We start from the raw sequence: 230,686 nt of genomic DNA, 5'->3' as shown, positions 1-230,686 counted from the left end.
GCGGTCAGCACGACGAACCACATCGAGATGCCGTCGACGCCGAGGTGATACGCGATGTTGAAGCGCTCGATCCAGGTCGACTGTTCGACGAACTGCAGCGCAGCCGTGCTCGAGTCGAAGCCCGTGATCAGCGGAATCGTGACCGCGAGACCGAGCAGCGAACCGATCAGCGCGACCCAGCGGGCCGTCCCCGGATTTTTGTCGTTACCTACCGCGAGCACGAGGAGGCCGAAAACGATCGGCAACCAGATCGCGGTACTGAGAATCGGAAAAGCGTGCATTAGTGTTGTCCCCCCGCCTTATTTGCCGCCGAGCGTTACAAACAGGGTCAGGAGCCCCAGCATGCCGATGATCATGGCGAACGCGTAGTGATAGATGTAACCGGATTGGAGGAAGCGGATCACGCCGGCGAACCAGCCGATGAACCGCGCGCTGCCGTTGACGAGACCGTCGATCACGACGACGTCGCCTTCCTTCCACAGGCCGCGGCCGATCGCCACCGAACCACGGGCGAACACCACTTCGTTGATCTTGTCCATGTAGTACTTGTTGTCCAGCAGCGTGTAGATCGGACCGAACGCGCGGCGGATCGACGCCGGCAGCTCCGGACGCTTCAGGTACAGGAACCACGCAACGACGACACCGGCGAGCGCCAGCCATACCGGCAGGCCCGACACCGAGTGCAGGCCCATGCCCACCCAGCCGTGGAACTCTTCGGCCATCTCGGCCAGTGCCGGATGGTTTTCACCGATGAAGATCACCTTGTCGAACGCGACGCCGTGCTGGAAGAAGTCGCCGAACAGCATCGGGCCGATCGCGATCGCACCGATGATCACCGACGGAATTGCCAGCAGGACCAGCGGCACCCACACGACCCACGGGGTCTCGTGCGGCTCGTGCGCGTGGTCGTCATGACCGTGGCCATGGCCGTGATCGTCGTGGCCGTGCGCGGCCGCCATGCCCATCGGCGATTCCGGATGCTTCGGCTTGCGGAAGCGCTCTTCGCCGTGGAACACCAGGAAGTACATGCGGAACGAGTAGAGCGCCGTGACGAACACGCTCGCGACAACCGCGAAGTATGCGAAGCCCGAACCCGGCAGGTGCGACAGCTTCACCGCGTCGATGATCGAGTCTTTCGAGTAGAAGCCGGAGAAGAACGGCGTACCGATCAGCGCCAGCGAACCGACGAGCGACGTGATCCACGTGATCGGCATGTACTTGCGCAGGCCACCCATGTTGCGCATGTCCTGGTCGTGGTGCATGCCCATGATCACCGAACCGGCGCCAAGGAACAGCAGCGCCTTGAAGAACGCGTGCGTCATCAGGTGGAACACGGCGACCGGGTACGCGGACACGCCGAGCGCGACGGTCATGTAGCCGAGCTGCGACAGCGTCGAATACGCAACCACGCGCTTGATGTCGTTCTGGACGATACCGAGGAAGCCCATGAAGAGCGCCGTGATCGCACCGATCACCGTGATGAACGACAGCGCGGTATCCGACAGTTCGAACAGCGGCGACATGCGCGACACCATGAAGATGCCGGCCGTCACCATCGTCGCCGCGTGAATCAGCGCGGAGATCGGGGTCGGGCCTTCCATCGAGTCGGGCAGCCAGACGTGCAGCGGGAACTGCGCCGATTTACCCATCGCGCCGATGAACAGGCAGATGCAGGCGACGGTCAGCAAGCCCCAGTCGGTGCCCGGGAAGTGCAGGCTTGCGAGCTCGGCACGCTTCGCGAACACTTCGCCGTAGTTCATCGAACCCGCGAACGCCAGCAGCAGGCCGATGCCCAGCAGGAAGCCGAAGTCGCCCACGCGGTTCACGAGGAACGCCTTCATGTTCGCGTAGATCGCGCTCTCACGCGTGAAGTAGAAGCCGATCAGCAGGTACGACACCAGACCCACCGCTTCCCAGCCGAAGAACAGCTGCAGGAAGTTGTTGCTCATCACGAGCATCAGCATCGAGAACGTGAACAGCGAGATGTACGAGAAGAAGCGCTGGTAGCCGTCTTCTTCCGACATGTAGCCGATCGTGTACACGTGCACCATCAGCGAGACGAAGGTCACGACGACCATCATCATCGCGGTCAGCGAATCGACGAGGAAGCCGACTTCGAGTTTCAGCGAACCGACGTTCATCCATTCGTAGACGGTCGCGTTGAAGCTCGCGCCGCCCATCACGTCGAGGAAGACTTTCGCCGACAGTAGGAACGCGATCAATACGCCGAGGATCGTGATTCGGTGTGCGCCCTTGCGCCCGACTGCGTTCCCGAACAGCCCCGCAATCAGCGAGCCGGCCAGCGGAGCGAGCGGAATCGCCAGCAGCAGGTTTTCATTGAGTGTCGTTGACATAACAGCGTTGCCTGAAATTAACCTTTGAGCTGATCGAGATCCTCGACATTGATCGTGTCGAGCTTACGGAACAGGGTCACCAGAATCGCGAGGCCGATCGCGGCTTCCGCTGCGGCGACGGTCAGCACGAAGAACACGAATATCTGGCCGTGCACATCGCCGAGGTAGTGCGAAAACGCGACGAAGTTGGTGTTCACCGCCAGCAGCATCAGTTCGATCGCCATCAGGATGATGATGATGTTGCGGCGGTTCAGGAAGATCCCGACGATCGCGATCGCAAAGAGGATCGCGCCGAGCACGAGGTAATGAGCAAGAGTCAGCATGGTTTTCTTTTCCTCCGCTTAGCCGTTGGTGCTCGTACCGGCTTCGCTCTGCGCCGTTTCCGGCTGCGGCTTTTCCGCTTCCATCTTCACGAGGCGCACACGGTCGTCGCGGCGCACCTTGACCTGATCCGACACGCGCTGCCGCTTGCTGTCCTTGCCCTTGCGCTCGGTCAGCCCGATCGCGGCGATAATCGCGACCAGCAGCACCAGGCCTGCGATTTCAAACGCGAAGATGTAGTCGGTGTAAATCACCTTGCCGATCAGGCGCGTGTTCGACCAGTCGGCCATCGCACCCGTCGCCATCGCGTGCACCGTGTGGGTGTCGCCGTAGCCGCGCCACAGGATCAGCGCGGTCTCGACCACGATGATCGCGCCGACGACGGTCGCCATCGGTACGAAGCGCTTGAAGTCGCGGCGCAGGTAATCGATGTTGATGTCCAGCATCATCACGACGAACAGGAACAGCACCATCACGGCGCCCACGTACACCAGCACCAGCAGGATCGCGAGGAACTCCGCTTCCAGCAGCATCCAGATCGCGGCGGCGTTGAAGAATGCCAGCACAAGGAAAAGCGCAGACGCCACCGGGTTGCGCGAAGTGATCACCTTCAGCCCTGATACCACCAGGAGCAGCGCGAAGATGTAGAACAGTACGGTCGTGAATTCCATGATTACCGGTTCATCGTTAGGCCATAGTCAGGCGCGGCTTGCGGGACGCTCTCGCGTGCCGCACCCGTCGCGGCGGCTCGGCCCGTTCCTGCCGGGCCGGCACTGCAAACACAATCAACGATACGGCGCGTCGGCGGCCTTCGCCGCAGCGATGTCCTTCTCGTAGCGATCGCCCACCGCGAGCAGCATTTCCTTCGTGAAATACAGGTCGCCGCGCTTTTCGCCGTGGTACTCGAGAATCTGCGTCTCGACGATCGAATCGACCGGGCAGCTTTCCTCGCAGAAACCACAGAAGATGCACTTCGTCAGGTCGATGTCGTAGCGCGTCGTGCGGCGCGTGTTGTCCGCGCGCGTTTCCGATTCGATCGTGATCGCCATCGCGGGGCACACTGCCTCGCAGAGTTTGCACGCGATGCAGCGCTCTTCGCCGTTTTCATAGCGGCGCAGCGCATGCAGCCCGCGGAAACGCGGCGAAATCGGGGTCTTTTCTTCCGGGAACTGCACGGTGAACTTGCGCTTGAACGTGTAACGACCGGTCAGCGCGAGCCCCTTCAGCAGCTCCGTCAGGAAGAAGGTCTTAAAGAAGTGTTGGATTGCCGTCATGATTTCGTCCGATTACTTCACCCAGATGTTGAGCGGCGACATCATCCAGAAGCCGACCACGACCACCCAGATCACGGTGACGGGCAGGAACACTTTCCAGCCCAGACGCATGATCTGGTCGTAACGATAGCGCGGGAACGTCGCGCGCACCCAGATGAACACCGACAGCAGCGCGAATACCTTCAGCACCAGCCAGAAGATGCCCGGAATGAACGACAGGAATTCGAACGGTGCGTCCCAGCCGCCGAGGAACAGCGTTGCGGCCAGCGCCGAGATCACGATCATGTTGATGTACTCGGCGAGGAAGAACAGCGCGAACGCCATGCCCGAGTAATCGATCATGTGACCTGCGACGATCTCCGACTCCCCTTCCACCACGTCGAACGGGTGACGGTTCGTTTCGGCGATGCCGGACACGAAGTAGACCACGAAGGCCGGCAGCAGCGGCAGCCAGTTCCACGACAGGAAGTTCACGCCGTGGCCGGCGAAGAAGCCGTGCTGTTGCGAGCCGACGATTTCCGACAGGTTCAGGCTGCCGGCCGTCATCAGCACGAGCACCAGCGCGAAGCCCATCGAGATTTCGTACGACACCATCTGCGCCGCAGCGCGCATCGCGCCGAGAAACGCGTACTTCGAGTTCGACGCCCAGCCGGCGAGAATCACCGCGTACACGCCGATCGACGAGATCGCCATCGCATACAGCAGGCCTGCGTTCACGTTCGCGAGCACGGCTTCGGCCTGGAACGGGATCACCGCCCACACGGCGAACGCCGGCACGACGGTCATGACCGGTGCGATCAGGTACAGCCAACGGCTGGCGGCGCTCGGCTGAATCACTTCCTTCAGCAGCAGCTTCAGCACGTCGGCGATCGGTTGCAGCAGGCCGCCGGGGCCGACGCGGTTCGGGCCGAGACGCACGTGCATCCAGCCGATCAGCTTGCGTTCCCACAGAATCAGGTACGCGACGCACAGCAGGATCACGACGGCGACGACGAGGATGCGCACGACGGCCCACACCGTCGGCCACGCGACGCCGAGAAGCTGGGCTCCGCCCGCGTTGATCGTATCGAACAAGCTCATTTACGCCTTCTCCACCACCAGTTCACCGGACAGGCTGCCGAGCGCTGCGCCGGCAGGCGTCGCCGCCGACACGCGAACGACCGTCTCCGCAAGATTCGCGTCGCGCACGGCCGGCAACTGCACCGCACGCTCGCCCTGGCGCACGCGCACTGCGTCGCCTTCCTTCAAGCCCAGCTTGTCGAACAGCGCGGCCGGCAGGGCTGCGGCATTCGCTGCCTTCGCGGCAGCCGTCAGGTGCAGCGCACCTGCGCGGCGCACCAGCACGTCGGCGTGATAGATCGGCACATCGGCCAGGCGCTCGAAGCCGCCATTCGCGGCATTCGCCGCGACGCGCGCCGGAGCGACCGACGTCTGGTTCGACAGGCGGCCCGCGACGCCTGCGTCGCCGAGCGCAGCGAGACGCACTTCTTCCGCCGTCTCGTATTCGAAGTTCGGCAGGCCGAGCAGGCTGCCGAGCACGCGCAGCACCTTCCATGCCGGACGCGTGTCGCCGAGCGGGCGCACGACGCCGTTGAAGCTCTGCACGGTGCCTTCCGCGTTGACGAACGTGCCGGACGTTTCCGTGAACGGCGCGATCGGCAGCAGCACGTCGGCGTAATCGAGGCCGTGCTTGAACGGCGACATCACGACGACCATCTCCGCCTGGTTCAGCGCGGCAAGCGCCTGCGCCGGATCGGCGGTGTCGAATTCCGGTTCGACGTTCAGCAGCACGTAGCCCTTGCGCGGCTGTGCGAACGCTTCGCGTGCATTCAGGCCGCCTTCGCCCGGCAGCGCGCCGACGACGTGCGCACCGACCGTGTTCGCCGCTTCCGTCAGGAAGCCGAATGTCGCGCCGGTGTTGTCGGCGATCCACTGGGCGACCGCGTGCAGCTTCGCGAATTCCGGATGGCGGACCGCGACGTTGCCGAGCAGCACCGCGCGGCGTTCGCCGTTCGCGAGCGACTGGGCGACCGCTTGCGCAGCCGGCGATGCCGTGACGCCCGCGAGCGTGTCGGGCAGCGCGACGCCGCGCAGTTGCGCGACGGCCGCGGCGATGCCGGCCAGCTCGTCGAGCCATGCCGACGGCGCGGCGACGATGCGCTGCGCCGTCGGGATCAGCGAGTCGTCGGCGGTCGCGTGCAGGAAGTGCAGCTTCGCGCCGTTCTTCGCAGCCTGGCGCAGGCGTGCGGCGAACAGCGGGTGGTCGCGGCGCAGGAACGAACCGACGACGAACGCGGCATCCACGCTCGACAGGTCGGTGATCGGCATGCCGAGCCACGGTGCGCCCTGGACCGGCGCCGAGAAATCCTGCTGCCGCAGACGGAAGTCGACGTTCGGCGTTTTCAGTTCGCTGGCGAGCTGCTTAACGAGGAACAGCTCTTCAGCGGTGCTGTGCGCGCTCGCGAGCATCGCCAGCGCGTTCGCGCCGTGATCCGCGGCGATGCCCTTCAGGCCCTTCGCGACATATTCGAGCGCGGTCTGCCAGTCGGTCTCGATCCACTGGCCGCCCTGCTTCAGCATCGGCTTCGTCAGGCGCTCTTCACTGTTCAGGCCTTCGTACGAGAATCGATCCTTGTCCGAGATCCAGCATTCGTTGATCGCTTCGTTCTCGAACGGCAACACGCGCATCACGCGGTTGTTCTTCACCTGCACGACGAGGTTCGCGCCGACTGAATCGTGCGGGCTCACCGACTTGCGGCGCGACAGTTCCCACGTACGTGCGCTGTAGCGGAACGGCTTGCTGGTCAGCGCGCCGACCGGGCACAGGTCGATCATGTTGCCCGACAGTTCGGAGTCGACCGTCTTGCCGACGAACGTCGTGATTTCCGAGTGCTCGCCGCGACCCAGCATGCCGAGCTCCATCACGCCGGCGATTTCCTGGCCGAAGCGGACGCAGCGCGTGCAGTGGATGCAGCGCGACATTTCTTCCATCGAGATCAGCGGGCCCACGTTCTTGTGGAACACCACGCGCTTTTCTTCCGAGTAGCGCGACGACGACTTGCCGTAACCGACCGCCAGATCCTGCAGCTGGCATTCGCCGCCCTGATCGCAGATCGGGCAGTCGAGCGGATGGTTGATGAGGAGAAATTCCATCACCGACTGCTGCGCCTTCACGGCCTTGTCGGACTGCGTGCGCACGATCATGCCTGCCGACACGGGCGTCGCGCAGGCAGGCACGGCCTTCGGCATCTTCTCGACTTCGACGAGACACATCCGGCAGTTGGCCGCGACCGACAGTTTCTTGTGATAGCAGAAGTGAGGAATGTACGTATCCGCCTTGTGCGCAGCCTGGATCACCATGCTGCCTTCGGGCACCTCGACCTTCTTGCCGTCTATTTCAAGTTCAACCATGATGGTGAATGGTCCTTAACCTATTTCCGCCCGTTCGCGCCTTCGCCCGACCGTGCGCTCAAATTCCGCAACCGGTGCTTCGCTTCAGGCCGCCGCCGCGTGCGCGTGGCCGCCGACCATGCAGTGCTTATGCTCGACGTGGTACGCGAATTCGTCCCAGTAATGCTTCAGCATCCCGCGTACCGGCATCGCCGCCGCATCGCCGAGCGCGCAGATCGTGCGGCCCATGATGTTCTCGGCAACCGAGTTCAGCAGGTCCAGATCTTCCTGGCGGCCTTCGCCGTGCTCGATACGATTCACGACGCGATACAGCCAGCCGGTGCCTTCACGGCACGGCGTGCACTGGCCGCACGATTCCTCGTAGTAGAAGTACGACAGGCGCAACAGCGAACGCACCATGCAACGCGTCTCGTCCATCACGATCACCGCGCCGGAGCCGAGCATCGAGCCCGCCTTCGCGATCGAGTCGTAATCGAGATCGGTCTGCATCATGATGTCGCCCGGGATCACCGGTGCCGACGAACCGCCCGGAATCACGGCCTTGATCTTGCGACCGCCGCGCATCCCGCCGGCGAGCTCCATCAGCGTCGCGAACGGCGTGCCGAGCGGCACTTCATAGTTGCCCGGACGCTCGACGTCACCCGACACCGAGAAGATCTTCGTGCCGCCATTGTTCGGCTTGCCGATCTCGAGGTAATTCTGCGGCCCGATGGACAGCAGGAACGGCACCGCCGCGAACGTCTCGGTGTTGTTGATCGTGGTCGGCTTGCCGTACACGCCGAAGCTCGCCGGGAACGGCGGCTTGAAGCGCGGCTGGCCCTTCTTGCCTTCGAGCGACTCGAGCAGCGCCGTTTCCTCGCCGCAGATGTACGCGCCGTAACCGTGGTGCGCGTGCAGCTGGAACGAGAATTCCGAGCCCATGATGTTGTCACCGAGGAAACCCGCGGCACGCGCTTCATCGAGCGCAGCCTCGAAGCGTCGATACACTTCGAAGATTTCCCCGTGGATGTAGTTGTAGCCGACGGTGATGCCCATCGCGTACGCGCCGATGGCCATGCCTTCGATCAGTGCATGCGGGTTCCAGCGCAGGATGTCGCGATCCTTGAACGTGCCCGGCTCGCCTTCGTCCGAGTTGCAGACGAGGTACTTCTGCCCCGGGAACTGGCGCGGCATGAAGCTCCACTTCAGGCCGGTCGGGAAGCCCGCACCGCCACGGCCACGCAGGCCCGACGCCTTCACGTCGGCGATCACCTGCTCCGGCGGAATCTTTTCTTCGAGAATGCGGCGCAGCTGCTTGTAGCCGCCGCGCGCGACGTAGTCTTCGAGATGCCAGTTCTCGCCGTTCAGACCAGCGAGGATCAGCGGTTTGATGTGACGGTCGTGGAGGGACGTCATTTCGAGAGCTCCTCAAGCAGCTGGTCGATCTTCTCGCGGCTCATGAAGCTGCACATTCTGTGATTGTTCACCAGCAGCACCGGCGCATCACCGCAAGAGCCCATGCATTCGCCTTCCTTCAGCGTGAACTTGCCGTCGGGCGTGGTCTCGCCGAAGCCGATGCCCAGCTTCTGTTTAAGGTAGTCGGCAGTCGCTTCCGCGCCGCCGTGCGGGCCAAGCTGGCACGGCAGGTTCGTGCAGAGCGTGATCTTGTGCTTGCCGACCGGTTTGAGCTCGTACATCGTGTAGAACGTCGCGACTTCCTGCACGGCAACGGCCGGCATGCCGAGATAGTCCGCGACGAACTGCATCAGTTCGGGCGACAGCCAGCCGTGCTCTTCCTGAGCAACGGCCAACGCCGACATCACGGCGGACTGTTTCTGATCGGCGGGATACTTCGTCAACGCTCGATCGATTTCCTTCAGGCCTTCAGCTGAGATCATTTTCAGACACGACTCTTTCAATTCCTACCGAACGAACAACCTGCCGCACTGCTGTGCAAGGACGGCAGACCTGGCGCTCACTGTTGACAGCTTGCGAAGCCACGCCGGTTCAGCGCGCATCGCGTGTGACTTACTGCTCGCCGCCCGCTCGCGCAGGCGGCGCAACCATTAGCGATCGATCTCGCCGAACACGATGTCCTGCGTACCGATGATCGTGACGGCGTCGGCAATCATGTGGCCGCGCGCCATTTCGTCGAGCGACGCGAGGTGCGCGAAGCCCGGTGCGCGGATCTTGAGGCGATACGGCTTGTTGGCACCGTCCGACACGAGGTAGATGCCGAATTCACCCTTCGGATGCTCGACCGCCGCGTACGCTTCGCCTTCCGGCACGTGAAAACCTTCGGTGAAGAGCTTGAAGTGGTGAATCAAGTCTTCCATGTTGGTCTTCATGCCGACGCGCGACGGCGGTGCAACCTTGTGATTGTCCGTCATCACCGGGCCCGGATTCTTGCGGAGCCACTCAATACACTGTTTCGCGATGCGGATCGACTGGCGCATTTCCTCGACGCGCACCAGATAGCGGTCGTAGCAATCGCCGTTCACGCCGACCGGCACGTCGAAATCCATGCGGTCGTACACTTCGTACGGCTGCTTCTTGCGCAGGTCCCACGCGATACCCGAGCCGCGCAGCATCGGACCCGTCAGGCCCATCTGAAGCGCACGCTCCGGGCTGACGACGCCGATCCCGACCAGACGCTGTTTCCAGATCCGGTTGTCGGTCAGCAGCGTTTCGTATTCGTCGACGCACTTCGGGAAGCGCGTGAAGAAGTCGTCGATGAAGTCGAGCACCGAGCCGCTGCGCGCTTCGTTCATCTTCGCGAGCGCCTTCTCGTTGCGAATCTTCGACGCCTTGTATTGCGGCATTGCGTCAGGCAGGTCGCGGTAGACGCCGCCCGGACGGTAGTACGCCGCGTGCATCCGGGCACCGGACACCGCTTCGTACACGTCCATCAGGTCTTCGCGCTCGCGGAATGCGTACAGGAACACCGCCATCGCGCCGACGTCGAGTGCGTGCGCGCCGATCCACATCAGATGGTTCAGCACGCGCGTGATCTCGTCGAACAGCACGCGGATGTACTGCGCGCGCTCAGGCACGTCGATGCCGAGCAGACGCTCGATTGCGAGCACATAGCCGTGCTCGTTGACCATCATCGACACGTAGTCGAGACGGTCCATGTACGGCACGGACTGGATGAAGGTCTTGCTTTCCGCGAGCTTTTCAGTCGCGCGATGCAGCAAGCCGATGTGCGGATCGGCGCGCTGGATGACTTCGCCGTCGAGCTCGAGCACGAGACGCAGCACGCCGTGCGCTGCCGGGTGCTGCGGGCCGAAGTTGAGGGTGTAGTTCTTGATTTCTGCCATGACGCCCCCTTAATGTTTCAGACCGCCATAGCGATCCTCGCGGATCACGCGCGGCGTGATTTCGCGCGGCTCGATCGTCACCGGCTGGTAGACGACCCGCTTCTCTTCCGGGTCGTAACGCATTTCGACATAACCCGACACCGGGAAGTCCTTTCGGAACGGATGGCCGATGAAGCCGTAGTCGGTGAGGATGCGACGCAGATCGGGGTGACCCTCGAACACGAGGCCGTACAGGTCGAACGCCTCGCGCTCGTACCAGTTTGCGGAGGCCCAGATGTCGACGAGCGATGCCACGATCGGCAGATCGTCGTCCGGAGCAAACACACGCAGACGCAGGCGCCAGTTGTTCGTGACCGACAGCAGCTGCGACACGGCCGCGAAACGCGGGCCGTCGTAGGCGCCGTCGCCGTAGGTCTGGTAATCGACGCCGCAGAGGTCGATCAGTTGCTCGAAACGGAGCTTCGGATCGTCGCGCAGCATCTTTGCGACTTCGAGGTAATCGCTCGCCTTCACGACGAGCGTCAGTTCACCGATCGCTTCGGTGAGGCTCACCACGCGCGCGCCGAGCGCTGCTTCGAGGTTTGCCTTGAGGGTCTCGATTTTGCTTGCCATATTGAGGGGACGCTCGGGACTTTATTGACGGGCGATGGTGTTGGTGCGGCGGATCTTCGCCTGAAGCTGGATCACGCCGTAGACCAGCGCCTCGGCCGTGGGCGGACAGCCCGGTACGTAGACGTCGACCGGCACGATCCGGTCGCAACCGCGAACCACCGAGTACGAGTAGTGGTAGTAACCGCCACCGTTCGCGCACGACCCCATCGAGATCACCCAGCGCGGCTCGGCCATCTGGTCGTACACGCGGCGCAGTGCGGGCGCCATCTTGTTGCACAGTGTGCCGGCGACGATCATCACGTCCGACTGACGCGGGCTCGGACGGAACACGACCCCGAACCGGTCCAGGTCATAACGGGCCGCGCCCGCATGCATCATCTCGACGGCGCAACACGCGAGCCCGAACGTCATCGGCCACAGCGAGCCGGTACGCGTCCAGTTGATCAGCTTGTCAGCCGTCGTGGTGACAAACCCTTCCTTCAAGACCCCTTCGATACTCATTTGCTTTCCACTCCAGACGAGCGGCCCAGCGTGGCCGCCCATGCAAACCGGCGATTAACCCATCACTCCCAGTCGAGGCCGCCTTTCTTCCAGATATAGGCAAAGCCCAGCAGGAATTCGAGCAGAAAAATCATCATTGCGATGAAACCCGGCCAGCCGATGTCCCGGAGCGCGACGCCCCACGGAAACAGGAATGCGGTTTCGAGATCGAAGATGATGAACAGGATGGCGACGAGGTAGTACCGGACGTCGAATTTCATCCGGGCGTCTTCAAAGGCTTCGAAGCCGCACTCGTACGGTGCATTCTTCTCGACGTCCGGCTTGTTGGGACCAAGGAGCTTGCCGATGCTGACCAGCGCTATACCTAAACCAGTGCCCACGAGGAGGAACAACAAGACGGGGTAATAGGCTGCGAGGTTCAAGGCAATCCTCTATCGGTTGGTTCTGAGCGTCCGGAGAATACCACTTCCGGCGGAAGGAATCATTTCGGAGTGCTCGCGATCACAAGACAATCGCAAGGCACACCCCAGAAATGAAAAATGCCAGCCACTAGAAGCGGCTGGCATTGAGTAACTTTGGTGCCGACGGCGAGACTCGAACTCGCACAGCTTTCGCCACTACCCCCTCAAGATAGCGTGTCTACCAATTTCACCACGTCGGCACTGCATGCAACTCGGGTTGTGCTGCTTGTTTCCCGCGAATCGCTTCAAGAATTAAATTCTAACCCGAGTTCCAGATTTGTTCAACGCACAAACGCAAAAATTTTGACCTTTTATTTCGGGACATCCTGGCCGGGCGCGCTTGCTGCCGAACCTGCGGCAGCGGACGCCGCGATGGCCGGCGCCGACGCTGCGGGCGCCGATGCCGGCGCGGTCGCGGCAGCACCGAGCACGCCCGCCGACGGCGTCGACTTGTACGAACCGAGGTACGTCAGCGCGAGCGTCGCGACGAAGAAGATCGTCGCGAGAATGCCCGTCGTGCGCGACAGGAAGTTGGCGGAGCCCGTTGCACCGAACAGGCTGCCCGACGCGCCGCTGCCGAATGCAGCGCCCATGTCCGCACCCTTGCCGTGCTGCAGCAGCACGAGTCCGATCACACCGAGTGCAGACAGCACCTGCACGACAATAATCAGCGTCTTGAATAACAGCATCACACCCACCCGATTGGATCAGGCAACCGGACCAACCGGCCGCCATCATGGTTCAATTCGATCCCGGACCGCTCAACGTGCGGCCCGGCAGATCGCCAGGAAATCTTCCGCCTTCAGCGACGCGCCGCCGATCAGGCCGCCGTCGATGTCGGGCTGCGCGAACAGCTCTTCCGCGTTGTCCGGCTTCACGCTGCCGCCGTACAGCACCGATACGTCCGCCGCCCCCTTCGCCGCGAGACGCGCCCGCAGGAATGCGTGCACGTCCTGCGCCTGCGCCGACGTCGCGCTCTTGCCCGTGCCGATCGCCCAGACCGGCTCGTATGCGACGACGATGCGGGCGGCTTCGTCAGCCGTCAGCACGGCCAGCACGGCGTCGAGCTGCGCACCGACTACCTGCTCGGTCGCGCCCGCTTCGCGCTCGTCGAGCGTTTCACCGACGCACACGACGGGCGTGAGGCCCGCCGCAAGCGCGCGTTGCGTCTTCGCGGCGACGGTTTCGTTGCGCTCGCCGTGATACGCGCGACGCTCCGAGTGACCGACGATCGCATACTGCGCGCCGAACTCCGCCACCATCGCGGCCGCCACTTCACCGGTGAACGCGCCCTGCTCGTGCGCGGACACGTCCTGCGCGCCGAACGCGACACGGCCGCCGCCGAGCTGCGCCTGAACCTGCGCGAGGTACGGGAACGGCACGCACACGCCGACCGACGTTTCGGCCGGCACCGCACCCGCGCCCTGCATCACTTCGTTCAGCAATGCCTGGTTGCCGGCCAGCCGGCCGTGCATCTTCCAGTTGCCGATCACTCGCTTCGTTCGTTGTTTCGACATCGTGTCTGTCTCGTCACTATCTTGTCATTAACGCACCGGAAACCGGCCCGTCAGGTTGGATCTGGCGAAGCAAACCCGCGATTTTACTGCGCTCGGCTTGAACCGGTCAAACCACACATGTCAAGCCCGTCGCACGGGCCGTCACGCGTTCGCACCCCAATCGAGCACGATCTTGCCGATGTGCTCGCCGCTTTCCATCAGCGCATGCGCCTGGGCGGCCTCCCCTGCCGGCAGCACGCGGTAGATGACGGGTTTGATGCGACCGTCCGCGAGCAGCGGCCAGACACGCGCCTTCAACTGCGCGGCGATGCGCGCCTTGAACTCGACCGGCCGCGGACGCAACGTCGAGCCCGTCACCGTCAACCGGCGGCGCAGGATTTCATTCAGGTTGACCTCGGCCTTCGCGCCGCCGAGCAGCGCGATCAGCACGAGGCGGCCGCCATCCGCGAGCGCGGACAGTTCGCGCGGCACGTACGAGCCCGCGACCATGTCGAGGATCACGTCGACGCCGCGATCGTGCGTCAGCGACTTGACGACCTCGACGAAGTCTTCGGTCTTGTAGTTGATCGCACGCTCGGCGCCGAGCGCCTCGCATGCACGGCATTTATCGGCACTCCCCGCCGTCGCGAAGACACGAAAGCCGAGCGCGTGCGCGATCTGGATCGCCGTCACGCCGATCCCGCTCGAGCCGCCCTGCACGAGCAGCGTTTCCTGCTCGCCGCCCTCGCCCGCGCCGAGCAGCGCGCGGTCGAACACGTTGCTCCACACCGTGAAGAAGGTTTCGGGCAGCGATGCGGCCTCGATGTCAGTCAGCCCGTCGGGCACCGGCAGGCATTGCGGCAGCGGCGCGACCGCATATTCGGCGTAACCTCCGCCCGCGAGCAGCGCGCAGACGCGATCGCCCACCTTCAGGTCGAACGGGTTCAGCGCCGCATCCGACAGGTCACCGCCGACAATCTCGCCCGCGACCTCGAGGCCCGGCAGATCCGACGCCCCCGGCGGCGGCGCATACGCGCCCTTGCGCTGGAATACGTCCGGCCGGTTCACGCCGGAAGCCGCCACCTTGATCAGCACTTCGCCGCGCTTCGGTTCCGGGCGCGGACGCTCCGCGAGCTTCAGCACGTCGGGGGCGCCGAATTCGGTGATTTCGATGGCTTTCATGGTGGTCGCTCCAGGATCAGTCGGGGGCGCACCCGTGCGCGGCACGGGCGCCTCGCCGGCGCTGCTGCGCCGCACAACGATGCTACAGAAAAAACGGCCGGCACGCTTTCGCACTGCCGGCCGCTCTTACGCCCGTCCGCTTACTGCTGCGGCGGCGTATCCGACTGCGACGCTGCCGCTGCTTCGTTCAGCAGCGCCTTCGCCGACAGACGCACGCGGCCCTTCTCGTCCGTCTGGATCACCTTGACCTTCACCTGCTGACCTTCCTTCAGGTAGTCGTTGATGTCCTTCACGCGCTCGTTGACGATTTCCGAGATGTGCAGCAGGCCGTCCTTGCCCGGCAGCAGGTTCACGATCGCGCCGAAATCGAGCAGCTTGAGCACCGTGCCTTCGTACACCTGGCCGACTTCGATCTCGGCCGTGATGTTCTCGATGCGCTTCTTCGCTTCGGCCATGCCTTCGCTGCTCGTGCTCGCGATCGTCACGACGCCGTCATCCGAGATGTCGATGGTTGTGCCCGTTTCTTCCGTCAGCGCGCGGATCACCGAACCACCCTTGCCGATCACGTCGCGGATCTTTTCCGGGTTGATCTTGATCGTGATCATGCGCGGCGCGAATTCCGACAGTTGCGTGTTCGCACCCGAGACCGCCGACGTCATCTTGCCGAGGATGTGCATGCGGCCTTCCTTCGCCTGCGCGAGCGCGACCTGCATGATTTCCTTCGTGATGCCCTGGATCTTGATGTCCATCTGCAGCGCCGTCACGCCTTGCTCCGTGCCGGCCACCTTGAAGTCCATGTCGCCGAGGTGATCCTCGTCGCCGAGGATGTCGGTCAGCACCGCGAACTTGTTGCCTTCGAGGATCAGGCCCATCGCGATACCCGCGACGTGCGCCTTCATCGGCACGCCGGCGTCCATCAGCGCGAGGCAGCCGCCGCACACCGACGCCATCGACGACGAGCCGTTCGATTCGGTGATTTCCGACACGACGCGGATCGAGTAGCCGAATTCGTCGGCGCTCGGCAGGCACTTGACCAGCGCGCGCTTCGCAAGACGGCCGTGGCCGATTTCACGACGCTTCGGCGAGCCGACGCGCCCCGTTTCGCCGGTCGCGAACGGAGGCATGTTGTAGTGGAGCATGAAGCGCTCGCGGTATTCGCCTTCGAGCGCGTCGATGATCTGCTCGTCACCCTTCGTGCCGAGCGTCGCGACGACGAGCGCCTGCGTTTCGCCACGCGTGAACAACGCCGAACCGTGGGTGCGCGGCAGCACGCCGGTGCGGATCTCGATCGGACGCACGGTGCGCGTGTCGCGACCGTCGATGCGCGGCTCGCCATTCAGGATCTGCGAACGGACGATCTTCGCTTCGATGTCGAACAGGATGTTGCCGACGGTAGCCTTGTCGGCCGCGACCGTGCCGGCCGCCAGCGCGTCTTCCTCGAGCTTCGCCGAGGTCGCCGCGTAGACTTCCTTCAGCTTCGTCGAACGCGCCTGCTTGTCGCGCAGCTGGTAAGCGGCGAGCAGGTCGCCGTGCGCCAGTTCCGTCACGCGCGCGATCAGCGCCTCGTTCTTCGGTGCCGGCTGCCAGTCCCACTCGGGCTTGCCACCTTCGCGCACGAGTTCGTGGATCGCGTCGATCGCCGTCTGCATCTGCTCGTGACCGAACACGACCGCGCCCAGCATCACGTCTTCCGGCAGCTGGTCGGCTTCCGATTCGACCATCAGCACCGCGCGCTCCGTGCCGGCGACGACGAGATCGAGGCTCGACGCCTTGATCTGGTCACGCGTCGGGTTCAGCACGTATGCGTTGTCGATGTACGCGACGCGCGCGGCACCGACCGGGCCGTTGAACGGCAGGCCCGACACGGCGAGCGCAGCCGATGCACCGATCAGCGCGGGGATGTCCGCCGGGATTTCCGGGTTCACGGACAGCACGTGGATCACGACCTGCACTTCGTTGTAGAAGCCTTCCGGGAACAGCGGGCGCAGCGGACGGTCGATCAGGCGCGACGTCAGCGTCTCGTGTTCCGACGGACGGCCTTCGCGACGGAAGAAGCCGCCCGGGATCTTGCCGGCCGAGTAGGTCTTTTCGAGGTAGTCGACGGTCAGCGGGAAGAAATCCTGGCCCGGCTTTGCCGACTTCGCGCCGACGACGGTTGCCAGCACGACGGTGTCTTCCACGTCGACGATCACGGCACCGCTCGCCTGGCGAGCGACTTCACCGGTTTCGAGGCGCACCTTGTGCTGGCCCCACTGGAATTCCTTCACGACCTTGTTGAACATGGACATGGTTGCTCCTTTGAATTCATTCATTTCATTCGCCGCCCGGGTCATCCCGTGCGGCGGCGTCCCGACCGAATCACCCGGAGCAAGGTGTGTTTTTTATGCCATTCCAGCGCGGCGCTCGTCGAGCGACGCGCTGGAATGACACAAATCCCGACCCCGGTATCAGCCGTTCCGGCAGCCGGCACTCACGTGCCGGACAACCTGCGGTGCGCGTGACGCTACGCACCGCGCAAAAACAAAATGCCTGCATCAGCGGACTGACACAGGCATCTTGCTGGCGGCAATCGCCTCGATTACTTACGCAGACCCAGCTTCTCGATCAGCGCGCGGTAACGGTCGGCATCCTTGCCCTTGAGGTAGTCGAGCAGCTTGCGGCGGCGGCTCACCATGCGCAGCAGGCCGCGGCGGCTGTGGTGGTCCTTCGCGTGGGTCTTGAAGTGACCCGTCAGTTCGACGATACGTGCGGTCAGCAGTGCGACCTGGACTTCGGGCGAACCCGTGTCGTTGGTACCGCGGGCGAACTGAGCAACGACTTCCGACTTCTTGATATCTGCAACAGACATGTGATTTCCTTTCTAACTGAACAGGCGGACACGGAAGAATGGCCGTGCCGTGACTTACAACCGGCGGGCATTGTAGCACAACTCCCCGCCGTTCTTACCGCCTCCTGTCACGGACGCGTCATCGAGCACGCCGACGGCATCTCCGTGCGCTGCGCCGGCACAGCCAGCACCGTCCGGAAGCCATAGCCCGACCCCTCGTTGTCGAAGCGCACGCCCGGCGTGCCGGCCTTGTCCATCTCCATTACATAAAGGGGCTGGATCAGCTGGTGATCCTGCGCGCGCATCCGCGACGCATGGAAGCCGTCGTCGAACGACAGGCCCTCGAGCGACCGCGCGACCGCCACGGGGTCGGCCGACCCCGCCCGGTTCATCGCCGCGGCCAGCATCTCGATCATCAGGCTCATCCGCCGCACCGGATAGTCGTCCTGCGCGGCCGGGAATCGGGTCCGGAACGTGCGGTAGAACGCGTCGGATTTCGAGCCACCTGCGTTCGGGTGCCAGTCGGCCACGGCCACGACGCGCCCGACCCCGGCATCGCCCAGGGCGGCCGGCGCGCCGAGACTGTTGCCGTAGAACGTATAGAACTTCGCGTTCAGCCCCTGCTCGCGCGCCGCCTTCACGAGCAGCGTGAGGTCGTTGCCCCAGTTGCCGGTCACGACGGCATCCGCGCCGCTCGCGCGGATTTTCGCGATGTACGGCGAGAAATCCTTGATCCGGCCGATCGGATGGAATTCGTCGCCGGCGATCGTCACGTCCGGGCGCCGCGCGGCCAGCGCCTGCCGCGCGAGCGTGCTGACGTCGTGACCGAAGCTGTAGTCCTGGTTCAGCAGATAGACCTTGCGCAGCGCGCGGTCGCGCGCCATCACGTCCGCGAGCGCGGCCATCCGCATGCCCGCGTGCGCATCGAAGCGGAAATGCCAGAAGCTGCAGCGCGCGCCGGTGAGCGCGGGATCGTCGGCCGAATAGTTCAGCAACAGCATCCGGTTGTCCGGGTCGCGCGCGTTCAGCTTGTCGAGCGCCGCGACGAGCGCGGCCGCGACGGCCGAACTGTTGCCTTGCGCAACGAAGCCGATATGGCGGTCCGCGGCCGCGCGCAGTTGCACGAGCGCCTCCTCCGGGCTGCCCTTGCTGTCGAGCACGACAAGTTCGAGCGGGTGCGCGCCGTCGCGCAGCTTCACGCCGCCCGCCGCGTTGACCTGCTCGACGCCGAAGCGCAGGTTGCGCTCGACCGCCGCGCCCGCGTTCGCGAACGGGCCCGACATCCCCTCGATCAGCGCGATCCGCACCGGCTCGCCGCCGGCAAACGCGGACGACACCAGCATCCATCCTGCGCTCAACGCGAGCGCGCACCATTTCCACCCCTGCATCGGCCACCTGCCCTTCGATCTGCCCGAGAAGCGCGGATCATAGGCCGGCGCGCCCGCCGCCCGCAAGCTTCGCCACGCCGCCGATCCGCACCGATTTTTTCCGCGCGATGCACCGGCGCGCGCCGTCCGTGATACAACGGGGCCTGTTTCCGTGTTCTGGAGAATCCCATGCGCATTCGTATTCCCGCGCGCCTGCCGGTGCTGGTCGCCGGTGCCGCCGCACTGCTGGCCGGTTGCGCGCAACCGTGGCAGCAATATCAGGCCGGCCAGGACGAGTCGGCGATCGTCGCGCGCATGGGCCCGCCGCGCGAGATCTACGACCTGCCCGGCGGCGGCAAGCGGCTGATGTGGCCGACCCAGCCGATGGGCGAAATCACGATCGCGGCCGACGTCGACGCAGCCCACAGGATCGTCAACGTGCGCCAGGTGCTGCAGCCGAGCGAGTTGTATCGCGCGGAGGTCGGCAAGTGGACGAAGACCGACGTGCTCGTCAATTTCGGCCGCCCGGTCGAGACGTCCTACTTCCCGCTGATGAAGCGCGAGGTGTGGACGTACCGGTATCTCGAGGACAACGTCTGGTACATGATGTACAGCTTCTATTTCGATCCGCAGGGCATCCTGCGCACCACGCAGAAAACACCGGACCCGCTGCACGATCCCGATCGCCGCAATCTGTTCTGACCGATTGCGCATTTACGCGCAATTTTCACAATGGCCATTCACGAATTATTGCGTGAATGGCCATTTCGTTTTTTCCGCCACATTATTCAATGCACGGAATATGGCGGAAAACTTTTCCGGTCAATGACATCCCGATGGCAATCCGCTGAACGCCCCGTCATGCGGCCCTATGCGCAGAAACCGGCATACGCGATGCATGTCATGCGTCGGGTTGGTGCACGCAATGCACTGCGCCAAATCAATTTGAAACAGTTTGTTTCAATGCCCCCGGAGCGCTAGGGCATACCCCTAATATCAGTCCAAATCCAACCTTTCAATTTAGAAAGAATGGAGTTGCGTCATTTCGTCGATATTTATTTGCCGTTATCAAAAAGGAGTCCTCATGAATCGCCCCAAGAGCATGCTGGTTGCCAACATTGCCTGGGCCCGCGAGACGCGTGAACACACGCCCGGTTTCTTCGACGCGCTCGCGCGTGGCCAGAACCCGCGCGTGCTGTGGATCGGCTGCGCAGACAGCCGTGTGCCGGCCGAAACCATCACGCACTGCGCGCCCGGCGAACTGTTTGTCCATCGCAACATCGCGAACCTGTTCCATCCCGACGACGACAATTCCGCCAGCGTGCTCGAGTACGCGGTGCGCGTGCTGAAGGTCGACCACGTGATCGTGTGCGGCCACTACGGCTGCGGCGGCGTGCGCGCGTCGCTGCTGCCGCCGCCGGCCGACCTGCCGCACGTCGCGCGCCGCATCGCGCCGCTCTGCGCGCTCGCGCGGCGCCATCGCGACACGCTCGACGGGCTCGACGACACGGCCGCCGCCGACCGCCTCGCCGAGCTGAACGTGCTCGAGCAGGTGCGACTGCTGCGCGCATCGCCGATCGTGCGCGACCGCGAACGGCCGCCGCTCGTGCACGGCTGGATATTCTCGCTCGCCGACGGTCGCCTGCTGGAGCTCGATTCCGGCTACGCGGCACCCCCCGTCGACGTCGAACCCGCGCTGGCCACGACCGCCGCCGCGCTCGGCTGATTCATCCCCCCGCCCCAACGCCCACGAAACCGCCCCAACCATGAAACTGAACGAGCGCCTGTCCACCCTGCCGCGCGACATCGTCGCCGGCATCGTCGTTTTCCTCGTCGCGCTGCCGCTCTGTCTCGGCATCGCCAACGCCTCCGGCGTCGAACCGTTCGCCGGGCTCGTGTCCGGCATCGTCGGCGGCATCGTCGTCGCGCTGCTGAGCGGCTCGTCCCTGTCCGTCAGCGGGCCGGCCGCCGGCCTCGTCGTGATCGTCGTCGAAGGGATCGCGCAACTCGGCAGCTTCTCCGCGTTCCTGCTCGCGGTGCTGCTGTCCGGCGTGCTGCAGTTCGGGTTCGGCATGCTGCGCGCCGGCCGCTTCGCCGCCTACGTGCCGTCGCCCGTCATCAAGGGCATGCTCGCCGCGATCGGCCTGCTGCTGATCGTGAAGCAGATTCCGTTCGCGTTCGGCATCGGCGGCTCGGCTGCGCAATCGTTTGCGAACTGGCCGGGCCTGCCGGTCGCATGGGCTGCCACGGCCATCGCGCTCGCGTCGCTCGCGCTGCTGATCGCATGGGACACGCCCGCGCTGCGCCGCTTAGCGCTGGTGCGCTCGGTGCCCGCGCCGCTCGCGGTCGTCGTGCTCGGCATCGGCGCGACGCTCGTGCTGGGCTTCGTCGCGCCGGCCGTTGCGCCGGGCGCGGCCCATCGCGTGACGCTGCCCGAGCTCGGATCGTTCGCGGCGTTCGCGGCCTCGCTCAAGCATGCGGAGCTCGGCCCGAACTTCGCGCAGCTCGTCAATCCGGACGTGTGGCGCGTCGCGATCACGCTCGCGGTCGTCGCGAGCCTCGAGACGCTGCTGAGCCTGGAGGCGGTCGAGCAGATCGACCCGAAGCGCCGGCCGACGCAGCCCGATCGCGAACTGAAGGCCCAGGGCGTCGGCAATCTCGTCGCGGGTGCGTTCGGCGGGCTGCCGATCACGTCGGTGATCGTGCGCAGCTCGGTGAACGTGAACGCGGGTGCGCAAAGCCGGATGTCGGCGATCGTGCACGGGATCCTGCTGCTTGCCAGCGTGTTCGCGCTCACCGGGCTCATCAACCTGATCCCGCTCGCAAGCCTGGCCGCGATCCTGATCCATACGGGCTTCAAGCTCGCGAAACCGGCGCTGTTCCGCTCGGTGCTGAAGCAGGGCCCGGCCGCGTTCGTGCCGTTCGCCGCGACGATCGCGGGCGTGCTCGCGGTCGACCTGCTGTTCGGCATTGCCGTCGGCCTCGCGTGCAGCGTGCTGGCGGTCGCCGTCGCGAACCTGAAGAGCCCCGTCACGCTCGCGCAGCACGACGACCACTTCCTGCTGTCGTTCCGCAAGGACGTCTCGTTCCTCGGCAAGGTGCAGGTCAAGCATCACCTGCGGCACATTCCCGACCGCGCGGCCGTGATCATCGACGCAACGCGCGCCGACTACATCGATCACGACGTGCTCGAACTGCTCGACGCGTTCGTCGCCGATGCGCCGCGGCGCGGGATCACGGTCGAATTCCGCCGCCGCAGCCCGACGCCTCGCCCCGCCGCGCGCCGCTGGCTGTTCCGCGCGCCGGCGGCCGAATGAATGGCGCATGAAAAAACACCCCGGGCGGCGCAAGGCCGCACGGGGTGTTTCGTGTGCTTCGAGCGCTCGACGCGCAGCGCTTACGAGCGCTGCGGGTTGACCTTGTCGTCCTTCGAATGCAGTTTGTTCAGCGCCGAAATGTACGCCTTCGCGGACGCCGCGACGATGTCCGGATCGGTGCCAACGCCGTTGACGATCCGCCCGCTCTTCGACAGCCGGACGGTCACTTCGCCCTGCGCCTGCGTGCCGGTCGTGATCGCGTTCACCGAATACAGGAGCAGTTCGGAACCGCTGCCGACTTCGCCCTCGATCGCGTTGAACGTCGCATCGACCGGCCCGTTGCCGCGCGCCTCGCCGGTCACTTCCTTGCCCTCGACCGCGAACACGATCTTCGCCTGCGGCTGCTCGCCCGTCTCAGAATGCTGTGACAGCGACACGAACTTGAAGTGCTCCTGCTCCTGCGCGAGCGCCGATTCTTCGGAGACGATCGCGATGATGTCTTCGTCGAAGATCTCAGCCTTGCGATCGGCGAGGTCCTTGAAGCGCATGAACGCGGCGTTCAGCTCGGCTTCGCTGTCGAGCGACACGCCGAGCTCCTGCAGGCGCTGCTTGAACGCGTTGCGGCCCGACAGCTTGCCGAGCACGATCTTGTTCGCGGTCCAGCCCACGTCTTCCGCGCGCATGATCTCGTAGGTGTCGCGCGCCTTCAGCACGCCGTCCTGGTGGATGCCCGACGCGTGCGCGAACGCGTTCGCGCCGACCACGGCCTTGTTCGGCTGCACGACGAAACCGGTGATCTGCGACACGAGCTTCGACGTCGGCACGATCTGCGTGGTGTCGATGCCGACGTCGAGGCCGAAGTAGTCCTTGCGGGTCTTCACGGCCATCACGATTTCCTCGAGCGACGTATTGCCCGCGCGCTCGCCGAGACCGTTGATCGTGCACTCGACCTGCCGCGCACCGCCGATCTTCACGCCGGCGAGCGAGTTCGCCACCGCCATCCCGAGGTCGTTGTGGCAGTGCACGGAGAAGATCGCCTTGTCCGAGTTCGGAATGCGTTCGCGCAGCGTCTTCACGAGGTTGCCGTAGAGTTCCGGCACGCCGTAGCCGACCGTGTCGGCGATGTTGATCGTCGTCGCCCCTTCGGCGATCACGGCTTCCAGCACGCGGCACAGGAAGTCGAGATCCGAACGGCTGCCGTCTTCCGGCGAGAATTCGACGTTGTCGGTGAACTTGCGCGCGAAGCGCACCGCGAGGCGAGCCTGCTCGAACACCTGGTCCGGCGTCATCCGCAGCTTCTTCTCCATGTGCAGCGGCGACGTCGCGATGAACGTGTGGATCCGCGAGCTATTGGCCGGCTTCAGGGCGTCGGCCGCACGCTGGATGTCCTTGTCGTTGGCGCGCGCCAGCGAGCAGATCGTGCTCTCCTTCACCAGGCCGGCGATCGTGTGGATCGCGTCGAAGTCGCCGTTCGAGCTGGCCGCGAAGCCGGCCTCGATCACGTCGACCTTCATCCGCTCGAGATGCTTCGCGATGCGGACTTTCTCTTCCTTCGTCATCGACGCACCGGGCGATTGTTCACCGTCACGCAACGTCGTATCGAAAATGATCAGCTTGTCTGTCATGGGGGGCTCCAGGGCTCTTTATACGGGAATCAAACGTAATGAGATCGCGCCACCGCTGGCGACGCTCAACAACAGACGAGGCTTGACGGAGGGCGAGAACGGTCAGCGCGGCAGGCGCGCCAAAGCTAGCGCGCGTAGCGGCGCACCGGCTAGAAGGAGGGAGAGGCGGGAAAATGCAGTCATGCCGAAGACTATAGCGGCATTCCGCTGGGTGCGCAATCGGACGGCACCCGGGATGCCGGACCGCGCCGCGCGGAAAAGGGGCAAATGAAAACGGCGGCCTCGTGGCCGCCGTTGTCGGGCAGGTTGCGCGTCAGTGATCGCGCTGCGACGAGCGCGCGGGGTTCGCCCGTCCGCGCACGGCCATGTAGGCCCAAAACACGTAGCCGGACAGCCCGTACAGCACGAACAGGCAGAACAGCATCAACGGCGGATCGGACGACACGAGCACGAACGCGACGACGACCAGCAGGATCGCCGCGAACGGCACGCGGTGCCGTACGTCGAGCGCCTTGCCGCTGTAGAACGGCGCGTTCGACACCATCGTCACGCCTGCATAGATCGTCAGTGCGAACGCGACCCAGGGCAGCCAGCCGAGCTTCATCGGCACGCGGTTGTCGGTCGCGAGCCAGACGAAGCCGGCGATCAGCGCGGCAGCGGCCGGGCTCGGCAGCCCCTGGAAGAAGCGCTTGTCGACGACGCCGATGTTCGTGTTGAAGCGCGCGAGACGCAGCGCGGCGCCCGAACAGTAGACGAATGCAGCGAGCCAGCCCCAGCGGCCAAGATCCTTCAGCACCCACTCGTACATCACGAGCGCCGGCGCGACGCCGAACGACACCATGTCCGACAGGCTGTCGAACTGTTCGCCGAACGCGCTTTGGGTATGCGTCATCCGCGCGACTCGCCCGTCCATCCCGTCGAGCACCATCGCGACGAAGATCGCGATCGCGGCGATCTCGAAGCGCACGTTCATCGCCTGCACGACCGCGAAGAAGCCGCAGAACAGCGCGGCGGTCGTGAACGCGTTCGGCAGCAGGTAGATGCCGCGCGTCTTCAGGAACCGTTGCCGCGCGGCGCGGCGGCTCTCGATGGGCGCCTGATCCGGCGCCATCACCTTGTTGCGGCGGAACGGGCGTGGCGTCTGGCCGGAGCCGTTGCGCGGACGACGCGGTTTGAATGCGGCCATCGTGCGTCCCGCCGCTTACTGTTCGAGCTCGGCGAGGATCGTCGACGACGCGTAGACCTTCTCGCCGATCGACACCTTCGCGCGGCTGCCGAGCGGCAGGTACACGTCGACGCGCGAACCGAAGCGGATGAAACCGTAGCGCTGACCGCGCGACAGCGGCTCGCCGGCACGCACGTAGCACAGGATCCGGCGGGCGACGAGGCCTGCGATCTGCACGGCGGTGACGGTCTTGCCGCTCGCCGTCTGGATCACGACCGCATTGCGCTCGTTCTCGGTCGACGCCTTGTCGATCGCCGCGTTCAGGAACGCGCCCGGGAAGTATTCGACCTTGGTGACCGCGCCGTCGACCGGCGAACGCTGCGAATGGACGTTGAAGACATTCATGAACACGCTGATCTTCAGCGCTTCGCGATTCGCGTACGGATCCTGGGTGGTCTCGACCGCGACGATGCGGCCGTCCGCCGGGCACAGCACCGCGTTCGGCTGCGCCGGGATCGGGCGCTGCGGATCGCGGAAGAACTGGACGACGAAGACGAGCAGCAGCCAGAACGGCCACGCGAAGCCGAAGCCCCCGACGGCGTGGATCAACAACGCGATGACGGCTGCAATCGCGATGAACGGCCAGCCTTCGCGCGCGATGATCGGATGAGGATAGTTCATGGGTTCGTTCGGTGTTCGGTGAATTGCAAAGCCCGTAGGATAGCAAAAGCCGCCCGGGGCACTGCTGCCTTCGGACGGCTTTTTGATACCGACCCTCCACTCGAAGGGCCGGAACAGCACGTGGTGCTTAGTTCTTCGTCTGGTCGACGAGCTTGTTCTTCGCGATCCACGGCATCATCGCGCGCAGCTTCGAGCCGACCTGCTCGATCTGGTGCTCGGCCGTCAGGCGACGGCGCGACTGCAGCGTCGGCGCACCTGCCTTGTTCTCGAGAATGAAGCTCTTCGCGTATTCGCCCGTCTGGATGTCGGTCAGGCACTGCTTCATCGCCTTCTTCGTCTCTTCCGTGACGACGCGCGGGCCCGTCACATACTCGCCGTACTCGGCGTTGTTCGAGATCGAGTAGTTCATGTTCGCGATGCCGCCTTCGTAGATCAGGTCGACGATCAGCTTCAGTTCGTGCAGGCACTCGAAGTACGCCATTTCCGGCGCGTAGCCCGCTTCGACCAGCGTCTCGAAACCTGCCTTGATCAGCTCGACGGTACCGCCGCACAGCACGGCCTGCTCGCCGAACAGGTCGGTTTCGGTCTCTTCACGGAAGTTCGTCTCGATGATGCCGGCACGGCCGCCACCGTTCGCTGCCGCATACGACAGCGCGATGTCGCGTGCCGCGCCCGACTTGTTCTGCGCAACCGCGATCAGGTGCGGCACGCCGCCGCCTTGCGAGTACGTGCCGCGCACGGTGTGGCCCGGTGCCTTCGGCGCGATCATGATCACGTCGAGGTCGGCGCGCGGGATCACCTGGCCGTAGTGGACGTTGAAGCCGTGTGCGAATGCCAGTGCGGCGCCCTGCTTGATGTTTGCGTGCACTTCCTTCGCGTACACGTCGGCGATCTGCTCGTCCGGCAGCAGCATCATGACGACATCCGCGCCCTTCACCGCTTCCGCGACTTCCTTGACCGACAGGCCTGCGTTTTCGGCCTTGCTCCACGACGCGCCGCCCTTGCGAAGGCCGACCGTCACGTTCACGCCGCTGTCCTTCAGGTTCAGTGCGTGTGCATGGCCTTGCGAGCCGTAGCCGATGATCGTGACTTGCTTGCCCTTGATGAGGGAGAGGTCAGCGTCTTTATCGTAGAAAACGTTCATGATGGTTCCTTCGCCAATTCAAAAATTCAACAATTCGTTCAGATGGAGTACTGCGGGCCGGGACATGACGGCGCACCCGGCGTGCCTGTCTGGCATCACACCTTCAGGATGCGCTCGCCGCGTCCGATGCCGGAGCTGCCGGTGCGCACGGTCTCTAGGATCGCGGTCGCGTCCAGCCCCTGGATGAATGCGTCGAGCTTGTCGCTCGCGCCCGTCAATTCGATCGTGTAGGTCTTTTCGGTCACGTCGATGATGCGGCCGCGGAAAATATCCGACATCCGCTTCATTTCTTCGCGCTCCTTGCCCACTGCTCGTACCTTGATCAGCATCAGCTCACGTTCGATGTGTGCACCGTCGGTCAGGTCCACCACTTTCACCACCTCGATCAGGCGGTTCAGATGCTTCGTGATCTGTTCGATCACGTCGTCAGAGCCAATGGAAACGATGGTCAGCCGCGACAGCGATTGGTCTTCGGTCGGCGCCACCGTCAAGGTTTCGATGTTGTAGCCGCGTGCGGAAAACAGACCGACCACGCGCGACAGCGCGCCCGGTTCGTTTTCCAGCAGGACGGAAATGATGTGTCTCATGTTCGCTTCTTCCAGAATGTGTCCGTGTCGATTCACTCGCGCCGCGCGCCGCCCGGTGCCGCACCGCCCTTCGTGAAGGCGGCCGCCTCGGCCCTGGCGCGCGTCGCGCCGTTACAGATCTTCCGATCCGAGCAGCATCTCGGTGATGCCCTTGCCGGCCTGTACCATCGGCCAGACGTTTTCGGTCGGATCGGTCTGGAAGTCGAGAAACACGGTGCGGTCCTTCAGGCGCAGCGCTTCCTTCAGCGCCGGCTCCACATCCGAGGTCTTTTCGATCCGCATGCCGACATGGCCGTACGCTTCGGCGAGCTTCACGAAATCGGGCAGCGCATCCATGTACGAATGCGAATAGCGCTTGCTGTATTCGATCTGCTGCCACTGGCGGACCATGCCGAGATAGCGGTTGTTCAGCGAAATGATCTTCACGGGCGTGTCGTACTGCAGGCAGGTCGACAGTTCCTGGATGCACATCTGGATCGAGCCTTCGCCCGTGATGCACAGCACGTCGTCGTCCGGGTGCGCCATCTTGACGCCCATCGCCGCCGGCAGGCCGAAGCCCATCGTGCCGAGGCCGCCGGAATTGATCCAGCGACGCGGCTTGTTGAAACGGTAGAACTGCGCCGCCCACATCTGGTGCTGACCGACGTCCGAGCACACGAACGCGTTGCCGTCCGTCAGCTCCCACGCCTTCTCCACCACGTACTGCGGCTTGATGATCTCGCTTTCGCGGTCGAACTTCAGGCAGTCCTTCGAGCGCCAGTCCTCGATGTCCTTCCACCATTGCGCGAGCGCCTCGGTGTCGGGGCCATGCTCGGCCGTCTGCAGTTGCTCGATCAGCTCCTTCAGCACTTCCTTCACGTCGCCAACGATCGGAATGTCGACCTTCACACGCTTCGAGATCGACGACGGGTCGATGTCGATGTGGATGATCTTGCGCGGACGCGACGCGAAGTGCGCCGGGTCGCCGATCACGCGGTCGTCGAAGCGGGCGCCGATCGCGATCAGCACGTCGCAGTGCTGCATCGCCATGTTCGCTTCGTACGTGCCGTGCATGCCGAGCATGCCGAGGAATTTCTTGTCCGATGCGCGATAGCCGCCGAGGCCCATCAGCGTGTTCGTGACCGGGTAGCCGAGCAGGTCGGCGAACTGGTTCAGTTCGCGCGCAGCGTCGGCGAGGATGATGCCGCCGCCCGTGTAGATATAGGGACGCTTTGCCGACAGCAGCAGCGACACGGCCTTGCGGATCTGGCCCGAATGGCCCTTCGTGACGGGGTTGTACGAGCGCAGCGACACGCTCTTGATCGGCTCGTACTGGCACGGCGTCTTCGAGATGTCCTTCGGGATGTCGATCAGCACCGGGCCCGGACGGCCGGTGCGGGCGATGTAGAACGCCTTCTTGACGGTTTCCGCGAGGTCGCGCACGTCCTTCACGAGGAAGTTGTGCTTCACGCACGGACGCGTGATGCCGACCGTATCGCATTCCTGGAACGCGTCCTGGCCGATCGCGGCAGTCGGCACCTGGCCGCTGATCACGACCATCGGGATCGAATCCATGTAGGCCGTTGCAATGCCGGTCACCGCATTGGTGACACCGGGGCCGGACGTCACGAGACAGACGCCGACGTTGCCGGTGGAACGCGCATACGCATCGGCTGCGTGCACGGCCGCCTGTTCGTGGCGAACCAGCACGTGCTGAATCTTGTCCTGCTTGTAAAGCTCGTCGTAGATGTAGAGTACCGAGCCGCCGGGATAGCCCCAGATGAATTCGACGTTCTCGTCGGCCAGTGCTTTCATGAGCACGGTGGCGCCGATGGAGTCGCTATCGGGAGGGGAAAGGGGTTCCGACGTGGAGAATTCCGCGCTGGGCATGTTCATTTTGACCTTTCGAATTTTCGGCAAAAAATTGATCGGGTGCTCTCTGCCGGGCTTGTGGCTCGGGTTCAAGCGGCGCGTCCAGTTTGAAGGGCGGGCTTCTTGGGCCAGCCTCAAATGAGACCATCACTTCATGTTGCGAATCGCTGACGATAGCGGGTCATGATTGGGTCGTCAAGCAAAATATCCCGCAGCGCATCATGCGCCCCGCCCGGCGGCCCGCGGACGCTGCTCGCGCGCAACGTACCGAGCCGTCACCGGTGCCAAGTCGCGCGAAAATTTGTTAGCATCCGCGGGTTTTACGAAATTTTTCGACCTTTCACACGCCGCAGTCCGCAGCGCATACCTTTACGGAATGGCATCAGACAAGGAACTCGCCGACTTTCTGGCGGGCGTCGAAAGGCGCGCGTTCAAGCAGGCTGCGTACGCCGTGCGCGACGACGATGCGTCGCTCGACATCGTGCAGGACGCGATGATCAAGCTGGCGGAGAAGTACGGCGACCGGCCGGTGGCCGAGCTGCCGCTGCTGTTCCAGCGGATCCTGCAGAACGCGATCCATGACTGGTTCCGCCGGCAAAAGGTCCGCAATACCTGGGTCACGCTCTTTTCGTCGCTCAACAACACGGACGACGAGGACTTCGATCCACTGGAAACGCTCGAGTCCGCGGACGACAACGCGGGCGTCGAGAGCACCGAGCACCGCCTCGAGCGGGAGCAGGTGCTGTCCCTGATCGACGCAGAAATCCGGAAACTTCCGACGCGTCAACGGGAAGCGTTCCTGATGCGTTATTGGGAAGATATGGATGTCGCCGAGACTGCCGCCGCAATGGGGTGCTCCGAAGGCAGCGTCAAGACGCACTGCTCGCGAGCCACCCACACCCTGGCGCAAGCGCTCAAGGCCAAAGGAATCACGCTATGAGCTCCGCTCCCGTAAATCGAGAATACGAATTCGCGCTGAAGGTCCGCCGCGCGCTGGACGAACGTGCCGCGGCGCTGCCTGCCGCAACCACCGACCGTCTGGCTGCCGCGCGCCGGGCCGCGCTCGCGCGCAAGAAGCCGGAACCCGCGACCGCGCCGGTGTTCGTGCCCGCCTTCGCCGGTGCCGCCGCCGCATACGGCACGCCGCTCGCGAGTCGCCCGCAGACGTCGTTCGCGCGCCGCCTGCTGCGCGCCTGGCCGCTCGCGCTGCTGCTCGCGGGGCTCGTCGGCATCGCGTACTGGGAAGACATGCAGCGCACCGCCGAACTCGCCGACATCGACGCGGCGATGCTCAGCGACGACCTGCCGCTCAACGCGTATCTCGATCACGGGTTCAACGCGTATCTTTCGCACGCACGCTAACAGAGAATAACGAGGGGATCGCACGGGTGAGTCAGAAACGCGGCCTGGCCGTACTTTTCGGATGCGTGATCGCGATCGCCGTTTCCTACGTCGCCACCTATTCCCGATTCAACCCGCCCGCCGCGACGGTCTCCGCGGCGGCCAGCAGCGCGCCCGCGCCGACCTCGGCCGCCGCCGGGCTGACCACCGAACTCGCCCCGCTGCCCCTGCCGCTGCCTGCCGCCAACGGCCCGCTGTCGTGGGCGCGCCTGACGCCTGCGCAACGCTCGGCACTCGCACCGTTCGCCGACCAGTGGGATGGCTTCAGCGACGCTCGCAAGCGCAAATGGCTGAGGATCGCATCACGTTTCGCGAAATTGACGCCCGATGAGCAGAAGCACCTACAGGACAGGATGTCCGAGTGGGCGCGGATGACGCCCGAGCAGCGCCGCGTCGCGCGTGAGAATTACCAGAGCGCGAAGGAGCTGTCCGCGCAGGCGCGCGAGCGTGCGTGGAAGGCCTACCAGCAACTTCCCGAAGAACAGAAACAGCGCCTGGCCGCGACCGCGCGCCGTCGCCGACCGAGCGTCGTCAGCGCGCCGCCGTCGGTCGCCGACCGCGATGTGCGCCGCCTCGTCAATTCGCACGAGCACCCGGCGAGCAACCCCGCGGCGGCATCGGCGCCCGCTACGGCCGGCGCCGGCGCACCGCCCGTGGCGGCATCATCCACGTCAGGCACCGCACCCGCGCCTGCGACCGTCACGCCCGTCTCGCCGGCCGACGCGCCGTCGATGTTCAAGGGTTCCTGACCCGACGTGGCGAGCGCCCCCGCACCCCAGGCCTCGGCCGTCTTCGCCGCGCCGTCCGTGCGGCGGCGCCTCGCCGCGATGCTGTACGAAGCCGTGCTGCTGTTCGGCATCGTGTTCTTCGCCGGCCTCGCATTCAGCCTCGCGACGCAGCAGCGCAACGGCCTCGTTCACCACAACCTCCTCGCCGCGTGGATCGCGCTCGTCGTCGGCGCGTACTTCGTCTGGTTCTGGACCCACGGCGGCCAGACGCTGCCGATGAAGACCTGGCGGCTGCGGCTCGAATCGTCGAGCGGCCAGCCGCTGAACGCCGGCCATGCGCTCGTTCGCTACGCGCTCGGGTGGCTGTGGTTCCTGCCGCCGCTCGCGCTGCATCCGCTCCTCGGCCTGTCGGTGCCCGTCACGCTCGCGCTGGCTGCCGCGTGGATCGTCGCATGGGCCGGCGCCGCCCGCCTGCACACCGATCGTCAATTCCCGCACGACCGCATCGCCCGCACGCGCGTCGTCGCGATTCCGCGCTGACGCGATTGCGCGGTCCGCGCGAGCGCGACCGGTTCCGCGCGTCGGTGCATCCGTCAGACGAAATCCCTTGAAGGCACCGTCACGGCCACCCCGCTCGGCATGCCCGATCATCGCAAAGGCGGTTGGTTCGGCAGATTGCGCAACGCCGCCGCATTCACTGCTAAACATGGCGGAACGACAGTAATAAGAACGTCTCGTGACTGTCACGGCATGGTCACGCCCGCATGGCGCAATGCCGGTAATGTCAACCGGCGCGAGTCATGCATGGGCCAGAAAACGTCCGCGACCTCCCTGTTCCGTCAACCCCTCGGCGCCCGCGCCGTCACCGCCTTCCTGTCCGGCTCGGCCGCAACCGATGCCCTTTCGTCGAACGAGCCGACGGCCGCGCACGCCAGGCAGCACGACGACCCCGAGCCGTCCGCCCAGCGCTACCGCACGATCTGGCTGTCCGACATTCACCTCGGCTCGAGCGGATGCCAGGCGCCGTACCTGCTCGACTTCCTGCGCCACAACGATTCGGAATACCTGTACCTCGTCGGCGACATCATCGACGGCTGGCAGCTGAAGAAGGGCTGGTACTGGCCGCAGGCGCACAACGACGTCGTGCAGAAGGTCTTGCGCAAGGCGCGCAAGGGCACGCAGGTGGTCTACATTCCGGGCAACCACGACGAAGGCGCGCGGCAGTTCTGCGACCTCGCGTTCGGTGACATCCAGGTGCGGGGCGAGGCATTTCACACGACGCTCGCGGGCAAGCGCCTGTGGATTGTCCACGGCGACCTGTTCGACGGCGTGATCCAGCACGCGAAATGGCTCGCGTATCTCGGCGACACGCTCTACACGCTGATCCTCGTGCTGAACCGCTGGTTCAACCGGATCCGCAGCCGGCTGGGCTTCCAGTACTGGTCGCTGTCGCAGTACCTGAAGCATCAGGTGAAGAACGCGGTGAACTTCATCTCGCAGTTCGAGACCGTGATGACCGACGAAGCGCGCCGCCGCGGCTGCGACGGCGTCGTGTGCGGGCACATCCACAAGGCGGAGATCCGCGACATCGACGGCGTGCTGTACTGCAACGACGGCGACTGGGTCGAAAGCCTGTCCGCGCTCGTCGAAACGATGGAAGGCGAACTGAAGATCGTCTACTGGACGGCGATGCGCACCGCGCCGTCCGCTGCCCCGTCGCGCAAGGCCAAGGCCACCGCCTGACACAACTCCACTTACAGGACACATGCCGCGATGAAGATCATGATCGTCACCGACGCGTGGGAACCGCAGGTCAACGGCGTCGTGCGCACGCTGAAGAGCACCTCCCGCGAACTCACCGCGCTCGGCCACCGGGTCGAAATGCTGACGCCGCTGGAATTCCGCACGGTGCCCTGCCCGACCTACCCCGAGATCCGCCTGTCGATTCTGCCGTACCGCAAGCTGCGCGCCCGGATCGATGCGTTCGCGCCCGACGCGCTGCACATCGCGACCGAAGGCCCGCTCGGCCTGGCCGCGCGACGCTATGCGCGCGCACGCAAGCTGCCGTACACGACCGCGTACCACACGCGCTTTCCTGAATACGTGCAGGCGCGCTTCGGCATTCCGCTGTCGGCGACCTACAAGTTCCTGCACTGGTTCCACGCGCCGTCGCTCGCGGTGATGGCGCCGACCCCGGTCGTGAAGCAGGACCTCGAGAAGTTCGGCTTCACGAACGTCGTGCTGTGGACGCGCGGCGTCGACCTCGACATCTTCCGGCCGATGGAGTCGAAGGTGCTCAATACCGCGCGGCCGATCTTCCTGTACGTGGGCCGCGTCGCGATCGAGAAGAACGTCGAGGCATTCCTGCGCCTCGACCTGCCCGGTTCGAAGTGGGTCGCGGGCGAAGGCCCGGCGCTCGCCGAGCTGAAATCGCGCTATCCGGAAGCGAACTATCTCGGCGTCCTGTCGCAAGCCGAGCTCGCCAAGGTGTATGCTGCGGCCGACGTGTTCGTGTTCCCGAGTCGCACCGACACGTTCGGCCTCGTGCTGCTGGAGGCGCTCGCGTGTGGCACGCCGGTCGCCGCGTACCCGGTCACGGGCCCGATCGACGTACTCGGCGGGGGCGATGCCGGCGCGATGCACGAAGACCTGCAGGAAGCCTGCCTCGAGGCGCTGAAGATCGAACGCGAGACTGCCCGCGCGTGGGCCGAGCGCTTTTCGTGGCGCGCGGCGTCCGAGCAGTTCGCGTCGCATCTGAAACCGCTGCCGAAGACTGCGTACTCGCCCGCCGAAGGTGCCGCCGTTTGAAACGAGACCTGAACGACAAGACCCCGCCCCCTGCCACGACGGCGCAACCACATCGTCCGTTCGACGAAGAAGAGCCGCACGCCGACGCGGACGTGCACCCGCACGAACCGCTCGGCCCCGACGATCGGCTCGCGCCGCTGCCGCCGAACCCGTACAAGCGCCACCGCGGCATCACGCGTGCGTGGTACGCGCTCAAGCATTCGCTGAACGGGTTTCGCGTCGCGATCCGCGAGGAGAGCGCGTTTCGCCAGGAGCTCACGCTCGCCGCGCTGATGCTGCCGATCGGTGCGTTCTCGCCGGTCCCCGCCGCATCGCGCGCGCTGCTGATCGCGTCGGTGCTGCTCGTGCTGATCGTCGAGCTGCTGAATTCGAGCGTCGAGGCCGCGATCGATCGCATCTCGCTCGAGCGCCACGAATTGTCGAAGCGCGCGAAGGATCTCGGCAGCGCGGCGGTCACGGTCGCGCTGTTCGCGTGCGTGACGACGTGGGGCTTCGTGCTCGGCCCGGTGATCGCACGCTGGCTCGGCTTCTAGCGGCATCCGCGGCATCGCCGCCGTGCGGCGGTGCACCATGCACGGGGAACGCGCCGCGATCACGAAATGCGCCCGTTGTCAGGAAACAGCGGTTTATAATCGTCCGCTAGACTTAGAACAGCAACCCGCGCCGGACGAATCTCGCAGCATCGATTGCAGCGCCCGCCAGTCCGGCACACACAGGGCCGGACGACATGGAAGCGAAACCTCCCCGCCGCACCCGCGAACGGATTCTCGAGTTGTCGTTGAAACTCTTCAACGAGATCGGCGAGCCGAACGTCACGACCACGACGATCGCCGAGGAAATGGAAATCAGTCCAGGCAACCTGTACTACCATTTCCGCAACAAGGACGACATCATCAACAGCATCTTCGCGCAGTTCGAGCAGCAGATCGAACGGCGGCTGCGCTTTCCCGAAGATCACCGTCCGACGATCGACGAAACCTGGTCGTACCTGCAGTACATGGCCGACTTCATGTGGACCTACCGGTTCCTGTATCGCGACCTCAACGACCTGCTCGCGCGCAACCGCACGCTCGAGACGCACTTCAAGCAGATCATCAGCCACAAGGTGCGCTTCGCGCACGACATGTGCGAGCTGCTCGTGTCCGACGCCGAAATGGTCGCGACGCCCGCCGAGATCGAGGTCATCGCCACCAACATGGCCGTGATCTCGACGTACTGGCTGTCGTATCAGTACGTGATGCACCCGCGCAAATACAACGACCAGGACGCGATCCGCGAAGAGCTGCACCAGGTGAGCATGCATGTGATCTCGGTCATGGCCCCGTACCTGCGCGGCCGTTCGCGCCAGCTGTTCGACGATCTCGTCTCCGGCAAGCTGCCCAAGCGCCAGTTCACCGACTATCTGCCGCCGCGCGACGGTTCGCCGCGCCCGGCGGGCAGCCCGGTCGCCGCCAAGCCCGCCGCGAAGGATACGAAACAATGAAGGCAGTCTGTGTTTACTGCGGCTCGTCGTCCGGCGTGCGGCCCGTCTATGCGGACGCCGCACGCGCGTTCGGCCGCGCGCTCGTCGATGCGGGCCTCACGCTCGTCTACGGCGGCGGCCGCGTCGGCCTGATGGGCGTGATCGCCGATGAAGTGATGGCGGCCGGCGGCCATGTGGTCGGTGTGATCCCCGAGTTGCTGGTCGACAAGGAAGTCGGCCACACCGGGCTGTCCGAGCTGCACGTCGTGCCCGACATGCACCACCGCAAGAAGATGATGGCCGACCTCGCGGATGCGTTCGTCGCGATGCCCGGCGGCGCCGGCACGCTCGAGGAATTCTTCGAGGTCTATACCTGGGCGCAGCTCGGCTATCACCGCAAGCCCGTCGCGCTGTACAACATCGATTCGTTCTACGATCCGCTGATCGCGCTGCTGCGCCATACGGTCGACGAAGGCTTCATGCGCCCGACCTACTTCGACGCGTTGTGCATCGACGCCGAACCGGTCGCGCTGATCGAACAGTTGCGCCGCTACCAGCCGCCCGTCCGCGACAAGTGGGCGCCGGACGCAGCCAAGTAACGTTTATCGGGAGCCGCACGCGATGCCCGCACCGTCGTCCGAGCGCAAGGCCGTCCTCATCACCGGCGCGAGCCGCGGCATCGGCCGCGCGACCGCCGTGCTCGCGGCCGAGCGCGGCTGGGACGTCGGCATCAACTACGCACGCGACGCGGCGGCAGCCGAACTGACCGCGCAAGCCGTTCGCGACGCCGGCGCTCGCGCGTGCGTCGTGGCCGGCGACGTCGCGAACGAAGCGGACGTCATCGCGATGTTCGACACCGTGGTGGCGGCGTTCGGTCGCCTCGACGCGCTCGTCAACAATGCAGGGATCGTCGCGCCGTCGATGCCGCTCGCCGACATGCCGGTCGACCGGCTGCGGCGGATGTTCGATACCAACGTGCTGGGCGCCTACCTGTGTGCGCGCGAAGCCGCGCGCCGGCTGTCCACCGATCGCGGCGGGCACGGCGGCGCGATCGTCAACGTGTCGTCGATCGCGTCGCGGCTCGGTTCGCCGAACGAGTACGTCGACTACGCGGGCTCGAAGGGCGCGGTCGATTCGCTGACGATCGGCCTCGCGAAGGAACTCGGGCCGCACGGCGTGCGCGTCAACGCGGTGCGGCCCGGCCTGATCGAGACGGATATCCATGCGAGCGGCGGCCAGCCCGGCCGCGCGGCACGCCTCGGCGCGCAGACCCCGCTCGGCCGTGCGGGCGAGGCCCAAGAGATCGCGGAGGCGATCGTCTGGCTGCTCGGCGACACGGCGTCATACACGACGGGCGCCCTGCTCGAAGTCGGCGGCGGCCGGTAATCGCGCCCCAGAAGGCGGAAAAACGGACCGGCTGAAGCGGTCCGTGGTCACGACACCACAAATCTCCACAATACCGTGACCATTTCAGTAAACATCCGTAACAGTTCCGTGCTTTACTAGCGCCAAGCCAAAAACAGCCGGGCATCCGGCTGTCATCTCGCCTTGATGCGACCCTTACTGGGTCCGGCCCATGTCGCCGGACCAGCTTGACCCGACCGAGATCTTTTCCATGCCAGGAACCGCAGCGCCCGGCCGCCGGCGACGCACGTCCGTGCCCGCTTCGGCCACGCACGCCCGATCAGCCGCCGACCCCGACCCCAGCGCGACGCTCCATGCCGCCGGCACGCCTGCCGTGGCCGGCACCGCCGCGACGGACGCCGCCGGCGATCGCGTCGTCCGGCTCGGCTGGCGCGTCTGGCTGCTGGTTGCCGCGCTGGTCTGCGCGTACACGCTGCCGGGCGTGCTCGGCCACGATCCGTGGAAGCAGGACGAAACCTATACGTTCGGCATCATCCAGCACATGCTCGAGACGGGCGACTTCGTCGTGCCGACCAACGCCGGCCAGCCGTTCATGGAAAAGCCGCCGCTTTACGCGTGGGTCGCGACGAGCCTCGCGTGGCTGCTGCAGCGGGTGATGCCACTGCACGACGCGGCACGGCTCGCGAGCGCGCTGTTCGCAGCGCTCGCGTTCGGCTTCATCGCACGCGCGGCACGCAGTGCCAGCCGGGCCGACAGCTGGCTCGACCTGCGCGTGATCGGCCCCGTCGTGCTGAGCGCGAGCACGCTCGTCGTCGTCAAGCACGTGCACGACATGATGACGGACGTCGCGCTGTTCGCGGGCACCGCGATGGGCTTCTGCGGCCTGCTCGAGCTCGTGATGCAGCATGTCGCGCGCGCGCGCCGGATGCGGCATGGGCTGCCGGTGCGGCCGTCCGGCCGCTGGGCCGCGCCGATCTTCGGCGCGGGCGTCGGCATCGCGCTGATGGCAAAGGGTCTGTTCGTGCCGCTCGTGTTCGCGGCCACGCTCACGGGCGCGCTGGTGCTCTACCCTGCCTGCCGTACACGTGCGTTCGCGCGCTCGCTCGGCGTCGCCGCGCTCGTGTTCGCACCGTTCGCGCTCATCTGGCCGACCGCGCTGTTCCTGCGTTCCGAGACGCTGTTCATGACCTGGTTCTGGGACAACAACGTCGGCCGCTTCTTCGGTTTCTCGGTGCCGGAACTCGGCGCGGAAAACGACAAGCCGTTCTTCATCCTGCGTGCGTTCCTGCTGCTCGGCTTCCCGGCCGCGCCGCTCGCGATCGTCGCGCTGGCACGCGGCGCATGGCGCGAGTGGCGCACGCCGCGCATCGCGCTGCCCGTCCTGTTCGCCGGGATTGGCCTCGCGGTACTGCAAGTGTCCGCGACCTCGCGCCAGCTCTACATCCTGCCGTTCTTCGCGCCGCTCGCGCTGGTTGCCGCACAGGCGATCGAGCGCCTGCCGCGCGGGCTGCATCTTGCATGGGATTACCTGAGCCGCCTGCTGTTCGGCACCGTCGTCGCGCTCGCGTGGGGGATCTGGGCAGTGATGGCCGATCCGGGTGTATCGCGTGCAGGCCTCGCGCCGCTCGGCCGATGGCTGCCGCTCGACTGGACGATGCCGATCGTGCCCGGACTTGTGATCGGCGCGCTCGTGTTGACGGCCGGCTGGCTGTGGCTGCTGCCGAAGCTGCGCACGACCGGCCTCTGGCGCGGCGCGCTGTCGTGGGGCGCGGGTGCTGTGGTTGCGTGGGGCCTCGTGTATACGCTATTGCTGCCGTGGCTCGACGTGGCGAAGAGTTACCGGTCGGTATTCGACGACCTGAACGCGCATCTCGCCCTCGAATGGAGCGACGGCGACTGCATGGCGAGCCTGCACGGGCTCGGGGAATCGGAAGCGCCGATGCTGTACTACTTCTCCGGTATCCAGCACACGCCGATCGACGACGCGAAGACGACACGCTGCACGTGGATGATCGTCCAGGGCGTGCGGGCAGTCGATCCGGCGCCGGGCAGCGACTGGAAACTGTTCTGGACCGGCGCTCGCCCGGGCGACGACGAGGAACTGCTGCGCGTCTACGTGCGCACCCCCGAAGAGCACGAAACGCAGTAATGCAGGGCGGCGCCGCGAAACGGCGCCGTCGTCATTTCCGGGAGGCCAGGCAAGCGGCGCTCAAGCGCGCTTTCACGCCCGCCGCCCCACCGCCCCGCACGTCAGAACGACGAGCCCGGCTCGCGCAGGAATGCCGTCTCCGCATCGGTCGACACACGGCCGAGAATCGCGTTCCGGTGCGGAAAACGACCGAAGCGCTCGACCACGGCCGCATGACGCAACGCGAAGTGGTGATAGCTCTCGCACCCGGCCTCGCCGCGAATGCCCGCGCAAAGGCGCACTGCCTCGCGCTGGCTCTCGTCCGACTCGTCATGTTCGAACGGCAGGTACGCAAAGGCGCGGTGATGGCCGCTCGGCAATTGCGCGTCCCACCCTGCCGCCACGACGCGTCGCGCGAGCGCCAGCGCCTTCGAATCGGCGGCGAACGCACGCGGCGTGCCGCGATGAATGTTGCGCGAGAACTGGTCGAGCACCACGATCAGCGCGAGCGCGCCGAGCGGAGTGTCGGCCCAGTGATCGTGGGCGCCGTCGCACGCGGCGTCGAGCAAGGCGCCGTAGCGCGTCCGCAGTACCTCGTCGAACGCCGCACCGCCGTTGAACCACACCTTGCGCGCGTGGCCGAACTCGACCGACCCCGGCTCGCCGAACCAGAAATCGAGAATCTCGCGCGCTTGCGGATCGAGCGCCGCGGCACTGTCCGTCAGGTTTTCGACCGTCATGCAAACTCCAGTACGAGGCGCCGTGTCCGCGCGCTCTTCTTTTCAAGTTTGGCGACCCGCAGGTCGCCGATTTCCGACGTATTGCGCACATGCGTGCCGCCGCACGGCTGCAGATCGACGCCTTCGATGCGCAGCAGCCGCACGCGGCCCAGCCCCATCGGCGGCTTCACGCTCATCGTGCGCACGAGGTCGGGCCGCTCGGCCATCTCGGCGTCGGTGATCCATTCGGTGGTGACCGCATGCGCGCCGTGGACCAGCGCCGCGAGACGGCGCTCGACGTCGACGCGGTCGATCGCATCCGACGTCGCGAAATCGAGCCGCACGTAGTCGGCTGTCACGCTGCAGCCGTCGACCGGGTACGGCAGCACCGCGCACATCAGGTGCGCGGCCGTATGCAGCCGCATGTGCCGGTAGCGGCGCAGCCAGTCGATGTCCGCGACCACGCGCGCGCCGGTGGCGAGCGCCGCGACGCGCGCTTCCTGGCCCTTCGCAGGCACGTGCACGGCATCGTCGGGCGTTGCACCGTCGAACTTCGCCTTGCGCGTGTCGGCGATCGTGATCGTGCTGCCGTCGGGCAGCGTCAGCGTGCCGCTGTCGCCGGCCTGCCCGCCGCCAAGCGGATAGAACACGGTGCGGTCGAGGCGGATGCCGTCATCGTCGACGGCCGCGACGACGGCCTCGCATTGCGTCAGATAGGCATCTTCACGAAACATTGCGTGGGTCGTCATCGGGCGAGCCTCGTATCGATGGGGAAGCGGTCAGTGTCGCGCCGCACGGGCCAGGCGCCCAGACGCAGATCGTCCGGCGTCCGGACAGCGGCGTACCGGTCGATCAACCGGGCCGGTTGCGCATCCAGTCGGCCGTGTCGTAGAACGAATGCATGAGCCGTTCGCGCAGCGGCTCGGCCAACCCGATGTCCTCCATCGCCCACGCCATACAGCGCAGCCACTGATCGCGCTCGACCGACGCAATCGGGAACGGCAGGTGCCGCGCGCGCAGCCGCGGATGGCCGAACCGGCTGATGTAGTGATCGGAGCCGCCAAGCCAGCCGCACAGGAACCAGAACAGCTTGTCGCGCGAGCCGTCGAGCGACGCCGGATGCAGCGCGCGAATCTCCGCGAACTCGGGCTCGAGGTCCATCAGGTCGTAAAAGCGGTCCACCATTTCGCGCACGCGGGCTTCGCCGCCCACGAGCTCGAACGCCGTCGGTTGCAACGGCGCCTCATCATTCACATCGGTCATACGGATAATCGGAAACGGGATAGTCGGGGCCGCCGGCGACGCTCAGGCGTCGCGCAGCGACTGCAGCGCCGGGCGCCGCAACACATTATGCAGGCTCAGCCAGCCGGCCGCACCGGCGCACGCGACGCCGGCCGCGATGCCGGCCGGCACGAGCCACGGATCGACGGCGAGCCGGAAGTCGAACACGCGCGACGCGAGCACCCAGCCAACCGCGATCGCACCGGCCGACGCCAGCGCGCCGGCCAGCGCGCCGACGACGATGAATTCCGCGCGCTGCACGGCATTGATTTGCGCGCGCGACGCGCCGAGCGCGCGCAGCAGCGCAGCCTCGCGCACGCGCTCGTCGCGCGAGCCGGCGAGCGCCGTGTACAGCACGAGCACACCCGCCGCGAGCGTGAACGCAAACAGGAACTGCACCGCGCCGACCACCTGCAGCATCATCCGCTGCAACTGAGCGAGGATCGGTGCAACGTCGATCGCGGTCAGGTTCGGGTAGCGCGCGATCAGCGGATCGAGCAGCGCAGCCTGCTCGGCCGGCAGGTGGAAGCTCGTCAGGTAGACGGCCGGGAAATCCTTCAGCACGGGCGGCGGCATCAGCACGAAAAAGTTGACGCGGAACGAGCCCCAGTCGAGCTTGCGCACGCTGGTGATCGGCGCATCGACCGTCAGCCCCGTCACGTCGAAGCGCAGCGTGTCGCCCGGCTTCACGTTCAGCGTCTTCGCGAGCCCGGCCTCGATCGATATCTGCGGGCTGGCCGAGCGGCCGAACCAGTCGCCGGCGACGATCCGGTTGTCCGACGGCAGCTCGGTCGTATACGACAGGTTGAACTCGCGGTCGACGAGCCGGCGCGCCTCGTCCGACGGATATGCGTCCGGGTTCACCGGCTTGCCGTTGATCGCGACGAGCCGGCCGCGCACCATCGGCGCGGGCACCGCGTCGCGTACGCCGTGCGCGGCGAGCCATGCCGCGACGTCGTCGCGCTGGTCGGGCTGGATGTCGATCAGGAACTGGTTCGGCGCATCGGGCGGCGTCGACTGCCGCCAGCCCGCGACGAGGTCGTTGCGCGTGATCGCGATCAGCAGCAGGCACATCAGGCCCAGCGCGAGCGCGGTGATCTGCAGCGCGCTGGCCGTGCCGCGCCGGTGCAGCGACGCGAGCGCATAGCGCCAGCCGACGCCCGCTGCCACGCGCGCATCGCGCACCGCGCGCGCCGCCGCGTACAGCGCGAGCCGCGCGATCAGCGAGAAGCCGACCAAGGCGCCCGCGAACCCGCCCGCGACGATCAGCCCGAGCTTCAGGTTGCCTGCCGCGACGATCAGCAGCCCCGCGAACAGCACGACGCCGAGCGCGTACAGAGCCCAGGCCGTGCGCGACGCGTCGCCCCAGTCGCGCCGCAGCACGCGTACCGGCGGCACGCGGGTGAGCGGTGCAAGCGGCGGCAGCGCGAAGCCGAGCAGCAGCACGAGCGCGGCGCCGATCCCGACGAGCGCGGGCCAAGGCGTGGGCGGCGGCAGCGCAACGTCGATCAGGCTGCCGAGCGCCGCGAGGAGCGCCCAGTGGCCGGCGTAGCCGAGCACCGCGCCGGCGACGCCCGAGACGATGCCGATGCCGGCGAATTCGAGCGCGAACAGCGCGCCGAGCGTGCGGCGGCTCACGCCGAGGCAGCGCATCGTCGCGCAGCCGTCCAGATGGCGCCGCATGTAGCGCTGCGCGGCCATCGCGATCGCGACCGCCGCGAGCAGCGCGGTGAGGAGCGCGACGAGGGTCAGGAAATGGCGCGCGCGATCGAGCGTCTGGCGCACCTGCGGCTGGCCTTCCTGCAACGATTCGAGACCGACGCCGCGCAGCTTGCCGCCGTCGACGCGCACGTGCGCGTAGGCCTCGAAGCGCGCGACGGCCGGTGTGTCGCCGGCCACGAGCAGCCGGTACGTGACACGGCTGCCGTAACCGGTGAGCCCCGTCGCGGCGAGTTCGTCCGCGCGCATCATCAGCCGCGGCGAGAAATTGACGAACGAGAAACCGCGATCGAGTTCGCGGGAGATCGACGCGGCCACCGTGAACGTGCGCAGCCCGACACGCACGGTGTCCCCCGCCTTCAGATGCAATGCGTCGAGCAGCGCGGGATCGGCCCACACGGTACCGGGCGCGGGAATTGCGGTCGCCTTGTGCGCGGCGGTCGTGCCGGCCGGCACGATCTCGACGGCGCCGCGCAGCGGATACCCGGGCGAGACGGCCTTCACGGCCGCGAGGCGCGCCGGCGCCGCGTCGCTCGCCTGCCCGCCGGCGGCCGATGCGATCATGCTCGGGAAGATCGCGGTCGTCGCGGTACGCAGCCCGAGCGCACTCGCCTCGCGGTCGAACGACGGATCGACGGGATGATCGGCGCGCACGACGAAATCGGCGCCGAGCATCTGGCGCGCGTCGCGCTCGAGCCCCTGGCGCAGCCGATCGGCGAGGAAGCCGACGCTCGTCAGCGCGGCGACCGCGAGCACCAGCGCGAGCACGAGCAGTGTCAGTTCGCCGGCGCGCCAGTCGCGCGCGGTCATCCGCGCGGCCTGGCGAATCAGGTCGTGCAGGCCGAAGCGGCCGGCATGGCCGGGCCGCCCGGCCGGCGACGGGTCAGCGTGCTGCCGCTCGACGGGTGACGGCGCCTTCAATCGCGCTTGCCCCCGATCGAATTGAGCCGCGACACCATGTGGTTCGCCATCCCGCGAAAGCCGCCCGACACGCCGCGCCACAAACGCGGCAGCGCCCAGGCCGACGCCGCGATGAACGCCGCGAGCAGGACGAGGAACGCGAGCGGAACGAAGAACGCGAGTGCGAGGCCGCCGAACACGAGGCCGTCCTCGGTGGACGACGCGACCCAGTTCGAGATCGGCTCGGGAGACAGGTTGATCAGCGCGCGCGTGCCGGCCTTCGCGACGTGGGCGGCACCGGCGAGCGAACCGCCTGCCAGCCCGGCGACCGCGAGCACGGTCGGGTCGGCATGGCCGAGCGCACCGGCGGCCAGCACCGCGCCGGCCGGAATGCGGATGAAGGTGTGCACCGCGTCCCACAGCGAATCGAACGCGGGAATCTTGTCGGCAAGGAATTCGGTGACGGCGAGCACGGCGGCGGCGCCGATGACCCACGGCGACATCAGGACCGCGAGCGTGTCCGGCAGATGGAGCCAGCCGACCCGCGCAAGCACGCCGGCGATCAGCACCGTCAGGTAAAGGCGCAGCCCGCTCGCCCACGCGAGCCCCGCGCCGAGCGAAATGGCCTCGATCATGGCCCTCTCCTTGCACTTTTCCGTGCGCTTTGCCGATTGATCGGATCGAGTCGGTACGACCGGCCGCGCGGCGCATGGCGACCGGCGCCGCGTGCCGAGAACGGCACGGCGACATTCAGGCCCGAATCCGTTCCATTATAGACAGGCTGGCAGGAGGGCCGCCGCAATTCCGCAGTGCGTCACGGCCGGGCGCGGACGCCGGCCGGCGCCCGGCGCGTTGGCGTCAGGCAGCCGACGACAGCTTCAGGCCGATCAGCCCGAGCACGATCAGCGACGCGCTCGCGACGCGGGCGGCGGTGAGCGCCTCGCCCATCATCACGATCCCGAACACGAACGCGCCGACCGCGCCGATCCCCGTCCACACCGCATACGCGGTGCCGAGCGGCAACTGGCGCATCGCGACCGCGAGCAGCCCGAAGCTGGCGAGCGCCGTCACGATCGTAAACACCGACGGTCCGAGCTTCGTGAAACCCTCGGACGATTTCATGCCGGCCGCCCAGGCCACTTCCAGCAAACCGGCAATCAACAACAATACCCACGCCATCTCGACGTACTCCGGATCGGATGGGGCCGTCCCCGTTGAAGCGAATGACCCGGGGTCGTCCCCGGGCGGCGCCGAGTATAACAAGACGCTTACAGGCATGCCGGATGCACCGGCCTCGGGGGCGAACGGGGGTCGGGCCGGCGCATGGCGCGGCCACGCCCGCCCTGCCGCGCCCGGTCTCAGTTCGACACGCGCCTGGCGCCGCCACCGCCGACGCAGCGGTCGTCGCGGTACAACGCCCATTCGTCGCACACGCGGCCGTCCTTGAACACGCACATGCCGACCTGCCCGCTCGGCAGGTTGCGGATCACGTGGCGGCCGCCGAGCTTTTCGCAATTGACTGACGCGGGATTGGCCAGCGCCTGCTGCGGGGCCGAAGGCTGCTGCCCGGGCGGCAGCGGCTGCGCGAACGCGCCGGGCGCGGCAAGCGCCAGCGCACTGATGACGACGAGACGGACGGACATGGCACGCTCCTCGGTTTCGTTCGCAGAACGATCAGCATAGCGGGGAATCCGTGGCCGGTGTGCGCGGCCGGCGCATGCGGCCGCAATGTCGCGCCGATGCAACTTCACCGGCTTGCGGCCTTGCATTCGGGCCGCATCACGCGGCATGCCGCGGACGTCACGCAGCGCCGACGAGCCGGTAGCCGACGCCCGTTTCGGTAATGATGTGCTCGGGCTGCGCAGGATCGCGCTCGAGCTTCTGGCGCAGATGCGCCATGTAGATCCGCAGATAGTGATGGCTCTCGACGTGCGACGGCCCCCATACGTCGCGCAACAGTTGACGGTGCGTGAGCACGCGCCCCGCATGCCGCACGAGCGTCGCGAGCAGCCGGTATTCGAGCGGCGTCAGGTGCACGATCTCGCCGTCGCGCCACACCTGGCGCAGCGCGAGATCGACGGTCACGCCGCCGAAGCCCACCTTCGGCGATTCGTTCGCACCGCCCTGGTTGCGCCGGCGCAGTTGCGCACGGATCCGCGCGCGCAGCTCGGACACGCCGAACGGCTTGGTCAGGTAGTCGTCTGCGCCCGCGTCGAGCGCGGCGACCTTCTCCTCTTCCTGCGCGCGCGCGGACAGCACGATCACCGGCACCTCGGACCAGCCGCGCAGCTCGCGGATCACGTCGAGGCCGTCGGTGTCGGGCAGGCCGAGATCGACGATCACGAGATCGGGCTTGCGGGTCGCCGCGTCGATCAGCCCCTGCTTGCCCGTCTCCGCCTCGAACACGGCGATGTCCTCCTCTTCGAGCGCGGCGCGCACGAAGCGGCGGATCTGTTTCTCGTCCTCGATCAGGACGACGGTCAGGCTCGGTTCACTCATGGTCTGGCAATGGCTCGGAGGGGGACGATGCGCCGGGCACGTCGATTTCGTCGTCGGGTACGGCAGGCACGGCCGGCGGCGTGTCGACCGGCAGCGTGAACCAGAAGCGCGCGCCCGTCACGCGGCCGTCGGGCGCGGTACGGTTGAGCGCGCCGATTTTACCGCCATGCGCCTCGACGATCGCGCGGCAGATCGCGAGGCCGAGCCCGATGCCCGGCGTCGCCGATTCCTTCTCGCCGCGCGTGAACTTGTCGAAGATCCGCGTTTCCATGCCGGCCGGCAGGCCCGGGCCGTGATCGTCGACGTGCACGCGCACGAACGGCTGGCCGTCGTCGGTCACGCGCTCGGCGCCGATGTCGATCGACGTATCGGGCGGCGTGTATTTCGCGGCGTTCTCGAACAGGTTGGTGAACAGCCGCTCCATCAGCACCGCGTCCATCTGCAGGAGCGGCAGGTCGGCCGGCAGCGACACGCGCGCGGGATGCCGCGCGAGCACGCGCTTGCACGCGGCGAGCGCGGCGCCGACGGTTTCCTCGAGCAGCGACCACTGGCGCTTGAGCTGCAGGCTGCCGGCCTGCAGCCGCGCCATGTCGAGCAGGTTCGTGACGATGCCCGTCATCCGCAGCGCCTCGTCGTGGATCGCGTCGACGAGTTCGCCCTCGCGCTGCGCGAAACGTTCGGCTGCCGCCGCGTCGCCGCCCTGCGCGGCCGCGCGCCCGTTCGCGAGCATCGACGAGAAGCCGACGATCGTCGTGAGCGGCGTGCGCAGATCGTGCGAGATCGCCGACAGCAGCGAGTTGCGCAACCGCTCGGATTCCATGTTGACGAGCGCGTCGCGCGCGATCTCGACGTAGTGCACGCGCTCGAGCGCGAGCGCGATCTGCGCGGCGAACGCATCGAGCATCCGCAACTGCTCGGGCACCTCGAGCTCACGCGGGTCGCGCGACGCGACCGCGAGCACGCCGCGCGTGCGCATCGGCGCCTTCAGCGGCAGGTACAGCGCGGCGGTCGCGGGCAGCGTGTCGGTGCCGCGGCCGGCCGGCTTCTGCTGGTCGTACACCCACTGGCCGACGTCGCTGTCGAGATCGGCGCCCGTCAGCGTGACGGCCGCATCGGGCTCCTCGATCTTCTGCCGCACCTTGTCCGCGCTGTCGGGGAGCAGGAACGCCACGCGCGCGCGGAACACCTCGCCCACGTGGCGGCTGCCGATCTCGACGATCTGCTCGGTCGTCAACGCCGCGCCGAGCTCGCGCGCCATCGCGTAGATCGCGCCGGTGCGGCGCTCGCGGCGCTGCGCGATGCTCGCCTGGCGCGTCAGCGTCGACGTCAGGTGGCTGATCACGAGCGACGTCAGCAGCATCCCGAAGAAGGTCAGCAGGTACTGCGTGTCGCTGACCGAGAACGACATGCGCGGCGGCACGAAGAAGAAATCGAACGCGGCGACCGACAGGAACGACTGCAGCACGCCCGGGCCGCGCCCGAGCCGCACGGCCGAGAACACGACGCCGAGCAGGTACAGCATCACGAGGTTCGTCAGGTCGAGCCGCTCGGACACGATGCTCGCGACGCCGGTGATCGCCGCGCAGATCGCGGCCGCGTACAGGTAGTGACGCGGCGGCGATCGCCGCATGCCGAATTGCGCGAACGCGTCGCGCCAGTCGCGTGCGCGCGCGTCGAGCGGCGCCGCGCGCACTTCGTCGCTCGCCGACGCACGGATCAGCATCAGGTCGACGTCGCCCGCACGCTCGGCGAGCTTTTCGCCGAATGGCCGCGCGAAGCGGCGCGCGAGCCCGACCTTCGGCGAGCCGCCCGCAACGAGCTTCGACACGTTGCGCACCTTCGCATAGCCGATCAGCGCGGTGACCGCGTCGTCGCCGGCGAGCGTGGCCGTCTCCGCGCCGAGCTCGACCGCGAGCTTCAGCGCGTCGAGCGTGCGCTGCCGCCGCGCGTCGGGCAGCCGCTGCAGGCGCGGCGTCTCCACATAGACGGCGATCCAGTCGGCCTTCAGGCTCGCGGCGAGCCGCGCGGCCGCGCGCACGAGCGTCGGCGCCTCGGGGCCGGGCCCGACGCACACGAGCAGCCGCTCGCGCGCCTGCCAGATGCGCTGAATCGAACGGTCGGCGCGGTATTCGCGCATCTGCGCGTCGACGCGGTCTGCCGTGCGCCGCAGCGCCAGTTCGCGCAGCGCGATCAGGTTGCCCTTGCGGAAGAAATTGCGCACCGCGCGCTCGGCCTGCTGCGCGAGATACACCTTGCCGTCGCGCATCCGCGCGAGCAGTTCCTCGGCCGGCAGGTCGACCAGCGTGACCTCGTCGGCCGCGTCGAACACGCGGTCGGGCACGGTCTCCCACACGCGGATGCCGGTGATCGCGCCGACCACGTCGTTCAGGCTTTCGAGATGCTGGACGTTGACGGTGGTGTACACGTCGATGCCCGCGTCGAGCAGTTCGTAGACGTCCTGCCAGCGCTTCAGGTGACGCGCGCCCTGCACGTTCGAATGCGCGAGTTCGTCGACGAGGATCAGTTGCGGCGCACGCGCAAGCGCGCCGTCGAGATCGAATTCGGCGAGCGTGCGGCCGCGATAGTCGATGCGCGCGAGCGGCAGCACGTCGAGGCCGTCGAGCAGCGCGGCGGTTTCGCCGCGGCCGTGGGTCTCGACGATGCCGACGACGACGTCGACACCATCCTGCAGCCGCTGGCGCGCGGCCTGCAGCATCGCGTAGGTCTTGCCGACGCCGGCGGACGCACCGAAGAAGATCTTGAGCTGGCCGCGCCGCTGCTTTTCTTCGTCTCGCTGCAGCTTGTCGAGGAGTTGGTCGGGATCGGGGCGGTTCATGCGTCAGGAAGGCGAAGCGCGGGATTGCGAACGAGTACCGTCATTGTTGTTCCAAATCGCCGCAAAAGGCAAAGACGGCGCATGCGCCGTCGGAAAAACCGTCCGACGCGAATCGGGCCGCGCCGGACGTGGGTTGTCGCCTACGCTCAGTGCGCGGCCTGGGCCGCGTCGAGCGCGAGATTCAGCTTCAGCACGTTCACGCGCGGCTCGCCGAGCACGCCGAACTGGCGGCCCGTCGTGTTCGCGGCGACGAGTTGCGCAACCGCATCGGCCGTCAGGTTGCGTGCCTTCGCGACGCGCTCGACCTGGTACGCGGCGGCGGCCGGCGTGATCTCCGGATCGAGGCCGCTCGCCGACGCCGTCACGAGGTCGACGGGCACGGGTTTCGACATGTCGGTGCCCGCGTCGCGCAACGCGGCGATGCGCGCCTTCACCTGGTCGGCGAGCGACGGGTTCAGCGGGCCGAGGTTCGAGCCGCCGGAGCCGGTCGCGTTGTACGGCATCGGCGACGTGGCCGACAGCCGGCCCCAGAAATACTTCGGCGCATCGAACGGCTGGCCGATCAGCGCGGAGCCGACCGCCTTGCCGTCCTTCTCGATCAGGCTGCCGTTCGCCTGCGACGGGAACACGGCCTGGCCGAACACGGTCATCACGGCCGGATAGGCGAGACCCGTCACGACGGTCAGTACGACGAAGATCACGACGAGCGGGCGAATCAACGATTTCATGATGGTTCTTCCTTCAGGTACGGCGCATCAGGCCCAGCCGAGCGCGGCGAGCGTCATGTCGATCAGCTTGATGAACGGGAACGGCAGCAGCACGCCGCCGAGGCCGTACACCAGCAGGTTGCGGCGCAGCAGCGACGCGGCGCCGAGCGGCCGGTAGGTGACGCCCTTCAGCGCGAGCGGAATCAGCGCGACGATGATCAGCGCGTTGAAGATCACCGCCGACAGGATCGCCGACGCCGGAGACGTCAGATGCATGATGTCGAGCACGCGCAGTTGCGGGTACGTCGTCACGAACGCGGCCGGGATGATCGCGAAATACTTCGCGATGTCGTTCGCGATCGAGAACGTGGTCAGCGAGCCGCGCGTCATCAGCATCTGCTTGCCGATCTCGACGATCTCGATCAGCTTCGTCGGGTTCGAGTCCAGGTCGACCATGTTGCCGGCTTCCTTCGCCGCCTGCGTGCCGGTGTTCATCGCGACCGCCACGTCGGCCTGCGCGAGCGCCGGTGCGTCGTTGGTGCCGTCGCCCGTCATCGCGACGAGGCGCCCCGCCGCCTGGTGCTCGCGGATCGTCGCGAGCTTGGTTTCCGGCGTCGCTTCCGCGAGGAAGTCGTCGACGCCCGCTTCCGCCGCGATCGCCGCGGCGGTGAGCCGGTTGTCGCCCGTCACCATCACGGTCTTGATGCCCATCTTGCGCAGTTCCGCGAAGCGCTCCTTGATGCCGCCCTTCACGATGTCCTTCAGCTCGATCACGCCGAGCACACGCGCCACGCCGTCATGCAGGTCGGCCACGACGAGCGGCGTGCTGCCGCGGCGCGCGACGTCGTCGACCGCGCGGCGCACTTCTTCCGGAAAGCGGCTGCCGTGCGTCTCGACGTAGCGGCGGATCGCATCGGCCGCGCCCTTGCGGATTTCACGACCGGGCAGATCGACACCGCTCATCCGCGTCTGCGCGGAGAAGCCGATGAACGTCGCATGCAGTTGCGCCATGTCGCGCTGGCGGATGTTGAAGCGTTCCTTCGCGAGCACGACGATGCTGCGGCCCTCCGGCGTTTCGTCGGCGAGCGACGACAGCTGCGCAGCGTCGGCCAGCGCTTCCTCGGTCACGCCCGGCGCGGGCACGAACATCGACGCCTGGCGGTTGCCGAGCGTGATCGTGCCGGTCTTGTCGAGCAGCAGCACGTCGACGTCGCCGGCCGCTTCGACCGCGCGGCCCGACGTCGCGATCACGTTCGCCTGCATCATCCGGCTCATCCCGGCCACGCCGATCGCCGACAGCAGCCCGCCGATCGTCGTCGGGATCAGACACACGAGCAGCGCAACGAGCACGGTGATCGTCACCACGTGGCCGGCCTTCATCGCCTCGACCGAGAACATCGAGAACGGCAGCAGCGTCGCGGTCGCGAGCAGCATCACGATCGTCAGCGCGACGAGCAGGATCGTCAGCGCGACCTCGTTCGGCGTCTTCTTGCGCTTCGCGCCTTCGACCATCGCGATCATCCGGTCGAGGAATGCCTCGCCGGGGTTCGCGGTGACCTTCACGACGATCCAGTCGGACAGCACGCGCGTGCCGCCCGTCACCGACGAGAAGTCGCCGCCCGATTCGCGGATCACCGGCGCGGATTCGCCGGTGATCGCCGATTCGTCGACCGATGCGACGCCCTCGACGACTTCGCCGTCGGCCGGGATCACGTCGCCGGCCTCGACCAGCACGACGTCGCCACGACGCAGGTCGGACGCGGTCATGATGCGGATCGGCGACTTCGGATGCGGCTCGTTGAGCTTCTTCGCCATCACGTCCTTCTTCGCGCTGCGCAGCGATGCGGCCTGCGCCTTCGAGCGCCCTTCGGCGAGCGCTTCGGCGAAGTTCGCGAACAGCACCGTGAACCACAGCCACAGCGCGATCGCGAGGATGAAGCCCGCCGGCGCCTCGGCCTGGCCGGCGAGCGCCGCGATCCACAGGATCGTGGTCAGGATGCTGCCGACGTACACGCAGAACATCACCGGGTTGCGGAACTGCGTGCGCGGCGTGAGTTTCTTGAACGAATCCACGATCGCCGGGCGCAGCAGCGCCGGATCGAACATGGACCGTGTTGCGGAATGTTGAGTCATTGCGATCTCTTCAATCTCTTCAGTCTTTGCAAGGTGTCGCCATGCGGGCGCGCATCACGCGCCCAGCCACATCATCAGATGCTCGACGCCCGGGCCGAGCGCGAGCGCCGGCACGTAGGTCAGCGCGCCCACCAGCATCACGGTGCCGAGCAGCAACACGACGAACAGCGGGCCGTGCGTCGGCAGCGTGCCGCTCGTCACCGCGATGCGCTTCTTCGCGGCGAGCGAGCCGGCGATCGCCAGCACCGGCACGATCGTGCCGAAGCGGCCGAACCACATCGCGATCGCGGTCATCCAGTTGTAGAAGGGCGTGCCGACCGTCAGGCCCGCGAACGCGCTTCCGTTGTTGTTCGCGGCCGAGCTGAACGCGTACAGGATTTCCGAGAAGCCGTGCGGGCCCGGGTTCGCGATGCCGGCACGGCCCGCATCGGCGAGCACGGCGATCGACGTGCCGACCAGCACGAGCAGCGGCGTGAGCAGCACGACGATCGACACCATCTTCATCTCGTACGACTCGATCTTCTTGCCGACGTATTCCGGCGTGCGGCCGATCATCAGGCCGGCGACGAACACCGCGAGCAGCGCGAACACGAGCATCCCGTAGAGGCCGGAACCGACACCGCCGTAGATCACCTCGCCGAGTTGCATCAGCAGCATCGGCACGAGACCGCCGAGCGGCGTCAGCGAATCGTGCATCGTGTCGACCGCGCCGCACGACGCGGCCGTCGTCGCGACCGTGAAGATGCCGGTCTGCGCGATGCCGAAGCGCGTTTCCTTGCCTTCCATGTTGCCGCCCGGCTGGAGCGCGCTCGTCGACTGGTCGACGTGCAGCGCGGCGAGCGTCGGGTTGCCGGCCTGCTCGGCGCTCACCTCGACGCCGATCGCGATCGCGAACGCGACCGTCATCGCCGCGAGCACCGCGATGCCCTGCCGGCGGTCGCCGATCATCCGGCCGAACACGAGGGCCAGCGCGGCCGGGATGATCAGGATCGAGAAGATCTGCAGGAAGTTCGAGAACGGCGTCGGGTTCTCGTACGGGTGCGCCGAGTTCGCGTTGAAGAAGCCGCCACCGTTGGTGCCAAGCATCTTGATCGCTTCCTGCGACGCGACCGGGCCCATCGCGAGCGTCTGCTTCGTGAGCGGCGTGGGCACCATCACCGGGTTGCCCTTGTCGTCCTTGACCGGGTTGCCCTGCGCGTCGAGCTTCGGCGCCGCGTAGGTGCTCGCCTGCAGCACCGGCACGTCCTGGTAAGCCTTCATGTTCTGGATCACGCCCTGGCTCATCAGCAGCGCGGCGATGATCATCGACATCGGCACGAGCACGTACATCGTCACGCGCGTGAGGTCGACCCAGAAGTTGCCGATCGTCTGCGCGGTATGACGCGCGAAGCCGCGGATCAGTGCGATCACCACGACGATGCCCGTTGCCGCCGACAGGAAGTTCTGCACGGTCAGGCCGAGCATCTGCGTCAGGTAGCTGACGGTCTGCTCGGGCGTGTAGTCTTGCCAGTTGGTGTTGGTGACGAAGCTGACGGCCGTGTCGAAGGCACCGTCGGCCGTCATCGCGCCGAATTGCTGCGGATTGCCGGGCAGGAAGCCCTGCAGGCGCAGCAGACCGTACAGGAACAGCGCGCCGAGCGCGTTGAACGCGATCGTGGCGATCGCATACTGCCTCCAGTTCATTTCGGTGCCGGCGTCGACGCCGGCGATGCGGTACAGCGCGCGCTCGAGTGGCCCGAACACGCGCACGACGCGCGAACTGCCGTCCATCACGCCCGTCAGGTAGCGCGCGACCGGCACGGCCGCCGCGAGCAGCACGACGATGAACAGCAGTATCTGCAACAGGTTGTTCGCGTTCATTCGATGTCCTCCGCGCGCAGCAGCGCAAAGACGAGATACGCGAACAGCAGGGCCGTCGAGGCACCCGCGAGCCAAAGCATCCAGGTCATGCGCGCCCCCCGCGACCGTATTGCACGAGCTTCTCGCAACCGGCAAGCAAACCGAGGATCAGCGCAGTGAAAAGCACCAGGGCGCCGATAAATACCCCATCCATTTTTGTGTTCTCCGTCGTCGAAGTCAGACGACTAGAACCTTATGGGAACGCGCGTAAAGGGCGGGTCAAAGGTCATCGGGCCGGTATAAAAAACGCGTAAACGCGTGCGGTGGGAAACGGCGGCCGGGATGAAGACGGGGCGGGCGGCGGCCAGCGCCGCCCGTCAGGATGCGTGCCGGCGTGGCGCCGGCACGAAGGGATGCGTCAGGGAAGGAGGATCGTCGAGCCGGTCGTCTTGCGCGCTTCGAGATCTTCATGCGCGCGGCCGACTTCCGCGAGCGGATAGCGCTGGTTGATGCTCGTCTTCACCTTGCCCGACAGGATCACGTCGAACAGCTCGGCGGCCGCGGATTCGAGATCCGCACGCTTCGCGACGTACGAGAACAGCGTCGGCCGCGTGAAGAACAGCGAGCCGCGCGACGAGAACTCCTTCGAGTCGATCGGCGGCAGCGGGCCCGACGCATTGCCGAAGCTGACGAACAGACCGAGCGGCGCGAGGCAGTCGAGCGAGCCGATGTAGGTGTCCTTGCCGATCGAGTCGTAGACGACCGGCACGCCCGCGCCGTTCGTGATCTCCTTCACGCGCTGCGTGAAGTTCTCGCGCGTATAGACGATCGGATGATCGCAGCCGTGCGCCTTTGCGAGCGCGGCCTTCTCGTCGGAGCCGACCGTCCCGATCACGGTCGCGCCGAGCGCCTTCGCCCACTGGCACACGAGCAGGCCGACACCGCCGGCCGCCGCGTGGATCAGGATCGTGTCACCGGCCTTCACCGGGTACGTGCGGCGCAGCAGGTAGTGCGCGGTCAGTCCCTGCAGCATCACCGATGCCGCGTCGTCGTAGCTGATCCCGTCAGGCAGCTTCACGAGCCGCTCGGCCGGCATCACGCGCTCCTGCGCGTACGCGCCCGGCGGCTGCCCGACGTAGGCGACGCGGTCGCCCGCCTTGAGCGCGGTCACGCCGTCGCCGACGGCCGTCACCTCGCCCGCCGCCTCCATCCCGAGGCCGCCGGGCAGCGGCTGCGGATAGAGGCCCGTGCGGAAATACACGTCGATGTAGTTGAGCCCGACCGCATGCTGCCGGATGCGGACTTCGCCCGCCTTCGGTTCGCCGACCTCGACATCGACCCACTTCATCACGTCCGGGCCGCCCGGCTGGTCGTATCGGATTGCTTTCGGCATCGTTTCGCTCCTCGTTTCTGAATCGGTCAGGGGAAATTCGGGTCGCCGACGCCAGCCGGTGCCGATCGGTACAGGACCGGCGGCGGTGCGCGTCGCGACGCCCGATTCTCGCGCGTCACCGCCGGGCGTGCATGGCCCTGCCGCCAGCAAGGGCAATCAGGCCGGCGGGCGACTAGCAGACGTCCTGCATGTTCCGCGCCAGGTCGTCGAGCAGCATCCGCGCGGTCGCCACGTTCGTCGCGACCGGCACGTCGTGCACGTCGCACGCGCGCACCAGCGCGGTGATGTCCGGATCGTGCGGCTGCGCGGTCATCGGGTCACGCAGGAACACGACGATGTCGACGCGGCCTTCGGCCAGTTCCGCACCGATCTGCAGGTCGCCGCCGAGCGGCCCCGACAGCTTGCGCTCGACCTCGAGCCCGTGCGCGGCGGCGATGCGGCCGCCCGTCGTGCCCGTTCCGACCAGCCTGCATTGCGCGAGCGTCTCGCGGTACTGGCCCGCGAGCGCGACGATCTCGTCCTTCTTCGCGTCGTGCGCGATCAATGCGATGCGGGGTTTGCTCATCTCCGTTTCCTTCGTGGGTCGATTGTTGTCGTATGCGTGAATGGCGGTGCGTGCGTCAGAACGTACCCGGATACGCGCCGCCGTCGAGCAGCCAGTTCTGCCCGGTGATGTAGCCGGCATGGACGCTGCAGAGGAACGCGCACGCCGCGCCGAATTCGGCACGCGTGCCGAGGCGCCCAGCCGGGATTTCCTTCGCGCGCCGCGCGCGCATCTCGTCGACCGTCACGCCCTGCGCCTTCGCCGACGCGGCGAGCGTCGTCGCGATCCGGTCGGTGTCGAACAGCCCGGGCAGCAGATTGTTTATCGTCACGCCCTGCCCCGCGACCTTGCGCGACAGCCCCGCGACGAAGCCGGTCAGTCCCGAGCGTGCACCGTTCGACAGCGCGAGCACGTCGATCGGCGCCTTCACGGCCGAACTCGTGATGTTGACGATCCGGCCGAAACCGCGCCCGATCATCCCGTCCACGGTCGCGCGGATCAGTTCGATCGGCGTCAGCATGTTCGACTCCAGCGCGCGGATCCAGTCGTCGTGCGAGAAATCACGGAAGTCGCCGGGCGGCGGCCCGCCGGCATTCGTCACGAGAATGTCCGGCTGCGGGCAGGCGGCGAGCGCGGCCGCGCGGCCGTCGGGCGTCGTGATGTCGCAGGCGACGGCGGTGACCGACACGTTCGACCCGGCGCGGATCTCCTCCGCGGTTTCCTCCAGCGTGTCGCGCGTGCGCGCGACGATCACGAGATTCACGCCCTCGGCGGCCAGCGCTTCCGCGCAGCCGCGCCCGAGCCCCTTGCTCGCCGCGCACACGAGCGCGGTCTTTCCTGCGATGCCGAGATCCATCGTCGATTCCCTTATGGCGACGCGCGCCGGCGCAGCCGCCCGCATCGCCGGACGGGCGAGCGGTCGGAAACGGGCGAACACGGCGCGCGGATTGTCGTGAGACGTCGATAATATCCGGATCAGGTGGCGCGCCTTGGTAAAATTGCGGCCATAAGCGGCGGCCGGCCTCGCGCCATCGCCGCCCCCGATCCCCTTTTGCCGCCAAGGCACCCCGTCATGAAACAGGACAGCCGTTTCCCGAATCTCTTCATCACTGATCACCCGCTGATCCAGCACAAGCTGACCCACATGCGCGACAAGGACACGTCGACGCGCACGTTCCGCGAACTGCTGCGCGAGATCACGCTGCTGATGGGCTACGAGATCACCCGTAACCTCCCGATCACGACCAAGCGGGTCGAAACCCCGCTCGTGGCGGTCGACGCGCCGGTGATCGCGGGCAAGAAGCTCGCGATCGTGCCCGTGCTGCGGGCCGGCATCGGGATGTCGGACGGCCTGCTCGACCTGGTGCCGTCCGCGCGCGTCGGCCACATCGGCGTGTACCGCGCCGAGGATCACCGCCCGGTCGAATACCTGGTGCGCCTGCCCGATCTCGAGGATCGCATCTTCATTCTGTGCGACCCGATGGTCGCGACCGGCTATTCGGCCGTGCACGCGGTCGACGTGCTCAAGCGCCGCAACGTGCCGGCCGCGAACATCATGTTCGTCGCACTGGTCGCCGCGCCCGAGGGCGTGCAGGTGTTCCAGGACGCGCACCCGGACGTGAAGCTGTTCGTCGCATCGCTCGACTCGCACCTGAACGAGCATGCGTACATCGTGCCGGGCCTGGGCGACGCGGGCGACCGCCTGTTCGGCACCAAGAACTGACGCACGGCGGCGCCGGGGGGCGCGGCACGGCGCTCCGAGCGGCCCTCCCGGCCGTTCGGCCATGCACGGCGGCCCCGAAGCGACGGTCGCCGCGTGATAAAATCACGTTCCACTCGACACGCGCGGCCCCGCGGCATCATGCCCGCCCAGACGGCCGCCGATTCAACGACACATTGGCACAATCGCCCGCGCAGCGCGCCCGGGCACGGAGAAAGGTATGGCTGGTCATTCGAAATGGGCCAACATCAAGCATAAGAAGGCAGCGGCCGACGCGAAGCGCGGCAAGATCTGGACCCGCCTGATCAAGGAAATCCAGGTCGCGGCCCGCCTCGGCGGCGGCGACGCCAGCTCGAACCCGCGTCTGCGTCTCGCAGTCGACAAGGCAGCCGACGCGAACATGCCGAAAGACAACGTCAAGCGCGCGATCGACCGCGGCGTCGGCGGCGCGGACGGCGCGAACTACGAAGAAATCCGTTACGAAGGCTACGGCATCAGCGGCGCGGCGATCATCGTCGACACGCTGACCGACAACCGCACCCGCACGGTCGCGGAAGTCCGTCACGCATTCTCGAAGTTCGGCGGCAACATGGGCACCGACGGTTCGGTCGCGTTCATGTTCGATCACGTCGGCCAGTTCCTGTTCGCGCCCGGCACGTCGGAAGACGCGCTGATGGAAGCGGCGCTCGAAGCCGGCGCGGACGACGTCAGCACGAACGACGACGGCTCGATCGAAGTGCTGTGCGACTGGCAGGCCTTCTCGGCGGTGAAGGACGCGCTCGAAGCCGCGGGCTTCAAGGCCGAACTCGCCGAAGTGACGATGAAGCCGCAGAACGAAGTCGAATTCACCGGCGACGATGCGGCGAAGATGCAGAAGCTCCTGGACGCGCTCGAGAACCTCGACGACGTGCAGGAGGTGTATACGAACGCCGTCATCGTCGAGGAATGAGATGCCGGCCGCCGTGCGCATCGTCGCGTCGGCGGCCCGACCGATTTCGCGGCCGGCGCGCCTGAGCGTGCCGGCCGCCCTGTTTTCTAGTCTGCGGGGAATCCCATGAAACTACTCGTCGTCGGTTCCGGCGGCCGCGAACATGCGCTGGCGTGGAAGCTCGCGCAGTCGCCGCGTGTCCAGATGGTCTACGTCGCGCCCGGCAATGGCGGCACGGCGCAGGACGAGCGTCTGAAGAACGTCGACATCACGGCGCTCGACGAACTCGCCGATTTCGCGGAACGCGAAGGCGTCGCGTTCACGCTCGTCGGGCCGGAAGCGCCTCTCGCGGCGGGCATCGTCAACCTGTTCCGCGCACGCGGCCTGAAGGTCTTCGGCCCGACCCGCGAAGCCGCACAGCTCGAAAGCTCGAAGGATTTCGCGAAGGCGTTCATGAAGCGCCACGGCATCCCGACCGCCGAGTACGAAACGTTCTCCGACGTGGCTGCCGCACACGCGTACATCGACGCGAAGGGTGCGCCGATCGTCGTGAAGGCCGACGGCCTCGCGGCCGGCAAGGGCGTCGTCGTCGCGATGACGCTGGAAGAAGCGCACGAAGCTGTCGACATGATGCTGTCGGGCAACAAGCTCGGCGACGCCGGCGCGCGCGTCGTGATCGAGGAATTCCTCGACGGCGAGGAAGCGAGCTTCATCGTGATGGTCGACGGCAAGCACGCGCTGGCGCTGGCCTCGAGCCAGGACCACAAGCGCCTGCTCGACGAGGATCGCGGCCCGAACACGGGCGGCATGGGCGCCTACTCGCCCGCGCCGATCGTCACGCCTCAGATGCACGCACGCGTGATGCGCGAAATCATCATGCCGACGGTGCGCGGGATGGAGAAGGACGGCATCCGCTTCACGGGCTTCCTGTATGCGGGCCTGATGATCGACAAGGAAGGTAATCCGCGCACGCTCGAGTTCAACTGCCGGATGGGCGACCCCGAGACGCAGCCGATCATGGCGCGCCTGAAGAGCGATTTCTCGAAGGTCGTCGAACAGGCGATCGCGGGCACGCTCGACACGGTCGAGCTCGACTGGGACCGCCGCACCGCGCTCGGCGTCGTGCTGGCCGCGCACGGTTATCCGGACGCGCCGCGCAAGGGCGACCGCATCAACGGGATCCCGGCCGAGACCGAACAGGCCGTGACGTTCCATGCGGGCACGACGCTCGCCGAAGGCGACAAGCTCGTCACGTCGGGCGGCCGCGTGCTGTGCGTGGTCGGTCTCGCCGATTCGGTGCGCGAAGCCCAGCAGCACGCGTACGACACGATCAATCAGATCAATTTCGAAGGCATGCAGTACCGCCGCGACATCGGCTTCCGCGCGCTGAACCGCAAGAGCGCGTGACGCCCTGACCGCCGCCTGCCGTCACAAGCGGCGGCCTCCTCTGCCGGGGTTCGATAGAATGCCCGGCAGATGCCTTTTTTACGGCCCCCGCTTCGCGCGGAGGCACCCAGTTCAGACATGACCGATTCGACCTACGACGTGGCGCGCGTGCGCACGTACCTCCAGGGCCTGCAGACACGCATCGCCGACGCGCTCGGCGCGCTCGACGGCACGCCGCTCGCGACCGATGCGTGGCAGCGCGGGCCGGAAGAGCGCCTGCGCGGCGGCGGCTGCACGCGGATTCTCGAAGGCGGCCGCGTGTTCGAGCGCGCGGGGATCGGTTTTTCCGACGTCGCAGGCGACGCGCTGCCGCCGTCGGCGAGCGCCGCGCGCCCGCAGCTGGCCGGCCGCGGCTTCGAGGCGCTCGGCGTGTCGCTCGTGCTGCACCCGCGCAACCCGTACTGCCCGACGGTGCACATGAACGTGCGGATGCTGATCGCGACGAAGCCCGGCGAGGCGCCGATCTTCTGGTTCGGCGGCGGGATGGATCTGACACCGGTTTATCCGTTCGAGGACGACGCGCGGCATTTCCACCAGACCTGCAAGGACGCGCTCGACCCGTTCGGTGCCGAGCTCTATCCGCGTTTCAAGACGTGGTGCGACGAGTATTTCTTCCTGAAGCACCGCGACGAGACGCGCGGCATCGGCGGGATCTTCTTCGACGACTTCTCCGAACCCGGATTCGAACGCTCGTTCGAGATGATGCAGCGCGTCGGCGACGCGTTCCTGAACGCGTACCTGCCGATCGTCGAACGCCGGGTCGCACTGCCGTACGGCGAGCGTGAACGCGACTTCCAGGCTTACCGGCGCGGCCGCTACGTGGAATTCAACCTCGTGTTCGACCGCGGCACGCTGTTCGGCCTGCAAAGCGGTGGCCGGACCGAATCGATCCTGATGTCGATGCCGCCGGTCGCGAACTGGCGCTACAACTGGCAGCCCGAGCCGGGCTCGCCCGAAGCGCGCCTGAGCGAGTTCCTCGTGCCGCGCGACTGGGTCTGAGCCCGCCGCGCCCCGCCGCCCCAAGAACAGGACACGTTTTTCTGGACACCACCGCCCGCCCCGCCCCGCAGCCGCGCCCGCCGTTACGTCGCATCGGCCTGCTGGGCGGCACGTTCGATCCGATCCACGACGGCCACCTCGCGCTCGCGCGCCGGTTCGCCGACGTGCTCGGCCTGACCGACCTCGTGCTGCTGCCCGCCGGGCAGCCTTACCAGAAGCGCGACGTGTCGGCCGCCGAGCATCGGCTCGCGATGACGCGCGCCGCTGCCGGCTCGCTGTCCCTGCCCGGTGTGACGATCACCGTCGCGACCGACGAGATCGAGCACGCGGGGCCGACCTATACGGTCGAGACGCTCGCGCGCTGGCGCGATCGGATCGGCCCCGACGCCTCGCTGTCACTGCTGATCGGCGCCGACCAGCTGGTGCGGCTCGACACGTGGCGCGACTGGCGCAAGCTGTTCGACTACGCGCACGTGTGCGCGTCGACGCGCCCGGGCTTCGACCTCGGCACAGCGCCACCGGCCGTCGCACGGGAAATCGCGCGGCGGCAGGCCGGCGCCGATGTGCTGAAAGCGACACCGGCCGGCCACCTGCTGATCGACACGACACTGGCGTTCGATATCGCCGCAACCGACATCCGTGCGCACCTGCGCGAATGCATCGCGCGTCATGCGCAGATGCCCGACGCGTCGGCCGAGCATGTACCGGCCGCCGTCTGGGCCTATATTCTTCAACATCGTCTCTACCATTCCTGATTCCATGGATATCCGCAAACTGCAGCGCGTGATCGTCGACGCTCTCGAAGACATCAAGGCGCAAGACATCAAGGTGTTCAACACCAGCCACCTGACCGAACTGTTCGACCGCGTGATCGTCGCGTCGGGCACGTCGAACCGCCAGACCAAGGCGCTCGCGTCGAGCGTGCGCGACAAGGTCAAGGAAGCCGGCGGCGACATCGTCAGCTCCGAGGGCGAAGACACGGGCGAATGGGTGCTGGTCGACTGCGGCGACGCCGTCGTGCACATCCTGCAACCGGCGCTGCGCCAGTACTACAACCTCGAGGAAATCTGGGGCGACAAGCCCGTGCGGATGAAGCTCGGCGGCGGCAAGGACGGTTTCGCGACGGCCAGCGAAGGCGAGGACGACGAGGAAGAGGCGCCCGCACGCCCGGCGCGCAAGACGGCGGCCCGCCGCCGCTGAGCCGCAGCGAGTCGTCCCGATGAAGCTTTTCATCCTCGCGGTCGGCCACAAGATGCCCGGCTGGATCGCGTCCGGCTTCGACGAATACACGAAGCGCATGCCGCCCGAGCTGCGCATCGAGCTGCGCGAGATCAAGCCCGAACTGCGTTCGGGCGGCCGCAGCGCGGAAAGCGTGATGGCGGCCGAGCGGCAGAAGATCGAGGCCGCGCTGCCGAAGGGCGCGCGCATCGTCGCGCTCGACGAGCGCGGCCGCGACTGGACCACCATGCAGCTCGCGCAGGCGCTGCCCGGCTGGCAGCAGGACGGCCGTGACGTCGCATTCGTGATCGGCGGCGCCGACGGGCTCGATCCGGAACTCAAGGCGCGCGCCGACCTGCTGCTGCGCATTTCGAGCATGACGCTGCCGCACGGTATGGTGCGCGTGCTGCTTGCCGAACAGCTTTACCGGGCGTGGAGCATCACGCAGAATCACCCCTATCACCGCGCATGACGCGTCGTCTTCTGGACGCGCGACGCGCGCGCACAACGAGATAACGACACCATGCCGTCCAGCACGCCCCCCGCCCTTTTCCCGATTCTCTACCTCGCTTCGCAAAGCCCGCGCCGCCAGGAGCTGCTGCTGCAGATCGGCGTGCGCTTCGAATTGCTGCTGCCGCGCCCCGACGAGGACGCCGAGGCGCTCGAAGCCGAATTGCCCGGCGAAGCCGCCGATGTGTACGTCCGGCGCGTGACCGTCGCGAAGGCCGAGGCTGCACGTGCGCGCCTCGTCGCGAGCGGCAAGCCGGCCGCGCCGGTGCTGGTTGCGGACACCACCGTGACGATCGACGGCGCGATCCTCGGCAAGCCGGCCGATGCCGCCGACGCGCTCGCGATGCTGACCCGCCTGGCGGGCCGCGAACACGAGGTGCTCACCGCGGTCGCGGTGATCGGCGCCGACGGCGAACTGCTGCCGCCCGCGCTGTCGCGCTCGTCGGTGCGCTTCGCGGCCACGCCGCGCGACGCGTTCGAACGTTACGTCGACAGCCGTGAACCGTTCGGCAAGGCCGGCGCCTACGCAATCCAGGGGCGTGCGGCCGAATTCATCGAGCGAATCGAGGGCTCCCATTCGGGTATCATGGGTCTGCCCCTCTTTGAGACTGCGGCACTGCTGCGCGCCGCGCGCGTCGACTTCTGAATCCCACCATGAACGAAGAAATCCTGATCAACCTCACGCCGCAGGAAACGCGGGTCGCACTCGTGCAGCAAGGCGCGGTGCAGGAGCTTCACGTCGAGCGCACGCTGTCGCGCGGGCGGGTCGGCAACATCTACCTCGGCAAGGTCGTGCGCGTGCTGCCCGGCATGCAGTCGGCGTTCATCGACATCGGCCTGGAGCGCGCGGCGTTCCTGCACGTCGCCGACATCTGGCATCCGCGCCTCGCGGGCGAGCCTCAGTCGGGCGCGCCGCACCAGCCGATCGAGAAGACCGTCTTCGAGGGCCAGACGCTGATGGTCCAGGTGATCAAGGATCCGATCGGCACGAAGGGCGCGCGACTGTCGACGCAGGTCAGCATCGCGGGCCGCACGCTCGTGTACCTGCCGCAGGAGCCGCACATCGGCATCTCGCAGAAGATCGAGAGCGAGGCCGAGCGCGAGGCCGTGCGCGCACGGCTGACCGCCGTGATCCCGCCGGACGAGAAAGGCGGCTACATCGTGCGCACGATCGCCGAGGATGCGACTTCCGACGAACTGGCGGGCGACGTCACGTATCTGCGCAAGACCTGGGCGACGATCGTCGCGCAAGCGCAGCGGCTGCCGGCGACGAGCCTGCTGTACCAGGATCTCGATCTCGCGCAGCGCGTGTTGCGCGATTTCGCGAACGACGACACGACGCGCATCCAGGTCGATTCGCGCGAGACCTACCAGCGCCTCGCGGAATTCGCGGGCGAGTTCACGCCGGCGGTGAGCCCGAAGCTGCATCACTACACCGGCGAGCGGCCGCTGTTCGACCTGTACAACATCGAGACGGAGATCCAGCGCGCACTGTCGCGCCGCGTCGACCTCAAGTCGGGCGGCTACCTGATGATCGACCAGACCGAGGCGATGACGACGATCGACGTGAACACCGGCGGCTACGTCGGTGCGCGCAACTTCGACGACACGATCTTCAAGACCAACCTCGAGGCCGCGCATACGATCGCGCGGCAGCTGCGTCTGCGCAACCTCGGCGGGATCATCATCATCGACTTCATCGACATGGAGAACGCCGAGCATCGCGACGCGGTGCTGTCCGAGCTGAAGAAGGCGCTGTCGCGCGATCGCACGCGCGTGACGGTCAACAGCTTCTCGCAGCTCGGGCTCGTCGAGATGACGCGCAAGCGCACGCGCGAATCGCTCGCGCACGTGCTGTGCGAGCCGTGCCCGACCTGCCAGGGCAAGGGCCAGGTGAAGACGTCGCGCACCGTGTGCTACGACATCCTGCGCGAGATCCTGCGCGAGTCGCGCCAGTTCAACCCGCGCGAATTCCGCGTGATCGCCGCGCAGCAGGTGATCGATTTGTTCCTCGACGAGGAGTCGCAGCATCTCGCGATGCTGATCGACTTCATCGGCAAGCCGGTATCGCTTCAGGTCGAGTCGAACCTGAGCCAGGAGCAATACGATATCGTGCTGATGTGACGTTCCGTCTGCCCGCCGCCGGCTACGCCGCGCGGCGATCCAACGCGGCGCCGGCCGCTCGCGCATGTCATATCCGCGCCCGCCGCCGCTGCCTTTTTCCTCTTCCCGTTCATCACACACCATGAGCCAACGCCACAACCGCCGCCAGCGCAAGAAACTCCACATCGCCGAGTTCCAGGAACTCGCGTTCAACGCGACCGCGCAATACAGCAAAGAATTGTCCGACCTCGAACGCGGCCAGCTGATCGATTCGTTCATCGATTTCGTCGAAGCGAACGGGCTGCTGACCGTCGCGTCCGCCGACGAAGGGATCGGCGCATACGTGATCTCCGGCGCACCGCGCGGCACGACGACCGATGCCGACCGCGAAAACGTCCGTGCATGGCTGGCCGCACGGCCCGAGCTGACCGACGTCAAGGTCAGCGAATTCACCGATGCGTGGTATCCGGACGCCTGACTTTCCGGTTTCTGCCTGCATCGGGCAGCGCCCGCGCCGGCCCGCCATGACGGCGGGCCAGGCCGGCGCCTGGATGTCCCGCCTTCTCTTCCGCCTCCGTTAGCCGCCTCCCGACACCCGCGCAACCGGCACGGCTCGCACGATTCACGCCGTGTCGACCGTGACTACCCCTGATCAGGCGCCGCGACTGCATCCTCGACCATCATTCGGCATCCCTCGGCCCGCCACCGATCCCTTCCTTTTCCCGACGGTCCGCCTCCAATTGGCCATCGAAATCGGTCCTGAAAGCAAGACACGTTAAACTCTCACCTCGCGTGGTGCGCCGCCCGCACCCGCCATCCATCGCCAGCCGCGAGCCTCCGGGCCCGCCCCCGACCCATGGAGTGAGTGTCAATGAGCGGCGGACTCCCGTTTCCCGCATCCCGCATGTCGTTACCGTCCTCGACGGTCTTCCTCGTTCTCGCGGCCGCCGCGCTGCTGTCCGGCTGCGGGCTGCTGCCGACCCAGAATCCGCCCGCGCCGATCAGCGAGGCGCTCGTCGAGCCCATCGGGGAAACAGCCGGCGAACCGCTGACGATGCCGCCCGTGCCGCCGCTCGTCCAGCCGGAGGAACCGGAAGCGCCGAAGAAGCCGCACCGTGAAGTGACGAGGCCGAAGCCGGTGCAGCGCCCCGAATCGCCGACGCCGCCTCCGCCGCCCCCGCCGCCGCTCGTCGCGACACGCCCGCTCGACCGCACCCAGATCCATGCGCTGCTCGACAGCGAGGTCGCGCGCCGCAACGGCAAGGTGATCGGCCGCGCGGTCGACATGGTGACCGACGCAAGCGGCAAACCGCGCGAGATGATCGTCAACCTGCAGGGGTTCATGGGCGTCGGCGACCGCAAGGTCGTCTTCCCGTGGAACGTGTTCCGCTTCACGCCGGGCGGCAAACAGGAGCCGATCGTGCTCGACGTGCCGTCGGGCGACCTGCCGCCGGCCGCCCGACCCAAGGCCGTGCCACTGTCGGGCTCGGCCGCGGCGTCGCCCGCGACGCGTCTGCCGCTGCTCGACAGCGACGTCGAACGCCCGAACGGCACGAAGATCGGCCGGGTCGTCGACGTGCTGATCGACCGCGGCGCGCAACCGCAGGCCGTCGTGCTCGACCTCGGCGGGCTCGTCAATACCGACCGCCGCTCGATCGCCGCGAGCTGGGGCGCATTGCGCTTCGTCATGCGCGACAAGGCGCTGCGTCCGCAACTCGACCTGAACGACGCGCAGATCAAGGCGTCGCCGCCCTACGCGGCCGACAAGCCGATCGTCGTGGTCTCGCCGCCGGTTACTGCCGCCGCGCCGGCTTCGCCTGCGAGTGCCACCCGATGACGATCAAGCATTCCGTCAGCGTTCGCAGTCTCCGGGCCCTCGACTGGCTCAACTTTTTCGTTGCAAACGTTCAAACCGGGTTCGGTCCGTTCATTGCGTCCTACCTCGCGTCGCACAAGTGGACGCAGGGCGAGATCGGCATGGTGCTGTCGATCGGCACGATCAGCGCGATGGTCAGCCAGGTGCCGGGCGGCGCCGCCGTCGACGCGCTGAAGAACAAGAAAGGCGCGGCCGCATGGGCGATCGCGGCCATCATCCTGTCCGCGGTGCTGCTCGCGTCGAGCCCGACGATCGTGCCGGTGATCGCGGCCGAAGTGTTCCACGGCTTCGCGAGCTGCATGCTCGTGCCCGCGATGGCCGCGATCTCGTTCTCGTTGGTCGGCCGCGCCGACCTCGGCGACCGGCTCGGCCGCAACGCGCGCTGGGCATCGATCGGCAGCGCGGTCGCCGCGGGCCTGATGGGGCTCACCGGCGAGTATTTCTCCGCGCGCGCTGTGTTCTGGCTGACCGCCGTGCTGGCACTGCCCGCGCTGTTCGCGCTCGCGATGATCCAGCCGACACACGAAGTGATTCCGCATGCGCCGAAACCCGACGACCACGACGAAGGCGAGGCACGCGAGACGCTGACCGAGCTGCTGCGCGATCGCCGGATGCTGACCTTCGCGGCATGCGTCGTGCTGTTCCACCTGTCGAACGCGGCGATGCTCAACCTCGCGGCCGGCGAGGTGACGGCCGGCATGGGCGAGAACGTGCAGCTCGTGATCGCCGCGTGCATCATCGTGCCGCAGGCGATCGTCGCGATGCTGTCTCCGTGGGTCGGTCGCTCCGCGCAACGCTGGGGACGCCGGCCGATCCTGCTGCTCGGCTTCTCGGCGCTGCCGGTGCGCGCGCTGCTGTTCGCCGGCGTGAGCAGCCCCTACCTGCTGGTGCCGGTGCAGATGCTCGATGGCATCAGCGCGGCCGTGTTCGGTGTGATGCTGCCGCTGATCGCGGCCGATGTCGCAGGCGGCAAGGGCCGCTACAACCTGTGCATCGGGCTGTTCGGGCTTGCGGTCGGAATCGGCGCGACGCTCAGCACGGCCGTGGCCGGCTTTGTCGCCGATCACTTCGGCAATGCGGTCAGCTTCTTCGGGCTCGCCGCCGCAGGCGCGCTCGCCGTGCTGCTGGTCTGGCTCGCGATGCCGGAAACGCGCGTCGAAAACGGCGATGCGGCCACCGGAGAGCCGGCCGCCGCATCGTCGGAACAGGCACACTGACGCACTCGCACCCGCTTCCCGGCCCGACACGATGGATACGATCAGGACATTCAACGAAGCCCGCCAGCAGATCCAGCAGTCGATCTTCGATCTGTTCAAGGGGCTGACTTTCGGCGAGCGGCTCACGCAAGGCGCGCTGATGGCGTTGCAAACGGTCTGCGGCGCGTGCCTCGCGTACACGATCGGTCGCGCGCTGCACACCGAGCAGGCCGTATGGGCGGCGGTCACCGCGATCGCCGTCACGCAGCACAACTATTCGGACACGATGTCGCTGTCGCGCGACCAGTTCATCGGCGCGATGATCGGCGGCCTGGTCGGCTTCGCGGGTGCCGCGCTCGGTGGCGACCGCCTCGTCGCCTATGCGATCGCGGTCGCGGTCACGATCATCAGCTGCTGGTGCCTGAATGTCGGCAGCGCGGCTCGGCTCGGCGGCGTGACCACGACGATCGTGCTGCTGTTTCCGGGCAACGGCCCGCTATGGGACATTCCGCTGATGCGGCTCGTGGAAGTGGCGCTCGGCACCGTCTGCGCGCTGGCCGTGTGCTGGGCGATGTCGCACATCGAGCGGCGCGGGTTCCGCCGGGCGGCGGACAAGGATAAGGACAAGTGACGCGGCTGCCGGAGCGCACGCTCCGGCAGCCTGATGAATCGATGATCGGCGACAGGTGTTACGGACCGACCCGCAGCACGATGCCCGAGCCGATCTGCACGAGCAGGTAGTCGCCGCCGATGCCCACCCAGTGATAGCCGCGCGGCGGCGGGCTCAGGCGGTAGCCGCGCCAGTCGTCGACCACGTACTGGCGATCGCGGAATTCGTCCGGGAGACGATCGCCCCTGTGCCACTCACGGCGCGGCTGATCGGCCCAGCGCGGCGGCACGTTGTCTTCGCGATGCATCGCCTGCCCCGGCGGCATGTGCCTCGGGCCGTGGCCATGCCGCATACCCGGGCCGCCGTGGTCTCCGTGGTTGTCGTAGTTGCCGTGATCCTGCGCCATCGCGACCGGCGCTGCGAAACCCGCCGCGACCAGCGCGGCCAGCATCATCCCGTGCATCTTCTTCATCGCCCTTCCCTCCGTGTTGTCACGTCGAACCGGAAACAACGAAACCGGACCTGCCGGATCAAGACTAGCACACGGGTGCGATCCGACGTCACGCCGCCTGCTGCTGGTACTGGATCCGGTGAAGGTGCGCGTACAGCCCGCCATGGCGCAGCAGTTCGTCGTGGCTGCCCGTTTCGACGATCTTGCCGGCTTCGAGCACGAGGATCCGGTCCGCACGCTCGATCGTGGACAGCCGGTGCGCGATCACGAGCGTCGTGCGCCCTTCCATCAGCCGCTCGAGCGCGGCCTGCACGTGGCGCTCGGATTCCGAATCGAGCGCCGAGGTCGCCTCGTCGAGGATCAGGATCGGCGCGTCCTTGTAGATCGCGCGCGCGATCGCGAGCCGCTGCCGTTGGCCACCCGACAAACGCATCCCGTTGCCGCCGACCAGCGTGTCGAGCCCGTCCGGCATCGCGGCGACCGCGTCGGCGAGGTTCGCGGCCTCGAGCGCCGCCTGCACGCGTGCGCGGTCGGGCGTCTGCCCGTACGCAACGTTCGCGGCGATCGTGTCGTTGAACAGCACGACATCCTGGCTGACCATCGCCATCTGGCTGCGCAGCGCGTGGATGTCGTAGTCGGCCACCGCCACGCCGTCAACCAGGATCGCGCCGCCCGTCGGATCGAAGAAGCGAGGCAAAAGGTTGACGAGGGTCGTCTTGCCGCTGCCCGACGGCCCCGCGAGCGCGATCATCTCGCCCGGCGCGACCTTGAACGAAATGCGGTCGAGCGTCGGCCGCTCGGAGGCGCCGTAGTCGAACGACACGTCGCGGAATTCGATCTCGCCACGAGCGTTCGGCAGCGCACGGTCGCCGCCCTGCGGCTCGGCCGGCTCGTCGATCAGCCCGAAGATCAGCTCGGCGGCCGTCATCCCGCGCTGCAGCGGCTGGTTGACGTCGATCAGGTGCTTGAGCGGCGAAATCACCAGCAGCATCGACGTGACGAACGCGACGAAGCCGCCGACCGTCGTCTGGTCGTTGGTCGACTGCACGACCGCGATCGTGATCACGACCGCGAGCGCGATCGACGCGAGGAACTGCGTCAGCGGCTGCGCGAGCCCGCCCGAGATCGTCATGCGCATCGCGTAGCCGCGCAGGCGCTTGCTCATCGTCGTGAAGCGGTCCATCTCGTACGCTTCGCCGTTGTGCACCTTCACGACCTTGTAGCCGCCGACCGTCTCCTCGACGATGTAGGACAGCTCGTTGGTCAGCGTCTGGTGCTCGCGGTTCAGGCGGCGCAGGCGACGGTTGATCTTGCTGACGAGCCAGCCGATGCCCGGCAGGATCACCGCGACGATCAGCGTGAGCCGCCAGTTCAGGTAGAACAGGTAGCCGAGCAGGAACACCACGGTCAGCGAGTCGCGCACGAGCGTGACCATCACGCCGGTCAGCACCGACAGGATCTGGTTGACCTCGAACACGATCGCGTTGATCACGGTGCTCGCGGTCTCGCGCTGGAAGAACGATGCGCCCGTGTGGATCATCCGCTGGAACATCTCGAGCCGCAGTTGCAGCAGGATGCGGTTCGACACGTAGTTGAGCAGGTAGTTGGACGCATACTGCGACACGCCGCGCACGAGCGCGAGGCCGATCACCGCGATCGGCACGTACCATTTCGCGCGGTCGCTGCCGTGCGAGCCGAAGCCGTGATCGAGCAGCGGCTTGAGCAGTGCCGGGATCCCGGCTTCCGTGGCCGCGACGACGCCCATCGTCATCACGGCGAGCACCACGATGCCGATGAGCGGCCGGATGTACGGCCACAGGCGCTTGAGGACCGTGACCGGCGACGTACCGGTGCCGTCCATCGGTTTGCGAAGAGTGTTCTGGGTTTCCAAGGCAATCCTTCTTGAGCCGCGACGCGGCGCCCGGGGCGTGACTGCCCGGAATTCACCCCGTCCGGCGGGTGCCGAAAAAGGCCCAACATTATAGCTGCACCGCCCTCGCCGGCATGGCCGCCGCCGAAGCGGCCGCCGGCCGGCGCGCAGGTATACTGCCGCTCACCGTTTTTCTCCGCCTTTTCGACGACTTCATGGCAGAACCCACCCTCGGCGTCGCCCTCATCGCCCTCAACGCGGCCGCGCGGCTCGCGCAGTGCCTCGACGCGCTGACCTTCGCCGACGACGTCGTCGTGATCGACGGCGGCAGCACCGACGATACCGTGTCGATCGCCCGCGCGCACGGCGCCCGCGTGATCGTCGAGCGCGACTGGCCGGGTTTCGGCCCGCAGAAGAACCGCGCGCTCGACGCCCTCGAGACCGACTGGATCCTGTCGCTCGACACCGACGAGGTGGTCAGCCCGGAACTCGCGCAGTCGATCCGTGCGGCCATTCGCGCACCGGCCGCGCAGGTCTATGCGCTCGACCGGCTGTCGAGCTTCTGCGGCCAATGGATCCGCCACAGCGGCTGGTATCCGGACTGGGTGCCGCGCCTGTTCCGGCGCGGCACCGCCCGCTTCTCCGACGACCTGGTGCACGAACGGCTCGTGTTCGACACGCCCGCGCAGCGGCTGCCGGGCAAGCTGATGCACTATTCGTACGAGGATTTCGAAACCGTCGTGCGCAAGCTCGATGCGTATTCGACGGCCGGCGCGCGCCAGCGCCGCGCGGCCGGCCAGCGCGGCGGCTTCGGCAAGGCGCTCGCGCGCGGCGCATGGGCGTTCGTGCGGACCTACGTGCTGCGGCGCGGGTTTCTCGACGGCCGCGCGGGCTTCATGATCGCCGTGTTCAACGCGGAAACGGTGTACTACCGGTTCCTGAAGCTCGGCCACGAGCCGACCCGCTGAGCGCGCGCCGCCCTGCCCCGATCCTGACGCCGCCGGCATGCGGCCGGCCCGGCGTTACAATGCCGGGCTGCCCGCGCGCCATGCGCGCCCGAGCGCGGCGCCGCGCCACGCGCCGCCGACACGACGACCACCGAATCCGACCGCCATGTTCTCCATCATCATCCCGACCTGGAACAACCTGCCGTACCTCAAGCTCGTCGTCGACAGCCTGCGCCGCCATTCGGCGCATGACCACCAGATCATCGTGCACGTGAACGACGGCTCGGACGGCACGCTCGACTGGGTGCGCAGCGAAGGCATCGAGCACACCGCGTCGCCGGCCAACATCGGCATCTGCCACGCGGTGAACCTGGCCGCCGCGCGCGCGACGCGCGACTACGTCGTCTACATGAACGACGACATGTACTGCTGCCCCGGCTGGGACGCGGCGCTCGTGCGGCGTATCGAGCAGATGCCGACCGACCTGTTCATGCTGTCCGGCACGATGGTCGAGCCGGTCGACACGCGCAACCCGTGCGTTGTCGTCAGCAATTTCGGCCGCGACGCCGAACAGTTCGACGCGGCCGGCCTCGTCGCGGCCACGCCGCGGCTCGCGCGCGCGGACTGGCTCGGCTCGACCTGGCCGCCGACGCTCGTGCACCGCGACTGGTGGAACCGCATCGGCGGCTACAGCAGCGAGCTGTCGCCGGGGATGAGCAGCGACAACGACTTCTCGATGAAATTCTGGGACGCCGGCTGCAGGATCTTCCTCGGCGTCGGCGACAGCCTCGTCTATCACTTCCAGCAGAAGAGCACGGGCAAGATCGTCAAGAACGATGGCCGCCGCCAGTTCCTCAACAAATGGGGCATGACCCAGGCCACGTTCGACCGCTACTACCTGCATCGCGGCGAGCCGGCCGGCTCGCGACTCGCGCTCGATACGCCGGCCGTCGAGGGGCGCCTGAAGCGCGCACTGCTGCGCTCGCGGATCAAGCGCGCATTCAGCTGATCGGACCCCGGAAACGGTAAAGAAACGCCCGCCGCTTCGCGTATACTGCGCGCTTCGTCCCGCGCGGTGCCGCCGGGACGCGCGGCGCGCAGCACGGTGCCCGCATGCCGCATTCGCCCATTCGACAGGTTCCGATGCTTTCGTTTTCCGCTCCCGCCACGCGGCGCCTGACCGCCGCCCGCGCCTTCGCCGTCATCGCGCTGTGCATGGTGCCCGTCTCGACCGCGCTGACCAACGTGTTCTGCGGGCTGTTCGCGGCCGCGCTCGTCATCTCCCCCGAATTCTGGCGCGACCTGCGCACGTTCATCACCGAACCGGCGTCGCTCGCGGCGCTCCTGATCCTCGCGGCGCTGACCGCGAGCGTCACCTATACGGTCGCGCCGCACCCGAAGGCGTGGAACTGGGTCGCCAAGTACGACAAGCTGCTGCTGCTGCCGTTTGCCGTGCTCGCCTTCCGCCACTCGAACTGGGCGCCGATCGTGCGGCGAGCATGGTTCGGGACGCTGTGCGTGATCCTGCTGCTGTCGACCACCAACTATCTCGGGCTGACCGCGATCGGGCCCGCGCATGCGACCGAACTGCCGCTCTCGCGTGCCTGGGTGTTCAAGAACCACATTGCGGCCGGCATGTTCGGCGCGCTGCTGTTCTACCAGGCCGCCGACCTCGCGCTTTCGGCCCGCACCGCGCTGTCGCGAGCCGCGTATGCCGCCGTCGCCGCATGGTCGCTGATCAACGTGTTCGTGATGCTGCAGGGGCGCACCGGGCAGGTCATCGCGCTGCTGCTGATCCTCGTCGTCGCGGTGCGTTTCGTGCTGTTGATGCGCCGCCAGTCGGCGCTGCGCGCGGGCCTCGCCGCCGGTGCACTGGTCCTGGCGGGCGTCGCACTCGTCGTCGCTGCATGCACGGTGCACAACGGCCGGCTTGTGAAGGTGGTGTCGGAAGTGCAGCAGTATCGGCAGACCGATGCGGTCACATCGACCGGGCTGCGTCTCGAGTGGTACAAGAAGGGGCTCGAGCTGTATCGCATGCGTCCCGTGATCGGCTACGGTGCGGGTGGCCTCGAGTTCGAGTTCGAGAAGCTCACGGCCGGCAAGACGGCCGCCGAAGGGCAGCTCACGTCGAATCCGCATAACGAATACCTGCTGATGGCCGTGCAGCTCGGCGCGCTCGGCGTATTGCTGTTCGTGAACCTGATCGTGCAGATCGCGCGCGGCAGCCGCGCGCTCGATCCGGGTTCGCGGCAGCTGCTGCTCGCGTGGCTCGCGATCTTCGCGATCGGCAGCCTCGCGAATTCGCTGCTGCTCGATTTCGCCGAAGGCCACCTGTTGGTGCTGCTCGCCGGGATCCTGCTAGGCTGCGGCGCGCGCACCGAAGCACTGCCCCGCGAGACGTCGGCGATCCGGCGCAGCGCGTAACGCATCATGCGGCGGGCGGCGCGCGATCCGCGTTGCCACCTGCCACGGGTTCGGCCTCTCGGGCTTCAATGGCGGCGCACGCGCGCCGCTGCCTGAAGCACGGCCGCACGCCGTCGACGCGTCGCCACTCCCCCGCTCTTCAAATCAGGAAACGCACGGCCTTCACGCGTCAGTCGGAACGCGCGCGATGCAATCGCGACGTGTCGATGACCGCGTCGGCGGCGCCCGGCGGATTCAGCCCGAGCATCTCGGCTGCCGCCGCCTTCACGCGCTGCGTGCCGAGATTGACGAGGCAGTCGCTACGGCTGTCGACATGGCGCTCGCAGCCTTCGTGCCGGCACGGCACGCAATCGCCCTCGCCCTGCAACAGCCAAACGTTGCCGTGCCGTGCGGAACCGCGCAGCGCCCACGGGTTCTCGGTCGCGGGCCAGTACTGCGGCCACGGCCCCCAGCGCACCGGATCGGACGGACCGAACAGCGCGATCGTGTCGGTGCCCGTCGCGGCCGCAACGTGCGTCGCGCCCGTATCGGGCCCGATGAAGAGCCGCGCACGCCGCACCAGTTCCGCGCTTTCGCCGAACGTCAGGCGACCGACCAGATTCAGCACGTCACCGCCCGCCTCGGCAGCGACCTGCTCCGCGTACTCGCGCTCGCGATCGGCCGGACCGCCCGACAGCGCGATCGCGAACCCCTGCGCGCGCAGCCAGTCGATCATCTCGACCCAGCCTTCGAGCCGCCATTGCTTGTAGCGGAACATCGGATACGGATGCAGCACCACGAGCGGCCTGCCCTCGCGGATCGCCGGCGATTCCGCGAGCCACGCGTCGAATCGCGCCCGACGCTCGGGATCGTCGCCGATGCCCGGCGCGACGACTTCGGATACCGGCTCGATGCCGATCACCGGTGCGAGCGCGAGTGTGCTGACGACCGTATGCGCGGATTCGTGATGATTGATCGCGATACCGTTCAGCATCATTCGCGTCAGCCAGGTGACGCGGTTCGGATCGACGAGGCCGACGCGCTTGCGGCCGGCGAACCAGCTGTAGAAACGCGGCCGGTCGGAGCTCAGCGCCGCGCACGCGAGATCGTAGCGGCGCCACATCGACAGCGCGTCGCGCAGACGCTCCCGGAACCCCGCACGCTGCGCGACGACGATCACGCGCCGCACGTCGGGGTTGTGCTCCAGCACACCCTCGGTGCCACGAAACACCAGCATGTCGATCTGCGCGTCGGGCCAGCGCGCCTTCAGCGAACGCACGAGCGGCGTCGTCAGCAGCACGTCGCCGATACGGCGTGGGGCTGCGACGAGGATGGTTCTGGGCGGGCGGGCGGAAGAAAACAGGGCCACGGCGATCGTTCCGTCTAGCTGGCTGGACAAGGCTCGCAATGTACAGGATTTTGCCGCCGGTGGCGTGGCGGCGGGCGCAGGCGCCGATAACGCGCCGCGGTCGGTAGCTGGGGCACCCGCCCGGCATCGCGGCGGGCAACGACGCGTCGTGCACGGCGGGGCCTGCGGCCATCGCAACGCCTGGTGCCCATTTGCCCGTTCGACGGCAGCGCCGGCAATGCCGTCGCCGCCTGGCTTCCCGGGGCTACGAAACGAATGCGTCGACCCCGGGTGCCGCGAACGTGGCGGCCGGGAGCGGCGCCGCTGCCTCCATCGCGTCGTCGGGCTGTCCGGCCGGCATCAACAGATGAAGCACCGCGCGCTCGAGCGCGTCGACGCCGATCGCGTCGACCGTCGCACCGGCCCGCAGGATCACATGCGGCACGCCGAGCGGATGCCAGCGCCGGTATTTCTCGGGACGGTCCTCGAACAGCGCGGCGACCGGCACGCCGAGCGCCGACGCGAGATGAACGGGCGCGCTGTCGGCCGACACGATCGCGTCGAGCAGGCTCGCGGCGGCCACCAGTTCGGCGACCGACGACGGCGCGACATGCCGGGCGCTCACGTCCCGCCACGTGTCGTGATCGGCCGCGGCCGACACGGCGGGATCGCGGAACACGATCACGTCGGCGAGCGGTGCGAGCCGCCGGCCGAGGTCGCGCCATCGATCGGCCGGCCAGCGCCGCTCGGCCGCCTTGTTCGACACGAAGAGCCCGACGCGCGGCTTCGTGCGCGGCCCGAGCAGCCGAGACCACGTTTCCTGCAGCGCGCGGTCCGGGTGGACGGACAGCTTGAGACCCTCGAGCTCGGTGCGGCCGAGCTCGGGCACGAGCCGGAATCCCGACAGCGCCTCATGGCACATCGGCCGCGACGCGACGTGTTCGGGCTTGCGATCGTCGAATTCTGAATCGGCATCGTGCCAGCGGCAATCCTTCACGCCGAGCTGCCGTGCGAACTGGATGCTGCTGCGATGCATGCCGCCGTTCGGCACGACCACGAGGTCGAACCGCAAGCGGCGCAGCCTGCGCACGAGCCGCAACCTGTCGAAGAACGCGCGCATCCGTCCCGGGCGGTCGTTGCGCTCGCACTGACGGCTGTACACGTAGGTATGGACCGTGTGCACGTCCGGATTGCCGGCCAGCGCGGCCGCGTTGTAGCGGTTCGCGACCACGTGCAGTTCCGCATCGGGCCAGCGCTGTTTCAGCGCGCCGAGAAAAGCGGTCGTGCACAGCATGTCGCCCAGAAAATCAATCCGGATCACGAGGATCCGCCCCGTCGGTTTCCCGTTGGCCATTGTTGTGGTCGTGCTGTCGGTTTTTTTATCGTCGCGTACCGACCGGCATCCTGGCGTACTTCCCCGTGCCGGCCTCGTCGCGCGGTCGCTCGCGGCATCGCGCCGCATCGCGTGCCGCGCTGAACCGCCCCCGTGTTCACACGCGCGATATCGCCTCCGGCCGGCGGACGTGCCGCAGCCGGCGCCGCATCCTCGTCGCGCGCGAGGGATTGTATAGCGTCCGGATGACGGCCCCAAGCCCCCGCCGAAATGAAAACGGCCCGCCGCACCGCACGATGGCGATGCGACGGGCCATGCAGGCGACGGCCGTCCGGCGGGGGGCGCTCAGTACGTGATTTCGACGATGCTGCCGTCGAACGTCGCACGCAACTCCGAGAGCAGCGTGTCGCTGGGTTTGACGCGCCACGCGTCGCCGAGACGCATTTCACCCTGTGCGCGCGCGTTGCTGTAGTGAATCTGGACCGCGAGCCCGTTCGGCAGCGGCGCCTGCGGGCGACGGCCGCCATCGCGTCCACCGCCACGCGGCGCGGGCGCCTCGACCGCCTGCGCGGCCGCCGGATCGTCCTTCGACACGTGCGGCTCGAGCACGCGGCGCAGCGCCGCCGCATCCGCATTGCCGTTCATCGTGAGACGCACCGCCTGCGCGTAGCGGCTGCGCGCGCGCTCGAGATCCATCACCGTGTCGGCCGTGAAACGGATGCCGCCGGTGAACGCATCGTTGCGCGCCTGCCCCTGCACGATCAGCAGTTCGTCCTCCTTGAACAGCGCCTTGTTCGCCTCGAATTGCTCGTTGAAGATCGTGATCTCGCACTGGCCCGAACCGTCGTCGAGCAACGCGATCAGCATCTTGCCGCGCTGGGTCATCTGCGTGCGCAGCGATGCGATGATGCCCGCGACGAGCTTGTCGCGCCCTTCCTTCAGGTCGCCGACCTTCTGCCGCACGAACCGGCGCACTTCGTCGCGATACGCATCGAACAGGTGCCCGGACAGATAGAAGCCGAGCGCGCCCTTCTCTTCCTGCAGGCGGCGCTTGTCGTCCCACGCGGGTTCGTCGACGAGCGCATGCGCGTGCGGCGACTCGGCCCCCATGTCGAACAGGCCGGCCTGCATCGCATTCGCCGCGGCCTGGTCGGCCGCTTCCATCGCGAGCGGCACCGACGCGAGCATCTGCGCGCGATTGGCGTTCAGCGAATCGAACGCGCCGGCACGGATCAGCGCCTCGACCGTGCGGCGGTTGACGACCCGCCGGTCGATCCGCTCGCAGAAATCGAACAGGTCGGTGAACGGCTTTTCCTCGCGCGCGCGCAGGATCTCCTCGATCGCGTTCTGGCCGCTGCCCTTCACCGCGCCGAGACCGTAGCGGATCGTGCGCGAGCGCTTGCCGTCGGCTTCCGCGACGGGCTCGAACCGGTAATGCGACTGGTTGATGTCCGGCGGCAGCACGGTGAGGTTGTTCACGACGCAGTCGTCGAACAGGATCTTCACCTTGTCGGTGTCGTCCATCGCGAGCGTCATGTTGGCCGCCATGAATTCGGCCGGATGGTGCGCCTTCAGCCACGCGGTGTAATACGCGAGCAGCGCGTAGGCCGCCGCGTGCGACTTGTTGAAGCCGTAGCCCGCGAACTTCTCCATCAGGTCGAAGATCTCGTCGGACTTCTCGCGCGTGAGGCCGTTCTTCGCCGCACCCTCGGCGAAGATCTCGCGGTGCTTGGCCATCTCCTCGGGCTTCTTCTTGCCCATCGCGCGACGCAGCAGGTCGGCGCCACCGAGCGAGTAGCCGCCGATGATCTGCGCCATCTGCATCACCTGCTCCTGATAGACCATGATGCCGTAGGTCTCTTTCAGGACGGGTTCGACGCGCGGATCCGGATAGTCGACCTTCTCGCGGCCGTGCTTCCGTGCGCAGAAGCTCGGGATCAGGTCCATCGGGCCCGGACGGTACAACGACACGAGCGCGATGATGTCCTCGAAACGGTCGGGCTGCGCGTCCTTCAGCATGCCCTGCATCCCGCGGCTTTCCAGCTGGAACACGGCGACCGTGTTGGCCTTCTTCAGGATCTGGAATGATGCCGGATCGTCGAGCGGCACCTGCGCGAGCGACCAGTCGGCCTTCGACGCATCGAGACGGCGGATATAGCGCTCGGCCCAGTCGAGGATCGTCAGCGTCGTGAGGCCCAGAAAGTCGAACTTCACCAGGCCGACGGCTTCGACGTCGTCCTTGTCGTACTGGCTGACGACGCCGCCGTCGTCGCCCTGCGTGTACAGCGGGCAGAAGTCGGTCAGCTTGCCCGGCGCGATCAGCACGCCGCCCGCGTGCATCCCGACGTTACGCGTCAGGCCCTCGACGCGCTGCGCGAGGTCGAGCAGCTGGTGCACTTCGTCCTCGTGGTCGTAGCGCTCCTGCAGTTGCGGCTCTTCCTTCATCGCGTCGGCGATGGTCACGTGCTTGCCGGGCTTGAACGGGATCAGCTTCGCGACGCCGTCGGTGAACATGTAGCCGAGGTCGAGCACGCGGCCGATGTCGCGCACGGCAGCCTTTGCGGCCATCGTGCCGAAGGTGGCGATCTGCGACACGGCGTCCGCGCCGTATTTTTCCTTCACGTACTGGATCACGCGATCGCGGCCGTGCTGGCAGAAGTCGATGTCGAAGTCGGGCATCGACACGCGCTCCGGATTCAGGAATCGCTCGAACAGCAGGTTGTAACGCAGCGGGTCCAGATCGGTGATGCCGAGCGCGTACGCGACCAGCGAACCGGCGCCCGAGCCGCGGCCCGGGCCGACCGGCACACCGTTGTTCTTCGCCCAGTTGATGAAGTCCGCAACGATCAGGAAGTAGCCCGGGAAGCCCATCTTCGTGATGGTCCCGCACTCGAACTCGAGCCGCTTGTAGTACGTCTCGCGCTGCGCTTCGCGCTCCGCCGCATCCGGATACAGCTGTTCGAGGCGCTTCTCGAGCCCTTCCTTCGACAGCTGGACCAGGTAGTCGTCGAGCGACATGCCGTCCGGCGTCGGAAACAGCGGCAGCTTCGGCTTGCCGAGCTCGAGCTTCAGGTTGCAGCGCTTCGCGATCTCGACGGTGTTCGCGACCGCCGACGGCAAGTCAGCGAACAACGCGACCATGTCGTCCTGCGTGCGGAAATACTGATCGGTCGTGAAGCGCTTCTGGCGTCGCGGATTCGCGAGCATGTCGCCTTCCGAGATGCACACGCGCGCTTCGTGCGCGGTGAAGTCGTCATCGGTCATGAACTGCGTCGGATGCGTCGCGACGACCGGCAGCTTCAGCGACGCGGCGAGCGTCGCAGCCTGCTGGATGTACGTCTCGGCGCCCGGCTGGCCGTAACGCTGCAGTTCGATGTAGAAGCCGCCCGGGAACACCTTCGCCCAGCGCTCGGCATGCCGGCGCGCGGCTTCCTCGTTACCGGCCGCGAACGCGAGCCCGATATCGCCCTGCTGCGCACCCGACAGCGCGAGCAGCCCGTGCGAGAGCTCGCCGTCGAGCCAGCTCGCATCAAGCTCCGCGCGGCCGCGATACTGGTTCGTGAGCCACGCCTTCGAGAGCAGTTCGCACAGGTTCAGGTAGCCGACCTTGTCCTTCACCAGCAGCAACAGGCGCGACGGTTTGTCGCGATCGTCCGGATTGGTGATCCAGACGTCGCAGCCGGCGATCGGCTTGATGCCCTTGCCGCGGGCTTCCTGGTAGAAACGGACGAGGCCGAATGCGTTGCCGAGATCGGTGAGGGCGAGCGCGCCCTGACCGTCCGCGGCTGCCGCCTTGACGATGTCGTCGAGACGCACGATGCCGTCGGCAATCGAGAATTCGGAGTGAACGCGAAGATGGACGAAGCGGGGATCTGACATGGGCGATATTGTAGCCGCGTCGTCGCGCCGGCTGCCCAAAAAATCCCCACGCCCGGCCGTTCGGCCGATGCGCGCGACGTCGGCCGAATGGTCAGGTGCCGGTGCATGCGCAGTTTGCGGGATAATACGGGTTTTCGAATCATCGCCCCGGCTTCGCACCCTTTTTTGCGGGGCCGCCGTGCGCCCGCCGCACGGCCGCGGCCGTTTTCCCGTCGGACCATCATGACCATCGTCAACCTTGCCGCCTACCACTTCGTGTCACTCGACGCGACCGAGCAATGGCGCCCGCTCGTCACCGCCCGCTGCAACGAACTCGGCCTGCGCGGTACGATCCTCCTCGCGCCGGAAGGCATCAACCTGTTCATCGCCGGCCCGCGCGAAGCGACCGACGCGTTCATCGACTACATCCGCCACGATCCGCTGTTCGAAGGCAAGTTTGCGACGCTGCAGTTCAAGGAGAGCCTGTCCGACTCGCAGCCGTTCCGCCGGATGCTCGTACGCCTGAAGCGCGAGATCATCACGATGAAGAAGCCCGCGATCAAGCCGGAGCTCGGCCGCGCGCCGTCGGTCGACGCGCGCACGCTTAAGGCGTGGCTCGACCGCGGCCACGACGATGCCGGCCGCCCGGTCGTGATGCTCGACACGCGCAACGCGTTCGAAGTCGACGTCGGCACGTTCGACGCCGCGCTCGACTACCGGATCGACAAGTTCAGCGAGTTCCCGGAAGTGATCGACGCGAACCGCGCCGATCTCGAGGGCAAGACGGTCGTGTCGTTCTGCACGGGCGGCATCCGCTGCGAGAAGGCAGCGATCCACATGAAGGAAATCGGCATCGAGAACGTGTACCAGCTCGAGGGCGGGATCCTGAAGTATTTCGAGGAAGTCGGTGGCGCGCACTATCACGGCGACTGCTTCGTGTTCGACTACCGCACTGCGCTGAACCCGCAACTGCAGCCGACCGAAAACGTCACGTGCTTCGCGTGCCGCGCGGTCGTTACGCCGGAAGCCCAGCAATCGCCGAGCTACGTGGCTGGCCAGTCGTGCCCGGCCTGCGCGCAGGCAGCCAGCGCCGCGTAAGCGCGCGTCGCTCCGCGCCCCGATGAACGGCTACCGTGGCCGCTTCGCGCCGTCGCCCACCGGCCCGCTGCATTTCGGCTCGCTGGTCGGTGCGCTCGCGAGCTGGCTCGACGCGCGCGCGCACGGCGGCGCGTGGCTCGTGCGCATCGAGGACATCGACGGCCCGCGCACGGTGCCCGGCGCTGCTGACGACATCCTTGCAACGCTCGCGCATTTCGGCATGACCCCCGACGAGCCGCCCGTGTGGCAAAGCACGCGCGATGCCGATTATGCGGCCGCGCTCGAACGGCTCGTCGCCGCGGGTCTCGTCTATCCGTGCGGCTGCACACGCAAGGAAATCGCCGATTCGCTGCGTGCCGCGCACGAGCGCCACACGACCCTCGCGTATCCAGGCACCTGCCGCACCGGCCTGCACGGCAAGCCCGCGCGTGCATGGCGGCTGCGCGTGCCGGACGGCGACGATGCGATCGTCACGTTCGACGACCGCTGGCAGCACACGCAAGCGCAGAACCTCGCGACCGAAGTCGGCGATTTCGTGCTGAAGCGCGCGGACGGCCAATGGGCGTATCAGCTCGCGGTCGTGGTCGACGATGCCGACGCGGGCATCACCCACGTCGTGCGCGGCGCCGACCTGCTCGATTCGACCGCGCGCCAGATCTACCTGCAGCGCTGTCTCTGCGTGCCGACGCCCGCCTACCTGCACGTCCCCGTCGTCGTCGATGCGAACGGCGAAAAGCTCAGCAAGCAGACCGGCGCGATCGCGCTCGAGCGCGACGATCCGCTGCCGGCGCTGCGGGCCGCCGCCGCGCATCTCGGCCTTGCCGCCGATGGCGCCCCGTCGGGCGATACGATGGATGCGTTCTACGCGGCCGCGACCGATGTGTGGGCGCGTCGCTTCGGGCCACGCGCCGGCTGAGTCGCTCGCAGGATCCCGGTTCGTATCGACCAGGTTCCGGAATTCGTCGGCGCTGAATCGACCGGAGACCAGACGCGCGCCGACGACCCTGCACCGAAGCCCCGCTGCCCGCGCGACAAGTCACCCCTCCTCTCGACGGCCTCGTCACGAATCGTCTCGCCCAATGAAAAACGGGCACATGCTCATCGCATGCACCCGTTTCCGCGGCAGCGCTCGCGCGCCGCACCGACCGCCTGAACCGCCCGCTTACGCAGACGGCTTGCGCGGCATTCCGAAGCCGCCGAGCAGCGCGGCGACCTGACGCTTCGGCCCCTTCTTCTCGGGCTGCTGCCCGGACTTCGTCTCTTCCGGCTGTGTCGCCGGCGCCGACGGTTCGTACGGCTTCAGGAAGAAATCGTCGATCGGCGCCTCGTGACGACGATGATGGCCGCCACGCTCGGACCCGCCCGAACGACGCCCCGACGCACCGCGATGCTCGTCGCGCTCGCGGCGGCCGCCGCGTTCGCCGCCGCGTTCGCCACTGCGCTCCCCCCCGCGATCGCCGCCACGCTCGTCGTGACGATGGCGCGCCGGCTTGTCGATCGCGAGCGTCTGCACGTCGAGCGGACGCTTGATCAGCTTCTCGATATCGGCGAGCTGCTTGCGCTCGTTCGGGCTGCACAGCGACAGCGCATCGCCCGTCGCGCCCGCGCGGCCCGTGCGGCCGATCCGGTGCACGTAGTCTTCCGCGTTGAACGGCAGGTCGAAGTTGATCACGGCCGGCAGTTCGGCGATGTCGAGACCGCGCGCGGCCACGTCGGTCGCGACCAGCGCCTCGATTTCGCCGCGCTTGAACGCGTCGAGGGCCTGCATCCGCTCGATCTGTGTCTTGTCGCCGTGGATCGCCGACGCAACCACGCCGTCGCGCTCGAGGTTGCGGGCCAGCCGGCTTGCGCCAATCTTGCTGTTGCAGAACACGATCACCTGCTTGAGCCCGCGATCGCGCAGCAGCTGCACGACGGCGGCCTGCTTGTCGCCTTCGGCGACGTCATAGACGATCTGCGTGACGTTCGCGTTGGTCGAGTTGCTGCGCGCGACCTCGATCGTCTGCGGGTTGCGCAGGTAGGTCGACGCGAGCTTCTTGATTTCCGGCGAGAAAGTGGCCGAGAACAGCAGCGTCTGACGCTCCTTCGGCAGCAGGTTCAGGATGCGCTGCAGATCCGGCAGGAAGCCCATGTCGAGCATCCGGTCGGCCTCGTCGAGCACGAGCATCTGCACCTGCCCGAGGTTTGCCGTCTTCTGCTGCACGTGGTCGAGCAGGCGGCCGGGCGTCGCGATCAGGATCTCGACGCCGCGGCGCAGCTCGGCCATCTGCGGGTTCATGTCGACGCCGCCGAACACGACCGCGCTGCGCAGCGGCGTGTGCTTCCCGTACGCATGCACGTTCGCGGCGACCTGGTCGGCGAGCTCGCGGGTCGGCGTGAGAATCAGCGCGCGCACCGGGTGGCGCGCGGGCGATGCGCTCGTGTTGGCCTGCGGCAGCAGCCGCTGGAGGATCGGCAGCGAGAAACTCGCGGTCTTGCCGGTACCCGTTTGCGCGGCGCCCATGACGTCGCGGCCGGCGAGCACGACCGGAATGGCCTGCGCCTGGATCGGCGTCGGCGTCGTATAACCCTGCTCCGCAATGGCTTTCAGGATATCGGCGGCAAGGCCGAATTGATCGAAGGTTGCGTCGGCTGGCTTAGCGACAGAATCGGACATGGTGGCGTTTCGCTCAAAAGGCGCGGCGGGGACATCGTGCGTCAGGCCGGCCGGGCCTGCGCTCATCACATTTCGGAAGTAGACGGAGCCGCGGCGCGCCGCGCGGCGCCGCTCTGGCGCTTGGGACCGGTTCATTTCGAACATCGGGCGCCACAGGCCGTGCGGACTCCGTTCGGCGCGAATGCCGGCGGAAAGGGCCGTATTGTAGCACTGCGCGGCAATCTGTCCGTGACAACGCCGCGAACGTCCACGGTGGCGGTTCGCGGCGAGTTCCGGCAGGCCGGGCGCGGGCGGATGCGTCAAGCGACCGGGCTATCCCGATCGGCCGATGGGGAAAAAATAGGGGTCGAATTGCGGGCGTGTGGTTCGGGAAGTCGGCAAGCGGTCGACGAACCCGAGCGCCGCCTGCCCCGCGGTCCGGCTCGAGGCCGAACCCGGCTGCCCGCATCGATCGCGGCAATCGGCACGCCCGCACGGCGTATTCGATCGCGTGCGGCGCTCAGCCCTTCTTCTTTTTCTTCTTCTCGACCTGCACGCAGTCGCCCAGCAGCGGTGCCGCATTCTGGTCTGCGATCTCGTCGCGCAGCGTCCCTTCCTTGCCCTTCGTCCACCACGTATAGCGTCCGGCCTGGTAGCGCACGCCAGACGCCGAAACGGTATCGACGAACAGCAGCTGCTGCCCGTTGACCGGCACCAGCGCGAAGCTCTGGCCGTTGCCCGCGCGCCAGTACGACACCCGCACCGGCTGCTTCTGGTTCGCGCATTGATAGAACGCCTGCTGGCGCGAATCGGCGTCGATCTCCTCGACGGTCAGTTGCGCGGCATGCGCGACGGAAACGGCGGTGCAGGCGAGCGCGAGCGCGGCGAAGGCTTGGCGAATCATGCAGGTCCTCTCACGAGACGGGTGTAAGCACGCCCTCACGGGGCGCGCGGTTATCGTTGGTTATGGGTTGCGCGTTCGTCGGTCAGGGATCGATGACGTCGGCGCACGCGTCGGTCGGCGCGGCCGCGACATGGCCGACGACTGGCACGATCTTCAGCCCGGCCGACACGACCCGGCACGGCGCGGCCGCGAGGCCGCACCCCGCGAGGCTCGCGACCAGCGCCAGCGCGACGCCCACCTTGCCGATACGTCCGATCCCCCGCCATGTCGACGCCATCGCGCGCTCCTCGTCTGGTCAGCGCGCCGACACGGGCCGCACGGCCGCCGCGGCGCGCTTCGCGCGTTCACGGGCTTCGTCGACGGTCGCGCCGGTCGCGAGGGCGACACCCATGCGCCGCTTCGCGAAGCTCTCCGGTTTGCCGAACAGGCGCAGGTCGGCGCCCGGCACGGCCAGCGCGTCGCGCACGCCCTCGAACGCGATGCCGCGTTCGTCGAGCCCGCCGTAAATCACCGCCGACGCGGCCGGCGAGCCGAGCGTCGGATCGACCGGCAGCCCGAGAATCGCGCGCGCGTGCAGTTCGAATTCCGACTGGCGCTGCGACGCGAGCGTCACGAGGCCGGTGTCATGCGGCCGCGGGCTCACCTCGGAGAACCAGACTTGGTCGCCGCGCACGAACAGCTCGACGCCGAACAGCCCTCGCCCGCCGAGCGCCTCGGTCACCTTGTGCGCGATCTCACGCGACTTTTCCAGTGCGACGGCGCTCATCGGCTGCGGCTGCCACGATTCGACGTAATCGCCCGCCACCTGCACGTGCCCGACCGGCTCGCAAAAGTAGGTGCGCGTCTCGAGCGTCGCCGGATCGATCGCGCGCACGGTCAGCTGCGTGATCTCGTATTCGAAATCGATGAAGCCCTCGACGATCACGCGGCCGTGGTTCACGCGGCCGCCCGCCATCGCGTAATCCCAGGCCGGTTTCACGTCGGCCTCGGTCCGCACGACCGACTGCCCCTTGCCCGACGACGACATCACCGGCTTCACGACGCACGGCATGCCGATCTTCGCGACGGCCGCGCTGAACGCGTCGAACGACTCGGCGAACGCATACGGCGAAGTCGCCAGCCCAAGCTCCTCGGCCGCGAGGCGGCGGATGCCTTCGCGGTTCATCGTGAGCTGCGTCGCGCGCGCGGTCGGGATCACCTCGGCCAGGCCGGCCGCCTCGATCGCCGCGAGCGCATCGGTCGCGATCGCCTCGATCTCCGGCACGATCAGGTGCGGGCGCTCGGCCTCGACGACCGCGCGCAGCGCGGCGGCGTCGGTCATGTCGATCACGTGCGCGCGATGCGCGACCTGGTGGCCAGGCGCATCGGGATAACGGTCGACCGCGACGACTTCGACGCCGAGACGCTGCAACGCGATGATGACTTCCTTGCCGAGTTCGCCCGCGCCGAGCAGCATGACGCGCGTGGCCGAGGGTGAAAGCGGCGTACCGAGCCGCTGACCGATCTGCATGTGATTTCCCGCTGGTTCTGTTGGAGGACGAAAACGGCTTCGATGTTAACACGCGCACCCGCGCCGGTCCGGCCGGTTTCGTCGTTTCGCCGCCCCGCCGCGCGAGGCCCGCGGGTGGGGTGCGAACGTTTTCGCGCGCGAAGTGTCGGCTCGCCTCGCGCGGGGCGGGTGCGTTACTCTTACGGCTTGATCAGAATCCGATGAGGAACGAGGCTCATGTCCCACCTGTCCGCCGCCGCACGCGCACGCACCGGCCTGCTTCGCCCGTTGCGCGCGCCGCTCTGCGCGTTGACGCTTGCCACGCTTCTCGCCGCCTGCGCGATGCCGACCCACCCCGATTCCGCCGCCCCCGCACCCGACCCGTACAACCCCGCCGCCGTCCAGCTGCTCGACGACACGAGCTGGGAGCTCACGAGCTGGGTGAACGCCGACGGCACGCCGCGCACGATTCCGCACGGCGACAACGGCGAGCCGATCAAGCTCGCGCTGTCCACCGAATCGGGCGTCCGGCGTGCCAGCGGCTTTTCCGGCTGCAACCGCTACATGGGCACCTATGCGCTGAAGAACGGTCTGCTCAGCTTCGGGCCGCTGGCCGGCACGCGCATGGCATGCACGAACACACTCGGCGGCCAGCTCGAACACGCGTACCTCGATGCGCTCGCGCACATCGAGAAGACCGGCGTGCAGATGCGCGAGCCGCAGCAGCTGCAGATCGTGACCGAAGCCGGCGCAACGCTGACCTTCACGCGCCGGAGCCCCTGATGCCGCGCGCGGGCGAAGGCCGACCGGCCGCCTTCGCCACGCGCGAATCCCGGACGCACGCGTCCCGCGGCCTGGAAGCGCTTCGACGCCTTCATGCTGCCTTAGAGTCCTGTTCGCCGGCCGGTTAAACTCGGCGGGTCGCGCACCGCGCTCCCCACCCTCTTCCTGTTTCATCAAAGCATGCACACGGTTGTCTTCGGCTGGTTCGGCATCTCCGCCGTCTGGTTCCTCCTTCTCACCTGGCGTCTCGTTCAGGCGATGCTGCCCGGCGGCGGCGGACTCGCCGGCCGCGGCTCGATTCGCCTGTGGCTCGGCTTCGCGGCCGTGTTCATCGCGAGCTGCGCGCTGACGAGCCCGCTGTCGGGCCCCGACACGAACGCGCTCGGCCACGCGTTCTCGAACGGCTTCGCGCATGTGCTCGGCCCGATCGGCACGCCGGTCGCGATGGTCGTGCTGTTCTTCGCGGGCCTGCCGTGGCTGACCGGCATCGGCTGGCGGCAGTTCGCCGCGTGGGTCGACACGTCGTTCGGCGTCAAGCTCGCGCGCGACGTCGACGACGACGTGCGCGGCGTCGCCGACCTGCCGCGCAGCGCGCTGCATCGCGACGACGACATCGTGCAGCCGACCACCGCACACACCGTCAACTCGATGGCGCCGCGCCAGAATGGCCGCTATTCGCGCCCAACGTTGTGGAAACCCGATCCGCAAGCCCGGCCGAAGCCGCGCGGCAACGCAGCGCCGCGTCCGCTCACCGAGCCGGTCGCGCCGTCGGGCTGGCTGAAGCCGACATCGGCCCATCGCATGCCCCCGCCGCCCGCACCGGGCACGACGAACGCCATGCCGCCGCCGCCGACCGGCAGCACCGCCAGCCTCGCGCGGGCCGCCGCGAACGCACAGGTGCCGCGCCCGAATCCGGCCCCGCTTCCGGCCGGGTTCGAGCCCGTTCGGCCGCAACCGACCACCGCGCGACCAGCCGCGGCCGCATCGAAGCAGCCGGCCGCGCCGCGCACCGTGGTCACGCCGCGCCCGGCCGCCGCGACGCCGCCGCGCACGCCCGCACGCCCAGTGGCGGGCGCCGGCGCCGCCGGCCCGTCGCCCGACGCGACACGGCGCCGCCCCGCGGCACCGGTCCCCGCGCGCGCACCGCTCTACGCATGGGTGCAGCAGCCCGCGGAGCCGATCACGCCGGCGCCGAGCGTTCACGACACGCTGCGCTCGATCGAGGCCAGCACTGCGCAATGGGCGACGCTGGACGATGTGCGTACACCCGATGCGGCACCGGCGACGGCCGCCGCGACGACCTTGGCCGGCGCAGTTGCGGCGGCAGGGAACGTCACGGCGTCGGCATCGACGGTCGTACCCGCCGGGATCGTTGCGGGCGCGCATCAGGCCGCGCCCCGCGACGCAGGCCTTTCACGCGAAGCCGCGCCGGCATACGACGACGCACCGATCGTGCTCGATGCATTCATGCCGGCCGAGCCGAGCGTGCGCATGCCCGTTGTCGATGTTGGTACGAGCATTCCGGCCTTCGGTGAAACTGCGCGGCATGCCGCACCGGATACCGGCGTCGAGACCGATGCACCGACGCGTCAGGCGGACGCCGATGCGCCCGCCGCGCCGGCACTCGATTTCCCGATCGACTTTGCACCGTGGGAAGACATCGTCAGCGCGCCGGTTTCCAGACTCGGCGCATCGCATGAAAACCTGATTGCCGCGCCGCTGTCCGGCGCGGACGAGTCGGCGGCGACGAGCGAATCTGTCAATACGCATCCGGCCGCCGCTACGTCCGCGGCAAGCGACATAGGCCGCACCGCCGATGCGAAGGAAGCGGCAACGGCCGCAGGGACGGTCGGTCAGATCCAGTCGCAATCCACGCCGCCGGCCGATACCGCCGTATCGGTCGATACGAAACAGGACACGCAAGCAGCTCGGGACGTCGTGAAATCTGCCCAGCAGGTCGCGCCGACCGCTCCCCTCCCCGCTTCGTCGATCGCGGCAACGCCCACGTGGCCGCTTGCCGATGCAATGCCCGTCGCGGCAGCGACGCCGGCAGCCTCGGACACGTCGAACGCCGCATCCGCAGGCGGCGTGACGGGAACGGCCTGGCATGCAGCAGCAAGGCACGCTGGAGAAACCGCACCATCGCCTGCCGGCACGCAACGCGCCATGCCACCCGCACCGGCGGCGTCGACATCCGCGATCGCGGAACCTGCGTCCGCATCGTGGTCGAAGCCGTTGTCCGCTGAATCCCCCTCTCCTGCGCAGACGATTTCGTCAACTGCCGCGTCGTCGCGCGCCGGCACCGCGCCGGCACTCGCGAACACGTCGAACAGCACACCTGCCGCCGCTACGCCTTCGTTGTCCGGCATGACGAGCACGGCCTCCTGGTCGCCGTCGCAATCGCCCGCATTGGCAGCGCCCGTTGCATCGGCCGAGCCGTCCGCGCCGGCGGGCGCCACGGGGATCGCATACGGTTCCATCGGTCACGTGCCGGCAGCGGCAGCATCGGCGCTCGGTACCACGGGCGCGGCATCGGCCACGGTCACGCCGGCACCCGCACCGACGACACCCGCCCACACGCCTTCGACCGGTGCCGCCGCCCTTCCCACCGCGCAGCCGCCCGCACCCGCGGCGACGTCTGCTCCGACGGCTGCGACCGGAGCCCACGGTGTGACCGTGACACAACCTTCTGCGGCCGTTCCAGGCATGGCGGCGGCGTCTGCCCTGACGCCCGCGATGAATGCTTCCGGTCCGGCCATGTCGCAGCCGTCCGCGACCGCGCCGATCGTGGCAGCCGCGACGGCACCCGCATCGACCGGCATGTCCTTCACCGCAACCGGATTGCAGCCGGCGCAAAGCACGCAGGTGTCGCCTGCGATCGCGTCTACCGCCCCGTCCGGCAGCGCATCGACCGCATCGGCGACGCCTTCGACAGCACCGACGAGCCGCACGCCTGACGCTTGGTCGACCGGCACGCAGGCCGTGCCGGCCGGAGCAGCGCACTCAGCACCCGGCATCGCGCCTTCCCCGTCGGTCGTCCCGGCGCCGTCTTCCGGCGCGCTCGCCCAAACGAGCACGATCGGTGCCGCTGCGCCCGCCGCGTTCGGCGGCGTGCCTGCGGCGTCGGGTAGCGCGCCGGCCTCCTTCGCCACGACCACCGCCGCGACGGCATCGGCCGCGTCCCCGACTTCCGCGACGGCGCCTGTGTCGGCAATGCCAACCTTCTCCGCACCGGGCGAATCCATCGACACGGCGACACCGGCGCACGCCATCGCGTCCGCACCGGCGCCGCAGGCCCCGTCGTTCACCACTCCGCTGGCTCCCGCGGCTGCATCGGCGAGCTGGTCCATGCCCGGCACCGGCGCGACGCCTGCGGCAACCGGCACCGCCATCCCGGCCGTCACGACCGCACCGCCTCCGGACGCAACGCTTTCCGGGACCACCATGCCGCCGGCTCCGGCGGAATCGAGCGTCCCGGCCCCGGACGCATCGGCCGCACCCGCGCGCCAGCCGCGCCCGAACGCGTTCGAATTCCACGCACCCGCATCGTTCAACGTCGAACTGCCGACGCTCGACCTGCTTGAGCCTGCCTCCGACGACGTCGAAACGATCACCGAGGAACACCTCGCGCAGACCGCCCAGGTCATCGAGCAACGCCTGCAGGAGTTCAAGGTGCCGGTGACCGTGGTCGGCGCATCGGCGGGCCCGGTGATCACGCGCTTCGAGATCGAACCCGCACTCGGCGTGCGCGGCAGCCAGATCGTCGGCCTGATGAAGGACCTGTCGCGCGGCCTCGGCCTCACGTCGATCCGCGTCGTCGAGACGATTCCCGGCAAGACCTGCATGGGCCTTGAGCTGCCGAACGCGAAACGCCAGATGATCCGCCTGTCGGAAATCCTCGAATCGCGCCAGTACCAGCATTCGGCATCGCAGTTGACGATCGCGATGGGCAAGGACATCACCGGTCACCCGGTCGTCACCGATCTCGCGAAGGCGCCGCACATGCTGGTCGCCGGCACGACGGGTTCGGGCAAGTCGGTCGCGATCAACGCGATGATCCTGTCGCTGCTGTACAAGGCGACGCCCGAGGACGTGCGGCTCATCATGATCGACCCGAAGATGCTCGAGCTGTCGGTCTACGAAGGCATCCCGCACCTGCTGGCGCCGGTCGTCACCGACATGAAGCTCGCGGCGAACGCGCTGAACTGGTGCGTCGGTGAAATGGAGAAGCGCTACCGCCTGATGTCGGCCGTCGGCGTGCGCAACCTCGCAGGCTTCAACCAGAAGATCCGCGACGCGGAGGCGAAGGAAAAGAAGATCGGCAACCCGTTCTCGCTGACGCCCGAGGATCCCGAGCCGCTGTCGAAGCTGCCGCTGATCGTCGTCGTGATCGACGAGCTGGCCGACCTGATGATGGTCGCCGGCAAGAAGATCGAGGAGTTGATCGCCCGCCTCGCGCAGAAGGCGCGCGCGGCCGGCATCCACCTGATCCTCGCGACGCAGCGCCCGTCCGTCGACGTGATCACCGGCCTCATCAAGGCGAACATCCCGACGCGCGTCGCGTTCCAGGTGTCGTCGAAGATCGACTCGCGCACGATCCTCGACCAGATGGGCGCCGAATCGCTGCTCGGCCAGGGCGACATGCTGTTCCTGCCGCCGGGCACGGGCTACCCGCAGCGCGTGCACGGCGCGTTCGTCGCAGACGAGGAAGTGCACCGGGTCGTCGAATACCTGAAGCAGTTCGGCGAGCCGCAGTACGAGGAAGGGATTCTCGACGGCCCGGCGGCCGACGGCGCGACGCAGGACCTGTTCGGCGACGCGCCGGATGCGGAAGCCGATCCGCTGTACGACGAAGCGGTCGCGTTCGTCGTGCGCACGCGGCGCGCGTCGATCTCGTCGGTGCAGCGCCAGTTGCGCATCGGCTACAACCGCGCCGCGCGACTCGTCGAGCAGATGGAAGCGGCCGGACTCGTGTCACCGATGGGCATCAACGGCAGCCGCGAGGTGCTCGTGCCAGCCGCGGCCGACTGAGCACGGCGGCCGCGCGGCCGACGACGACCGATACGGGCACCCCGCGCAAGCGGCCGCCCGAACGAAAAAGGGCGCTGCCGAGGCAGCGCCCTTTCAGCATTTATTGCGCCACCGGCACCAGCTTGAAGTCGACCGGGCTGCCGACCGCCACCTTCTGCGGATTCGGGCCGAGCTGCCCCGTTTCGACGTCGCGACTGAATACGTAGAACGTGTCGCTGTCCTGGTTGCCGACGATCAGCCACTTGCCGGTCGGATCGATCAGGAATTCGCGCGGCGTCTTGCCGAGGCTCGACTGGCGGCCGACGGTCTTCAGCCGGCCGTCGGCCTTGTTCACCGCGTAGATCACGATGTCGTTCACGTCGCCCCGGTTGCTCGCGTACAGGAAGCGGCCGTCCGGCGACAGATGGATCGCACCGCCGCCGACCTTGCCCTTGAAGCCCGGCACCGTCATCGGCAGCGTCTCGACCGGCGTGAGCTTGCCGTCGTGGTAGCCGAACACCTCGACCGCTGCGTTGAGCTCGCTCGTCACGTACGCGAACCGGCCGTCGTCACTGAACACCATGTGACGCGGGCCGGAGCCGGCCTTCACCGGCGTGTAGCGCGTGTCGGTCGGGCTGATCAGCCCGCGGCTGCCGTCCACCGTGTAGCGGTAGCCGTAGATCTTGTCCGCGCCGAGATCCTGCACGAACAGGTAACGGCCGTCGGGCGAGAACACCGTCGAGTGCACGTGCGCGCCGTCCTGGCGCCCCTTCACGGGCCCCGTGCCTTCATGATGCACCGTCAGCACGGCCGGGCCGACCGCACCGCCGTCGCGGACCGGGAATACGGCGAAGCTGCCGCCCGGATCGGCCGCGACCGAGTAGTTGGCCGTGACGAGGTACTTGCCGTCCGGCGACAGCGCGAGATAGCAGGGATCGTTCCCTTCCGACGACACGCGGTCGACGAACGTGAGGGCGCCTGTCTTCGGATCGAAGCTGAACGCGCTGATGCCGCCGCGCTGCGTGGCCGGCCCGTTGTCGCCGGGCAGTTCATTGACCGCGTAGACGGTGCGACCGTCGCGGCTAGGCAACAGGTACGACGGGTTCACGGTCTTCGCCGACGACACGGGCGCGACGCTGCCGGTTTTCGTATCGAAGCGGTATACGTAGATCCCGTCGCTGCCGTGCCCCGTATAGGTGCCCACCAGCAGGTTGTAGACGCCGTCGGCCGGCGCCGGCGATTGTTGAGCGAAGGCCTGGGTTGCGGACAAGGACAGCACGATCGCGAAACCTTTCATCCAGTGAGCGAGCCTAAGCGGGAACCCTCGTGTCGAAGCGCGTGCGTCACGCTCGCGTAAACGGCTGGGCATTGAATCCTCCTTGCATCGAGTCGCTTCAAGTGTTGAGATAGGACGAAACGCCGGCCGTTCATGCGCTCCGCCGCCCAGCCGAGTATACGGGGCGCGACGCCGTCAGGTGAAGCCCGGGCGCCGCAGCCTGCATAGTGAACTCGAATACCCAAGGACCGCTTGCCCATGCCCGCCCTGATCGAAGACTACGCCCTCGTCGGCGACGGCCACACCGCCGCGCTGATCTCGAAAGACGGCTCCGTCGACTGGCTGTGCTGGCCCCGCTTCGATTCGGGCGCCTGTTTCGCGGCGCTGGTCGGCACGCCCGAGCACGGCCGCTGGCTGCTCGCGCCGGCCGCCGACGCCGCGATCACGCACACGACGCGCCGCTATCGCGGCGATACGCTGATCCTCGAAACCGACTACGAAAGCGCCGACGGCGCCGTCACCGTGATCGACTTCATGCCGCCCGGCAACGGCTGGTCCGAACTGGTGCGGATCGTCGTCGGCCGCCACGGCACGATGAAGATGCGCATGGAACTGGTGTTGCGCTTCGACTACGGTTTCTCCGTCCCGTGGGTCACGCAGCTGACGCGCGAGGACGGCATGAAGGCGATCGCCGGCCCCGATACCGTCGTGCTGCGCACGCCCGTGCCGCTCACGGGCAAGAACCTCCATACGCTCGCGGAATTCACGGTGAGCGCCGACGAACGCGTGCCGTTTTCGCTCAGCTACGCGGCGTCGCACCTGCGGTTGCCGCCCGCGCGCGATCCGCTGTCGATGCTCGCCCGCACCGAGAACTACTGGCTCGAATGGTCGGGCCGCTGCCAGGTGCAGGGGCGCTACGCGGCCGCCGTGCGCCGCTCGCTGATCACGCTGAAGGCGCTCGCGTACGAGCCGACCGGCGGGATCGTCGCGGCGCCCACCACGTCGCTGCCGGAGAAGATCGGCGGCAACCGCAACTGGGACTACCGTTACTGCTGGCTGCGCGACGCGACGATCACGCTGCTCGCGCTGATGCGCGGCGGCTACTACGACGAGGCGCGCGCCTGGCGCACGTGGCTCGGCCGCGTGATGGCCGGCTCGCCCGAACAAATCCAGATCATGTACGGGATCGCGGGTGAGCGCCGCCTGCCGGAAATCGAACTCGACTGGCTGCCCGGCTACCAGGACTCGAAACCGGTGCGCGTCGGCAACGGCGCGGCGAACCAGCTCCAGCTCGACGTGTTCGGCGAAGTGATGGCCGCGCTGCACCTCGCGCGCGTGGGCGGCCTGCAGGCCGACGACACGGTGTGGTCCGTCCAGTGTTCGCTGCTCGATCATCTCGAGAAGATCTGGCAGGAGCCCGACGAGGGCATCTGGGAAACGCGCGGCGGCCGCCGCCATTTCACGTTCTCGAAGGTAATGGCGTGGGTCGCGTTCGACCGCGCGATCAAGTCGGCGGAGATGTTCCGGCTGCCCGCGTCGCTCGACCGCTGGCGCGCGCTGCGCGACCGGATCCACGCCGACGTCTGCGACAACGCATGGCACGAAGGCAAACGGGCGTTTACGCAGAGCTATGGCAGCGACGAGCTCGACGCGAGCGTGCTGCTGATGCCGCTGCTCGGCTTCCTGCCGCCGGAGGACCCGCGCATCGTCGGCACGGTCGACGCGATCGAGCGAGAATTGCTGCACGACGGCCTCGTGATGCGCTACCGAACGACGGAGTACGACGACGGCCTGCCGCCCGGCGAAGGCACGTTTCTCGCGTGCAGTTTCTGGCTGGTCGACAACTACGCGCTGCTCGGCCGGATCGACGACGCGCACCGGCTCTTCAGCCGGCTGCTCGCGCTGTCCAACGACCTCGGGCTGCTCGCCGAGGAATACGACCCGGTCGAGGGCCGGCTCGTCGGCAACTTCCCGCAGGCGTTCTCGCACGTTGCGCTGGTGCACACCGCGATGAACCTGATGCACCACGAGGACGCCATGGCGCGCGCGGCCGGCCAGCCCGCGCCGGCCGTGGCGACCGGGCGCTGACCGGGGGCGGAACGGGGGCGGAACGGGGGCGGAACGGGGGCTGACCGGGGGCGGAACGGCTTCTTCAGAGATCGTCAATTCGCAACAGTTTGATGAAAAATCGGGGAAATGTTGCATTGCACCACCCATCGTTGTCCGATATGATCGATTCGATTGTCCGGCCGCACTGCAACATGGCCGGTCGCCGACCCACACGGCACGCCGCGACGCCCCACGCCGCCCTTGCGCACCGTCCCCCACGCGGGAGTAGTCTGCATGCTTTACCAACTGCACGAATTCCAGCGGGCGATGTTGAGCCCGCTCACGGCCTGGGCCCAGGCCGCATCCAAGTCGTTCGCCAATCCGTCCAGCCCGTTCTCGCTGATGCCCGGCGCGACGCGGATGGCCGCCGCGTACGAGCTCATGTACCGGCTCGGCAAGGATTACGAGAAGCCCGAATTCAACATTCATCAGATCGTCAAGGACGGCCACAACATCCCGATCGTTGAGCAGACGATCGTCGAGAAGCCGTTCTGCCGGCTGCTGCGCTTCAAACGCTATTCGGACGACGCCGATGCCGTCACGCAGTTGAAGGACGAGCCGGTCGTGCTGGTCTGCGCGCCGCTGTCGGGCCACCACTCGACGCTGCTGCGCGACACCGTGCGCACGCTGCTGCAGGATCACAAGGTGTACATCACCGACTGGATTGACGCGCGGATGGTGCCGGTCGAGGTCGGCCCGTTCCACCTGCACGACTACATCGCGTACATCCAGGAATTCATCCGCCACATCGGCGCGCGCAACCTGCACGTGATTTCCGTGTGCCAGCCGACCGTGCCGGTGCTCGCGGCAATCTCGCTGATGGCGAGCCGCGGCGAGGACACGCCGCTCACGATGACGATGATGGGCGGCCCGATCGACGCGCGCCGCAGCCCGACGTCGGTCAATTCGCTCGCGACGCAGCACTCGACCGCGTGGTTCGAGAACAACGTGATCCACACGGTGCCCGCGAACTATCCGGGCGAAGGCCGCCAGGTGTACCCGGGCTTCCTGCAGCACACGGGCTTCGTCGCGATGAATCCGGAACGTCACGCGCAGTCGCACTGGGACTTCTACCAGAGCCTGCTGCGCGGCGACGAGGATGACGCCGAGGCACACCGCCGCTTCTACGACGAGTACAACGCGGTGCTCGACATGGCGGCCGAGTATTACCTCGAGACGATCCGCGTCGTGTTCCAGGAATTCCGGCTCGCGGAAGGCACGTGGGATGTCGAAGGCGAGCGCGTGCGTCCGCAGGACATCAAGCACACCGCACTGATGACGATCGAGGGCGAACTCGACGACATCTCGGGCAGCGGCCAGACGCACGTCGCGCACGAGCTGTGCACGGGCATCCCGCAGGACGATCGCCGCAGCCTGACCGCCGAGAAGTGCGGTCACTACGGGATCTTCTCGGGCCGCCGCTGGCGCACGATCATTTACCCGCAGCTGCGTGATTTCATCCGCGAGCATGCGCCGGAACCGAAGAACGGCGCGACCAAGGTGCCCGCCGAAGCACCGGCAGCGACGACGCTCACCGCCGTGCCGGCCGGCAAGCCGCAACCCGAGGTGACGGTGCGCGCGACCGCCCCGAAGCGCGCGCGCGCGAAGGCGCCGGCCGTGACGGTTGCGCCCGCCAAGACGGCAACCGCGAAGGCCGCACCGGCCGCGAAACGCGCGGGCGGCACACGCGCCAAAACCGTTCGGGCGCGCAAGGCCGCCTGACGCGCCGCGTTCCGACGCAAAAACGCCGCCGTTGCTTGCGCACGGCGGCGTTTTTTTATCCGGCGGCCAACGGTGAGCCGCTCATCGGCGCGCGGGCTCAGCGTCGCAACAGGTACGCGAGCAGCACCTCGGTGTTCATCCTGACCATCTCCGCGCGCTCGTCGGCTTCGCTGAAGTCGCGGCCGAGTGTCGCGGCCAGCGTGAAACGGTTCGACACGATGTAGTAGCCGAGCCCCGACAGCGTCACGTAGAAGCGCAGCGGATCGACGTCGCTGCGGAACAGCCCGGCCTTCTGGCCGCGCATCAGCACGTTGCCGAGCTTCGCGACGATCGGCGACATCATCTCGCGGATTCGCGTCGACTTGTGCAGGTAGCGCGCTTCGTGCAGGTTCTCATTGTTGATGAGCCGCAGCAGCTCCGGATGATCGCGGTAGTAATCCCACACGAAATGCGCGAGCCTCGTCACGGCCTCGACGGGCGCGACGCCGTCGAGATCGAGCACGCGCTCGGCCTCGGTCAGCGCGGAGAACGCGTGTTCGAGCACGGCCGTAAACAACTGCTCCTTGCTGCCGAAATAGTAATAGAGCATGCGCTCGTTGGTTTCGGCCCGGCGCGCGATCTGGTCGACGCGCGCGCCGAACAGCCCTCCACTAGCGAACTCTTCGGCTGCCGCCATCAGGATGCGGCGGCGGGTACCTTCAGGATCTCTTTTGATTTTTGGCTGATTCATGGTGGCGTTTTGCTATGTGAGCCGCGTGATCCGGACCGGCACCCCCACCGCCTCGGCGCCGGCTGCCCTGGAACGAGCGCACCGCGTGCGGCCGCCCTCCTGCTGAGCCCCTGCAAAAAAGCGGTTCGATTATGCGCACAGACAGCGTCCAGCGCAATGCGGGAAATCGGCGATAATCAAGGTTTGGCAAACCTTTCCGGCCGCGCCAGACGCGGCCGAGAGCCATTCGGCGCTGCTGCGCCCGTTGTCACCGTGACCGATTCCAAGACCCTCGCAGATCGCATCGAAGATCTGCTTCCCCAGACGCAATGCACGAAGTGCGGCTATGACGGCTGCCGTCCGTATGCCGACGCGATCGCCGCCGGCAACGCGAATTACAACCAGTGCCCGCCCGGCGGCGCCGAAGGCATCGCACGCCTCGCGAACCTGCTCGGCAAGCCCGTGATCCCGCTGAACCCCGTCAACGGCACCGAGCATCCGCGCGCCGTCGCGTTCATCGACGAAAGCCTGTGCATCGGCTGCACGCTGTGCATGCAGGCATGCCCGGTCGACGCGATCGTCGGCGCACCGAAACAGATGCACACGATCGTCGAATCGCTGTGCACGGGCTGCGACCTGTGCGTGCCACCCTGCCCGGTCGACTGCATCGCGATGGTCCCCGTGACCGACGAGCGCACCGGCTGGGACGCGTGGTCGCAGGAACAGGCGGACGCCGCGCGCGAACGCCACGACCGCCGGCTCGCCCGCCAGCGCCGCGAACGGGAGGCCGCCGAAGCGCGTGCCGCCGCCCGCCGCGCGGCCAGTGCCGGTGCGGCCAAGGCTGCGCCGGCCGCGGCACCGCCTGGCGCACCGGGCGCCGCCCCGGCCGACGATGCCGACGCCAGGAAACGCGCGATCATCGCCGCCGCGCTCGAACGCGCACGCAAGAAGAAGGAAGAACTGTCCGAACGAGGTGCCGGACCGAAGAACACCGAAGGCGTGAGCGCGGCCGTGCAGGCGCAGATCGACGCGGCCGAAGCCCGCCGCAAGCGGCTCGCCGAACAGCAGGCGCAGCGCGACACCGAGGCTGCGGACACCCGTGACGACCACGACGATCCGAACAACGACGACCGGAACGGCCCGACCGCGCCGCCCGACAAGAACCGTCCATGAACGCCTCCAAACGACGCGCGATCTACGAAACGCTGCAGAGCATCAATCCGCATCCGACGACCGAGCTCGAATACACGACGCCGTTCGAGTTGCTGATCGCGGTGATGCTGTCCGCGCAGGCGACCGACGTGTCGGTCAACAAGGCGATGCGCAAGATGTTCCCCGTCGCGAACACCCCGCGACAAATCGTCGCGCTCGGTGAAGAAGGCGTCGCCGACTACATCAAGACGATCGGCCTCTACCGCACCAAGGCGAAGAACGTGATCGCGACGTGCAACATCCTGCTCGAGCGCTACGACGGCGAAGTGCCGGCCGATCGCGAAGCGCTCGAGAGCCTGCCGGGCGTCGGCCGCAAGACCGCGAACGTCGTGCTGAACACCGCGTTCGGCCAGCCGACGATCGCGGTCGACACGCATATCTTCCGCGTCGCGAACCGCACGGGGCTCGCACCGGGCAAGGACGTGCGGGCCGTCGAGGCCGCGCTCGAGAAGTTCACGCCGAAGGAATTCCTGCAGGACGCGCATCACTGGCTGATTCTGCACGGTCGCTACGTGTGCAAGGCCCGCAAGCCCGAATGCTGGCACTGCGCGATCGAGCCGCTGTGCGAATTCCGGCCGAAGACACCACCGCCGAACGAGTGACCGCCGGCCGCGGCTGACGCGCAGCACGCGGCCGCCCGAGCCGTGCGCGGCGCGCGGCACGACCCGCAAACGCCGTTGCGGCCCCCACGACTTTCCCCGTTTCCCTGCTTATGCGTTGGACGTCGCCGTCGCGTCGTCGGCCGCTGCGCCGCCCGCACGCACGAGCGCCAGCACGGCCGCGAGGATCGCGACGCCGCCAGCCCACTGCAACGGCGACAGCGCCTCGCCGAACAGCAGCGCCGCGAGCGCGACCGTCACGACCGGTTCGAGCGTCGACAGCATCGACGTGCGCGCGGCCCCCAGCCGCTCGAGCCCGGCGAAGAATGCGAGCATCGCCGCGACCGTCGACACCAGCGCGATCGCGAGCATCGACGCCCAGCCGGCGGCCGTCTCCGGCCAGCGCGGCGGCGCGCCGAACGCCGTGGTCCGCACGATCGCGATCACGACGAGCGTCGCGGTCGCCGACAGGCAGATGATCGCGGTGGTCGCGAGCGGATCGACGCCGCGCGTCGCCTTCGTGCCGCCAACGATGTACAGCGAATAGATCACCGCGGCGGCCAGTGCGAGCGCGATGCCGAGCGGCTCGCCGTGGCCGCCGCCGACCATCAGCGCGGAGCCCGCGACACAGAGCACGAGCGCGACCGCCTTCGCGCGCGTGAGGCGCTCACCGAGCCACCACGCGGCCAACAGCGTGACGAAGGCCGGATACAGGTACAGCAGCAGCGCGACGAGGCTCGCCTGCGCATGCTGGAGCGCGCTGAAATAGCAAAACGACTGCCCGACGTAGCCGAACGCGCCCATCGCCACGAGCGGTATGAGCGCGCGGCCGCGCGGCCATGCGACGCGGCGGTGCCGGGCGATCGCGGCAAGGACCGCGCCGCCGATCGCGAAGCGTACGATGAGCAGCCCGAGCACGTCGACGCCGGCCGCATACGCATAACGACCGAAGATCGCCATCGCGCCGAATGCGGCAGCGGACAGCGCGACATAGAGCGCGCCCTGCAGCGCGGCGGACGATGAGCGGACGGTGGCGGACATGATGGAACGGTGTGAGCGCGACGACGGGAATCGTCGGAGTTTAACGGCCCGGTGGCCGGCAGCCTAGCCCGCGCTTACCCGTTGCGCCGCGCCGCGGCCCGCGCCGGCCGACTCCAGTTGACGCCGCCCGCGCTATGCCACGGCGGGCGCCCCGCCCGCGCGCCGCCCGCCGCCAGCGCCGTGCGCCGACCCGGCGTACAATGCGCGACGCGGCATGACGCCGCCCGAATCACGACGCATCCCCACCATGTTCAATCCGAGTCGCGACGAAGTCCGTCGCTTTTTCACCGAGACCTGGCGCAAGCAGCGCGCCGGCGAGATCCTGACGCCGCTGGAAGCGATGGCAGCCGACTGGATCGTCGAGCATCCCGAATACCACGACGACCTCGCGGACGCCGACGGCGCCGCCGCGCGCGACTACACGCCCGAGGAAGGCCGCACGAACCCGTTCCTGCACCTGTCGATGCACCTCGCGATCAGCGAGCAGTTGTCGATCGACCAGCCGCCCGGCATCCGCGCCGCGCACGACAAGCTGGCCGCGAAGCTCGATTCGACCCACGAGGCGCAGCACATGATCATGGAATGCCTCGGCGAGACGATCTGGGAAGCGCAACGCACCGGCACGCCGCCCGATACGGACGCGTACCTGCAGCGCATCCTGCGCCGCGCATCGCGCGACTGAGCGCCGCGGACAAAAAAATACCCCGCCGCGGCGGGGTACTCTGGCTGCACGGACCGGGAAGGTCCGATGCGCTTACTTCTTGAAGACGAGATCGGTCTCTTTCAGCGACTCGATGTAGGCTGCGATGTCCTTCATGTCGCTGACCGACAGGTTCTGCACCTGCGCCTGCATGATCGCGTTATTGCGACCGAGCAGCGGGTTCGTCAGCCCCATCTGGTACTGGCGCATCGCCCACACGAGGTAGTCGGCGTGCTGGCCGGCGAGGCGCGGATACTCTGCGTTGATCGGCTTGTTCAGCTGCGCGCCGTGGCAGGCCGCGCAATTGTGCGACTCGACCAGCTCCTTGCCCTTCGTGGTGTCCGCCGCATGCGCGGTACCGATCGCGAGGCCGGCCGCCAGTGCAACCGCCGCCGTCTTGAATGCGTTATTCATGAATGCTCCTGTCCCGCCGGTCAGATCGGCGGCGCGCGCTTTACTTGTAGGGATTGTCCTTCGTGTCGGCCTTCTGGGCGGCATAGTAGGCCGCCAGATCCGCGATGTCCTGGTCCGTCAGCGAACCGGCGATCGCATTCATCGACGGGAAGTGGCGATCCTTCTTGCGGTAGGCCTTCAGCGCGTTCTCGAGGTATTGCTGGTTCTGGCCGCCGAGGACCGGCACCCGGTAGACCTCCGGGTACGCCGCGCGGTAATCCTGGATGCCGTGGCAACCGATGCACATGGCGGCCTTGCTCGCCCCGTCCTTCGGGTTGCCGACCACACCGGCCGCCTGCGCGCTGCCCGCGAGCGCCACGAGCGCTGCGACAACGACGTGTTTGCCGACGAATTTGTTCATAGCTCTTGTAACCTAGCTTGAGGGGAAACTGGCGCCGAAGCGGCAACGGCCCGCGCCGTTTTGCTTATCGGATCGCCACGCAGGCCAAAAAAAACGGCCAGATTGTACCGCGTCGGCGGGGAACGCGTCCATATGGCGCCCCAGTCCGGCCCCGCCGCAGCCCCGCAACGATACGCGGCCCCGGGCCAACCGGACAGCCCTTCTGACTTATACTGGGTTTTTTTGCGACCAGGAAAGAGCGCCGCCATGCGTTTCGAAGGATCCTCGCACTACGTCGCCACCGACGACCTGAAGCTCGCGGTCAACGCCGCGTTGGCGCTGCAACGCCCGCTGCTGATCAAGGGCGAGCCCGGCACCGGCAAGACCATGCTCGCCGAGGAAGTGGCGGCCGCGCTCGACATGCCGCTGTTGCAGTGGCACATCAAGTCGACGACGAAGGCGCAGCAGGGCCTGTACGAATACGACGCGGTATCGCGGCTGCGCGACTCGCAGCTCGGCGACGAACGCGTGAAGGACATCTCGAACTACATCGTCAAGGGCGTGCTGTGGCAGGCGTTCGACGCCGAGCACCCGAGCGTGCTGCTGATCGACGAGATCGACAAGGCCGACATCGAATTCCCGAACGACCTGCTGCGCGAGCTCGACCGGATGGAATTCCACGTGTACGAGACGCGCGAGACGGTACGCGCGAAGCACCGCCCGCTCGTGATCATCACGTCGAACAACGAGAAGGAACTGCCCGACGCGTTCCTGCGCCGCTGCTTCTTCCACTACATCCAGTTTCCCGATGCGTCGACGATGCAGCAGATCGTCGCGGTCCACTTTCCGAACATCCGCGAAGAATTGCTGCAGGCGGCGCTGCAAAGTTTCTTCGAATTGCGCGGCGTGTCGGGGCTGAAGAAGAAGCCGTCGACGTCGGAGCTGCTCGACTGGCTGAAGCTGCTGCTCGCCGAGAACATCCCGGCCGACGCGCTGCGCGGCGCCGACGCGAAGCAGATCGTGCCGCCGCTCGCGGGCGCGCTGCTGAAGAACGAGCAGGATCTGAGCCTGCTCGAGCGGCTCGTCTACATGAACCGGCACAACCGGTAACCCACCCGCGAAGGCCCGGCCATGCTGCTCAATTTCTTCTACGCGCTGCGCGCAGCCAAGCTGCCCGTCTCGGTGAAGGAATACCTGACGCTGCTCGAATCGCTGAAGGCTGGCCTGATCTCGCCGTCGATCGACGCGTTCTACTTCCTCGCACGGATGACGCTCGTCAAGGACGAGCAGTACTTCGACAAGTTCGACCAGGCGTTCGGCGCGTATTTCCATGGCGTGTCCGTGCTGCCGTCCGACGCGTTCGACATTCCGCTCGACTGGCTCGAGAAGCGTCTCGAGCGCGAGCTGTCGCCGGAGGAAAAGGCGCAGATCGAAGCGATGGGCGGGCTCGACAAGCTGATGGAGCGCCTGAAGGAACTGCTCGACGAGCAGAAGGAACGCCACGAAGGCGGCAACAAGTGGATCGGCACCGGCGGCACGGCGCCGTTCGGGCACGGCGGCTACAACCCGGAAGGCGTGCGCATCGGCGGCCCGTCGAACGGCAACCGCACCGCCGTCAAGGTGTGGGAGGCGCGCGCGTACCGCGACTACGACGATTCGGTCGAAATCGGCACGCGCAACATCAAGGTCGCGTTGCGGCGCCTGCGCCGCTTCGCACGCGAAGGCGCGGCCGAGGAGCTCGACCTGCCCGGCACGATCCGCAGCACGGCCGCGAACGCCGGCTGGCTCGACTTGCGGATGGTGCCCGAGCGTCACAACAACGTGAAGGTGCTGATGCTGCTCGACGTCGGCGGCTCGATGGACGACCATATCAAGCGCACCGAAGAGCTGTTCTCGGCCGCGAAGGCCGAATTCAAGCACCTGGAGTTCTACTACTTCCACAACTGCGTGTACGACCACCTGTGGAAGAACAACCGCCGCCGTCACTCGGAGCGCACCGCGACGTGGGACGTGCTGCACAAGTTCACGCCCGACTACAAGCTGATCTTCGTCGGCGACGCGACGATGAGCCCGTACGAGGTGCTGCAGCCCGGCGGCTCGGTCGAATACAACAACCCGGAAGCCGGCGCCGTCTGGCTGCGCCGCCTCGCGGACCAGTTTCCCCACCATGCCTGGCTGAACCCCGAGCCCGAGCGGCTATGGGAGTACCGGCAATCGGTCGCGGTGATCCGCGACCTGCTCGGTCAGCGCATGTATCCGCTCACGCTCGCGGGCCTCGAAACCGCGATGCGCGCACTCAGCAAATAACGAACCCGCCCTGCAGACACGAAGGCCGCGTCGGAGCGGCCTCCCCCGGAGATAGCATGAACCCTTCGCCCACCGCGAGCGCTGGCCGCGCCGGCGGCCGCCGCTTTTTCACCGACACGTCCGTTTCCGCGCTCGTCGCCGGCTTCGTCGCGATGATGACGGGCTACACGAGCTCGCTCGTGCTGATGTTTCAGGCCGGCCGCGCCGCGCACCTGACAGACGCGCAAATCTCGTCGTGGATCTGGGCGCTGTCGATCGGCATGGCGCTGACGACGATCGGCCTGTCGCTGCGCTTTCGCGCGCCTGTCGTGGTCGCATGGTCGACGCCCGGCGCCGCGCTGCTGATCGCGTCGCTGCCCGGTGTGCCGTACCCCGAGGCCATCGGCGCGTTCGTCGTGTGCGCGCTGCTGCTGACCGCGGTCGGCGTGAGCGGGCTGTTCGACACGCTGATGCGGCGCATTCCGGCCGGCATCGCGGCCGCCTTGCTCGCGGGCATCCTGTTCGAGATCGGCATCGAGATCTTCCGCGCCGCGCAGTTCCAGACCGCGCTCGTGCTCGCGATGTTCTTCACCTACCTGATCGTCAAGCGACTCGCGCCGCGCTACGCGATCGTCACGACGCTGATCGTCGGCACTGCGGTGGCCGGCGGTCTCGGCTTGCTCGACTTCAGCCGCTTCCACATCGCGCTCGCTCAGCCCGTGTTCACGATGCCCGCGTTCTCGATCGCATCGATCGTCAGCATCGGCATTCCGCTGTTCGTCGTCGCGATGGCATCGCAGAACGTGCCTGGCATCGCCGTGCTGCGCGCGGACGGTTATTCGACGCCGTCGTCGCCGCTCATCGCGACCACGGGTCTCGCATCGCTGCTGCTCGCGCCGTTCGGCTCGCACGGCGTGAACCTCGCGGCGATCACCGCCGCGATCTGCACCGGCCCCGAGGCGCACGAGGATCACGCGAAGCGCTACACGGCCGCCGTGTGGTGCGGCACGTTCTACCTGGTCGCCGGGATCTTCGGTGCGACGATCGCGGCGCTGTTCGCGGCGCTGCCGAAGGCGCTCGTCGTGTCGGTCGCCGCGCTCGCGCTGTTCGGCTCGATCATGAGCGGGCTCGCAAATGCGATGCAGGACGTGAAGCAGCGCGAAGCCGCGCTCGTCACGTTCATGGTCACCGCGTCGGGCCTCACGCTGCTGTCGATCGGCTCGGCGTTCTGGGGGCTCGTCGCGGGGATCGTCACGCAGGTGATCCTGAACGCGCGGCGCCCCGCGTAGCGCCGCATGGCGCGGCCCCGCACCGCAAACGGCACGCCGAAACGTGCACGACGCGATTCGGGCCTAAAATAGCGGATCGGAGGTGGCGCCCGGGCGCCGCCTCGCTTCGCTGCCGCGCTCGCGCGGCCCGTGAGAACCCCGGCGCCTTGCGCCCTCCTCCCGAATCGCCATGACTACCGCACTCGACCAGCTGAAGCAATATACGACCGTCGTCGCCGACACGGGCGATTTCCAGCAGCTTGCGCAATACAAGCCGCAGGACGCGACCACGAACCCGTCGCTGATCCTGAAGGCCGTCCAGAAGGACGCGTACAAGCCGATCCTCGAGAAAACCGTCCGCGATCATCGCAACGAAAGCACCGATTTCATCATCGACCGCCTGCTGATCGCATTCGGCACCGAGATCCTGAAGCTGATCCCGGGCCGCGTGTCGACCGAGGTCGATGCGCGCCTGTCGTTCGACACGCAGCGCTCGATCGACAAGGGTCGCGAGCTCATCAAGCTTTACGAAGCCGCCGGCATCGGCCGCGAGCGCATCCTGATCAAGCTCGCGTCGACGTGGGAAGGCATTCGCGCGGCCGAGGTGCTGCAGAAGGAAGGGATCAAGTGCAACATGACCCTGCTTTTCTCGCTCGTCCAGGCCGCCGCATGCGCGGAAGCTGGCGCGCAACTGATCTCGCCGTTCGTCGGCCGCATCTACGACTGGTACAAGAAGCAGGCCGGGGCCGACTGGGATGAAGCGAAGAACGGCGGTGCGAACGATCCGGGCGTGCAGTCGGTGCGAGGCATCTACACGTACTACAAGACGTTCGGCTACAACACCGAAGTGATGGGCGCGAGCTTCCGCACGACGAGCCAGATCACCGAGCTCGCGGGCTGCGACCTGCTGACGATCAGCCCCGATTTGCTGCAGAAGCTGCAGGAAAGCAACGATACGGTGGCACGCAAGCTGTCGCCGGACGCGCTGCAGGACAAGCCGACCGAGCGCGTCGCCATCGACGAGGCATCGTTCCGCTTCCAGTTGAACGACGACGCGATGGCAACGGAAAAACTGGCCGAGGGCATCCGCGTGTTCGCCGCCGACGCGGTGAAGCTCGAGAAGCTGATCGATGCACTGCGCTGAACCGTGCTGCACGTGACGGCTGTCAGTTGAACTGTCAGCAAGACTGACAACAGCCGTCAGCAAGCGTGACGAACGGCCGCGAACTCCGTGTTCGCGGCCGTTTTTATTTTTCATTCCATCGTCAAGCGCGCGCACTACAATCCACGTCACGAGTGCGCCGACCGCATCCCGGCGTGCTCTTCCCGGTCAATCTTGGAAGTACCCGGGCCGGCACCGACACGCCGGCCCGGCCAACAGGAGACAACGATGCAGGTCCAACCGTATCTGACGTTCTACGGCCGCGCGGAAGAGGCCCTTCAGTTCTACGAAAAGGCGCTCGGCGCGAAGACGATGTTCAAGATGCACTTCAAGGACGCGCCGCCGAATCCCGACTACCCGATGTCGCCGGAGATGAGCGACAAGGTGATGCATGCGAGCTTCACGATCGGCGACTCGATGATCATGTGCTCGGACGGCGACTGCAGCCAGCCGGGCGGCACGCATTCGGGTTATTCGCTGTCGCTGAACCCGGCGACGGTCGAGGAAGGCCAGAAGCTGTTCAATGCGCTCGCCGACGGCGGCGAAGTGACGATGCCGTTCGGCAAGACGTTCTGGGCGCTCGGCTTCGGCATGGCGAAGGATCGTTTCGGCGTGCACTGGATGGTCAACGTCGAAGATCTCTCGCAACGCGAGGATCTCGCGAAACGCGCGGGGCAGTAACGCACGCGCGCCGCCCGGACCGCCGCGCAAGCGCTGTGGTCCGGGCGGCCTCGCTACTTGCGCAGCGCCTCCGCCAGCGCCCGCTCCAGCGTGCCGTTCGAGCGGCACGCGACGCGCGCGCTCTTCTGCTTGCCGGCCGCGACCACGCTGGCCGTGCCCGCGACGTCGATCGACACGGTCACGCCTTGCGTGGCGTCGTCGATGCGCGTCACGACCTTCAGCGTGTGTGTCACGTTGGACGTCTGCTTCAGCTCGGAGCAATCCAGGAAATTCCCTGCGTTCGGATAATCGGCATAGGCGGCGGCCAGGAGCCCCGCGTCGCGATCGCTGACGCGCACGGCAAGCTTGTGGTCCGCGTAGAACTGCGCGACGGCCGTCCATACTTCGTCATACTTGCGATTGCCGATTGCGATGCCCGACGCATCGTCGGCGCCGTGCGCGCCGTCGGACGTATCCTGCCGCTGCGGCGGCGCATCGCGCGCCGCGTACCGCTGTCCTGGACCGTAGACTGAAATGCAGCCGGCGAGCATCGCGCACGGCAGCGCGGCCGGCAAGATCGTTTTCATCGGGCCCACCATCACCGGTAATACATGTTCGCGCAGCCGGCGAGCAGGATCGGGGCGACGAGCACCCACATCAACAGGACTCTCATCGTTCGCCTCACCGGTAGTACGCGTTCACGCAACCGGCAAGCGCGGCGCACCACAGGCCAAGCACCAGCAACCCAATCTTCATCATTGCATCCCTCATGTAGTCGAATCGTGTCGAGATCGAATCACCCGGCGTGGCCGGGCGGGACGCAATACTGGCAAACGGGAAGCGCAGCTTCCAATCGGTCTTCCACCGATTTTCGCCGCGGCGCGACTATCCTAGAATCGCTTGGAGATCAACGGAAACGGAAGCACGGCCGCACGGGGCGTTCACGGCGGACCATGCAAAACGCCCGCGATTTGCGTCGCGGGCGCCGTGTCGAAATTGCAACAGCCGGGAGGCGTTCAGCCCTCGGCGACGTCGAGGTAATCCTCCGGCCGCGTGCGGTCCTCCGCGTGCGCCATGCCCATCATGCGCACCAGCACGCTCACCGCCACCGATACCACCAGGTTCACGACCAGCGACCACACGGCCGCGTAGCCGGGAATCGCGAGACCGAACAGGTGGATCGTGAAGATCGAGCTGGCCAGCTTCAGCGAAATCGCCATCCACGTGCCGCACACGATGCCTGCCGCCCAGCCGGCCAGCAGGCCGCGATGGTCGAGCACGCGCGTGTACAGGCCGAGCACGATCGCCGGCAGCGTCTGGATGATCCAGATCCCACCGAGCAGCTGCAACTGGATCGCGTACGTCAGCGGCAGCCCGAGGATGAACGCGACCGCGCCGACCTTCACGATCAGCGACACGAGTTTCGCGACGTGCGTCTCCTGGTCGTGCGTCATGTTGCGGTTCACGAACTCGCGGTGGATGTTGCGCGTGTACAGGTTCGCGGCCGCGATCGACATGATCGCCGCCGGCACCAGCGCGCCGATGCCGATCGCCGCGAACGCGACGCCGACGAACCACGACGGGAAATATTCGAGGAACAGCGCGGGTACCGCGAAGTTCGGGCCGAACGCCTTGAAGTACGGCGCGTACTGCGGCATGTCCTTCACGCCCGCCGCGAGCGCCATGTAGCCGAGCAGCGCGAGCAGGCCGAGCACGAACGAATACGCGGGCAGCATCGCCATGTTGCGGCGGATCGAGTTGCCCGACGCCGACGACAGGATCGCCGTGACCGAGTGCGGATACAGAAACAGCGCGAGCGCGGAGCCGATCGCGAGCGTCGCATACGCGCTGTAGCCGTTCAGGCTCGTCGCATCGGGCGCTTTCAGCAGCAGCTTCGCCGGCGGCACCGACGCGAAGATGTGGCTGAAGCCGCCGAGCTTCGCGGGGATCACGATGACCGCCGCCGCGATCGTGATGTAGATCAGGATGTCCTTCACGATCGCGATCATCGCGGGCGCGCGCAGCCCCGACGTGTAGGTGTATGCGGCGAGAATCGCGAACGCGATGATGAGCGGCAGGTCGCCGACGAAGCCGGTAGTGTCGAAACCCAGCGCGCCGATCACCACTTCGATGCCGACGAGCTGCAGCGCGATGTACGGCATCGTCGCGAGGATGCCCGTCACCGCGATCGCGAGCGCGAGCATCCGGCTGCCGTAACGCGCGTTGACGAAGTCGGCGGCCGTCACGTAGCCGTGCCGCTTCGCGATGCTCCACAGCTTCGGAAACACGACGAACGCGAACGGGTAGATCAGGATCGTGTACGGCAACGCGAAGAAGCCCATCGCGCCGGCGCCGAACACGAGCGCGGGCACCGCGACGAACGTATAGGCCGTGTAGAGGTCTCCGCCGAGCAGGAACCACGTGACGATCGTGCCGAAGCGGCGGCCGCCGAGCCCCCATTCGTCGAGGTGGGCGAGATCGCCGCGCCGCCAGTTCGCGGCGAGAAAACCGAGTATGGTGACACCGATGAACAGGAGTACGAAGACGAAGGTCGCGCCGAGATTCATCGCGCACCTCCCTGCGTGCCGCCTGCCTTCCATGCGTGCTTGGTCTTGAAATACACGAACGCGGTGATCACCGCGCTAATGAACACCCACAGCAACTGGTACCAGTAGAAAAACGGAAAACCCAACCATTGCGGTTCGATCTTGCTGTACGAAGGCACCCAGACCATCGCGATCAGCGGCAGCACCAGCAGCCAGAGCCAGCGCTTGGCGGCCCGATTGGCGTCGGCATCGTGAGCCATGACGTCTCCTCATCTTTCCCGGTTATCGATCTTGTCAAGCGGGTACGGCGGCGAGAGGAGGGGCAAAACGGGTATGCTGCGGCTCCCCTGGCTTCGCGCCAGTATAGGAGCCGCGAGCGAGCGGTCAAGCAGGGGCGAACCCGAGGTGATCCGCCCCCCAGTCAAGTGGTTGCACCGGCATGCGACCGGTGCATGAGCGTCAGATCGCGAACGAGGATTCGCGTGCGCCGGTCGTTTCTTTCAAAGCTTTCACCCACTTGCGCGCGGGGAGCTTCAGCGTGTCCTCGATCAGCTTCGCGCGGGCTTCCAGCTGCGCGAACGACACGTCGAGCGCGGGGCCCGAGAACGCGATCGCGATCCGGTTGCCGTCGTGCACTTCCGGCAGCGCGATCACGCGATGGTCGAACGCCGCGTTCAGATGCTTCATGTTGCGCACGAAGCTCGGATGGTCGCCGAACAGGTTGATCGTCGCGACGCCCGCGTCGGCGAGGCAGCCGCGCACCGCGCGGTAGAACGCAACGCTGTCGAGCACCGGGCCGCGGGCGGTCGCGTCGTACAGGTCGATCTGCAATGCGCCCGTCGTGCCGCGGTTGGCCGGATCGTTGACGAAATCCCATGCATCGGCTTCATGCACGACGAGGCGTGCGTCATCGGGCGGCAGCGCGAACATCGTGCGCGCCGCGACGATCACGGCCGGGTTCAGTTCGACGGCCTCGACCTTCGCGTGCGGCAGGAAGCGGTGCGAGAACTTGGTGAGCGCGCCGGTGCCGAGCCCGAGCTGGACGATCCGCTCGGGCGTTTCGAGGAACAGCAGCCACGCCATCATCTGCTGCGCGTATTCGAGCTCGATGTGCAGCGGCTTCGAGATCCGCATCGCACCCTGCACCCATTCGGTACCGAAGTGCAGGAAGCGCACGCCGCGCTCTTCGGAGAACGTGACGGGTGCGAAGCGCGGCTTGCGCGGCGCCTCGAGGACGGGCACGTCGTCGTGTTCGTCGATCTCCGGACGGCGCTTCACGCGCGGCGGCTGGAGCTTTTCGGAGCCGTTGTAGGCGGCCGGCTTGCGTTGCTTGAACGCGCGCGCCTCGGCGGACGCGCGCTTGATCAGTCGGGTCATGTGTGAATCTCGCTGGGTGAAGCTGGTTTTAGCGGACGAGAGGATAGCATTGGCGGGGGATCGTGGCCGTGCCGCATGCCCTGCATGACTTCGAATCCGGTTGGCGCTACGCTGCATTCGGTGATCCAGGGAGGACGCGTGAACTCGAACGGCAAAAGGATCTGGTTTCCGGCAAAGCGCTACGGATGGGGCTGGGGGTTGCCGGTCGCATGGCAGGGATGGGTCGTGTTGCTGCTGTTAGCGATCGGGATCCTCGCCACCGCCTGGCTCGTGCCGCCGCAACGCTCGCCGCTTGCATACGGCACCTGCGTCGTGGTGTGGGTCGCGCTGCTGATTGCAGTGTGCCTGCTCAAGGGCGAGAAGCCCCGGTGGCGATGGGGCGACGACGAGTGATCGGCGCGACGATATCCGCCGAATCGTCCGATCAACAGGCGTTCGACGGCACGGCATCAGCAAGCCGCTGACCATCGTCATGGCGAACATGGCCCGCCATTGGCTGAGCCATGACGAAGCCGCGGCGATGCTGGTCGGCAAGCGCGTGACGTTCGTGCGCCTTCGCGACGGCACCGAAGTGACCTGGCAGCTGGAGGACAACGGCATGCTCCATGCGAACAACAGCAAAGGACAGAGCGACAACGCGCGATGGCAACTCGGCCCGCAGGGCGAGCTGTGCCTGACCTGGAAAGGCCACTCCGGTGACGGCTGCCTGTATGTCTTTCGCGATGGAGACGACGGCCCCGTGAGGTTTGCGACGCAGAGGACTCCGATGTCGCAACCCTGGTCGAAAATCGTGTCACCGTAAATGAGATGACGTGCGGGCGTGAAGCAGCGCCGCCGCGCAAAGCGGATGGCGCGGCGGCGCCCGGCCAGGGCGCTCGGCGCAATCGATCTCAGGAAAGAATCTGTCGCCAGATGGCGAGCTTCTGCTCGAACGACAGCATCGCGTTCGCCGGGCTCGACGAAGGCAGCACGAGCGTGTCGTATCCGGCCGCGCCGATCACCTCCGCAAACCGCCCTGCCGTCTTGCCGTTGAAGCACACGCGCTTGAGCAACGGCGCATGCTCGCGCAACGACGCAAAGTCGTTCGGCTTCGCATTCCGGATAGCAGAATCGAGGCTGCCTTGTCGATGGCACGCATCGAGGACGTCCCAGATGCCGATGCCGTGCGAAAGCACGCGATCGAGCCGCGCGTCGTACACAAGCTCGTGCAGCCCCGGCTCGCCGAGCACGGCACCGAGCAACCGCCAGAACTGGTTACGCGGATGCGCGTAGTACTGCGCGGCATCGAGCGACGCCTCGCCCGGAAAGCTGCCGAGGATCATCGTGTGCGTATTCGGCCCGACGACCGGCCCAAAACCCTGCAGCATCATGCCGCTCCGCCCGGCCCGTCGCCGTGCGCATCGAGATGGCACCACAGCGCAGGCAGCATGCACTCGGTGACCATCAACGGCTTGCCGTGCCGCTGGAACACCGAGCGCCGCGCGGCGAACGCATGCGGCGCCCGCGCACCCTGCAACGCATGGCTCGCGAGCGCATACAGTGGATGACCGGCGATCACGCGCCGGCTGACGAGCGTGGAGCGCTCGACTTGCGGATCGCTGTATAGCAGCTCCGCGAGCGGCCGCGTGCGCAACCGCCGCATCGCCTGCCACACGCCCTTGCTGGCCGCGAGCGGCGCGATGCTGTGCGCGGCGACGTACGGCATGCCGTCGACCGACAGGATCACCTCGCGCACCCACATCGGCGCACGCGGCGCACTGTCGAGCGCGTCCGGTTCGTCGAACCACGCGCAGTCGACGGCCTCGCGCGTCACGCGCACGCTCACAGCGCCGAGCCGCGCCAGATGCGCGGTCAACGAACCACCGCGCGTCAGCCAGTCGCGCTGGTCGAGCGTGCAGCCGGGCCGGGGCGTTTCGCGCCAGCCCGCCCGTGCGCCGTCGAATCGCATCCGCGCGTTCACGCGGAGCGCGACAGCAGCAGCGCGTTGGTCCGCTTCACGAAGCTCGCCGGATCGTCGAGCATCCCGCCTTCGGCCAGCAACGCCTGGTCGAACAGCAGGTGGCACCAGTCGCCGAAATCGGCGCTGTCGGCGTTCAGCTGCTTCACGAGCGCGTGCTCAGGATTGATCTCGAGAATCGGCTGCATCGCCGGCGCGTTCTGGCCGGCCGCCTTCAGCATCCGCTGCAGGTAACCGCTCATGTCGTTATCGTCCGCGACGAGGCACGACGGCGAATCGGTCAGGCGGAACGTGACGCGCACTTCCTTCACCTTGTCACCGAGCGCTTCCTTCATCTTCTCGACGACCGGCTTGATCGCCTCGCCCGCCTGCTCCTGCGCCTTCTTTTCCTCGTCGTTCAGCTCGCCGAGGTCGAGATCGCCGCGGGCCACGCTCGCGAGCGGCTTGCCGTCGAATTCATGCAGGAACGACAGCATCCATTCGTCGACGCGATCGGTCAGCAGCAGCACCTCGACACCCTTCTTGCGGAACACTTCCAGGTGCGGGCTGTTCTTCGCGGCCTGCCACGTATCGGCAGTCACGTAGTAGATCTTGCTCTGCTCGGGCTTCATGCGCGACACGTAGTCGGCGAGCGACACGTCCTGCGCGTCGGTGTCGCCGTGCGTCGAGGCGAAGCGCAGCAGCTTCGCGATCCGCTCGCGGTTCGCGTGATCCTCGCCCAGACCTTCCTTCAGCACCTGGCCGAACGCGCTCCAGAACGTCTTGTACTTCTCCTTGCCGGCGTCCTCTTCCGCGTTCGCGAGTTCCTCGAGCATCGACAGCGCGCGCTTGGTCACGCCTTCGCGGATCGCCTTCACGTCGCGGCTTTCCTGCAGGATTTCACGCGACACGTTCAGCGGCAGGTCGGCCGAATCGACGACGCCCTTCACGAAGCGCAGGTATTGCGGCAGCAGTTGCTCGGCGTCGTCCATGATGAACACGCGCTTCACATACAGCTTCAGGCCGCCGCGGTAATCGCGGTTCCACAGGTCGAACGGCGCATGCGCCGGCACGAACAGCAGCTGCGTGTATTCGCTGCGGCCCTCGACGCGGTTGTGCGTCCACGTGAGCGGATCCTGGTGGTCGTGCGCGATATGCTGGTAGAACTGCGTGTACTGCTCGTCGGTGACGTCGCTCTTCGAACGCGTCCAGAGCGCGCTCGCCTGGTTGACGGTCTCGTCCTCGTCCTTCAGGACCATCTCGCCCTTTTCCTGATCCCACTCTTCCTTCTGCATCAGGATCGGCAGCGCGATGTGATCGGAATACTTCTGGATGATCGACTTCAAGCGGTGCGACGACAGCAGTTCGTCCTCGCCTTCGCGCAGGTGCAGCGTGATCGTCGTGCCGCGTTGCGCGCGCTCGATCGCGTCGATCGTGAAATCGCCCTCGCCCGCGCTTTCCCAGCGCACGGCTTCGTTCGCCGGCAGGCCCGCGCGGCGCGTCTCGACGGTGATCTTGTCCGCGACGATGAAGCCCGAGTAGAAGCCGACGCCGAACTGGCCGATCAGCGCCGCGTCCTTCTGCTGGTCACCGGACAGCTTCGTGAAGAATTCCTTGGTGCCCGAACGCGCGATCGTGCCGAGGTTCGCGATCGCCTCGTCGCGGCTCATGCCGATGCCGTTGTCGTCGATCGTGATCGTGCGCGCGGCCTTGTCGTAGCCGATGCGGATGCGCAGGTTCGGATCGTTCTCGTACAGCGCGTTGTCCGCGAGCCCTTCGAAACGCAGCTTGTCGGCCGCGTCGGACGCGTTCGACACCAGTTCGCGCAGGAAGATTTCCTTGTTGCTGTAGAGCGAATGAATCATCAGGTGGAGGAGTTGCTTGACCTCTGCCTGAAAGCTCATCGTTTCGTGTGCCATGGATGCTGTTTCCTCTTACATGAACTTGAATGGTGTGGCGCGGGCGGCCGGCGCGCGATGCCGGCGGGCCCGTCAAGGACGACCGCCTGGCGCAAGCGGTTCGCGCGGGTATCTGGGGACGGGCGAGCGGGATTTCAAGGGGCGGCCTGCCGCCCCCCGTCACGACGCGCGCCGCGCCGCCGCTTCGATATAGCGCGCGAGAAACCCCGGCAGCGCCGGATCGCCGCAGTTCGCGACGTTGAAGCGCGTCCAGGTCGACGACGACTGCTGCGGCGAGAACAGGCTCCCCGGCGTCAGCAGGAAACCTTCCTCGTGCGCGGCGGCCGCGAGCGCGTCCGAATCGACGCCCGTGTCGGCCCACAGGAACATCCCCGCCGCCGGCATCGTGAAGAGCCGCAACCCGGTACGCTCGAGCATCCGCGCGGTCTTGTCGCGCACGCCGTCGAGCCGCGCGCGCAGCCGCTCGACGTGGCGCCGGTAATGCCCTTCGGTCAGGATCTTGTACAAGACGCGCTCGTTGAGCTCCGGCGTCGTCATGCCGACCAGCATCTTCTGGTCGGTGACCGCCTTCGCGATTTCCGGTGCGCAGGCGACATAGCCGACCCGCAAATTCGCTGCGAGCGTCTTCGAATAGCTGCCCAGGTAGATCACGCGCTTCAGCTGGTCGAGACTCGCGAGCCGCGTGGCCGGATAGCTCGGCGGGCACAGGTCGCCGTACACGTCGTCCTCGACGACGAGGAAGTCGTACGCCTCCGCGAGCTTCAGGATCCGGAACGCCTGCGCGGCCGACAGCGACGTGCCGGTCGGGTTCTGCAGCACCGAATTGATCACGAGCATCTTCGGCCGCCACATCTGCACGAGCGTTTCCAGCGCGTCGAGATCGGGGCCGTCGGGCGTATAGGGCATGCCGACCAGTTGCGCGCCCTGCGACGCGAAGCGGCCGAACATCTGGAACCACGCGGGATCACCGACGATCACCGCATCGCCGGGCCGCACGTAGATCCGCGAGATCAGGTCGATCGCCTGCGTGATGCCCGACACCAGCACGAGCTGCTCGGGCTTCGCGCCGATCTCGACTTCCGCGAGCCGCGTCTGCAATTGCTGGCGCAGCGGCAGGAAGCCTTGCGCGGTACCGAAACCGAGCATCTGCGCGCCGGACTGGCGCCCGAGCGCGCGCAGCGCGCCGGTGATCAGCTCGCCGTCGAGCCAGCGGCCCGGCAAGTAGCCGAGACCCGGCCCTTTTTCCGGACTGACGGTGTGCAGCATGTTGCGCAGCAGCCAGACGACGTCGATCGTGTTGTGCACGGGCGCGGCCTCGGCCACGCGCACCACGTTGTCGGCCGGCTGCGGGCCGGTGGCCGTGCGCTCGCGCACGTAGAAACCCGAACCGCGCCGCGAGTCGAGGTAGCCCTGCGCGACGAGCCGTTCGTACGCTTCCACCACGGTAAAGCGCGACACGCTCTTGTCGAGCGCGAGCTTGCGGATCGACGGCATCCGCATGCCGGGCCGGAACACGCGTTCGTCGATTCGGCGCCGCGCCCATTGGACGAGCTGGTCGACGAGCGTGAGCGTGGCCGTATCGTGCGGCGCGGGAATCTGGGCGAGTGGGACGGTGGACATGGGTGGTGGCGGCTCCAACTGTACCGAAGGCTATCGCGCCGATTGTACCGTTACTGTGCCGGTGCCGACGATTACAGTTGGCACGAATGGTGATCGTGCGGCTGCCGTCGCGGTCTTGCCGCACGCGGTGTCGCACCACCGGGCCTGCATCGCGGCCCGGGCACCGGCCGGTTCCGCAACCGTCCGGCGCATCGCCCGCCCACCATGACACTTTCGCTTCCCGACCGACGTTCATGCCAGCCCGCTCCCTGACCCTCGACCATCTCGTGATCGCCGCGCGCACGCTCGACGAAGGCGTGCGCCATGTCGCCGCTTCGCTCGGCATCGAGCCGGCCGGCGGCGGCCGCCACCCGCTGATGCGGACCCACAATGCGCTGTTCGGCGCCTGGGGCGGGCTCTATCTCGAAGTGATCGCGATCGACCCCGACGCACCCACCCCGGACGACGGCGCCACGCCGCCGCGCGCGCGGCTGTTCGCGCTCGACGATCCGGCGATGCACGCACGGCTCGCGCAGGGCCCGTTTCTCGCGCACTGGGTCGCGCGCGTCGACCGCCCGCGCCAGCTCGCGATGTGGCAAAGCCAGTACCCGGCGCGCATCGCGCCGGTCGTCGCGATGCGGCGCGGCGACCTGAGCTGGGGTCTCACGGTGCCCGACGACGGCGCGTTTCCCGCGTGGCAAGGCGTCGGCGACGGCCTCGTGCCATCGCTGATCCAGTGGGACAGCCCGCGCCATCCGGCCGAATCGCTGCCGAACGACGGCGTCGCACTGAAAGCGCTCAAGGGCATCCACCCGCATGCGGACGTCATCCGCGAGCAGCTCGACTGGCTCGACGCCGGCCATCTGCTCGACCTCGACACCGGCGACGGCCCGCCGGCGCTCGTCGCCGAATTCGACACGCCGCAGGGCACACGCACGCTGCGCTGAACGCCCCTGCCGCCCCTCGATTACACGAACCCCGCATTACGGAGACACCCATTTCATGAATTCGCGCGAAACCCGGGGCATGCTGCTCGGCCTCATCGGCGTGATGATCTTCAGCCTGACGCTGCCGATGACGCGTATCGTCGTCTCCGAACTCAATCCGCTGCTGAACGGGCTCGGCCGCGCGCTCGCCGCGTCGGTGCCGGCCGGCCTGCTGCTGTGGTGGCGCCGCGAACGGCTGCCGACCCGCGCGCAGCTGAAAAGCCTCTCGGTCGTGTCGGCCGGCGTGATCATCGCGTATCCGGTGTTCTCCGCCTGGGCGATGAAAACCGTGCCGGCCTCGCACGGCGCGGTCGTCAACGGGCTGCAGCCGCTGTTCGTCGCGCTGTACGCGGCGTGGCTGTCGCACGAGCGGCCGTCGAAGGCGTTCTGGGCCAGCGCGCTGGCGGGCAGCGCGCTCGTGATCGCGTTCGCGCTGCGTGACGGCGGCGGCACGGTGCAGGCCGGCGACGCACTGATGCTCGTCGCCGTCGGCATCGGCGCGCTCGGCTACGCGGAAGGCGCGCGCCTCGCGCGCCAGATCGGCGGCTGGCAGGTGATCTGCTGGGCGCTCGTCGTGTCCGCGCCGTTCCTGGTGCTGCCGGTCGGCTGGCTCGCATGGACGCAGCACGTCGCGCACCCTGCCCCGCTCGCGTTGCGCACGTGGCTTGCATTCGGCTACGTGACCCTTTTTTCGCAATTCATCGGCTTTTTCGCGTGGTACGCGGGGCTCGCCATGGGCGGCATCGCGCGCGTCGGCCAGGTGCAGCTGCTGCAGATCTTCTTCACGATCGCCTTTTCCGCGCTGCTGTTCGGCGAGACGGTGACGCCGTCGACCTGGCTGTTCGCGGCCGCCGTGATCGCGACCGTGATGCTGGGCCGGCGCTCGGCGGTGGCCACGGCCCCGCGCGCCGCTCGCGCCGGTTGATGAGGTGCGCCATAATGTTCGCTTTGCCTGAACGGTTTTGCCCACCCGGCCGCGACGGCCCGATCGCGCTCCCGCGCGCCCACCCGGCCGCGTCGACGCGATCAGCCCGATCGACCTTTCTTGACTGACCACGATATCCGAACGAGGAGACTATGAATCCGAGCGACCTGCATCCGCCGCACTGGCAGCTTTCCGAACGCGCCCGCAAGCTGACGAGCTCTGCGATCCGCGAGATCCTGAAGGTCACGGAACGCCCCGAGGTCATCTCGTTCGCAGGCGGCCTGCCCGCTCCCGCGACGTTCCCGGCCGAACGCATGCGCGCCGCGGCCGACCGCGTGCTGCGCGATGCGCCCGCCGCCGCACTCCAGTACAGCGCGACCGAAGGCTACCTGCCGCTGCGCGAATGGATCGCCGAGCGCTACAGCGTGCGCGTGTCGCAGGTGCTGATCACGACCGGCTCGCAGCAGGCGCTCGACCTGCTCGGCAAGGCGCTGATCGATCCGGACAGCCCGATCCTCGTCGAAACCCCGACCTACCTCGGCGCGCTGCAGTCGTTCTCACTGTACGAGCCGCGCTACGTTCAGGTGCCGACCGACGAGCTGGGCCTGCTGCCCGAAGGCCTCACGCCCGACCTGACGCAAGGTGCGCGCCTGCTGTACGCGCAGCCGAACTTCCAGAACCCGACCGGCCGCCGCCTGCCCGTCGAGCGCCGTCGCGCGCTCGCCGCGTTCGCGCAGTCGAGCCCGTTCCCGGTGCTGGAAGACGACCCGTACGGCGCACTGAACTACCAGGGCGAACCGCTGCCGACGATGCTGTCGATGGCGCCCGACCATATCGTGCACCTCGGCACGTTCTCGAAGGTGCTCGCGCCGGGCCTGCGGATCGGCTACATCATTGCCCCCGAGGAGCTCCACTTCAAGCTCGTGCAGGCCAAGCAGGCCACCGACCTGCACACGCCGACGCTCACGCAGCGCATCGCGCACGAAGTGATCAAGGACGGCTTCCTCGACGAGCACATCCCGACGATCCGCCAGCTGTACGGCGCGCAATGCGAGGCGATGCTCGCGTCGCTCGCGCGCCACATGCCGGAAGGCGTCACGTGGAACCGCCCGGACGGCGGCATGTTCATTTGGGTCAATCTGCCCGCGCAGATCGACAGCATGAAGCTGCTCGAGGCCGCGGTCGCCAACCACGTCGCCTTCGTGCCGGGCGCGCCGTTCTTCGCGAACGACCCGCAGCAGAACACGCTGCGCCTGTCGTTCGTGACGGTGCCGCCGGAGAAGATCGAGGAAGGCGTCGCGCGCCTCGGCAAGCTGCTGCGCGAGCGTCTCTGATCCCCTTTTTCCTGTCACGACTCTCAACGAGGAATCGAACACATGGCTAACGTCTACGACAAACTGAAGTCGCTCGGCATCGAACTCCCGACCGCCGGCGCACCCGCCGCCGCCTACGTGATGAGCGCGCAAAGCGGCAACACGGTCTACCTGTCGGGCCACATCGCGAAGAAGGACGGCAAGGTCTGGGCCGGCAAGCTCGGCGCGGATCTGCAGACGGAAGACGGCAAGGCGGCCGCACGCTCGATCGCGATCGACCTGCTCGCGACGCTGCACGCGCACACGGGCGACCTGAACAAGGTCACGCGCATCGTGAAGCTGATGAGCCTCGTCAACTCGACGCTCGACTTCACCGAACAGCACATCGTGACGAACGGTGCGTCGGAACTGATCGCCGAAGTGTTCGGCGACGCAGGCAAGCACGCGCGTTCGGCGTTCGGCGTCGCGCAGATTCCGCTCGGCGCATGCGTCGAGATCGAACTGATCGCCGAAGTCGCGTAACGGGCGCATCGAGATGACCGGTCGTCTCGTCCGCTTCAAGCAGGTCGACGTCTTCACGTCGGTGCCGTTCAAGGGCAACCCGCTCGCCGTCGTGTTCGACGCCGATTCGCTCGGCGACGACGCCATGCTCGAGATCGCCCGCTGGACGAACCTGTCGGAAACGACGTTCGTCTGCACGCCGACCGATCCGGACGCCGACTACCGCGTGCGGATCTTCACGACGGCCGGTGAACTGCCGTTCGCCGGCCATCCGACGCTCGGCACCGCGCATGCGTTCCTGGAAAGCGGCGCGCGGCCACGCACGCCGGGCCGGCTGATCCAGCAGTGCGGGGTCGGCCGGGTCGCGCTGCGCGAGCAGGCCGGCGGCTGGGCGTTCGCCGCGCCGCCTGCCCGCGTCACGCCGCTCGACCGTTCGGACTACGCGGTGCTGGCTGCCGCGTTGCGCAGTGACGCGATCGACCTGGAAGCCGAGCCGTGTGCAGTGGACAACGGCGCGCCGTGGCTGGTCGTGCGACTGAAGTCGGCCGACGCGTGCGTCGGCCTGTCGCCCGATCCGGCCGCGCTGGAGGCACTCACGCGCCGCTATGGCGTGGACGGCCTCGCGGTCTACGCGCCGCATGCCGAAGGCGGCCCAGCGACATTCGAAATCCGCTGCCTGATGACGGGCGGCAACTTCGGCTTCGGCGAGGACCCGGTCACCGGCAGCGCCAACGCCGCGCTGGCCGGGCTGCTGACGCGGCAGGAGCGCCGCCCCGGCCAGTCGTACACGGCCCGCCAGGGTACGGCCATCGGCCGCGACGGCCGCATCTCCGTCAGTTATGACGAAGACGGCACCACGTGGATCGGCGGCCACGTCGTCACGGTCGTCGACGGCACCTTCCGGTCTCCTGTTTAACATTTCGCGATGTGCGATGGCGCCGGCCCGTCCGGCGCCCCTACGATTCGCCCAACTATCGCAAAAGCGTTCCAGCCAGTAATATCGGGCCTAATCCGTTGTTTCGGAGGTCTGTCCATGGTTGCGTGTCCCGCGAACGAACAGACGTCGGGACAACCCGAACCATAGCCAGCCATCCAGACGGATGACGCATGCGAGCAGGACGCCGCCCTCTCAGATGAGCTCCGCCCGGTCAAACCACAAGCCGCCGAACCGACCGCTGCGCGCGCCGCGCAAGTCGCGCCGGCGCGCGCTGTTCGCGATCCCGCTGCTCGGGATGCTGGCGCTTGCGCTGCTGTGGGCGGTGATCGTCGCGCGGCTGTCGGTCGAAAAGGACAGCGCGTACAAGGAAGCGGCGGCCTCGGCGGCGATCCTGTCGTCGGCGCTCGAACAGCACACGGTCAAGGCGATCCACCAGGTCGACCAGATCACCCGCTTCGTCAAGTTCGAATTCGAGAAATCGCCCGCGCGCTTCAACCTCGCGAGCGCGGTCGAAAAAGGCGTCGTGCCGAGCGACACGCTGATCCAGGTTTCGCTCGTCAACGCGAAGGGCATCCTGTTCGCGAACACGGCCGAACTCCATCCGAAGCCGATCAACCTGGCCGACCGCGAGCACTTCAAGGTCCACCTCGCGCACAACGACGATCGCCTGTACATCAGCAAGCCCGTGCTCGGCCGCGTGTCGAGCCACTGGACGCTGCAGATGACGCGGCGCCTGAACAATCCGGACGGCAGCTTCGCGGGCATCGTCGTGGTGTCGGAAGACCCGAGCTACTTCACGAACGATTTCTACAACAACGCGGCGATCGGCAAGGAAGGCGTGATCGCCGTGGTGTCCGACACGGGCGCCGTGCTCGCGCGGCGCACCGGCTCGCTCAACAACGCACCCGGCGCGTTCTCCGCATCGGGCGTCTACCCGATCTCCGAGCGCGTGACAGGCACGATCATCGACCCGATCGACGGCGTGACGCGCATCGTGTCGTACCGCCACCTCGACGGCTACCCGCTCGCGGTGATGGTCGGGCTGTCGCAGTCCGAAGAATTCGCGGACTACTACCACACGCGTAACGTCTATCTGCTGATGACGAGCTTCATCACGCTCGCGATGCTCGCGTTCTTCGGCGTCGCGACGGGGCTGATCGGCAAGCTGCTCGGCCGCGAGCGCGAGATGACCCAGCTCGCCGAGTACGATCTCCTCACCGGCCTCGCGAACCGCTACGCGACGCTGCGCGGGCTGCGCAACGACGTGTCGATGCCGGCCAGCCTGTCGCGGCTGGGCCTGCTGTTCATCGACCTCGACAACTTCAAGACCGTCAATGACACCCTCGGCCACAACGCCGGCGACATCGTGCTGCAGATGACCGCGTCGCGCCTGTCGGATGCCGTCGGCGACGAAGGGTCGCTTGCACGGATCGGCGGCGACGAGTTCGTCGTCGTGATGAAGGGCGACGACGTCGAACGGCGCGCGGTGCGGCTCGCGGAAGCGATCATCCGGATGTTCGCCGAGTCGTTCGACGTGCGCGGCAGTTCGTTCGTGCTGCACGCGAGCATCGGCATCGCGCTGCACACCGTCGCGAACGAAAGCGAGATCGACCTGCTGAAGAAGGCCGATCTCGCGATGTACAGCGCGAAGGACGCGGGCAAGAACTGCTACCAGTTCTACGCGCCGCACCTGTCGCATCGCGCGGACCACCTGATGCGCTGGGAACAGCAATTGCGCGTCGCGCTCGCCGAGGGGCAACTGTTCCTCGCTTACCAGCCGAAGATCGACCTGACGCACCGCACGATCACCGGCTTCGAAGCGCTCGCGCGCTGGGATCACCCCGAGCACGGGATCATCTCCGCGAACGAATTCATTTCGATTGCCGAATCGACGGGCCTGATCGTGCCCATCGGCGACTTCGTGATCCGCACCGCGTGCGAACAGATCGCGCGCTGGCGCGACGATGGCCACGACACGCTGACGCTCGCGGTCAACATCTCGCCGGTGCAGTTCTGGCGCGGCGACCTGATCGAGACGATTTCGCAGGCGCTGCAGGACACCGGCATCGAGGCGAACCGGCTCGAGATCGAGATCACCGAGACCGCGATGATGGAATATCCGGAGCTCGTCTCCGAGAAGATCGTCGCGTTGAAGAAGCTCGGCATCCGGGTCGCGCTCGACGATTTCGGTACCGGCTATTCGTCGCTGTCGTACCTGCACCGCTTCTCCGTCGATACGCTGAAGGTCGACCGCTCGTTCGTGCAGGCGATCCCGAACGATCGCAGCGTGTGCGTGATGGTGTCGTCGATCGTGCATCTCGCGCGCTCGCTCGGCCTGACAGTCGTCGTCGAGGGCACCGAAACCGAGGAGCAGATCGCATGGCTGTCCGCGCTCGGCGAGATCGAGGCGCAGGGCTTCCTGTTCTCGCGCCCCGTGCCGGCCGACGCGATCCCCGCGCTGATCGCACGCTTCGGCGTGCGCGGCGACCTGCCGAACGTCCTCACGCACCGCGCGACCGGCAGCACGGGCGCCTGAGTCCGCAGCCCGCGCGGCAATGTTGCGCAGCACACCGATTATTTCGGTTTCCGATCCGGTTGTTTAGTTCATGAACTAGCGTTTTCGCGCATGGCAGCGTCACGATGCGCGGCGGACAATCGGGAGGGTCATCGTGTCGGCGGGTCGCCGGCACGTTTCCACGCGCGAGACCAGGCCCAGCGCCAAAAGCACAGTCATGACAACCGTCGAAGTCGAAGCGGCCGAACGTGTCGAACAGGCACGGGCATCCCTATGGGCCTTGTTCAAGGTCGTGGCCGGCATTTCCGCCGTGTCCTGGGGCGGGCTTTCGATGATGGCGCAGCTCGAACGCCACTACGTCGACCGGTTGCAGCGCATCGAGCCGCACGTGTTCGCCGATCTCGTCGCCCTTGCATGGCTCGTGCCAGGCCCCGTCGGCTGCAATGTCGCGGTGCAGGTCGGCCAGACGCTGCACGGCCGCACCGGCGCATGGATCGCCGGCATCGCGAGCGTGCTGCCGTTCTCCGTGCTGATGACGCTGTTCGCGATCTTCTACCGCACGCCGATCGTGCGCTCGCTCGCCGCGCCGATGCTGATCGATCACTTCGGGATGGTGCTCGCCGCACTGATCGGCGTCACGTGGGTCAAGCAGTTGCGCACGCTCGCGAGCACACGGCTGGAACAGGCAATCGCCGCGCTATCGACGATTCTGCTCGCTTTCGCGCATAGTCCAGCCGCCTTCGTCGGGATTCTCTTCGCTGCGTTTGCAGCCGGCTGGCTGACCGGGCCGCCGCAACACGCATCTGTCGACTTCACGCTGTCGAAACGCGACCGCAACCTGCTCGTGCTGCTCGCCGCGCTCGTCGCGCTGTTCGCGCTGCCGCTGCCCGGCGACTACCAGGAGACGCTGCTGTGGCCGCGGCTCGCCGGCGCCGGCATGACGCTGTTCGGTGGCGGCTTCTCCGCGCTGCCCGTGCTCAAGACGCTGTTCGTGTCGCCGGCCACCGGCATCTCCGATCACGACTTCACGCTCGCGTTCGCGCTGTCGCCGGTGTCGCCCGGCCCGCTGCTGAACGTCGTGCCGTTTCTCGGCTACCTGACCGACGGCTGGACCGGCGCGCTGCTCGCGACCGCCGCGCTGTTCATTCCGTCGGGGTGTCTCGTCGCGTTCGCGCAGAACCATCTGCTCCGGCTCAAGCGCCATTCGCGCTTCGAGCACGGGATGCGCCTGCTGCGCGCGGCAACGACGGGTTTTCTCGTCGTCGCCGTCGTGAGGATCCTCCACCGCGAACCGGCCGATCCCGTCTACTGGCTCACGGGCGCGTTTGCGACGCTGTGCTTCACGCGCTTCAAGGTGCCCGTGTACGCCGTCTATGGTGCGGTCGCGATCGTGTGCGGCGCGTGGCTGTTATGGGCCGACATCGCGCACTGACGGCACGCCCTCCACCACCGCCGGCCGCTGGCCGTTCAACTCGCCTGCACGGCGACGCGGCGTGCGACCCAGCGTGCACGCAACGCGTCGTACGCGAGGTTGAAGCAGAACGTGTACGGCAGGAAGAACAGCACGATGCCGAGGTCGAGCAGCAGCGCCTCGACCCGACTCACGTTCAGCCACCACGCGGCAACCGGCACCACCATTGCGACCAGGCCGAGTTCGAACACGACCGCGTGCGCGATCCGCATCCCGAGCGTGCGCGTGAGGCCGGCGCGGCGCTCGAAGCGGTCGAACAGCGTGTTGAACGTCATGTTCCAGGCCATCGCGATCAACGACACCATCACCGTCAGCACGCCAACGTGCGACACCGGCATGTCGAGCAACCACGCGCCGATCGGCGCGCACAGCGCGATCGCCACCAGTTCGAACGTCAGCGCGTGAACGAGGCGCTCCGTCACCGTCTTGTTCATCTGTTTCATGGGTCCCTCCAGTTCGTTTGTGAAGCGTATGCCGGCCATTTTGATCGGCGTAACTGCATGAATCCAGTTTGATATCATCGGTTTTACCGATACAACGCCGTGAGACCCGCGCATGCGCCACGCCCCCGAAGCCCTGCTCGCCTTCGCCGAAGCCGCGCTGCTCGGCTCGTTCACGGCCGCCGCGCGCAAGCTCGGCAAGCGCCAGTCGACGGTGTCCGAAGCGATCGCGAACCTCGAGATCGATCTCGGCGTGCAGTTGTTCGACCGCTCCACGCGCGCACCGACGCTGACCGACGCCGGGCGCGCGCTGCTGCCGCAGGTGCAACGCGCACTGGAGGCCGGCGCGGCGATCGACCGCACCGCCGCGCGGCTCGCGCAGGGCGAGGAAGCACGGCTGACGCTCGTCGTGTCCGATACGTATCAATCGAAGCGTTACGAGGAAACCTTGATGGCGCTCGAGCGGCGCTTTCCGACGCTGGAACTCGAATGCCAGATTGCCGAACACGAGGACGTGCTCGACCTGATCCAGCAGGGCCGCGCACAGCTCGGGCTGATGGCCGCGCGCGCCGCCTACCCGCCCGATATCGGCGCGGCGACGGTGGCGGAGGAATCGGAGATCGGCCTGTTCGTCGGGCTCGCGCACGCGCTGGCCGCCTACGGCGACGCTGACGTGCCGCATGCTGCGCTGCGCGACGCGCGCGAGCTGCGCCTCAACACGTACGTGAAACCGGAGGATCGCGGCGCCGACGACCGGATCGTCATCGGCACGCAGCGCTGGCTCGCGCCGAGCTACCTGATGCTGCTGGAGATGGCGGTGCTGGGGTTCGGCTGGGCCGAGCTGCCGCGCTGGATGGTCGAGCACTTCGCGGGCGAGCGCCTCTGCGAGCTGCGCTCGCGTGGCTGGCCGCGCCGCGTGCGGGTCGATGCGGTGTGGTCGCGCAACCGCCCGCTCGGCCCGGCCGGCGCGTGGCTGCTCGACGCGATGCTGGCCGCATAGCGGCGCGCGACATCGCGCCGGCGGCGGGCGCCGAACGGCGCCGCAAGGTCAGGCGTTCGCGCTCAGAGGCCGCGCGACAGCACGGCTGCGCCAATCGTCACGACGCCGAGCACGAGGTTGACGACGACAAGCAGGCGCACCGTGTTCACCGCGCGCGCGCCGTCCGGCCAGTTCTGCGCCTGCACCGCGCGGCGGATGCGCGGGAACAGCGCGAAGCGGATGTGGCCGAAGATCAGCATCATCACGACACCGAGCCCCGCCATCGCATGCAGCGTCCACGTCGCGTGCGCGCCGCCGAATGCCGTGAGCAGGAAACCGCCGGACAGCAGGATCACGATCACCGACCCCGACACCCAGTTGAAGAATCGGCCGAACACGCCCTCGATCAGCGGCAGTCGCAACTGCGGCGTCAGGTCGGACAGCGCCGGGCGCAGGCAAAAGTGCGCGAAGACCATCCCGCCCACCCACACGGCGACGGCCAGCAGGTGAAGAAACAGCGCGACGGCAACAGCGTGGGACATGGCGGCAATCCTGGTATGAGTTAAGTGCAACGAACAGCCGCGTCACGCGCGGTCTCGAGCGACGTTCGACCCGCGCGCAGCCGCTCGGTTCAGACCCCTGGCGGAATTTCACAATATTTTGCAAGTTCCGCGTGACGGCGCCACTCGCGCTTGCCTGGATGCGTCGCGCAAAAAAGAATCGGCCGCACGCCCGCCGAAGCGGAGGTGCGGCCTTCGATACCGGTCGAGCCGGCCAACGGATGCGGCGTCAGCCGAGCAGCGGACGCAGCTCGCTGACGACCTTGAGCTTCGTTTCCGGCGCGCGGCCCTTGCGCGCACGCTTGCCGACGTGCGGCGCGAGCCCCGCGTACGACAGTGTTTCGTCCTGCGCCTTGCCGCCGCGGCCGGTGCCGATCAGCACGACGCCGGCCGGGTCGATCGCGAGCGCCTGCACGAGCGTTTCCTTGTCGTCGAGCGCCATCAGGATCACGCCGCGGCCGCCACCCGACAGCGTCTTCATCTCGTCCATCCCGAACACCAGCAGACGACCGCCGCTCGACAGGCACGCGACCTGCGTTGCGTTCGGCAGCACGGGCATCGGCGCGAGCGGCACCGCGCCCGCATCGATGGTCATGAACGACTTGCCGGCCTTCACGCGGCTCACCATGTCGCCGACCTTCGCGAGGAAGCCGAAGCCGTTGCTCGACGCGAGCAGCAGTTGCTGGTCGGCCGGTGCTGCGTAGTAGTGCATCAGGTGCGAGCCCGATTCGAGCTCGATCAGCGACGTCACCGGCACGCCGTCGCCGCGCCCGCCCGGCAGCACCGACACGTCGACCGAGTACACGCGGCCGCTGCTGCCCCACGCGATCAGTCGATCGGGCGTGCGGCACTGGAACGCCGCATACAGGTGATCGCCTGCCTTGAACGAGAAGCCGGCCGGGTCGAGCCCGTGACCCTTCAGCGCACGCACCCAGCCCTTCTGCGACACGACGACCGTCACCGGCTCGTCGACGACCTTCGCCTCGAACGTCGCGCGCTTTTCCTGCTGGATCAGTGTGCGGCGATCGTCGCCGTACTGCTTCGCGTCGGCCTCGATCTCCTTGATCATCAGCCGCTTCATCGCGCTTTCGTTCGCGAGCAGTTCCTCGAGCTTCGCCTTCTCGTCACGCAGCGCCTCGAGTTCCTTCTCGATCTTGATCTTCTCGAGCCGCGCGAGCTGACGCAGGCGGATTTCGAGGATGTCTTCGGCCTGGCGGTCGCTCAGGCCGAACGCGCTCATCAGCGCAGCCTTCGGCTCATCCGACTCGCGGATGATGCGGATCACCTCGTCGATGTTCAGGAAGACGATCATCCGCCCTTCGAGGATGTGGATGCGGTCGTCGACCTTCGCGAGACGATGGCGGCAGCGGCGCGTCATCGTGAGCTGGCGGAACTTCACCCATTCGTCGAGGATCGTCAGCAGCCCCTTCTGGCCTGGCCGGCCGTCGGCGCCGATCATCACGAGGTTCAGTGTCGCGTTCGACTCGAGGCTCGTATACGCGAGCAGCGTGTTCACGAATTCGGTCTGGTCGATCGTGCGCGACTTCGGCTCGAACACGAGCCGCACCGCCGCTTCCTTGCCCGACTCGTCGCGCACCGCGTCGAGCAGGTCGAGCATCGCCTTCTTGGTGTTGAGCTGCTCGGGCGTGAGCGTCTTCTTGCCGAGCTTGAGCTTCGGATTGGTGAGCTCCTCGATTTCCTCGAGCACCTTCTGGCCCGACGTGTTCGGCGGCAGCTCGGTGACGACGAGCTGCCACTGGCCGCGCGCGAGATCCTCGATCTTCCATTTCGCGCGCACCTTCAGGCTGCCACGGCCGGTTTCATAGGCCGCCGCGATCTCGGTGTCGCTCGAGATGATCTGGCCGCCGCCCGGGAAGTCCGGGCCGGGGATCAGGTTCATCAGCTCCGCGTGCGTGAGCTTCGGATTGCGGATCAACGCGACCGCCGCCGCCGCGACCTCGCGCAGGTTGTGGGACGGAATCTCGGTCGCGAGACCCACCGCGATGCCCGACGCGCCGTTCAGCAGCACGAACGGCATGCGGCTCGGCAGCGTCTTCGGTTCCTCGAACGAGCCGTCGTAGTTCGGCATGAAGTCGACCGTGCCCTGGTCGATCTCGTCGAGCAGCAGCTTCGAGATCGGCGTGAGCCTCGCCTCGGTGTATCGCATCGCTGCCGCGCCGTCGCCGTCGCGCGAGCCGAAGTTGCCCTGCCCGTCGATCAGCGGATAGCGCAGCGAGAAATCCTGCGCGAGACGCACGAGCGCATCGTATGCCGACTGGTCGCCGTGCGGGTGGTATTTACCGAGCACGTCGCCCACCACGCGCGCCGACTTCACCGGCTTCGCGTCCGGGCCGAGGCCCATTTCGTTCATCGCGAACAGGATCCGGCGCTGCACCGGCTTCTGGCCGTCGCACACGTCGGGCAGCGCGCGGCTCTTCACGACGCTGACCGCGTAGCTGAGATACGCCTGCTCCGCGTAGTTGCCGAGCGTCAGCGCTTCGGCGTCCGGTGCGTCGGATCCGGCGAAGAGATCGGAAGTATTGTCGTCCATCTGAATTCCGTATTCGTAAGTGGCGTGAGGCCGGGCCGGGCGTCATGCCCGGCCGCGCGGGTTTAGATGTCCGCTTCGACGTCGTTGCCCTTTTCCTCGAGCCAGCCGCGTCGCGCGGCTGCCTCGCCCTTGCCCATCAGCATGGTCATGCGCGCGACGGTCGCCTCGTAGTCGAGTTCGCCGAGCTTCACCGGCATCAGGCGGCGCGTGTCGGGATTCATCGTCGTGTCCCACAACTGCTCCGCGCTCATTTCGCCGAGACCCTTGAAGCGGCTGATGCTCCACTGCGTTTCGCGCACGCCGTCCTTGCGCAGCTTGTCGAGGGTCGCCTCGAGTTCGCCTTCGTCGAGCGCATAGAGCTTCTGCGCGGGCTTCTTGCCGCGTGCGGGCGCATCGACGCGGAACAGCGGCGGCCGCGCGACATGCACGTGACCGCGCTCGATCAGTTGCGGGAAATGCTTGAAGAACAGCGTGAGCAGCAGCACCTGGATGTGCGAGCCGTCGACGTCCGCGTCCGACAGGATGCAGATCTTGCCGTAGCGCAGATTCGACAGGTCGACGGTGTCGTCGGGGCTGTGCGGATCGACGCCGATCGCGACCGAGATGTCGTGAACCTCGTTGTTCGCGAACAGGCGATCACGCTCGGTTTCCCACGTGTTCAGCACTTTGCCGCGCAGCGGCAGGATCGCCTGGTATTCCTTGTCGCGGCCCATCTTTGCGGAACCGCCCGCCGAGTCGCCCTCGACGAGAAACAACTCGTTGCGCGCGATATCTTCCGTCTCGCAATCCGTCAGCTTGCCCGGCAGCACCGCGACGCCCGAACTCTTGCGCTTCTCGACCTTCTGGCCCGCACGTGTGCGCGCCTGCGCCTGCTTGATCACCAGTTCGGCGAGCTTCTTGCCGTGCTCGACGTGCTGGTTCAGCCACAGTTCGAGCGCCGGACGCGAGAACGACGACACGAGCTTCACCGCGTCGCGGCTGTTCAGGCGTTCCTTGATCTGCCCCTGGAACTGCGGATCGAGCACCTTCGCGGACAGCACGAACGACACGCGCGCGAACACGTCTTCCGCGAGCAACTTCACGCCCTTCGGCTGCAGGTTGTGCAGTTCGACGAAGCTCTTGACCGCCTGGTAGAGACCGTCACGCAAGCCCGACTCGTGCGTGCCGCCGGCCGGCGTCGGGATCAGGTTCACGTACGACTCGCGCACGAGCGATCCTTCCTCGCTCCATGCGACGACCCACGACGCGCCTTCCCCTTCGGCGAAGGTCTCGTCGGTCGAACGCGCATCGGCGAAGCGCTCGCCCTCGAACAGCGGGATCAGCAGCTCGCTGCCGTTCATCTCGTCGAGCAGGTAGCCGCGCAGGCCGTCCTCGTACTTCCACGCCTGGCGTTCGCCGGTCTTCTCGTTGACGAGCACCACCTCGACGCCCGGCAGCAGCACGGCCTTCGAGCGCAGCAGACGCTGCAGCTCGCCAAGCGGCAGGTTCGGCGAATCGAAGTACTTCGGATTCGGCCAGACCCGCACGCGCGTGCCGGACTTCTTCTCGCCGCGGCCCGCGCCTTGCGTCGCGAGCGGCTTCACGACGTCGCCTTCCGCGAAGCCGAGCTCGGCGATCTTGCCGTCGCGCCAGACCGTCACGTCGAGACGCGTCGCGAGTGCGTTCGTCACCGACACGCCGACGCCGTGCAGGCCACCCGAGAACGTGTACGCGCCGCCTGCAGCCTTGTCGAACTTGCCGCCCGCGTGCAGGCGCGTAAATACGATCTCGACGACCGGCACACCCTCTTCGGGGTGCATCCCGAACGGGATGCCGCGGCCGTCGTCCTCGACCGACACCGACTGGTCGGCATGCAGCGTGACCGTAATCTGCTTGCCGTAGCCGCCGAGCGCCTCGTCGGACGCATTGTCGATGACTTCCTGAATGATGTGCAGCGGATTTTCGGTACGGGTGTACATGCCGGGCCGCTGCTTGACCGGCTCAAGGCCCTTGAGCACCTTGATCGATGCTTCGCTATAGGCCGCGCTGGGCTTCTTCGTTGACATAGGCGCTGAATTTCGTCATTCATCGGGACGTTGTCCACACTTCGTGTGGACAACGTCGTGGACAAAACGTTGAGTTCCGTAAAAAAGCGAATCGAAACAACGGTGTGCTTGGACTGCTCCGAAAGCGGGCGCGCGGCATTCGCTGCGCTGCCCGGGACGCGCGGTATTTTACTGGTTCCGCGTGGCGCGCCGTAGCAAGATCACTCACACGGCGCACGGGGCGTCAGACCGGCTTGCGCTTTGCCTCGAGCGTCTCCCACCGCTCGAGCGCGGCGAGGAGCTCGTCGTCGATCGCCGCGAAGCGTTCGGTCAGGCGCGTGCCTTCCTGCGGATCCTTCGCGAAGATCGAACCATCCTCGAGCTGCGCATTGATCGTCTTCTGTTCTTCCTCGAGCGCCGCAATCTTCTCCGGCAGCCCATCGAGTTCGCGCTGCTCGTTGAACGACAGCTTCACCGTGCGCTGTGCGTTGCGGCCGGCCGCGCTTTTCGCCGCGTCTTCCTTGACCGGCGCCGCTTCCTTCACCGCGCGCTTCGCCGCCTCCTGCTGCGCGAGCTGCTGCGAACGCTCGCTCTGGATCTGCCAGTCGGTGAAGCCGCCGACGTATTCGCGCCACTTGCCGTCGCCCTCGGCCGCGATCACCGACGTCACGACGTTGTCGAGGAATGCGCGATCGTGGCTGACGAGCAGCACCGTGCCGTCGTAGTCGGCCAGCAGCTCTTCGAGCAGTTCGAGCGTCGGGATGTCGAGGTCGTTGGTCGGTTCGTCGAGCACCAGCACGTTGGCCGGACGCGCGAACAGGCGCGCGAGCAGCAGCCGGTTGCGCTCGCCGCCCGACAGCGACTTCACCGGCGAGCGTGCGCGCTCAGGCGCGAACAGGAAGTCGCCGAGATAGCTCATCACGTGCTTGCGCACGCCGCCGATCTCGACCCATTCGCTTCCGGGGCTGATCGTGTCGGCCAGGCTCTTTTCCTGGTCGAGCTGCGCGCGCATCTGGTCGAAGTACGCGACCTGCAGGTTCGTGCCGGTGCGCACCGTGCCTTCGTCGGGCTTCAGCTCGCCGAGGATCAGCTTGAGCAGCGTGGTCTTGCCCGCGCCGTTCGGGCCGACGAAGCCGATCTTGTCGCCGCGCATGACCGTCGTCGAGAAGCGCTCGACGACCGCGCGGCCGCCGTAGCGCTTCGTCACGTCCGTCAGCTCCGCGACGATCTTGCCCGACTTCTCGCCCTGCGCGACGTCGAGCTTCACGTTGCCCTGCGAATTGCGGCGCTCCGCGCGCTCGTTGCGCATCTGCTCGAGCCGCGCGATGCGGCCGACGCTGCGCGTGCGGCGCGCCTCGACGCCCTTGCGGATCCAAACTTCTTCCTGCGCGAGCAGCTTGTCGAACTTCTCGTTTTCCACGCGCTCGACTTCGAGCTGCTGCGCCTTGCGCGTCTGGTACGCGGAGAAATTGCCCGGATACGACAGCAGCCGGCCGCGATCGAGCTCGACGATGCGCGTCGCGACGCGGTCGAGGAACGCGCGATCGTGGGTGATGAACAGCAGGCCCGCGCGCTGCGCGACGAGCAGTTCTTCCAGCCAGCGGATGCCGTCGAAGTCGAGGTGGTTGGTCGGTTCGTCGAGCAGCAGCACGTCGGGCTGCACCACGAGCGCGCGCGCCAGCGCGACACGCTTCTGCATCCCGCCCGACAGCGCGTCGACCTGCGCATCGCCGTCCGTCAGGCCGATCTGCGCGAGCGTCATCGATACGCGCGTACGCCAATTCCACGCATCGTGCGCATCGAGTGACGACTGCAGCGCGTTCATCCGCGCGAGCAACGCGTCGTGCTCGGCGCCTTCGGGCGTCTCCGCAAGGCGGTGCGCGATCGAATCGTATTCTTCGAGCACTTCGCGCGTGTGCGTGAGCCCCGAGGCGACGGCCTCGAACACGGTCGCGCCCGGTTCGAATTCGGGCTCCTGCGGCACGTAGACGGTCACAAGCTCCTGCTGGCGCGTAATCAGCCCGTCGTCGGGCTTCGCCAGCCCGGCGACGATCTTCAGCAGCGACGACTTGCCCGCGCCGTTGCGACCGATCAGGCCGACGCGCTCGCCGGCCTCCAGCGAGAAATCCGCGTGATCGAGCAACGCGACGTGACCGAACGCGAGTTGCGCGCCGGTAATGGAATAAAGCGACATGGGGAGGCGGCGAAGAGAGAAATCGGAAGCGCCCATTGTACCGGTGGCGGGCGCCTGCGCCGGGATGGCCGGACGGACTAGGCCGGTGCGCGGTTCATTTCGTGCCGTGGCGGGCATCCGGCCGCACCTTCCCGGCCGGGTGCCCGCATGCGGAAGATGCGATTACTTTACGTTGACCGAGATCGTCGAGCTCAGCTCGGGACCGTACGAGCGGTGCGCGCCGTCGCCGAGCTGCAGCGTCAGCGTGTGCTGGCCGGGCGGCAGCTTCACATCGGTTTCGGTCTGGCCCTTGCCGAAGTGCAGCGAATGGTCTGTCGCGGGGATCACGTCGCCCTTCGGCACCGGCTGGCCGTCGATCAGCAGGTGATGGTGGCCCGTGTCCGGCGTCATGTCGCCGGCCGGCTTGAGCCCCATGCCTTCGAGGCCGAACTTCACGTGCACGGGGCTCGACACCGTCGCGCCATCCTTCGGCTCGACGAAGAACACGCGCGCCTCGGCACGCGCGAGCGTCGACACGGCCAGTGCCGCGACACATACCGCACCCGCGATCCACTTCTTGTTGAGCATCGTTTTCTCCTTCAGATTGAAAGGCTCACGAAGCATACACTGCGTGCCCGGCCCGCGCGATGATGGAAATTGTTCGCGATGCGCAGTTTAAAACGACGTTGCGGAGGCGTTCGGCGAAATTCCGGTACCATTGCGCCTTTCGTCCGCCGGACAGACGGCGAGCGGCATCACAGATCTTCATCATTCCGAGCACCACATGAGCGAAGTAACCGAATACCAGAGCTGGGTCTGCCTGATTTGCGGGTGGGTCTACAACGAAGCGGAAGGCCTGCCCGACGAGGGCATCCCCGCCGGCACCCGTTTCGCCGACATTCCCGCCGACTGGCGCTGCCCGCTGTGCGACGTGGGCAAGGAAGATTTCGTCGTCGTCGATTTCTGATTCGGGCTTCCGGACACGATCGAGCGCGCGCGGCGCGCATCGGCACGCATTCCGTCCGCCGATGCACCGCGCGTTTGCTATACTCTGCGCGCTGTCCACATCGCCGTCCCGTTCGCGTCTTCCGTACGCGAAACCGCGGACATGGCTCTCCCCGTAGTTCAATGGATAGAACAAGCGCCTCCTAAGCGCTAGATACAGGTTCGATTCCTGTCGGGGGGACCAATCTTCCATCTCATGCGATCCTCAGAATTCCGACAACCCGTGATAGCATAAGGCTTCACGGGTTTTTTCATTCCGCAGACGTCCGACGATGCGCTGCGACAGCCGGGGGTATTTGGGGGTATCTCTTGGGGTACCCGGGATACCCCTCCGAGGGATACCCCCATGCCTCTGACCGACAAAGCCATCAAGAACGCGAAACCGGGCGACAAGCCGATAAAGTTGTTCGACGGCGGCGGAATGTTCCTGCTCGTCACCCCAGCCGGTCAGCGCTATTGGCGACTCAAATATCGCGTCCACGGAAAGGAAAAGTTGCTGGCACTTGGTGTGTATCCGGACGTTTCGCTAGCGGTCGCACGCAGAAAACGCGACGAGGCGCGTGAAAATCTGGCTGCCGGCATCGATCCGAATGAAGCAAGGAAGGAAACCAAGCGAGCGGCGCGCATCGCGGCAGCCAGTTCGTTTGAGGCCGTTGCACGCGAGTGGTTCGACAACCAGCGGGCGGGATGGACGGACACCTACGCTGAAAAAGTCATCCACTCGCTTGAGATTGATGCATTTCCGAAGATAGGCTCACGCCCGATCGCCAGCATTGAAGCACCAGAAATGCTGGAAATTGTTCGTGCAATCGAAGCGCGGGGAGTCCGCGAGACCGCCAAGCGCCTGTTGCAGCGCTCACGGGCGGTGTTCCAGTACGGAATCATGACTGGCCGATGCCCCCGTAATCCTGCTGCTGACATTGACGCCGAAACCATTCTCAAGAAGGGGACTGGCGTGCGACATATGGCTCGGGTCAAACCGGTCGAAATTCCGCAACTCATGCGGGACATTGCAGGCTACCAGGGAGATCTCGTCACCCGATTGGCGCTCCGCTTTATGGCTCTGACATTCACTCGAACAACCGAGATGATTAATGCAGAATGGGACGAGTTTGATGAGCGCGCAGCCGAATGGCGAATTCCAGCCGAGCGAATGAAGATGCGCGACCCGCACATTGTCCCACTGTCACGTCAAGCACTCGACACGCTGGCCGCGTTGCGCGAGCTTAACGGCAGCCACCGGTATGTGTTCTACAGCATCCAAGGTCGCAGCCACATTTCGAACAACACGATGCTCTATGCGCTCTACCGCATGGGCTACAAGTCGCGAATGACCGGCCACGGGTTCCGTGGCCTGGCCGCGACCGTGCTTCGCGAACTGGGTTATGGTCGCGATGTCGTCGATCGTCAACTCGCCCACGCCGAACGCAATCAGGTCACTGCAGCGTATGTACATGCTGAGTTCCTGCCAGAGCGGCGGAAGATGATGCAGCACTGGGCTGATCACCTCGATGCACTGGAAGCTGGAGCGGCCGTCGTCCCGATCAACGTCACACGATAAGCAATGCTGCTCCACGACCACATTCAATCACAAGCCCTTGCGCCATTGGAAGGTTACTTGCACGGATATAGTTGCACGTGATGGGCCTGTCAGTAATTTCGTGTTCAAGGCATATGATCCTCCCCAGGAGAACCTATGCCTCGCAAACCGAAAACCCCACCGGTAGAGCTACCGGCGATTCCCGCTGAACTGCTTGAACAATTCGGCAACGGCCCGATGACGGCCGAAGCGATCAATGCCGCGACGCTAGCCCTCAAGAAGGCGCTGATCGAGCGAGCGCTGGGCGGTGAGATGAATCACCACCTCGGCTACGCGCCGGGCGCGGCAAAACCGGCCAGCGTGACGAACCAGCGCAACGGCCGTGGCGCCAAGACGGTTCTGACCGAAGACGGACCGATCCGCATCGAAGTACCGCGCGACCGCGACGGCAGTTTCGAACCACTGCTGATCCCCAAACACGAACGACGCTTCACGGGCTTCGACGACAAGATCGTTGCGATGTACGCACGGGGCATGACCGTGCGCGAGATTCAGGGCTTTGTGCTGGAGCAGTACGGCACGGAAGTTTCGCCCGAATTCATCAGTTCGGTGACCGATGAGGTCATGGCCGAAGTGACGGCCTGGCAGGCCCGGCCACTCGAACCGATGTATCCGGTCGTATTCTTCGACGCGCTGCGCGTGAAGATTCGCGAAGACGCCGTCGTGCGCAACAAGGCCGTCTATCTGGCACTGGGCATTCTGCCCGACGGCACGCGTGACATCCTGGGCCTGTGGATCGAGAACACCGAGGGCGCCAAGTTCTGGATGAAGGTATTCAATGATCTGAAAACACGCGGCGTGGGCGACATCCTGATTGCCGTGACCGACGGCCTCAAGGGCATGCCCGAAGCACTTGCGGTGGTGTTTCCGGCCACGACGCTGCAAACCTGCATCGTCCACCTGATCCGCAACAGTCTCGATTACGCGAGCTGGAAAGACCGCAAGTCCCTCGCTGCTGCGATCCGCCCGATCTATACCGCCCCGAGCGCTGAAGCCGCGCAGGCCGAGCTGGATGCGTTTGCTGACGGTCCGTGGGGGCAGAAATTCCCGCCGGTCAGCACGGCGTGGCGCAACGCCTGGGATCGCGTGATTCCGTTCTTTGCGTTCCCGCCGGGCGTGCGCAAGGTGATCTACACGACGAACGCCATCGAGAACATCAATTCGCAGCTACGCAAGATCATCAAGACCCGAGGTCACTTCCCGACCGATGATGCCGCGACGAAACTGATCTGGCTGGCGCTGCGCAACATCACTGCCGATTGGGGACGTGCCGCTCACGACTGGAAGACAGCGATGAACCAATTCGCTATCCTCTACGAGGACCGGTTCGTTCGACCATCCGTGTGAATCTCAACCCCGCCTTGAACACGGAAATTCTGACACCCCCCACGTGATTCACGGCCATCGGCTTCGCGCGTCGCGGGCGATTGCGCGACGCCACACATCCTATCAACTCATTAGCCGCCAAAGGCGTCACTTGGTTGAAGTGCGCCGGCGCGTTGCCTAAGCAAGTTACGGAGACTCACTTCCGGACCGCTTCATGCCGCCGCTTGCGACGAGTTTTTTCGGTCGTGGTGATGCTGATGAAGTAACAGCGAGCACACCAGTGGCCACGTCGAATCGTATTCGGTGTAGCAAGCCACCGATGGCCCTGGGCACATTCCCACTCGAGTCTGGTTGCGCTGTTCACATAGGTCGGCGAGATACACTTCCCACCGCGCTCGACCGCAATGCTGTTCATCAGATCAAGCCCGAGCTTGATCGCGTCGCGGCTGCACACAGGGCACCAATGCCCCCGAACAATTGCTCCTGGAGCAGCCTCCCAGCGATGGCCGTGTTCGCACTCCCATTTCAGTCGTGTCGCCGCGTTTCGGTAAGTATCGGATAAGCACCGACCGCCAAGCTCAGTCGCCAACTGGCACATGCGTGAGATCCCAAACCGCATCGCCTCACGCTGACACTCCGGGCACCAAGCTCCACGAAAAATTCTCGCGCCGAGCGTTTCCCACTCGCGGCCCGCGCCACACCGGAACCGATAGTAGGCCTTGCTTCCCTCGTAAACCTTCGAAAGACAAACGCCACCATGGCTCATTGCTCGTTGACGCAACCGCGACAACCCGTCCTTGTAACGATATGCGCGGACCTTCTCTTCATCCGAGCAAATGCGACACCAGGCGCCACGCACGACCTCGGTACCGGCGGTTTCCCATTCGTGCCCTGCCGCGCATCGGAAACGATAGCGCTCCGTCAATTTCGTGTAGCTCGTCGACAAGCACTTACCGCCTCTCATTCTCGCAGCGGCTCGCATTCGCGTCATTCCATCCGGATCCGCCATGCGTTTCGAATGTTGCGCCCTCGCGCAAAGCACGCACCATGAGCCCTTTCGCAAATTCGAGGCAGTCTTCTCGAAAACGTGCCCTGCCCTACATACGAACTGGAGGGGTGCGCCGCGGCCAGCATACTGTTCCGAGAGACAGCGCCCGCCGGCTTGGCGCGCGAGTTGACGAATTTGACGAAGAACCTCGTTATCGCGACACGCTGGGCACTCGACCATCGTATAGAACAGATAGGAGCCGCATCGGCTCGATTCGTGTCCCTGACGACATCGAAATCGATACTGCGCGTGCCAACCTTTCCATTCCGGCTCCAGCAACTTCAGTCCATATGGGCGAAGTGCCTGGCGCATTCGTTTCAGCTGATCGACCGACAACGTTGCAGCTCCGCGTGATTGCCCTCGTATACCCAACTGCAAAATGGCACTGCCAAATCAATCAGTGAAAAATCGAATCGACCGTATGACACGGCACAATCAACACTTGGCTCAAAACCGTAGCCGCGCTTGACTCCCGCCGAACCGGGCGCCGCCCTACGCGGCGCTCTCGTAGCCACGATCTCCAGGAAGCCGCGACATTCGTTTTTTAGCCGGGCCAGTCATCGAGAGGGATGAACTGCATCTGCTTTGTTCCATCGACGATCGTATCCAGAAATTCTGAGAATCCATCTGCTACATAGTAGAGATTGCCACATTCGGCCACCTCTGCGATATCCGGCTTGGCAGTGTCGTCCGCATGCAGATGCGTTCTATCCCAATAAAGAACTTTGTGAGCGTCACCGAACTTCGCAAGTGCGTAGTAATTGCCTCCCGGATCATCTCCGATCACAAAGAACTCATTCAGGAATCCAACCTCATCTCTGACTCGTTCATTTTGCTCCACTAAGTCAAAATTTCCATTACTTGCATCGAGTCCAAATAGCGATGCAAAAGAAATCATCCCATTATCGACACCTGAAAAGTCGAGATCCAGATAATCAGCGCCATCGATAAATAAACCATTCCACTTTCTCAAAAAATTCGCATATTCCACCGGAATACCGAATCCAATCTGCGATTCCAATTTAGCGAAAAGCGGCTCCGCAGGCTTTACTCCATACAGAACTGGCACATTACCTCCTCAACACGACGGTTGGCTCTTCAGATTAGAGACGCCACCTCGATGGGTGAACTCACCGTGAATATCTTTCGGGACTTCCTGCATAGTTACCATGTTCTCGTGGTGGTGCCAAGTATTGTTTTTGTAATCCGCCACACTTCCAGCCTTCGCATCGGCCTTTCCAAAATCCCCTGTTGGCGCCTTACTATGATTCCCTTGCAACCCCTCGACATCCACAGATCTAACCGCGTACGGGCTGAAATCAGGATAGCCATTTGGATATCGGACAACAGTACCCTTTGCGTTGGTATATACCCACGTCCCCGACTCTACCTCGACGTGGACGGTCCCACCTTTATCGAGCCATTTCGTCACATCTGGCGAGTTCAGAGGCTTCTCCCCGAACCAGCCCCACGGATCGACCCATCCGGTCGGATTGGGCGCATATGCATACAGATTATCACCACCCATCAAGCCGATCGGATCGTGGTTGATGAATCGACCTACATCCGGATCATAGAACCGGAAAGTATTGTAGTGAAGGCCCGTATTTTCATCGGCATACTGTCCCGCATAGCGGAGCGGCTGATCCGTGCGTGCCGCAGTCAGTTGTCGACTGCTCGGCTCGACCTTGCCCCACGCCGTATATTGCCCTGCCCACGCCAGATCTCCAGCCTCGTCGGTCACTTCCAGCGGTGCGCCAACCAGATCCGTATGGAAGTGGTATATCCGCGACGCTCGCTTCGCCGTGTCGATCGCTGCCGCCGCCAGTGCCTCTGCGATAACCGCATCGACGCGTGCCGCTGGAGAGTAGGACGCATCTGGGCTGTACACATAGCTGCTCACCCCAGTCTCGCGCACTTCCTGCGCGAGCCGTAACCCCTCCCACACAAACCGCTTCGTTTCGCTGCGCAGTTTCACGCCACGCACGTCGAAACTGGTATCCGTCTTCGCAATACGCCGCCCAATCGGGTCGTATTCGAAACGGGTTTCGACTGCACCGCGCACGTCCTGCGTTCGGACTGCTATCAGCCGATTCTGCCCGTCGTAAGTGAAGCGCTGCGTCTGGTTCGCTCCGCGCAGCTTCGTTACCAGATTGCCGAACGGATCGTACTCGAAGCGCAGGTCTTGCCACATGAGCAAGCGGTTGCCTTCGACGTACCCGCGGCTCCTGCGCTGCGCATCATCGAGCAGGTTGCCGGCGGCGTCCCACGCGAATTCTTCAACTTGCCGGTCCATCGTGTTCACCCGACGGGTCAGCTGTCCTGCGGGATCGTAGTTGTACTGTGTACTGCCGCGCATGCCGTCACTCATCTCGATCAGCTCGCCGGCAGCGTCATACCCGTAGTTGCGCCACAATTGACCGCGCCCACGGCCCAGCACTTCGGGTTGGAATCCAGCCGACTGCCAAACCTTCCGACCGAGTGGATCGTACGCGGAACGCTGAGTCAACCGCCCCTGTGTGCGCATCACCTCACGATGCAGATCGTCGCGCTCGAAGTCGCTCACCACCTGATCGCCACAACGAATCTGGTGCACATGACCGGAGCCGTAACGCAGCATCTGCAAGGTCTGATCGTGAGGCAGCGCGAGCGTTGTCACGTTGTCGAGCGCATCGAGCGCATATTCGACTGTGCCGTTCACACCGTGCTCGGCAACAAGACGACCCGCTTTGTCGTATTCGAAGCTCACGACGTCCGGCGTGATGCCAAGTGCAATACCTGCTGGAGTTGGCGTACGCTCAACCTTCACCGTCCGGTCACCCTTGTCGCGCTCAAAGCGGGTCACCTCGGTCGGTGTATGCTGGACCTTCAGATTGCCCATCCGGTCGCGCTCAAAGCGAATAGTGCGAATCGGGCGATTCGTCGTTGCGTCGCTGATCGGCGCCCCTACTATGTCAAGAGCGAGCAATTCGCCAGCGTCCCCATACTCGAACCGCCGCTGCACACCGTCAGGTCGCGTTTCGGTCAAGAGTCGGCCGCCGGCACTGTACGTGAACGTATAGCGCGCGTGGTCCTGCTGAAGCTCGCGAAGCCGGCCCTCGGCATCGTACCGATAACGGGTTCGTCGCCCTGCGGGATTGATCGCCTCGACGAGTTGCCCACGAGCATTGCGCAGCGACTGTTGGACTCGTCCACCAAGGCCAACGTGCCGAACCATAAACCCAGCCGCATCATATTCGAAGGTCTCCGAACTTCCATCGGGATAGGTAATGCGGCGTGGCTCGCCGGTCGGACGCACATCGTACGTGATGCGTTGACCAAGCGCGTTCTCTCGCAGAAGAGGCAGGCCAAACGGATCAAAACGGGTTCGCGTGGTTTTACCAGAGCAGTCAGTGCGTGCAACGAGCTCGCCGAGCCGATTCCACTCCAGAGTCTTACGTCCCCCGAGTGCATCAATGTGCGCGATCGGCAGCGAGGTCAGTCCCTTCGGATACTCGTAGCGGTTTTCGCGACCAAGCGGATCCTGACTCAACAGCAGTCGACCTTGTGGATCGTATTCGGCACGCCAGGCGCCACCGTCAGCCCCGACAATCTCCACGGGCCGCATGCTGTTACCGTCATAGCGGGTTCGAGTCGTGCGCCCAATTGGATCCGTCTCGGCGACGATCCGACCCGCGTCGTCGTACTCGAATGCTGCGGTGCGTTCACCCGGCAGCATCAGCATCACAGGCATGCCGGCGTCGTTGTACTTGATCCTGTAAAAGCCGCCGTCGAGGTCGGTATACTCGACAATCTGGAATTGCGCGTCGAAGCGCCAGTGTGCGGTGCGGCCATCGGCGTGCCGAACACGGGTCTGCCGACCTTCGACGTCGTATTCGAACACCCAGTCCTCGCCCTCGCTGGTGCGCGTCGAGACGACGCGCGGCTGGCCTTCGATCGTCGACCATGCGTAGCTCGACGTGAAGCCCAGCGCGTTCGTGTGGCTCGCCATCAGGCCGTTGACATACGCAAATTGCCGCACAACCGCCCCGTTCGCGTCCGTCACCAACGCTAGCTGGCCGTTCTCGTCGTATCCGTAAGCGACGGCCAGCCTGCGCTCATCGCCATGAACGAGCGTAACCATGCTAAGGCGCCCGTGTTCCTGCTCATAATCGAGCACAGCTTGCAGCCCGCCGCACGTCAGAATCTCACTGACGCGCCCACGGCTGTCGCGCTCGAACTGGTACCACTGCCCCGCCTGATCCTCAATACGGCGTACCCACGCGATGCGACCCGAGTCCAGATCATATCGACCGAAATCGTAATACCGTTCGCCGAGGTCGTGCAGAATGTAGCGCCCGTCAGGCGTACAGGTCAGGTACCGTTGCTCGGCCTCGCTGAACGCCGCTTGTCCGGCACGCAGCAAAGGAAATCCACTCTCGCGCCCTTGCGCGTCGGTGTACCAGAGGCGCCCGTCGCGGGCGTGCAAACGAAGCTCCCACGGCAGCACCCAACCGCGGCCGAGCGTTCCCGCGTACTCAATACCGCTCGAATAGAACCGCTTGATCGCGACCGGCATTGGACTCTGGATCACGTAGTCGGTTTCCGAGTCGGCCAGCAGCACTTTTCGGCCGGACGTGACGTCGACCGGGTTACCGAACAGCCCGCCGATCGCCTTATTGATCGCGGGCCCAGCGACGTAGCGACCCACAGCTTCGCCGAGCACGTAGCCGCCGATAAACTTCGCTGCACACGGCAATACGGCGCGCGACAAGCCACCGGCCTGCTTCAACAGCCCGCCCAACCCGCCGACAAGACCCGCCAGCACGAACGCCCATTCCGTCGCGGTACGTAGCCAAGGTGGCACTTCGTCATCAACCGGCAGGTACGTCTGCGTGCCGCCGTGAAAAAACGTGTCGTGCGAACCGTCGGCGATCGTGGCGCCGCAGGTAATCTTGTCGTCCTTGCGCGCCGCGGGCCGCCCGTTGATGAAGATGTTCGTCGAGCCTTGCGCAACGAGCGGGACGGGATTGTGCTTGCTGCACGCCACGCCGCTCAGCGTCGCATAGGCCACCGACATGGAGTTGACGTAGACGTCCGGCGAACCTGTCATGATGTTGCCGGACTGCGAGCTGAACATCTTGCCGATCGACTCTCCTAACGATAGGAGCACCTGGGCGCCGAGGCCGGCAGCCATGCCCGCCAGCAATGCCACGCCGAATCCGCACGTGAACGTGGCGAATGCCACTGCAGCGATCAAGGCGATGCCCAACACGGCCCCGACCAGAAAACCTGCGAGCGCACTGGTGTGGTCGATCGGATCAGTAACTCGTGCGGCTTCATACACGATGAGTGTCCTTTGCGGTTGTTGTTATGCCGACTCTTGTTCTGCCGGACGGTAGCCGTCGAGCCAGTTGCGCCACAATGCGTCGAGCGTTTCGCCGAAGCTCTTCGCGCTCGATGCGGTAAAGATCAGCACGCGTCCCGGGGCAACAATGAATGCACCTTGCCGTTGAAAAACGGTCTTGGGACCGTTTCGATAGGCGGCGTCGATGCGTTCCCCAGGCATGCCATCCGTTTCAGGCCCAAGCCGTTCAGCCTGGCGCGAAAGCACCCGGTGTCCCTGCAACCTCGATTTGAGCAGCGCGATCTGACGATCGATATACGGCGCAAGTGTCTCTCCGTCCTTGAGCCAATCGCGTGCGACACTGAGGTTCGGCTGCGCAGCCGTATCGGCCGGCACGAAGAGGTTGGTCGTGCGGTCCTCGAAACCGTTCGGCAAAACGATGCTGCCTTCGTGAATCCGGATACGGTTTTCGGAATCCGTCATGCTGGTTCTCTCGTGATGTGTAGAAGTTGGAATGGGTCGAAATCAGCGTCCACACGCGCCGACACTCATTTTCCCCGCAACGCGACGGTACTTTCCCGGCGCAAGCGCAAGCTGCCCGCGAGCAATACGACATGCGCGACGAGCCACGCGTAAAACGCAACGCCGTAGCCGGATATCGGCGTCGCGTCTGCTTCATTGAAGTACCACCTTGTCGTGAGCAGTGAACAGAGCGCGCACGCGAGCGCAGCGGCCGAAAACTGGCTCGCGCGGGTATATCGGTTCCGGGCGAGTTGGGCGACCGCAACCGCGTAGAGAGGATTGGCAAGCCATGCTGGATTGAGCATGAACAGTCCCCACCAGCCCTGGGCGAGAACCGACAGCCCGCTGAGCGACGCTTCTTTTTCGAAATACATCGCCGGCATCGTCAGCGAGAGGATGTACAGCACCCCGGATACGCCGAGGACCGTCTCTCGCCTGACACGCGGCGTCGAACCAAAAACGTTCATCATTTCCCGAATCCATTGCACGACGCTTCAACAGTCGCGAGTGCGTTCAATCCGTCTGGCCGGCCGGCGTCACGACTTTCTCGCCGCGCGCGCGCATCGCTGCGCGTTGTGCCTTAGGATCCAGCGGCGGCCAGGGCGCGCCGGCCGTGACAATCTTGCGACGGATCTCTTCGATGCGCGTCCGCGCGGGAGAATCCGCAGTTGTGTGGTTCTTCAACTCGTTCTGCAGCACCCACCCGTACGAAACGCCAAGCTGGCTGGCGACCTTGGGATCCGCGCCGTGCGCAAGCAGATAGTCAACGACGTCCCACTGTTGAATCATCGTCGCCTCGAAGATCGCCGTCTTACCAAGCGAATCTCGGGCATTCACGTTCGCCTTGTGCTCGATCAGCAGCTTCAGTTGGGGCAACAGCCTGTTCTCGGCCACCGCGAAAATCATTGGCGTGTCGCCGTTGTATAGCCAGTTGGGATCGAGCCCGCCGTTCAGCAGCACGCGAAGGAGATTCGGCGTATCGGCCCGCAACGCGACATCGGCCACCGAGCCGCCGCTGGCGCCCACCGGCGCCTTGGGATCCGCCCCGTTCTTCAGGAGCACCGAAATGATCTGGTAGCGCGGATTCGACGCATCGTTCTTGACCGGGACGATTTCCTGCACTGCATACGACAGCAGCGTCGTATTCTTCGCGCCCGGTGCATTCAGATCGGTCTTCGGCGCGAGCTGCTGAACGCGGCTGAGATCGCCGTCATGAATGGCCTGAGCCAACGTGAGTTGCTGCCCCGAAAAGAAATCTTCCGGTGCGTAACGTTTGAAGCCAGTCATGTTCGTCCCTTGGGCTTGAGTGGGCCACCAGAGCGGCGAGGTCACTCCAACGAGTGCGGCAATCGCGCCGGCGGCTATTGCTTTCTTGTATCGCATCAGTGAGATGAATTCAGTTGGGAGACGAGGTCGAGTTGATCCTTCGCGACCTGCTGGTTGATCCCGTTCGTTACGTCACCCATCAGGTGACGTCCGACCGTGGTCACGCTCTCACCGTCGAGCGTGACGGGGCTGCCGACCGCTTTGGGCATCAGCGCCGCCGTACCGTCGCTGATCGGACCGAGTCGACCTTCCTGCAGCCCCGTCAGGATGTCGCCATCGACCCGGTAGGCCGTGATGTTGGCCGCCTGAGCAGTCCCGCCGTATTGCGCAACCGTCTCCGGATTGAGACCCGCTGCATTGAAGGTCACGGCTGAACCGCCGCTGGCCTGGGCTGCTGCGGACGCCAGCCCCCCACCCAGCGAGTGCCCGGTGAAATCGACGCCGGACGACGCACCGGCGGATTCGAGGTCCTTGCCGATCGTGACAGCATTGCGGTAGTACGGCGCATCCGCGCCGAGCCCTTGCGCCATGTTGTTGGACATGTCTTCGCCGAAGAGCTGCTGCGTCCCCTTGAACGCGACCGTCGGCTTCATGCTGTCGCCGAAGACTTTCGGATCGGGGATATACATTTGCGAACCGAAATTGCTGCCGGTTTTCTCGAAATCGCTCGGCTTCAGTCCGAATGCCTTGAGCGCTTCCGGATCGTTGCTGGCCATCTTCCATCCGGTCGGCGGCGGATCGTTCGGGTGATAGACGTGATCGGCAAGTTTCGCCAATTGCTGTGCTTTCAGCGAACTCGCCAGCTTGGCTGCGGCCGCGCGAGTCGCGGGGTCGGGACTCGCCAGCCCCTTTGCGATTGTTGCTTGCTCGACCGCCCACTCAAGCGCGAGCGCTTGTTCAGCTGACTGCGCGCTGCCCCGATTCAGATGGATGACCGGTCCGTCGAGATAGATGCCGTTCGCATTGATGACGATCGTCGAGGGGCCGAAGGTCAGCTTGATGCTGTCCGGCGTCATCGTGACGACGCCTTCTCCGACGCGATGCTCGATACCGTCGCTTGCCTGATGGCTCTGCATGCCGGGCCCGGCTTTGCTCGCGATGGCCTTCGTGTTGATGACGTTCGCCGTGGTGTCGCGAGTCAGTGCGATGGTTTCCTTCAACCCACCTTGCGCGATCTGCTTCGTCTCGCTGCCCTTGAGCAGAGAAACGGTACGTGCGCCGGCTTCAACCGTGTGCGTTTCCGCATCCTTGATGACCGTGTTCATATCCTTCTGCGCGTGCAGAAAGACTTCTTGCGCACCGTTCACGTCGGAAAACCGCAGCTCGTTAGAGCCCGCGCCTTTGTGCGTCTGGCTCTTGATCCCCATCGTTTGCCCTGCGGCGCCGTGGTATGGATTGCCCTGCTCGCCGTTGTACACGCGCCCCACGATGACCGGATTGTCGGGATCCCCCTGATTAAACGCAACCAAGACCTCTTGGTTGATCCGTGGGATCGCGGCCGCGCCCCACCCGTCGCCCGCCCACGGCTGTGACACACGGATCCACATCGAATCCGAGCCATCCATCTTGCCGCGGCGATCCCACAGGAAGTGCACCTTCACGGCACTCCCGTTGGTGTGGATTTCTTCGCCCTTCGGGCCGACCACAATCGCCGACTGCGTGCCGTGAATGACGGGCTTCGGGGTATTTTTGGGCGAACGATATGGAAACTTCTTAGGGAGCAACGAAAATGTATTGCGGTACGGCAGTTTTGCGTTGTGTTCCGTGTAATCGTTCACCGCCTCGTGACGAACGTGCAGGATGGCGTATTCCTGATTGTTGGCCATGACTGGATGGTTCGTCACCGTCACGCTGCCTGCAGACGTCATCCGCCACGCATAGCCGCTGCCCGTATAGCGATGCGCGCTCGCTTCTTCCGCTTGCATCGCAATGCGCGCGTAACGGTCGCCGTCATCGCCGTGGTCGAACAACGACTGGTGTTCGAAACGCTCCGTTGTCTCGAGCCCCGCATGCCGGAGATTCTCCGGCTCGGCCTGCGCCAGCATCAGCGGCGACGACGGGTTCTGGTGATTGAAGTCGCGAAAGGCGATCTTGCCGACGCCGAAACGTCGACCTTCATGCAACTGGTCGATACCGTTGTCTTCACTCGCCGCGGTGGCGGCATACGGCAAATTGGCCAACCCGTCGATCGGGCGGAAAACGAAATTCGTATCGCCGATGACAAGGAAGTGCTTTTCCTTCTCGTAGCGGTGCGTCCAGATCAGCCCTTCCTGCTCCATCAGCCGTGCGCAAAAATTGAAGTACGACTCCTGGTACATCACCACGTACTCAAGCGGCTTCTGCGCGGTCCGAACGTCGAACTCGAAATCGGTGAACCCGTGATCCTGGAAAATCTCGGTGAGGATGTCCTGAGCAGTCTTGTTCTGGAAAATCCGGCAGTCGGTCGAGCGCGTAAGAAACCAGAACCACGGCGCCACCGTCATTTGATATTGCGTCACCTTGCCCGGGTTGCCGGCCCGGTCGAACGATGTGACGTAGCCGTCGAAGTAGCGAATGCTATCGGCAGCACCTGACGAAACGATGCGTTCCAGCGTCGACTGCCGCGCGCTCTGGTCGAGTCGGATCTTGATCGGTTGACCGATCAGGTGGTCGGGTGTCAGGTCATGCTGGTGCGACAGCAAATCGAGGTGGATCTCCGGCAACCGGTTCACGTGTTCATCGATAACCGCGGTGCTGACCAGCAGCACGTCCGGACCAAGCGGCGAGTCGATCGTCACGTATCGGTTCAACTGCGTCAGGCGAGCAATGCCGCCTGTAGCATTGTTAAGCGCGTCCGCGATCGCGGCGGGCGTCTTGTTCATCAATGAGAAGCCGGTCTGCGCAAGCTGGACAGCACGTTGCACGGTGTCGAGATGACCGGCGAGGCCGGCGAGCGGGCCAATCTGGCCGGCCACCGTGGACGCAACCGGCCCGGCAAGGCCGCCAAGCGCACTCAGCGAGCCCAACAAATTCCCGCCGGAACCGGCCGGAACACCGCCATTCGGGGCGAAACTCATTTGAATACCCTTTATTTTCGTCTCAGGTTCTGTCCCCAACTGGCTTGCCAGCGCGAGGCCCCGCTACTGTAGGACAAAACGTTTGCGAACGAAAGATGCCTGAAATACTCCTTTGCAATTTCCTTTCACCCGCATTCGCGCAGGTTGTCCATCAGGCAAGTGGCTGGCTTCCCGGGCAGGGTTCGCCGCGTCGCAACACCGCACTCGTATCGGCCGAAAACAGCGCAACTTGCACGAAGCTGGTAACCGGCACATAGGGCGTAAAAAGTCGCTCCATCACGCGACCCAGCCCATCAAGACTGAACTGCAGAAAGCGCTGCTCGTCGATCACGAGTCGAATCTCCAGCCCTTGTACAAAAGCAGAAGCGGGCTTGCCGGGCATCCAACGACGCACGCGAGCGGTTGACAGAGACACGAGGGCATCGAAGCGTCGCCCGGCGTCGGGCGCAAACATCGCGAAACGGGTACACAGCCGCTTGAATTGAGCGAGGCCATCGGGGTTCAGCCGTATCGCCTGTGGAACCAGCCAAGACAGCAGCTCCCAAAGCTCCCCGCGACGAAAGACTGGCGCGGGGCTTGCACTCGGCGGAGCCAGCAGCACAATCTCGTCAGCGGAGTCCCCATCCCGTAGCGCCAGCTTCCGCTCGCGCAAGCCAGCCACATTGCCATTCGTGCAAGACAAGATAATGTCGAGTTGACGCCGCCCGGCGGGATCGATGGGTTGCCCGTTGGCGCTCACAAGCGCGAGCTCCAAGCCGCGGAGCACATCTCGGTTCACCGCGACTGCCTGTTCGTGCGGCGCTTCCTGACCAGGCTTGGGCGGTTCGGCGGCCGCCTTCGGCGCACGTCGGGACTCGTCGCGCAAAATCATCCAGTACAGTCCAGGTGCGGCCCCAAGCGCGTGCTGGAGCGACTCGAACGGCGGCAGAATCGCGGTGCCTTCGGCGGTCGTTACGCGCACCTGGTCAACCGACCAAACTTCCGTCGTAACCGCTGTTTTGAGCGAAAACGGCTTAAGCGCGTAGTACGCCAGCCCTGCTTTCGTTTCTATCGGTTCGGCGTTGCTCGAGAACAGGTTAACCACCGGCGTGCAGAATAGCCGGAGATTGTCGGCCGAGGCTGCGACCAAGCGCTGGGCGCGATGCGAATCGGGATGGATGCCGGTAAGCGCCAGATGCAATGTGATCCGCCGGGCGCCTGCCGCCATCCGCTTCAACCGCGCCAGGTTCAGGTCGAGGCAGTCAAAGCGAGCCGGAAATGCGCCGTACTCCATCAGCAGATGAAACGGTGCAATCGAGCCGTCGTGAGGTATCGGGAGCAACGCGTCGGCGTCGCTGTAACCTGCGGCCGCGAGGGGCATGTCCACACGGCTCCAGCGCCCGCTGCCATCAAGCTCGACGAACGCGCGCGCCGCATGCAGTAGCACACCATCGGCAAGCGCGGCGACGACCTCCCTCTCGCCGGTCAAATGCAGGCGCAGCCTGTCCGGTGCGATCGCGAACTGGGCCGACGGCGACGTGAGTTCGAGGGTGAAGGATAAGAGGCCAGTAGTGTCGGGCGGCAGGGTCGCCTGCATCGGCGCGACGGCCGAAGTCGTGTAACGCGCGTCCGAGACAGCTAGCGGCACAAGCGTGACGTCGGTCGCGGTACAAAACACCTGTCGGGAATTCGGCGCTACCAGTTGCGTGCCGCGCGGAATCACACGGGGTTCCGTTTGCTTGCCTTCGCGGTTCCCGTGGAAGTGCGCAACTGCACAGGACGGAAACGGTCGCAAAAACACTCCATGAGCCGTATTGATCAGCGCGTGAGTGAATTCCGGTACTTCGTCCTCGAGGCGGATGTCGTGCTGGGCGGACATCAACGCGAACGATTGCAGCAGCCGTTCGACGTGGGGGTCATCCGAATGCTCACCTGCCATCGCAAGGCGAGCCGCGATTTTCGGGTAATGCTGGGTGAACGCGCGCATCGAACGGCGCAGCAGCCCCAACTCACGCTCGAAATACGGTAGAAGATCCTCGGGTTCGATGGCCATACACTTTCCGGACGGCGCCGATCAGGCAATCGGTGCCGTGTCCAAGAGGTAGAGGGGACGATTTTAACCGGACGTCTGCTCCCACTATCTCGAAATCATCGAGTTTGGGGCACACAAAAAAAACGGCCGCTCCATTGGGTCGGCCGAAATAGCTCCGGCGAATGAGAGGCTCGCCAGAACCTGAGAGGCCTTCATTATGCTCTATGAGAGAGGGGGAATGATCCGGAAATGAGCCCTCGCGCACCTCGCGCATGCCTGAGTCATGCTCCGCTTTTCCGATGTGCTCCGGCACGTGGGTCTAGGTCGTGTTCACACTAGCGCAGGGCTTCGACGATCAGGGCAAAGTTGATAAAAGCAATGAACATCAAATCGAGTTTGTCGAAGCGGGAGAAGATGCGACGAAAGCCCTTCAACCGGCGAAACAACCGCTCGACTTCGTTGCGACGTTTGTACATTTCCCGGTCGTACTCCCAAGGCTCGACGCGCGTGCTCAACGGAGGAACGACAGGGATAAAGCCGAGATCGAGCGCGAGTTGCCGGGTTTCGTTTCCTTCGTACGCCTTGTCCATCAATAGATGCAGCGGTCGATTCGGCGGTCCCAGGCGTTCGAGCAGTGCACGGCCGTGCGGCGCATCGCCGGCCTGACCGGGAGACAGTGCGAACGTTATGGCTGTTCGAGCATCCGCGGCAACCATATGAATCTTGGTTGTCCATCCTCCGCGAGATTTGCCGATGGCTTGGGGTCCATTTTTTTTAACGCACCGGTACCGTCAGGATGAACCTTCACGATCGTGCTATCCAGCGACACCGTGAACCGCGCCGGGAATCGTGGAGGCCGGTTGGTTTAAGTTAATGCAGGCAAGTCAGCGGCATTTCTGAGTTGCCTGTAGTAGTTTGCCTCAGCCTCAGCGGGCGGGATATAGCCGAGCGGTTCCATCAACCGATGATGGTTGTACCAGGCCACCCATTGCAGCGTTGCCAGTTCGACGGATTCCCTCGTTTTCCAAGGGGCGCGCCGATGAATCAGTTCCGTCTTGTACAGGCCATTGATCGTTTCGGCCAGCGCATTGTCGTAGCTGTCGCCCCGGCTGCCGACCGACGGCTCGATGCCGGCCTCAGCCAGCCGTTCGCTGTACCGAATGCTGACATATTGCGCCCCTCTATCGGAGTGATGTATCAATGTCCCGTCGTCACCCGGTTGGCGAGCGTACAGCGCCTGTTCAAGTGCATCCAGAACAAAGTCCGTGGTCATCGACGAACTGACGCGCCAGCCAACGATACGACGGGCGAACACGTCGATGACGAACGCCACGTAAAGCCAGCCCCGCCATGTCGAGACGTAGGTGAAATCCGACACCCAAAGCTGATTCGGTCGCTCAGCCTTGAACTGCCGGTTCACCCGATCCAGCGGGCACGGCGCGCTCGAATCGGGAGTCGTCGTGCGAACTCGCTTGCCGCGAACTGCGCCTCGCAAGCCCTGCAGCTTCATCAACCGCCCGACCGTGCAGCGTGCGACCAAGATGCCCTCACGGTTCATCTGCTTCCAGACCTTCGGCACGCCATAGACCTGCATGTTGGCCTGCCAGACACGCTTGATCTCCGGCTGCAGAAGCTCATCGCGTTTGGCGCGGGCGCAGCGTTTGGACGGATCGCGAAGCTGCGCAGCATGGCGTCGGTAGCCCGACGGGGCAATCCGCAAGACCTTGCAGATCGGCTCGACCCCGAAGGTGTCGCGATGCTGATCAATGAAGGCCTTCAGGACTTGAAACGGCGGTCGAGCTCCGCCTGGGCGAAAAACGCGCTCGCCAGCTTGAGAATCTCGTTGGTCCGGCGCAGTTCCTTGACCTCGCGTTCCAGGGCCTTGATGCGTTCACGCTCGGCCGTGCTCACGCCATCGCGCTCCCCGCGGTCGACCTCGTCGCGTTTGACCCAATCCAGCAGCGTCTGCGGCGTACAGCCGATCATCGGCGCAATCGATTCGACCGCTGCCCACATCGACGGGTGTTCGCTACGCTGTTCGCGTACCAGACGCACTGCGCGCTCCCGCACTTCCGGGGAAAATTTGCTTGCCTTCTTGTTCATGACTCGATTCTCTCAAGAATACGAGCCTCCACAAAATCCGGTGCGGTTCACCGCTTCAATTCGAACGCGGATGATCTGTGCGCGCTGCAACTCCGTGAACACTCGGTCCAGGACGCCGTTGCGAGACCAGCGGTTCATGCGCGTGTAGATCGTGTGCCAGCGGCCAAAACGTGGCGGCAGGCCGCGCCATTTACACCCGTGCTCGGCAACATAGAGGATCGCGTTGAGCACTTGCAGGTTCGACAGGCTCACATTACCCCGCTGTCGCGGCAAGCAATGTTCGATCTGTTTGAATTGGGCTTCGGAGATTTCCATCTCCGAAGCATATCCTTAAATCTATGTAGTGTGAACAGGCCCTAGCGTGGAAGCAGTCGCAAGGTTATCGCGATATCGAACGTGCCACGCCTTGGTCACCCTGCATGCAGAAGATATCGCAACGTGCGATGCCCGTGACTCGCCCCAAATACTGGTAGGCAACGCGCGATGGTGCCCGAGAACTTGAAGCATCAGCGCGAATTACCGATCGGCTGCTTCGGACCTCGCTATGATCATTCCATCACGCGTCACCGCATGCCTTCGCTTCGGGTCAACGTGGGCAGTCTCGAGCGCCATACCCCCCGCACCAAATAACATCAACGACAACAAGTCGCCTTTGGGGGTATTTTTGGGGGTATTTCTTCGCAGTTTTCCATCAGATACCGATATCTGTCGATCAGTATGAATTCTGCCGGGACCAGCCAAGCCCCAAACCTTCCCCAAGATTCACAAGAAATCGCCCGCTCAGGCCCGTCCGGCGGACCTCTAGCTCACATCGGCACCCAAGGTTGCTCAGTGACAGCCGGAGAAAGTGTTGGTATTTTTGTTGGTATCAGCGGATACCAACAATGCCTCTCACCGACGTGCAGGTACGGAACGCGAAGGCCAACGCGACCCCGTACAAACTCACGGACGGCAACGGGATGTTCTTGCTCGTCCAACCGAACGGCGCGAAGTACTGGCGCTTCTCGTACCGCTTCCTTGGCAAGCAGAAGACGCTCGCCCTCGGCGTCTATCCGGCCGTCACGCTCGCGACGGCACGGAAGAGGCGCGACGAGGCCCGCGAGCAGATCGCGGCCGGCATTGATTCGGGCGAGGCGAAGAAGGACGCGAAACGGGCCGCCGAAATCGCGGCGGCAAACTCGTTCGAAGCGGTAGCTCGCGAGTGGTACGACTCCCAGCGTCCGGGCTGGAGCGACGGCTACGCGGAGAAGGTGCTGAATTCGCTTGAGGTCGACGTGTTCCCGAAGACCGGCCCTCGCCCGATCGCGGAGATCGATTCGCCACAGATGCTCAGCATCGTTCGCGAGGTTGAAGCGCGCGGGGTACGCGAGACGGCGAAGCGAATCCTCCAGCGCTCCCGCGCGATCTTCCAGTACGGGATCATGACCGGTAGATGCTCCAGGAATCCGGCGGCTGACATCGATGCGCAGACGGTGTTGAAGAAAGGCCCCGGCGTGCAGCACATGGCTCGCGTCAAGGCGACGGAGATACCGTAGCTCATGCGAGACATCGACGATTACCAAGGCGACCTAGTGTCCCGTTCCGTTGTTAACTGGTCTATGTTCGCGTAGCATGTTGACGTCAACGGAACGGGAGACGTCAGCATGGTGATGGGACGACCGAAGGCGGAACTGGTGCTGAGCGAAGACGAGCGTTCGCAACTGATGTCGATAGCGCGCTCTCGCTCGATTTCGGCTGCGCTGGTCTCGCGGGCGCGCATCGTGCTGGCGGCGGCTGACGGCGAGCCCAATAGCGCGATCGCGCAACGCCTGCAACTCACGCGTGCCACGGTGGGCAAGTGGCGTCTGCGGTTTCTGGATCAGCGAATCAACGGACTCTACGACGAAGTACGTCCCGGCAAGCCACGCACCATCGACGACGAACGGCTGGCCCAACTGATTCACAAGACCCTGCACACGAAGCCGGCAGATGGATCCACTCACTGGAGCGTGCGCACGATTGCCGCCGAAACCGCCATCTCGCCGACGAGCGTGCACCGTTACTTCAAACTGCTGGGTCTGCAGCCGCACCGAAGTGAAAGCTTCAAGCTCTCGACCGATCAGTTCTTCATCGAGAAACTGCGCGATGTGGTCGGCTTGTACCTCAGTCCGCCGGAGAACGCTCTGGTGCTGTGCGTGGACGAGAAGAGCCAATGTCAGGCGCTCGAGCGCACGCAACCCATGCTGCCGATGGGTTTCGGCTACGTTGAAGGCGTCACTCACGATTACGTCCGTCATGGCACCACGACGCTGTTTGCCGCCCTGAATGTGCTCAATGGCGCCGTGCTCGCTACCTGCAAGCCGCGTCATCGACATCAGGAATTCCTGTCGTTTCTGCGCGAAATCGACAAGGCCGTGCCAGCCGAACTCGACGTGCACTGCATCGTCGACAACTACGGCAGTCACAAGCATCCGAAGGTCAAGGCGTGGCTGGCGGCACGCCCCCGCTGGCATATGCATTTCATTCCCACCTACAGTTCGTGGCTCAACCAGGTCGAACGCTTCTTTGCGCTGATCACCGACAAAGCGATCCGTAGAGGCTCGTTCGGCTCGGTCAAACAACTGGTCAAGCGAATCGATCAATTCGTTTCCCACTACAACGAAAACTGCAAACCGTTCGTCTGGACCGCCTCAGCCGATTCCATCCTCGAAAAGCTGCATCGACTTTGCTCGCGAATCAGCGGAACAGGACACTAGTTACCCGGCTCGCGCTCCGCCTGATGGCACTGACCTTCGTGCGGACAACGGAAATGATCCGCGCAGAGTGGTCGGAGTTTGACGAGGCCGCCGCAGAATGGCGCGTACCGCCGGAACGCATGAAGATGCGCGACCCGCACATCGTGCCGCTATCGCGGCAGGCGCTCGACGTGCTCGCCCAGCTCCGCGCGCTCAACGGTCAGCATCGATTCGTGTTCTACAGCGTGCAAGGCCGCAGCCACATTTCGAACAACACCATGCTCTACGCGCTCTATCGCATGGGGTACAAGTCGCGGATGACGGGGCACGGGTTTCGCGGACTGGCGGCTACTGCGCTGCGTGAACTCGGCTTCGGCCGGGACGTTGTAGAGCGCCAGATGGCACACGCCGAACGCAATCAAGTGACTGCTGCCTACGTCCACGCTGAATACCTGCCGGAACGCAGACGAATGATGCAGGTATGGGGCGATCATCTCGACAAACTCAAAGCCGGGGCAGAAATCATCCCGATCGCGGCAACCAGATAGACCCGTGCCGCCACGCGTATGAGTCAGCGTCAGATCAGGTTCGATCGCTTAGCCGTCACGTCATCAAGGACCGTGATCGACCCGATGCAGCCAGTCGGCCACCGTGCCTTCGAGCGCCGGCTTCCAAGGTATACGGACCCTTGTGCCTGGCCCCTCCACGCTTCCTATCCACCAGCAGGACCGGCTGCATAATCACAAATGCTCTATTCGGCGCACGACGAAGCCGGCTTGATTGGAGGCACACGCTAAACGACGCCCCGCCGGGGAGTGGGCAATTCCGCGGAGCGAAGTACCAATGTTTGATCATCGATACGCCTCGTGCCGGTCCAATACACCCACATATGATGCGGCCAACAGAGCAATTACGGAGGAAAACAACATCAGGAAAAGCGGCGCGTAAGCTGCGTTGCTCTCTGTCAATACGGCTCCCGTCATTGAGGAAAGCGCGGCGCCCCCAGCTATCGTCAACGCGCCAGCCAACCCAGAAGCGCTGCCCGCTAGTTCCGGACGCACTGACACCGCACCGGCATGAGCGCATGGATTCGACAGGCCGTTACCGAAACCAACAAGCATGCAAGGTCCGAACAGCGCCATTGCATGTTTGGCTCCGACGAGGAAGAGCATCAAGCCGACGATGGGGCCGGCGCACGCAACGATACGTCCTGCCATGATCGTTGTCGTGAGGGAATAGCGTCTCGCGTAGCGACCAGACAGAAAGCTGCCAAGCACGAACCCGGCAGTGATGGTGCCCATCCAAAAACCTAGCGTTGCCGGTGGCACATCGAACGACGTTTTGGCGGCCAATGGAGCACCAGCCAGAAAGGTATAAAACGTGCCGGTTGAAAACGCCATGCACAGTGCATAGGCCCAGAAGCGACGTTCTTGCAAAAGCGCAGGATAGGCCCGAAGCTGCCGCCTGATCGTGCCCGATGGATTCTTGTTAGTCTCACCGAGACCGAACCAGCACACCGCAAAAAGTGATATGCCGGCAAGGGCAAGGCCCCAGAAAATTGCTCGCCAGCCGCTGGTTTCATCAATCACGCCACCGACCGTTGGACCAAGCATCGGGGCAAAAGCCGCTGCCATCGCGGCATATCCGATTCGGCTCGCTGCCCCTTCCTTTCCGGTCGTATCCCTGATGGCCGCCATCGACACCGGGTAGCAGGAGGTTATTGGAGCCTGAAGCAAGCGGAAAACCAGAAAAGCCCAGATATTGCCCGAAAGTGCGCAGCCAAGCGACCCAATCACGAATACTGTCAGGCTGGTCAGTACAATTGCCCTTCGCCCGAAGCGATCGGACAGTGGCCCCATGATCAATTCCAGTGTGGCCGCGACACTTGCATATCCTGCCAGCGATAAGCTCACGAGCGCATAGTCAGCGTGAAAAGCTATCGCAATGTTCGGCAACGAAGGCAGGCATATGCTCAATGGCAGCACTGAAAGTGCGCACAGCAGAATCAGTGTGGAGAGCCTGGGAGGCGATGGTATGGAAGTCACCGGCGTTTCCGATGGGAAGAATTTCGCGTAGGCAAAAAAAAGCCCCCGAAGGTATCGGGGGCGCATGGGGGCAGCAAGGTGCCGCGGAGGTATCCGGAATCTTGTGTGTGAGGCGGGTTAAGACTCAGATTCCGATGTTGAATCGCTCCGGGTAAAGCAGCGCAAACTGGGTCATCGCGCTCTTCCAATCGTGCCGGGAGCCGGTCCACTTGGCAACGACGTTGCGCAGCGCCAGCCAGATCAGCTTGAGCGCGGCCTCGTCCGATGGGAAGTGGCCGCGCGCTTTGATGATCTTCCGAAGCTGCATGTGCAGCGACTCGATGGCGTTGGTCGTATATACAATTTTCCGGATGTCCGGCGCGAAGGCATAGAACGGAATCACCTGATCCCAAGCCCGGCGCCAGAGGGCGGCAATCGGTGGGTATTTCGTACCCCACGGGCTCGCGTCGAATGCATCCAGCGCCACGGCGGCCGCTTCGGCCGACGGTGCCCGATAGACCTCCTTGAGCGCCGCTGCGACGGATTTCCGGTCTTTCCAGCTGGCGAAGTCCAGCGAGTTCCGGATCAGATGCACGATGCAGGTCTGGACCGTCGTTTCCGGGAACACCGTATTGATCGCTTCCGGGAAGCCCTTCAGGCCGTCGACCACGGCAATCAGGATGTCCTGCACGCCACGCAGCTTCAGGTCGTTCACCACCCGCAGCCAGAACTTGGCCCCCTCGGTCTGCTCGATCCAGAGGCCCAGAACGTCCCGCGTGCCGTCGCGGCGCACGCCCAGCGCCAGATAGATCGCCTTGTTGCGCACCACGCCTTCGTCGCGGATCTTGACGCGCAAGGCGTCGAAGAACACGACCGGGTACATCGGCTCGAGCGGCCGCTGCTGCCACTCACGCACTTCGTCGATCACCGCGTCAGTGACCGTGCTGATGAAGTCCGGCGACACTTCGATGCTGTACATCTCCTGCAGGAAGCCCTGAATCTCCCGCACGCTCATGCCGCGTGCGTACATCGCGATGATCTTGTCGTCGAAGCCGGTGAAGCGTCGCTCGCCCTTGGCGATCAGCACCGGATCGAAGGTGCCTGCGCGGTCGCGCGGAATCTCGACGTCGAGCAGGTCGTCGTCGGTCGCGATGCGCTTGCGGCTGGTGCCGTTGCGATGGTTCGTGCTGCCGGCCGGCTTGGCTTCGCCCTTCTCGTAGCCGAGGTGGTGGGCCAACTCGCCGCCCAGTGCGCGCTCGAAGATCGCCTTCTTGAGCGCAGCAAGCTGCTCGTTGATCGTCGCCCGGTCCAGCGTCCCGGGCACCAGTTGCTTGATCAGTTCCGGGTCCAGGTTCAAGCCCTTGCCCGGCTCAATCGTTACTTCTTCCTTGCGTTTGCGTGGCATAAAAGTGGCTCCTTGGCCGTCAGTTTATGCCTCACACACAAAGGTTCGGATAGGCTCGGTGCCGCTAACGGACCATGCGCCGACTTCCTACTACGATGAAAAATGTCGCATTCATACTGGAATTCTCCTAGTCATCCCGAACGATGTTAGGCGGCATGGTTTGGCAATGTCAACTGCCAACATTGCTCGTCAAAGCTTACGACCCATCCATGAATGTCCGTAAGGACGGACTCGGACGACATCCGGACGTTCCCGTCAAAAAGTGGACTGGACCGGCCAGCCTTCCGTAGACATCTTCGAACCATAATTTACGGCAACCGAAGAGGTCCGTATGAGCAGAAGCGAGAAGCGAAACGCACCCGAGCGATCGAGCCCGCATCGACGTGTGAGGCTGTCGCGCGCGAGTGGTTTACGATCCAGAAGAATGGCTGGACCGAAGTGAATGCGGCCACAGTCCATGTATCCATACCAAGAACGCATTCGGGCGGTCGAGTTGTACCTGAAACCCGCATCGCCCGCATTTGCTGCATCCGGCCGCTGATTCGCGCACGTTCCCGCCTGGTCCCCTGTTCGGCCGCGACCACCCACGCCAGGCTTTGCCACACAACACCCACCGGCCTTGCAGCCTCACCGCCCCGTCACTGCATCAATCCGGTCCTGACCTGCGGCATCAGACTCGCATTCGCGCCCGTCACGGCAAACGTCCCCGTCGGCGACGCCCCGGCCGGCAGCGCCAGCAGACTGCCGTCCCCGAGCCGATTCGCATCGACGACGATCTGATTCGCCGCGCAACCATTCGTCAACAGCCAGACCGGCAAGCCGGCAATCGACGAGAACGTGTTGCCCGTCACACTGAACGAACACACGTTCCCGTACGCCCGGAAACCCGCATAGCCGGAGCCCGACACGCGGTTGTCCGCCACTGTGACATCCGACACGGTTCCCGACCATGTATCCAGCTCGATCGCGCCCTGCTGCGTCGGCTGTAGCCCGTTGTTCACGTTCGCGTTCTGGATGTTGGTCACGGTATTGCCCGTGATGATGACGTTCGAAGACCCGTAGGTTTTCCAGCTGTCCTCCTGTGCGACCAGAATTCCCGCCGCCTTCTCGACGCTGTCGACCATATTGTTCGAGATCGTTACCGCCTGCCCGCCGACGACGGTAATGCCGCGCCCCCACGCGTTGCCCGACACCGCGTTATGGTCGATCAGCACGTTGTTGCTCAGACGGCCGTCGCCGAGATAGCTGACCACGGCGATCAGGTCGTCACCGGTGCCGGCCACCGTATTGTTCTGCACCAGCACGTTGGTCGAACCGTAAGTCGTATGGATGCCGTCGGCCAGCGTCGCCTGCACGGTATTGCCGACGATCGCGATACCGTTGCCGCCAAACACGAAGATCCCGGCGCTCGCGCCGCCCCGGATCGTCACGCCGAGCACCTGAACGTCCGAGCCCGTCACCTCGACTTTCGTCGACTCGGGCGTCGTGAGGCGCGTCGTGCCGGTGCCGGCCAGCGTCACGCCGACGAGCGTCGAACCGGCGCCACTCATCACGATCGTCTGGTCGGCCGGATTCGTGGCGGCCAGCGTCGCGCCGTATCCGGAAATCACCGCCTGGGGCACCGTCACGGCAAGCGAATGCCCGACGACGTAGCGTCCCGGCGCGATAACGAGGCGTTGGCCGGCACGCAGGCTGTCGAATGCTTTCTGCAACGCGTCGGCCTGGTCGCTGCCGTCGGCGGCCGGGAAAACCGTCACATCGGCGACGAGAACGGGTTTGGTGCCATTGGAAGGCAGAGGCGTCGCACCGGACGCCGTACCGGTCGCCCCGGCGGTCGACGCCGGGCTGCCGGAACTCGTCGATGAAGCCGCTGCGCCGGATGCAGCACCGGCAGGTGCGCCGGACGATGTCGATGTGCCCGCAACGGTCTGCGCGCCTGCGGCAGCGTTGTCGTCACCGCCGCCACATGCGGCAAGACAAAGGCAGAGCGCGGCAAACGTCGCCCGATCGACTGTACGCATACGAAGTTCCGCTAGCCCAAATTGGCGTCATCGTAAGTACGCTTGATCACTTTGTAAATGAATTCCGCATTTCACCTGTAAAATAGTTCGTTATCCTCTTCCATTCATCGCCGCGTCATCACGACGACATACGACATGCGATCGCACCCGGACCTGGCGCAATCGACACGTACCGTAGATTACGTAGAATCCCGAACCTTCATCCGCACCCGAACCTCGACCATGACTCAAACACTCGCGGCCCTGGCCATGTCGTCGGCGCTGATCTGCACGGCGAATGCCGCCGATGTCGCAAGCACGACCGGCACGGCGACGCCGAAGCAGCGATACGTCAGCCCGGGCGTCGCCAACGTCGCGGATGCGGCAACACGCCGGCCGGAACGCGCGTCGCCCGTTGCTCGCTGCAGCGAACTGGCCGCCGGCATCGATGCCGTCAAACATGCGCCGGACCGCGGCCACAAGGTCGTGCGCGGCGTCGGCCCGGACGGCAAGCCGCGCAACGAGCTGCGTGCTTACGACAAACGAGCCGATCTGGAGGTCGAGCATCGGCAGCTCGGCTGCCCTTAGTCAACGTCACTCCGTCCGATCGGGTCGCACCGGCCATCGCCCCTTGCACATTCACGCCGCCGTCGGTCTCCAACCCCGTCCCGTTGATCGACCTGCCCTTCCAGCCCGACGACGAGCGCGACGAGCGCCGCCACATCCTCGGCCTTGCCGTACTGCGGAACCGCCATCCGCGAACGTAGTGCGGCGGCGTGCTCACCATCGGCCGGATTCATGTCGGTATCGGTCGCCCCCTAATGCACGAGATTGACCGTGATGCCGCACACGCCGAGATCGTGCGCAAGGCCCTGCGTTTAGCGGTGCGGTACGGCAAACGCTGATCGCGATGCGCAAGCAGACGGTCGCCGCATTACGCGCGCGGCTTGGCGAAGGCGTGGTAACCGGCGAGCTCTCCGCGCACGCGAACTTCGATGCGATCGCGCGCTACTCCGTGACGGTCCAACAGGGGATGGCGATTCAGACGCGCCACGGCGCGAGCCGTCGCGATGTGGAGGCGGTCGCGCAAACCGCGCTGGCCGCATGGCCGGCGCTCGCGGATGCGAGCGGCGGATAGTGACGGGCTCCGGAGAGAAGCCCGCAAGACCGGGCGGCCGCGCAGCGGCAAGCGCCCCGCATGACCGCGCCGGTCGGTGCGTTACTGCGTGACGGCGTGCTGCACGTCCTTCGACGCATACCACACACGGTAGCGCACGTCGAAACCGTCCGGCACGTACACGACGAGCGGCAGGCGGCTGTTGTATCGCAGCAGCTGGCCGTCACCGCGCACTTGCACGAAGCGCTGCTGCGGCGCCTGGCCCGGGCAGGCCATCAGCGTCGATGCCGGCCCCTTCACGTCGGTCAGCCGGTAGTACGTATAGCCCCAGCCCTTCACGTCCTCTGCGGTCAACTCGCCGCCGAACCATTGCTGGTTGCAGTCGGTCTGCAGCATCTTGCCGATCATCAGCTCGACGCGCGCATCGCCTTCGTTCTCGAGCGCGGGCAGCGCGATCACCGCGCGCTGCTGGCCAGCCGCCGGCTGCGGGAACATCTTGATCGATTCGGCCGGCACGGCGGGCGCCGATGCGGGCCCCGCCGCGCAGGCGGCGGCGGTCGTCACGCAAAGGGCGGCCAGGGCGGCCCGGATCGCGAATTTCATCGATGTGCTCCTGATAAACAAAAATAGGCCCCGATGCTAACACTTTCGTCGCACGACCTTACGAGGCTGTAATTTGGCGACACAATTGCAAACAGCCGGCAATCCCCGCGCGCGGTACTTATAGGGGAACCAACGGAGAACATCATGCTGAAGCTCATTGCCGCCGCCGGCGTCGCCACGCTGCTGGCCGGGTGCGTCGTCGGTCCGGACGCCGGATACGGATACGGCTACGGACAGACCTACTATTCCGATCCCGGCTACGCGTACGGGCCGGCCTACGGGGCATCCCCCGTCTATGGCACGGTCAATATCTGGGGTGGCGGCGGCGGACGCGACTGGGATCGCGGACACCGCGACTACCGCCGCTGGGATCGCGATCGTGGCGATCGTGGGGACCATGGCGGCTGGGGACGCGGCGGCGGACGTCGCGGCGACTGGAACGATGGCGGCGGCGGACGCGGCGACGGCGGCCATCGTCACTGATCCCGCGGATCCAATTGCAACCGTTTGTATCCGCACACGGCCTCGCGCGGCTGCCGTCTGGCGCCCAAAACCCGACGCCCGAGAAACGACGAAGGCCCTCGCATCACGCGAGGGCCTTTCCTTTTGTCTTCCTGCATACCCGCGATTCACTCAATCGGCACCGGCCACGCGGCGACGAGCCCGATCACCGGCCCGCTTACCAGCCGGCCGGCCGCGCATAGCCGCCCGACACCGGCGCGCCGCACACATACGGGCGCTGATAGCGGTCGTAGCAATAGTCCTGGCCGTCGTCCTGGTACTGCGCCTGCTGATAGGTCGGATAAGCCGGCTGCTGGTAAGCCGGGGCCTGATAGTACGTCGGCGGCTGATAGGCCGGTGCCTGATACACGGGCGCCTGGTACGCGACGGGCGGATTCATCGCCGATGTCACGATCGCGCCGAGCACCGCGCCGCCGATCAGCGCGCCGATGACGGCGCCCCCGTCGCGACCATGCGCGGACGCCGGGCCCGCCACGGCGAGCGAACCGGCGAGGACACATACTGCGGCAATTCTTTTCATGATGGACTCCCACGCAAAGTGGTACTGGACGCGATGCATTGTGGCTGCGCGCGGCCGTAATAGATGCAGCAAGTGGTAACGCGCCATTACGCGTATCACGCACACCGAAACGCGGCGCGGCCGTGCTACGATTTTCGGCACACAGGAGACGCCTTCATGCAGCCCGAAACCGCCCGCCGTTTCGATACCGAATTTGCGCCGCGCATTGCGCAGGCGATCGCCGCCTACTTCGCCGATCACGTGCTGACCGACGTCGTCCCGTACGGCGGGCACGGGCAACCGACGCGCGTGCAGATCCGCAGCGCGCCGCACGAGCACGTGAGCGGCTTCGTGCATCCGCTGAACCTCGAACTGACCTGGGACACCGACGAGATCGAACGACTGATGGCACCCGACGGGCCCGCGCGATTCGAGCACTACCTGAGCGCGCTGCCGAGGAAGCTGAGCGCATGGCAGGGCGCGCGCGACATCGATCTCGCGTCGCGCACGCAGGCCGCCCCGCTCGTGCGGCTCGGCGGCCTCGACTTCGAAGGCTGAGTGCACGCACCGGCCGCCGGCCGGCGGCGACGTCGCTCGACGCGGCCCGGTGATACACTCGACCGGTCCCGCTCCGGCGCCGCAAGGCCGACCGGGCCGTTCACCACCGCCTCCACCCGCGAGCATGGTTGCGCACGCAACCGGCGTCCGGGCACGCGGCCAATCACGCCTTCGCTCCCGTCATGAACGCCGATACCGGCCTGCCGCTTCCGCAACGCTACTGGGCAATCGTCTGCGTCGCATTGGGCATCACGCTCGCCGTGCTCGACGGCGCCATCGCGAACGTGGCGCTGCCGACGATTGCGCGCGACCTGCACGCGTCCGATGCCGCATCGATCTGGATCGTCAACGCGTACCAGCTCGCGGTCACGATCACGCTGCTGCCGCTCGCATCGCTCGGCGAACGCGTCGGCTATCGCCGCATCTACATCGCCGGGCTCGGGCTGTTCACCGCGGCGTCGCTCGGCTGCGCGCTCGCCGGCTCGCTGCCCATGCTCGCCGTGATGCGCGTGATACAGGGGTTCGGTGCGGCAGGCATCATGAGCGTGAACGCGGCGCTCGTGCGGATGATCTACCCGTCGTCGATGCTCGGGCGCGGGCTGTCGATCAATGCGATGGTGGTCGCGCTGTCGTCGGCGATCGGCCCGACGGTCGCATCCGCGATCCTGTCGTTCGCGTCGTGGCCCTGGCTGTTCGCGGTCAACGTGCCGATCGGCATCGCCGCCGTGTTCGGCAGTCTCCGTGCACTGCCGGCCAACCCGCTGCACGACGCGCCGTACGACTTCCCGAGTGCGCTGATGAACGCGTGCGTGTTCGGCCTGCTGATCATGGCCGTCGACGGGCTCGGCCACGGCGAAAGCCACGCGTACGTCGCGGCCGAACTGGCGATCGCGTTCACCGTCGGCTACTTCTTCGTGAAGCGACAGCTGTCGCAGCCGGCGCCGCTGCTGCCGGTCGACCTGATGCGCATCCCGATGTTCGCGCTGTCGATCTGCACGTCCGTTGCATCGTTCACGTCGCAGATGCTCGCGTTCGTCGCGCTGCCGTTCTGGCTGCAGCATTCGCTCGGTTTCTCGCAAGTCGAAACCGGCCTCTACATGACGCCGTGGCCGCTCGTGATCGTATTCGCCGCGCCGCTCGCCGGCGTGCTGTCGGATCGCTACTCGGCCGGCATCCTCGGCGGAATCGGACTTGCGCTGTTCGCGGCCGGGCTACTGTCGCTCGCGACGATCGGCGCGCATCCGGGCACCGTCGACATCGTGTGGCGGATGGCGCTGTGCGGTGCGGGTTTCGGGCTGTTCCAGTCGCCGAACAATCGAGCGATGCTGTCGTCGGCGCCGCGCGAGCGCAGCGGCGGCGCGGGCGGGATGCTGAGCACGGCACGCCTGACGGGCCAGACGCTCGGTGCCGCGCTCGTCGCACTGATTTTCGGGCTGGCGCCCGACCGCGGGCCGACGATCGCGCTCTATGTCGCCACGGTGTTCGCGGCGCTCGCCGCGGTGGTCAGCATGCTGCGCATCGCGTCGCCGCGCCCCGACGCGGCAACCTGACGCCGCCGCGCATGGCGAGCGCCGGTCACGCGGCGTCGAGCGCGTCCATCACGAAGCGCACGCGCGCCTTCACGCTCACGCACGGCAGCTCGATCAGCCGATACCCATACGCCGTATAGCAGTCGACCATTGCGTCGTAGGTGCGCACCGCCTCGGCGAAATCCTGCCGGCGCTCGGTATCCTGTATGTAGATGTCGCGCCACGGCGGCGCAATGAACACGCGCCGGTGATAACGGAAGCGCCGCGCCGCGGCCTCCGCATGCGCGGGTACCGCGAGGCCCGTCAGGCGCAGGTAACCGATCACGTCCGGCACGCCGCGGTCGAAGAACACAGGCCCGCGCGCGCCTCGTGCGAGATGGTACGAACGCATCTCCCAGTTCAGCATCAGCTCGGCGAACGCGACCCGGTCGCGCCAGGGCAGCGCCGGACCGTCGATCGCCATCTGGTCGCGGATCACACCACGCCCGGCCTCGTGCGAGCGCGCGAAACCGCTGCGCTCGAGCGCATCGAGCAACGTGCTCTTGCCGGAGCCGGGGCCGCCCGTGACGACGAAGAAGCGGGCGGACACCTCCTGCGCGCCACCCTCCTCCATGCGCTCAGACATGCGCGACTCGCCGGCCCGCGCGCTGCGTGACCGACGCCGCCGCCGCGACGCTGCGCAGGTCGGCGACGAACGTATCGCGCCAGACCGACAGGTTGTTCTCGCGCAGCCGCGCGAGGTTCTCCTCGTGACGCGCCTGCCGCTCCGCGAGCGGCATCGACAGCGCGCGCTCGAGCGCGTCGGCCATCTGCGACAGGTCGTAAGGATTGACGAGCAGCGCACCGGTCAGCTCGGCCGCCGCGCCCGCGAACTCCGACAGCACGAGCACGCCCGGATCGGCCGGATCCTGCGATGCGACGTACTCCTTAGCGACGAGATTCATCCCGTCGCGCAACGGCGTCACGTAGCCGACCTGCGACATCCGGAAGAACGCCATGAGCAGATTGCGCTCGTACTTGCGGTTCAGGTACTGGATCGGCGTCCAGTCGAGCTGCGAGAAGCGGCCGTTGATGCGGCCGGCCTCGCCCTCGAGCATTTCGCGAATGCGCTGGTAGGTCTGCACGTCGGAGCGCGTCGGCGGCGCGATCTGCACGAGCGACACGCGCCCCTGCCAGCCCGGCGCGTTGGCGAGCATCCGCTCGAACGACTGGAAGCGTTCGACGAGCCCCTTCGAATAGTCGAGCCGGTCGACGCTCATCACGAGCTTGCGGCCGGCGAGCGCATTGCTCAGCATCTTTACCGGCTTGCGCGAGCCGTACTGGACGGCTGCCTCGGCGATCGCGTCCGGATGCACGCCGATCGGATAGGCGGCGACCTTCACGATGCGGCCGTGCGCATGCAGCATCCCGTCGTCGCTCGCCGCGCCGACGCCGCGCCGCTCGATGTAGTCGGTAAACGCCTGCTTGTCGGCATCGGTCTGGAAACCAGCGATGTCGTACGCGCACATGAACTTCACGAGTTCCTCGTGCGGCGGCACGAGGCGCAGCATGTCGGGCGACGGAAACGGAATGTGCAGGAAGAAGCCGATCGGGTTCTTCACGCCGAGCTCGCGCAGGCAATGCGCGAACGGCAGCAGGTGATAGTCGTGCACCCAGATCAGGTCGTCGGGCCGCAGCAGCGCGGCAAGCTGCTTCGCGAGCATCGCGTTCACGCGCAGATAGCCCGCGTACTCCTGCCGGTCGAAGCGCGCGAGATCACCGCGGTAGTGAAACACCGGCCACAGCGTCGCGTTCGAGAAGCCGCGGTAGTACTGATCGTAGTCGCGCCGGGTCAGCCCGAGCGTCGCATACGTGACGTTGCCGTCCCGCTGGATTGCGGGTGCGGCGTCAGGCGTACCGACGATCTCGCCGTTCCAGCCGAACCAGACGCCGCCGGTTTCCTTCAGCGCGTCCATCACGCCGACCGCGAGGCCGCCTGCGCTCGGGCGCGTGTCCTCGCCGGCGGCGACACGATTCGATACCACGATCAATCTGCTCATGCGACTTCCCCTCCTCGATTCGATTGGCTGGCGCGCGACGCGCGCCAAAGCGGGCGCGGCGGCCCGAAGGCGGCCGCGCGGCGATTCAGTTCCGAGAATTGCAATGAAATACGGCGGTGGAATGCGGCTACGACGAAATCAGGCGTCCTGCTCCTGACCGAGGTCGCGTTGATAGTCGAGCCCTTCCGGGCGAGCGCCGCCCTGGTTGTGATCGCCGTCCGACGGCGTGTCGTCGGGCGCGCCCGCAGGCGGCGCCGATGGCGCGTCGGACCGCGGACGCGGGCGGTCTTCCGGACGGCCGGCCGCCGCGTCGGGTGGCCGAGGTGATAACCGTTTCGAACGGCGCATGGCTGGGTGTCTCATATGCGGCGCGGCGCGAGGCCGTCGTAGAAACATTCCATAGCAAAACAGTCTAGGTCGCTTCGTTGTGCACGAAGGTAACAATTACCTTCAATTTGTAACGTTTCGACCCTTCGTCGAGCATCTATCCGACAATTACGCCGCCCGCGCGCACGCGGCCTGCCGCGCGGCGATTTGTCAAAGCTTTGCAGTTTTCCTATGACAATTGCGAAACAATGACGCGGCATCAGGCGTGCATGCGTCGCCGCTCACCCAGACAGGACTTGCACTCAGGGATGAACATTCGTTTCGAATCGCCGCGCCGGGCCACGCCGGCGCGCGTCATGCTGGCCGCGATCGCCACGGCCGCACTGCTGTCCGGCTGCAATTCGTTGTACAGCGAAGGCGCGACAGCCGGCGCCGGTATCGCGGGCGCCGCGATCGCCTCCAAGGTCACCAACAACGCCGCCGTCGCGACGGGCATCGGCCTGGGCGCCGTCGCCGGCGCACGGGCTGGTGTCCAGTACAGCCAGCGCGTTGCGCACCGCTACACGCAGGAACAGATCGCGAAGGCCGCCGGCCCGCTCGACGTCGGCGGCGTCGCGCCCTGGTCGACGCACCATTCGTTCCCGATCGAGGACGACGAGCAGGGCCGCGTGACGGTCAGCCGGATGATCAGCATCGGCCCGCTCGACTGCAAGGAAATCGTGTTCGCGGTCGACACGCCGGCGAAAGCCGACAAGGCCGCCGAATCGGCGTTCTACGTCGCCACGATCTGCCGCGACGGCCCCGTGTGGAAATGGGCGTCGGCCGAACCGGCCACGGAACGCTGGGGCGCGCTGCAATGAGCGTCGCGATCCGTATCGCGGCGATCGGCGTCCTGTGCGCGGCGACGGTCGCGCTGTCGGGCTGCGGATCGGTCGGCGCGGCGAGCGGCGCACTGGCCGGCGCGGCGACGGGCCTCGTCACCGCGAATCCGGCGATCGGCGTCGGCGTCGGGATCGCCGTGCAGGCGGCGACCGACGAAGCCGTCAACCGCACGATGAAGCAGCTCCATCAGAATCAGCAGGACGCGATCGCGAAGGCGGCAGGCAGCCTGGCCGTCGGCGAAGTGAAGCCGTGGAAGGTGAAGAACACGCTGCCGCTGGAAAACGGCGAAGGCGAAGTGCGCGTCACGCGTGCGTACTCGACAGCGCTCGCGCTGTGCAAGGAATTCGCATTCTCGATGAAGGACGGCGACAAGGCCGACTGGTATTTCGCGAATGCGTGCCAGCAAGGCACGCACTGGAAGTGGGCGTCGGCCGAACCGGCCGTTGATCGATGGGGGAATCTGCAGTAACGGGGCGATGCGCCGCGCATCGTGCGTGGCGTCCGTGTCGTTCTGCATACTTTCGTGGTTACAGACGCGTGCGAAGCTGCGCCACGCGTTCCTCGATCTTCGCGGACAGCGCATCGTCCGGGTTGTAATCCAGGGCGGCACAAAATTGGCCGGGCTCGTGCCTAGCGGCTCCAGACATCGATCAAGGATCGCTGCAATTCCTTGTTTTTGGCCAGGCTCGCGATATAGGCGAAGTGATCCTCGTCTTCATCGAGCTCGGGCAGATTCGGATCGAACGTGTCATCGCCAACCCACCAGGCGGGATACTGAATCGCATCGCCATCAATGGAAAAAGTCGTCATCCCGCGGTGGAAGTCGTGTTCGTACTTGACGTTGTGTCCGAGATCCGCGAAGTTCCAGCGTTTTTTGTTCCATTGAAGATAAAGCTGCCGGTCCGCCGCGAAGACAGCAACGTCCTGGCCCTCGACAGAGATGTAATTCCCCCGCGCCACGTAACCGTCTCCGACCAGCGCGGAAAACACGCCTGTCTCCACATTCAGCTCAACGAAGCTCGACGGGCGATTGATCACGCCGAGTTGCACGTTCTTCATCATTTTCCAACCTTCGCGATGCCAGTAAGAATGTCCATTGAAGGGTTGCTGCGTGTCCCCGCGGCGATCACCCCCTCCGGGCTACCATATTTCTGAAGCAATGCTTCATACGTCGGGCCATACTTGTTTCCGTATTTCGCCATATTGCGCTCATACAACGTCGGCAGCTTGTCCTCGGCGTATTTCGACATCCGGGTTTGATTGCGCATGTCGACGATCTGCCGCCCAATCGTTTCTTCGCTGGCGCCGCTGGCGCGCATGTCGGATACCCATGCACTCTCGTCGGCCAGGCCCTGATGGTATTCGAGCCGCACGTTCCGGGCATTGGCAACTTGCTCCGCATTCGTCCAGTCGACCGGCCACTTGGGCGCCGCAAACTCGGATCCTTCCACCGGCGTGTACCCGTAGACACCCTTTGGATTGCTGACGAGGTCCGCCGGCATCGAATCGACCACGTAATCGAAAGGACTCGTCGCGCCGGCCTTGGGCACCGTGCCGGCAAGCGCGTCGGCGGCGGCTTCCCCGGCAGAGATTTCGCCCGCAACGGACCCGGCGCCCTTCGCACCGCCAACGAGCCCGGCCCCCTTTGCCGCGCCAGCCCCTCCCAGGAGGCTGCCGCCAAGCATCGACCACTTCTGCCCGTCCGACCCTTCTCCAAACACCTTGCCGCCGACCCATGAACCGACTTCCCCGCCGACGAACCCGCCGGCCGCGCCCAGAATCGCGATCGCCGGGCCGGCGAGCACGGCGGTCGCCGCCACGCCGACCGCCAGCATCGTCCAGTTCACCCACGCCGGGATTTCAGGATTGAACTCCCCGACCGCCGGGCCGCCGATGAATACGTTCGGCGATCCGTCGTTGATCAACGCGCCGCACATCATCCGGTCTTCCTTGCGGCTCGCCGGCTGGCTGTTGATGAAGACCGTCGACGAACCCTGCGCGACCACCTGCGGCGGACCCGCGTGATCGCTGCACAGGCCCAGGCTCAGGATGGCCCGCATCGCCGCGCGACTGTTGATGAAGACGTTGGGCGAACCTTTTATGAGACTTCCGGTGACATGCCGCGGCGCCCATGACATCGTGCCCAGCACTTCGCCGAGACCGCCGCCCGCAGCAGCGCCCGCCGCGATTGCAGCGACGACCGTCAACGCAGCACCGCCCGTCGCGACCACCGCGACGGCGCCGATTACTGCACCCGCGATCAGCCCGGCGATCATCCATCCCTTGGATGCCGTATGCGCGATCGGATCGCCCAATCGCGCAGCCGCGAGTAATGTATCCACGCCCGCTCCCCGTCAGCCCGCGTTCGCGACCGCGGTCAGATACGCACGCACGGCCTCGACGCTCTGCATGCCGGTCATGCCCTTCACCGCCGTCACACCGCCAAGTCGATCGCTCAGCGATGCGTGCTCGCGCAAATCCACCGTCCACAGCGCGAATTGACGGCCGTCCTTCGCGCGCCACGCCGATTGCCCGTCCGGGGCCGGCTGCAGCACCAGCGGTTCGCCACCCGAGCCGAAGAATGCAGTGTCGTCGAACATTTCCGTGACGTCGTGCCGGTACAGTTCGGCCAGGCCCGTGAGCGCGTACAGCGTCGCGCTCGGCTCGTGCAGCACGAACACGATGCCCGCCTCGTCCTGGCCGAGCGCGATCGGTACGAAGGCCGCCCGATCGGGCCGGGCCAGCACGACACTCGCGAGCAGGCTCTTGTATTCCTTGCTCTTGTCCTCGGTAAACGACTTCGGACAAGTGCCGATGAAACTGATCGCCACGCGTTCGCGCCCCGCCTTCGGCGACATCACGACCGTCTGGCGCTGATGCAGCGGTGCACCTTCCGACACCCAGCGATAATCGATTTCACGGGCGGTTTCGCCGTCGATTTCCCGGTTTTCCAGATGCTTCAATTCGAAACGCGGCAGCGACTTGCGCATCTCCGAGACCAGCCGCGTCACGAACGTATCGACCGTGTCGTCCGGCTCCATCGGCGCGCGCGAAACCACGAAAGTGAATCCGCTACTACCGCTACCCGTTTCATCGACCGTAAACAGGTGAATCGTCTTGTCTTTGAAGTGCGCCGGCAACTGAATGACGGCATCGTTCATCTGATATTCGGACATGCTCTTTTCGGTTCGGCCGGCCCGTCGGGGCAGGTGCCGGATTGACACTGTTCGCCGGCTGCACGGCCGCAGCCGGCGCAACCGTCACGGGGCAACGTTACTGCACGCCAGCCGCGACCAGACGCTTGTGAATGGCTTCGATGCGGCCCTGCTGCGGCGAACCTTTCGGCGTCTGTTGCAGTTCGTCGCCGAGGACCTTCGCGTACGCGAGACCGTTGTCGTTCTTCACCGACGGATCGGCGCCGTGCGCGAGCAGATAATCGACGACGTCCCATTGCCGCAGGCGCGTCGCTTCAAAAAGCGCGGTTTCTTTCATCGAATCCCGCACATTGACGTTCGCCTTGTGCTCGACCAGTACGCGCATTTGCGGCAACAGCGTGTCCTTGCAGGTCGCGAAGAGCAGCGGCGTATCGCCGTCGTACTTGAGATCCGGATTCATGCCGCCGGCGAGCAACGCTTTGAGCAGGTTCGGCGTGTCGGCCCGCGCGGCCAGATATGCAACGTTCGCGCCATTCTCGCCGAACGGTTGTTCGGGCTTCGCGCCGTCCCGCACCAGTTCGCTGACGATCTGAAGGCGCACGTTGGCGGCGTCCGTCTTCACCGGCACGGCTTCCTGCACTGCGAACGACAACAGGCTCGCCTTCCTGTTGCCCAGGGCAGCGAGATCGGTATGCGGCGCGAGCGCCTTGACCTGCTCCAGATTCCCGTCGCGAATGGCACGCGCCAGCTCGAGCGGCTGTCCCGTGAAAAAATCTTCGGGCGGGTAACGTTTGAAGTCTGCCATTTTTGTTTCCTGTGCTTGAGTCGGCCACCAGAACGGCGACGACAAACCGATTACCGCGACAACCGCGCCCGTGGCGATGACCTTGCTGTATTTCATCAATGTCCCTGAAGTTGACCGAGCAGCGACGATTGCTGCTCCGCGACGGTCGTATTCAATCCGCTCGTCACCTGCCCCATCATGTGCCGCTGGACCGTCGTCACGCTGGTGCCCGGAATGGTGATCTGCTCGCCGACGGCCTTGGGCATCAGGTGGGACGTCACATCGCTGATCGGGCCGAGCCCGCCTTCCTGCGAGCCCGTCAGGATGTCGCCGTCGACGCGATAGTTCGTGATCGACGACGCCCGCGGCGTGGCGCCGTACAGCGGCAACGTTTCAGGATTGAGGCCTGCCGCGTTGAAGGTGGTCGCGCCGGCGCCGCTCGCCTGCGATGCGGCCGACGCCAACCCGCCGCCGAGCGAATGGCCGGTGAGGTCGAGGCCGCCCGCATTCCCGGAGCCGTAGATCTTCTTGCCGAGGGTCACGGCGCGATCGTAGTACGGCGAATTGTCGCCCAGCCCCTGGCTGAGGTTGTTCGACCAGTCCTCCTTGACCGTCGGCTGCGTGCCCTTGAATGCCAGCGTCGGCTTCATGCTGTCGCCGAACACAGCAGGATCGGGTGCGTAGACCTGCGCGCCGAAATTGCTGCCGGGGATCTTCAGATCTTGCGGCCGCATGCCGAACTTCTTCAGCGCTTCCGGATCGTTCGACACGTTCTTCCATCCCGGCGGCGCCGTACCCGGCGTGTACACCGCTTCCGCCAGCTTGGCCAGTTGCTGCGCCTTCACCGTCGCCTGAAGCTTGCGTGCCGCTGCCTGCACCTTCGGATCGGCTGACGCGAGACCCGCGGCGATGACGGCCTGCTGATTCGCCCACTCGATCGCCATCGCCTGCTCGGGCGTGACGAAAAGCCCCTGGTTCAGATGGATTACCGGACCATCGAGGAAAATGCCGCTCTGATTGATCAGGATGCTCGATGCGCCGTGGGACAACTTGATGCTGTCCGGCTTCAGCGTCACGATGCTCGCGCCGACCCGATGCTCGATCTCGTCCGTCGCCTGATAGCTCTGTTTGCCGGGGCCGGCGTCGCCAGCCAGCGCTTGCACGCCAACGGTGTTGGCCGTCGTGAAGCGCGCTTTCGCGATCTTTTCCGACAGGCTGCCTTCTGCGACATGCTTGCTCTCGTCGCCTCTGAGCACCGACACGTTCCGCGCACCGGATTCGACCGTGTGAGACTCGCTGTCCTTGACGATCGTCTTCATGTCCTTCTGCGCATGCAGAAAAACCTCCTGGGCGCCATTCACGTCCGAGAATCGCAGTTCGTTGAAGCCCTCGCCCTTGTGCGTCTGACTGCGCATCCCCATCGTTTGGCCGCCGCTGCCGTGATACGGGTTGCCCGAATCGCCGTTGAACACACGGCCGACGACGATGGGGTTGTCCGGATCGCCCTGATTGAACGAGACGAGCACCTCCTGGCCGATCCGCGGAATCGCCGAGCCGCCCCATCCTTTGCCTGCCCATGGTTGCGATACGCGCACCCACATCGAATCGGAACCGTCGAGCTTGCCGCGCCGGTCCCACAGGAAATGGAGCTTGACCCGGCTGCCGTCGGTGTGAATTTCCTCGCCCTTCGGCCCGACCACGATCGCGGATTGCGTGCCCTGCATGTGTGGCTTGGGCGTACGCCGCTCCGGCCTGAACGGAATGTCGATCGGCAGGCACGTAAACGTGTTGTGGTACGGCAGTTTGGAGGTTTGCTGGGTATAGTCGTTCGCGACCTGGTGACGAACGCGAAGAATCACGAAATCCTTGTTGTTATAGGCGGACGTGCCGTGGTTGACCAGCGTGAAGCGCCCGCTCGTCGTCATCCCGTGCGCGTGACCGGCGCCGTTGAAACGATGCGCGAGCGCTTCTTCCGCTTCCATCGCGTAGCACGCGTAACGCTGCCCGTCGTCGCCGTGGTCATACAGCGAATGGAACTGGTAACGCTCCGTCGTCTGGATGTTCGGGTGCTTCAGATTGACGGTCGGCACCTCGACATGCATCAATTGCGACGACGGCTGGTTGTAGTTGAAATCCCGGTACGTGATCTTGCCGACCCGGAAACTGAATGCCTCGTCCCATCGATCGATGCCGTTCTGCTCGCTGGCCGCGCTGTTGGCTTCGTACGGAATGGTCTTCAGGTTCGGAATCGGCTGGAACACCGCGTTGGTGTCGCCGATCACGAGGATGTGCTTGTCCTTTTCGTAACGGATCGTCCAGATCAGCCCCTCCTGCTCCATTAGGCGCGAGCAGAAACTGTAGTACGACTCGTCGTACATGACGATGTATTCGAGCTTCGGACGTTCGCCCTGCATCGCGAACTCGAAATCCGCAAAACCCATCTCGCGGAAAATGTCGCTCAGGATGTCCTGTGGCGTCTGGTTCTGGAGGATCCGGCAATCGGTCGAGCGGGTGAGAAACCAGAACCACGGCACGACCGACATTTCGTAGCGGGTCACCGAACCCGATTTCCCGACGCGGCCGAACGACGCAACGTAACCGTCGAAATATCGCTTCGTCTCGGTATGCGCCGCCGACGTCACGACCCGCGTCAGACTGAAATCGCGGCTCTGGGGCTCGAGCGTGATCTTGACCCGCTGCCCGACGATTTCCTGCGGTTCGATATTGTTGCGATGGGAAAGCAGGTCGAGATGTGTTTCGGTTAACTGATTGACGTGTTCGTCGATGATCGCCGCGCTGACCAGCAGCACGTCCGGGCCGAGTGGCGTTTCGATCGTGATGAAGCGATTGTCCTGGGTCAGGCGCGGAAGCGCACCCGTCAGGCTGTTGATGGCCTCGGCGATCGACTCCGGGGCCTTGCCCATCAGCGACAAGCCGGTTTGCGCCAGTTGCACCGCGCTCGCGGCACCGCCCAGCAGCCCCGCGCCCGGCATGCCGGTCAGCGCCCCCAGTTGGCCCGCCATGCCGGCAAGCGAACCCAGGTTGCTCAAACCGCCGACCAAAGCCGCACCGCCCCCTCCCATCCCGTCGGGGTTTCCGTTTGCTGCGAAACTCATCGTTAACCTCGTTCTTTTTTGTCGGGCGAACCCGCCGCAATCCGGTCGCCATCGCACCACCAAGGCGCTCTCAGCCGCCTTGGTGGCGCCAAATATATCAAACTGTAGGGAAATTCATAACCACTTGTCAGCATTCGATATTCGGCGCCGAAAGCAGTCCGATCGATCAGCAGATCGATCCCCGATACTTATTGCTGGTGGACGGGTCCGATCGCGCGCCGGTCGAAGCGCGCCGCACCGATGCGGTAGGCATTCAACGCGTGGTGAAGGGAAGGACGGCGTCGGAAGTGAACGAAGCGTTGCCGTCGAAGAATGGAACCGGGCGCGACATCCTCGGCGAATGTCATCCGCAGCGCCCCCGCAGGGCCACGATCCGACAATCAGGTGATCCATGACCCGGCGCCCGTTGCGGACGCCAGGATCGAGCCGCAGGCTCTTGGCCCGCTGCGGCCGAATCCCGCCGCAGCCAGCATCCGGACGATTCCGGTGGATGCACCGGAATCGCCCCGCCCGCATCAGGACTCGACGTCCTCGAGACTGAAGATTTCGGTCTGGTCGTTGTACGAGAAGATCTCGCCGTAACGGCCCCAGTCGATCACCGCGTCGAGCGTTTCCTCGGCCGCGCCGTCCGACAGGAAATCCTCCAGCTCCTGCTCGAAACGCACGCGCGGCGCGCGATGGCCGGGGCGCTCGTTCAACACCTTCTTGATCCGCGCGGCGAGCGGCACGTGCTTCAGCAGATGATCGGCGAACATCAGCTTGCGCTCCTGCGTGCCGAATTCCGCGAACACGCGCCCCGGCGGCGTCAGGAACACGTCCCCTTCCCGCACGTCGGCGAAGCCGAGGTACTGCAGCACTTCAGCGATCGGGAACAGGTCGTCGACCTCCAGATGCAGCGTACGTGCGATTTCCGGCATGTCGGCGCGACCGTGGTACGGCGCCATCGCGAGCGTCTCGATCAGGCCGGCCATCAGGTTGGTCGACACCTGCGGCAGCCAGCTGCCGAGCTCGAGCCCCTTCTTCGTCGCCTCGCCGGTCTGGCGCGCGGTCATCTTCGCGTAGATGTCGTCGACGAGCTTGCGGAAGGCCGGGTCGAGGCGGTTGCGCGGATGCTTGAACGGCACCTTGATCTCGGCGATCACACGACCCGGGTTCGACGACAGCACGAGGATCCGGTCGCACATGAACACCGCTTCCTCGATGTTGTGCGTGACGATCAGCACCGACTTGATCGGCATCCGGCCTTGCGTCCACAGGTCGAGCAGGTCGGTACGCAGCGTTTCGGCCGTCAGCACGTCGAGTGCCGAGAACGGCTCGTCCATCAGCAGGATCGTCGGGTCGACCACGAGCGCGCGCGCGAAGCCCACGCGCTGACGCATGCCGCCCGACAGCTCACGCGGGTAGGCGTTCTCGAAGCCGTCGAGACCGATCAGGTCGATCGCGGCGAGCGCGCGTTCGCGCCGCTCGCGTGCGCCGACGCCGAGCGCTTCCAGCCCGGCTTCCACGTTCTGCAGCACGGTGAGCCACGGAAACAGCGCGAAGGTCTGGAACACCATCGCGACGCCTTCGGCCGGGCCGGTCAGCGGCTTGCCGAGATAGGTTACTTCACCGCCGGTCGGCTCGATCAGCCCCGCGATGATCCGCAGCAGCGTGGACTTGCCCGAGCCCGAACGGCCGAGCAGCCCGACGATCTCGCCTTCGCGCAGCGACAGGTTCGCGTCGTCGAGCACGAGCAGTTCGCCCTGCGTCTTGTTGAAGCCACGGCAGACGTGATCCACACGCAGGATTTCCTCACCGAGGCGCGGCGGCTGGGACGTCTGGACGGGGGCGTTTATGGCATTCGGATTGTGCATCGCGTTTCGCTCTCAATCGGTCTCAGTCGAGCCGCAGCTTCGCTTCGGCGAAGGCATACAGCGGGCGCCACAGCAGGCGGTTGAACAGGGTAACGAACAGTGACATCACGGCGATGCCCAGAATGATCTTCGGAAAGTCGCCGGCGGCGGTGGTCTGCGCGATATATGCGCCCAGGCCGTGCGCCTCGATCCTGGTCGTGCCCCACTGCACCGCTTCCGACACGATGCTCGCGTTCCACGCGCCGCCCGATGCGGTGATCGCGCCGGTCACGTAATACGGAAAGATGCCGGGCAGGATCGCCTGGCGCCACCACTGCCAGCCGCGGATCCGGAAGTTCGTCGCGGCTTCGCGATAGTCGTTCGGATAGGACGTCGCGCCCGCGATGACGTTGAACAGGATATACCACTGCGTGCCGAGCACGATCAGCGGCGACAGCCAGATATCGGCGTTCAGATGGAAGCGCGCGATCACGATCACGAACACCGGGAACAGCAGGTTCGCCGGGAACGCGGCGAGGAACTGCGCGAGCGGCTGCAGCTTCTCGGCGAGTTTCGGGCGCAGCCCGACCCACACGCCGACAGGTACCCAGATCACGGACGCGATCGAAATCAGCACGACCACGCGCAGCAGTGTGATGAGCCCGAGCATGATCACGTGGCCGACTTCGGCCATCGTCACGCCGGTCGACACGAAGCTGACGACACGCCACACGATATAGGCCGTGCCGAGCAGCAAGAACACCGCCCACGCGATGTCGACCGTGCGCGACGCCTTCTTCTCGACTTTGGGCAGCGTGAAGCGCATCGCGCCCGACAGCGGCAGACGCAGCGGAATCCGCGCGGCCTTCGCGAAGAACCAGCCGGCCGGCACGAGCAGCTGATGGATCAGGCGCGTACGGCGTACAAGGTCGAGCAGCCAGGATTGCGGTGCGTCGCCCGACGCGGTGTTCTCCATCCGGAACTTGTCGGCCCACGCGATCAGCGGGCGGAACAGGAACTGGTCATAGGCCAGGATCACCACCGTCATCGTCAGGATCACCCAGCCGATCGCACCGAGGTTCTTGTCCGAGATCGCCTGGGCGAGATATGCGCCGATCCCGGGCAGCGTGATGGTCTGGTTGCCGACGGTGATGGCCTCCGATGCGACGACGAAGAACCAGCCGCCCGACATCGACATCATCATGTTCCAGATCAGTCCCGGCATCGAGAACGGCACCTCGAGCTTCCAGAAGCGCTGCCACGACGTCAGGTGGAAGCCGCGCGACACTTCGTCCAGATCGCGCGGCACCGTGCGCAGCGACTGGTAGAAGCTGAACGTCATGTTCCACGCCTGGCTCGTGAAGATCGCGAAGATCGCGGCCAGTTCGGCGCCGAGCACGCGGCTCGGGAACAGCGCGAGGAAGAACGTCACCGTAAACGAGATGAAGCCGAGCACCGGCACCGACTGCAGGATGTCGAGGATCGGGATCAGCACCATGCCGGCGCGGCGGCTTTTCGCGGCGAGCGTGCCGTAGATCAGCGTGAACGCGAGCGACGCGACCATCGCGGCGAGCATCCGCAGCGTGGTGCGCAACGCGTATTCGGGCAGGTTCGACGGATCGAGCGAGATCTTCTGGGTCTGAAGGGTCCCGATCGGCGCCATCGTTTCATGAAAGCCGACGACCGCCATCGCGATCAGGCAGATGATCAGCGGGAACGCGATGAAGTCCCACCGGTTCGGCAGAACGCGCCACGCGGACGCGTTGGCGGTCCGGTTCGGATTGAAGAATCCGACGTCCATCAGGCGCCCTCCCCGGTAAGGCCGAACGAAGCCGGCAGACGATGTTGATTCATGGCAAAGCGCACGGGCGCGGTAATTCGACGCGGTAATTCGATTGATTCACGATCTGACGCCGGCGCGAGGCGCCGTGCGTGCAGGCTGCGCTCCCGGCGCGGCGAGTCGGGCCGCGACGGCACGACACTACACCAACCTGTATTTCAGGTTCAACCGTCCGGGGCCGGCGCGGGGCCGGCGCGGGGCCGCGCGACGCGCGAACGGCGCACGGATCGTGCCCGGCACGCGGGCGAACAACAGGCGTGGGATACGGAGCAGCCCGACCGCGGTCCTCCGGCCGGCATGCAGGCCCCGAATTATGCCGTGATCTGGGCCGGCCGGGAACCCGCCAACCGCACGCGGACGCAAACCATGCCGGACGTCAGCGGACGATTGCGACGAAGCAGGTATGATCGGGGCTAGCCCCTGGCGTCGGTGTTGACCACAGCCGCCAGGGATCGACCGACCAGCGGGAGGAAGGGAATGGCAGGAAACTTGGTGATCGTCTGCCGCGATCAGGATGCCGATGCGTTCTACGAGCTGATGCAGGAGTATGGGTCGTTCCAGACGCGGCTGTCGTCGACGGCATGGTACCTGAACATGAACATCGTGCCGGAATCGCTGCAGGACGAGATTCTGGAGCGCCTTGGCCGCTACACGACCGTCTATATCTTCGAGGCCACGAGCGTGACCTACAACACCATCGACAGCAACGCCGCCGAGACGCTCGGCACGCTGTTCGGCGAATGATGCCACGCGGCGCCTGCCCGGCAGGCGCCGCATCCGCCGCTTATGCGGCCTGGGCGTGCAGTTCGTCCTTCGGCACCGCGTCGAACGGGAACGTCATCGCCACGCGCAGGCCGCCCTCGGGACGATTGCCGATCTCGCACGCCCCGCCCAGCCTCAGCACCAGCCGCTCGACGATCGCGAGCCCGAGCCCGCTGTGGCCATTGCCGCCGCGCGCCGGGTCGAGCCGCACGAACGGCCGCGTCGCGGCCGCGAGGTCGCGCGGCGCGATCCCGCCGCCGCTATCGCTGACCGACAGCACGTAACCCGTCGGCGTACGCGCCGTCTCGACGAGCACGGGTGGCGCGCCGTACGCATGCGCATTGTCCAGCAGGTTCGAGAGGATCCGGTCGAGCGTCGCGGTCGGCAGGCGGAAACCTTCGTCGGCGGCCAGATGCGTCTGGACCGCCGGCGCATTCGGTGCGACCGCGCGATAGCTGCGCGCGATCCGCTCGCAAGTCTGGTCGACCGGCACGGGCTCGCTGCGGTCCGCCCCGCCGTGCGCGAACACGAGGAACTGGTCGACGATGTGCGACATCGAGTCGACATCGCGCACCACACCGTCGCGCAGCCGCGCGTCGTCCATCATTTCCGCGCGCAGGCGCATCCGCGCGAGCGGCGTGCGCAGGTCGTGCGCGACGCCGGCCAGCATCACCGCGCGATCGCTCTCGGCCTGCGACACCTGTTCCACCATCTGGTTGAAGCCGTGTGTGAGCTGGCGCAGCTCGCGCGGGCCGCGCTCGCGCAGCGGCGGCACCGGCTGGCCGCGGCCGAAGCGCGCGACCGCGCGCGCCAGCGAGCGCAGCGGCTGCTGCAGTTGCCAGGCCGCGAACAGCGCGGCGATCACGCCTGCCGAGAAGATCGTGCCGAGCCACAGCAGCATCCGGTCGAGCGAGCGCGGCGGGCGCAGCGGCTGCACCGGCACCACGATCCAGTTGCGATCGGTCGGTTCCTTGACCCACAGCACCGGCGGATGGCCCGGCGCACCGATCTCGACCCGGGTGCCGGCCGGCATGCGCTCGCTCACGTCGTCGCGGAAACGCTTGAGCGGCGCCGGCAGGTTCGAGCCTGCGTTCGTCGGCACGTCGGGACTGTCCGGCGACACCAGCCGCACCCGTGACGGCAGCGGCTGGTCGGGCGTGCGCTCGACGTGCTGGCGCACGGCGTCGACGAGGAAGGCGGCCTCCTCGACCGCGTAACGCGTCTGCATCTGGCTGCGCTCGAGGCGCATCGCGAAGAACCACGCGAAGTGCGACAGGAGCAGCACGCCGACGACCAGCAGCGCCAGCCGTCCGAACAGTGAATCAATGGGTTTGCGCATGGGCCTCGCCGTCGGGCACGAACACGTAGCCGCGCCCGCGGACCGTCTGGATGAAGCGCGGCGTCGACGGATCCGTTTCCAGGATGCGGCGCAGGCGCCACACCTGGACGTCGATGCCGCGGTCGGTGCCGTCGTACTCGGGCCCGTGCAGCAGCTCGAGCAACCGCTCGCGCGTGAGCGTGCGCAGCGAGTGGTTCACGAAGATCTTCAGCAGCGCGAATTCGCTGCTCGACAGCGTCGCCGGCTTGCCGTCGACCGACAGCGTGCGCCCCTGGAAGTCGAGCACGAAGCGGCCGAACGCGAACGGCTCGCGCTGCTCGGGCGCCGCCGCCGACGGCGTCGCCCGGCGGCGGCGCAGCACGGCCTGGACGCGCGCGAGCAACTCGCGCGGGTTAAACGGCTTGCCGAGGTAGTCGTCCGCGCCGAGTTCGAGCCCGACGATGCGGTCGACGTCGTCCGCGCGCGCCGTCAGCATGATCACGGGGATGTCGTCGCCGGCCGCGCGCAGCTGGCGCAGCGCGGTCAGGCCGTCCACGCCGGGCATCATCAGGTCCAGCACGATCAGGTCGGGCCGCTCGCGCTCGAGACGCTTCTCGAGCGTCGCCGCGTCGTGCAGCACGGACACTTCCATCCCCTGGCGCACGAGATAGTCGCGCAGCAGGTCACGGAGTTCTTGGTCGTCGTCGACGATGAGGATCTGGGTAGTCATGGCTCGAAGTTTACCGCGCGAGCGCGGAGTCGAAGAACGGTTCAAAGGAACGAAAGGGTTACTGCGGGTTACGACGCAAGGGAACTGTAATGCACCGTAACCCGGCGGCCACCCCACGTAACACCCGCCGGGGCACGCGCCGCTAACCTGCGTCTTACCGGATGCGGCACACGCGTCACCCGCGCACCGCATCGCCGGACCCTTTGGATACAGGAGTTTCTGAAATGTATAAGAACACTTCCCGCGTGGCCATTGCGGCCGCCACCGTGCTCGCTCTCGCATTCGGCACCGCCCATGCCGCGCAGCCCACCGACATGCCGCCGCCGGGCGGCCCCGGCATGCACCAGATGCACGGCGGCCATGACGGCGGCCCGTTCGGCATGATCATGAAGCTGCACGATCAGCTGAAGCTCAACGCATCGCAGGAGCAGCAATGGCAGACGGCCGTCAACACGATGAAGCAGAACCATGAGGCGATGCGCAAGAGCCACGAGCAGATGCGCGAGCAATTCAAGGCGCAGCAGAATCAGCCGATCCTCGACCTGAACGCGATGCACGCCGCCCGCCAGCAGGCCGAGCAGCAGAATGCGCAGCTGCGCGAGCAGAGTTCGGCCGCCTGGCTCGCGTTCTACAACGGACTGAACGACCAGCAGAAAATGACGGTCAGCACCGCGCTGAAGCAGCAGTTCGCGCGGATGGAGCAGCGTCACGAGACGATGAAGGAACGCTGGCAGCAGCACCGCGCGGCCAAGGCCGCGTCGGCGCCGGCGCAGTAAGCCGGCGGGCCGCCTCCCCGGGCGGCATCGCGGGGGACGCGGGTACTCGGCCCGCGTCCCCTGTTTCGTTTCAGGCGACGTCGAACAGCAGCACCTCGGCCGCCCGGCCGCGTGCGAACGCGACCGCGTCCACCCCGGCGATCCGCGCGCCGTCGCCCGCGGCCAGCGCGTGGCCGTTGACTTCCACGTCGCCGCGCGCCACGTGCACATAAGTACCGCGTCCGGCCGGCACGCCGAATGCCGCCTCCTCGTCGCCGTCAAGCAGCCCCACGAAGATCCGCGCATCCGCACCGATCGACAGCGCGCCGTCGTCGCCGTCCGCAGACGCGACGAGCCGCAGGCGGCCGCGCTTCTCGTCGTCGGCGAAACGCCGCTGAGCGTAACCGGGCCGCCCGCCGCGCTCGGCCGGCTGCAGCCAGATCTGCAGCAGATGCAGCACCCGGTCGCGCGACGCATTGGTTTCACTGTGCATGAGCCCCATGCCGGCGCTCATCCGCTGGATGCCGCCGGCCCGCACGATGGCGCCGTTGCCAAGGCTGTCGCGATGCGCGAGCGCGCCGTCCAGCACGTAGGTGACGATTTCGAGGTCACGGCGCGGCTGCATCCCGAAGCCGCGCGTCGGCGCGATCCGGTCCTCGCTCAGCACGCGCAGCGCGCCGAACGGCGGATGCGCGGCCTCGGCGTGACCGACAAGCGGAAAGCTGTGACTCGACTCGAGCCAGCCTTGGCGCGTGTGGCAGCGGTCGGCGGCGCGGCGGATCTGGAACATGGGGCGGGCACTCCGGCAGGGCAGACATTCTTTCTTCGGGTTTACCTGCACTGTAGGGGCGCACCAAGCGCGCCACAATCCGCCGTCCGCGCACCGCATCGTTGCACTCACGGAACCAATCGGCGCAATGCTCGTTGCGAATACCACGATTGCCGCAACGAGCGGATCGAAGAATCCATCGGTCACGCCGGATTGCCGTTTTCCGGGTATCGCGTTCGGGTAAAATACCGCCCTTTTGGCGTTCGCCCGTCCGGCGAGCGCCGTTGCCAGCGCGCCGAAACACGAATTTTGGCCGTCTAGAATACGCCGCGGCGCCCGGCCCGACCGGCCGCGAGCGCCCTCCCGGAAGTGAGCGACAAAAGGATGGAAATGAAGAAGGCCGCCCTGTGCGCCGCCCTCGCCCTCGTGGCGGGCAGCGCCTTCGCGAAAGAGTGGAAGACCGTGCGGATCGGTGTCGACGCCAGCTACCCGCCGTTCGAGTCGACCGCGCCGAGCGGCGAGATCGTCGGTTTCGACGTCGATCTCACCAAGGAAATCTGCAAGCGCATCAACGTGAAGTGCGTGTGGGTCGCGCAGGATCTCGACGGGATCATTCCCGCGCTGAAGGCGAAGAAGTACGACGTCATCGTGTCGTCGCTGACCGTCACGGACAAGCGTCGCGAGCAGATTGACTTCTCCGACAAGGTGTACGACGCACCCGCGCGGATGATCGCGAAGGCCGGCTCGCCGCTGCTGCCGACGGTCGCGTCGCTCAAGGGCAAGCACGTCGGCGTCGAGCAAGGTTCGACGCAGGAATCCTACGCGAAGGCGTACTGGGAACCGCAAGGCGTGACGATCATTCCTTACCAGAACCAGGACCAGGTCTATGCCGATCTCGGCTCGGGCCGCCTCGACGCGACGCTGCAGGATGAACTGCAGGCCGACTACGGCTTCCTGCGCACGCCGCGCGGCAAGGGCTTCGCGTTCGCCGGTCCGGAAGTGAAGGATCCGAAGACGATCGGCGACGGCACCGCGATCGGCCTGCGCAAGGAAGACACGGACCTGAAGCTCAAGATCAACAAGGCGCTGGCCGACATGCACAAGGATGGCACGTACGACCGGCTGTCGCGCAAGTATTTCTCGTTCAGCGTCTACTCGGCTCGCTGAGCGCCGACAATGACGGGAAGCGGATGCGGGGGCGCCCCGCGTCCGGCAGTACAGGCAGTCAACCACGCGCCGCCCGCGCCTCGCCCGCCGCTCCCCGCGACGGGCTGGCCCGGCACCGTTGCCGGGGGCGGACGGACATGATACGCACGGGGCGTTCCGCGCAGCTTGGCGGGCGCGTCTTTCGCGGCGCACCGCGTGCGCCGTCCGGGACCACACCAGGGACCACATATGTTTCTACAAGGCTACGGCCCGCTGATCCTCGCAGGCACCTGGCAAACCGTCAAACTGGCGGTGCTTTCGCTCGCGCTCTCGTTCCTGCTGGGCCTGCTCGGCGCGGGCGCGAAGCTGTCGCGCAACCGCTTCACGCACGGCGCCGGCACCGTCTACACCACGCTGATCCGCGGCGTGCCCGACCTCGTGCTGATGCTGCTGCTGTTCTACAGCCTGCAGATCTGGCTGAACATGGCGACCGATGCACTCGGCTGGGACCAGATCGACATCGACCCGTTCCTCGCCGGCGTGCTCGTGCTCGGCTTCATCTACGGCGCGTACTTCACCGAGACCTTCCGCGGCGCGTTCCTGTCGGTGCCGCGCGGCCAGCTCGAGGCCGGCAGCGCGTACGGGATGACCAACTGGCAGGTGTTCACGCGGATCATGTTCCCGCAGATGATGCGCTTCGCGCTGCCGGGCATCGGCAACAACTGGCAGGTGCTCGTGAAGTCGACCGCACTGGTGTCGATCATCGGCCTCGCGGACGTCGTGAAGGCGTCGCAGGACGCCGGCAAGGGCACGCTGCGGTTCTTCTTCTTCACGCTGATCGCGGGAGCGGTCTACCTCGCCATCACGACGATCTCGAACTTCGTGCTGATGTGGCTCGAAAAGCGCTACTCGACCGGTGTCCGCAAGGCTGACCTATGATCGAACTCATCCAAGAATACTGGCGCAACTACCTCTACACCGACGGCTTCCGGATCACCGGCGTCGCAATCACGCTGTGGTTGCTGGTCGTGTCGATCGGACTCGGCTTCTGCCTGTCGGTGCCGCTCGCGGTAGCCCGCGTGTCGAAAAGGAAGTGGCTGTCGAGCGCCGTGTGGCTCTACACGTACGTGTTCCGCGGCACACCGCTGTACGTGCAATTGCTGCTCTGCTACACCGGCCTCTACAGCCTGCAGGTCGTGCGCGGCACGCCGCTACTCGATGCGTTCTTCCGCGACGGGATGCACTGCACGCTGCTCGCGTTCACGCTGAACACCTGCGCGTACACCACCGAGATTTTCGCGGGCGCGATCAAGGCGACGTCATACGGCGAGATCGAAGCCGCGCGCGCATACGGGATGACGCCGTTCACGATGTATCGCCGCGTGATCCTGCCGTCGGCGCTGCGCCGCGCGCTGCCGCTGTACAGCAACGAAGTGATCCTGATGCTGCACGCGACCACCGTCGCGTTCACCGCGACCGTGCCGGACATCCTGAAGATCGCGCGCGACGTGAACTCGGCGACCTACATGTCGTTCCACGCATTCGGGATCGCCGCCCTGCTCTATCTCATGATCTCGTTCACGCTCGTGTGGCTGTTCCGCCAGGCCGAGCGTCGCTGGCTCGCGTATCTGCGCCCGCAAGGCAAGTAAGTTTTCGCAGGACTATTGATGAATTCCCAGACTCAGAAGCTTTTCGTCGACGATCTGCACAAGCGGTACGGCGACAACGAGGTGCTCAAGGGCGTGTCGCTGAAAGCGAACTCGGGCGACGTGATCAGCGTGATCGGCTCGTCCGGTTCCGGCAAGAGCACGATGCTGCGCTGTATCAACTTCCTCGAGCAGCCGAACGCGGGCCGCATCATCGTCGACGGCGAGGAAGTGCGCACCACGCCGGACAAGACGGGCGCGCTGCGCGCGGCCGATTCGAAGCAGCTGCAGCGCGTGCGCACCAAGCTGTCGATGGTGTTCCAGCATTTCAATCTCTGGTCGCACATGAACGTGATCGAGAACGTGATGGAAGCGCCCGTCAACGTGCTCGGCATCCCGAAGAAGGAAGCCGAAGACCGTGCGCGCGAGTATCTCGAAAAGGTCGGCCTCGCGCCGCGCGTCGAGAAGCAGTATCCGTCGCACCTGTCGGGCGGGCAGCAGCAGCGTGTCGCGATCGCGCGCGCGCTGGCGATGCATCCGGACGTCATGCTGTTCGACGAGCCCACGTCGGCGCTCGACCCGGAACTGGTCGGTGAAGTGCTGAAGGTGATGCAGAAGCTGGCCGAGGAAGGCCGCACGATGATCGTCGTCACGCACGAGATGGGTTTCGCGCGCAACGTGTCGAATCACGTGATGTTCCTGCACCAGGGGCGCGTCGAGGAAGAAGGCGTGCCGTCCGAGGTGTTCGCCAACCCGAAGAGCGAACGCCTGCGCGGGTTCCTGTCGGGTAGTCTCAAGTAACGCGCGCGACACGCGAACGGGCGCCCGCGGTTCGCCGCGCGGCGCCCGTTTTGCGTTTACGCGGCGCTCACCGGTTCGCTGTCGGCGAATGCGCGCAGTTCATCGCCCGCGAGCCGGTAACGCACCCATTCGCTCTGCGGCGCGGCGCCGACGCTCTCGTAGAAACGGATCGCCGGCTCGTTCCAGTCGAGCACGCTCCATTCGAAGCGCCCGCATCCGGTGTCCACGGCGATGCGCGCGAGCGCCTTCAGCAGCCGCAGCCCGGCACCCGCGCCGCGAAAGCGCGGCGACACGTACAGATCCTCGAGATAGAGCCCCTGCCGGGCGAGCCACGTCGAATACGAGAAGAAATACACGGCGAAGCCGGCCGGCTCGCCGTCGACCTCGCAGATCAGCGCGCGCGCGGGCGACCCTTCGCCGAACAGGCTGCGCTCGAGCGACGCGGGCGTCGCGACCACTTCATGCTCCGCCTTCTCGTAGATGGCCAGCTCGGTGATGAAACGCAGGATTTGCGGCACGTCGGCGACGGTGGCGGAACGAATGTCGATTTGCACGGTGGGGAGCCCTCCTTCGGCCCGGACTGAAAACGGAATGCGGCACCCGCGCAAGCGCGCCTGGCGTCGGACAGATCGACATGCTACGTTCACGGCTCAACTGCAGGAAGTGCAGTTTCTTCATCCTGACATGAACATGATGCATCCCGACCTGCGCCGTCTCGACCTGAACCTGCTGCTCGCGTTCGACGCGCTGTACCGCCACCGGTCGGTCGCCGCGGCCGCGCACGAGCTGGCGATGAGCCCGTCCGCGCTGAGCCACGCGCTCGCCCGGCTGCGCGACGCGATCGGCGATGCGCTGTTTGTGCGGCTCGGCAACGAGATGCAGCCGACCGTGCGCGCCGACGACATCGCCACCTGGGCCGGCGATGCGCTCGACACGATGTCGAGGGGGCTCGCCCGCGCACGCCGCTTCGATCCCGCGCAAAGTGACCGCACGTTCGTGTTCGCCGCGAGCGACTACACGGCATTCGCCGTGCTGCCGGCGTTGCTCGCGCGCATCGAGCAGGTCGCGCCGCGGCTGCGGATCCGCGTCGTCCACTCCGACCGCAAGATTTCGATCGACGAACTCGCGGCCGGCCGGATCGACTTCGCGCTCGGCTATCACGAGGAGTCGGCCGCCGACGCGCCGGGTATCGAGGATTTCGACTGGTTCTCGGACGACTACGTCGTGATCGCGAGCGCCACGCATCCCGACATCCACCGGCGCCTGACGCTCGACCAGTACCTCGCGGCACGCCACGTGGTCGTCACGCCGTGGAACGAGTCGCGCGGCGTCATCGACTACGTGCTCGACCGCCTCGGCCTCGCACGGCAGGTCGCCGTGCAGTTGCCGAGCGTGCTGGCCGCACCGTTCGTGATCGCGGAATCGGCACTCCTGATGACGGTGCCGAACCGTGCCGCGCAGGCGCTGCGCCACGCGGCGCCGATCCGCATCTTCCCCGCGCCGTTCGAGATCCCGCGCTACACGGTGAAGGTCTACTCGCACGCGAAGCACGCGCGCAGCGACGCGCACCGATGGCTTCGCGCGCAATTGCTCGCCGCACGGCCCGAGCAAGGTTGAGTCGGAAACGCTTGTACGACGGGCGCTGCCACCCTGCCGCCCGACCGTTTCCGGCATCACGCCGGCCGCAGCAGGCCGCCGCCTACTTATTACGAAATACTTACCAATTTTGTCGCTTCCGTGCTTACGCTCGCGCTCCGGCAACGTCAATAGTGGCAATCCTTGACCCATCGCCGCGGAATCCATGTCTGCCTTGCCGGACAAGGGTTTTCCGGTAATCGACCGGCTCCGCGATGCCCGCCGCGCACCGTGTTGCATGGCAAATTGGCGACACGTGTTAGTCAAACAACGATTTCCGTCGCCACAAAATTGTATTTTTGCTAAATTAGTAACCAAAGTAGCAAAACGAAGTTCGTGAAATGTAGTTTAGCTTCACGACACAACAAGGAGACCCCGCAAGCCGACCCGGCCGCGCGGGACCGCTCAACGGTTTTCCGTCCGCTTGCCCGCGTGCCGCGCTTACCGGCCCTGCACGAGGTCTCCCTGGTTATCCCGCTTTTCGCTTTTGCCCGGCGCTCGCTGCTCCGGGCATCTCGTGCAGTCTGGGTTGACTTTTTGACAGGGTATGGAGGAGATGATGAAGAAAGCTTTGGTCGCGGCCGCGCTGATGGCTGCTGGGGTGGTTACGGCGCACGCGCAGAGCAGCGTCACGCTGTATGGCCGTCTGGATGCCGGCATCGAGTACTTGAACGGCCTGCAAAACGGCCACCAAGTGCGCGCGGAAAGCGGCGACTGGGGCACGAGCCTGTGGGGCTTGAAGGGCAGCGAGGACATCGGCGGCGGCAACAAGGTCCTGTTCCACCTCGAAGGCGCGTTCAACACGATGACGGGCGGCTTCAGCGGCTCGATCTGGGATCGTTTCGCGACCGTCGGTATTTCGAACGACCGCTACGGTACGCTGCTGCTGGGTCGCGAACTCGCGATCGCCAACGGCGTGTGGGACTTCGATCCGCTGGGCCAGTCGAGCTGGTCGTCGGCATCGCTCGTGCGCGGCCGCAACTGGAACAAGACCAGCAACAACGTGTCGTACCAGTCGCCGCAGTTCTACGGCTTCGACTTCTACGGCCAGTTCGCGTTCTCGAACTCGACCAGCTTCAACGGCAACACGACGGCCGGCCAGCCGGGTCGTGCAGCCGGCGCGCAGGTTACCTACACGAACTCGCTGTTCCAGTTGCGCGGCATCTACGACGAAACGCGCGACAGCAACGGCCGCTTCTCGGACGTGTTCAACTACTCGCGTGAATACTTCGCGGGCGTGAACGTGTTCCTCGGCCAGTTCAAGGTGCAGGCGGCCTACCAGTCGTCGCACGCGGACGGCAGCGGCGGCCCGGCCGTCAACAACGGCATCACCGGCACCCAGCAGGTCTGGGGTGGCGTGACGTGGCAGGCAACGCCGGCGGCAGCGCTGATCGCGGCCGTGTACCACGTGAACGCCAACCACGGCGGCGGCAACGCGAACATCTACACGGTCGGCGGCTCGTACAACATTTCGAAGCGCACGCTGTTCGACGTGCAGGTCGCGACGGTGCGCAACAGCTCGACGGCCAACTTCGGCCTGAACGCGAACGGCGCCGGCACGGCCGTCTCGACGGGCAACCCGCATCCGGGCGGCAGCCAGACCGGCGTCTACGCCGGCATCCAGCACCTGTTCTGATCAGGCGCCGTCCAGAGAACGATTCGACAACACTTTCCACGCTGCTGCGAGAGGCGCGTATCGGTGCGGTACCCAACCGGGTATCCGCACCGTTTTTTATTGGCGAGCCGGGATCGGGCGATCCACGGCCCGAAGCGGCGCTCAGACCGCCGCTTCGTTCTCTTCGCCGGTGCGGATGCGGATCACGCGCTCGACGTCCGACACGAAGATCTTGCCGTCGCCGATCTTGCCCGTGCGCGCCGCGCCGATCACCGCATCGATCACCTGGTCAACCTGCGCTTCCGCGACGACCACCTCGATCTTCATCTTCGGCAGGAAGTCGACCACGTATTCGGCGCCGCGATACAGCTCGGTGTGCCCTTTCTGGCGGCCAAAGCCCTTCACTTCCGTCACGGTCAGGCCGGTGAGGCCCACTTCGGCGAGCGCTTCGCGGACTTCGTCCAGCTTGAACGGCTTGATGATGGCGGTGATGCGTTTCATGATGGTTGTCCCTCAATGCTCGTTTGGATGCAAAATCGCGATCCCGATTGTAAGCCGGCCGGCCGCGTACGGCCCAGCACGGCTCAGTCGAGACGTTCGGTAAAGCGTGACGTGATCGGATAGCGCCAGTCGCGCCCGAATGCGCGATGCGTGACGCGAATACCGATCGGCGCCTGGCGGCGCTTGTATTCGTTGATCTTGATGAGCCGCGTCACGCGCGCGACGTCGGCCTCCGCATAGCCGGCCGCGACGATCTCCGCGAGCGGCCGGTCCTCCTCCATGTACATCCGCATGATCGCGTCGAGCACGTCGTACGGCGGCAGGCTGTCCTGGTCCGTCTGGTTCTCGCGCAGCTCGGCCGACGGCGCGCGCGTCAGGATCCGCTCGGGAATCACGTCGCGCAGTTCGTAGTCTGTCGTTGCGTTGCGATAGCGGCACAGCCGGTAGACCAGCGTTTTCGCGATGTCCTTGATCACCGCGAAGCCGCCGGCCATGTCGCCGTACAGCGTGCAGTAGCCGACCGCCATCTCGCTCTTGTTGCCGGTCGTCAACACGATCGAGCCGAACTTGTTCGACAGCGCCATCAGCAGCGTGCCGCGGATGCGCGCCTGGATGTTCTCTTCCGTCGCGTCCTCCGCGCGGCCCGCGAATTCGCCCGCGAGCGCCGCACGGAACGCGTCGAACATCGGAGCGATCGCGATCTCGTCGTAACGCACGCCGACGCGCCGCGCCATCTCCGCCGCGTCGGTGGTCGAGATGTCGGCCGTGTAGCGCGACGGCATCATCACCGCGCGCACGCGCTCGGGCCCCAGCGCGTCGCAGGCGACCGCGAGCACCAGCGCCGAATCGACGCCGCCCGACAGCCCGATCAGCACACCGGGAAAACCATTCTTGCCGATGTAGTCGCGCACGCCGGTCACGAGCGCGCGATAGACCTGCGCGTCGACCGGCAGCTCGGGCGCGATCGCGCCGGGCAGCGGGCGCGGCCCGTCGAATTCGACGATCGCGTGCCCTTCGTCGAATTGCGGCATCTTCGCGACGAGCGTGCCCTGCGCGTCGAGCACGAACGAGCCGCCGTCGAACACGAGCTCGTCCTGGCCGCCGACGAGGTTCACGTACACCATCGGCAGCCCGGTTTCGCGGATCCGCGCGCGCAGGATGTCGATGCGCAGCGCTTCCTTGTTCATGTGGTACGGGGAACCGTTCGGGATCAGCAGCACCTGCGCGCCCGCAGCCTTCGCGATCTGTGCGGCCGACGCATGCCAGGCGTCCTCGCAGATGATCACGCCGTATCTGACGCCGTTGAGCTCGAACACGAGCGGCTCGGTGTCCGTCGCGAAGTAGCGCTTCTCGTCGAACACGTCTGCGTTCGGCAGATCCTGCTTGCGGTACGTACCGACGATCTCGCCGCCGACGATCAGCGACACCGCGTTGTAGGTGTCGGTCGGCGGCACGCCGCGCTCGATCGGGCGGTTTGCATTACCATCGACGGCTGGCGCGTGCGGATCGCCGCCCGACGCATCGCCGCCTGCGCTCCGCAACGGATGGCCGACCAGCACCGCGAGCCCGTCGAACGCGCGCAGCGCATCGGCGAGCGTGTCGAGCGCGGCGGCGGCCGCCGTGTAGAACGCTGGCCGCAGCAGCAGGTCTTCCGGCGGGTAGCCGGACAGCGCGAGTTCGGGCGCGATCATCAGGTGCGCACCATCGTTGTGCGCGGCGCGGGCGGCAGCGACGATCCGCGCGACGTTGCCGGCGAAATCGCCGACGGTGACGTTGATCTGGGCGAGAGCGAGTCGGGTCTTCATGACGGGATTGGCGCAGCCCGATGGCGCGCCCTGAACGGCTGACGAAATCGTCCCGGAGGCGGGCCACGGTGGCACGCATCCGGCGGCATCCAACAGTACGGATTCACGCTTGAAACACGAACGCATCGATTATCGCACGGGCATCCTGTCGTCCCCCGCGGAGGTGTCGGCCGACGAATGGAACGCGCTGCTCGAGCGCGACGCGCAGCCGACGCCGTTCCTGCGCCACGAATTCCTCGACGCGCTGCACGTCGCGCGCTGCGCGGTCGACGACACCGGCTGGTCGCCGCACTTCGTCACGTTGACCGACGCGCGCACGGGCCGGCTCGCGGCCGCCGCCCCCGTCTACGCGAAACAGCATTCGTACGGAGAATACGTGTTCGACTGGGCGTGGGCCGACGCGTACCAGCGCAACGACCTGCCCTATTACCCGAAGCTGCTGTGCGCGGTGCCGTTCACGCCCGTGCAGGGCACGCGCCTGCTCGCCGCCGACGACGACGCACGCCGCCGGCTCGCGGCCACGCTGCTGGCGTTCGCTGAGCAGAGCGACGTGTCGTCGCTGCACGTGCTGTTCCCGACCGGCGACGAAGCGCGGCTGCTCGAGTCGATGGGAATGATGCTGCGCGAAGGCGTGCAGTTCCACTGGCTCAACGACGGCTATCGCGACTTCGACGACTTCCTCGGCACGCTCGAGCAGAAGAAGCGCAAGAACATCCGCGCGGAACGGCGCAAGGTGCGCGATGCCGGTGTCACGTTCCGGCGGCTCACCGGCGAGCAGATCACCGACGCCGACTGGCGCTTCTTCACGCGCTGCTATCGGCAGACCTACCGCGAGCACTATTCGAGCCCGTACCTGAACCTCGACTTCTTCCGCGCGATCGGCGCGACGATGCCGGAGAACCTGCTTCTCGTGATCGCCGAGGCCGACGGAAAGCCGATCGCGAGCTCGCTCGCCGTGTACCGGCGCGGCGCGAACGGCATCGGCGGCACGCTGTACGGCCGCTACTGGGGCGCGCTCGAACACGTGCCCTGCCTGCATTTCGAAACTGCCTACTACCAGTTGCTCGAGTTCTGCATCGAGGCCGGGCTCGACACGTTCGAGGGCGGTGCGCAGGGCGAGCACAAGCTCGCGCGCGGCTTCCTGCCGACCGTCACGCATTCCGCGCACTGGCTCGCGCATCCGGCGTTCTCCGATGCGGTCGCGCGCTTTCTCGAACGCGAGACCGAGCATATCCACGCGTACGTCGACGAGCTGCGCGAACACGATCCGTTTCGGCGGGGCGCCGGGTAGCATCGGCACACCTGGACAGCGACCATCTGCCCGTCCTCTTCAGTGCGCGGCGTGCGTCACCGTCTGCGACACCGCCCGCGGGTCGCGCGACGACGCGGCCGCCGACAGCCCGTAACGGCCTGCACCGATCCGCCACGCGTGCGCAGTCGCATCCCGGGCCGCGAAGCGCTGCGCCGGCACCGCGATGCTGACGGTGCGCGCCTCGCCCGGCTGCGGCGCAATCTTCGTCCAGCCGACGAGCCGCTTGCGCGACGGTCACGGCGATCGGTGGCGTTGACGCACGCCATTTCTGAGACACTGACGGCTTCGCATCCCGCCGCCTTTCCATGTCCTGGTTTCTGTATCTGATCGAGTGCGCCGATGACAGCGTCTACACGGGCATCACGACCGACGTCGCCGCGCGCTTCGACGAGCATGCGTCCGGCAAGGGCGCGCGCTATACGCGCTCGCGCAAGCCGCGCGCCGTGCTCGCATCGTTCCCGCTACCCGACCGTTCGATCGCATCGCGCGCCGAGTACTGGGTGAAGCGGCTCACGGCCGCGCAGAAACGCGAGCTGGCGGCCGGGATCAGGACGCTCGAATCGGTGTTGCCGGCCGGGATGTCGATCGACGGAAACGTCGACGCCGCAGAGCCGCAGGACGGCACACGCGGAAGGAAGAAGGTGAAGGCGAAGCGCGCCGACATTGCGAACGAGCCGGCCGAGACCAGAGAGGCTCGCGATAAAGCCGCGAAGAGCGGAACTGCCGGAAAAAAGCCCGGGGCCGCGAAAACCCCGAAGCACGCACGAGCCGCAACGGCACCAACGTCGGCAAAAGCCTCGCCGGTCGCCTTGAAACGTGCCAGGACCGCCGACGATACGGAAGGGAAAAAAACCGCCTCGCGCGGCACGCCGGCAAAACGGGGCAAGCCGGTCACGAACGCATCGCCGAAACGGAAAGCGGCGGCAACCGGCGGCAGGCCCGCCGCGGACGGACGCGCCGCCCCTGCTTCCGCCCCGGCGCGCGGGCGTTCGTCGGCAAGGAGGGGCGCCGCCGAAATCATCGAGGCCGTCGCGCCCCCCGTTGCCCCCGCACGCCGCGCAACGGAAGCGAAACGTGCGAAGACTGCGGCAAGTGCGGGCGCCCAGCCCGCTGCGGCCCGCAAGAAAACCCTCGCACGCGCCATCCCGCGCGCAAAACAAAACCGCGCGGCCTCCTGAGGAGACACGCGCGGCTTGCGTTCCGAACGAACCGGCCGCGAGGCCGGCCTGCCGGCTTACTTCTTGTAGTTCGCGGCGCCGTCGGCGATTTCCTTGTGCGCGGCGTCGATGCCGGCCCAGCCTTCGACCTTCACCCACTTGCCCTTCTCGAGCGCCTTGTATTGCTCGAAGAAGTGCTTGATCTGGTCCTTCAGGTACTCGGGCACGTCGTCGATCGACTTCAGGTTCGCCGTCATCGGGCAGACCTTGTCGTGCGGCACGGCGACGAGCTTCGCGTCGACGCCCGACTCGTCGGTCATCTGCAGCATGCCGAGCACGCGCGAACGCACGATCGAGCCGGCCAGCAGCGGGAACGGCGTGATCACCAGCACGTCGACCGGATCGCCGTCGCCCGACAGCGTCTGCGGGATGTAGCCGTAGTTCACCGGGTAGCGCATGCCCGTGCCGATGAAGCGGTCGACGACGAGGAGACCCAGCTCCTTGTCCGCCTCGTACTTCACCGGATCGCTTTGCGCGGGGATCTCGATGATCACGTTGAAATCGTGCGGCAGGTCCTTGCCGGCCGGAACATGATTGAAGCTCATAGCGCTCTCTGTTGGTCGATGGGAATTCAGGACAGGGCGCCGCGGCCGATGCACCGCCGCGGGCGTCCCCGCAGGGAATGCGCCATTATAGCCAATCGACCGGTGGCGTCCGGATGACGATCGGCGCGATAATCGTTCCGGATGTCCGGCCGCCGAACCACAGGCGACGTTGCATGGGATCCGAGTAGCCGCTGAAGCACCGACAGATTTGCATGGGACCGGACCAAGCGCTGAAACGCCAAGTCCGATCGACCGCGAAGCATGGGACCCGAGTAAGCGCTGAAGGGCTAACTTGGGTCGACCGCGAAGCATGAGACCCGAGTAAGTACTGAAGCGCTAACTCGGATCGACCGCGAAGCATGGGACCCGAGTAAGCGCTAAAGCGCTAACTCGGATCGACAGGAGCAGGCATGGAAGAGGCGAAGCACTTCATCGCGGGCGAATGGACGTTGCCCGCGCAACTGGAGACGATTCCGGTCGTCGACCCGTCCGACGGCCAGCCATTCGCAACGATCGCGCGCGGCACCGCGCCCGACATCGAGCGCGCGGTCGCCGCGGCCCGCGACGCGTTCTCGGGCCCGTGGGGCGCGGCGAGCGCCGCCGAGCGCGGCCGCGTGCTGATGCGGCTGTCCGCGCGCGTCGCCGACCACCTCGAGGAACTCGCCGCGATCGAGGCGCGCGACACCGGCAAGCCGTTGAAGCAGGCGCGTGCCGACGCCGCCGCGCTCGCACGCTACTTCGAGTTCTACGCGGGCGCCGCCGACAAGCTGCACGGCGAGACCCTCCCCTATCAGGCCGGATACACGGTGCTGACGGTGCGCGAGCCGCACGGCGTCACCGGCCACATCGTGCCGTGGAACTACCCGATGCAGATCTTCGGGCGCAGCGTCGGCGCGGCGCTCGCGGCCGGCAACGCATGCGTCGTGAAGCCGGCCGAGGATGCGTGCCTGTCCGTGCTGCGCGTGGCCGAGCTGGCCGCCGAAGCCGGGCTGCCCTCCGGTGCGCTGAACGTCGTCACCGGCTACGGCCATGAAGCGGGCGCCGCGCTTGCGCGCCATCCCGGCATCGACCACATCTCGTTCACCGGCTCGCCCGCGACCGGCAAGCTGGTCACGCAGATGGCCGCGGAGAACCATGTCCCCGTCACGCTCGAGCTCGGCGGCAAGTCGCCGCAGATCGTGTTCGCCGACGCCGATCTCGACGCGGCGCTGCCCGTGCTCGTGTCGGCGATCGTGCAGAACGGCGGGCAGACCTGCTCGGCCGGCAGCCGCGTGCTGATCGAGCGCGCGGTCTACGAGCCGCTCGTCGAACGGCTCGCCACCGCCTTCAACGGGCTGCGGGTCGGCCCGAGCCGCGCGGATCTCGACTGCGGCCCGCTGATCAACGCGAAGCAGCAACAGCGCGTATGGGATTTCCTCTCCGACGCGCAGCACGACGGCATTCCGATGGCCGCGCACGGCCAGGTCGTTGCCGAGGCGCCCGAAAGCGGCTTCTACCAGGCCCCCGCGCTGCTGCGCGACGTGCCGCCGTCGCACCGCCTCGCGCAGGAGGAAGTGTTCGGCCCGGTGCTCGCCGCAATGCGTTTCGTCGACGAAGACGAAGCGATTGCGCTCGCGAACGGCACGCCGTACGGCCTCGTCGCGGGCATCTGGACCCGCGACGGCGCACGCCAGCTGCGTCTCGCGCGCCGCCTGCGCGCGGGGCAGGTATTCGTCAACAACTACGGAGCGGGCGGCGGCGTCGAGCTGCCGTTCGGCGGCGTCGGCCACTCGGGGCATGGTCGCGAGAAAGGCTTCGAGGCGCTATACGGCTTCACCGCGCTGAAGACGATCGCGATCCGGCACGGCTGAACCAGACAAACGCGGCCGGCCACGACCGGCCGCGCACCGAAATACCACGCACGATTCCAACACAGGAGACACATCATGCGGCTGAGCGGCAAGACGGCCATCGTCACGGGCGGCGGTTCAGGCTTCGGCGAGGGAATCGCGAAGACCTACGCACGAGAAGGCGCGAACGTCGTCGTCAACGACCTGAACGGCGCGGCGGCCGAGCGCGTCGCGAGCGAGATCGCGCTGGCGGGCGGCAAGGCGATCGCGGTCGCGGGCGACGTGTCGAAGGACACCGACTGGCGCGCACTGCTCCAGGCCGCGCTCGACGATTTCCATTCGGTGCAGATCGTCGTGAACAACGCTGGCACCACGCACCGCAACAAGCCGGTCCTCGACGTGACGGAAGCCGAGTTCGACCGCGTGTATGCCGTCAACATGAAGAGCCTGTTCTGGAGCGTGCAGACGTTCGTGCCGTATTTCCGCATCCAGGGCGGCGGCGTGTTCGTGAACGTCGCCTCGACCGCCGGCGTGCGGCCGCGCCCGGGCCTCGTCTGGTACAACAGCACGAAGGGCGCGATGATCACCGCGAGCAAGTCGCTCGCGGCCGAGCTCGGCGCCGACCGGATCCGCGTGAACTGCATCAACCCGGTGCTCGGCGAGACGGGCCTGATGACCGAGTTCATGGGCTGCGAGGACACACCGGAGAATCGCCGCCGGTTCCTGGCGACGATTCCGCTCGGCCGCTTCTCGACGCCGCAGGACATCGCGAACGCGGCGCTGTACCTCGCGTCCGACGAAGCCGAGTTCATCACCGGCGTCTGCCTCGAAGTCGACGGCGGGCGCTGCATCTAGCCGCACCGTCGTAATTGCGCGCACCGGCATCGCCGGCCGGCGCCGCATCCAAGCATCATCATTGCTTCGCACGACCGGATCGGGCGCCGACGCGCCGGCTCCGGACAACGACAAGAACTGGAGACAACATGGCAACATCGACGCAGTCGCTGCCGGGCTCGTCCGGCGCATTCGAGGAAGCAACCTACCGCAAGGTGTCCTGGCGGCTCACGCCGCTCCTGCTGCTGTGCTACGTGGTCGCGTATCTCGACCGCGTGAACGTCGGCTTCGCGAAGCTGCAGATGGCGAGCGACCTGAATCTCAGCGACACGGTCTACGGGCTCGGCGCCGGGATCTTCTTCTTCGGCTACTTCCTGTTCGAAGTGCCGAGCAACATCATCCTGCACAAGGTCGGCGCGCGCGTCTGGATCGCGCGCATCATGGCGACGTGGGGCGTGATCTCGATCCTGACGATGTTCGTCACGACGCCCGCGATGTTCTACGTGATGCGCTTCCTGCTCGGCGTCGCAGAAGCCGGCTTCTTCCCCGGCGTGATCCTGTACCTCACCTACTGGTATCCCGCGCACCGGCGCGGCCGGATGACGACGTTCTTCATGACGGCAGTCGCCTTGTCCGGCGTGATCGGCGGGCCGCTCTCCGGCTTCATCCTGAAGGCGTTCAACGGCGTGAGCGGCTGGCACGGCTGGCAATGGCTGTTCCTGCTTGAAGGGATCCCGTCGGTGCTGGCCGGCGTGCTCGTATTCTTCGCGCTCGACGACCGGATCGCGAAGGCCAAATGGCTCACCGACGACGAAAAGGCGCTGCTCGCGCGCAACGTCGACGCGGAGGAAGCGACCAAGGAAGACCTGCCGCTCGGCGCGGTAATGGCGAGCCCGCGCGTATGGCTGATGGCGCTCATCTACTTCTCGTTCGTGATGGGACTGTACGGCGTCGGCTTCTGGCTGCCGACGATCATCAAGGCGACCGGCGTGACCGACACCTTCATGATCGGCCTGCTGTCGGCGGTTCCGTATGCGGCGGCGGTGGTCGCGATGATTCTGATCGCGCGCAGCGCGGACAAGCGGCGCGAACGACGCTGGCACCTTGCGATTCCGGCCGCGTTCGGCGCGCTCGGGCTCGTGCTGTCGGTGATATGGGCGCACCAGACGGCGCTCGCGATGCTCGGCCTCACGCTCGCGACGATGGGCATCCTGACGACGCTGCCGCTGTTCTGGAGCCTGCCGACCGCGTTCCTCGGCGGTGCGGCCGCCGCAGCGGGCATCGCGATGATCAACTCGATCGGCAACCTCGCGGGCTTCCTGAGCCCGTACTTGATGGGCTGGCTCAAGCAGGCGACGGGCGCCAACGACGCGGGCATGTACATGCTCGCCGGGTTCCTCGTGCTCGGCGGGCTGCTCGCGCTGTCGGTGCCGAAGCGGCTCGTCGACAAGTGACGCGGCACGTGACGACGTGCCTGCCGCAGGGCAATGCATGAAAAAGCCCCGAAGGCCGGTTGCCGTTCGGGGCTTTTTTACGCGCGGCGGGCAAGCGCCGCCGCGTCAGACCACGGTGATCGCGAGCGCGCTTTCGCGGTAGTGCTTCGCCGCCTTGTCGGTTTCGCCAAGATGCTCGAACAGGCGTGCGAGCGCGCGGTGCGCACGCACCTTCAGCGCCTCGTTGTCGGCCTGCTTCAACGCGGCTTCGAGGAACGACTGCGCCTTGCCCCACAGCTGCTGCTGCTGGCAGAGACGGCCGAGCGCGAACAGCAGGTCGGCATCGTCCGGGTGATCCTTCTTCCACCCTTCGGCCTTCTGGATCAGCGGCAACGCATCGCCGCCGGCCGTATCCGGATAGCGGCGCAGCAGGCGCGCATCCCAGTTGTGCGCGAGCGCGTCCTCGACGATGCGGCGCGCTTCGGTGCGGCGCTCGAGCGTCACCAGCAGGTCGGCCGCGAGATCGGCCAGGCGCGGCGACTGGCGCTCGAGCGGCGACAGCGACTGCCACACCTCGAGCAGCGCGTCCGGGTCATGCCGGCGTTCGCGCAGCAGATTCTCCGCCGCCTGCTGGCGCAGCCGCACGGCGGCAGCCGGATGCAGCGCCTCGCGCTTCTCGAGCGCCTTCGCGAGCTTCAGCACCTCGGCCCAGTTCTTCAACTGCTGCTGCGCGCGCAGGGCGACCTGCTGCGCATGGATGCGCTTGCCGCCCGCCTGCAGGTCGGCCAGCGCGGCGAGCGCACCATTGGCATCGCGTGCATCCGCGCGCATGTCGGCGGCGGCGAGCAGCCGCGCATCCTGCCATTCCGGCGCGTCGACCTTCGACAGCCAGTCGTCGCGGCGCGTGTACTCGTGCATCCGGTGCGCGGCGGTCGCCGCGACGAGACTTGCGGCGCCCTGGTTCGCATCGACCGCGAGCGCGTCGCGCGCGGCCTTCTCGGCGCGCGAGAAGCGGCCTGCGTACAGGTTCGCGATCGCATCGCGCAGCGACGCCTGTGCCTTCTCGTTGCGCGAACGCGCACGATATGCGGCGACCCGCTGCGGCATGCGCCAGATGTTGCGCACGATGCGCAGCAGCGCGTACACGACGATGAACAACACGACGATGGAGATCACGAACAGGTTCAGCGACACGTCGACCCGGTACGGCGGATAGACGAGCAGCACCTGCCCCGCGTCGAAACGGCCGACGGTGGCGAGTGCCGCGGCGATCGCGAACAGGATCGCGAGCCAGACGATTCCTCGAAGCGTCATCGTTACCCCCGACTCTTGAACTGCTGAACGGCGTTCAGGCTCGTGTTCAGGTTCGGCACGGCAACCGTCAGCGATGCGCCGTCGACCTGCTTGAGCAGATCCTCGACGGTTTGCGTGTCCCTCGATGCCTGGTCGAAATACTTGCCGAGCGCGGCCTGCGCCGCATGCAGGTCGGCCTTCATCGCGCCGTCATTGCGCGCGAGCAGCGACAGCCGCGCGGTGAGCAGGCGCAGCTTCACGTTCTCGCGCACGAAGTAGCCCTGGTCGGGCGATGCGAGCATCGCGTCGGCGTTGTCGATCCGGCGCACCTGCACGAGGCCCTTCAGCTGCTGGCCGAGCCCCGCCGAGAAGTCATGCCACCACACCTTCCAGCGCGGCTCGCCGGCCACGGCCGCAGCCGACGACGCGGCGTCGGCCGGCACGGCCTTCGGCGCCGCGTGCGGGACGATCGCCTCGCCCGACAGCGGCAGCGCGTCGATCTTCGCGATCGCGTCGTCGAGCTTGATCGCGAGGCCCGTGAGGTCGGCCGACGGTGCGGCTTTCAGCTTCTCGATGTCCTGCGCGAGCGCCTTGCGCACCGTGACGGCCTGCGCGCTCTGCGACGTCGCGAGGCGCGCATCGGCATTCTGCAGCGCGATCAGCGCGAGTTGCGTGTTCCCCGTCAGTTGCAGTTGCTGGCTCGCGCTCGACAGCATCTGATCGACTTCCTCGAGCATCCAGGCGTCGCGGTTGCGCGACAGGTCCTGATATTGCTGCTGCAGCGCCTGCTGCGCGCTCTGCGCGTCGGCGAGCTTGCCGTCGAGCTGCGCGAGCTGCGTGTCGACCTGATGCGTGCTCGCGAGCGCCTGCTCTGTCTTCGTGCGGGTCTCGGCCGTCTGCGCATCGAGCGCCTTCTGGCGCGCGACGAACGAATCGTCGAGCCGGTCGACCTTGCGGTTCAGCGCATAGCCGCCCACACCCGCCGCGCAGCCGAGCACGACGACGACGAACCACAGCGCCGCGCTGCCACCGCGGCGCGCATGCGGTTCGGACGCGAGATAAGGAGGACTGGACGGCGGTGCGGATGCAGCGGCCGGCTGGGAAGCGACGCCTTTGGAATCGTTGGTATCTGTCATGCGTTTAGTCACCGGTGCGGCTGTCGCCGGTTGGACGGCCTCGTCGGCCATCGTTCGAAACGCGCGGACGATGCGCTCATCGCCCGCGCCGGTCAGCGTAATCCTATCAAAACCCAGTGCGCGCGCGGTCTGCTCGATGCGCGGGTGCGGCGTCACGAGCGGCGCATGCTTCAGCGCCTCGATCTCGGCGTCATTCAGATGCGTGCGCGCGAGTTCGTGCAGGTTGCGCACGCCCTCCGAGCTCGTGACGAGCCACGCGTGCGGCGCGCCGGCGAGCAGCGCATGCACGCGCTCCCACGCGCCGATGCGCGGCTCGGGCACCACGCGCCGGTACGCGGCGACCAGCGTGACCTCCGCGCCGGCTTCGCGCAGCCGCTCGGCGAGCCATTCGCGACCGCCGTCGCCGCGCACGATCAGCACGCGCTGGCCGGCGAGCGCATGCGCGCCGCCGAACGCGGTCTCGATGCTCGCGAACAGGTGTTCCGAATCGTAATGCGGGACGCCGTCATCGGCGAGCGCCTGCGGCGCGATCACGCGATGCGCGGGCGCCGCGATGCCGTGGCGCGCGAGCGCCGCGACGCTGCCGGGGCCGACGACGCCGACCGGCAGCGCATTCGGCCAGATCGCGCCGTACTGCGCGAGCGCGCGGTCGATCGCGTTCGGCGACACGAAGATCACGAGCGCGTAACGCCCAAGCGCCGCGAACGCGGCGTCGAGCGGCGCCGGATCGTCGACCGGCGCGATGTCGATCAGCGGGAATTCGAGCACGTCGCAACCGGCCTCGGCCAGTTGGGCCGCAAGCGCGGCCGACTGGCCGTCCGGGCGCGTCAGGACGGCGGTGAACCCGCGCGCGCCGCCCGCCATCAGGCGTCGCCCTTGCCGGCCTGCGAGCCGGCGAGCAGTGCGTTGACGATGTCGCGCGCGCCTTGCGCCTCGAGCTCGTCGGACACCGCGCGGCCGAGCGCGACCGCATCGGCGACGGTCACGACGGCACCGCACTCCTCGGCGGTCAGCACGCGCTGTCCGTCGGTCGTCGACACGCGGCCCGTCAGGTACAACTCGCCCGCGCGCCACACCGCGTGGGCGGCGAGCGGCACCTCGCAGCTGCCGCCGAGCGCGCGCGACACCATCCGCTCAGCCTCGACCGCGAGCGCGGTTCGCGGGTCGTGCAGCGGCGCGAGCCATCCGGCCACGTCCGTGCGACGCGCGGCAATTTCGATGCCGAGCGCGCCCTGGCCGGCGGCCGGCGGGCTGTCCTCGACGCCGATAAGCGCGCGGATTCGCGCTTCGAGGCCAAGGCGCTTCAGGCCCGCGGCCGCGAGAATGATCGCCGCATAGTCGCCGCGATCGAGCTTCGACAGGCGCGTGTCGAGGTTGCCGCGTAGCGGCAGCACGTTCAGGTGCGGATAACGCGCACGCAGCATCGCCTCTCGGCGCAGGCTCGACGTGCCGACGACCGCGCCGGCAGGCAGCGCGTCGAGCGACGCGTAGTCGTTCGACACGAACGCGTCGCGCGGATCCTCGCGCTCCATGATCGCGGCGAGCGCGAAGCCGTCGGGAAGCGCCATCGGCACATCCTTCAGCGAATGCACGGCCAGATCGGCGCGACCGTCGGCGAGCGCATTCTCCAGCTCTTTCACGAACAGGCCCTTGCCGCCGACCTTCGACAGCGTACGATCGAGAATCTGATCGCCACGGGTCGTCATCCCGAGGATTTTCACGTCACAAGCTGGATATAATTTGCGCAGCGCATCACGCACATGTTCGGCTTGCCACATCGCCAGGCGGCTCTCGCGCGAGGCAATCGTCAGCGTCACGGGGGATTGTGCCGAAGAGATCTCGGAATTCATTGCAGGAACAATCGAAGGACGGGATTGAAGATCGAACAATGGTAGCACGCACGCCCCGGCCCGCCCGGGCCCGGCGCCTGCGCCCGCCGCGCTTCGGCGCCGGCGGCGACACCGATGCGCGGATGTGCCGCACGTAGCTGGTTGCTTGACCGCAGTTCCCGTAGTTTCCGTAGTCCCCGCAGTCCCTTTTTGACTCGAGCTTTCCCAAGGAAACCCATCGTGAAGTCTTCCGGATCGGCGCGTACGGCGCGCCGCAATGCTGCCTTGCCCTCCTCCGACGCCCAGACGGGCTCCATCGCCACCGCCGCGAACGGCCGTGCGAAACCGGCAACGAAACCGAAAGACCCGATACGTCAGACAAAACACGCGACCAAGGCCGCCGGCCCGGCTGCCCGCAAGGCCGGCACGGCGAAGCCCGGCGCCCGCACGCGCGAGGACAAGGACGGTCCGCTGTTCGAGGACATCCGCTACCTCGGCCGCCTGCTCGGCGACGTCGTGCGCGAACAGGAAGGCGACACCGTGTTCGACGTCGTCGAGACCATTCGCCAGACGGCGGTGAAGTTTCGCCGCGAGGACGACAGCGAGGCCGCACAAACGCTGGAGAAGAAGCTGCGCAAGCTGACGCCGGAGCAGACGGTGAGCGTCGTGCGCGCGTTCAGCTATTTCTCGCATCTGGCGAACATCGCGGAAGACCGCCATCACAACCGCCGCCGCCGCATCCACGCGCTGGCCGGATCCGCGGCACAGCCCGGCACCGTCGCGTACGCGCTCGAGCAGCTGAAGACGACCGGCAACGCGTCGAAGCGCCTGCTGCAGCGCTTCTTCGACGACGCGCTGATCGTGCCCGTGCTGACCGCGCACCCGACCGAAGTGCAGCGCAAGAGCATCCTCGACGCGCAGCACGACATCGCACGCCTGCTCGCCGAGCGCGACCAGGAACTGACCGCGCGCGAGCGCCAGTACAACGAATCGATGCTGCGCGCACGCGTGACCGCGCTGTGGCAGACCCGCATGCTGCGCGACGCGCGCCTGACGGTCGGCGACGAGATCGAGAACGCGCTGTCGTACTACCGCGCGACGTTCCTTGACGAACTGCCCGCGCTGTATGGCGACATCGAGGCCGCGCTCGCCGAGCACGGCCTGTCCGCGCGCGTGCCCGCATTCTTCCAGATGGGCAGCTGGATCGGCGGCGACCGCGACGGCAACCCGAACGTGACCGCCCCGACGCTCGAAGAAGCGATCAACCGCCAGTCCGCGGTGATTCTCGAACACTATCTGGAACAGGTGCACAAGCTCGGCGCCGAGCTGTCGGTGTCGAACCTGCTGGTCGGCGCGAACGACGCCGTGAAAGCGCTCGCGGCGGCGTCGCCCGACCAGTCGCCGCACCGTGTCGACGAACCGTATCGCCGTGCGCTGATCGGCATCTACACACGGCTCGCCGCAAGCGCGCGCGTCCGACTGGGCGAAGGCACGGTGCCGGTGCGCAGCGCCGGCCGCGGCGCGCCGCCGGTGCGCGCGGTGCCCTACGCCGATTCCGAAGCCTTCGTCGCCGACCTCAAGGTGCTGACCGCCTCGCTCGACGAACACCACGGCACGTCGCTCGCCGCGCCGCGCCTCGCACCGCTCGTGCGCGCGGCCGAAGTGTTCGGATTCCATCTCGCGAGCATCGACCTGCGCCAGAGCTCCGACATCCACGAAGCCGTGGTCGCCGAGCTGTTCGCGCGTGCCGGCGTACATGCGGACTACGCGTCGCTCTCCGAGGACGACAAGCTGATCGCGCTGCTTGCCGCGCTGGCCGATCCGCGCCCGCTGCGCTCGCCGTACATCGAATACTCGGCGCTCGCGCAAAGCGAGCTGGGCGTGTTCGAGAAGGCACGCGAGGTGCGTGCGCAGTTCGGCCCGCGTGCGGTACGCAACTACATCATTTCGCACACCGAGACGGTCAGCGACCTCGTCGAAGTCCTGCTGCTGCAGAAGGAAACCGGGCTGCTCGAAGGCGCATTCGGCGCCGCTCACGACAGCGCGCGCAATGGCCTGATGGTGATTCCGCTGTTCGAGACGATCCCGGACCTGCGCGACGCTGCGCGCATCATGCGCGAATACTTCGCACTGCCGGGCATCGATGCGCTGATCGCGCACCAGGGTGCCGAGCAGGAAGTGATGCTCGGCTACTCGGACAGCAACAAGGACGGCGGCTTCCTGACATCGAACTGGGAGCTGTATCGCGCGGAGCTCGCGCTCGTCGACCTGTTCCGCGAACGCAAGATCACGCTGCGGCTGTTCCATGGCCGCGGCGGCACGGTCGGCCGCGGAGGCGGCCCGACCTACCAGGCGATCCTGTCGCAGCCGCCGGGCACCGTGAACGGCCAGATCCGCCTGACGGAACAGGGCGAGGTGATCGCGAGCAAGTTCGCGAACCCCGAGATCGGCCGGCGCAATCTGGAGACCGTGGTCGCCGCGACGCTCGAGGCGTCGCTGCTGCCGCAATCGAACGCGCCCGCGCAGTTGCCCGCGTTCGAAGCCGCGATGCAGACGCTGTCCGACGCCGCGATGGCGTCGTATCGCGCGCTCGTCTATGAAACGCCCGGCTTCACCGACTACTTCTTCTCGTCGACGCCGATCACCGAGATCGCCGAGCTGAACATCGGCAGCCGCCCGGCCTCGCGCAAGCTGCAGGATCCGAAGAACCGCAGGATCGAAGACCTGCGTGCGATTCCGTGGGGCTTCTCGTGGGGCCAGTGCCGACTGCTGCTGACGGGCTGGTACGGCTTCGGCAGCGCGGTGAGCGCGTATCTCGACGGCGCGCCGGACGCGGCCGAACGCACCAAGCGCCTGACGCTGCTCAAGAAGATGAACAAGACCTGGCCGTTCTTCGCGAACCTGCTGTCGAACATGGACATGGTGCTTGCGAAGACCGATCTCGCGGTCGCGTCGCGCTATGCGCAGCTGGTCGCCGACCGCAAGCTGCGCAAGCACGTGTTCGAGCGGATCGTCGCGGAATGGGAGCGCACGTCGCAGGCGCTCGCGGAAATCACCGGGCACGCTGGCCGCCTCGCGACCAACCCGCTGCTCGCGCGCTCGATCAAGAACCGCTTCCCGTATCTCGATCCACTGAACCACCTGCAGGTCGAGCTGATCAAGCGTCACCGCGCGGGCGACACGAACGCGCGGCTGCGCCGCGGGATTCACCTGACCATCAACGGGATCGCGGCCGGCCTGCGCAATACGGGCTGATCCGTGCGCGGCGCGGGCCTGCTCCGCGCCGCGCCGGCGTTGCGAAACGCGCGCCGCAAAACGAAAGCCGCGATACGCAACACGCGTATCGCGGCTTTTTCGCATGGAACGGCGCGACGGCGCCGGCCGCCGTGTCGCCCCATACGCTCATTGCGCGTCGATCAGCAGCGCATCGTGCTCGAACGACCCGTCCGGCTGCACTGCGTAGTAGCCGCGCACCTCGTCTGGCGCATGCGCCCACAGCGCGCGGATGCCCGCGACGCTGTCGGCCGGCGTGCGGATGCGCTCGACCCATGTGTCGAAATCGATCGGCAGGCGCCAGCGGCTCTGCACGTGTGCGTCGAACCCGGCGCCGCGAAACATCGCGAGCCATTCGTCGGCACGGTAGTCGCGCACGTGCGACGCGTCGCGCAGCACTTCGGCGGCCTGCAGATACGTGTCGAGCAGCGGATGATCGTTGCCCGCGATGTCGATCATCAGCACGCGGCCGCCCGGCTTCAGCACGCGACGCACCTCCGCAAGCGCAGCGCTCACGTCGTGCCAGTGGTGCGCGCTCATCCGGCTGATTACCCAGTCGAAAGTGCCGGCTTCGAACGGCAGCCGTTCGGCCGGCCCCTGCTGCGTGCGGACGTTCGCGAGCCCGCGCTCGCGCGCGGCGGCGGCGACGGTCGCGAGCATCGGCGCCGCGAGATCGTAGGCGACCACGTCGCGCACGTGCGGCGCGACCGCAAAGCTCGCATGGCCCGCACCGCAACCGAGATCGAGCACCGCGGCGTCGGGCGTCGCGCGCACGGCGTCTGCCAGTGCCTGCAGATCGGCGCCCGTCGCGTGGACCGTGCTCGTCAGGTAGGCGGCGGCCGTCGTGCCGAATGCGTCGGCGACCTGGTCGTGGTGTTTCATCGTTCGCTCCTTCGTTGGGTGGGACGCCCGCTGCCTGCCAGCGCGCGAATCGCTACAATAGGGCCGCGCTTGTACCAGTACAAGTTAAGCGGTTATTCTGGTATTTGTTACACCTGCCTGATTTCCGGCCCGATCTACGCCGCGCGTCGCGCGCCCCTTTTTGTCGTTTCAGCCGTTTCCGCATGAACCAGCCGTCCTCCGCCCCCACCCCGCCGCTCGACGCCACGCCCGCCCGCGCCCTCGGCGAATTCATCCGCGCGCACCGCGAACGGCTGTCGCCTCAGGCCGTCGGCCTGCCGCCCGGCCCGCGCCGCCGCACGCCGGGGCTGCGGCGCGAGGAAGTCGCGCAGCTGTGCGGCGTCAGCCCGACCTGGTACACGTGGATCGAGCAGGGCCGCCCGGTGTCGGCGTCGGCCGATGCGCTCGCGCGGATCGCCGTCGCGCTGCAACTGTCGAAGGCCGAACGCGCGTACCTGTTCGAACTGGCCGCGCAGCGCGATCCGGCCGAGCCCGACGTCGCGGCTGGCGACCTGCCGCCCACGCTCGCGGCGACCGTCGCCGCGATCGCCACGCCTGCATACGTGCTCGACCGGCAATGGAACGCGCTCGCATGGAACGCGCCGGCCGCCGCGCTGTTCACGGGCTGGCTCGACGGCGAGCACGACCGCAACCTGCTGCGCTTCACGTTCATGGCGCCGGCCGCGCGCACGTTGATCGTCGACTGGGAAACCCGCGCGCGCCGGCTCGCGGCCGAATTCCGCGCCGACTCGATCCGCCACCTCGCCGATGCGCCGACCCGCGCGCTGATCGACGCGCTGATGGCCGGCAGCGATGCGTTCGCGCAGTATTGGGCATCGCAGGACGTGTTCGAGCGCGAAGGCGGCCTGCGCGAATTCGACCATCCGGCCGACGGCCGGCTCGTGTACCAGCAGATCACGCTGAAGCCCGCGCACCGCGAAGACCTGAAGCTGGTCGTGCTCGTGCGCGATTGAGGCGGCTCAGAAGCTGATCGTCGCGGTGATCGATGCGCAGACGCTGCGCGCGCCGGACGGCACGCCGCTGCCGCCCGGCCTCGACGTTCGCCACGTCGAAAGCGGCCAGCGCACGATCGTCGGCTACGACGGCCTGACCTTCGTCGACGGCCTCGTCCAGAACAATCACCTCGAAATCTCGGGCGGCGGCCGCGACTGCGCCGTCGAATTCGCGTACCGGCGCCCGGACGACGGCACGCTGCCGCGGATCGGACCGCTGACCTGCGGCCCCCGGTAATCCGCGCCCGTTCGCGGCCGACGCGCGCGCCGGCCGCCAGCCCCGCGAATGCTAGAATTGCGGGATTCCCTCGGCGGCGCACGCCGCCCAACTCCCCTTCGAAGAATCGCCATGACGTCCCAACTGCACAAAAAGGGCGAGGCCTGGTCGGCCCGCTTCTCGGAACCGATGTCGGAGCTGGTCAAGCGCTACACGTCGTCGGTGTTTTTCGACAAGCGCCTCGCGCTCGTCGACATCGCCGGCTCGCTCGCGCACGCGAGCATGCTCGCGGCGCAGAAGATCATCAGCGCCGACGACCTCGCCGCGATCGAACGCGGGATGACGCAGATCAAGGGCGAGATCGAGCGCGGCGAATTCGAATGGCAGCTGGATCTCGAGGACGTCCACCTGAACATCGAGGCGCGCCTGACCGCGCTGATCGGTGACGCCGGCAAGCGCCTGCACACGGGCCGCTCGCGCAACGATCAGGTCGCGACCGACATCCGTCTGTGGCTGCGCGGCGAGATCGACCGCATCGGCGGCCTCCTGAACGACCTGCGCGGCGCGCTGATCGACCTCGCTGAAAAGAATGCGGCCACGATCATGCCGGGCTTCACCCACCTGCAGGTCGCGCAGCCGGTCACGTTCGGCCATCACCTGCTCGCGTACGTCGAAATGTTCACGCGTGACGCCGAGCGCATGCGCGACTGCCGCACCCGCGTGAACCGCCTGCCGCTCGGCGCGGCCGCGCTCGCCGGCACCAGCTACCCGATCGACCGTCACGCCGTGGCGAAGACGCTCGGCTTCGACGGCATCTGCGCGAACTCGCTCGACGCGGTGTCGGATCGCGACTTCGCGATCGAATTCACGGCGGCATCCGCGCTCGTGATGACGCACGTGTCGCGCTTCTCCGAAGAACTCGTGCTGTGGATGAGCCCGCGCGTCGGCTTCATCGACATCGCCGACCGCTTCTGCACCGGCAGCTCGATCATGCCGCAGAAGAAGAACCCGGACGTGCCCGAGCTCGCACGCGGCAAGACGGGCCGCGTGAACGGCCACCTGATGGCGCTCCTCACGCTGATGAAGGGCCAGCCGCTCGCGTACAACAAGGACAACCAGGAAGACAAGGAACCGCTGTTCGACACGGTCGACACGGTCGCCGACACGCTGCGGATCTTCGCCGAGATGGTCGCCGGCATCACGGTGAAGCCGGACGCGATGCGCGCGGCTGCGCTGCAGGGCTTCTCGACCGCCACCGACCTCGCCGACTATCTCGTGAAGCGCGGGCTGCCGTTCCGCGATGCGCACGAAGCCGTCGCGCACGCGGTGAAGATCTGCGACGATCGCGGAATCGACCTCGCCGACCTCTCGCTCGACGAAATGAAGCAGGAACTGCCGAACGTCGCGCACCTGATCGGCGACGACGTGTTCGGCTACCTGACGCTCGAAGGTTCGGTCGCGAGCCGCAACCATCCGGGCGGCACCGCGCCCGATCAAGTGCGTGCGGCGGTCAAGGCCGCTCGCGCCGCGCTCGACAAGTAAGCCTGCCGGCCCGGACGGGCGCCTTCGGCGTCCGTCTTTCACTCGGGCGGCCGTCGTGCCGCCCGACGCCCTTCCCGCTTCCCGGATACCGCCGATGACCTTCTCCGCCGCGCTCTTCGACATGGACGGCCTGCTCGTCGATTCCGAGCGGACCATCATGAACACGTGGATCGACGTGTCGACCGCGCACGGCGTCGTGCTGACCGAGATCGACTACCTGCAGATCGTCGGCCGCTCGTTCGCCGAGGGCCAGGTCATTCTCGCGCGGCTGATCGGCGACACCGACACGTTCGACGCCGTGCGCACCCTCGTGCGCGAACGGCTCGCCGCGCCCGAACCTCATCCGAAATTTCCGCTGAAGTCCGGCGCACTGGCGCTGCTCGAGACGCTCGCGCAGGCCGGCATTCCGTGCGCGGTCGCATCGTCGTCCGCGCGCGACGTGATCCGTGCGCGGCTCGACGCGGTCGGCGTGCTGCCGTTCTTCCACGCGATCGCGGGCGGCGACGAAGTCGCGCGCGGCAAACCCGACCCGGCCGTGTACCGGCTCGCGGCCGAACGCCTCGGCGTGCCGGCGCACGCGTGCGTCGCGTTCGAGGACAGCGACTTCGGCGCGCAATCGGCCGCCGGCGCGGGCGCATCGGTCGTCACCGTGCCCGACCTGAAGGCACCGACGCCCGAGATCGTCGCGCTGAGCCTGCACGTGCTCGAGTCGCTCGACGATGCGGTCGCGTTCGTGCCGTCGTGGTTCGGCCGTCTGGACACGCAGCAGCCCGGGTAGGCGCCGCTCGCGGCACGCCATATGCAAACGGGCACCCTCGGGTGCCCGTTTTCCGTTGCCGCGCCGAATGACCGGCGTCGCGGCGATCGTCAGTTGTTGCCGGCCGTCTCCGACAGCCGCTTCATCGTCGCGATGCGCGCGCCGATCAGGTCGACGCGTCCGTCCTCGCCGACGAGCGGCGCCGTCGCATCGCTGAACGCGACCCACGCGCGCTGCGCGCGCACGAGTGTCGCGGCCGAATGCGCGGGCATCTTGCGACGCAGCTTCTGGTAATAGCGGTTCAAATCGAACAGCGCGTGCTCGCACGCGGCATCCTGCACACACGGCCGCACGCGGCTTATCGCCGAATCGCGCGGCGCGTTCGCCGGCTTGCCGCCGGCTGGCGCGGCTGTGCCCGGCGCCGTGCCCGCACCGCCCTGGGTGTCGCCTTGCGCACCGCTCGTGGCCGCCACCGGCACGGCGGCAGGCGGTAGCGCGTAGCGGTCGGCCGCCGCGCGCAGCGCCAATGCGCGATCGCGCACGGGCTGCAACTGCATGTCGGCGCTCGACATCGCGTACGCGGTGCCGCGCGTCGTGTCGTACACGGCTTTCAGCAGATGAACTTCATCCTTGCGCCACGTGACCCAGCGGCGCTGGCTGTCCTGCCAGCCGCGCTTCACGTTGGCCGGCGCATTCTTCGACAGGCGCTGGTACGCGCCGTCCATCACCGCCTGCCACTGCTGCTGCGCTTCGCCCATGCACTGGATCTGGCCGGCCGTCGACGACCGGTCGCGCCGCGCGAGACACTGCCGCATCGCGACGTCGATCGGGTCGGCCGCCGCGACTTCCGCGTGTGCGACACCCACGCCCGCCAGCCCGGCCGCCCCTGCCGCCCAGACGACGAGCGCGGCCAACGCCGCACGCATCGTCCGGATTCGTCCCTGCGTCGCCATCAGTCGCGCACGCAATCGACGAAGTACTCGACGCGGCCGTTCACCTCTTCCGCGACGAGGCCGTGGATGTCGGTGTGGAAGCCCGGGAAGCGCTCGTTGAAGTCGCGCGCGAACCGCAGGTAGTTCACGATCGTCTTGTTGAAGCGCTCGCCCGGAATCAGCAGCGGGATGCCCGGCGGGTACGGCGTGAGCAGGATGCTCGTCACGCGGCCTTCGAGCTCGTCGAGCGGCACGCGGTCGATCTTGCGGTGCGCGAGCTTCGCGAACGCGTCCGACGGCTTCATCGCCGGCTCCATGTCCGACAGGTACATTTCCGTCGTCAGGCGCGCGATGTCGTTCGCGCGGTACACGTCGTGGATCTGCGTGCACAGGTCACGCAGGCCGACGCGCTCGTAGCGCGGATGCTGCGCGACGAATTCCGGCAGCACGCGCCACAGCGGCTGGTTGTTGTCGTAGTCGTCCTTGAACTGCTGCAGCTCGGTCACCATCGAGTTCCAGCGGCCCTTCGTGATGCCGATCGTGAACATGATGAAGAACGAGTACAGGCCGGTCTTCTCGACGATGATCCCGTGCTCGGCCAGATACTTCGTGACGATCGCGGCCGGAATGCCCGTTTCGCCGAACTCGCCGTCGACATCGAGCCCCGGCGTGATGATCGTCGCCTTGATCGGGTCGAGCATGTTGAAGCCTTCCGCCAGCGGGCCGAAGCCGTGCCAGTGGTCGTTCGGCTTCAGCATCCAGTCCTCGCGCGAGCCGATGCCTTCTGCCGACAGGTTGTCCGGCCCCCATACGCTGAAGAACCAGTCGTCGCCGTATTCGGCGTCGACCTTGCGCATCGCGCGGCGGAAGTCGATCGCCTCGGCGATCGATTCCTCGACGAGCGCGGTGCCGCCCGGCGGTTCCATCATCGCGGCCGCGACGTCGCACGACGCGATGATCGCGTACTGCGGGCTCGTCGACGTGTGCATCAGGTACGCCTCGTTGAAGCGGTGCTTGTCGAACGTGCGGTTCTCCGAATCCTGCACGACGATCTGCGACGCCTGCGAGATGCCCGCGAGCAGCTTGTGCGTCGAGTGCGTCGCGAACACGAGCGCGCCCGTGCGCGGACGGCCGTCGCCGATCGCGTGCATGTCGCGGTAGAAATCGTGGAACGTCGCGTGCGGCAGCCACGCTTCGTCGAAGTGCAGCGTGTCGAGCAGGTCGCCGAGCAGGTCCTTGATCATCTCGACGTTGTAGACGACGCCGTCGTACGTGCTCTGCGTGATCGTCAGGATCCGCGGCTTCATGTCCGGGTTCTCGCGCAGCGCCTCGCGCGCGAACGGGTTCGCCTCGATCTTCTTGCGGATGTTCTCCGGCTTGAATTCGTCGCGCGGGATCGGCCCGATGATGCCGAAGTGATTGCGCGTCGGCGTGAGGAACACCGGAATCGCGCCCGTCATCGTGATCGCGTGCAGGATCGACTTGTGGCAGTTGCGGTCGACCAGCACGATGTCGCCGGGCGCGACCGTCGCATGCCAGACGATCTTGTTCGACGTCGACGTGCCGTTGGTCACGAAGAACAGGTGGTCCGCGCTGAAGATGCGCGCCGCGTTGCGCTCGGACGCCGCGACCGGGCCCGTGTGATCGAGCAGCTGGCCGAGTTCGTCGACCGCGTTGCAGACGTCGGCGCGCAGCATGTTCTCGCCGAAGAACTGGTGGAACATCTGGCCGAGCGGGTTCTTCAGGAACGCGACGCCACCCGAGTGGCCCGGGCAGTGCCACGAGTACGAGCCTTCGTCCGCGTACTTCACCAGCTCCTTGAAGAACGGCGGCGCGAGCGAGTCGAGATAGACCTTCGCCTCGCGGATGATGTGGCGCGCGACGAACTCCGGCGTGTCCTCGAACATGTGGATGAAGCCGTGCAGTTCGCGCAGGATGTCGTTCGGCAAGTGGCGCGACGTGCGCGTTTCGCCGTACAGGAAGATCGGGATGTCCGCGTTGCGGCGGCGCACTTCGGTGACGAAGGCGCGCAGCTCGATGATCGCGGTCGCGAGCTCGGGCAGTTCGCCGTCCGGGCCCGTTTCGCCGAGCATGAGTTCGTCGTCGTCGATCGACAGGATGAAGCACGACGCGCGGCTCGATTGCTGCGCGAACGACGTCAGATCGCCGTAGCTCGTGAGGCCGAGGACTTCGACGCCCTCCTTCTCGATCGCTTCGGCCAACGCCCGGATGCCGGAGCCCGAGATGTTCTCGGAGCGGAAATCTTCGTCGATGATGACGACGGGGAAACGAAACTTCATGGGCGATTCTCCAAAAAGAACGACCGCGGCGCGTCACGCGCAGCGGTCACCCGGAAACTGGTGAGACGTTATGCAACCAGATCAGGTTTTCGGCAGCGTGACACCGCGCTGACCCTGATACTTGCCGCCGCGATCGGCGTACGACACGTCGCACACTTCGTCGCTTTCGAAGAACAGCACCTGCGCGACACCTTCGTTCGCGTAGATCTTCGCGGGCAGCGGCGTGGTATTCGAGAATTCCAGCGTGACGTAGCCTTCCCACTCGGGTTCGAACGGCGTCACGTTGACGATGATCCCGCAGCGCGCGTACGTCGACTTGCCGAGGCAGACGGTGAGCACGGTGCGCGGGATGCGGAAATATTCGACGGTGCGGGCCAGCGCGAACGAGTTCGGCGGGATGATGCACACGTCGCCCTTGAAATCGACAAACGAACCCTCGTCGAAGTTCTTCGGATCGACTATCGTCGAATTGATGTTCGTGAAGATCTTGAATTCGTCCGCGCAGCGAATGTCGTAGCCGTAGCTCGACGTGCCGTAGCTGACGATCCTGCGACCGTCCTCGGACGCGCGAACCTGATCGGGCACGAACGGCTCGATCATCTTGTGTTCTTCGGCCATGCGCCGAATCCACTTGTCGGACTTGATGCTCATAACAGGGCGCCTGGAAACGCTGCGTGACAGTCGGTGAGGGCCGGACCCGCGAGGCCGCGGCCGGGAAAGGCGCACATTTTACGCGATCATCGGCCCGCGCATGCGGCGTCCGTCATCGGATCACGCCACACGCGAGCGCCGGCCCCGCGCCGTGCCGCGGAAACGCCGGGTCGCTCGGGTCGCGGTGCACCAGCGCCGCGCGATTCAGCGCGGAGCGCACACCGTCGAGGGCCAGATCGGGCGCGATGATGAAACCCGCCGCCACGCCGTTCGCATCCGCATGGATGTTGCCGAGATCGCCGGCGACGCGCGCGCCCGCGCGCAGCCGGTCGGCTGCCGGCGCGAACACCTGGCCGGCGCTCGAGCCGTCGCCCGCGTTGCAGTCGCCGCGCTCGTGCACCTGCAGCGCGTGATCGCTGTTCGGCGGCAGGCCGGCCAGGTTGTACGTGACCTGGACGCCGTCCGGGCGTTCGACGAACGTCACCGCACCGCGTGCCTGCGAGCCGACGGTCGGCTGCAGTTGCGCGTCGGCGCGCTTTTCGTGCGACGAGGAAAAAGAGGTACAGCCGGCCAGCAGGCCCAGCGCGGCGGCGGCCAGCAGCGCGCGCCGCGCGCGGCCGGCGTGCACGCCGTGATGTCGTTGGTTCATTCGATCCTCATGCCGGCTGGCGGCCGTTCGACACGGCGGCCATGCCGGGCGGGTAAAGGGACCCGGGAAAAGTCGCCATGATACCGCGCCTCGCGGCGCCGTAAACAGCGTGAGGCCCCGCCCCGCAAGGGTTTTACGTATTTTGAACAACGATCGACGGGAACTTCGACGTCATATCGCGCGCGCGCTCGGCGATCGCCAGCGCGACCCCGCGCGCGATATCGCGGTAGCGCCGCGCCAGCGCGCCGTCCGGTTCGGCCACGACCGTCGGCGTGCCGCTGTCGGCGCGCTCGCGGATCGCGACGTCGAGCGGCAGGCTGCCGAGCACGTTCACACCATAATCCCGGGCCATCCGCTCGGCGCCGCCCGCGCCGAAGATGTGCTCTTCGTGGCCGCAGTTCGAGCAGACGTGGATGCTCATGTTCTCGACGATACCGAGGATCGGAATCCCGACCTTCTCGAACATCTTCAGGCCCTTCTTCGCGTCGAGCAGCGCGATGTCCTGCGGCGTCGTCACGATCACGGCGCCCGTCACCGGCACGCGCTGCGCGAGCGTGAGCTGGATGTCGCCCGTGCCCGGCGGCATGTCGACGATCAGGTAGTCGAGCTCGCGCCAGTTGGTCTGCCGCAGCAGCTGCTCGAGCGCCGACGTCGCCATCGGGCCACGCCACACCATCGGGTTGTCTTCCTCGATCAGGAAGCCGATCGAGTTCGCCTGCAGCCCATGGCCGACCAGCGGATTCATCGACTGGTTGTCCGGCGACTCGGGGCGCTGGCCGTGAATGCCGAGCATGGTCGGCAGCGACGGACCGTAGATGTCGGCGTCGAGAATGCCGACCGACGCGCCTTCCGCGGCGAGCGCGAGCGCGAGGTTCACGGCCGTCGTGCTCTTGCCGACGCCGCCCTTGCCCGATGCGACCGCGACGATGTTCTTCACGTTCGGCAGCAGCTTCACGCCACGCTGCACCGTATGCGCGACGATCTCCTGCGACACGGCGACGCGCGCGTCGCGCACGCCCGGCACGGCCTTCAGCGCATCGGCAATGCGTGCGCGCACGTCGTCATGCTGGCTGCGCGCGGGATAGCCGAGCACCACGTCCACCGCCACGACGTCGCCGTCGATCGCGACGTTGCGCACGCCCTTGTTCGCCGCGTACGGACGGCCGGTATTGGGGTCGACGACAGCCGCCAGTGCGGCGTCGACTTGTGCCCGGTCAATGCTCATTGAAACTCCGTGAAAACGTTTTTCTCTCGCGCAAACGTCAAGAAATATCAAATAACGCTGCGAAAATCGGGAAAAGTGAAAGAATCTGTTGCACGCCATTGCGCGAACGCGCGCGTCGGAGCAATCTTCGCGTGCGGCATGCTATAGGGCCAAATCGGCCACCAACCGCCTATATTGTAGAGGCTGATGCGTCGCCCTGTCCGGAACAGCCCCGCTGGCGAACAGGGCATGCGGCCGCCTCGGCGGCTGCCGCGGCACGGGCCTGCCCTTCCTTTTTCGGGTGTCCGTGCAGGGAGCCGTAACTGTTGTTTGTCGTCGTTGTCGACTCGTTCAACCAAGAGAGGAATCCAAGATGAACATGAAAATCGCGACTCGCCTGTCCGTCTTCGCACTCGCCGGCGCGCTGCTGGCAGGCTGCGCCACGCAGCAAGGCAGCAATACGGCCGTCGGCACCGGCACGGGTGCGGCGCTGGGCGCGGGCATCGGCGCGCTGGCCGGTGGCGGCAAGGGCGCGGCGATCGGCGCGGGCGTCGGCGCGCTGGTCGGCGGCGTGACGGGTTACAACTGGCAAGCGATCAAGAACAAGCTCGCGCCGTCGGCAGCCAAGACGGGCACGCAGGTGACCGAGCAGCCGGACGGCTCGCTGAAGCTGAACGTGCCGAGCTCGGTGACGTTCGCGACGAACCAGTACGCGATCACGCCGGCCTTCACGCCGCTGCTGAACGACCTGGCCACGACGCTGAACCAGAACCCGCAAGTGACGGCATCGATCGTCGGCTACACGGACAGCACGGGCTCGGCACAGCTGAACCAGACGCTGTCGCAGAATCGCGCACAGAGCGTCGTGAACGCACTGGTGCAGCGCGGCGTCGCCGGCGGCCGCCTGTCGGCACAAGGCATGGGCCCGTCGAACCCGATCGCGGACAACGCGACCGAAGCCGGCCGTGCGCAAAACCGCCGCGTCGAGATCTACCTGCGCGCAGCACAGCAGTAAGCATCGCCGCGAGAGGAGGAAACGGGGGCGCGCGCCCCCGCCGCTCAAGGCTTCCAGCGGGATCCGTAACGAATCGAAAAAAATTTCGAACTTCTGTCGCGGCCTGCGGTCTGTCTTTACGGTACGCGGCTGGCGCAGCCGGCGCGTCACCATTCTCCTCTTGTCGTTGTTGCTCCGGGGCCGAATCCGCCCCGGTTTTTTTTGCCCGGAATTCGTATGCTGCGCCGCAGCATTGCGCCACCGGGCAAGCCGCCACGGCGGCCCCGCCCCTTCCTGCGTCCGCGCCATGGCGCCCGCGCCGGCTGACCTGCCCGCGCCCCTGCTAGAATCGCAGTTTCCGTCGTTTCCGCCGTTCTTCTACAGACCCTATGTCCGCATCCGACCTCACTTCCGTGCAGGCTGCGGCGCCGCAAGGCAGCCGCCAGATCCTCGTTACGTCCGCACTGCCCTATGCCAATGGCCAGATCCACATCGGCCACCTGGTCGAGTACATCCAGACCGACATCTGGGTGCGGACGCTGCGAATGCACGGCCACGAGGTCTACTACATCGGCGCCGACGACACGCACGGCACGCCGGTCATGCTGCGCGCGGAGAAGGAAGGCCTGACGCCGAAGCAGTTGATCGACCGCGTGTGGACCGAGCACAAGCGTGATTTCGACAGCTTCGGCGTGTCGTTCGACAACTTCTACTCGACGGACTCGGACGAGAACCGCGTGCTGAGCGAGAAGATCTACCTCGCGCTGAAGGAAAACGACCTGATCGCCGAGCGCGAGATCGAGCAGGCGTACGACCCGGTCAAGGAAATGTTCCTGCCGGACCGCTTCATCAAGGGCGAATGCCCGAAGTGCCACGCGAAGGATCAGTACGGCGACAACTGCGAAGTGTGCGGTTCGACCTATCTGCCGACGGAACTGCTGAATCCGTATTCGGTCGTGTCCGGTGCGACGCCGGTGCGCAAGACGTCGACGCACTATTTCTTCCGCCTGTCGGACCCGCGCTGCGAGTCGTTCCTGCGCGAATGGGTCAGCGGCCTCGCTCAGCCCGAAGCCACCAACAAGATGCGCGAATGGCTCGGCGACGCCGGCGAAGCCCGCCTCGCCGACTGGGACATCTCGCGCGACGCGCCGTACTTCGGCTTCGAGATCCCGGGCGCACCCGGCAAGTACTTCTACGTGTGGCTGGACGCGCCGGTCGGTTATTACGCGAGCTTCAAGAACCTGTGCGACCGCAAGGGCATCGACTTCGACGCGTGGATCCGGTCGGGCTCGACCGCCGAGCAGTACCACTTCATCGGCAAGGACATCCTGTATTTCCACACGCTGTTCTGGCCGGCGATGCTCGAGTTCTCGGGCCATCGCACGCCGACCAACGTGTTCGCGCACGGCTTCCTGACGGTCGACGGCGCGAAGATGTCGAAGTCGCGCGGCACGTTCATCACCGCGCAGAGCTACATCGACACCGGCCTGAACCCGGAATGGCTGCGCTACTACTTCGCCGCGAAGCTGAACGCGACGATGGAAGACATCGACCTGAACCTCGATGATTTCCAGGCGCGTGTGAACAGCGATCTCGTCGGCAAGTACGTGAACATCGCGAGCCGCGCGGCCGGCTTCCTGCTCAAGCGCTTCGACGGCCGCGTGCAGGACAGCGCGATGAACCATCCGCTCGTCGCGAAGCTGCGCGATGCGATTCCCGCGATCGCCGCGCACTACGAAGCGCGCGAATACAGCCGCGCGCTGCGCCAGACGATGGAACTCGCTGACGAAGTGAACGCGTACGTCGACGGCGCGAAGCCGTGGGAACTCGCGAAGGATCCGGCCAACGCGGTCGCGCTGCACGAAACCTGCAGCGTGAGCCTCGAGGCATTCCGCCTGCTGTCGCTCGCGCTGAAGCCGGTGATGCCGCGCGTGGCCGAAGCCGTCGAGACCTTCTTCGGAATCGCGCCGCTCACGTGGGCCGACGCCGCGAAACCGCTGTCGTCCGCGCAGCCGGTCAAGGCGTACCAGCACCTGATGACGCGCGTCGATCCGAAGCAGATCGACGCGCTGCTCGCCGCGAACCGCGATTCGCTGCAGGCCGAGGCCACCGGCGCCGCTGCCGCGAGCGCGGCCAACGCCGCGAAGGAAGGCAAGAACGCCAGGGCGAACGCGAAGGCCGCCGCCGCGAACGGTGCCGACGACGGTCCGATCTCGATCGACGATTTCGCGAAGGTCGACCTGCGCATTGCGAAGATCGTCGCGTGCCAGGCCGTTGAAGGCTCGGACAAGCTGCTGCAGCTCACGCTCGACGTCGGCGAGGAAAAGACCCGAAACGTGTTCTCGGGCATCAAGTCCGCGTACCAGCCCGAGCAGCTCGTCGGCAAGCTGACGGTGATGGTCGCGAACCTCGCGCCGCGCAAGATGAAGTTCGGGCTGTCCGAAGGGATGGTGCTCGCCGCGTCGGCCGCCGACGAGAAAGCAGAGCCGGGCCTCTACATCCTCGAGCCGCACAGCGGCGCGAAGCCCGGCATGCGCGTGAAGTAAGCAGCACGCACCGCCGCTTGCGCACGAAAGCCCCGCACGATGCGTGCGGGGCTTTTTTCATGCGCGACGACGATTCCGACGCGCGTCGCAGCGCGTGCCGTCACCGCCGGCTGAACCAGCGATCGAAGCGCCGCGTGTAGTTCAGGTCGACGCCCTGGAACGTGCCGCCGTATGCAGACACGGACCAGAAGCGCGTCAGGTTGATCGTCGCCTTGAACGCGTTGCTCGCCGACTGCAGGCCCTGCTCGAAGCCGAGCACGAAACGCTCGTTGATCGCCTTCGAGACCTGGATGACCTGCGGATCGGTCAGACCGACGTCGCTGCGGCCGATCGAGAATTCGTCGAGGCCGAAGGTCTGCGCGACGCGCTTGCCGGTCACGCTGCCGAGCAGCGCGAGCGCCGCCGTCATCGTGCCCTGCTGGCCGACGTTGTTGCCCTGGTCGGTGCCGTGCCCGAACAGCAGCCACGACAGCTTTTCGTTGTCGGTGACGTTGGGTTCCGACACCAGCTTGACCGTCAAAGCCTTGATCGTGCCGGTGACCTGCACCCCGGCCTCGACCTCCTGGTTGCGCCGCATGGCGAGGATGTTCACGCCCGGATTCGACACGGGGCCGTTGAACGTGAAGAAGCCGTTCTCGACCGCGAGCTTGCGGCCGAACGACGTATACGTCGACCCTTCGGTCACGCGCACGTTGCCGATCGCGCGCAGTGGCACGCCAGGCGCGCTCATCACGGTGATCGTGCCGCGCAGCCCGAGATCCGCGCCGTGTCCCTTGAAGCGGAAGTTGTTGCCGAGGCCGATGTCGATGTTCGCGCGCGGCGCGAGCGACGGCGCCGGCTTGTCCTCGACCTTCTGCGGCTTCGCGACCGCCGTGCCGGTCGGCGTCTCGCCGCGCACGGTCCCGTCCGGTCGCACCACGACGACGTCGTCGGACAAGTGCGGCGCCGCGTCTTCCGGCAGGTCGAACAGCGCACGGTCGACGACGAACTTGCCGTCGATCGACAGCGCGCCGCGCGGCCCGTCGTTCGCGACGATCGCCTTGCCCGACAGCGACAGCTTGCGGTCCGGCGCCGCGAACAGTTCGAGTTTGTCGGCGACGATGCTTGCGGTCAGGTCCGGTGCCTCGCCGTCGAGACGCACACGGCCGATCGCGCGCAGCGTGCCGTCGCCGCCATGGAACTCGACCTGCTGGAATTCGACGAGGTTTTCCGCGAGCTTCACGCGCACGATGCCGTCCTTCAGCTGCACGCCCTGGTCGACGAGCGTCGCGGACAGATCGTCGCCCGTCAGCATGCCCGACACGTTCGGCTTCACCGGCGTGCCAGCGACCGTCAGCTTCAGCGCCGCGCGCCCGCCGAGCAGATAGCTCGGCCCGAACAGGTTGCCGGTCGCCTTCAGCGACGGGATGTCGGCGTCGATGCGGCCCGCCAGCGGGCCGTCGTCGACGACGCCGAACACGCCGTCGCGCAGCGCGAACGGCACGGTGACGTTCGCGTCGAGCGTGCCGACCCGGTTCGCCTTCGCCAGCGCCACCACGTTGAACCGGTTGCCCGGCGCAAAGCTCGCGCGCGCCGACAGGTCGGTCAGCCCGAGCGACGCGATGCCGCGCCCGGTCTCGATCGTCACGTCGCCGCCGCGCCGCTTCACCTGCACGTAGCCCGTCGCGTTCGCGCCGAGCGAGAAATCCCAGTCGGCATCGAGCACGACGTCGGTGCGCAGCGGCGGCCGCTGGCCCGTCAGCTCCTGGCGAATCTCGAGGAAGCGCGCGACCGACGCGCCGCGCACGGTGCCTGCCGAGCGCATCTGGCCGTGATCGAACACGAACGACTTCAGGTCGATCGCGGCGCCTTCGAGCGTGAGTCGCGTCGCGCCGAGCGTCACGCGGCCGGCCCCGGCCGACACGGCGAGCGGCGAGAGCAGCGCCACTGCCGGCGTGCCGCGGTTTGCGAGGCGCGTGACGGTGCCGTCCCAGCGCATCCCGTCGCGATTCTCGACCACGCCGCCGTTCGCCGCGAACGTCAGGTCGATCGCGCGGCCGCCGGCCGTCCCGACCGCCGACGCGTCGAGCGTATGCTTCGCGCGCGTGCCGTCGAGATTCGCGCGTAGCGATTTCAATTGCAGCGAGCCGAGCGCGATGTCGGTCGCGTCGGCCGTGAATACGAGCGCACCGTGCGCGCCGTCGCGGATGTCGGCGCGCCCCTGCGCGGCACCGATCCGGTTCGAACCGACCACGACGTGCTGGGCCTTGTAGGTGGCCGTCACGTTCGGATGCGCGAAGCTGCCGGTCAGCTCGCCCTGCGCCTGCACGAGCCCCTGCACGCCGAAGCCGAGCCGGTCGAGCTCTGGCGCGTCGACGACGAAGCGCAGCCGGTCGCCCGGCGCGCCGAAACTGCCGCGCAGGTCGACGTGGTTGCCCGCGATCGTCAGGTTCGCGTTGCTCGGCAGGATCCGCGCGCCGACGAGCTGCACGACGCCGGCGCCGGTCAGCGGCACGCCGTCGTAGAGGCTGTCGCCGAGCTTGAAGGTCGCCTTCGTCGACACCTGTGGCTCGAACGCGCCGGAGGCCGTCAGCGTGCCCGATACGCGCGTCTCGCCGCGCCTGGCCGGCGCCTTCGCTGCTGTCTTCGCCGTTCTGGCGGCCGGCTTGCCGCGGCCCGCGCCCGGCGCACGCATGGCGGCGAGCAGCAGCGGATCGAACGCGGTCAGCGTCGCCTTCGCGTCGTAGCTCGAATGCGCGTCGTGACGGAACACGCCGGTCAGGTCGATACGGCCCTTGCCCGCCGTCACGCGCGCATCGGTCAGCACCGTCTGCTGCGACGTCAGCGCGACTTTCGCACGCGCGCCGAGCGCAAGCTTCGGATCGTTCAGGTTGAAGTCGACGGTCGTCACGTCGCCGGCGAGCGTCACGCCGAGCGGCCCGCCGAGGCGCATCGGCCGCAATTCGGCGACGAATGCATTGAGGTCGAGGTTCGCGACCTTCAGGTCGAAGCGGCCCTTGCCGCCCGTCAGGGTGCCGTTGCCGGTCACGCTGCCGTCGCGGATCAGTTTCAGCGCGAGGCCGTCGATCCGCTGCGCGTGCGCGTCGAGATTGACGGTCGCATGGGCGTCGACGACGGGCAGCAGGTGCTCGCCGAGCGTGCCGGGCTTCGCGTTGACGATCGACACCGGGCCGGTCACCGCGAAACCCTTCGCCGGTGCGGCGCCGGCCGGCGCGGTCACGGGCGCCAGCTCCGCGCGCACCGCAAGATCGGCGGCCGGCGCGCCCGGCGCGATCGCCTGCGGGTTCACGTGATCGAACGCGAGCGACGCACGCGTGAGCGGCACCGCGCCGAACGGCGCGGCCTCGACGTGCGCGCGCCCGTTCAGCTTCATACCGCTCGCGGCGACGTCGGCGACGAGCGCTTCGAGCGAACCCGATACGTTCGCGCTCGCGTTGACCGGTTCGTTCGCGAGCTTGCCCACGTAGGTCGCGTTGCCCGTCAGCGCGAACGGCTTCACGCCGTCGAGCTTCGCGCGGGCGGTCAGCGCGCCGTACGGTGTGTCGACGCCGTCGAGCGCGAGTTCATGGTGACGGCCGTCGCTGCGGCCGTTCAACGCGAGATGGCCGAGCTGCGTCGTCGACCCACCTTCGTGAATCGCCAGGTGATCGACGCGCAGGTCGTCGATCCGCAACTGCAGCGGCAGGCTCAGGTCCTGCGGCGTCGCGGCCGGCGTCGACGGACCCGGCGCGATCCGCACGTCGATCGTGCCCGCGCGAAGGTAGTCAACGGACAGCCGCCACGGCGCGCGGGTGAGCGCCCAGCGGCCGTCGAGCCGGTCGATCCGCACTTCGGTGCCGGCGCCGCCGGGGCGCGTCCACGCGAAGCCGCGCACGCGCACGCCGGTTGCGAGCGAACCGCCTTCGAGCGTGCCCGCCAGCCGGCCGCCCAGCACGCGCACGGCCGCCTGCCACGCGAGCCGCGTGCCGCGCTCGGTCGTCGCCGCGGCCAGCACGAGCCCGGCCGCCAGCACGACGAGCAGCACGACCGTCACGAGCGCCCACGCGGCGATCCGGCCCCCACGCACGCGGCGCGGCGGCGCGTCCGGCGCGCGCTCGGGCGAGTCCGGATCGTTGGGCGGCGGCGTGTCGTTCGGATCCTTCGTCATGCGGTTCGTCGTGGCTCGTGCAACAAGGTCAGAAAGCGATGCCGAGCGTCAGGTACGGGCGCACGCTGTGGTTGCGCAGTCCGTACGCGACGTCGACGTTGATCGGGCCGACCGGGCTGCGCCAGCGCGCGCCGATGCCGACGCCCGGGTAGAACACGCGCTCGCCCCACGCATCGGTCGCGGTGCCGATGTCGAAGAAGGTCGCGGCGCCCCAGTCGCGGTTGAACCAGTGCTGGTATTCGGCGGTGCCCGTCATCAGGTACTTGGTCGGCAGGACGGAGCCGTCGACGCTGTTGCCGATGCTCTGGTAGCCATAGCCGCGCACCGAATTCGAGCCGCCCGCGCGAAACAGCAGCGACGCCGGCACGCCGCTCGAGCTGCCGCTCGTGAACACGCCGCCGAGCTCCGCGCGGAACACGAACAAGTCGCGCTTGCCGACCGGCACGTACTGCTGGCCGCGCGCGTAACCGCGGATGAAGGTCTGATCGGTCAGCACGCCCTTGATCGCGAAGCCGGCCTCCGCGTGAATCAGGTTGCCCGAGCGCGGGAACAGCGGATCGTCGACGTTGCGGCGCGTCCATGCCCATTGCGGCACCAGCGCGCGGCTCGTGGTCGGGCCGGCGCCGTTCTGGTCGAGCCGGTCCTGGTAGAACATCAGCGAGTACGCGTAGTCGATGAACTGACCAGTGCGTGTCCGCTGCACGCCGACCCGCGCGCTGTAGATGCGCGTGTCCGACACGTTGGTGTTCGTGTACGACGCGAGCACGCTGTTGGTCCATCCTTTCTCGCCCGGCGGCATCGACAGCTGGACCTGGCCGTACTGCTGGATCTGGTCGAGCCGGCCCGACACGGTGAGCGGCCAGGCGGCGCCGAATGTGTCGAGATACGTGTAGGAGCCCTGCACGTGCGGGCCCGTATCGGTCGCATAGCCGACACCGCCGCGGATGTTGTTGTACGGAAACTCGCTGACCTTCACGTGCACGGGCGTGCGCTCGGGCTTCGCCGTATCGTCGCCGACGTCGATCGCGACGCTCGCGTAGTACGGCGTGTTCTGCAACTGCCGCTGCAGCTCGGCGATCCGCTGCACGTCGTAGATCTCGCCTTCCGACAGCGGATTGACGTTCGTGACGATCTTTTCCGGATAGCGGCGCACGCCGTCGACGTCGACCTTGCCGATCGTAAACGTCGGGCCGCTGTCGAACGTGACGGCCAGCGTCGCGCGCTGCGTGCGTGGATCGACGCGCGCCTCCGACGACGCGATCTTCGCGCCCAGGTAGCGGCGCGACTGCAACTGCCTGAGCGCCGCCCCCTTCGCACCGTCCCAGTCGGACTGCGTGAACGGGTCGCCCGGCTTCAGCGAGAACGCGAAGCGGGTCGCGGCCTCCTGCTTCGGATCCTCGGTGCCGACCGGGCCCTTGAATGCCAGATCGACCGTCGACACGACGGTCTGCGGCCCCGGATCGACGGCGACGCGCACGTCGTGCTTGCCGTCGCGCGTGCGCACGTCGGTGCGCACGACCGGCGAGAAATAGCCGGCCGTCGCGGTCAGGTCGCGCACCTGCTGCGGCGTGGCGGTCACGAGGAAGTCGAACTGGTCGTCGCTGATGTCGTCGCGCTTGGCGAAGCGCGCGATGTCGAGATGGGCCTCGAGGAGCTTGCGGATCGCGCGCGGCGCGTCGATGTCGACGTCGTACTTCGCGTAAGCCGGCAGCACCACGAACGCGGCGAGACAGCCCACGAGGGCTGCCCGGGCCGCCGCACCGGCGCCGCGCCGCGCGCGACGACCGCGGTGACGCGCCGCGCGCGGGCTCGCCTCATGCGCCGTATGTGCCTGCTGGTTCACCTGACCCGCCAAATATGACCTCGTCCTCGGTTGTCGTGATTGTGTGGAAAACCCCGTATTTGACCACAGGGCGGCGGCTCTGCCCGCACGGGTACCGCTTTGACGCCAGGACGCAACGAAGCGCGCGCGGGCCCGGCTGGTCGGGCCGCGGGTGTCGGCCAGCGGATTCGACGCGCGATTGCCGCCGGCTGTTCCCCGCGATGCGGTAAAATCCCGCCATCGCGAACCCGGCGCGTCGTGCGCCGCCCGAAACGGAAAGCCAAGCCATGCCGTACCAGTCCGACGTCACGCAATTCCTGAACCAGCTCAAGCAACAGAAGCCGACGCTCGAAGAAGAGCAGCGCAAGGGCCGTTCGCTGTTGTGGGACAAGCAGCCGATCGACCTCGACGAGCGCGCCGAGCAGCAGGAATCGCGCGTGAAGCAAACGTCCTACGTCTACTACCAGAACTTCTGACGACGTGAGCGCCGCCGACGAGGCCAGCGCCGCCCGGCAGGACGACGCGATTGCCGCGCCCGCGGGCGCCGATTCGACGCCCGACACGGTTGACGGTGTCGCGGCGTTCGCACGTCTGTACGGCGAGCCGCTCTTCAAGCTGCCGCAGGATCTCTACATCCCGCCCGATGCGCTCGAGGTGTTCCTCGAGACGTTCGAAGGCCCGCTCGACCTGCTGCTGTACCTGATCCGCAAGCAGAACTTCAACGTGCTCGACATCCCGATGGCGCAGGTCACCGCGCAATATCTGGGCTACGTCGACCAGATCCGCACGTCGAACCTCGAGCTGGCGGCCGAATACCTGCTGATGGCCGCGATGCTGATCGAGATCAAGTCGCGAATGCTGCTGCCGGTCAAGAAGGCCGATACCGGCGAGGAAGCCGAGGATCCGCGCGCGGAACTCGTACGCCGCCTGCTCGAGTACGAGCAGATGAAGCTCGCCGCGCAACGCCTCGACCAGCTGCCGCAGCTCGGCCGCGACTTCCTGCGCGCCGAGGTCTACATCGAGCAGAGCATCACGCCGCGCTTTCCGGACGTCGATTCGGACGACCTGCGCGCCGCATGGGCCGACGTGCTCAAGCGCGCGAAGCTCGTCCAGCACCACAAGATCTCCCGCGAGGAGTTGTCGGTGCGCGAACACATGAGCCTGATCCTGCGCCGGCTGCAAAACGCACGCTTCATGGAGTTCGCCGACCTGTTCGACACGTCGCGCGGCGTGCCGGTCGTCGTCGTGAACTTCATCGCGATGCTCGAACTCGCGCGCGAATCGCTCGTCGAGATCACGCAGGCCGAACCGTTCGCGCCGATCTACGTGCGCCTCGCGTACCTGCCCGCGTAAGGCGCGCCGCTGCGCCCGCGCCACCCCGCACACCGAAATGCACCGCATCCTGCCGCCGGGCCCGCCGGCGCGGCTCGCTCGCGGTGCGCCCAATCAAAAAGTGAACGATCGTACTTTTTTCGATGCGCCCGGCGGCCAAATCCTCTACAATCCGCCGACGCCCGATGCGCCGCCCGCGCGCCGGCGTTCTCCGCTTCGACCCCGACGCCGCTGTTGCGGCGCCAACGCGCGCCTGCGCGAGGAAC

The 230,686-nt window shown here is 66.4% G+C and carries 195 protein-coding genes, 2 tRNA genes, 8 pseudogenes and 1 other annotated feature (1 of these 206 running past the window's edge); of the genes and pseudogenes, 90 read left to right on the top strand and 115 right to left on the bottom strand.

Annotated elements, in window-relative coordinates; genetic code table 11:
• The 20 genes from WS66_RS17995 to WS66_RS17895 all read right to left on the bottom strand — a co-directional run.
• On the bottom strand, positions 1–281 hold the 5' end (the start) of the coding sequence (locus tag WS66_RS17995) for an NADH-quinone oxidoreductase subunit M (RefSeq protein ID WP_059600434.1). Its footprint begins 1,210 nt before the window's first position; 281 of the gene's 1,491 nt are visible here — the first part of the coding sequence; it begins with the start codon at positions 279–281; its stop codon lies off the left edge, out of view.
• Positions 282–299: 18 nt separating this feature from the next.
• Positions 300–2,354, bottom strand: a complete 2,055-nt coding sequence (nuoL, locus tag WS66_RS17990; protein ID WP_059533198.1) for an NADH-quinone oxidoreductase subunit L — start codon at positions 2,352–2,354, stop codon at positions 300–302.
• A gap of 17 nt (positions 2,355–2,371) precedes the next feature.
• Positions 2,372–2,677 carry an NADH-quinone oxidoreductase subunit NuoK gene (nuoK, locus tag WS66_RS17985; protein WP_004185739.1) on the bottom strand — a complete coding sequence of 102 codons (306 nt, stop codon included), beginning with the start codon at positions 2,675–2,677 and terminating at the stop codon, positions 2,372–2,374.
• An 18-nt stretch (positions 2,678–2,695) separates the two neighbouring features.
• Positions 2,696–3,346, bottom strand: a complete 651-nt coding sequence (locus tag WS66_RS17980) for an NADH-quinone oxidoreductase subunit J (RefSeq protein WP_059600433.1) — start codon at positions 3,344–3,346, stop codon at positions 2,696–2,698.
• A 114-nt stretch (positions 3,347–3,460) separates the two neighbouring features.
• Entirely contained in the window at positions 3,461–3,949 is a 489-nt protein-coding gene (nuoI, locus tag WS66_RS17975) for an NADH-quinone oxidoreductase subunit NuoI (RefSeq protein ID WP_009691265.1), read from the bottom strand.
• Positions 3,950–3,961: 12 nt separating this feature from the next.
• Positions 3,962–5,029, bottom strand: a complete 1,068-nt coding sequence (gene nuoH / locus WS66_RS17970) for an NADH-quinone oxidoreductase subunit NuoH (protein ID WP_059533202.1) — start codon at positions 5,027–5,029, stop codon at positions 3,962–3,964.
• Positions 5,030–7,360, bottom strand: a complete 2,331-nt coding sequence (nuoG, locus tag WS66_RS17965) for an NADH-quinone oxidoreductase subunit NuoG (RefSeq protein WP_059600432.1) — start codon at positions 7,358–7,360, stop codon at positions 5,030–5,032. It lies immediately after the preceding gene.
• Positions 7,361–7,444: 84 nt separating this feature from the next.
• Positions 7,445–8,755: an NADH-quinone oxidoreductase subunit NuoF gene (nuoF, locus tag WS66_RS17960; RefSeq protein ID WP_006756904.1), complete on the bottom strand. Its 1,311-nt coding sequence runs from the start codon at positions 8,753–8,755 to the stop codon at positions 7,445–7,447.
• Complete coding sequence (nuoE, locus tag WS66_RS17955; protein WP_006478266.1) at positions 8,752–9,237, bottom strand: NADH-quinone oxidoreductase subunit NuoE; 486 nt, start codon at positions 9,235–9,237, stop codon at positions 8,752–8,754. Before nuoE ends, nuoF begins: the two co-directional genes overlap by 4 nt.
• 168 nt (positions 9,238–9,405) lie before the next feature.
• The gene (locus WS66_RS17950; RefSeq protein WP_006750459.1) at positions 9,406–10,659 is read right to left on the bottom strand and encodes an NADH-quinone oxidoreductase subunit D; all 1,254 of its coding nucleotides are present in this window, start codon (positions 10,657–10,659) and stop codon (positions 9,406–9,408) included.
• Positions 10,660–10,668: 9 nt separating this feature from the next.
• The gene (locus WS66_RS17945) at positions 10,669–11,271 is read right to left on the bottom strand and encodes an NADH-quinone oxidoreductase subunit C (RefSeq protein WP_059600431.1); all 603 of its coding nucleotides are present in this window, start codon (positions 11,269–11,271) and stop codon (positions 10,669–10,671) included.
• Between the two features lie 21 nt (positions 11,272–11,292).
• A complete protein-coding gene (locus WS66_RS17940) occupies positions 11,293–11,772 on the bottom strand; it encodes a NuoB/complex I 20 kDa subunit family protein (RefSeq protein ID WP_006398799.1) in 480 nt (159 codons plus the stop codon).
• A gap of 62 nt (positions 11,773–11,834) precedes the next feature.
• Positions 11,835–12,194, bottom strand: a complete 360-nt coding sequence (locus tag WS66_RS17935; protein WP_006398798.1) for an NADH-quinone oxidoreductase subunit A — start codon at positions 12,192–12,194, stop codon at positions 11,835–11,837.
• A gap of 154 nt (positions 12,195–12,348) precedes the next feature.
• Positions 12,349–12,433, bottom strand: a tRNA-Leu gene (locus WS66_RS17930).
• A 111-nt stretch (positions 12,434–12,544) separates the two neighbouring features.
• Positions 12,545–12,922, bottom strand: a complete 378-nt coding sequence (gene secG, locus WS66_RS17925; protein ID WP_059600430.1) for a preprotein translocase subunit SecG — start codon at positions 12,920–12,922, stop codon at positions 12,545–12,547.
• Between the two features lie 72 nt (positions 12,923–12,994).
• Positions 12,995–13,750, bottom strand: a complete 756-nt coding sequence (tpiA, locus tag WS66_RS17920; RefSeq protein WP_059600429.1) for a triose-phosphate isomerase — start codon at positions 13,748–13,750, stop codon at positions 12,995–12,997.
• Positions 13,751–13,891: 141 nt separating this feature from the next.
• Positions 13,892–14,911, bottom strand: coding sequence for an NAD(P)H-quinone oxidoreductase (locus WS66_RS17915; RefSeq protein ID WP_059600428.1), 1,020 nt, complete (start codon positions 14,909–14,911; stop codon positions 13,892–13,894).
• Between the two features lie 140 nt (positions 14,912–15,051).
• Complete coding sequence (pnp, locus tag WS66_RS17910; protein ID WP_059600427.1) at positions 15,052–17,199, bottom strand: polyribonucleotide nucleotidyltransferase; 2,148 nt, start codon at positions 17,197–17,199, stop codon at positions 15,052–15,054.
• Positions 17,200–17,489: 290 nt separating this feature from the next.
• Positions 17,490–17,759, bottom strand: coding sequence for a 30S ribosomal protein S15 (rpsO, locus tag WS66_RS17900; protein ID WP_006398792.1), 270 nt, complete (start codon positions 17,757–17,759; stop codon positions 17,490–17,492).
• Positions 17,760–17,866: 107 nt separating this feature from the next.
• Positions 17,867–19,126 (bottom strand): branched-chain amino acid ABC transporter substrate-binding protein, encoded by a 1,260-nt coding sequence (locus WS66_RS17895; protein ID WP_059600426.1) that lies wholly within the window; start codon positions 19,124–19,126, stop codon positions 17,867–17,869.
• Between the two features lie 168 nt (positions 19,127–19,294).
• On the opposite strand from WS66_RS17895, the gene WS66_RS17890 reads away from it, so the two are divergent.
• The 3 genes from WS66_RS17890 to WS66_RS17880 all read left to right on the top strand — a co-directional run bounded on the left by WS66_RS17890 (position 19,295) and on the right by WS66_RS17880 (position 22,422).
• Complete coding sequence (locus WS66_RS17890) at positions 19,295–19,807, top strand: hypothetical protein (RefSeq protein WP_059600425.1); 513 nt, start codon at positions 19,295–19,297, stop codon at positions 19,805–19,807.
• A gap of 382 nt (positions 19,808–20,189) precedes the next feature.
• Positions 20,190–20,831: a carbonic anhydrase gene (locus tag WS66_RS17885; protein ID WP_059600424.1), complete on the top strand. Its 642-nt coding sequence runs from the start codon at positions 20,190–20,192 to the stop codon at positions 20,829–20,831.
• Positions 20,832–20,871: 40 nt separating this feature from the next.
• Positions 20,872–22,422 (top strand): SulP family inorganic anion transporter, encoded by a 1,551-nt coding sequence (locus WS66_RS17880; protein ID WP_059600423.1) that lies wholly within the window; start codon positions 20,872–20,874, stop codon positions 22,420–22,422.
• Positions 22,423–22,502: 80 nt separating this feature from the next.
• Here WS66_RS17880 and WS66_RS17875 read toward each other — a convergent pair whose 3' ends face one another.
• From WS66_RS17875 to WS66_RS17845, 6 genes are all read right to left on the bottom strand, one after another.
• Positions 22,503–24,047 carry a 2-isopropylmalate synthase gene (locus tag WS66_RS17875; RefSeq protein ID WP_059600422.1) on the bottom strand — a complete coding sequence of 515 codons (1,545 nt, stop codon included), beginning with the start codon at positions 24,045–24,047 and terminating at the stop codon, positions 22,503–22,505.
• A gap of 313 nt (positions 24,048–24,360) precedes the next feature.
• The gene (gene pssA, locus WS66_RS17865) at positions 24,361–25,233 is read right to left on the bottom strand and encodes a CDP-diacylglycerol--serine O-phosphatidyltransferase (protein ID WP_059600421.1); all 873 of its coding nucleotides are present in this window, start codon (positions 25,231–25,233) and stop codon (positions 24,361–24,363) included.
• Between the two features lie 15 nt (positions 25,234–25,248).
• Entirely contained in the window at positions 25,249–25,893 is a 645-nt protein-coding gene (locus WS66_RS17860; protein ID WP_059468119.1) for a phosphatidylserine decarboxylase, read from the bottom strand.
• Positions 25,894–26,020: 127 nt separating this feature from the next.
• The gene (gene ilvC, locus WS66_RS17855; protein WP_059533228.1) at positions 26,021–27,037 is read right to left on the bottom strand and encodes a ketol-acid reductoisomerase; all 1,017 of its coding nucleotides are present in this window, start codon (positions 27,035–27,037) and stop codon (positions 26,021–26,023) included.
• A 95-nt stretch (positions 27,038–27,132) separates the two neighbouring features.
• Positions 27,133–27,624, bottom strand: a complete 492-nt coding sequence (gene ilvN, locus WS66_RS17850; protein ID WP_034207977.1) for an acetolactate synthase small subunit — start codon at positions 27,622–27,624, stop codon at positions 27,133–27,135.
• A 111-nt stretch (positions 27,625–27,735) separates the two neighbouring features.
• Positions 27,736–29,499 carry an acetolactate synthase 3 catalytic subunit gene (locus WS66_RS17845; RefSeq protein WP_059600420.1) on the bottom strand — a complete coding sequence of 588 codons (1,764 nt, stop codon included), beginning with the start codon at positions 29,497–29,499 and terminating at the stop codon, positions 27,736–27,738.
• 352 nt (positions 29,500–29,851) lie between these two features.
• On the opposite strand from WS66_RS17845, the gene WS66_RS17840 reads away from it, so the two are divergent.
• The 11 genes from WS66_RS17840 to WS66_RS17790 all read left to right on the top strand — a co-directional run bounded on the left by WS66_RS17840 (position 29,852) and on the right by WS66_RS17790 (position 39,388).
• Complete coding sequence (locus tag WS66_RS17840; RefSeq protein WP_059600419.1) at positions 29,852–30,415, top strand: RNA polymerase sigma factor; 564 nt, start codon at positions 29,852–29,854, stop codon at positions 30,413–30,415.
• Positions 30,412–30,837 carry a DUF3619 family protein gene (locus WS66_RS17835; RefSeq protein ID WP_059600418.1) on the top strand — a complete coding sequence of 142 codons (426 nt, stop codon included), beginning with the start codon at positions 30,412–30,414 and terminating at the stop codon, positions 30,835–30,837. The genes WS66_RS17840 and WS66_RS17835 overlap by 4 nt, the downstream gene beginning before the upstream one ends.
• Before the next feature lie 26 nt (positions 30,838–30,863).
• A complete protein-coding gene (locus tag WS66_RS17830; protein WP_059600417.1) occupies positions 30,864–31,625 on the top strand; it encodes a DUF3106 domain-containing protein in 762 nt (253 codons plus the stop codon).
• 78 nt (positions 31,626–31,703) lie between these two features.
• Positions 31,704–32,144, top strand: coding sequence for an RDD family protein (locus WS66_RS17825; RefSeq protein WP_442859301.1), 441 nt, complete (start codon positions 31,704–31,706; stop codon positions 32,142–32,144).
• 264 nt (positions 32,145–32,408) lie between these two features.
• Positions 32,409–33,347 carry a UDP-2,3-diacylglucosamine diphosphatase gene (locus tag WS66_RS17820; protein ID WP_059600415.1) on the top strand — a complete coding sequence of 313 codons (939 nt, stop codon included), beginning with the start codon at positions 32,409–32,411 and terminating at the stop codon, positions 33,345–33,347.
• Positions 33,348–33,377: 30 nt separating this feature from the next.
• Positions 33,378–34,412, top strand: coding sequence for a glycosyltransferase family 4 protein (locus tag WS66_RS17815; protein ID WP_059600414.1), 1,035 nt, complete (start codon positions 33,378–33,380; stop codon positions 34,410–34,412).
• The gene (locus tag WS66_RS17810) at positions 34,409–34,945 is read left to right on the top strand and encodes a diacylglycerol kinase (RefSeq protein WP_059600413.1); all 537 of its coding nucleotides are present in this window, start codon (positions 34,409–34,411) and stop codon (positions 34,943–34,945) included. Before WS66_RS17815 ends, WS66_RS17810 begins: the two co-directional genes overlap by 4 nt.
• 194 nt (positions 34,946–35,139) lie before the next feature.
• A complete protein-coding gene (locus WS66_RS17805) occupies positions 35,140–35,895 on the top strand; it encodes a TetR/AcrR family transcriptional regulator (RefSeq protein ID WP_059600412.1) in 756 nt (251 codons plus the stop codon).
• Positions 35,892–36,473 (top strand): TIGR00730 family Rossman fold protein, encoded by a 582-nt coding sequence (locus tag WS66_RS17800; protein ID WP_059600411.1) that lies wholly within the window; start codon positions 35,892–35,894, stop codon positions 36,471–36,473. Before WS66_RS17805 ends, WS66_RS17800 begins: the two co-directional genes overlap by 4 nt.
• A gap of 22 nt (positions 36,474–36,495) precedes the next feature.
• On the top strand, positions 36,496–37,260 hold the full coding sequence (locus WS66_RS17795) for an SDR family oxidoreductase (protein ID WP_059600410.1): 765 nt from the start codon (positions 36,496–36,498) through the stop codon (positions 37,258–37,260).
• 229 nt (positions 37,261–37,489) lie between these two features.
• Positions 37,490–39,388 (top strand): ArnT family glycosyltransferase, encoded by a 1,899-nt coding sequence (locus WS66_RS17790; RefSeq protein ID WP_059600457.1) that lies wholly within the window; start codon positions 37,490–37,492, stop codon positions 39,386–39,388.
• A 101-nt stretch (positions 39,389–39,489) separates the two neighbouring features.
• Here the strand turns inward: WS66_RS17790 and WS66_RS17785 are convergent, their stop codons facing one another.
• The 16 genes from WS66_RS17785 to WS66_RS17710 all read right to left on the bottom strand — a co-directional run bounded on the left by WS66_RS17785 (position 39,490) and on the right by WS66_RS17710 (position 56,793).
• Positions 39,490–40,107, bottom strand: coding sequence for a DUF924 family protein (locus WS66_RS17785; RefSeq protein ID WP_059600409.1), 618 nt, complete (start codon positions 40,105–40,107; stop codon positions 39,490–39,492).
• The gene (locus WS66_RS17780) at positions 40,104–40,835 is read right to left on the bottom strand and encodes an alanyl-tRNA editing protein (RefSeq protein WP_059600408.1); all 732 of its coding nucleotides are present in this window, start codon (positions 40,833–40,835) and stop codon (positions 40,104–40,106) included. Before WS66_RS17780 ends, WS66_RS17785 begins: the two co-directional genes overlap by 4 nt.
• Positions 40,836–40,938: 103 nt before the next feature.
• Complete coding sequence (locus WS66_RS17775; RefSeq protein WP_059600407.1) at positions 40,939–41,349, bottom strand: group II truncated hemoglobin; 411 nt, start codon at positions 41,347–41,349, stop codon at positions 40,939–40,941.
• A gap of 42 nt (positions 41,350–41,391) precedes the next feature.
• Entirely contained in the window at positions 41,392–43,896 is a 2,505-nt protein-coding gene (locus WS66_RS17770) for an ABC transporter permease (protein ID WP_082728888.1), read from the bottom strand.
• Between the two features lie 107 nt (positions 43,897–44,003).
• Positions 44,004–44,621, bottom strand: a complete 618-nt coding sequence (locus tag WS66_RS17765) for a DUF4126 domain-containing protein (RefSeq protein WP_059600405.1) — start codon at positions 44,619–44,621, stop codon at positions 44,004–44,006.
• A 223-nt stretch (positions 44,622–44,844) separates the two neighbouring features.
• Complete coding sequence (gene sugE / locus WS66_RS17760; protein WP_059600404.1) at positions 44,845–45,165, bottom strand: quaternary ammonium compound efflux SMR transporter SugE; 321 nt, start codon at positions 45,163–45,165, stop codon at positions 44,845–44,847.
• A 179-nt stretch (positions 45,166–45,344) separates the two neighbouring features.
• Positions 45,345–45,629 carry a putative hemolysin gene (locus tag WS66_RS17755; protein WP_059600456.1) on the bottom strand — a complete coding sequence of 95 codons (285 nt, stop codon included), beginning with the start codon at positions 45,627–45,629 and terminating at the stop codon, positions 45,345–45,347.
• A 157-nt stretch (positions 45,630–45,786) separates the two neighbouring features.
• On the bottom strand, positions 45,787–46,485 hold the full coding sequence (gene kdpE / locus WS66_RS17750) for a two-component system response regulator KdpE (protein ID WP_059600403.1): 699 nt from the start codon (positions 46,483–46,485) through the stop codon (positions 45,787–45,789).
• Positions 46,478–49,321 carry a sensor histidine kinase gene (locus WS66_RS17745; RefSeq protein ID WP_059600402.1) on the bottom strand — a complete coding sequence of 948 codons (2,844 nt, stop codon included), beginning with the start codon at positions 49,319–49,321 and terminating at the stop codon, positions 46,478–46,480. Before WS66_RS17745 ends, kdpE begins: the two co-directional genes overlap by 8 nt.
• Positions 49,322–49,467: 146 nt before the next feature.
• The gene (gene kdpC / locus WS66_RS17740; RefSeq protein ID WP_059600401.1) at positions 49,468–50,049 is read right to left on the bottom strand and encodes a potassium-transporting ATPase subunit KdpC; all 582 of its coding nucleotides are present in this window, start codon (positions 50,047–50,049) and stop codon (positions 49,468–49,470) included.
• A gap of 27 nt (positions 50,050–50,076) precedes the next feature.
• On the bottom strand, positions 50,077–52,161 hold the full coding sequence (gene kdpB / locus WS66_RS17735) for a potassium-transporting ATPase subunit KdpB (protein WP_059600400.1): 2,085 nt from the start codon (positions 52,159–52,161) through the stop codon (positions 50,077–50,079).
• A gap of 54 nt (positions 52,162–52,215) precedes the next feature.
• Complete coding sequence (gene kdpA / locus WS66_RS17730; RefSeq protein ID WP_059600399.1) at positions 52,216–54,021, bottom strand: potassium-transporting ATPase subunit KdpA; 1,806 nt, start codon at positions 54,019–54,021, stop codon at positions 52,216–52,218.
• Positions 54,018–54,110 (bottom strand): K(+)-transporting ATPase subunit F, encoded by a 93-nt coding sequence (gene kdpF, locus WS66_RS17725; protein WP_006752209.1) that lies wholly within the window; start codon positions 54,108–54,110, stop codon positions 54,018–54,020. The genes kdpA and kdpF overlap by 4 nt, the downstream gene beginning before the upstream one ends.
• Before the next feature lie 308 nt (positions 54,111–54,418).
• A complete protein-coding gene (locus WS66_RS17720) occupies positions 54,419–55,393 on the bottom strand; it encodes a quinone oxidoreductase family protein (RefSeq protein WP_059600398.1) in 975 nt (324 codons plus the stop codon).
• A gap of 172 nt (positions 55,394–55,565) precedes the next feature.
• Positions 55,566–55,958, bottom strand: a complete 393-nt coding sequence (locus tag WS66_RS17715; RefSeq protein WP_059533273.1) for a methylglyoxal synthase — start codon at positions 55,956–55,958, stop codon at positions 55,566–55,568.
• A 55-nt stretch (positions 55,959–56,013) separates the two neighbouring features.
• A complete protein-coding gene (locus WS66_RS17710; protein WP_059600397.1) occupies positions 56,014–56,793 on the bottom strand; it encodes an SDR family oxidoreductase in 780 nt (259 codons plus the stop codon).
• Between the two features lie 216 nt (positions 56,794–57,009).
• Between WS66_RS17710 and upp the strand changes: the two genes are divergently transcribed.
• From upp to WS66_RS17645, 13 genes are all read left to right on the top strand, one after another.
• A complete protein-coding gene (upp, locus tag WS66_RS17705; RefSeq protein ID WP_006478229.1) occupies positions 57,010–57,660 on the top strand; it encodes a uracil phosphoribosyltransferase in 651 nt (216 codons plus the stop codon).
• Between the two features lie 217 nt (positions 57,661–57,877).
• Positions 57,878–58,606 (top strand): YebC/PmpR family DNA-binding transcriptional regulator, encoded by a 729-nt coding sequence (locus WS66_RS17700; RefSeq protein ID WP_044844700.1) that lies wholly within the window; start codon positions 57,878–57,880, stop codon positions 58,604–58,606.
• Positions 58,607–58,711: 105 nt separating this feature from the next.
• Positions 58,712–59,992, top strand: a complete 1,281-nt coding sequence (gene purD, locus WS66_RS17695) for a phosphoribosylamine--glycine ligase (RefSeq protein WP_059600396.1) — start codon at positions 58,712–58,714, stop codon at positions 59,990–59,992.
• Positions 59,993–60,109: 117 nt separating this feature from the next.
• Positions 60,110–61,030 carry an oxygen-dependent coproporphyrinogen oxidase gene (gene hemF, locus WS66_RS17690; RefSeq protein ID WP_059600395.1) on the top strand — a complete coding sequence of 307 codons (921 nt, stop codon included), beginning with the start codon at positions 60,110–60,112 and terminating at the stop codon, positions 61,028–61,030.
• Positions 61,027–61,785, top strand: a complete 759-nt coding sequence (locus tag WS66_RS17685; RefSeq protein WP_425127037.1) for a nicotinate-nucleotide adenylyltransferase — start codon at positions 61,027–61,029, stop codon at positions 61,783–61,785. Before hemF ends, WS66_RS17685 begins: the two co-directional genes overlap by 4 nt.
• Before the next feature lie 4 nt (positions 61,786–61,789).
• Positions 61,790–62,230, top strand: coding sequence for a ribosome silencing factor (gene rsfS, locus WS66_RS17680; RefSeq protein ID WP_006752218.1), 441 nt, complete (start codon positions 61,790–61,792; stop codon positions 62,228–62,230).
• 19 nt (positions 62,231–62,249) lie between these two features.
• Positions 62,250–62,720: a 23S rRNA (pseudouridine(1915)-N(3))-methyltransferase RlmH gene (gene rlmH, locus WS66_RS17675; protein ID WP_044844705.1), complete on the top strand. Its 471-nt coding sequence runs from the start codon at positions 62,250–62,252 to the stop codon at positions 62,718–62,720.
• Positions 62,721–62,771: 51 nt separating this feature from the next.
• Positions 62,772–63,404, top strand: coding sequence for a Maf family protein (locus tag WS66_RS17670; RefSeq protein ID WP_059600393.1), 633 nt, complete (start codon positions 62,772–62,774; stop codon positions 63,402–63,404).
• 8 nt (positions 63,405–63,412) lie between these two features.
• Positions 63,413–64,882 (top strand): ribonuclease G, encoded by a 1,470-nt coding sequence (rng, locus tag WS66_RS17665; RefSeq protein ID WP_059600392.1) that lies wholly within the window; start codon positions 63,413–63,415, stop codon positions 64,880–64,882.
• Positions 64,883–65,003: 121 nt separating this feature from the next.
• Positions 65,004–65,339, top strand: coding sequence for a YggL family protein (locus WS66_RS17660; protein ID WP_059600391.1), 336 nt, complete (start codon positions 65,004–65,006; stop codon positions 65,337–65,339).
• Positions 65,340–65,732: 393 nt separating this feature from the next.
• Complete coding sequence (locus WS66_RS17655) at positions 65,733–66,698, top strand: PRC-barrel domain containing protein (RefSeq protein WP_059600390.1); 966 nt, start codon at positions 65,733–65,735, stop codon at positions 66,696–66,698.
• Positions 66,695–67,954, top strand: coding sequence for an MFS transporter (locus tag WS66_RS17650; RefSeq protein WP_059600389.1), 1,260 nt, complete (start codon positions 66,695–66,697; stop codon positions 67,952–67,954). The genes WS66_RS17655 and WS66_RS17650 overlap by 4 nt, the downstream gene beginning before the upstream one ends.
• A gap of 31 nt (positions 67,955–67,985) precedes the next feature.
• A complete protein-coding gene (locus WS66_RS17645) occupies positions 67,986–68,564 on the top strand; it encodes an FUSC family protein (protein WP_059600388.1) in 579 nt (192 codons plus the stop codon).
• A gap of 58 nt (positions 68,565–68,622) precedes the next feature.
• On the opposite strand, the gene WS66_RS17640 is transcribed toward WS66_RS17645, so the two are convergent.
• On the bottom strand, positions 68,623–69,015 hold the full coding sequence (locus WS66_RS17640; protein ID WP_059600387.1) for an RcnB family protein: 393 nt from the start codon (positions 69,013–69,015) through the stop codon (positions 68,623–68,625).
• Positions 69,016–69,103: 88 nt separating this feature from the next.
• The gene (gene msbA, locus WS66_RS17635) at positions 69,104–70,855 is read right to left on the bottom strand and encodes a lipid A export permease/ATP-binding protein MsbA (protein ID WP_059600386.1); all 1,752 of its coding nucleotides are present in this window, start codon (positions 70,853–70,855) and stop codon (positions 69,104–69,106) included.
• 224 nt (positions 70,856–71,079) lie between these two features.
• Here msbA and WS66_RS17630 point away from each other — a divergent pair, with 224 nt between their 5' ends.
• The 3 genes from WS66_RS17630 to WS66_RS17620 all read left to right on the top strand — a co-directional run bounded on the left by WS66_RS17630 (position 71,080) and on the right by WS66_RS17620 (position 74,235).
• A complete protein-coding gene (locus tag WS66_RS17630) occupies positions 71,080–71,832 on the top strand; it encodes a glycosyltransferase family 2 protein (RefSeq protein WP_059600455.1) in 753 nt (250 codons plus the stop codon).
• A 145-nt stretch (positions 71,833–71,977) separates the two neighbouring features.
• The gene (locus WS66_RS17625; protein WP_059600385.1) at positions 71,978–72,820 is read left to right on the top strand and encodes a glycosyltransferase family 2 protein; all 843 of its coding nucleotides are present in this window, start codon (positions 71,978–71,980) and stop codon (positions 72,818–72,820) included.
• Positions 72,821–72,954: 134 nt separating this feature from the next.
• Positions 72,955–74,235, top strand: coding sequence for an O-antigen ligase family protein (locus WS66_RS17620; RefSeq protein WP_059600384.1), 1,281 nt, complete (start codon positions 72,955–72,957; stop codon positions 74,233–74,235).
• Positions 74,236–74,404: 169 nt separating this feature from the next.
• Here the strand turns inward: WS66_RS17620 and WS66_RS17615 are convergent, their stop codons facing one another.
• The 3 genes from WS66_RS17615 to dnaE all read right to left on the bottom strand — a co-directional run bounded on the left by WS66_RS17615 (position 74,405) and on the right by dnaE (position 80,774).
• A complete protein-coding gene (locus tag WS66_RS17615; RefSeq protein WP_059600383.1) occupies positions 74,405–75,583 on the bottom strand; it encodes a glycosyltransferase family 9 protein in 1,179 nt (392 codons plus the stop codon).
• 244 nt (positions 75,584–75,827) lie between these two features.
• On the bottom strand, positions 75,828–76,916 hold the full coding sequence (locus WS66_RS17610; protein WP_059600382.1) for a glycosyltransferase family 9 protein: 1,089 nt from the start codon (positions 76,914–76,916) through the stop codon (positions 75,828–75,830).
• 324 nt (positions 76,917–77,240) lie between these two features.
• Positions 77,241–80,774 (bottom strand): DNA polymerase III subunit alpha, encoded by a 3,534-nt coding sequence (dnaE, locus tag WS66_RS17605; protein ID WP_059600381.1) that lies wholly within the window; start codon positions 80,772–80,774, stop codon positions 77,241–77,243.
• A gap of 222 nt (positions 80,775–80,996) precedes the next feature.
• Between dnaE and WS66_RS17600 the strand changes: the two genes are divergently transcribed.
• Together WS66_RS17600 and gluQRS are read left to right on the top strand one after the other, a co-directional pair.
• Positions 80,997–81,851 carry a sulfurtransferase gene (locus WS66_RS17600; RefSeq protein ID WP_059600380.1) on the top strand — a complete coding sequence of 285 codons (855 nt, stop codon included), beginning with the start codon at positions 80,997–80,999 and terminating at the stop codon, positions 81,849–81,851.
• A gap of 22 nt (positions 81,852–81,873) precedes the next feature.
• The gene (gene gluQRS, locus WS66_RS17595) at positions 81,874–82,767 is read left to right on the top strand and encodes a tRNA glutamyl-Q(34) synthetase GluQRS (protein WP_059600379.1); all 894 of its coding nucleotides are present in this window, start codon (positions 81,874–81,876) and stop codon (positions 82,765–82,767) included.
• A gap of 246 nt (positions 82,768–83,013) precedes the next feature.
• Here the strand turns inward: gluQRS and WS66_RS17590 are convergent, their stop codons facing one another.
• The 4 genes from WS66_RS17590 to purT all read right to left on the bottom strand — a co-directional run bounded on the left by WS66_RS17590 (position 83,014) and on the right by purT (position 86,900).
• Complete coding sequence (locus WS66_RS17590; RefSeq protein ID WP_059600454.1) at positions 83,014–84,573, bottom strand: DEAD/DEAH box helicase; 1,560 nt, start codon at positions 84,571–84,573, stop codon at positions 83,014–83,016.
• Positions 84,574–85,006: 433 nt separating this feature from the next.
• Complete coding sequence (locus WS66_RS17580) at positions 85,007–85,390, bottom strand: MliC family protein (RefSeq protein ID WP_059600378.1); 384 nt, start codon at positions 85,388–85,390, stop codon at positions 85,007–85,009.
• An 82-nt stretch (positions 85,391–85,472) separates the two neighbouring features.
• Positions 85,473–85,667, bottom strand: coding sequence for a DUF6726 family protein (locus tag WS66_RS17575; protein ID WP_059600377.1), 195 nt, complete (start codon positions 85,665–85,667; stop codon positions 85,473–85,475).
• 18 nt (positions 85,668–85,685) lie between these two features.
• Complete coding sequence (purT, locus tag WS66_RS17570; protein WP_059600376.1) at positions 85,686–86,900, bottom strand: formate-dependent phosphoribosylglycinamide formyltransferase; 1,215 nt, start codon at positions 86,898–86,900, stop codon at positions 85,686–85,688.
• 216 nt (positions 86,901–87,116) lie between these two features.
• On the opposite strand from purT, the gene WS66_RS17565 reads away from it, so the two are divergent.
• Together WS66_RS17565 and WS66_RS17560 are read left to right on the top strand one after the other, a co-directional pair.
• Positions 87,117–87,662 (top strand): META domain-containing protein, encoded by a 546-nt coding sequence (locus WS66_RS17565; RefSeq protein ID WP_059600375.1) that lies wholly within the window; start codon positions 87,117–87,119, stop codon positions 87,660–87,662.
• A gap of 180 nt (positions 87,663–87,842) precedes the next feature.
• The gene (locus WS66_RS17560) at positions 87,843–92,693 is read left to right on the top strand and encodes a DNA translocase FtsK (RefSeq protein WP_059600374.1); all 4,851 of its coding nucleotides are present in this window, start codon (positions 87,843–87,845) and stop codon (positions 92,691–92,693) included.
• A 100-nt stretch (positions 92,694–92,793) separates the two neighbouring features.
• Here WS66_RS17560 and WS66_RS17555 read toward each other — a convergent pair whose 3' ends face one another.
• Complete coding sequence (locus tag WS66_RS17555) at positions 92,794–94,041, bottom strand: lactonase family protein (RefSeq protein ID WP_108064692.1); 1,248 nt, start codon at positions 94,039–94,041, stop codon at positions 92,794–92,796.
• A gap of 165 nt (positions 94,042–94,206) precedes the next feature.
• Here WS66_RS17555 and WS66_RS17545 point away from each other — a divergent pair, with 165 nt between their 5' ends.
• Positions 94,207–96,036, top strand: a complete 1,830-nt coding sequence (locus WS66_RS17545; protein ID WP_059600372.1) for a glycoside hydrolase family 15 protein — start codon at positions 94,207–94,209, stop codon at positions 96,034–96,036.
• Positions 96,037–96,291: 255 nt separating this feature from the next.
• On the top strand, positions 96,292–97,779 hold the full coding sequence (locus tag WS66_RS17535) for a polyhydroxyalkanoate depolymerase (protein WP_059600371.1): 1,488 nt from the start codon (positions 96,292–96,294) through the stop codon (positions 97,777–97,779).
• 97 nt (positions 97,780–97,876) lie between these two features.
• Here WS66_RS17535 and WS66_RS17530 read toward each other — a convergent pair whose 3' ends face one another.
• Positions 97,877–98,509: a TetR family transcriptional regulator gene (locus WS66_RS17530; protein WP_041490613.1), complete on the bottom strand. Its 633-nt coding sequence runs from the start codon at positions 98,507–98,509 to the stop codon at positions 97,877–97,879.
• Between the two features lie 156 nt (positions 98,510–98,665).
• Between WS66_RS17530 and rsxB the strand changes: the two genes are divergently transcribed.
• Both rsxB and nth read left to right on the top strand, forming a co-directional pair.
• Positions 98,666–99,661 (top strand): electron transport complex subunit RsxB, encoded by a 996-nt coding sequence (rsxB, locus tag WS66_RS17525; RefSeq protein ID WP_059600370.1) that lies wholly within the window; start codon positions 98,666–98,668, stop codon positions 99,659–99,661.
• Positions 99,658–100,302, top strand: a complete 645-nt coding sequence (gene nth, locus WS66_RS17520; protein WP_059600369.1) for an endonuclease III — start codon at positions 99,658–99,660, stop codon at positions 100,300–100,302. The genes rsxB and nth overlap by 4 nt, the downstream gene beginning before the upstream one ends.
• Before the next feature lie 108 nt (positions 100,303–100,410).
• Here nth and WS66_RS17515 read toward each other — a convergent pair whose 3' ends face one another.
• Positions 100,411–101,340: a DMT family transporter gene (locus tag WS66_RS17515; RefSeq protein ID WP_059600368.1), complete on the bottom strand. Its 930-nt coding sequence runs from the start codon at positions 101,338–101,340 to the stop codon at positions 100,411–100,413.
• Between the two features lie 214 nt (positions 101,341–101,554).
• Here WS66_RS17515 and WS66_RS17510 point away from each other — a divergent pair, with 214 nt between their 5' ends.
• The gene (locus tag WS66_RS17510) at positions 101,555–102,022 is read left to right on the top strand and encodes a DUF1841 family protein (RefSeq protein ID WP_442859298.1); all 468 of its coding nucleotides are present in this window, start codon (positions 101,555–101,557) and stop codon (positions 102,020–102,022) included.
• Positions 102,023–102,094: 72 nt separating this feature from the next.
• Here WS66_RS17510 and WS66_RS17505 read toward each other — a convergent pair whose 3' ends face one another.
• Positions 102,095–102,454: a c-type cytochrome gene (locus WS66_RS17505; RefSeq protein ID WP_011885615.1), complete on the bottom strand. Its 360-nt coding sequence runs from the start codon at positions 102,452–102,454 to the stop codon at positions 102,095–102,097.
• A 40-nt stretch (positions 102,455–102,494) separates the two neighbouring features.
• On the bottom strand, positions 102,495–102,854 hold the full coding sequence (locus WS66_RS17500; RefSeq protein ID WP_011885616.1) for a c-type cytochrome: 360 nt from the start codon (positions 102,852–102,854) through the stop codon (positions 102,495–102,497).
• Positions 102,855–103,100: 246 nt separating this feature from the next.
• Here WS66_RS17500 and WS66_RS17495 point away from each other — a divergent pair, with 246 nt between their 5' ends.
• From WS66_RS17495 to WS66_RS17475, 5 genes are all read left to right on the top strand, one after another.
• Entirely contained in the window at positions 103,101–103,943 is an 843-nt protein-coding gene (locus WS66_RS17495) for an AAA family ATPase (RefSeq protein WP_059600366.1), read from the top strand.
• Positions 103,944–103,964: 21 nt separating this feature from the next.
• On the top strand, positions 103,965–105,140 hold the full coding sequence (locus WS66_RS17490; protein WP_059600365.1) for a vWA domain-containing protein: 1,176 nt from the start codon (positions 103,965–103,967) through the stop codon (positions 105,138–105,140).
• A gap of 56 nt (positions 105,141–105,196) precedes the next feature.
• Complete coding sequence (locus WS66_RS17485) at positions 105,197–106,408, top strand: benzoate/H(+) symporter BenE family transporter (protein WP_059600364.1); 1,212 nt, start codon at positions 105,197–105,199, stop codon at positions 106,406–106,408.
• A gap of 169 nt (positions 106,409–106,577) precedes the next feature.
• A complete protein-coding gene (gene tal, locus WS66_RS17480) occupies positions 106,578–107,531 on the top strand; it encodes a transaldolase (RefSeq protein WP_059600363.1) in 954 nt (317 codons plus the stop codon).
• Between the two features lie 246 nt (positions 107,532–107,777).
• On the top strand, positions 107,778–108,230 hold the full coding sequence (locus WS66_RS17475) for a VOC family protein (RefSeq protein WP_059527353.1): 453 nt from the start codon (positions 107,778–107,780) through the stop codon (positions 108,228–108,230).
• 53 nt (positions 108,231–108,283) lie between these two features.
• On the opposite strand, the gene WS66_RS17470 is transcribed toward WS66_RS17475, so the two are convergent.
• The 4 genes from WS66_RS17470 to WS66_RS17455 all read right to left on the bottom strand — a co-directional run bounded on the left by WS66_RS17470 (position 108,284) and on the right by WS66_RS17455 (position 112,132).
• Positions 108,284–108,796: a hypothetical protein gene (locus WS66_RS17470; RefSeq protein WP_159086556.1), complete on the bottom strand. Its 513-nt coding sequence runs from the start codon at positions 108,794–108,796 to the stop codon at positions 108,284–108,286.
• A 429-nt stretch (positions 108,797–109,225) separates the two neighbouring features.
• The gene (mctP, locus tag WS66_RS17465; RefSeq protein ID WP_059600361.1) at positions 109,226–110,776 is read right to left on the bottom strand and encodes a monocarboxylate uptake permease MctP; all 1,551 of its coding nucleotides are present in this window, start codon (positions 110,774–110,776) and stop codon (positions 109,226–109,228) included.
• The gene (locus tag WS66_RS17460; protein WP_059600360.1) at positions 110,773–111,015 is read right to left on the bottom strand and encodes a DUF3311 domain-containing protein; all 243 of its coding nucleotides are present in this window, start codon (positions 111,013–111,015) and stop codon (positions 110,773–110,775) included. The genes mctP and WS66_RS17460 overlap by 4 nt, the downstream gene beginning before the upstream one ends.
• A 199-nt stretch (positions 111,016–111,214) precedes the next feature.
• Entirely contained in the window at positions 111,215–112,132 is a 918-nt protein-coding gene (locus tag WS66_RS17455; RefSeq protein ID WP_059600359.1) for a hypothetical protein, read from the bottom strand.
• A gap of 138 nt (positions 112,133–112,270) precedes the next feature.
• On the opposite strand from WS66_RS17455, the gene WS66_RS17450 reads away from it, so the two are divergent.
• Positions 112,271–112,525 carry a hypothetical protein gene (locus WS66_RS17450; RefSeq protein ID WP_059600453.1) on the top strand — a complete coding sequence of 85 codons (255 nt, stop codon included), beginning with the start codon at positions 112,271–112,273 and terminating at the stop codon, positions 112,523–112,525.
• Between the two features lie 79 nt (positions 112,526–112,604).
• Complete coding sequence (locus WS66_RS17445; protein WP_059600358.1) at positions 112,605–112,934, top strand: hypothetical protein; 330 nt, start codon at positions 112,605–112,607, stop codon at positions 112,932–112,934.
• A gap of 88 nt (positions 112,935–113,022) precedes the next feature.
• Here the strand turns inward: WS66_RS17445 and WS66_RS17440 are convergent, their stop codons facing one another.
• The 4 genes from WS66_RS17440 to WS66_RS17425 form a co-directional block, all read right to left on the bottom strand.
• Positions 113,023–113,499 (bottom strand): DNA-deoxyinosine glycosylase, encoded by a 477-nt coding sequence (locus WS66_RS17440; protein ID WP_059600452.1) that lies wholly within the window; start codon positions 113,497–113,499, stop codon positions 113,023–113,025.
• A complete protein-coding gene (locus tag WS66_RS17435) occupies positions 113,499–114,080 on the bottom strand; it encodes a chorismate--pyruvate lyase family protein (RefSeq protein WP_059600357.1) in 582 nt (193 codons plus the stop codon). The genes WS66_RS17440 and WS66_RS17435 overlap by 1 nt, the downstream gene beginning before the upstream one ends.
• Positions 114,081–114,088: 8 nt before the next feature.
• Positions 114,089–115,987: a molecular chaperone HtpG gene (gene htpG / locus WS66_RS17430; protein ID WP_059600356.1), complete on the bottom strand. Its 1,899-nt coding sequence runs from the start codon at positions 115,985–115,987 to the stop codon at positions 114,089–114,091.
• Between the two features lie 159 nt (positions 115,988–116,146).
• Positions 116,147–117,607: an aminotransferase-like domain-containing protein gene (locus tag WS66_RS17425; protein WP_059600355.1), complete on the bottom strand. Its 1,461-nt coding sequence runs from the start codon at positions 117,605–117,607 to the stop codon at positions 116,147–116,149.
• A gap of 233 nt (positions 117,608–117,840) precedes the next feature.
• Between WS66_RS17425 and WS66_RS17420 the strand changes: the two genes are divergently transcribed.
• From WS66_RS17420 to WS66_RS17390, 7 genes are all read left to right on the top strand, one after another.
• Complete coding sequence (locus WS66_RS17420; protein WP_059600354.1) at positions 117,841–118,533, top strand: VOC family protein; 693 nt, start codon at positions 117,841–117,843, stop codon at positions 118,531–118,533.
• A 55-nt stretch (positions 118,534–118,588) separates the two neighbouring features.
• Entirely contained in the window at positions 118,589–119,497 is a 909-nt protein-coding gene (locus WS66_RS17415) for a DMT family transporter (protein WP_059600353.1), read from the top strand.
• Positions 119,498–119,649: 152 nt separating this feature from the next.
• A complete protein-coding gene (locus WS66_RS17410) occupies positions 119,650–120,831 on the top strand; it encodes an aminotransferase-like domain-containing protein (RefSeq protein WP_059600352.1) in 1,182 nt (393 codons plus the stop codon).
• A 42-nt stretch (positions 120,832–120,873) separates the two neighbouring features.
• Positions 120,874–121,332 carry a RidA family protein gene (locus WS66_RS17405; RefSeq protein ID WP_034208050.1) on the top strand — a complete coding sequence of 153 codons (459 nt, stop codon included), beginning with the start codon at positions 120,874–120,876 and terminating at the stop codon, positions 121,330–121,332.
• Positions 121,333–121,345: 13 nt separating this feature from the next.
• Positions 121,346–122,227 carry a PhzF family phenazine biosynthesis protein gene (locus tag WS66_RS17400; protein WP_059600351.1) on the top strand — a complete coding sequence of 294 codons (882 nt, stop codon included), beginning with the start codon at positions 121,346–121,348 and terminating at the stop codon, positions 122,225–122,227.
• 217 nt (positions 122,228–122,444) lie between these two features.
• Positions 122,445–124,784 carry a bifunctional diguanylate cyclase/phosphodiesterase gene (locus WS66_RS17395; protein ID WP_059600350.1) on the top strand — a complete coding sequence of 780 codons (2,340 nt, stop codon included), beginning with the start codon at positions 122,445–122,447 and terminating at the stop codon, positions 124,782–124,784.
• Between the two features lie 196 nt (positions 124,785–124,980).
• On the top strand, positions 124,981–126,195 hold the full coding sequence (locus WS66_RS17390; RefSeq protein WP_059600349.1) for a chromate transporter: 1,215 nt from the start codon (positions 124,981–124,983) through the stop codon (positions 126,193–126,195).
• Between the two features lie 35 nt (positions 126,196–126,230).
• Here the strand turns inward: WS66_RS17390 and WS66_RS17385 are convergent, their stop codons facing one another.
• Complete coding sequence (locus tag WS66_RS17385; RefSeq protein WP_059600348.1) at positions 126,231–126,677, bottom strand: multidrug/biocide efflux PACE transporter; 447 nt, start codon at positions 126,675–126,677, stop codon at positions 126,231–126,233.
• 112 nt (positions 126,678–126,789) lie between these two features.
• Between WS66_RS17385 and WS66_RS17380 the strand changes: the two genes are divergently transcribed.
• Positions 126,790–127,674, top strand: coding sequence for a LysR family transcriptional regulator (locus WS66_RS17380; RefSeq protein ID WP_059600347.1), 885 nt, complete (start codon positions 126,790–126,792; stop codon positions 127,672–127,674).
• Between the two features lie 62 nt (positions 127,675–127,736).
• On the opposite strand, the gene WS66_RS17375 is transcribed toward WS66_RS17380, so the two are convergent.
• The 5 genes from WS66_RS17375 to WS66_RS17350 all read right to left on the bottom strand — a co-directional run bounded on the left by WS66_RS17375 (position 127,737) and on the right by WS66_RS17350 (position 135,549).
• Entirely contained in the window at positions 127,737–128,195 is a 459-nt protein-coding gene (locus tag WS66_RS17375; protein WP_059600346.1) for a CopD family protein, read from the bottom strand.
• Positions 128,196–128,442: 247 nt separating this feature from the next.
• Positions 128,443–130,764, bottom strand: coding sequence for a DNA topoisomerase IV subunit A (parC, locus tag WS66_RS17370; RefSeq protein ID WP_059600345.1), 2,322 nt, complete (start codon positions 130,762–130,764; stop codon positions 128,443–128,445).
• 62 nt (positions 130,765–130,826) lie between these two features.
• On the bottom strand, positions 130,827–132,809 hold the full coding sequence (locus WS66_RS17365) for a DNA topoisomerase IV subunit B (RefSeq protein ID WP_059600344.1): 1,983 nt from the start codon (positions 132,807–132,809) through the stop codon (positions 130,827–130,829).
• A 223-nt stretch (positions 132,810–133,032) separates the two neighbouring features.
• On the bottom strand, positions 133,033–134,982 hold the full coding sequence (locus WS66_RS17360) for an ATP-binding cassette domain-containing protein (protein ID WP_059600343.1): 1,950 nt from the start codon (positions 134,980–134,982) through the stop codon (positions 133,033–133,035).
• 162 nt (positions 134,983–135,144) lie between these two features.
• Positions 135,145–135,549, bottom strand: coding sequence for a DUF4399 domain-containing protein (locus WS66_RS17350; protein WP_059600451.1), 405 nt, complete (start codon positions 135,547–135,549; stop codon positions 135,145–135,147).
• A gap of 196 nt (positions 135,550–135,745) precedes the next feature.
• Between WS66_RS17350 and WS66_RS17345 the strand changes: the two genes are divergently transcribed.
• From WS66_RS17345 to WS66_RS17330, 4 genes are all read left to right on the top strand, one after another.
• Positions 135,746–135,928 (top strand): rubredoxin, encoded by a 183-nt coding sequence (locus WS66_RS17345; RefSeq protein ID WP_006478164.1) that lies wholly within the window; start codon positions 135,746–135,748, stop codon positions 135,926–135,928.
• Between the two features lie 147 nt (positions 135,929–136,075).
• Positions 136,076–136,150: transfer RNA gene (locus tag WS66_RS17340), tRNA-Arg, on the top strand.
• 162 nt (positions 136,151–136,312) lie between these two features.
• Positions 136,313–137,527: a tyrosine-type recombinase/integrase gene (locus WS66_RS17335; protein ID WP_059600342.1), complete on the top strand. Its 1,215-nt coding sequence runs from the start codon at positions 136,313–136,315 to the stop codon at positions 137,525–137,527.
• A gap of 135 nt (positions 137,528–137,662) precedes the next feature.
• A complete protein-coding gene (locus WS66_RS17330) occupies positions 137,663–138,913 on the top strand; it encodes an IS256 family transposase (RefSeq protein WP_059600046.1) in 1,251 nt (416 codons plus the stop codon).
• A 1,571-nt stretch (positions 138,914–140,484) separates the two neighbouring features.
• Here the strand turns inward: WS66_RS17330 and WS66_RS17320 are convergent.
• The 10 genes and pseudogenes from WS66_RS17320 to WS66_RS17275 form a co-directional block, all read right to left on the bottom strand.
• Positions 140,485–141,009: an SMI1/KNR4 family protein gene (locus WS66_RS17320; protein ID WP_082728811.1), complete on the bottom strand. Its 525-nt coding sequence runs from the start codon at positions 141,007–141,009 to the stop codon at positions 140,485–140,487.
• Positions 141,010–141,018: 9 nt separating this feature from the next.
• The gene (locus WS66_RS17315; protein WP_059599021.1) at positions 141,019–145,266 is read right to left on the bottom strand and encodes an RHS repeat-associated core domain-containing protein; all 4,248 of its coding nucleotides are present in this window, start codon (positions 145,264–145,266) and stop codon (positions 141,019–141,021) included.
• 24 nt (positions 145,267–145,290) lie between these two features.
• Positions 145,291–145,749 carry a DUF1795 domain-containing protein gene (locus WS66_RS17310; RefSeq protein ID WP_006482386.1) on the bottom strand — a complete coding sequence of 153 codons (459 nt, stop codon included), beginning with the start codon at positions 145,747–145,749 and terminating at the stop codon, positions 145,291–145,293.
• A 65-nt stretch (positions 145,750–145,814) separates the two neighbouring features.
• Entirely contained in the window at positions 145,815–146,258 is a 444-nt protein-coding gene (locus WS66_RS17305; RefSeq protein ID WP_059599022.1) for a hypothetical protein, read from the bottom strand.
• 43 nt (positions 146,259–146,301) lie between these two features.
• Positions 146,302–147,171 carry an ankyrin repeat domain-containing protein gene (locus WS66_RS17300; protein WP_059599023.1) on the bottom strand — a complete coding sequence of 290 codons (870 nt, stop codon included), beginning with the start codon at positions 147,169–147,171 and terminating at the stop codon, positions 146,302–146,304.
• Positions 147,171–150,170: a type VI secretion system Vgr family protein gene (locus tag WS66_RS17295; RefSeq protein ID WP_059599024.1), complete on the bottom strand. Its 3,000-nt coding sequence runs from the start codon at positions 150,168–150,170 to the stop codon at positions 147,171–147,173. Before WS66_RS17295 ends, WS66_RS17300 begins: the two co-directional genes overlap by 1 nt.
• Positions 150,171–150,321: 151 nt before the next feature.
• The gene (tssF, locus tag WS66_RS17290) at positions 150,322–152,202 is read right to left on the bottom strand and encodes a type VI secretion system baseplate subunit TssF (RefSeq protein ID WP_059599025.1); all 1,881 of its coding nucleotides are present in this window, start codon (positions 152,200–152,202) and stop codon (positions 150,322–150,324) included.
• 314 nt (positions 152,203–152,516) lie between these two features.
• Positions 152,517–153,007 (bottom strand): annotated as a pseudogene (locus WS66_RS17285) (IS5 family transposase); the annotation flags it as partial.
• Positions 153,008–153,046: 39 nt separating this feature from the next.
• Positions 153,047–154,284, bottom strand: a protein-coding gene (locus tag WS66_RS17280; protein WP_108064622.1) for an IS3 family transposase whose coding sequence is annotated in 2 segments (ribosomal slippage) — positions 153,047–153,993 and positions 153,993–154,284 — 1,239 coding nt in all. Because the reading frame shifts where the segments join, the coding sequence is not laid out codon by codon here.
• Positions 153,887–154,003, bottom strand: a sequence feature (AL1L pseudoknot). Its footprint overlaps the gene before it by 117 nt.
• A gap of 51 nt (positions 154,285–154,335) precedes the next feature.
• Positions 154,336–154,599 (bottom strand): annotated as a pseudogene (locus tag WS66_RS17275) (transposase); the annotation flags it as partial.
• 569 nt (positions 154,600–155,168) lie between these two features.
• Here WS66_RS17275 and WS66_RS17270 point away from each other — a divergent pair.
• The 3 genes and pseudogenes from WS66_RS17270 to WS66_RS17260 all read left to right on the top strand — a co-directional run.
• A pseudogene (locus WS66_RS17270) lies at positions 155,169–155,816 on the top strand (tyrosine-type recombinase/integrase); the annotation flags it as partial.
• 111 nt (positions 155,817–155,927) lie between these two features.
• Positions 155,928–157,019: an IS630 family transposase gene (locus tag WS66_RS17265; protein ID WP_108064618.1), complete on the top strand. Its 1,092-nt coding sequence runs from the start codon at positions 155,928–155,930 to the stop codon at positions 157,017–157,019.
• Positions 157,016–157,546 (top strand): annotated as a pseudogene (locus WS66_RS17260) (tyrosine-type recombinase/integrase); the annotation flags it as partial. The gene WS66_RS17265 and the pseudogene WS66_RS17260, both read left to right, overlap by 4 nt.
• A gap of 303 nt (positions 157,547–157,849) precedes the next feature.
• Here WS66_RS17260 and WS66_RS17255 read toward each other — a convergent pair.
• From WS66_RS17255 to WS66_RS17240, 3 genes are all read right to left on the bottom strand, one after another.
• A complete protein-coding gene (locus WS66_RS17255; RefSeq protein WP_082728898.1) occupies positions 157,850–159,109 on the bottom strand; it encodes a multidrug effflux MFS transporter in 1,260 nt (419 codons plus the stop codon).
• 58 nt (positions 159,110–159,167) lie between these two features.
• A complete protein-coding gene (locus WS66_RS17250; protein WP_108064691.1) occupies positions 159,168–160,427 on the bottom strand; it encodes an IS256 family transposase in 1,260 nt (419 codons plus the stop codon).
• Between the two features lie 638 nt (positions 160,428–161,065).
• Positions 161,066–162,184 carry a right-handed parallel beta-helix repeat-containing protein gene (locus WS66_RS17240; protein WP_059605685.1) on the bottom strand — a complete coding sequence of 373 codons (1,119 nt, stop codon included), beginning with the start codon at positions 162,182–162,184 and terminating at the stop codon, positions 161,066–161,068.
• Between the two features lie 399 nt (positions 162,185–162,583).
• On the opposite strand from WS66_RS17240, the gene WS66_RS17235 reads away from it, so the two are divergent.
• Positions 162,584–163,015, top strand: a complete 432-nt coding sequence (locus tag WS66_RS17235; protein WP_236872973.1) for a hypothetical protein — start codon at positions 162,584–162,586, stop codon at positions 163,013–163,015.
• A 49-nt stretch (positions 163,016–163,064) separates the two neighbouring features.
• Here the strand turns inward: WS66_RS17235 and WS66_RS17230 are convergent.
• A pseudogene (locus WS66_RS17230) lies at positions 163,065–163,305 on the bottom strand (SDR family oxidoreductase); the annotation flags it as partial.
• Positions 163,306–163,307: 2 nt separating this feature from the next.
• Here WS66_RS17230 and WS66_RS17225 point away from each other — a divergent pair.
• A pseudogene (locus WS66_RS17225) lies at positions 163,308–163,565 on the top strand (TetR/AcrR family transcriptional regulator); the annotation flags it as partial.
• An 81-nt stretch (positions 163,566–163,646) separates the two neighbouring features.
• Here WS66_RS17225 and eco read toward each other — a convergent pair.
• A complete protein-coding gene (gene eco, locus WS66_RS17220) occupies positions 163,647–164,147 on the bottom strand; it encodes a serine protease inhibitor ecotin (protein WP_059605678.1) in 501 nt (166 codons plus the stop codon).
• Positions 164,148–164,291: 144 nt separating this feature from the next.
• Here eco and WS66_RS17215 point away from each other — a divergent pair, with 144 nt between their 5' ends.
• Positions 164,292–164,630 carry a hypothetical protein gene (locus WS66_RS17215; protein ID WP_059605675.1) on the top strand — a complete coding sequence of 113 codons (339 nt, stop codon included), beginning with the start codon at positions 164,292–164,294 and terminating at the stop codon, positions 164,628–164,630.
• Positions 164,631–164,826: 196 nt separating this feature from the next.
• Here the strand turns inward: WS66_RS17215 and WS66_RS17210 are convergent, their stop codons facing one another.
• Positions 164,827–165,228 carry a hypothetical protein gene (locus tag WS66_RS17210; protein ID WP_082729008.1) on the bottom strand — a complete coding sequence of 134 codons (402 nt, stop codon included), beginning with the start codon at positions 165,226–165,228 and terminating at the stop codon, positions 164,827–164,829.
• Between the two features lie 117 nt (positions 165,229–165,345).
• On the opposite strand from WS66_RS17210, the gene WS66_RS17205 reads away from it, so the two are divergent.
• Both WS66_RS17205 and WS66_RS17200 read left to right on the top strand, forming a co-directional pair.
• A complete protein-coding gene (locus tag WS66_RS17205) occupies positions 165,346–165,726 on the top strand; it encodes a DUF5594 family protein (RefSeq protein WP_059605672.1) in 381 nt (126 codons plus the stop codon).
• A gap of 182 nt (positions 165,727–165,908) precedes the next feature.
• Positions 165,909–167,276 carry an MFS transporter gene (locus WS66_RS17200; RefSeq protein WP_059605669.1) on the top strand — a complete coding sequence of 456 codons (1,368 nt, stop codon included), beginning with the start codon at positions 165,909–165,911 and terminating at the stop codon, positions 167,274–167,276.
• A gap of 25 nt (positions 167,277–167,301) precedes the next feature.
• Here WS66_RS17200 and WS66_RS17195 read toward each other — a convergent pair whose 3' ends face one another.
• From WS66_RS17195 to WS66_RS34430, 3 genes are all read right to left on the bottom strand, one after another.
• The gene (locus WS66_RS17195) at positions 167,302–167,880 is read right to left on the bottom strand and encodes an AAA family ATPase (protein ID WP_059605666.1); all 579 of its coding nucleotides are present in this window, start codon (positions 167,878–167,880) and stop codon (positions 167,302–167,304) included.
• Positions 167,873–169,294, bottom strand: a complete 1,422-nt coding sequence (otsA, locus tag WS66_RS17190) for an alpha,alpha-trehalose-phosphate synthase (UDP-forming) (RefSeq protein WP_059605663.1) — start codon at positions 169,292–169,294, stop codon at positions 167,873–167,875. The genes WS66_RS17195 and otsA overlap by 8 nt, the downstream gene beginning before the upstream one ends.
• A gap of 138 nt (positions 169,295–169,432) precedes the next feature.
• The gene (locus WS66_RS34430) at positions 169,433–169,642 is read right to left on the bottom strand and encodes a hypothetical protein (protein ID WP_082729007.1); all 210 of its coding nucleotides are present in this window, start codon (positions 169,640–169,642) and stop codon (positions 169,433–169,435) included.
• 248 nt (positions 169,643–169,890) lie between these two features.
• Between WS66_RS34430 and WS66_RS17180 the strand changes: the two genes are divergently transcribed.
• Both WS66_RS17180 and WS66_RS17175 read left to right on the top strand, forming a co-directional pair.
• Positions 169,891–170,481 (top strand): hypothetical protein, encoded by a 591-nt coding sequence (locus tag WS66_RS17180; RefSeq protein WP_082729010.1) that lies wholly within the window; start codon positions 169,891–169,893, stop codon positions 170,479–170,481.
• Complete coding sequence (locus WS66_RS17175; RefSeq protein WP_059605657.1) at positions 170,478–170,972, top strand: hypothetical protein; 495 nt, start codon at positions 170,478–170,480, stop codon at positions 170,970–170,972. The genes WS66_RS17180 and WS66_RS17175 overlap by 4 nt, the downstream gene beginning before the upstream one ends.
• Positions 170,973–171,133: 161 nt before the next feature.
• Here WS66_RS17175 and WS66_RS17170 read toward each other — a convergent pair whose 3' ends face one another.
• The 7 genes from WS66_RS17170 to WS66_RS17140 all read right to left on the bottom strand — a co-directional run bounded on the left by WS66_RS17170 (position 171,134) and on the right by WS66_RS17140 (position 181,191).
• Complete coding sequence (locus WS66_RS17170; protein WP_059605653.1) at positions 171,134–171,565, bottom strand: hypothetical protein; 432 nt, start codon at positions 171,563–171,565, stop codon at positions 171,134–171,136.
• Positions 171,562–172,845 (bottom strand): PAAR domain-containing protein, encoded by a 1,284-nt coding sequence (locus WS66_RS17165; protein WP_218928992.1) that lies wholly within the window; start codon positions 172,843–172,845, stop codon positions 171,562–171,564. The genes WS66_RS17170 and WS66_RS17165 overlap by 4 nt, the downstream gene beginning before the upstream one ends.
• A 12-nt stretch (positions 172,846–172,857) precedes the next feature.
• The gene (locus tag WS66_RS17160; protein ID WP_059605651.1) at positions 172,858–173,679 is read right to left on the bottom strand and encodes a DcrB-related protein; all 822 of its coding nucleotides are present in this window, start codon (positions 173,677–173,679) and stop codon (positions 172,858–172,860) included.
• Positions 173,680–173,776: 97 nt separating this feature from the next.
• A complete protein-coding gene (locus tag WS66_RS17155; protein ID WP_236872972.1) occupies positions 173,777–174,463 on the bottom strand; it encodes an ankyrin repeat domain-containing protein in 687 nt (228 codons plus the stop codon).
• A gap of 95 nt (positions 174,464–174,558) precedes the next feature.
• Positions 174,559–177,558 (bottom strand): type VI secretion system Vgr family protein, encoded by a 3,000-nt coding sequence (gene tssI / locus WS66_RS17150; RefSeq protein WP_059605646.1) that lies wholly within the window; start codon positions 177,556–177,558, stop codon positions 174,559–174,561.
• A 515-nt stretch (positions 177,559–178,073) separates the two neighbouring features.
• Positions 178,074–179,411 (bottom strand): ABC transporter ATP-binding protein, encoded by a 1,338-nt coding sequence (locus WS66_RS17145; RefSeq protein WP_059680481.1) that lies wholly within the window; start codon positions 179,409–179,411, stop codon positions 178,074–178,076.
• A 22-nt stretch (positions 179,412–179,433) separates the two neighbouring features.
• The gene (locus tag WS66_RS17140) at positions 179,434–181,191 is read right to left on the bottom strand and encodes an ABC transporter permease (protein WP_059603683.1); all 1,758 of its coding nucleotides are present in this window, start codon (positions 181,189–181,191) and stop codon (positions 179,434–179,436) included.
• Positions 181,192–181,707: 516 nt separating this feature from the next.
• Between WS66_RS17140 and WS66_RS17135 the strand changes: the two genes are divergently transcribed.
• Positions 181,708–181,974 (top strand): double-stranded DNA-specific endonuclease, encoded by a 267-nt coding sequence (locus WS66_RS17135; protein WP_059603685.1) that lies wholly within the window; start codon positions 181,708–181,710, stop codon positions 181,972–181,974.
• Positions 181,975–182,014: 40 nt separating this feature from the next.
• Here WS66_RS17135 and WS66_RS17130 read toward each other — a convergent pair whose 3' ends face one another.
• Together WS66_RS17130 and WS66_RS17125 are read right to left on the bottom strand one after the other, a co-directional pair.
• Positions 182,015–183,331: an ATP-binding protein gene (locus tag WS66_RS17130; protein ID WP_059603689.1), complete on the bottom strand. Its 1,317-nt coding sequence runs from the start codon at positions 183,329–183,331 to the stop codon at positions 182,015–182,017.
• Positions 183,315–184,040 (bottom strand): response regulator, encoded by a 726-nt coding sequence (locus tag WS66_RS17125; RefSeq protein WP_059603692.1) that lies wholly within the window; start codon positions 184,038–184,040, stop codon positions 183,315–183,317. Before WS66_RS17125 ends, WS66_RS17130 begins: the two co-directional genes overlap by 17 nt.
• Before the next feature lie 224 nt (positions 184,041–184,264).
• Here WS66_RS17125 and WS66_RS17120 point away from each other — a divergent pair, with 224 nt between their 5' ends.
• Positions 184,265–184,816 (top strand): periplasmic heavy metal sensor, encoded by a 552-nt coding sequence (locus WS66_RS17120; RefSeq protein ID WP_059603695.1) that lies wholly within the window; start codon positions 184,265–184,267, stop codon positions 184,814–184,816.
• Between the two features lie 70 nt (positions 184,817–184,886).
• Here WS66_RS17120 and WS66_RS17115 read toward each other — a convergent pair whose 3' ends face one another.
• A complete protein-coding gene (locus WS66_RS17115) occupies positions 184,887–185,585 on the bottom strand; it encodes a pirin family protein (RefSeq protein WP_059603699.1) in 699 nt (232 codons plus the stop codon).
• A 369-nt stretch (positions 185,586–185,954) separates the two neighbouring features.
• On the opposite strand from WS66_RS17115, the gene WS66_RS17110 reads away from it, so the two are divergent.
• From WS66_RS17110 to WS66_RS17095, 4 genes are all read left to right on the top strand, one after another.
• Entirely contained in the window at positions 185,955–186,731 is a 777-nt protein-coding gene (locus tag WS66_RS17110; protein WP_059603989.1) for an ABC transporter substrate-binding protein, read from the top strand.
• A 228-nt stretch (positions 186,732–186,959) separates the two neighbouring features.
• Complete coding sequence (locus WS66_RS17105; RefSeq protein WP_059603702.1) at positions 186,960–187,649, top strand: ABC transporter permease; 690 nt, start codon at positions 186,960–186,962, stop codon at positions 187,647–187,649.
• Positions 187,646–188,359, top strand: a complete 714-nt coding sequence (locus WS66_RS17100) for an ABC transporter permease (RefSeq protein WP_059603705.1) — start codon at positions 187,646–187,648, stop codon at positions 188,357–188,359. Before WS66_RS17105 ends, WS66_RS17100 begins: the two co-directional genes overlap by 4 nt.
• A gap of 18 nt (positions 188,360–188,377) precedes the next feature.
• Positions 188,378–189,157, top strand: coding sequence for an ABC transporter ATP-binding protein (locus tag WS66_RS17095; protein ID WP_059527484.1), 780 nt, complete (start codon positions 188,378–188,380; stop codon positions 189,155–189,157).
• A gap of 56 nt (positions 189,158–189,213) precedes the next feature.
• Here WS66_RS17095 and WS66_RS17090 read toward each other — a convergent pair whose 3' ends face one another.
• Positions 189,214–189,711 (bottom strand): GNAT family N-acetyltransferase, encoded by a 498-nt coding sequence (locus tag WS66_RS17090; protein WP_059603708.1) that lies wholly within the window; start codon positions 189,709–189,711, stop codon positions 189,214–189,216.
• Positions 189,712–189,847: 136 nt separating this feature from the next.
• Here WS66_RS17090 and WS66_RS17085 point away from each other — a divergent pair, with 136 nt between their 5' ends.
• Both WS66_RS17085 and WS66_RS17080 read left to right on the top strand, forming a co-directional pair.
• Entirely contained in the window at positions 189,848–190,774 is a 927-nt protein-coding gene (locus tag WS66_RS17085; protein WP_059603991.1) for a LysR family transcriptional regulator, read from the top strand.
• Positions 190,775–191,348: 574 nt separating this feature from the next.
• Positions 191,349–192,428: a porin gene (locus tag WS66_RS17080; RefSeq protein WP_059603994.1), complete on the top strand. Its 1,080-nt coding sequence runs from the start codon at positions 191,349–191,351 to the stop codon at positions 192,426–192,428.
• Positions 192,429–192,569: 141 nt separating this feature from the next.
• On the opposite strand, the gene WS66_RS17075 is transcribed toward WS66_RS17080, so the two are convergent.
• Positions 192,570–192,908 (bottom strand): P-II family nitrogen regulator, encoded by a 339-nt coding sequence (locus WS66_RS17075; RefSeq protein ID WP_006398637.1) that lies wholly within the window; start codon positions 192,906–192,908, stop codon positions 192,570–192,572.
• An 83-nt stretch (positions 192,909–192,991) separates the two neighbouring features.
• Complete coding sequence (locus tag WS66_RS17070) at positions 192,992–194,713, bottom strand: NAD+ synthase (RefSeq protein ID WP_059603711.1); 1,722 nt, start codon at positions 194,711–194,713, stop codon at positions 192,992–192,994.
• A 109-nt stretch (positions 194,714–194,822) separates the two neighbouring features.
• Here WS66_RS17070 and WS66_RS17065 point away from each other — a divergent pair, with 109 nt between their 5' ends.
• A complete protein-coding gene (locus WS66_RS17065; RefSeq protein ID WP_059603714.1) occupies positions 194,823–196,004 on the top strand; it encodes a GNAT family N-acetyltransferase in 1,182 nt (393 codons plus the stop codon).
• 39 nt (positions 196,005–196,043) lie between these two features.
• On the opposite strand, the pseudogene WS66_RS17060 reads toward WS66_RS17065, so the two are convergent.
• Positions 196,044–196,250 (bottom strand): annotated as a pseudogene (locus WS66_RS17060) (fibronectin type III-like domain-contianing protein); the annotation flags it as partial.
• Between the two features lie 80 nt (positions 196,251–196,330).
• On the opposite strand from WS66_RS17060, the gene WS66_RS17055 reads away from it, so the two are divergent.
• Positions 196,331–197,203, top strand: a complete 873-nt coding sequence (locus tag WS66_RS17055) for a GIY-YIG nuclease family protein (RefSeq protein WP_059603717.1) — start codon at positions 196,331–196,333, stop codon at positions 197,201–197,203.
• A 56-nt stretch (positions 197,204–197,259) separates the two neighbouring features.
• On the opposite strand, the gene ppa is transcribed toward WS66_RS17055, so the two are convergent.
• Positions 197,260–197,787 carry an inorganic diphosphatase gene (ppa, locus tag WS66_RS17050; RefSeq protein ID WP_011885693.1) on the bottom strand — a complete coding sequence of 176 codons (528 nt, stop codon included), beginning with the start codon at positions 197,785–197,787 and terminating at the stop codon, positions 197,260–197,262.
• Positions 197,788–198,197: 410 nt separating this feature from the next.
• Between ppa and WS66_RS17045 the strand changes: the two genes are divergently transcribed.
• From WS66_RS17045 to WS66_RS17035, 3 genes are all read left to right on the top strand, one after another.
• Entirely contained in the window at positions 198,198–199,637 is a 1,440-nt protein-coding gene (locus WS66_RS17045; protein ID WP_059603720.1) for an aldehyde dehydrogenase family protein, read from the top strand.
• Between the two features lie 75 nt (positions 199,638–199,712).
• Positions 199,713–200,471, top strand: coding sequence for an SDR family oxidoreductase (locus tag WS66_RS17040; protein ID WP_059603724.1), 759 nt, complete (start codon positions 199,713–199,715; stop codon positions 200,469–200,471).
• Positions 200,472–200,599: 128 nt separating this feature from the next.
• The gene (locus tag WS66_RS17035; RefSeq protein WP_059603727.1) at positions 200,600–201,904 is read left to right on the top strand and encodes an MFS transporter; all 1,305 of its coding nucleotides are present in this window, start codon (positions 200,600–200,602) and stop codon (positions 201,902–201,904) included.
• A gap of 105 nt (positions 201,905–202,009) precedes the next feature.
• Here the strand turns inward: WS66_RS17035 and WS66_RS17030 are convergent, their stop codons facing one another.
• Genes WS66_RS17030 through hemC form a run of 3 tightly spaced genes read right to left on the bottom strand, consistent with a single transcriptional unit; the run spans position 202,010 to position 206,162 of the window.
• A complete protein-coding gene (locus WS66_RS17030) occupies positions 202,010–203,197 on the bottom strand; it encodes a heme biosynthesis protein HemY (protein WP_059603730.1) in 1,188 nt (395 codons plus the stop codon).
• Between the two features lie 2 nt (positions 203,198–203,199).
• Entirely contained in the window at positions 203,200–205,176 is a 1,977-nt protein-coding gene (gene hemDX / locus WS66_RS17025) for a fused uroporphyrinogen-III synthase HemD/membrane protein HemX (protein WP_059603732.1), read from the bottom strand.
• Positions 205,176–206,162, bottom strand: a complete 987-nt coding sequence (gene hemC, locus WS66_RS17020; protein ID WP_059603735.1) for a hydroxymethylbilane synthase — start codon at positions 206,160–206,162, stop codon at positions 205,176–205,178. Before hemC ends, hemDX begins: the two co-directional genes overlap by 1 nt.
• Positions 206,163–206,381: 219 nt before the next feature.
• On the opposite strand from hemC, the gene ppc reads away from it, so the two are divergent.
• The gene (ppc, locus tag WS66_RS17015) at positions 206,382–209,396 is read left to right on the top strand and encodes a phosphoenolpyruvate carboxylase (RefSeq protein WP_059603738.1); all 3,015 of its coding nucleotides are present in this window, start codon (positions 206,382–206,384) and stop codon (positions 209,394–209,396) included.
• 147 nt (positions 209,397–209,543) lie between these two features.
• Here the strand turns inward: ppc and WS66_RS17010 are convergent, their stop codons facing one another.
• Positions 209,544–210,296: a class I SAM-dependent methyltransferase gene (locus WS66_RS17010; protein ID WP_059603741.1), complete on the bottom strand. Its 753-nt coding sequence runs from the start codon at positions 210,294–210,296 to the stop codon at positions 209,544–209,546.
• Between the two features lie 182 nt (positions 210,297–210,478).
• Here WS66_RS17010 and WS66_RS17000 point away from each other — a divergent pair, with 182 nt between their 5' ends.
• The 4 genes and pseudogenes from WS66_RS17000 to WS66_RS16985 all read left to right on the top strand — a co-directional run bounded on the left by WS66_RS17000 (position 210,479) and on the right by WS66_RS16985 (position 213,864).
• A complete protein-coding gene (locus WS66_RS17000) occupies positions 210,479–211,288 on the top strand; it encodes a helix-turn-helix transcriptional regulator (RefSeq protein ID WP_011657642.1) in 810 nt (269 codons plus the stop codon).
• 43 nt (positions 211,289–211,331) lie between these two features.
• Positions 211,332–211,565, top strand: a pseudogene (locus WS66_RS16995) (FimD/PapC C-terminal domain-containing protein); the annotation flags it as partial.
• Between the two features lie 111 nt (positions 211,566–211,676).
• Positions 211,677–213,086, top strand: a complete 1,410-nt coding sequence (gene argH, locus WS66_RS16990; protein ID WP_059603744.1) for an argininosuccinate lyase — start codon at positions 211,677–211,679, stop codon at positions 213,084–213,086.
• 94 nt (positions 213,087–213,180) lie between these two features.
• Positions 213,181–213,864 carry an HAD family hydrolase gene (locus WS66_RS16985; RefSeq protein ID WP_059603746.1) on the top strand — a complete coding sequence of 228 codons (684 nt, stop codon included), beginning with the start codon at positions 213,181–213,183 and terminating at the stop codon, positions 213,862–213,864.
• A gap of 89 nt (positions 213,865–213,953) precedes the next feature.
• On the opposite strand, the gene WS66_RS16980 is transcribed toward WS66_RS16985, so the two are convergent.
• The 5 genes from WS66_RS16980 to apbC all read right to left on the bottom strand — a co-directional run bounded on the left by WS66_RS16980 (position 213,954) and on the right by apbC (position 219,600).
• On the bottom strand, positions 213,954–214,796 hold the full coding sequence (locus tag WS66_RS16980; RefSeq protein WP_059603749.1) for a lysozyme inhibitor LprI family protein: 843 nt from the start codon (positions 214,794–214,796) through the stop codon (positions 213,954–213,956).
• Positions 214,796–217,075 carry an arginine/lysine/ornithine decarboxylase gene (locus tag WS66_RS16975; protein ID WP_059603751.1) on the bottom strand — a complete coding sequence of 760 codons (2,280 nt, stop codon included), beginning with the start codon at positions 217,073–217,075 and terminating at the stop codon, positions 214,796–214,798. The genes WS66_RS16980 and WS66_RS16975 overlap by 1 nt, the downstream gene beginning before the upstream one ends.
• A gap of 81 nt (positions 217,076–217,156) precedes the next feature.
• A complete protein-coding gene (dcd, locus tag WS66_RS16970) occupies positions 217,157–217,726 on the bottom strand; it encodes a dCTP deaminase (protein ID WP_006398615.1) in 570 nt (189 codons plus the stop codon).
• Positions 217,727–217,838: 112 nt separating this feature from the next.
• Positions 217,839–218,375, bottom strand: a complete 537-nt coding sequence (gene sodC / locus WS66_RS16965) for a superoxide dismutase [Cu-Zn] (protein ID WP_059603754.1) — start codon at positions 218,373–218,375, stop codon at positions 217,839–217,841.
• Between the two features lie 133 nt (positions 218,376–218,508).
• Complete coding sequence (gene apbC / locus WS66_RS16960) at positions 218,509–219,600, bottom strand: iron-sulfur cluster carrier protein ApbC (protein ID WP_059603756.1); 1,092 nt, start codon at positions 219,598–219,600, stop codon at positions 218,509–218,511.
• Positions 219,601–219,952: 352 nt separating this feature from the next.
• Here apbC and WS66_RS16955 point away from each other — a divergent pair, with 352 nt between their 5' ends.
• Together WS66_RS16955 and metG are read left to right on the top strand one after the other, a co-directional pair.
• Entirely contained in the window at positions 219,953–220,594 is a 642-nt protein-coding gene (locus WS66_RS16955; RefSeq protein WP_059603759.1) for an OmpA family protein, read from the top strand.
• Between the two features lie 368 nt (positions 220,595–220,962).
• A complete protein-coding gene (metG, locus tag WS66_RS16945) occupies positions 220,963–223,119 on the top strand; it encodes a methionine--tRNA ligase (RefSeq protein WP_059603761.1) in 2,157 nt (718 codons plus the stop codon).
• A 100-nt stretch (positions 223,120–223,219) separates the two neighbouring features.
• Here the strand turns inward: metG and WS66_RS16940 are convergent, their stop codons facing one another.
• Together WS66_RS16940 and WS66_RS16935 are read right to left on the bottom strand one after the other, a co-directional pair.
• Entirely contained in the window at positions 223,220–227,266 is a 4,047-nt protein-coding gene (locus WS66_RS16940) for a translocation/assembly module TamB domain-containing protein (RefSeq protein ID WP_059603764.1), read from the bottom strand.
• A gap of 28 nt (positions 227,267–227,294) precedes the next feature.
• Positions 227,295–229,121, bottom strand: coding sequence for an autotransporter assembly complex protein TamA (locus WS66_RS16935; RefSeq protein WP_059603766.1), 1,827 nt, complete (start codon positions 229,119–229,121; stop codon positions 227,295–227,297).
• Positions 229,122–229,375: 254 nt separating this feature from the next.
• Between WS66_RS16935 and WS66_RS16930 the strand changes: the two genes are divergently transcribed.
• Complete coding sequence (locus WS66_RS16930; protein ID WP_044849219.1) at positions 229,376–229,564, top strand: DUF3460 family protein; 189 nt, start codon at positions 229,376–229,378, stop codon at positions 229,562–229,564.
• A 4-nt stretch (positions 229,565–229,568) separates the two neighbouring features.
• A complete protein-coding gene (locus WS66_RS16925) occupies positions 229,569–230,441 on the top strand; it encodes a segregation and condensation protein A (RefSeq protein WP_059527573.1) in 873 nt (290 codons plus the stop codon).
• The last annotated feature ends 245 nt before the right edge of the window (positions 230,442–230,686 follow it).

Source organism: Burkholderia sp. LA-2-3-30-S1-D2, from assembly GCF_001523915.2.
GTDB classification, from domain to species: domain Bacteria; phylum Pseudomonadota; class Gammaproteobacteria; order Burkholderiales; family Burkholderiaceae; genus Burkholderia; species Burkholderia diffusa.
Note: the sequence above shows the minus strand (reverse complement) of the source record. Positions and strands in the feature narration are given on the sequence as shown.

Coding starts and splice junctions, on each gene's coding strand:
- WS66_RS17360 (WP_059600343.1), bottom strand. CDS start 134,982: ATGTCGCTTTATTCCATTACCGGCGCGCAACTCGCGTTCGGTCACGTC.
- WS66_RS17800 (WP_059600411.1), top strand. CDS start 35,892: ATGAAGGCAGTCTGTGTTTACTGCGGCTCGTCGTCCGGCGTGCGGCCC.
- WS66_RS17500 (WP_011885616.1), bottom strand. CDS start 102,854: ATGAACAAATTCGTCGGCAAACACGTCGTTGTCGCAGCGCTCGTGGCG.
- purD (WP_059600396.1), top strand. CDS start 58,712: ATGAAACTACTCGTCGTCGGTTCCGGCGGCCGCGAACATGCGCTGGCG.
- WS66_RS17700 (WP_044844700.1), top strand. CDS start 57,878: ATGGCTGGTCATTCGAAATGGGCCAACATCAAGCATAAGAAGGCAGCG.
- WS66_RS17010 (WP_059603741.1), bottom strand. CDS start 210,296: ATGAAACACCACGACCAGGTCGCCGACGCATTCGGCACGACGGCCGCC.
- WS66_RS17145 (WP_059680481.1), bottom strand. CDS start 179,411: ATGCACAATCCGAATGCCATAAACGCCCCCGTCCAGACGTCCCAGCCG.
- purT (WP_059600376.1), bottom strand. CDS start 86,900: ATGCAGATCGGTCAGCGGCTCGGTACGCCGCTTTCACCCTCGGCCACG.
- upp (WP_006478229.1), top strand. CDS start 57,010: ATGAAACAGGACAGCCGTTTCCCGAATCTCTTCATCACTGATCACCCG.
- WS66_RS17170 (WP_059605653.1), bottom strand. CDS start 171,565: ATGATGAAGAACGTGCAACTCGGCGTGATCAATCGCCCGTCGAGCTTC.
- WS66_RS17155 (WP_236872972.1), bottom strand. CDS start 174,463: ATGGCAGACTTCAAACGTTACCCGCCCGAAGATTTTTTCACGGGACAG.
- WS66_RS17160 (WP_059605651.1), bottom strand. CDS start 173,679: ATGTCCGAATATCAGATGAACGATGCCGTCATTCAGTTGCCGGCGCAC.
- rlmH (WP_044844705.1), top strand. CDS start 62,250: ATGAAGCTTTTCATCCTCGCGGTCGGCCACAAGATGCCCGGCTGGATC.
- WS66_RS17385 (WP_059600348.1), bottom strand. CDS start 126,677: ATGAAACAGATGAACAAGACGGTGACGGAGCGCCTCGTTCACGCGCTG.
- nuoH (WP_059533202.1), bottom strand. CDS start 5,029: ATGAGCTTGTTCGATACGATCAACGCGGGCGGAGCCCAGCTTCTCGGC.
- hemC (WP_059603735.1), bottom strand. CDS start 206,162: ATGAATTCCGAGATCTCTTCGGCACAATCCCCCGTGACGCTGACGATT.
- WS66_RS17390 (WP_059600349.1), top strand. CDS start 124,981: ATGACAACCGTCGAAGTCGAAGCGGCCGAACGTGTCGAACAGGCACGG.
- WS66_RS17895 (WP_059600426.1), bottom strand. CDS start 19,126: ATGCAGGGGTGGAAATGGTGCGCGCTCGCGTTGAGCGCAGGATGGATG.
- mctP (WP_059600361.1), bottom strand. CDS start 110,776: ATGAATCTCGGCGCGACCTTCGTCTTCGTACTCCTGTTCATCGGTGTC.
- WS66_RS17135 (WP_059603685.1), top strand. CDS start 181,708: ATGGCAGGAAACTTGGTGATCGTCTGCCGCGATCAGGATGCCGATGCG.
- WS66_RS17940 (WP_006398799.1), bottom strand. CDS start 11,772: ATGAGTATCGAAGGGGTCTTGAAGGAAGGGTTTGTCACCACGACGGCT.
- WS66_RS17265 (WP_108064618.1), top strand. CDS start 155,928: ATGGTGATGGGACGACCGAAGGCGGAACTGGTGCTGAGCGAAGACGAG.
- dnaE (WP_059600381.1), bottom strand. CDS start 80,774: ATGTCAGATCCCCGCTTCGTCCATCTTCGCGTTCACTCCGAATTCTCG.
- WS66_RS16985 (WP_059603746.1), top strand. CDS start 213,181: ATGACCTTCTCCGCCGCGCTCTTCGACATGGACGGCCTGCTCGTCGAT.
- WS66_RS17775 (WP_059600407.1), bottom strand. CDS start 41,349: ATGACCGATGTGAATGATGAGGCGCCGTTGCAACCGACGGCGTTCGAG.
- WS66_RS17535 (WP_059600371.1), top strand. CDS start 96,292: ATGCTTTACCAACTGCACGAATTCCAGCGGGCGATGTTGAGCCCGCTC.
- WS66_RS17580 (WP_059600378.1), bottom strand. CDS start 85,390: ATGATTCGCCAAGCCTTCGCCGCGCTCGCGCTCGCCTGCACCGCCGTT.
- WS66_RS17770 (WP_082728888.1), bottom strand. CDS start 43,896: ATGACCGCGCGCGACTGGCGCGCCGGCGAACTGACACTGCTCGTGCTC.
- nuoK (WP_004185739.1), bottom strand. CDS start 2,677: ATGCTGACTCTTGCTCATTACCTCGTGCTCGGCGCGATCCTCTTTGCG.
- WS66_RS17880 (WP_059600423.1), top strand. CDS start 20,872: ATGAAACTGAACGAGCGCCTGTCCACCCTGCCGCGCGACATCGTCGCC.
- WS66_RS17200 (WP_059605669.1), top strand. CDS start 165,909: ATGAACGCCGATACCGGCCTGCCGCTTCCGCAACGCTACTGGGCAATC.
- WS66_RS17180 (WP_082729010.1), top strand. CDS start 169,891: ATGCGTCGCCGCTCACCCAGACAGGACTTGCACTCAGGGATGAACATT.
- WS66_RS17505 (WP_011885615.1), bottom strand. CDS start 102,454: ATGAATAACGCATTCAAGACGGCGGCGGTTGCACTGGCGGCCGGCCTC.
- kdpE (WP_059600403.1), bottom strand. CDS start 46,485: ATGAGTGAACCGAGCCTGACCGTCGTCCTGATCGAGGACGAGAAACAG.
- rsxB (WP_059600370.1), top strand. CDS start 98,666: ATGCGGGAAATCGGCGATAATCAAGGTTTGGCAAACCTTTCCGGCCGC.
- WS66_RS17710 (WP_059600397.1), bottom strand. CDS start 56,793: ATGGATCTCGGCATCGCAGGAAAGACCGCGCTCGTGTGCGCGGCGAGC.
- WS66_RS17845 (WP_059600420.1), bottom strand. CDS start 29,499: ATGAACATGCCCAGCGCGGAATTCTCCACGTCGGAACCCCTTTCCCCT.
- WS66_RS17440 (WP_059600452.1), bottom strand. CDS start 113,499: ATGCTGCAGGGTTTTGGGCCGGTCGTCGGGCCGAATACGCACACGATG.
- WS66_RS17345 (WP_006478164.1), top strand. CDS start 135,746: ATGAGCGAAGTAACCGAATACCAGAGCTGGGTCTGCCTGATTTGCGGG.
- WS66_RS17720 (WP_059600398.1), bottom strand. CDS start 55,393: ATGCCGAAAGCAATCCGATACGACCAGCCGGGCGGCCCGGACGTGATG.
- WS66_RS17100 (WP_059603705.1), top strand. CDS start 187,646: ATGATCGAACTCATCCAAGAATACTGGCGCAACTACCTCTACACCGAC.
- WS66_RS17460 (WP_059600360.1), bottom strand. CDS start 111,015: ATGGCTCACGATGCCGACGCCAATCGGGCCGCCAAGCGCTGGCTCTGG.
- WS66_RS17400 (WP_059600351.1), top strand. CDS start 121,346: ATGACCGGTCGTCTCGTCCGCTTCAAGCAGGTCGACGTCTTCACGTCG.
- metG (WP_059603761.1), top strand. CDS start 220,963: ATGTCCGCATCCGACCTCACTTCCGTGCAGGCTGCGGCGCCGCAAGGC.
- parC (WP_059600345.1), bottom strand. CDS start 130,764: ATGGACGACAATACTTCCGATCTCTTCGCCGGATCCGACGCACCGGAC.
- WS66_RS17625 (WP_059600385.1), top strand. CDS start 71,978: ATGTTCTCCATCATCATCCCGACCTGGAACAACCTGCCGTACCTCAAG.
- WS66_RS17000 (WP_011657642.1), top strand. CDS start 210,479: ATGAACCAGCCGTCCTCCGCCCCCACCCCGCCGCTCGACGCCACGCCC.
- WS66_RS17645 (WP_059600388.1), top strand. CDS start 67,986: ATGGATACGATCAGGACATTCAACGAAGCCCGCCAGCAGATCCAGCAG.
- WS66_RS17130 (WP_059603689.1), bottom strand. CDS start 183,331: ATGCGCAAACCCATTGATTCACTGTTCGGACGGCTGGCGCTGCTGGTC.
- WS66_RS17545 (WP_059600372.1), top strand. CDS start 94,207: ATGCCCGCCCTGATCGAAGACTACGCCCTCGTCGGCGACGGCCACACC.
- ppa (WP_011885693.1), bottom strand. CDS start 197,787: ATGAGCTTCAATCATGTTCCGGCCGGCAAGGACCTGCCGCACGATTTC.
- WS66_RS17670 (WP_059600393.1), top strand. CDS start 62,772: ATGCCGTCCAGCACGCCCCCCGCCCTTTTCCCGATTCTCTACCTCGCT.
- kdpA (WP_059600399.1), bottom strand. CDS start 54,021: ATGAACGCGAACAACCTGTTGCAGATACTGCTGTTCATCGTCGTGCTG.
- WS66_RS17945 (WP_059600431.1), bottom strand. CDS start 11,271: ATGGCAAGCAAAATCGAGACCCTCAAGGCAAACCTCGAAGCAGCGCTC.
- otsA (WP_059605663.1), bottom strand. CDS start 169,294: ATGAGCAGATTGATCGTGGTATCGAATCGTGTCGCCGCCGGCGAGGAC.
- WS66_RS17040 (WP_059603724.1), top strand. CDS start 199,713: ATGCGGCTGAGCGGCAAGACGGCCATCGTCACGGGCGGCGGTTCAGGC.
- ilvN (WP_034207977.1), bottom strand. CDS start 27,624: ATGAGACACATCATTTCCGTCCTGCTGGAAAACGAACCGGGCGCGCTG.
- WS66_RS17080 (WP_059603994.1), top strand. CDS start 191,349: ATGATGAAGAAAGCTTTGGTCGCGGCCGCGCTGATGGCTGCTGGGGTG.
- WS66_RS17120 (WP_059603695.1), top strand. CDS start 184,265: ATGTATAAGAACACTTCCCGCGTGGCCATTGCGGCCGCCACCGTGCTC.
- WS66_RS17825 (WP_442859301.1), top strand. CDS start 31,704: ATGCTGTACGAAGCCGTGCTGCTGTTCGGCATCGTGTTCTTCGCCGGC.
- nuoF (WP_006756904.1), bottom strand. CDS start 8,755: ATGACGTCCCTCCACGACCGTCACATCAAACCGCTGATCCTCGCTGGT.
- WS66_RS17530 (WP_041490613.1), bottom strand. CDS start 98,509: ATGAATCAGCCAAAAATCAAAAGAGATCCTGAAGGTACCCGCCGCCGC.
- WS66_RS17490 (WP_059600365.1), top strand. CDS start 103,965: ATGCTGCTCAATTTCTTCTACGCGCTGCGCGCAGCCAAGCTGCCCGTC.
- WS66_RS17250 (WP_108064691.1), bottom strand. CDS start 160,427: ATGCCACGCAAACGCAAGGAAGAAGTAACGATTGAGCCGGGCAAGGGC.
- WS66_RS17950 (WP_006750459.1), bottom strand. CDS start 10,659: ATGGCAGAAATCAAGAACTACACCCTCAACTTCGGCCCGCAGCACCCG.
- WS66_RS17305 (WP_059599022.1), bottom strand. CDS start 146,258: ATGATGAACGTTTTTGGTTCGACGCCGCGTGTCAGGCGAGAGACGGTC.
- WS66_RS17310 (WP_006482386.1), bottom strand. CDS start 145,749: ATGACGGATTCCGAAAACCGTATCCGGATTCACGAAGGCAGCATCGTT.
- nuoI (WP_009691265.1), bottom strand. CDS start 3,949: ATGACGGCAATCCAACACTTCTTTAAGACCTTCTTCCTGACGGAGCTG.
- WS66_RS17395 (WP_059600350.1), top strand. CDS start 122,445: ATGAGCTCCGCCCGGTCAAACCACAAGCCGCCGAACCGACCGCTGCGC.
- WS66_RS17745 (WP_059600402.1), bottom strand. CDS start 49,321: ATGAACCGCCCCGATCCCGACCAACTCCTCGACAAGCTGCAGCGAGAC.
- WS66_RS17575 (WP_059600377.1), bottom strand. CDS start 85,667: ATGGCGTCGACATGGCGGGGGATCGGACGTATCGGCAAGGTGGGCGTC.
- WS66_RS17485 (WP_059600364.1), top strand. CDS start 105,197: ATGAACCCTTCGCCCACCGCGAGCGCTGGCCGCGCCGGCGGCCGCCGC.
- WS66_RS17070 (WP_059603711.1), bottom strand. CDS start 194,713: ATGAAGACCCGACTCGCTCTCGCCCAGATCAACGTCACCGTCGGCGAT.
- WS66_RS17630 (WP_059600455.1), top strand. CDS start 71,080: ATGGCAGAACCCACCCTCGGCGTCGCCCTCATCGCCCTCAACGCGGCC.
- WS66_RS17075 (WP_006398637.1), bottom strand. CDS start 192,908: ATGAAACGCATCACCGCCATCATCAAGCCGTTCAAGCTGGACGAAGTC.
- WS66_RS17035 (WP_059603727.1), top strand. CDS start 200,600: ATGGCAACATCGACGCAGTCGCTGCCGGGCTCGTCCGGCGCATTCGAG.
- hemF (WP_059600395.1), top strand. CDS start 60,110: ATGACCGATTCGACCTACGACGTGGCGCGCGTGCGCACGTACCTCCAG.
- argH (WP_059603744.1), top strand. CDS start 211,677: ATGACGTCCCAACTGCACAAAAAGGGCGAGGCCTGGTCGGCCCGCTTC.
- nuoE (WP_006478266.1), bottom strand. CDS start 9,237: ATGATCTCAGCTGAAGGCCTGAAGGAAATCGATCGAGCGTTGACGAAG.
- tssI (WP_059605646.1), bottom strand. CDS start 177,558: ATGAGTTTCGCAGCAAACGGAAACCCCGACGGGATGGGAGGGGGCGGT.
- rng (WP_059600392.1), top strand. CDS start 63,413: ATGAACGAAGAAATCCTGATCAACCTCACGCCGCAGGAAACGCGGGTC.
- WS66_RS34430 (WP_082729007.1), bottom strand. CDS start 169,642: ATGCGCCGTTCGAAACGGTTATCACCTCGGCCACCCGACGCGGCGGCC.
- WS66_RS17510 (WP_442859298.1), top strand. CDS start 101,555: ATGACGCCGCCCGAATCACGACGCATCCCCACCATGTTCAATCCGAGT.
- pnp (WP_059600427.1), bottom strand. CDS start 17,199: ATGTCCATGTTCAACAAGGTCGTGAAGGAATTCCAGTGGGGCCAGCAC.
- WS66_RS17820 (WP_059600415.1), top strand. CDS start 32,409: ATGGGCCAGAAAACGTCCGCGACCTCCCTGTTCCGTCAACCCCTCGGC.
- ilvC (WP_059533228.1), bottom strand. CDS start 27,037: ATGAACGTTTTCTACGATAAAGACGCTGACCTCTCCCTCATCAAGGGC.
- WS66_RS17205 (WP_059605672.1), top strand. CDS start 165,346: ATGCAGCCCGAAACCGCCCGCCGTTTCGATACCGAATTTGCGCCGCGC.
- WS66_RS17835 (WP_059600418.1), top strand. CDS start 30,412: ATGAGCTCCGCTCCCGTAAATCGAGAATACGAATTCGCGCTGAAGGTC.
- WS66_RS17790 (WP_059600457.1), top strand. CDS start 37,490: ATGCCAGGAACCGCAGCGCCCGGCCGCCGGCGACGCACGTCCGTGCCC.
- WS66_RS17815 (WP_059600414.1), top strand. CDS start 33,378: ATGAAGATCATGATCGTCACCGACGCGTGGGAACCGCAGGTCAACGGC.
- WS66_RS17125 (WP_059603692.1), bottom strand. CDS start 184,040: ATGACTACCCAGATCCTCATCGTCGACGACGACCAAGAACTCCGTGAC.
- WS66_RS17055 (WP_059603717.1), top strand. CDS start 196,331: ATGTCCTGGTTTCTGTATCTGATCGAGTGCGCCGATGACAGCGTCTAC.
- WS66_RS17590 (WP_059600454.1), bottom strand. CDS start 84,573: ATGAGCGCAGGCCCGGCCGGCCTGACGCACGATGTCCCCGCCGCGCCT.
- kdpC (WP_059600401.1), bottom strand. CDS start 50,049: ATGAAATCGTTGATTCGCCCGCTCGTCGTGATCTTCGTCGTACTGACC.
- WS66_RS17610 (WP_059600382.1), bottom strand. CDS start 76,916: ATGGCCAACGGGAAACCGACGGGGCGGATCCTCGTGATCCGGATTGAT.
- WS66_RS17210 (WP_082729008.1), bottom strand. CDS start 165,228: ATGCATCGCGTCCAGTACCACTTTGCGTGGGAGTCCATCATGAAAAGA.
- tal (WP_059600363.1), top strand. CDS start 106,578: ATGACTACCGCACTCGACCAGCTGAAGCAATATACGACCGTCGTCGCC.
- WS66_RS17295 (WP_059599024.1), bottom strand. CDS start 150,170: ATGAGTTTCGCCCCGAATGGCGGTGTTCCGGCCGGTTCCGGCGGGAAT.
- WS66_RS17365 (WP_059600344.1), bottom strand. CDS start 132,809: ATGTCAACGAAGAAGCCCAGCGCGGCCTATAGCGAAGCATCGATCAAG.
- WS66_RS17860 (WP_059468119.1), bottom strand. CDS start 25,893: ATGAACTATCCTCATCCGATCATCGCGCGCGAAGGCTGGCCGTTCATC.
- WS66_RS17405 (WP_034208050.1), top strand. CDS start 120,874: ATGGCTAACGTCTACGACAAACTGAAGTCGCTCGGCATCGAACTCCCG.
- WS66_RS17435 (WP_059600357.1), bottom strand. CDS start 114,080: ATGCGATTCGACGGCGCACGGGCGGGCTGGCGCGAAACGCCCCGGCCC.
- hemDX (WP_059603732.1), bottom strand. CDS start 205,176: ATGGCGGGCGGCGCGCGCGGGTTCACCGCCGTCCTGACGCGCCCGGAC.
- WS66_RS17420 (WP_059600354.1), top strand. CDS start 117,841: ATGCCAGCCCGCTCCCTGACCCTCGACCATCTCGTGATCGCCGCGCGC.
- WS66_RS17980 (WP_059600433.1), bottom strand. CDS start 3,346: ATGGAATTCACGACCGTACTGTTCTACATCTTCGCGCTGCTCCTGGTG.
- WS66_RS17805 (WP_059600412.1), top strand. CDS start 35,140: ATGGAAGCGAAACCTCCCCGCCGCACCCGCGAACGGATTCTCGAGTTG.
- WS66_RS17495 (WP_059600366.1), top strand. CDS start 103,101: ATGCGTTTCGAAGGATCCTCGCACTACGTCGCCACCGACGACCTGAAG.
- WS66_RS17765 (WP_059600405.1), bottom strand. CDS start 44,621: ATGATCGAGGCCATTTCGCTCGGCGCGGGGCTCGCGTGGGCGAGCGGG.
- nuoG (WP_059600432.1), bottom strand. CDS start 7,360: ATGGTTGAACTTGAAATAGACGGCAAGAAGGTCGAGGTGCCCGAAGGC.
- WS66_RS16930 (WP_044849219.1), top strand. CDS start 229,376: ATGCCGTACCAGTCCGACGTCACGCAATTCCTGAACCAGCTCAAGCAA.
- WS66_RS17115 (WP_059603699.1), bottom strand. CDS start 185,585: ATGTTCCAGATCCGCCGCGCCGCCGACCGCTGCCACACGCGCCAAGGC.
- WS66_RS17235 (WP_236872973.1), top strand. CDS start 162,584: ATGCGATCGCACCCGGACCTGGCGCAATCGACACGTACCGTAGATTAC.
- WS66_RS17475 (WP_059527353.1), top strand. CDS start 107,778: ATGCAGGTCCAACCGTATCTGACGTTCTACGGCCGCGCGGAAGAGGCC.
- WS66_RS17715 (WP_059533273.1), bottom strand. CDS start 55,958: ATGAGCAAACCCCGCATCGCATTGATCGCGCACGACGCGAAGAAGGAC.
- kdpF (WP_006752209.1), bottom strand. CDS start 54,110: ATGACCTGGATGCTTTGGCTCGCGGGTGCCTCGACGGCCCTGCTGTTC.
- WS66_RS17380 (WP_059600347.1), top strand. CDS start 126,790: ATGCGCCACGCCCCCGAAGCCCTGCTCGCCTTCGCCGAAGCCGCGCTG.
- WS66_RS17875 (WP_059600422.1), bottom strand. CDS start 24,047: ATGACAGACAAGCTGATCATTTTCGATACGACGTTGCGTGACGGTGAA.
- WS66_RS17215 (WP_059605675.1), top strand. CDS start 164,292: ATGCTGAAGCTCATTGCCGCCGCCGGCGTCGCCACGCTGCTGGCCGGG.
- rpsO (WP_006398792.1), bottom strand. CDS start 17,759: ATGTCTGTTGCAGATATCAAGAAGTCGGAAGTCGTTGCTCAGTTCGCC.
- pssA (WP_059600421.1), bottom strand. CDS start 25,233: ATGGCCGCATTCAAACCGCGTCGTCCGCGCAACGGCTCCGGCCAGACG.
- rsfS (WP_006752218.1), top strand. CDS start 61,790: ATGGATATCCGCAAACTGCAGCGCGTGATCGTCGACGCTCTCGAAGAC.
- WS66_RS17445 (WP_059600358.1), top strand. CDS start 112,605: ATGGCGAACATGGCCCGCCATTGGCTGAGCCATGACGAAGCCGCGGCG.
- nth (WP_059600369.1), top strand. CDS start 99,658: ATGAACGCCTCCAAACGACGCGCGATCTACGAAACGCTGCAGAGCATC.
- WS66_RS17425 (WP_059600355.1), bottom strand. CDS start 117,607: ATGTCCACCGTCCCACTCGCCCAGATTCCCGCGCCGCACGATACGGCC.
- WS66_RS17045 (WP_059603720.1), top strand. CDS start 198,198: ATGGAAGAGGCGAAGCACTTCATCGCGGGCGAATGGACGTTGCCCGCG.
- WS66_RS17660 (WP_059600391.1), top strand. CDS start 65,004: ATGAGCCAACGCCACAACCGCCGCCAGCGCAAGAAACTCCACATCGCC.
- tpiA (WP_059600429.1), bottom strand. CDS start 13,750: ATGTCGAAACAACGAACGAAGCGAGTGATCGGCAACTGGAAGATGCAC.
- WS66_RS17915 (WP_059600428.1), bottom strand. CDS start 14,911: ATGAAAGCCATCGAAATCACCGAATTCGGCGCCCCCGACGTGCTGAAG.
- WS66_RS17780 (WP_059600408.1), bottom strand. CDS start 40,835: ATGACGACCCACGCAATGTTTCGTGAAGATGCCTATCTGACGCAATGC.
- WS66_RS17300 (WP_059599023.1), bottom strand. CDS start 147,171: ATGCGATACAAGAAAGCAATAGCCGCCGGCGCGATTGCCGCACTCGTT.
- tssF (WP_059599025.1), bottom strand. CDS start 152,202: ATGGCCATCGAACCCGAGGATCTTCTACCGTATTTCGAGCGTGAGTTG.
- apbC (WP_059603756.1), bottom strand. CDS start 219,600: ATGAGCATTGACCGGGCACAAGTCGACGCCGCACTGGCGGCTGTCGTC.
- WS66_RS17620 (WP_059600384.1), top strand. CDS start 72,955: ATGCTTTCGTTTTCCGCTCCCGCCACGCGGCGCCTGACCGCCGCCCGC.
- WS66_RS16975 (WP_059603751.1), bottom strand. CDS start 217,075: ATGAAGTTTCGTTTCCCCGTCGTCATCATCGACGAAGATTTCCGCTCC.
- WS66_RS17175 (WP_059605657.1), top strand. CDS start 170,478: ATGAGCGTCGCGATCCGTATCGCGGCGATCGGCGTCCTGTGCGCGGCG.
- WS66_RS17415 (WP_059600353.1), top strand. CDS start 118,589: ATGAATTCGCGCGAAACCCGGGGCATGCTGCTCGGCCTCATCGGCGTG.
- WS66_RS16980 (WP_059603749.1), bottom strand. CDS start 214,796: ATGGCGACGCAGGGACGAATCCGGACGATGCGTGCGGCGTTGGCCGCG.
- WS66_RS17640 (WP_059600387.1), bottom strand. CDS start 69,015: ATGAAGAAGATGCACGGGATGATGCTGGCCGCGCTGGTCGCGGCGGGT.
- eco (WP_059605678.1), bottom strand. CDS start 164,147: ATGAAATTCGCGATCCGGGCCGCCCTGGCCGCCCTTTGCGTGACGACC.
- sodC (WP_059603754.1), bottom strand. CDS start 218,375: ATGAACCAACGACATCACGGCGTGCACGCCGGCCGCGCGCGGCGCGCG.
- WS66_RS17515 (WP_059600368.1), bottom strand. CDS start 101,340: ATGTCCGCCACCGTCCGCTCATCGTCCGCCGCGCTGCAGGGCGCGCTC.
- sugE (WP_059600404.1), bottom strand. CDS start 45,165: ATGGCGTGGGTATTGTTGTTGATTGCCGGTTTGCTGGAAGTGGCCTGG.
- gluQRS (WP_059600379.1), top strand. CDS start 81,874: ATGAACGGCTACCGTGGCCGCTTCGCGCCGTCGCCCACCGGCCCGCTG.
- WS66_RS17095 (WP_059527484.1), top strand. CDS start 188,378: ATGAATTCCCAGACTCAGAAGCTTTTCGTCGACGATCTGCACAAGCGG.
- WS66_RS17655 (WP_059600390.1), top strand. CDS start 65,733: ATGAGCGGCGGACTCCCGTTTCCCGCATCCCGCATGTCGTTACCGTCC.
- WS66_RS17110 (WP_059603989.1), top strand. CDS start 185,955: ATGAAGAAGGCCGCCCTGTGCGCCGCCCTCGCCCTCGTGGCGGGCAGC.
- WS66_RS17410 (WP_059600352.1), top strand. CDS start 119,650: ATGAATCCGAGCGACCTGCATCCGCCGCACTGGCAGCTTTCCGAACGC.
- WS66_RS17795 (WP_059600410.1), top strand. CDS start 36,496: ATGCCCGCACCGTCGTCCGAGCGCAAGGCCGTCCTCATCACCGGCGCG.
- WS66_RS17600 (WP_059600380.1), top strand. CDS start 80,997: ATGACCATCGTCAACCTTGCCGCCTACCACTTCGTGTCACTCGACGCG.
- msbA (WP_059600386.1), bottom strand. CDS start 70,855: ATGGACGGCACCGGTACGTCGCCGGTCACGGTCCTCAAGCGCCTGTGG.
- dcd (WP_006398615.1), bottom strand. CDS start 217,726: ATGAGCATCAAGTCCGACAAGTGGATTCGGCGCATGGCCGAAGAACAC.
- WS66_RS17555 (WP_108064692.1), bottom strand. CDS start 94,041: ATGCCCAGCCGTTTACGCGAGCGTGACGCACGCGCTTCGACACGAGGG.
- WS66_RS17085 (WP_059603991.1), top strand. CDS start 189,848: ATGATGCATCCCGACCTGCGCCGTCTCGACCTGAACCTGCTGCTCGCG.
- WS66_RS17140 (WP_059603683.1), bottom strand. CDS start 181,191: ATGGACGTCGGATTCTTCAATCCGAACCGGACCGCCAACGCGTCCGCG.
- kdpB (WP_059600400.1), bottom strand. CDS start 52,161: ATGACTCAACATTCCGCAACACGGTCCATGTTCGATCCGGCGCTGCTG.
- nuoL (WP_059533198.1), bottom strand. CDS start 2,354: ATGTCAACGACACTCAATGAAAACCTGCTGCTGGCGATTCCGCTCGCT.
- WS66_RS17330 (WP_059600046.1), top strand. CDS start 137,663: ATGCCTCGCAAACCGAAAACCCCACCGGTAGAGCTACCGGCGATTCCC.
- WS66_RS17885 (WP_059600424.1), top strand. CDS start 20,190: ATGAATCGCCCCAAGAGCATGCTGGTTGCCAACATTGCCTGGGCCCGC.
- WS66_RS17890 (WP_059600425.1), top strand. CDS start 19,295: ATGCGCATTCGTATTCCCGCGCGCCTGCCGGTGCTGGTCGCCGGTGCC.
- WS66_RS16940 (WP_059603764.1), bottom strand. CDS start 227,266: ATGACGAAGGATCCGAACGACACGCCGCCGCCCAACGATCCGGACTCG.
- WS66_RS17840 (WP_059600419.1), top strand. CDS start 29,852: ATGGCATCAGACAAGGAACTCGCCGACTTTCTGGCGGGCGTCGAAAGG.
- WS66_RS17350 (WP_059600451.1), bottom strand. CDS start 135,549: ATGCTCAACAAGAAGTGGATCGCGGGTGCGGTATGTGTCGCGGCACTG.
- WS66_RS17470 (WP_159086556.1), bottom strand. CDS start 108,796: ATGAAAACGATCTTGCCGGCCGCGCTGCCGTGCGCGATGCTCGCCGGC.
- WS66_RS17565 (WP_059600375.1), top strand. CDS start 87,117: ATGTCCCACCTGTCCGCCGCCGCACGCGCACGCACCGGCCTGCTTCGC.
- WS66_RS17105 (WP_059603702.1), top strand. CDS start 186,960: ATGTTTCTACAAGGCTACGGCCCGCTGATCCTCGCAGGCACCTGGCAA.
- WS66_RS16955 (WP_059603759.1), top strand. CDS start 219,953: ATGAACATGAAAATCGCGACTCGCCTGTCCGTCTTCGCACTCGCCGGC.
- WS66_RS17030 (WP_059603730.1), bottom strand. CDS start 203,197: ATGACGCTTCGAGGAATCGTCTGGCTCGCGATCCTGTTCGCGATCGCC.
- WS66_RS17255 (WP_082728898.1), bottom strand. CDS start 159,109: ATGCGCCCCCGATACCTTCGGGGGCTTTTTTTTGCCTACGCGAAATTC.
- WS66_RS17335 (WP_059600342.1), top strand. CDS start 136,313: ATGCCTCTGACCGACAAAGCCATCAAGAACGCGAAACCGGGCGACAAG.
- WS66_RS17785 (WP_059600409.1), bottom strand. CDS start 40,107: ATGACGGTCGAAAACCTGACGGACAGTGCCGCGGCGCTCGATCCGCAA.
- WS66_RS17195 (WP_059605666.1), bottom strand. CDS start 167,880: ATGTCTGAGCGCATGGAGGAGGGTGGCGCGCAGGAGGTGTCCGCCCGC.
- WS66_RS17455 (WP_059600359.1), bottom strand. CDS start 112,132: ATGACCCGACTGATCAAGCGCGCGTCCGCCGAGGCGCGCGCGTTCAAG.
- WS66_RS17755 (WP_059600456.1), bottom strand. CDS start 45,629: ATGTCCGTCCGTCTCGTCGTCATCAGTGCGCTGGCGCTTGCCGCGCCC.
- WS66_RS17650 (WP_059600389.1), top strand. CDS start 66,695: ATGACGATCAAGCATTCCGTCAGCGTTCGCAGTCTCCGGGCCCTCGAC.
- htpG (WP_059600356.1), bottom strand. CDS start 115,987: ATGGCACACGAAACGATGAGCTTTCAGGCAGAGGTCAAGCAACTCCTC.
- WS66_RS17560 (WP_059600374.1), top strand. CDS start 87,843: ATGCACACGGTTGTCTTCGGCTGGTTCGGCATCTCCGCCGTCTGGTTC.
- WS66_RS17375 (WP_059600346.1), bottom strand. CDS start 128,195: ATGTCCCACGCTGTTGCCGTCGCGCTGTTTCTTCACCTGCTGGCCGTC.
- secG (WP_059600430.1), bottom strand. CDS start 12,922: ATGCTGTTATTCAAGACGCTGATTATTGTCGTGCAGGTGCTGTCTGCA.